219 protein-coding genes, 2 tRNA genes and 2 other annotated features (2 of these 223 only partly in view) are annotated in these 230,686 nt (G+C 41.5%); of the genes, 31 read left to right on the top strand and 190 right to left on the bottom strand.

Going from position 1 to position 230,686, the window contains the following annotated elements:
* A protein-coding gene (locus NYR25_04330) for a CvpA family protein (protein UWF34628.1) crosses the window boundary here: on the top strand, nt 1-442 show its 3' portion. It extends 248 nt beyond the left edge of the window; the window shows 442 of its 690 coding nt (coding positions 249-690); its start codon lies beyond the left edge, outside the window; the stop codon is at nt 440-442.
* A gap of 267 nt (nt 443-709) precedes the next feature.
* Here the strand turns inward: NYR25_04330 and fabI are convergent, their stop codons facing one another.
* The 12 genes from fabI to fabZ all read right to left on the bottom strand — a co-directional run bounded on the left by fabI (nt 710) and on the right by fabZ (nt 10,029).
* Entirely contained in the window at nt 710-1,468 is a 759-nt protein-coding gene (gene fabI, locus NYR25_04325) for an enoyl-ACP reductase FabI (protein UWF34627.1), read from the bottom strand.
* 16 nt (nt 1,469-1,484) lie between these two features.
* Nucleotides 1,485-2,258, bottom strand: coding sequence for an acetyl-CoA carboxylase carboxyltransferase subunit alpha (locus NYR25_04320; protein UWF34626.1), 774 nt, complete (start codon nt 2,256-2,258; stop codon nt 1,485-1,487).
* Nucleotides 2,259-2,268: 10 nt separating this feature from the next.
* Entirely contained in the window at nt 2,269-3,093 is an 825-nt protein-coding gene (locus NYR25_04315; protein ID UWF34625.1) for an acetyl-CoA carboxylase carboxyl transferase subunit beta, read from the bottom strand.
* Nucleotides 3,083-4,450 (bottom strand): acetyl-CoA carboxylase biotin carboxylase subunit, encoded by a 1,368-nt coding sequence (gene accC / locus NYR25_04310; protein UWF34624.1) that lies wholly within the window; start codon nt 4,448-4,450, stop codon nt 3,083-3,085. Before accC ends, NYR25_04315 begins: the two co-directional genes overlap by 11 nt.
* Before the next feature lie 16 nt (nt 4,451-4,466).
* A complete protein-coding gene (locus NYR25_04305; GenBank protein UWF34623.1) occupies nt 4,467-4,877 on the bottom strand; it encodes a beta-hydroxyacyl-ACP dehydratase in 411 nt (136 codons plus the stop codon).
* Nucleotides 4,878-4,888: 11 nt separating this feature from the next.
* A complete protein-coding gene (locus NYR25_04300) occupies nt 4,889-5,314 on the bottom strand; it encodes an acetyl-CoA carboxylase biotin carboxyl carrier protein subunit (protein ID UWF34622.1) in 426 nt (141 codons plus the stop codon).
* A 4-nt stretch (nt 5,315-5,318) separates the two neighbouring features.
* Entirely contained in the window at nt 5,319-6,545 is a 1,227-nt protein-coding gene (fabF, locus tag NYR25_04295; protein ID UWF34621.1) for a beta-ketoacyl-ACP synthase II, read from the bottom strand.
* 15 nt (nt 6,546-6,560) lie between these two features.
* Nucleotides 6,561-7,289, bottom strand: coding sequence for a 3-oxoacyl-ACP reductase FabG (gene fabG / locus NYR25_04290; protein UWF34620.1), 729 nt, complete (start codon nt 7,287-7,289; stop codon nt 6,561-6,563).
* A gap of 84 nt (nt 7,290-7,373) precedes the next feature.
* Nucleotides 7,374-8,318, bottom strand: coding sequence for an ACP S-malonyltransferase (locus NYR25_04285; protein UWF34619.1), 945 nt, complete (start codon nt 8,316-8,318; stop codon nt 7,374-7,376).
* A 26-nt stretch (nt 8,319-8,344) separates the two neighbouring features.
* Nucleotides 8,345-8,581, bottom strand: coding sequence for an acyl carrier protein (gene acpP / locus NYR25_04280; protein UWF34618.1), 237 nt, complete (start codon nt 8,579-8,581; stop codon nt 8,345-8,347).
* 26 nt (nt 8,582-8,607) lie between these two features.
* Complete coding sequence (locus NYR25_04275; protein ID UWF34617.1) at nt 8,608-9,567, bottom strand: ketoacyl-ACP synthase III; 960 nt, start codon at nt 9,565-9,567, stop codon at nt 8,608-8,610.
* 12 nt (nt 9,568-9,579) lie between these two features.
* Nucleotides 9,580-10,029, bottom strand: coding sequence for a 3-hydroxyacyl-ACP dehydratase FabZ (fabZ, locus tag NYR25_04270; protein UWF34616.1), 450 nt, complete (start codon nt 10,027-10,029; stop codon nt 9,580-9,582).
* A gap of 396 nt (nt 10,030-10,425) precedes the next feature.
* Between fabZ and NYR25_04265 the strand changes: the two genes are divergently transcribed.
* Both NYR25_04265 and NYR25_04260 read left to right on the top strand, forming a co-directional pair.
* Nucleotides 10,426-10,758, top strand: a complete 333-nt coding sequence (locus tag NYR25_04265; GenBank protein UWF34615.1) for a DsrE family protein — start codon at nt 10,426-10,428, stop codon at nt 10,756-10,758.
* Between the two features lie 33 nt (nt 10,759-10,791).
* Nucleotides 10,792-11,118, top strand: coding sequence for a heavy metal-binding domain-containing protein (locus NYR25_04260; GenBank protein UWF34614.1), 327 nt, complete (start codon nt 10,792-10,794; stop codon nt 11,116-11,118).
* A 193-nt stretch (nt 11,119-11,311) separates the two neighbouring features.
* Here the strand turns inward: NYR25_04260 and NYR25_04255 are convergent, their stop codons facing one another.
* The 17 genes from NYR25_04255 to NYR25_04175 form a co-directional block, all read right to left on the bottom strand.
* Complete coding sequence (locus NYR25_04255) at nt 11,312-11,641, bottom strand: DUF4176 domain-containing protein (protein ID UWF34613.1); 330 nt, start codon at nt 11,639-11,641, stop codon at nt 11,312-11,314.
* Nucleotides 11,642-12,143: 502 nt separating this feature from the next.
* Entirely contained in the window at nt 12,144-12,515 is a 372-nt protein-coding gene (rplS, locus tag NYR25_04250; protein UWF34612.1) for a 50S ribosomal protein L19, read from the bottom strand.
* A 115-nt stretch (nt 12,516-12,630) separates the two neighbouring features.
* The gene (gene fetB, locus NYR25_04245; protein UWF34611.1) at nt 12,631-13,386 is read right to left on the bottom strand and encodes an iron export ABC transporter permease subunit FetB; all 756 of its coding nucleotides are present in this window, start codon (nt 13,384-13,386) and stop codon (nt 12,631-12,633) included.
* Nucleotides 13,370-14,035: an ATP-binding cassette domain-containing protein gene (locus tag NYR25_04240; GenBank protein ID UWF34610.1), complete on the bottom strand. Its 666-nt coding sequence runs from the start codon at nt 14,033-14,035 to the stop codon at nt 13,370-13,372. The genes fetB and NYR25_04240 overlap by 17 nt, the downstream gene beginning before the upstream one ends.
* A 173-nt stretch (nt 14,036-14,208) precedes the next feature.
* The gene (gene trmD / locus NYR25_04235; protein ID UWF34609.1) at nt 14,209-14,946 is read right to left on the bottom strand and encodes a tRNA (guanosine(37)-N1)-methyltransferase TrmD; all 738 of its coding nucleotides are present in this window, start codon (nt 14,944-14,946) and stop codon (nt 14,209-14,211) included.
* Nucleotides 14,946-15,461 (bottom strand): ribosome maturation factor RimM, encoded by a 516-nt coding sequence (gene rimM / locus NYR25_04230; GenBank protein ID UWF34608.1) that lies wholly within the window; start codon nt 15,459-15,461, stop codon nt 14,946-14,948. Before rimM ends, trmD begins: the two co-directional genes overlap by 1 nt.
* 76 nt (nt 15,462-15,537) lie before the next feature.
* Nucleotides 15,538-15,810 carry a 30S ribosomal protein S16 gene (gene rpsP / locus NYR25_04225; GenBank protein ID UWF34607.1) on the bottom strand — a complete coding sequence of 91 codons (273 nt, stop codon included), beginning with the start codon at nt 15,808-15,810 and terminating at the stop codon, nt 15,538-15,540.
* 115 nt (nt 15,811-15,925) lie between these two features.
* On the bottom strand, nt 15,926-17,356 hold the full coding sequence (gene ffh, locus NYR25_04220) for a signal recognition particle protein (GenBank protein ID UWF34606.1): 1,431 nt from the start codon (nt 17,354-17,356) through the stop codon (nt 15,926-15,928).
* Nucleotides 17,357-17,372: 16 nt separating this feature from the next.
* Nucleotides 17,373-17,714 (bottom strand): putative DNA-binding protein, encoded by a 342-nt coding sequence (locus tag NYR25_04215; protein ID UWF34605.1) that lies wholly within the window; start codon nt 17,712-17,714, stop codon nt 17,373-17,375.
* A 5-nt stretch (nt 17,715-17,719) separates the two neighbouring features.
* A complete protein-coding gene (ftsY, locus tag NYR25_04210) occupies nt 17,720-18,877 on the bottom strand; it encodes a signal recognition particle-docking protein FtsY (protein UWF34604.1) in 1,158 nt (385 codons plus the stop codon).
* Nucleotides 18,878-22,432 carry a chromosome segregation protein SMC gene (gene smc, locus NYR25_04205; GenBank protein UWF34603.1) on the bottom strand — a complete coding sequence of 1,185 codons (3,555 nt, stop codon included), beginning with the start codon at nt 22,430-22,432 and terminating at the stop codon, nt 18,878-18,880.
* 9 nt (nt 22,433-22,441) lie between these two features.
* Complete coding sequence (gene rnc / locus NYR25_04200; protein UWF34602.1) at nt 22,442-23,140, bottom strand: ribonuclease III; 699 nt, start codon at nt 23,138-23,140, stop codon at nt 22,442-22,444.
* Between the two features lie 95 nt (nt 23,141-23,235).
* Nucleotides 23,236-23,451 carry an acyl carrier protein gene (gene acpP, locus NYR25_04195; protein ID UWF34716.1) on the bottom strand — a complete coding sequence of 72 codons (216 nt, stop codon included), beginning with the start codon at nt 23,449-23,451 and terminating at the stop codon, nt 23,236-23,238.
* A gap of 68 nt (nt 23,452-23,519) precedes the next feature.
* Nucleotides 23,520-24,563, bottom strand: a complete 1,044-nt coding sequence (gene plsX / locus NYR25_04190; GenBank protein UWF34601.1) for a phosphate acyltransferase PlsX — start codon at nt 24,561-24,563, stop codon at nt 23,520-23,522.
* 35 nt (nt 24,564-24,598) lie between these two features.
* Nucleotides 24,599-26,626: an ATP-dependent DNA helicase RecG gene (gene recG / locus NYR25_04185; GenBank protein UWF34600.1), complete on the bottom strand. Its 2,028-nt coding sequence runs from the start codon at nt 26,624-26,626 to the stop codon at nt 24,599-24,601.
* A 101-nt stretch (nt 26,627-26,727) separates the two neighbouring features.
* Nucleotides 26,728-28,365 carry a DAK2 domain-containing protein gene (locus tag NYR25_04180; protein ID UWF34715.1) on the bottom strand — a complete coding sequence of 546 codons (1,638 nt, stop codon included), beginning with the start codon at nt 28,363-28,365 and terminating at the stop codon, nt 26,728-26,730.
* Nucleotides 28,366-28,435: 70 nt separating this feature from the next.
* Entirely contained in the window at nt 28,436-28,798 is a 363-nt protein-coding gene (locus tag NYR25_04175) for an Asp23/Gls24 family envelope stress response protein (protein ID UWF34599.1), read from the bottom strand.
* Nucleotides 28,799-29,094: 296 nt separating this feature from the next.
* Here NYR25_04175 and rpmB point away from each other — a divergent pair, with 296 nt between their 5' ends.
* Complete coding sequence (gene rpmB / locus NYR25_04170) at nt 29,095-29,280, top strand: 50S ribosomal protein L28 (GenBank protein ID UWF34598.1); 186 nt, start codon at nt 29,095-29,097, stop codon at nt 29,278-29,280.
* 82 nt (nt 29,281-29,362) lie between these two features.
* On the opposite strand, the gene NYR25_04165 is transcribed toward rpmB, so the two are convergent.
* The 11 genes from NYR25_04165 to gmk form a co-directional block, all read right to left on the bottom strand.
* Entirely contained in the window at nt 29,363-30,004 is a 642-nt protein-coding gene (locus NYR25_04165) for a thiamine diphosphokinase (GenBank protein UWF34597.1), read from the bottom strand.
* Nucleotides 30,004-30,651 carry a ribulose-phosphate 3-epimerase gene (rpe, locus tag NYR25_04160; GenBank protein ID UWF34596.1) on the bottom strand — a complete coding sequence of 216 codons (648 nt, stop codon included), beginning with the start codon at nt 30,649-30,651 and terminating at the stop codon, nt 30,004-30,006. Before rpe ends, NYR25_04165 begins: the two co-directional genes overlap by 1 nt.
* Nucleotides 30,648-31,577 (bottom strand): ribosome small subunit-dependent GTPase A, encoded by a 930-nt coding sequence (rsgA, locus tag NYR25_04155; protein ID UWF34595.1) that lies wholly within the window; start codon nt 31,575-31,577, stop codon nt 30,648-30,650. Before rsgA ends, rpe begins: the two co-directional genes overlap by 4 nt.
* A gap of 12 nt (nt 31,578-31,589) precedes the next feature.
* Nucleotides 31,590-33,113 carry a Stk1 family PASTA domain-containing Ser/Thr kinase gene (gene pknB / locus NYR25_04150; GenBank protein UWF34594.1) on the bottom strand — a complete coding sequence of 508 codons (1,524 nt, stop codon included), beginning with the start codon at nt 33,111-33,113 and terminating at the stop codon, nt 31,590-31,592.
* Nucleotides 33,113-33,856 carry a Stp1/IreP family PP2C-type Ser/Thr phosphatase gene (locus NYR25_04145; GenBank protein ID UWF34593.1) on the bottom strand — a complete coding sequence of 248 codons (744 nt, stop codon included), beginning with the start codon at nt 33,854-33,856 and terminating at the stop codon, nt 33,113-33,115. Before NYR25_04145 ends, pknB begins: the two co-directional genes overlap by 1 nt.
* A 9-nt stretch (nt 33,857-33,865) precedes the next feature.
* Nucleotides 33,866-35,200 (bottom strand): 16S rRNA (cytosine(967)-C(5))-methyltransferase RsmB, encoded by a 1,335-nt coding sequence (rsmB, locus tag NYR25_04140; GenBank protein UWF34592.1) that lies wholly within the window; start codon nt 35,198-35,200, stop codon nt 33,866-33,868.
* The gene (gene fmt, locus NYR25_04135; GenBank protein UWF34591.1) at nt 35,181-36,146 is read right to left on the bottom strand and encodes a methionyl-tRNA formyltransferase; all 966 of its coding nucleotides are present in this window, start codon (nt 36,144-36,146) and stop codon (nt 35,181-35,183) included. Before fmt ends, rsmB begins: the two co-directional genes overlap by 20 nt.
* A gap of 21 nt (nt 36,147-36,167) precedes the next feature.
* A complete protein-coding gene (priA, locus tag NYR25_04130; protein UWF34590.1) occupies nt 36,168-38,588 on the bottom strand; it encodes a primosomal protein N' in 2,421 nt (806 codons plus the stop codon).
* A 13-nt stretch (nt 38,589-38,601) separates the two neighbouring features.
* Nucleotides 38,602-39,789 carry a bifunctional phosphopantothenoylcysteine decarboxylase/phosphopantothenate--cysteine ligase CoaBC gene (gene coaBC, locus NYR25_04125; GenBank protein ID UWF34589.1) on the bottom strand — a complete coding sequence of 396 codons (1,188 nt, stop codon included), beginning with the start codon at nt 39,787-39,789 and terminating at the stop codon, nt 38,602-38,604.
* Between the two features lie 186 nt (nt 39,790-39,975).
* Nucleotides 39,976-40,185 carry a DNA-directed RNA polymerase subunit omega gene (gene rpoZ / locus NYR25_04120; protein UWF34588.1) on the bottom strand — a complete coding sequence of 70 codons (210 nt, stop codon included), beginning with the start codon at nt 40,183-40,185 and terminating at the stop codon, nt 39,976-39,978.
* A gap of 1 nt (nt 40,186) precedes the next feature.
* Nucleotides 40,187-40,801 carry a guanylate kinase gene (gene gmk, locus NYR25_04115; protein UWF34587.1) on the bottom strand — a complete coding sequence of 205 codons (615 nt, stop codon included), beginning with the start codon at nt 40,799-40,801 and terminating at the stop codon, nt 40,187-40,189.
* Nucleotides 40,802-40,987: 186 nt separating this feature from the next.
* Here gmk and NYR25_04110 point away from each other — a divergent pair, with 186 nt between their 5' ends.
* Nucleotides 40,988-41,323 (top strand): heme d1 biosynthesis radical SAM protein NirJ2, encoded by a 336-nt coding sequence (locus NYR25_04110; GenBank protein UWF34586.1) that lies wholly within the window; start codon nt 40,988-40,990, stop codon nt 41,321-41,323.
* Between the two features lie 740 nt (nt 41,324-42,063).
* Here NYR25_04110 and recN read toward each other — a convergent pair.
* The 25 genes from recN to NYR25_03985 all read right to left on the bottom strand — a co-directional run bounded on the left by recN (nt 42,064) and on the right by NYR25_03985 (nt 60,749).
* Complete coding sequence (gene recN / locus NYR25_04105; GenBank protein ID UWF34585.1) at nt 42,064-43,752, bottom strand: DNA repair protein RecN; 1,689 nt, start codon at nt 43,750-43,752, stop codon at nt 42,064-42,066.
* A gap of 11 nt (nt 43,753-43,763) precedes the next feature.
* Nucleotides 43,764-44,222 (bottom strand): DNA-binding protein, encoded by a 459-nt coding sequence (locus NYR25_04100; GenBank protein UWF34584.1) that lies wholly within the window; start codon nt 44,220-44,222, stop codon nt 43,764-43,766.
* Between the two features lie 8 nt (nt 44,223-44,230).
* On the bottom strand, nt 44,231-45,049 hold the full coding sequence (locus NYR25_04095; protein ID UWF34583.1) for a TlyA family RNA methyltransferase: 819 nt from the start codon (nt 45,047-45,049) through the stop codon (nt 44,231-44,233).
* A gap of 13 nt (nt 45,050-45,062) precedes the next feature.
* Nucleotides 45,063-45,947, bottom strand: coding sequence for a polyprenyl synthetase family protein (locus NYR25_04090; GenBank protein ID UWF34582.1), 885 nt, complete (start codon nt 45,945-45,947; stop codon nt 45,063-45,065).
* Nucleotides 45,940-46,176, bottom strand: a complete 237-nt coding sequence (locus tag NYR25_04085) for an exodeoxyribonuclease VII small subunit (GenBank protein UWF34581.1) — start codon at nt 46,174-46,176, stop codon at nt 45,940-45,942. Before NYR25_04085 ends, NYR25_04090 begins: the two co-directional genes overlap by 8 nt.
* Complete coding sequence (xseA, locus tag NYR25_04080) at nt 46,176-47,519, bottom strand: exodeoxyribonuclease VII large subunit (protein ID UWF34580.1); 1,344 nt, start codon at nt 47,517-47,519, stop codon at nt 46,176-46,178. The genes NYR25_04085 and xseA overlap by 1 nt, the downstream gene beginning before the upstream one ends.
* Nucleotides 47,516-48,370, bottom strand: a complete 855-nt coding sequence (folD, locus tag NYR25_04075) for a bifunctional methylenetetrahydrofolate dehydrogenase/methenyltetrahydrofolate cyclohydrolase FolD (protein UWF34579.1) — start codon at nt 48,368-48,370, stop codon at nt 47,516-47,518. The genes xseA and folD overlap by 4 nt, the downstream gene beginning before the upstream one ends.
* Before the next feature lie 124 nt (nt 48,371-48,494).
* Nucleotides 48,495-48,899 carry a transcription antitermination factor NusB gene (nusB, locus tag NYR25_04070; protein UWF34578.1) on the bottom strand — a complete coding sequence of 135 codons (405 nt, stop codon included), beginning with the start codon at nt 48,897-48,899 and terminating at the stop codon, nt 48,495-48,497.
* Nucleotides 48,896-49,327, bottom strand: coding sequence for an Asp23/Gls24 family envelope stress response protein (locus NYR25_04065; GenBank protein UWF34577.1), 432 nt, complete (start codon nt 49,325-49,327; stop codon nt 48,896-48,898). The genes nusB and NYR25_04065 overlap by 4 nt, the downstream gene beginning before the upstream one ends.
* Before the next feature lie 18 nt (nt 49,328-49,345).
* Complete coding sequence (efp, locus tag NYR25_04060) at nt 49,346-49,909, bottom strand: elongation factor P (GenBank protein ID UWF34576.1); 564 nt, start codon at nt 49,907-49,909, stop codon at nt 49,346-49,348.
* Between the two features lie 117 nt (nt 49,910-50,026).
* Entirely contained in the window at nt 50,027-50,314 is a 288-nt protein-coding gene (gene rpmA / locus NYR25_04055; protein UWF34575.1) for a 50S ribosomal protein L27, read from the bottom strand.
* A 24-nt stretch (nt 50,315-50,338) separates the two neighbouring features.
* On the bottom strand, nt 50,339-50,665 hold the full coding sequence (locus tag NYR25_04050; GenBank protein ID UWF34574.1) for a ribosomal-processing cysteine protease Prp: 327 nt from the start codon (nt 50,663-50,665) through the stop codon (nt 50,339-50,341).
* A 22-nt stretch (nt 50,666-50,687) separates the two neighbouring features.
* Nucleotides 50,688-50,996 (bottom strand): 50S ribosomal protein L21, encoded by a 309-nt coding sequence (gene rplU / locus NYR25_04045; protein UWF34573.1) that lies wholly within the window; start codon nt 50,994-50,996, stop codon nt 50,688-50,690.
* Between the two features lie 14 nt (nt 50,997-51,010).
* Nucleotides 51,011-51,078: a sequence feature (ribosomal protein L21 leader region), on the bottom strand.
* A 49-nt stretch (nt 51,079-51,127) separates the two neighbouring features.
* Nucleotides 51,128-51,757, bottom strand: coding sequence for a TetR/AcrR family transcriptional regulator (locus NYR25_04040; GenBank protein UWF34572.1), 630 nt, complete (start codon nt 51,755-51,757; stop codon nt 51,128-51,130).
* A gap of 475 nt (nt 51,758-52,232) precedes the next feature.
* Entirely contained in the window at nt 52,233-52,748 is a 516-nt protein-coding gene (locus NYR25_04035; GenBank protein UWF34571.1) for a hypothetical protein, read from the bottom strand.
* A gap of 135 nt (nt 52,749-52,883) precedes the next feature.
* Nucleotides 52,884-52,957: transfer RNA gene (locus NYR25_04030), tRNA-Arg, on the bottom strand.
* A 120-nt stretch (nt 52,958-53,077) separates the two neighbouring features.
* Complete coding sequence (locus NYR25_04025; protein ID UWF34570.1) at nt 53,078-53,305, bottom strand: hypothetical protein; 228 nt, start codon at nt 53,303-53,305, stop codon at nt 53,078-53,080.
* Nucleotides 53,306-53,453: 148 nt separating this feature from the next.
* Nucleotides 53,454-53,993, bottom strand: a complete 540-nt coding sequence (locus tag NYR25_04020) for a dUTP diphosphatase (protein ID UWF34569.1) — start codon at nt 53,991-53,993, stop codon at nt 53,454-53,456.
* A 12-nt stretch (nt 53,994-54,005) separates the two neighbouring features.
* Nucleotides 54,006-54,938, bottom strand: coding sequence for a hypothetical protein (locus NYR25_04015; protein ID UWF34568.1), 933 nt, complete (start codon nt 54,936-54,938; stop codon nt 54,006-54,008).
* Nucleotides 54,931-55,806, bottom strand: coding sequence for a hypothetical protein (locus NYR25_04010; protein UWF34567.1), 876 nt, complete (start codon nt 55,804-55,806; stop codon nt 54,931-54,933). Before NYR25_04010 ends, NYR25_04015 begins: the two co-directional genes overlap by 8 nt.
* 217 nt (nt 55,807-56,023) lie before the next feature.
* Nucleotides 56,024-57,364 carry a type I glutamate--ammonia ligase gene (gene glnA, locus NYR25_04005; protein UWF34566.1) on the bottom strand — a complete coding sequence of 447 codons (1,341 nt, stop codon included), beginning with the start codon at nt 57,362-57,364 and terminating at the stop codon, nt 56,024-56,026.
* 30 nt (nt 57,365-57,394) lie between these two features.
* Entirely contained in the window at nt 57,395-57,760 is a 366-nt protein-coding gene (locus NYR25_04000; GenBank protein ID UWF34565.1) for a MerR family transcriptional regulator, read from the bottom strand.
* A 79-nt stretch (nt 57,761-57,839) separates the two neighbouring features.
* Nucleotides 57,840-59,099 carry a methionine gamma-lyase family protein gene (locus NYR25_03995; GenBank protein ID UWF34564.1) on the bottom strand — a complete coding sequence of 420 codons (1,260 nt, stop codon included), beginning with the start codon at nt 59,097-59,099 and terminating at the stop codon, nt 57,840-57,842.
* Nucleotides 59,096-60,013 (bottom strand): tRNA (adenosine(37)-N6)-dimethylallyltransferase MiaA, encoded by a 918-nt coding sequence (miaA, locus tag NYR25_03990; GenBank protein ID UWF34563.1) that lies wholly within the window; start codon nt 60,011-60,013, stop codon nt 59,096-59,098. Before miaA ends, NYR25_03995 begins: the two co-directional genes overlap by 4 nt.
* 1 nt (nt 60,014) lies before the next feature.
* The gene (locus tag NYR25_03985) at nt 60,015-60,749 is read right to left on the bottom strand and encodes a glycerophosphodiester phosphodiesterase (protein ID UWF34562.1); all 735 of its coding nucleotides are present in this window, start codon (nt 60,747-60,749) and stop codon (nt 60,015-60,017) included.
* An 81-nt stretch (nt 60,750-60,830) separates the two neighbouring features.
* On the opposite strand from NYR25_03985, the gene NYR25_03980 reads away from it, so the two are divergent.
* Nucleotides 60,831-61,007, top strand: coding sequence for a DUF3042 family protein (locus tag NYR25_03980; protein ID UWF34561.1), 177 nt, complete (start codon nt 60,831-60,833; stop codon nt 61,005-61,007).
* 84 nt (nt 61,008-61,091) lie between these two features.
* Here NYR25_03980 and NYR25_03975 read toward each other — a convergent pair whose 3' ends face one another.
* The 7 genes from NYR25_03975 to NYR25_03945 all read right to left on the bottom strand — a co-directional run bounded on the left by NYR25_03975 (nt 61,092) and on the right by NYR25_03945 (nt 66,461).
* Nucleotides 61,092-61,511 carry a rhodanese-like domain-containing protein gene (locus NYR25_03975; protein UWF34560.1) on the bottom strand — a complete coding sequence of 140 codons (420 nt, stop codon included), beginning with the start codon at nt 61,509-61,511 and terminating at the stop codon, nt 61,092-61,094.
* A gap of 29 nt (nt 61,512-61,540) precedes the next feature.
* Nucleotides 61,541-62,503: an ROK family glucokinase gene (locus tag NYR25_03970; GenBank protein UWF34559.1), complete on the bottom strand. Its 963-nt coding sequence runs from the start codon at nt 62,501-62,503 to the stop codon at nt 61,541-61,543.
* The gene (locus tag NYR25_03965) at nt 62,503-62,733 is read right to left on the bottom strand and encodes a YqgQ family protein (GenBank protein ID UWF34558.1); all 231 of its coding nucleotides are present in this window, start codon (nt 62,731-62,733) and stop codon (nt 62,503-62,505) included. Before NYR25_03965 ends, NYR25_03970 begins: the two co-directional genes overlap by 1 nt.
* Nucleotides 62,734-62,765: 32 nt before the next feature.
* Nucleotides 62,766-63,455 (bottom strand): rhomboid family intramembrane serine protease, encoded by a 690-nt coding sequence (locus NYR25_03960; GenBank protein UWF34557.1) that lies wholly within the window; start codon nt 63,453-63,455, stop codon nt 62,766-62,768.
* A gap of 10 nt (nt 63,456-63,465) precedes the next feature.
* Entirely contained in the window at nt 63,466-64,038 is a 573-nt protein-coding gene (locus NYR25_03955) for a 5-formyltetrahydrofolate cyclo-ligase (protein UWF34556.1), read from the bottom strand.
* A gap of 80 nt (nt 64,039-64,118) precedes the next feature.
* Nucleotides 64,119-64,268 (bottom strand): 50S ribosomal protein L33, encoded by a 150-nt coding sequence (gene rpmG, locus NYR25_03950; protein ID UWF34555.1) that lies wholly within the window; start codon nt 64,266-64,268, stop codon nt 64,119-64,121.
* A 102-nt stretch (nt 64,269-64,370) separates the two neighbouring features.
* Entirely contained in the window at nt 64,371-66,461 is a 2,091-nt protein-coding gene (locus NYR25_03945; GenBank protein UWF34554.1) for a penicillin-binding protein 2, read from the bottom strand.
* A gap of 136 nt (nt 66,462-66,597) precedes the next feature.
* On the opposite strand from NYR25_03945, the gene NYR25_03940 reads away from it, so the two are divergent.
* On the top strand, nt 66,598-69,213 hold the full coding sequence (locus NYR25_03940) for a YfhO family protein (protein ID UWF34553.1): 2,616 nt from the start codon (nt 66,598-66,600) through the stop codon (nt 69,211-69,213).
* A gap of 145 nt (nt 69,214-69,358) precedes the next feature.
* Here NYR25_03940 and greA read toward each other — a convergent pair whose 3' ends face one another.
* From greA to NYR25_03900, 8 genes are all read right to left on the bottom strand, one after another.
* Nucleotides 69,359-69,844 (bottom strand): transcription elongation factor GreA, encoded by a 486-nt coding sequence (greA, locus tag NYR25_03935; GenBank protein ID UWF34552.1) that lies wholly within the window; start codon nt 69,842-69,844, stop codon nt 69,359-69,361.
* Nucleotides 69,845-69,861: 17 nt separating this feature from the next.
* Nucleotides 69,862-70,518, bottom strand: coding sequence for a uridine kinase (udk, locus tag NYR25_03930; GenBank protein ID UWF34551.1), 657 nt, complete (start codon nt 70,516-70,518; stop codon nt 69,862-69,864).
* A 15-nt stretch (nt 70,519-70,533) separates the two neighbouring features.
* Nucleotides 70,534-71,700, bottom strand: coding sequence for an endolytic transglycosylase MltG (gene mltG / locus NYR25_03925; protein ID UWF34550.1), 1,167 nt, complete (start codon nt 71,698-71,700; stop codon nt 70,534-70,536).
* Between the two features lie 84 nt (nt 71,701-71,784).
* Nucleotides 71,785-74,217: a phenylalanine--tRNA ligase subunit beta gene (gene pheT / locus NYR25_03920; protein ID UWF34549.1), complete on the bottom strand. Its 2,433-nt coding sequence runs from the start codon at nt 74,215-74,217 to the stop codon at nt 71,785-71,787.
* 6 nt (nt 74,218-74,223) lie between these two features.
* A complete protein-coding gene (gene pheS, locus NYR25_03915) occupies nt 74,224-75,270 on the bottom strand; it encodes a phenylalanine--tRNA ligase subunit alpha (protein UWF34548.1) in 1,047 nt (348 codons plus the stop codon).
* Between the two features lie 280 nt (nt 75,271-75,550).
* Complete coding sequence (locus NYR25_03910; protein ID UWF34547.1) at nt 75,551-75,883, bottom strand: helix-turn-helix transcriptional regulator; 333 nt, start codon at nt 75,881-75,883, stop codon at nt 75,551-75,553.
* 17 nt (nt 75,884-75,900) lie between these two features.
* Nucleotides 75,901-76,410, bottom strand: coding sequence for a hydrolase (locus NYR25_03905; GenBank protein ID UWF34546.1), 510 nt, complete (start codon nt 76,408-76,410; stop codon nt 75,901-75,903).
* Nucleotides 76,411-76,507: 97 nt separating this feature from the next.
* On the bottom strand, nt 76,508-77,278 hold the full coding sequence (locus NYR25_03900) for an RNA methyltransferase (GenBank protein UWF34545.1): 771 nt from the start codon (nt 77,276-77,278) through the stop codon (nt 76,508-76,510).
* Nucleotides 77,279-77,434: 156 nt separating this feature from the next.
* On the opposite strand from NYR25_03900, the gene NYR25_03895 reads away from it, so the two are divergent.
* Complete coding sequence (locus NYR25_03895) at nt 77,435-77,707, top strand: acylphosphatase (protein UWF34714.1); 273 nt, start codon at nt 77,435-77,437, stop codon at nt 77,705-77,707.
* Nucleotides 77,708-77,795: 88 nt separating this feature from the next.
* A complete protein-coding gene (gene yidC / locus NYR25_03890; protein UWF34544.1) occupies nt 77,796-78,764 on the top strand; it encodes a membrane protein insertase YidC in 969 nt (322 codons plus the stop codon).
* Between the two features lie 250 nt (nt 78,765-79,014).
* Here yidC and NYR25_03885 read toward each other — a convergent pair whose 3' ends face one another.
* The 31 genes from NYR25_03885 to NYR25_03735 all read right to left on the bottom strand — a co-directional run bounded on the left by NYR25_03885 (nt 79,015) and on the right by NYR25_03735 (nt 109,062).
* A complete protein-coding gene (locus NYR25_03885; GenBank protein UWF34543.1) occupies nt 79,015-80,490 on the bottom strand; it encodes a HAMP domain-containing histidine kinase in 1,476 nt (491 codons plus the stop codon).
* A 1-nt stretch (nt 80,491) separates the two neighbouring features.
* Nucleotides 80,492-81,178: a response regulator transcription factor gene (locus tag NYR25_03880; GenBank protein ID UWF34542.1), complete on the bottom strand. Its 687-nt coding sequence runs from the start codon at nt 81,176-81,178 to the stop codon at nt 80,492-80,494.
* Nucleotides 81,179-81,419: 241 nt separating this feature from the next.
* Complete coding sequence (gndA, locus tag NYR25_03875; GenBank protein UWF34541.1) at nt 81,420-82,838, bottom strand: NADP-dependent phosphogluconate dehydrogenase; 1,419 nt, start codon at nt 82,836-82,838, stop codon at nt 81,420-81,422.
* A 126-nt stretch (nt 82,839-82,964) separates the two neighbouring features.
* Nucleotides 82,965-83,147, bottom strand: a complete 183-nt coding sequence (gene rpmF / locus NYR25_03870; protein ID UWF34540.1) for a 50S ribosomal protein L32 — start codon at nt 83,145-83,147, stop codon at nt 82,965-82,967.
* A gap of 51 nt (nt 83,148-83,198) precedes the next feature.
* Nucleotides 83,199-83,738 carry a YceD family protein gene (locus NYR25_03865; GenBank protein ID UWF34539.1) on the bottom strand — a complete coding sequence of 180 codons (540 nt, stop codon included), beginning with the start codon at nt 83,736-83,738 and terminating at the stop codon, nt 83,199-83,201.
* Nucleotides 83,739-83,774: 36 nt separating this feature from the next.
* Complete coding sequence (locus NYR25_03860; protein UWF34538.1) at nt 83,775-84,890, bottom strand: nucleotidyltransferase family protein; 1,116 nt, start codon at nt 84,888-84,890, stop codon at nt 83,775-83,777.
* Nucleotides 84,891-84,896: 6 nt separating this feature from the next.
* Complete coding sequence (locus NYR25_03855; protein ID UWF34537.1) at nt 84,897-85,637, bottom strand: class I SAM-dependent methyltransferase; 741 nt, start codon at nt 85,635-85,637, stop codon at nt 84,897-84,899.
* Nucleotides 85,637-85,993 carry a ribosome silencing factor gene (gene rsfS / locus NYR25_03850; protein ID UWF34536.1) on the bottom strand — a complete coding sequence of 119 codons (357 nt, stop codon included), beginning with the start codon at nt 85,991-85,993 and terminating at the stop codon, nt 85,637-85,639. Before rsfS ends, NYR25_03855 begins: the two co-directional genes overlap by 1 nt.
* Before the next feature lie 11 nt (nt 85,994-86,004).
* Nucleotides 86,005-86,613, bottom strand: a complete 609-nt coding sequence (gene yqeK, locus NYR25_03845; protein ID UWF34535.1) for a bis(5'-nucleosyl)-tetraphosphatase (symmetrical) YqeK — start codon at nt 86,611-86,613, stop codon at nt 86,005-86,007.
* Nucleotides 86,606-87,247 (bottom strand): nicotinate-nucleotide adenylyltransferase, encoded by a 642-nt coding sequence (locus NYR25_03840; GenBank protein ID UWF34534.1) that lies wholly within the window; start codon nt 87,245-87,247, stop codon nt 86,606-86,608. Before NYR25_03840 ends, yqeK begins: the two co-directional genes overlap by 8 nt.
* A gap of 17 nt (nt 87,248-87,264) precedes the next feature.
* On the bottom strand, nt 87,265-87,576 hold the full coding sequence (gene yhbY, locus NYR25_03835) for a ribosome assembly RNA-binding protein YhbY (GenBank protein UWF34533.1): 312 nt from the start codon (nt 87,574-87,576) through the stop codon (nt 87,265-87,267).
* A gap of 45 nt (nt 87,577-87,621) precedes the next feature.
* Nucleotides 87,622-88,731, bottom strand: a complete 1,110-nt coding sequence (gene yqeH, locus NYR25_03830) for a ribosome biogenesis GTPase YqeH (protein UWF34532.1) — start codon at nt 88,729-88,731, stop codon at nt 87,622-87,624.
* 2 nt (nt 88,732-88,733) lie between these two features.
* The gene (locus NYR25_03825) at nt 88,734-89,258 is read right to left on the bottom strand and encodes a YqeG family HAD IIIA-type phosphatase (GenBank protein ID UWF34531.1); all 525 of its coding nucleotides are present in this window, start codon (nt 89,256-89,258) and stop codon (nt 88,734-88,736) included.
* A 242-nt stretch (nt 89,259-89,500) separates the two neighbouring features.
* Entirely contained in the window at nt 89,501-89,854 is a 354-nt protein-coding gene (rplT, locus tag NYR25_03820) for a 50S ribosomal protein L20 (protein ID UWF34530.1), read from the bottom strand.
* 53 nt (nt 89,855-89,907) lie between these two features.
* Nucleotides 89,908-90,108: a 50S ribosomal protein L35 gene (gene rpmI / locus NYR25_03815; protein UWF34529.1), complete on the bottom strand. Its 201-nt coding sequence runs from the start codon at nt 90,106-90,108 to the stop codon at nt 89,908-89,910.
* 24 nt (nt 90,109-90,132) lie between these two features.
* Nucleotides 90,133-90,633, bottom strand: a complete 501-nt coding sequence (gene infC / locus NYR25_03810; GenBank protein UWF34528.1) for a translation initiation factor IF-3 — start codon at nt 90,631-90,633, stop codon at nt 90,133-90,135.
* 41 nt (nt 90,634-90,674) lie between these two features.
* Nucleotides 90,675-90,800: a sequence feature (ribosomal protein L20 leader region), on the bottom strand.
* 60 nt (nt 90,801-90,860) lie between these two features.
* Nucleotides 90,861-91,589, bottom strand: a complete 729-nt coding sequence (locus tag NYR25_03805; GenBank protein ID UWF34527.1) for an LrgB family protein — start codon at nt 91,587-91,589, stop codon at nt 90,861-90,863.
* Nucleotides 91,589-91,999, bottom strand: coding sequence for a CidA/LrgA family protein (locus NYR25_03800; GenBank protein ID UWF34526.1), 411 nt, complete (start codon nt 91,997-91,999; stop codon nt 91,589-91,591). Before NYR25_03800 ends, NYR25_03805 begins: the two co-directional genes overlap by 1 nt.
* Nucleotides 92,000-92,284: 285 nt before the next feature.
* Nucleotides 92,285-93,019: a LytTR family transcriptional regulator DNA-binding domain-containing protein gene (locus tag NYR25_03795; GenBank protein ID UWF34525.1), complete on the bottom strand. Its 735-nt coding sequence runs from the start codon at nt 93,017-93,019 to the stop codon at nt 92,285-92,287.
* Nucleotides 93,019-94,764: a histidine kinase gene (locus tag NYR25_03790; GenBank protein UWF34524.1), complete on the bottom strand. Its 1,746-nt coding sequence runs from the start codon at nt 94,762-94,764 to the stop codon at nt 93,019-93,021. The genes NYR25_03795 and NYR25_03790 overlap by 1 nt, the downstream gene beginning before the upstream one ends.
* 163 nt (nt 94,765-94,927) lie before the next feature.
* A complete protein-coding gene (thrS, locus tag NYR25_03785) occupies nt 94,928-96,871 on the bottom strand; it encodes a threonine--tRNA ligase (protein UWF34523.1) in 1,944 nt (647 codons plus the stop codon).
* Nucleotides 96,872-97,164: 293 nt separating this feature from the next.
* Nucleotides 97,165-98,094 (bottom strand): primosomal protein DnaI, encoded by a 930-nt coding sequence (gene dnaI, locus NYR25_03780; protein ID UWF34522.1) that lies wholly within the window; start codon nt 98,092-98,094, stop codon nt 97,165-97,167.
* A gap of 3 nt (nt 98,095-98,097) precedes the next feature.
* Complete coding sequence (locus NYR25_03775) at nt 98,098-99,486, bottom strand: DnaD domain protein (protein UWF34521.1); 1,389 nt, start codon at nt 99,484-99,486, stop codon at nt 98,098-98,100.
* Nucleotides 99,486-99,962, bottom strand: coding sequence for a transcriptional regulator NrdR (gene nrdR / locus NYR25_03770; GenBank protein ID UWF34520.1), 477 nt, complete (start codon nt 99,960-99,962; stop codon nt 99,486-99,488). The genes NYR25_03775 and nrdR overlap by 1 nt, the downstream gene beginning before the upstream one ends.
* Nucleotide 99,963: 1 nt before the next feature.
* The gene (gene coaE, locus NYR25_03765) at nt 99,964-100,584 is read right to left on the bottom strand and encodes a dephospho-CoA kinase (GenBank protein ID UWF34519.1); all 621 of its coding nucleotides are present in this window, start codon (nt 100,582-100,584) and stop codon (nt 99,964-99,966) included.
* Nucleotides 100,577-101,416, bottom strand: coding sequence for a bifunctional DNA-formamidopyrimidine glycosylase/DNA-(apurinic or apyrimidinic site) lyase (gene mutM / locus NYR25_03760; protein ID UWF34518.1), 840 nt, complete (start codon nt 101,414-101,416; stop codon nt 100,577-100,579). Before mutM ends, coaE begins: the two co-directional genes overlap by 8 nt.
* Nucleotides 101,417-101,430: 14 nt before the next feature.
* On the bottom strand, nt 101,431-104,088 hold the full coding sequence (gene polA, locus NYR25_03755) for a DNA polymerase I (GenBank protein UWF34517.1): 2,658 nt from the start codon (nt 104,086-104,088) through the stop codon (nt 101,431-101,433).
* Between the two features lie 99 nt (nt 104,089-104,187).
* Nucleotides 104,188-104,886, bottom strand: a complete 699-nt coding sequence (locus NYR25_03750; protein ID UWF34516.1) for a Bax inhibitor-1/YccA family protein — start codon at nt 104,884-104,886, stop codon at nt 104,188-104,190.
* An 85-nt stretch (nt 104,887-104,971) separates the two neighbouring features.
* A complete protein-coding gene (murC, locus tag NYR25_03745) occupies nt 104,972-106,288 on the bottom strand; it encodes a UDP-N-acetylmuramate--L-alanine ligase (protein UWF34515.1) in 1,317 nt (438 codons plus the stop codon).
* Between the two features lie 43 nt (nt 106,289-106,331).
* Nucleotides 106,332-108,410, bottom strand: coding sequence for a DNA translocase FtsK (locus tag NYR25_03740; GenBank protein UWF34514.1), 2,079 nt, complete (start codon nt 108,408-108,410; stop codon nt 106,332-106,334).
* Between the two features lie 16 nt (nt 108,411-108,426).
* Complete coding sequence (locus NYR25_03735; GenBank protein UWF34513.1) at nt 108,427-109,062, bottom strand: DUF4479 and tRNA-binding domain-containing protein; 636 nt, start codon at nt 109,060-109,062, stop codon at nt 108,427-108,429.
* 81 nt (nt 109,063-109,143) lie between these two features.
* On the opposite strand from NYR25_03735, the gene NYR25_03730 reads away from it, so the two are divergent.
* Nucleotides 109,144-109,470: a PepSY domain-containing protein gene (locus tag NYR25_03730; GenBank protein ID UWF34512.1), complete on the top strand. Its 327-nt coding sequence runs from the start codon at nt 109,144-109,146 to the stop codon at nt 109,468-109,470.
* A gap of 78 nt (nt 109,471-109,548) precedes the next feature.
* Here NYR25_03730 and trmB read toward each other — a convergent pair whose 3' ends face one another.
* From trmB to NYR25_03715, 3 genes are read right to left on the bottom strand one after another with little or no spacing between them, the layout of a single operon-like run.
* Complete coding sequence (gene trmB, locus NYR25_03725) at nt 109,549-110,187, bottom strand: tRNA (guanosine(46)-N7)-methyltransferase TrmB (protein UWF34511.1); 639 nt, start codon at nt 110,185-110,187, stop codon at nt 109,549-109,551.
* Nucleotides 110,188-110,198: 11 nt separating this feature from the next.
* Complete coding sequence (locus tag NYR25_03720) at nt 110,199-111,398, bottom strand: ABC transporter permease (protein UWF34510.1); 1,200 nt, start codon at nt 111,396-111,398, stop codon at nt 110,199-110,201.
* Nucleotides 111,391-112,128 carry an ABC transporter ATP-binding protein gene (locus tag NYR25_03715; GenBank protein ID UWF34509.1) on the bottom strand — a complete coding sequence of 246 codons (738 nt, stop codon included), beginning with the start codon at nt 112,126-112,128 and terminating at the stop codon, nt 111,391-111,393. Before NYR25_03715 ends, NYR25_03720 begins: the two co-directional genes overlap by 8 nt.
* A 142-nt stretch (nt 112,129-112,270) precedes the next feature.
* Here NYR25_03715 and NYR25_03710 point away from each other — a divergent pair, with 142 nt between their 5' ends.
* The 3 genes from NYR25_03710 (at nt 112,271) to NYR25_03700 (ending at nt 114,061) form a co-directional block, all read left to right on the top strand.
* Nucleotides 112,271-112,702, top strand: a complete 432-nt coding sequence (locus tag NYR25_03710) for an HIT family protein (GenBank protein UWF34508.1) — start codon at nt 112,271-112,273, stop codon at nt 112,700-112,702.
* A 1-nt stretch (nt 112,703) separates the two neighbouring features.
* Nucleotides 112,704-113,066: a chromosome segregation protein SMC gene (locus NYR25_03705; GenBank protein ID UWF34507.1), complete on the top strand. Its 363-nt coding sequence runs from the start codon at nt 112,704-112,706 to the stop codon at nt 113,064-113,066.
* 104 nt (nt 113,067-113,170) lie between these two features.
* Nucleotides 113,171-114,061 (top strand): peptidylprolyl isomerase, encoded by an 891-nt coding sequence (locus NYR25_03700; protein ID UWF34506.1) that lies wholly within the window; start codon nt 113,171-113,173, stop codon nt 114,059-114,061.
* Between the two features lie 107 nt (nt 114,062-114,168).
* Here the strand turns inward: NYR25_03700 and NYR25_03695 are convergent, their stop codons facing one another.
* The 9 genes from NYR25_03695 to NYR25_03655 all read right to left on the bottom strand — a co-directional run bounded on the left by NYR25_03695 (nt 114,169) and on the right by NYR25_03655 (nt 126,063).
* Complete coding sequence (locus NYR25_03695; GenBank protein ID UWF34505.1) at nt 114,169-115,116, bottom strand: HD domain-containing protein; 948 nt, start codon at nt 115,114-115,116, stop codon at nt 114,169-114,171.
* A gap of 15 nt (nt 115,117-115,131) precedes the next feature.
* Nucleotides 115,132-117,699, bottom strand: a complete 2,568-nt coding sequence (locus NYR25_03690) for an AAA family ATPase (protein ID UWF34504.1) — start codon at nt 117,697-117,699, stop codon at nt 115,132-115,134.
* 2 nt (nt 117,700-117,701) lie between these two features.
* Nucleotides 117,702-118,913 carry a DNA repair exonuclease gene (locus NYR25_03685; GenBank protein UWF34503.1) on the bottom strand — a complete coding sequence of 404 codons (1,212 nt, stop codon included), beginning with the start codon at nt 118,911-118,913 and terminating at the stop codon, nt 117,702-117,704.
* A 180-nt stretch (nt 118,914-119,093) separates the two neighbouring features.
* Entirely contained in the window at nt 119,094-119,438 is a 345-nt protein-coding gene (locus tag NYR25_03680) for a YlbF family regulator (GenBank protein ID UWF34502.1), read from the bottom strand.
* Nucleotides 119,439-119,501: 63 nt separating this feature from the next.
* Nucleotides 119,502-121,649 carry a PBP1A family penicillin-binding protein gene (locus tag NYR25_03675; GenBank protein ID UWF34501.1) on the bottom strand — a complete coding sequence of 716 codons (2,148 nt, stop codon included), beginning with the start codon at nt 121,647-121,649 and terminating at the stop codon, nt 119,502-119,504.
* Nucleotides 121,650-121,865: 216 nt separating this feature from the next.
* Entirely contained in the window at nt 121,866-122,330 is a 465-nt protein-coding gene (locus tag NYR25_03670; GenBank protein ID UWF34500.1) for an ArgR family transcriptional regulator, read from the bottom strand.
* Between the two features lie 19 nt (nt 122,331-122,349).
* Complete coding sequence (locus tag NYR25_03665) at nt 122,350-123,021, bottom strand: Crp/Fnr family transcriptional regulator (GenBank protein ID UWF34499.1); 672 nt, start codon at nt 123,019-123,021, stop codon at nt 122,350-122,352.
* 245 nt (nt 123,022-123,266) lie between these two features.
* Entirely contained in the window at nt 123,267-124,955 is a 1,689-nt protein-coding gene (gene argS, locus NYR25_03660; GenBank protein ID UWF34498.1) for an arginine--tRNA ligase, read from the bottom strand.
* Nucleotides 124,956-125,202: 247 nt separating this feature from the next.
* Nucleotides 125,203-126,063 carry an aldo/keto reductase gene (locus NYR25_03655; GenBank protein UWF34497.1) on the bottom strand — a complete coding sequence of 287 codons (861 nt, stop codon included), beginning with the start codon at nt 126,061-126,063 and terminating at the stop codon, nt 125,203-125,205.
* 194 nt (nt 126,064-126,257) lie between these two features.
* On the opposite strand from NYR25_03655, the gene NYR25_03650 reads away from it, so the two are divergent.
* Nucleotides 126,258-126,328 (top strand) — tRNA-Gly (locus tag NYR25_03650).
* A gap of 291 nt (nt 126,329-126,619) precedes the next feature.
* Here NYR25_03650 and NYR25_03645 read toward each other — a convergent pair.
* The 8 genes from NYR25_03645 to NYR25_03610 form a co-directional block, all read right to left on the bottom strand.
* Nucleotides 126,620-127,576 (bottom strand): SDR family oxidoreductase, encoded by a 957-nt coding sequence (locus NYR25_03645; GenBank protein UWF34496.1) that lies wholly within the window; start codon nt 127,574-127,576, stop codon nt 126,620-126,622.
* A gap of 218 nt (nt 127,577-127,794) precedes the next feature.
* Nucleotides 127,795-128,448, bottom strand: coding sequence for a Crp/Fnr family transcriptional regulator (locus NYR25_03640; protein UWF34495.1), 654 nt, complete (start codon nt 128,446-128,448; stop codon nt 127,795-127,797).
* A gap of 23 nt (nt 128,449-128,471) precedes the next feature.
* Nucleotides 128,472-130,283 (bottom strand): aryl-sulfate sulfotransferase, encoded by a 1,812-nt coding sequence (locus tag NYR25_03635; protein UWF34494.1) that lies wholly within the window; start codon nt 130,281-130,283, stop codon nt 128,472-128,474.
* 11 nt (nt 130,284-130,294) lie between these two features.
* A complete protein-coding gene (locus tag NYR25_03630; protein ID UWF34493.1) occupies nt 130,295-131,482 on the bottom strand; it encodes an FAD-dependent oxidoreductase in 1,188 nt (395 codons plus the stop codon).
* Nucleotides 131,475-132,947 (bottom strand): hypothetical protein, encoded by a 1,473-nt coding sequence (locus tag NYR25_03625; GenBank protein UWF34492.1) that lies wholly within the window; start codon nt 132,945-132,947, stop codon nt 131,475-131,477. Before NYR25_03625 ends, NYR25_03630 begins: the two co-directional genes overlap by 8 nt.
* Before the next feature lie 232 nt (nt 132,948-133,179).
* Nucleotides 133,180-133,476, bottom strand: coding sequence for a hypothetical protein (locus NYR25_03620; protein UWF34491.1), 297 nt, complete (start codon nt 133,474-133,476; stop codon nt 133,180-133,182).
* The gene (locus tag NYR25_03615; GenBank protein ID UWF34490.1) at nt 133,477-133,722 is read right to left on the bottom strand and encodes a hypothetical protein; all 246 of its coding nucleotides are present in this window, start codon (nt 133,720-133,722) and stop codon (nt 133,477-133,479) included.
* 200 nt (nt 133,723-133,922) lie between these two features.
* Entirely contained in the window at nt 133,923-135,368 is a 1,446-nt protein-coding gene (locus tag NYR25_03610) for an amino acid permease (protein UWF34489.1), read from the bottom strand.
* Nucleotides 135,369-135,666: 298 nt separating this feature from the next.
* On the opposite strand from NYR25_03610, the gene NYR25_03605 reads away from it, so the two are divergent.
* Nucleotides 135,667-136,005, top strand: coding sequence for a transcriptional regulator (locus NYR25_03605; protein UWF34488.1), 339 nt, complete (start codon nt 135,667-135,669; stop codon nt 136,003-136,005).
* A 311-nt stretch (nt 136,006-136,316) separates the two neighbouring features.
* Here NYR25_03605 and NYR25_03600 read toward each other — a convergent pair whose 3' ends face one another.
* From NYR25_03600 to NYR25_03590, 3 genes are read right to left on the bottom strand one after another with little or no spacing between them, the layout of a single operon-like run.
* A complete protein-coding gene (locus NYR25_03600; GenBank protein ID UWF34487.1) occupies nt 136,317-137,777 on the bottom strand; it encodes a UDP-glucose--hexose-1-phosphate uridylyltransferase in 1,461 nt (486 codons plus the stop codon).
* A 14-nt stretch (nt 137,778-137,791) separates the two neighbouring features.
* Nucleotides 137,792-138,781: a UDP-glucose 4-epimerase GalE gene (gene galE, locus NYR25_03595; GenBank protein ID UWF34486.1), complete on the bottom strand. Its 990-nt coding sequence runs from the start codon at nt 138,779-138,781 to the stop codon at nt 137,792-137,794.
* A gap of 54 nt (nt 138,782-138,835) precedes the next feature.
* Nucleotides 138,836-139,999, bottom strand: a complete 1,164-nt coding sequence (locus NYR25_03590) for a galactokinase (protein UWF34485.1) — start codon at nt 139,997-139,999, stop codon at nt 138,836-138,838.
* Between the two features lie 278 nt (nt 140,000-140,277).
* Between NYR25_03590 and NYR25_03585 the strand changes: the two genes are divergently transcribed.
* Nucleotides 140,278-142,158 carry a beta-galactosidase gene (locus NYR25_03585; GenBank protein ID UWF34484.1) on the top strand — a complete coding sequence of 627 codons (1,881 nt, stop codon included), beginning with the start codon at nt 140,278-140,280 and terminating at the stop codon, nt 142,156-142,158.
* Nucleotides 142,142-143,101, top strand: coding sequence for a beta-galactosidase small subunit (locus NYR25_03580; GenBank protein UWF34483.1), 960 nt, complete (start codon nt 142,142-142,144; stop codon nt 143,099-143,101). The genes NYR25_03585 and NYR25_03580 overlap by 17 nt, the downstream gene beginning before the upstream one ends.
* Nucleotides 143,102-143,311: 210 nt before the next feature.
* Here NYR25_03580 and NYR25_03575 read toward each other — a convergent pair whose 3' ends face one another.
* The 12 genes from NYR25_03575 to NYR25_03520 all read right to left on the bottom strand — a co-directional run bounded on the left by NYR25_03575 (nt 143,312) and on the right by NYR25_03520 (nt 160,648).
* Nucleotides 143,312-145,255 (bottom strand): PTS sugar transporter subunit IIA, encoded by a 1,944-nt coding sequence (locus tag NYR25_03575; protein ID UWF34482.1) that lies wholly within the window; start codon nt 145,253-145,255, stop codon nt 143,312-143,314.
* 422 nt (nt 145,256-145,677) lie between these two features.
* Entirely contained in the window at nt 145,678-146,706 is a 1,029-nt protein-coding gene (locus NYR25_03570; GenBank protein ID UWF34481.1) for a galactose mutarotase, read from the bottom strand.
* Between the two features lie 165 nt (nt 146,707-146,871).
* A complete protein-coding gene (locus NYR25_03565; protein UWF34480.1) occupies nt 146,872-147,867 on the bottom strand; it encodes a LacI family DNA-binding transcriptional regulator in 996 nt (331 codons plus the stop codon).
* 244 nt (nt 147,868-148,111) lie between these two features.
* Entirely contained in the window at nt 148,112-150,226 is a 2,115-nt protein-coding gene (locus tag NYR25_03560) for a PTS sugar transporter subunit IIA (protein UWF34479.1), read from the bottom strand.
* Nucleotides 150,227-150,294: 68 nt separating this feature from the next.
* Complete coding sequence (locus NYR25_03555; protein ID UWF34478.1) at nt 150,295-151,014, bottom strand: transaldolase; 720 nt, start codon at nt 151,012-151,014, stop codon at nt 150,295-150,297.
* Nucleotides 151,011-152,987 carry a transketolase gene (tkt, locus tag NYR25_03550; GenBank protein UWF34477.1) on the bottom strand — a complete coding sequence of 659 codons (1,977 nt, stop codon included), beginning with the start codon at nt 152,985-152,987 and terminating at the stop codon, nt 151,011-151,013. The genes NYR25_03555 and tkt overlap by 4 nt, the downstream gene beginning before the upstream one ends.
* A gap of 23 nt (nt 152,988-153,010) precedes the next feature.
* Complete coding sequence (locus tag NYR25_03545; protein ID UWF34476.1) at nt 153,011-154,369, bottom strand: PTS ascorbate transporter subunit IIC; 1,359 nt, start codon at nt 154,367-154,369, stop codon at nt 153,011-153,013.
* A 24-nt stretch (nt 154,370-154,393) separates the two neighbouring features.
* A complete protein-coding gene (locus NYR25_03540; protein UWF34475.1) occupies nt 154,394-154,690 on the bottom strand; it encodes a PTS sugar transporter subunit IIB in 297 nt (98 codons plus the stop codon).
* Nucleotides 154,687-155,139, bottom strand: coding sequence for a PTS sugar transporter subunit IIA (locus NYR25_03535; protein UWF34474.1), 453 nt, complete (start codon nt 155,137-155,139; stop codon nt 154,687-154,689). The genes NYR25_03540 and NYR25_03535 overlap by 4 nt, the downstream gene beginning before the upstream one ends.
* A 199-nt stretch (nt 155,140-155,338) precedes the next feature.
* Nucleotides 155,339-156,643 carry a glycoside hydrolase family 125 protein gene (locus NYR25_03530; protein ID UWF34473.1) on the bottom strand — a complete coding sequence of 435 codons (1,305 nt, stop codon included), beginning with the start codon at nt 156,641-156,643 and terminating at the stop codon, nt 155,339-155,341.
* 5 nt (nt 156,644-156,648) lie between these two features.
* Entirely contained in the window at nt 156,649-159,282 is a 2,634-nt protein-coding gene (locus tag NYR25_03525; protein UWF34472.1) for an alpha-mannosidase, read from the bottom strand.
* Nucleotides 159,283-159,310: 28 nt separating this feature from the next.
* Nucleotides 159,311-160,648, bottom strand: a complete 1,338-nt coding sequence (locus tag NYR25_03520) for a PTS transporter subunit EIIC (protein ID UWF34471.1) — start codon at nt 160,646-160,648, stop codon at nt 159,311-159,313.
* A gap of 168 nt (nt 160,649-160,816) precedes the next feature.
* On the opposite strand from NYR25_03520, the gene NYR25_03515 reads away from it, so the two are divergent.
* Nucleotides 160,817-161,530: a GntR family transcriptional regulator gene (locus NYR25_03515; GenBank protein UWF34470.1), complete on the top strand. Its 714-nt coding sequence runs from the start codon at nt 160,817-160,819 to the stop codon at nt 161,528-161,530.
* Between the two features lie 71 nt (nt 161,531-161,601).
* On the opposite strand, the gene NYR25_03510 is transcribed toward NYR25_03515, so the two are convergent.
* Together NYR25_03510 and NYR25_03505 are read right to left on the bottom strand one after the other, a co-directional pair.
* Nucleotides 161,602-162,897, bottom strand: a complete 1,296-nt coding sequence (locus NYR25_03510) for an MFS transporter (GenBank protein UWF34469.1) — start codon at nt 162,895-162,897, stop codon at nt 161,602-161,604.
* Between the two features lie 9 nt (nt 162,898-162,906).
* A complete protein-coding gene (locus NYR25_03505) occupies nt 162,907-165,144 on the bottom strand; it encodes an FAD-dependent oxidoreductase (GenBank protein UWF34468.1) in 2,238 nt (745 codons plus the stop codon).
* A 106-nt stretch (nt 165,145-165,250) separates the two neighbouring features.
* Between NYR25_03505 and NYR25_03500 the strand changes: the two genes are divergently transcribed.
* The gene (locus NYR25_03500) at nt 165,251-166,003 is read left to right on the top strand and encodes an AraC family transcriptional regulator (protein UWF34467.1); all 753 of its coding nucleotides are present in this window, start codon (nt 165,251-165,253) and stop codon (nt 166,001-166,003) included.
* A 75-nt stretch (nt 166,004-166,078) separates the two neighbouring features.
* Here NYR25_03500 and NYR25_03495 read toward each other — a convergent pair whose 3' ends face one another.
* The 11 genes from NYR25_03495 to NYR25_03445 form a co-directional block, all read right to left on the bottom strand.
* Nucleotides 166,079-166,936 (bottom strand): ROK family protein, encoded by an 858-nt coding sequence (locus tag NYR25_03495; protein UWF34466.1) that lies wholly within the window; start codon nt 166,934-166,936, stop codon nt 166,079-166,081.
* Between the two features lie 3 nt (nt 166,937-166,939).
* The gene (locus tag NYR25_03490) at nt 166,940-168,325 is read right to left on the bottom strand and encodes a glycoside hydrolase family 1 protein (GenBank protein UWF34465.1); all 1,386 of its coding nucleotides are present in this window, start codon (nt 168,323-168,325) and stop codon (nt 166,940-166,942) included.
* Nucleotides 168,325-169,128 (bottom strand): MurR/RpiR family transcriptional regulator, encoded by an 804-nt coding sequence (locus NYR25_03485; GenBank protein UWF34464.1) that lies wholly within the window; start codon nt 169,126-169,128, stop codon nt 168,325-168,327. The genes NYR25_03490 and NYR25_03485 overlap by 1 nt, the downstream gene beginning before the upstream one ends.
* Before the next feature lie 16 nt (nt 169,129-169,144).
* Nucleotides 169,145-171,760 carry an alpha-mannosidase gene (locus NYR25_03480; GenBank protein UWF34463.1) on the bottom strand — a complete coding sequence of 872 codons (2,616 nt, stop codon included), beginning with the start codon at nt 171,758-171,760 and terminating at the stop codon, nt 169,145-169,147.
* A gap of 84 nt (nt 171,761-171,844) precedes the next feature.
* Entirely contained in the window at nt 171,845-172,291 is a 447-nt protein-coding gene (locus NYR25_03475; protein ID UWF34462.1) for a PTS sugar transporter subunit IIA, read from the bottom strand.
* Nucleotides 172,292-172,315: 24 nt separating this feature from the next.
* Complete coding sequence (locus NYR25_03470; GenBank protein ID UWF34461.1) at nt 172,316-173,827, bottom strand: fructose-specific PTS transporter subunit EIIC; 1,512 nt, start codon at nt 173,825-173,827, stop codon at nt 172,316-172,318.
* A gap of 210 nt (nt 173,828-174,037) precedes the next feature.
* The gene (rhaD, locus tag NYR25_03465; protein ID UWF34460.1) at nt 174,038-174,856 is read right to left on the bottom strand and encodes a rhamnulose-1-phosphate aldolase; all 819 of its coding nucleotides are present in this window, start codon (nt 174,854-174,856) and stop codon (nt 174,038-174,040) included.
* Nucleotides 174,857-174,880: 24 nt separating this feature from the next.
* Nucleotides 174,881-176,152 (bottom strand): L-rhamnose isomerase, encoded by a 1,272-nt coding sequence (locus NYR25_03460; protein UWF34459.1) that lies wholly within the window; start codon nt 176,150-176,152, stop codon nt 174,881-174,883.
* Between the two features lie 22 nt (nt 176,153-176,174).
* Nucleotides 176,175-176,489, bottom strand: coding sequence for an L-rhamnose mutarotase (gene rhaM / locus NYR25_03455; GenBank protein UWF34458.1), 315 nt, complete (start codon nt 176,487-176,489; stop codon nt 176,175-176,177).
* A 15-nt stretch (nt 176,490-176,504) separates the two neighbouring features.
* Nucleotides 176,505-177,962, bottom strand: a complete 1,458-nt coding sequence (gene rhaB, locus NYR25_03450; protein UWF34713.1) for a rhamnulokinase — start codon at nt 177,960-177,962, stop codon at nt 176,505-176,507.
* Nucleotides 177,963-177,987: 25 nt separating this feature from the next.
* A complete protein-coding gene (locus NYR25_03445; protein ID UWF34457.1) occupies nt 177,988-179,253 on the bottom strand; it encodes an MFS transporter in 1,266 nt (421 codons plus the stop codon).
* Between the two features lie 118 nt (nt 179,254-179,371).
* Between NYR25_03445 and NYR25_03440 the strand changes: the two genes are divergently transcribed.
* Both NYR25_03440 and NYR25_03435 read left to right on the top strand, forming a co-directional pair.
* On the top strand, nt 179,372-180,346 hold the full coding sequence (locus tag NYR25_03440) for an AraC family transcriptional regulator (protein UWF34456.1): 975 nt from the start codon (nt 179,372-179,374) through the stop codon (nt 180,344-180,346).
* Nucleotides 180,347-180,496: 150 nt separating this feature from the next.
* Nucleotides 180,497-181,618, top strand: coding sequence for an NAD(P)-dependent alcohol dehydrogenase (locus NYR25_03435; protein ID UWF34455.1), 1,122 nt, complete (start codon nt 180,497-180,499; stop codon nt 181,616-181,618).
* Between the two features lie 90 nt (nt 181,619-181,708).
* On the opposite strand, the gene NYR25_03430 is transcribed toward NYR25_03435, so the two are convergent.
* Complete coding sequence (locus NYR25_03430; GenBank protein UWF34454.1) at nt 181,709-182,347, bottom strand: hypothetical protein; 639 nt, start codon at nt 182,345-182,347, stop codon at nt 181,709-181,711.
* A 178-nt stretch (nt 182,348-182,525) separates the two neighbouring features.
* A complete protein-coding gene (locus tag NYR25_03425; GenBank protein UWF34453.1) occupies nt 182,526-183,122 on the bottom strand; it encodes a recombinase family protein in 597 nt (198 codons plus the stop codon).
* Between the two features lie 396 nt (nt 183,123-183,518).
* On the opposite strand from NYR25_03425, the gene NYR25_03420 reads away from it, so the two are divergent.
* Nucleotides 183,519-184,688, top strand: coding sequence for an iron-containing alcohol dehydrogenase (locus NYR25_03420; GenBank protein ID UWF34452.1), 1,170 nt, complete (start codon nt 183,519-183,521; stop codon nt 184,686-184,688).
* 76 nt (nt 184,689-184,764) lie between these two features.
* Here NYR25_03420 and NYR25_03415 read toward each other — a convergent pair whose 3' ends face one another.
* The 9 genes from NYR25_03415 to NYR25_03375 all read right to left on the bottom strand — a co-directional run bounded on the left by NYR25_03415 (nt 184,765) and on the right by NYR25_03375 (nt 193,678).
* Nucleotides 184,765-185,025, bottom strand: coding sequence for a metal-sensitive transcriptional regulator (locus tag NYR25_03415; protein ID UWF34451.1), 261 nt, complete (start codon nt 185,023-185,025; stop codon nt 184,765-184,767).
* The gene (locus tag NYR25_03410) at nt 185,026-185,319 is read right to left on the bottom strand and encodes a rhodanese-like domain-containing protein (GenBank protein UWF34450.1); all 294 of its coding nucleotides are present in this window, start codon (nt 185,317-185,319) and stop codon (nt 185,026-185,028) included. It lies immediately after the preceding gene.
* Complete coding sequence (locus NYR25_03405) at nt 185,306-186,970, bottom strand: FAD-dependent oxidoreductase (protein ID UWF34449.1); 1,665 nt, start codon at nt 186,968-186,970, stop codon at nt 185,306-185,308. The genes NYR25_03410 and NYR25_03405 overlap by 14 nt, the downstream gene beginning before the upstream one ends.
* Before the next feature lies 1 nt (nt 186,971).
* Nucleotides 186,972-187,283, bottom strand: coding sequence for a rhodanese-like domain-containing protein (locus NYR25_03400; protein ID UWF34448.1), 312 nt, complete (start codon nt 187,281-187,283; stop codon nt 186,972-186,974).
* A gap of 339 nt (nt 187,284-187,622) precedes the next feature.
* Nucleotides 187,623-188,060: a fucose isomerase gene (locus NYR25_03395; GenBank protein ID UWF34447.1), complete on the bottom strand. Its 438-nt coding sequence runs from the start codon at nt 188,058-188,060 to the stop codon at nt 187,623-187,625.
* A 2-nt stretch (nt 188,061-188,062) separates the two neighbouring features.
* Nucleotides 188,063-189,400 carry a sugar porter family MFS transporter gene (locus NYR25_03390; GenBank protein ID UWF34446.1) on the bottom strand — a complete coding sequence of 446 codons (1,338 nt, stop codon included), beginning with the start codon at nt 189,398-189,400 and terminating at the stop codon, nt 188,063-188,065.
* A gap of 2 nt (nt 189,401-189,402) precedes the next feature.
* Nucleotides 189,403-190,905 (bottom strand): rhamnulokinase, encoded by a 1,503-nt coding sequence (locus NYR25_03385; GenBank protein ID UWF34445.1) that lies wholly within the window; start codon nt 190,903-190,905, stop codon nt 189,403-189,405.
* Nucleotides 190,906-190,918: 13 nt separating this feature from the next.
* The gene (locus NYR25_03380) at nt 190,919-192,706 is read right to left on the bottom strand and encodes an L-fucose isomerase (protein ID UWF34444.1); all 1,788 of its coding nucleotides are present in this window, start codon (nt 192,704-192,706) and stop codon (nt 190,919-190,921) included.
* Between the two features lie 216 nt (nt 192,707-192,922).
* On the bottom strand, nt 192,923-193,678 hold the full coding sequence (locus NYR25_03375) for a DeoR/GlpR family DNA-binding transcription regulator (GenBank protein ID UWF34443.1): 756 nt from the start codon (nt 193,676-193,678) through the stop codon (nt 192,923-192,925).
* A gap of 185 nt (nt 193,679-193,863) precedes the next feature.
* Here NYR25_03375 and NYR25_03370 point away from each other — a divergent pair, with 185 nt between their 5' ends.
* The gene (locus tag NYR25_03370) at nt 193,864-194,628 is read left to right on the top strand and encodes a class II aldolase/adducin family protein (protein UWF34442.1); all 765 of its coding nucleotides are present in this window, start codon (nt 193,864-193,866) and stop codon (nt 194,626-194,628) included.
* Nucleotides 194,629-194,736: 108 nt separating this feature from the next.
* On the opposite strand, the gene NYR25_03365 is transcribed toward NYR25_03370, so the two are convergent.
* Nucleotides 194,737-195,774: a glycoside hydrolase family 18 protein gene (locus NYR25_03365; protein ID UWF34441.1), complete on the bottom strand. Its 1,038-nt coding sequence runs from the start codon at nt 195,772-195,774 to the stop codon at nt 194,737-194,739.
* A gap of 118 nt (nt 195,775-195,892) precedes the next feature.
* Here NYR25_03365 and NYR25_03360 point away from each other — a divergent pair, with 118 nt between their 5' ends.
* Together NYR25_03360 and NYR25_03355 are read left to right on the top strand one after the other, a co-directional pair.
* Nucleotides 195,893-197,209 (top strand): PTS transporter subunit EIIC, encoded by a 1,317-nt coding sequence (locus NYR25_03360; GenBank protein ID UWF34440.1) that lies wholly within the window; start codon nt 195,893-195,895, stop codon nt 197,207-197,209.
* A 15-nt stretch (nt 197,210-197,224) separates the two neighbouring features.
* Nucleotides 197,225-198,502, top strand: a complete 1,278-nt coding sequence (locus tag NYR25_03355; GenBank protein UWF34439.1) for an alpha-L-fucosidase — start codon at nt 197,225-197,227, stop codon at nt 198,500-198,502.
* A gap of 76 nt (nt 198,503-198,578) precedes the next feature.
* Here NYR25_03355 and NYR25_03350 read toward each other — a convergent pair whose 3' ends face one another.
* Together NYR25_03350 and NYR25_03345 are read right to left on the bottom strand one after the other, a co-directional pair.
* On the bottom strand, nt 198,579-200,156 hold the full coding sequence (locus tag NYR25_03350; GenBank protein ID UWF34438.1) for an alpha-rhamnosidase: 1,578 nt from the start codon (nt 200,154-200,156) through the stop codon (nt 198,579-198,581).
* Between the two features lie 6 nt (nt 200,157-200,162).
* Nucleotides 200,163-201,428: an MFS transporter gene (locus tag NYR25_03345; protein UWF34437.1), complete on the bottom strand. Its 1,266-nt coding sequence runs from the start codon at nt 201,426-201,428 to the stop codon at nt 200,163-200,165.
* Nucleotides 201,429-201,541: 113 nt separating this feature from the next.
* Between NYR25_03345 and NYR25_03340 the strand changes: the two genes are divergently transcribed.
* Nucleotides 201,542-202,534, top strand: coding sequence for an AraC family transcriptional regulator (locus tag NYR25_03340; protein ID UWF34436.1), 993 nt, complete (start codon nt 201,542-201,544; stop codon nt 202,532-202,534).
* Nucleotides 202,535-202,610: 76 nt separating this feature from the next.
* On the opposite strand, the gene NYR25_03335 is transcribed toward NYR25_03340, so the two are convergent.
* Genes NYR25_03335 through NYR25_03325 form a run of 3 tightly spaced genes read right to left on the bottom strand, consistent with a single transcriptional unit; the run spans nt 202,611 to nt 206,355 of the window.
* Nucleotides 202,611-203,789: an ArgE/DapE family deacylase gene (locus tag NYR25_03335; protein UWF34435.1), complete on the bottom strand. Its 1,179-nt coding sequence runs from the start codon at nt 203,787-203,789 to the stop codon at nt 202,611-202,613.
* 14 nt (nt 203,790-203,803) lie between these two features.
* Nucleotides 203,804-204,964, bottom strand: a complete 1,161-nt coding sequence (locus tag NYR25_03330) for an ArgE/DapE family deacylase (protein UWF34434.1) — start codon at nt 204,962-204,964, stop codon at nt 203,804-203,806.
* A gap of 17 nt (nt 204,965-204,981) precedes the next feature.
* A complete protein-coding gene (locus NYR25_03325; GenBank protein UWF34433.1) occupies nt 204,982-206,355 on the bottom strand; it encodes an MFS transporter in 1,374 nt (457 codons plus the stop codon).
* Between the two features lie 181 nt (nt 206,356-206,536).
* Here NYR25_03325 and NYR25_03320 point away from each other — a divergent pair, with 181 nt between their 5' ends.
* Nucleotides 206,537-208,816, top strand: a complete 2,280-nt coding sequence (locus tag NYR25_03320; protein ID UWF34432.1) for a helix-turn-helix domain-containing protein — start codon at nt 206,537-206,539, stop codon at nt 208,814-208,816.
* Between the two features lie 361 nt (nt 208,817-209,177).
* Here the strand turns inward: NYR25_03320 and NYR25_03315 are convergent, their stop codons facing one another.
* The 10 genes from NYR25_03315 to NYR25_03270 form a co-directional block, all read right to left on the bottom strand.
* Complete coding sequence (locus NYR25_03315; GenBank protein UWF34431.1) at nt 209,178-210,605, bottom strand: C69 family dipeptidase; 1,428 nt, start codon at nt 210,603-210,605, stop codon at nt 209,178-209,180.
* A gap of 24 nt (nt 210,606-210,629) precedes the next feature.
* Nucleotides 210,630-210,983: a PqqD family peptide modification chaperone gene (locus NYR25_03310; GenBank protein UWF34430.1), complete on the bottom strand. Its 354-nt coding sequence runs from the start codon at nt 210,981-210,983 to the stop codon at nt 210,630-210,632.
* Entirely contained in the window at nt 210,976-212,910 is a 1,935-nt protein-coding gene (locus NYR25_03305; GenBank protein ID UWF34429.1) for an OPT/YSL family transporter, read from the bottom strand. The genes NYR25_03310 and NYR25_03305 overlap by 8 nt, the downstream gene beginning before the upstream one ends.
* 44 nt (nt 212,911-212,954) lie before the next feature.
* Nucleotides 212,955-214,007: a bifunctional threonine ammonia-lyase/L-serine ammonia-lyase TdcB gene (gene tdcB / locus NYR25_03300; GenBank protein UWF34428.1), complete on the bottom strand. Its 1,053-nt coding sequence runs from the start codon at nt 214,005-214,007 to the stop codon at nt 212,955-212,957.
* Nucleotides 214,008-214,042: 35 nt separating this feature from the next.
* Nucleotides 214,043-215,149: an alanine dehydrogenase gene (gene ald / locus NYR25_03295; GenBank protein ID UWF34427.1), complete on the bottom strand. Its 1,107-nt coding sequence runs from the start codon at nt 215,147-215,149 to the stop codon at nt 214,043-214,045.
* A gap of 357 nt (nt 215,150-215,506) precedes the next feature.
* Nucleotides 215,507-216,931, bottom strand: coding sequence for an L-arabinose isomerase (araA, locus tag NYR25_03290; protein UWF34426.1), 1,425 nt, complete (start codon nt 216,929-216,931; stop codon nt 215,507-215,509).
* Nucleotides 216,932-216,964: 33 nt separating this feature from the next.
* Entirely contained in the window at nt 216,965-217,693 is a 729-nt protein-coding gene (locus NYR25_03285) for an L-ribulose-5-phosphate 4-epimerase (GenBank protein ID UWF34425.1), read from the bottom strand.
* 14 nt (nt 217,694-217,707) lie between these two features.
* A complete protein-coding gene (locus NYR25_03280; GenBank protein ID UWF34424.1) occupies nt 217,708-219,303 on the bottom strand; it encodes an FGGY-family carbohydrate kinase in 1,596 nt (531 codons plus the stop codon).
* 19 nt (nt 219,304-219,322) lie between these two features.
* Entirely contained in the window at nt 219,323-220,693 is a 1,371-nt protein-coding gene (locus NYR25_03275; GenBank protein ID UWF34423.1) for a sugar porter family MFS transporter, read from the bottom strand.
* A 196-nt stretch (nt 220,694-220,889) separates the two neighbouring features.
* The gene (locus NYR25_03270; GenBank protein UWF34712.1) at nt 220,890-221,975 is read right to left on the bottom strand and encodes a GntR family transcriptional regulator; all 1,086 of its coding nucleotides are present in this window, start codon (nt 221,973-221,975) and stop codon (nt 220,890-220,892) included.
* 194 nt (nt 221,976-222,169) lie between these two features.
* Here NYR25_03270 and NYR25_03265 point away from each other — a divergent pair, with 194 nt between their 5' ends.
* The 4 genes from NYR25_03265 (at nt 222,170) to NYR25_03250 (ending at nt 226,127) form a co-directional block, all read left to right on the top strand.
* Nucleotides 222,170-223,201, top strand: coding sequence for a galactose mutarotase (locus tag NYR25_03265; protein ID UWF34422.1), 1,032 nt, complete (start codon nt 222,170-222,172; stop codon nt 223,199-223,201).
* A 311-nt stretch (nt 223,202-223,512) separates the two neighbouring features.
* Nucleotides 223,513-224,361 (top strand): DUF3100 domain-containing protein, encoded by an 849-nt coding sequence (locus NYR25_03260; protein ID UWF34421.1) that lies wholly within the window; start codon nt 223,513-223,515, stop codon nt 224,359-224,361.
* 3 nt (nt 224,362-224,364) lie between these two features.
* Complete coding sequence (locus NYR25_03255; GenBank protein UWF34420.1) at nt 224,365-224,811, top strand: hypothetical protein; 447 nt, start codon at nt 224,365-224,367, stop codon at nt 224,809-224,811.
* Nucleotides 224,812-224,828: 17 nt separating this feature from the next.
* Complete coding sequence (locus NYR25_03250; protein UWF34419.1) at nt 224,829-226,127, top strand: amidohydrolase family protein; 1,299 nt, start codon at nt 224,829-224,831, stop codon at nt 226,125-226,127.
* A 232-nt stretch (nt 226,128-226,359) separates the two neighbouring features.
* Here NYR25_03250 and NYR25_03245 read toward each other — a convergent pair whose 3' ends face one another.
* The 4 genes from NYR25_03245 to NYR25_03230 form a co-directional block, all read right to left on the bottom strand.
* Nucleotides 226,360-227,793, bottom strand: a complete 1,434-nt coding sequence (locus NYR25_03245; protein UWF34418.1) for a PTS fructose transporter subunit IIBC — start codon at nt 227,791-227,793, stop codon at nt 226,360-226,362.
* A gap of 24 nt (nt 227,794-227,817) precedes the next feature.
* On the bottom strand, nt 227,818-228,270 hold the full coding sequence (locus NYR25_03240; GenBank protein UWF34417.1) for a PTS sugar transporter subunit IIA: 453 nt from the start codon (nt 228,268-228,270) through the stop codon (nt 227,818-227,820).
* Nucleotides 228,271-228,273: 3 nt separating this feature from the next.
* Nucleotides 228,274-230,184 carry a PTS sugar transporter subunit IIA gene (locus tag NYR25_03235; GenBank protein ID UWF34416.1) on the bottom strand — a complete coding sequence of 637 codons (1,911 nt, stop codon included), beginning with the start codon at nt 230,182-230,184 and terminating at the stop codon, nt 228,274-228,276.
* Nucleotides 230,185-230,405: 221 nt separating this feature from the next.
* Nucleotides 230,406-230,686, bottom strand: the 3' end of a protein-coding gene (locus NYR25_03230; protein ID UWF34415.1) for an alpha/beta hydrolase. 475 nt of this gene lie beyond the right edge of the window; 281 of the gene's 756 nt are visible here — the last part of the coding sequence; its start codon lies beyond the right edge, outside the window — the gene reads right to left on this strand; the stop codon is at nt 230,406-230,408.

Genomic DNA, 230,686 nt, shown 5'->3' with positions numbered 1-230,686 from the left:
AAAAACTGAAAAAGTAGCTAAAAGTTCAGATGATTCTGATGAGGATATAGACGAAAGTGATGAAGATGATTTCGACGAAGATGTAGACGATTCTTCGAGCGATAATGACATAGATGACGAATCTGATAGCTCAGAAGAAACTTCATCTGACGAGGATTACGATACAGATGATGCTAGTTCTGAATCAGATACAGATTCTGTAACGTCTAGTGATGCTGACGAATCAAGCAACGAGGTAAGTTCATCTTCTACCAAAGAAGTTTCTTCCATTCAAGAAGGCGATTGGACAGTTGCTGGACCTGGTATGGTTTTTGTGTCTGACAGCGATTTGTACTATTCAAGAGTTAAGAATCCTGGTAATTACCAATACGTTAGCCAACAAGATGCTGATTCTTCGGGTGCTCATCGAGCTCCTAGAGGAAATGAGTACGCTAGGCCATAACGTATCCCCCACTCTGGTGACACGTAGCGGTTCGATTCCGCTAGTGAGAGTTAACAAGAAAAATAAAGGTCCATCGGAACTACCCACTAACTTTTTTGTTAGCAGTTTCGATAAAATCTAGGATATCAATGGTTCCACTAACTATTCCGAGGCATTTCTAAAAATTATCGCTACTTTTCACTTCTTTAAAAATACCCCACCACAAAAAGCCGCAGCATTCTAGCTACGGCTTTAAAAGTATTGATAATAATTGCAAATTTAATAATCCTAAACGAGGTGCACGCCTTTATCCACGTAAATCACGTCACCCGTTACTCCGGTTGCCAGATCACTTACTAAGAATGCCGCAACGTTTCCCACTTCATCAGTAGTAACGTTTTCACCATCCACCGTCCGGCTTTGAGATTCTTTTAGTAGATCACGGTGTTTCTTAATTCCCGTAACTGCTAAGGTTTTAATTGCTCCAGCAGAAATTGCGTTAACCCGAATGTGTTGTTCACCAAGGTCGCTTGCTAAATAACGTACACTAGATTCTAACGCTGCTTTTGCAATTCCCATCATGTTGTAATTAGGGATTGCCCGGGTAGAGCCAAAGTATGTTAGCGTTACAATGCTTCCCGAGTTCTTCATAATTTTTGCACCGTAGCGAGATACCGCGATCAATGAGTAGGCACTCACGTCCTGTGCTAAATTGTAGCCGTCCTTTTTGGTATTAATTACGCCGCCTTCTAAGGTTTCCTTGTCAGCAAAGGCAATCGCGTGAATAATTCCGTCGACTTCGCCATATTCCGCCTTGATTTTATCAAAAGCAGCTGCAATGTTTTCATCTTCGGCCACGTCACATTCCACTAAGGGAACGTCGGGAGCTACAAATTTGCCTAAACTCTTTTTAATTCGATCGTTTTGATAAGTCAAAATGACCCGGCCGCCTTGGTTAATGATCGCTTGGGTACATCCCCAAGCGATACTATTTTTATTGGCCACGCCCATTACAATAATTGTTTTTCCACTAAGTATTCCTTCCAAATCGGTAACCCCTTTTCTAAAATTTACTAAACCGTTCGTGGCGCTGTTCAACAAGTTCGTCAGCCGAAAATTGTCGTAAACTTTCCACTTCGGAAACTAACATATTTTTTAAAACTTTCGTGCTTTCTTGGTCGACGACTTCTGGAATGATTTTATCAATGATTCCTTCGGTCAGCAGAATCTCTGGTGTCAGCTTTAATTCTTCCGCCGCGTCCGCCACTCGCTTAGCATCTTTCCAAACGATCGAGGCGTAGCCTTCTGGCGATAGCACCGAATAGATGCTGTTTTCAAACATCCAGACCCGGTCCGCGGTTGCCAAGGCTAATGCGCCACCACTACCACCTTCACCAACAATTACGCTGATGTATGGTACCCGCAACTCCATACCCACCATTAAGCATTGAGCAATTGCCGATCCCTGGCCGTGATATTCAGCATCCATTCCTGGATACGCACCCGGCGTGTTAACAAAGGTAATTACCGGGCGTTTAAATTTTTCAGCCTGCTTCATTAAACGAATTGCCTTACGATATCCCTCCGGTTCGACCGTCCCGAAATGGCGTTCAATATTTTCGGCGGTATTTTTTCCCTTTTGGGTTCCAATGACGGTCACTGGTAAACCGTTTAGTCGGGCAATTCCACCAATGATTGCCGGATCGTCGCTTAATTGCCGATCACCATGAAATTCAGTAAAGTCGGTAAAAATATTATTAATCAAATCTTCGGTGGCAACCTTTTCTTTCGCGCGGGCTGCCATAACCGTTTCATAAGCTGTTTTTGTCATTTTCATCCCTACTTATTCATTCCGCATGGAGGCTTAACAAGTTATTTAAGTAGCCTTTTAAGTCCTTGCGTTCGACAATTGCATCCAAAAATCCATTTTTAAGTAACGTTTCTGCCTTTTGAAAATCCTTAGGCGGTTTTTGGTTAATGGTTTGTTCAATTACCCGCCGGCCCGCAAAACCAATTAAGGTTTTCGGTTCCGCCAAAATAATGTCGGCTTGCATTGCGTAACTGGCAGTCACCCCACCGGTAGTTGGATCGGTCAAAACCGCGATGTATAACAAGCCTTCCGCACTATGCCGAGCCACTTCGTCAGACACCTTCGCCATTTGCATAAGGGAATGGATTCCGTCTTGCATTCGCGCTCCGCCAGAAGCCGTAAAGATGATCACGGGTAACCGTTCTTGAGTGGCTTTTTGGAAAAGATGGGCAATTTTTTGCCCGGTAACCTGGCCTAAACTTCCCATGATAAACCGGGAGTCCATCACCGCAATGGCTACCGCAAAATTACCAATTTTGCCCTTTCCAGTTAGGACACTCTCGTTGACTCGAGTCTGCTTAATCCCGTTTGCTAACTTCTGGCGATACTTTGGGTCAGCGTTCTGAGGGTCGGTAGTAAGGGCTTTATCCCACTCTTCAAACTCGTCACAGACCATCTTGATTCGTTTGCGCGCACCAATTCGCATTCCGTACCCACACTTGGGACAAACTTCTAAGCTACCCGCGTGACGATAGTAATACTTCTCATGACACTCGGGGCATTCACGCCACAAGCCTTCTGGAATTTTCTTCAGGCGTTTAACAATTTCTTCTTGGGTTGGCAAGGAAAACTTACTTTTCATTATTCAACCACTCTTTCAAAAAGTTATTTTCAATATATTTAGTTGAAAATTGTGCCTTTTCAAACCCTTTATCAACTAACAACGCTTCTAAGAACGTCTTGTTACATTTAACCCCAGCAATTTCAAATTCCTTTAGAACCCGTCGCATTTTAACAATTGCTTCTTGACGAGTCGGCATTTTTACAATCATTTTAGCAATCATCGAGTCGTAGAACGGGGGAATTAAACTTCCTTGGGTAATTCCCGAGTCAATTCGCACTCCCATGGTCCCCACCGGCAAAAAGAGGTGATCAATCTTACCAGCCGATGGCATAAAGTTGTTACTAGGGTCCTCCGCATTAATCCGACATTCAATTGCGTGACCTAAAATGTTTACGTCAAGCTGACTAAAACTCAATTTTTGGCCTTCCGCAATCTTAATTTGTTCCTTAATTAATTCAATTCCAGTAACTTCTTCGGTAACGGTATGCTCCACTTGTAGGCGGGTGTTCATTTCCATGAAGTAAAAATGGTGATCTTGATCCATAAGGAATTCAATGGTGCCGGTGTTGTAGTATTTAATTGCCTTAGCCGCCCGAACCACAATTTCACCTAAAGTTTCCCGTTCCGTGTGAGAGATTACTGCGCAAGGGGTTTCTTCAATCACCTTTTGATTAGTCCGCTGAAGCGAACAATCTCGTTCCGGTAAGAAAACGTAGTGTCCATACTGGTCGGCAATCACTTGCATTTCAATGTGCTTGGCGTTTTCAATAATTTTTTCTAGGTATAAATCTGCGTTACCAAAAGAAGTTTGTGCTTCACGTTGCGCCGCTTGGTAGGCTTTTTTCAGTTCGTCTGGTGAATTAATTCGCCGGATTCCCTTTCCGCCACCACCGTCGGCCGCCTTTAGCATTACGGGATAACCGATCTGCTCCGCAACCACCATGGCGTTTTCTAAATCCCGCACCATCCCGTTACTACCTGGGATAACCGGTACGTTCGCACTAATCATGGTTTCACGGGCCCGCGATTTATTACCCATCAACTCGATCGTTTGGTAACTTGGTCCGATAAATTTTAAATTACTTTCTTCACACAACCGCGCAAATTCAGCATTTTCTGATAAAAAGCCATAGCCCGGATGAATTGCGTCACAGCCGGTTAAAATGGCTGCGTTAACAATGTTAAAAGTATTTAGGTACGATTCCGCTGGTTGGGGACCACCAATACAGACTGCTTCATCCGCGAGGCGTACAAAGAGACTATTTTCATCTGCGGTAGAATAAACTGCCACTGCCTGAATATCTAGCTCGTGTAACGAACGAATAATCTGTACCGCAATTTCACCCCGGTTGGCTACTAAAACTTTTTGAAACATCAATACTCTCCTCTTTCTAGCCCACGATGAAAGTTAAATCAGCTTCACAAACCACTTCATGTCGCTCATTTTCAATCACCCCGTGGCCCGTCCCAATTTGACGCTTCAACTTGGTTAATTCCACGGTTAGGGTTAACTCGTTTCCGGGAACTACCCGTTGGTTAAAGTTTGCCGACTTAATCCCGCCAAAAAAGGCGTTTTTGCCTACAAATTCGGGTGCTGATAGTAGTGCACAGGCCCCCGTTTGCGCAAGTGCTTCAATTAATAATGGTTCCGGCATAAATAGTTCGCTTTGATGACCGAAAAACCATTCGTTGATGGTAACTTGCTTTTGGGCAACCGCCTTTTTGCCATCTTCTAAATTAATCAATTGGTCAATTAATTGAAATGGTGGCCGTTGGGGAATGATGTCTTGTACATTTACCATTTCCAAGCCCCCTATTTTTCGCGAATCCGAGCGATTGGCTGGTCATATTCCACCATCGAACCATTATCAACCAGGATTTCGACAACTTCGCCTTCAATCGGTGAATGAACTTCGTTAAACATCTTCATTGCTTCAATCAAGGCCACGGTGTCACCTTTTTTAACCGTACTACCTTCTTGAATATATGGATCTTCGCCTTCTGCCGGAGCAAAGTAAACTACTCCCACAAACGGGGCCTTAATTTCAGCTAACGGTTCACTTTCAGGCACGGAAGGAGTTGTTTCCGCTACTGGTGGATTATTTTGCATTACGGGCTGACTAGCCGGTGCTGCTTCTTTTTTAACCTTTAAATTAAAATCACCGTCGTGAATTTCAAACGATGTAAACGACGATTGATCTAATTTAGTCAATAATTTATCTAAATCAATCTCTTCCATTTTCTCACCTCTTAAATGCTAATACCGCATTATGACCACCAAATCCAAAGGAATTACTGATTGCCGCGTTAACCTTTGTTCGCCGGCTGTCTTCCGTTACCAGCGGAATGTTGACTTCCGGATCCTTAACTTGGAGCCCGACGTTTACTGGCATCACGTCATTTTGCAATGCCGCGATGGTGGCTACGGCTTCAATGGCACCTGCCGCCCCTAATAAATGTCCGGTCATCGACTTGGTACTACTTACTTGATAATGGTCATTGTCAGCAAAAACCTTCGCGATTGCTTTAGATTCCGCACTATCATTAGCATGGGTGCTGGTTCCGTGGGCGTTAATGTAGTCTACATCTGCAGGAGTTAAGCCACCTTCTTGTAGGGCCATTTCCATCGCCCGGATAGCTCCGCGACCGTCAGGATCTGGCTGGGTCATGTGGAAAGCGTCACTAGTCATTCCGTAGCCGACAATTTCTGCTAAAATGTTTGCACCACGGGCCTTTGCATGTTCGTACTCTTCTAAAACTAAGGTAGCGGCACCTTCCCCCATGACAAAGCCATTTCTTTCCTTATCAAATGGAATTGAAGCGCGCAAACGATCCGTCGCGGTCGATAACGCCGTTAAGGCCGCAAAACCGGCAATCCCGATTTCATTAATCGATGATTCAGCACCACCAGTAATCATTACGTCCGCATACCCATTTTTAATATGGTGGAACGCATTACCAATGGCATTATTAGCGCTAGCACAAGCCGTAACGATTGCTTGACTAGTATTTTTGGCATTAAAGTACATCGAAATATTACCCGCCGCCATGTTCGTGATTGAATTAGTAACGAACAACGGGGAAACTCGTTTAGGTCCCTTGGTGTTCATTTTGATTACTTGTTCTTGGATTGTGGTTAACCCACCAATTCCAGAGCCGTAGATAACCCCCATCTGTTCGGGATCCACTTCGCCATCCTTAAAATCGGCTTGTTCCATGGCTTCCACCGCGGTGTACAAAGCGTACTGGGAAAACGGATCCATCCGCTTAGCAATTTTTCTTTCTAAACGTTCGGTAGCGTTGAATTCTTTAACTTCCCCAGCAACCGTAATTCCGGTCGGTTCAGCATCAAAATGAGTAATTTGGTCGATTCCTACTTTAGATTCATTTAACCCTTCAATAAAGGCGTCCCGACTATTACCAAGTGGGGTTAGTGCCCCCATTCCCGTTACAACAACTCTTCTAGTCATATTTTCCTCCTTGATTTAAAGGGTCAATCCGCCATCCACGGTCAGAACTTGCCCAGTAATGTAATCATTTTTAAGTAAAAAGCTTACCGCCATGGCAATTTCTTCAGGTTGCCCAAAACGGTGCATTGGAATCATTTCTTCAGTCTTAGCGCGAACCTTGTCACTTAGTTTTCCTGTCATCGCCGTTTCGATCATCCCAGGGGCAATCGCGTTGCACCGAATATTTCTTAACAAGCCTTCGCGAGCGGTTGTTTTGGTCAAACCTACAATTCCCGCCTTACTAGCGGAATAATTAGCCTGTCCCACATTCCCGTGAGTTCCCGAAATGCTAGAAATATTTACGATATTACCGGATCGTTGTTTTTGCATAATTTTCATTGCGTACTTAGTAACTGAGAAAGTCCCCACTAAATTAGTTGCGATGACCTCTTCGAAGTCTTCTAACGACATCCGACTTAACAACTTGTCCCGAGTGATGCCGGCGTTATTAATGACGATGTCGACGTGACCTTGCTCTTCGTTAAGTTCGTTAAGCAATGCCCCCACTTCGTCATCAGCCCGGATGTCTAAATTCTTGTAGACGATCCCTAAATCATTAAGTTCGGTTTGTAGCGCTACGTCTTCAACTGCCCGGCGCGCGGTGATAAAGACTTTCGCACCTTGTTGCGCTAAATCTTTAGCGATTGCAAGCCCGATTCCTTTCGTTCCGCCAGTAACTACCGCAACTTTATCCTTAATATCCAATTAATATGGCCTCCTAATTAAAGACTGAGAAAACTTAAATTAAATTTTCCCAGCCTATTCATGTCTATCAATGTCCGTAAACCCTTAGCTAACCGGTTCCTCAGCTTGTTTAGTCACTAGGAACTCGCGTAGTTTATTTAAATTTTCCACCCGGTCAACGTTAAAAATTGGCAGGTCCGCCTTTTTCAGCGTTTTTTTCGCAAAACCACTCAACGCTTTGCCAGGTCCTACTTCAATAAGACAATCCAATTCATCAACGTCAAGCAGGTTTAAACAATCCGTAAAGTAAGTTGGATGCGTTAGCTGTTTAGCTAAGGTATCCTTTAAATTGTTTACGGTAAACGGTGCTCTAATGGTGTTGCTAATAACCGGGATTTGCGGTGCCTGAACCGGAACGCTTTCCAATCGCTCAGCCAAACGAATGCTAGCCGGCTCCATATACGGGGTATGTGAAGCTACCGGCATTTTGATTGGCACAACACGTTTTACGCCGGCGTCCTTTAGAGCTGCGCTAAAGCGTTCAATTCCCGTGGTGTTACCCCCGAAAACAGTTTGCTTCGGCGTATTATAGTTTGCTGGAAAAACGTCGCCGACTTTTCTAGCTTCCGCTAACGCGTTGTCAATTACCGTGGCCTCCGCGTTAAGCACTGCTACCATTTTTCCAGGGTTTTGTTTACCAGCTTCGCTCATGTACCGCGACCGGTCTGCAATCACGGCTAAACCGTCCGCTAAAGGAAAACTTTCTGCCGCTAATAATGCAGAATACTCACCTAAGCTCAGTCCCACAAATTTTTCTGCCTGAAGTTCTTCTTGGCGTAAAATTCGTTCTACCCCTAAACTAAAAATCACAATCGCTAATTGTGCGTTAACGGGGTCGTCCATCACCGCGGGGTCCGCAAAATTCTGACCTAGGATCTGACTAGCTTCATCCACTAAGGACCGGTAAGCTGGTTCCGTTTTATAGAAGTCTTGTCCCATCCCCTCAAACTGTTGACCTTGTCCGCTAAATAAGTATGCTGCTTTAATCATTGCAATCTCCTTAGTACTGCCTCGAATTAGTCTTGGTTTTCAATAATGTAATCAACTAATTTACCAACAGTATCCATGTTTTCGTCAGTATCGATGTCGATATCAAATTCATCTTCTAATTGGTCCACAACTTCAAAGATGTCTAAGCTATCTGCTTCTAAATCTTCTGAAAAACTAGTTTCCATTGTGATTTTGCTTGCGTCCTTTTCCAATTGGTCTGCGATTACTTCTTGTACCTTTGCGAATACTTCTTCTTTTGTCATTTTATGTTCCTCCAAATAATATGTTTTTAAAATTTAATTATGCTAGTACCGATGGTCAAGCCACCGCCAAAGCCGCTAAACACGATGATGTCGCCGCGTTGGATTTTATGTTCCTGCATCAGTTCTGCTAAAAGCAGTGGCTCACTGGCTGCGGCAGTATTTCCGTAGTCAGCGATGTTGATTGGAAATTTTTCTAACGGTAGTTCCAACCGTTTGGCCACGCTTTTAATAATGCGGGCGTTTGCCTGGTGCAACAGGAAATACTTGACGTCTTTCGCATCAATTTCCGCCGCTTGTAACACTGCTTGGATTGATTCAGGAACCCGGTTAGTTGCAAATTCGTAAACCTTGCGGCCATTCATTTGAAAAAAATAAGATTGCGTTGAATCAGTTAACGCAGCCACGTTACCAGCAGTGAGGTGTTCCCCTAAGTCACCATAAGTAGTTAGCCGTTCGGCAAGCAATCCTGCAGGGTCAGCAGGATCATTTTCGACTAAAACGCCCGCTGCAGAGTCGCCAAACAAAACTGCCGTACTCCGGTCTTCCCAATCTAGCAGACGAGACAGTGCCTCTGAACCAATTAATAAAGCCTTATGATAGTTCGGCGATTGAAGCATTTGGTTCACTACACTCATTCCGTAAACAAAGCCACTGCAGGCGGCACTAATGTCGAAGGCCATGGCTCTAGAAGCCTTAAGAGCGCCTTGAACCAGTGCGGCTACTGAAGGAGTTTGGTAATCCGGAGACATGGTTGCCACCACGATCAAATCTACTTCTTCGGGAGCCGTGTTCGTCTTGGTAAGTAAAGCTTCTGCAACCTTAGTTGCCATTGCAGCATTAGTTTCCTCACCAATCCGATGCCGCCGTTTGATACCGGTTCGTTTCGAAATCCATTCGTCCGACGTATCTAACGTTTGCGCTAGTTCGTCGTTAGTAATAACCCTTTCCGGACTATACTTTGCCGAATCAATAATTTTTAATCCCATTTACTTCACCAACTATGCTTTAGGCTGGTCAGTTGCCCCAACAATAAAGGTCAATTGAGCTTGGCAAACTTTCTTTTCGCCGACGGTTGCAAATGTTTCCACAACCCCCATGTTGCGTTTTTTCTTAATCATTTCGACATGTAATTTCAAAACATCTCCAGGCCGAACAATTTGGCGGAATTTAGCGTTATTAATTGCTCCTAAGTACGCCGTCTTTCCCGCAAACTCTTCGGACTTCAAAATTAAGATTGAAGCAGCCTGTGCCAACGATTCAATAATTAATACGCCAGGCATTACTGGATTTCCCGGAAAGTGTCCTTGGAAAAATTCTTCGTTAATGGTGACGTTTTTAGTTGCGATAATTGATTTTCCTGGTTCCAATTCGTCAACGTAATCCATAAATAAGATTGGATAACGGTTTGGAATTAACTCCATGATTTCTGCCGCGTTTAAAATACTCAAATTCTTATTTCCTCCTCAACCGAGTGTTCCTTGCGATTCCTTACATAAGGAATATTCAAAAGAATAGCGAGAAAAGGTTCGTTGCGCAATTGCTTTTAAAATGTGAATTTTTTGCTATTTTTTTAAAAAACAGCGTTCAAAGCCGATATGGTGGGATTTCTTATTGATTTCCCTGATTGAAACAAATTATCTTGAACCGTCACAATTAATTAACCCCATACACTAAAATCGCCACCAGGACGGGGAATTGCTTGTCAAGTAATTTTTGTACATCCCAAACATCGTTAATGGTGTACAAATGAACTCATTGTGTAACTTACTTTAAGCTCCCTATTGGCACTGTTTCGCGTTATAATGTTGGGTACACAACCATCATGAAAGGTAGGACCACTATTGATGAAAATAATTATGCATATCGATGAAATGGAAAAATGGCCCATGGTACTAAGTAACCTCGCCCATTTGAACGAACATTACGCTGAAACCAATAACGTAATTGAATTACTTGTTAACGGCCCTGCAGTGGCAGCTTTACAGACTTCCCAGTCGCAAAATGCAACAATTAAAGACGCCCTCCAGCCCCTGGATCAGTTGGTCGTTTGCCAGAATTCGCTAAAACAACGACAAATTAGTCTCGATAGCTTAATTAGCGATGCCAAAGTGGTCCCTTCAGGGGTTGTTGAGTTAGTAGAAAAACAAGCTGCTGGCTATGCGTATTTACGGCCGTAATTTATAATCACCTAACTTATAGGAGGAATCTTCATGGAAGAAATGCTAGTTACCACCACCGAACGTATCCCTGGTAAGGAATATCAAGTAATTGGAGAAGTTTTTGGTTTGACCACCCAATCTAAAAATTTAGTACGAAATATTGGAGCAGGTTTAAAAAATATTGTTGGTGGCGAAATTAAAGACTACACCAAAATGTTGGACGAATCTCGGCATATAGCAGTCCAACGTTTACGAGAAAATGCTGCGGCAATGGGTGCTGATGCCGTAGTGATGATGCGTTTTGATTCAGGTTCAATCGGCACTGACATGCAGTCGGTTGCCGCTTACGGAACTGCCGTTAAATTTATCCAAGAATAGTAAATTAAAAAAAGGCATCAATTGCTATTAGGAAATTAAGCTAGTTAAGTTTTAGCTAGCCTATTGAAATTTCCTTTAAGCAGTTGATGTCTTTTAAATTTGTTTTTATACTTCGTTATCCGCGCTTATTTTTTTACTAAAGAATCTCATTACCCCAGAAATATTTTCTAAGAGACCCATAATTTTCAGTCCACTATGCGTTTGGTGCATTTAAAATATCCGTTGTTCCCTTCGCAATGTCAGTTTGACTAATTAACCGGTCATAATTTTCGGCAAATTGTTTTTCTGCGTGGTTAACGTAACCTTTGTACACCACTTTACCGACGTCTTCGCGATTAAAAAAGTAAACTTCTTCCGGTGTCATCATTCCTTCTGGGATGAGCACCGCTCCATAATCGAAGTAGGCTTCCTTTTGGGCTTCTTCCTGGACCACGCTCGCTCTTGAAATAATAAGCAACTCTCCTCTTTCAGGATGATCTTTTAACGTTACAACCGAACCTAACGGTAATATATTTTGTGCCATTATTTTTGCTCCTCTACTATTGACTTCCCTTACGCTGTTTTAGAAGTCACTTCCTTGATCCGTGATAAAACTTTGACTAGTCACTAAGGGCTTTACTTTTGCGTTATGATTTTTATTCAACCTAACGATCTTTCAACCCTTAATTTAATCAGTATTCCAATTTTCATTGTTATCCAATACTCTCATGGTTCTTTACTAGTTTTATATGTCTTATCGTGTATTAAATATACACCCAAACTTCATTAATTGGCAATCCCAAAAATTAAGCAACAATGTTATTCCTATATTTTAAGTGAATTTTTTAGTAATTGACTCTCGTAAATTTTTTCCATTATTTCATTAACAAACAACCCAATTATTTATCCGCACTTATAAAAATCATTTCTAATTGGTTAGTAATAACCCTTATGCGCTAAATTTACCTAAAAAAAAGAAACCAATTCGCGATTAAACGAATTGGTTTCTTCACTAGTCTTTACCCAACCTTAGTGCTGGTCAAAAACTATTTATTTTTCATAGCGTTAGCTTTACGACGGTCTTCCTTAATACGAGCTGCCTTACCATGTAATGCACGTAGGTAGTAAAGCTTAGCACGACGAACGCGACCGTAACGAACAACGTCAATCTTAGCTACACGTGGTGAATGGAGTGGGAATGTACGTTCCACACCAATTCCGTTACTGATCTTACGAACAGTGTATGTAGCACTGATTCCTGAACCATGACGCTTGATAACTACCCCTTCAAACATCTGGATCCGTTCGCGGTTACCTTCAACAACCTTAGCGTGAACCCGAACAGTATCACCAGCGCGGAATTCAGGAATGTCGTCGCGAAGTTGTTCTTTTGTAATCTTGTTGATTAATTCATTCATCAAAAAATCTTCCCTTCACCAATCTTCTTAACTCACCCGGAGCCAGCGGAACATTGTTAATTGTTGGCATTCAAGCCAAGTAAAATAATAACATATCCACTCCGCTGATGCAAAGTTATTTTAACTGTAAATCATCGTTATAAAAAAGCGGATACGCCATGTAGCAAGCAATTACACTACCAATACTAGTGGCTGCTAACAACATAAAAGTTACCATAATTTGGTACAGAATCGCCTTAGTGGGATCGACTCCGGCAAAAATTAATCCGGACATCATTCCTGGTAAACTCACAATCCCTACTGTTTTGGCGGAATCAATGGTTGGCGACATCCCGGTTTTAATTGAATTTTGGACAATCGCTCGTGATGCTTGCTTCAAGTTGGCCCCTAACGCTAGCCGTTCTAAAACCCCTTGGCGTTGGTCTTTAAAAGTTTGGTTCATGCTGCGGTAGCATAATCCGATTGCCACCATGGTGTTACTAGCAATCATCCCAGAAATTGGCACGATTTGGCTGGGGGTAAACTTAATTGCCCGCGCTAACACTAGTAAACAAATGGTTGTCACGGTTGCCACGCTAATGGCTAAGAGACTAATAAAAAACGCATGGGGAATTTTATCCGCCCGTTTTTTCGCGTTAAGTGCGGCATTAAAAATGATGATCAATACCATCAAGATGGTTAACCAGACCCGGTCAACCTTAATAACGTAAGTTAAAACGTAACCCACGACGGTTAGCTGGATAACTGCCCGAATTACCCCGATCACCATGTCCTTTTCCAACCCAATTTTTTCGTGTAGATTAATTCCTAACGCAATGATAACTAAGATGATGGCGAAGGATAACGCCAAAGGACTAACGATTAAGTTCATGTCGTTCACCTACAATTCTGCCATTTTCAATCGTGACTAAACGATGAGCTAAATTAATTTCTGCTTCGTCATGTGTAATTGCTAAAACCGTAATTTTGCTTTTTTGGTTCATTTTTTCAATTAAATGATGGACAATTGCCTTGGTGTCCACATCTAGACCCGTAGTAACTTCATCCAACAAAAGGACTTTAGGTGGAAAAAGCAAGTTGCGGACTAACGCCACCCGTTGCTTTTCGCCCCCCGATAGGTCCACAATCGGCTTATCTAAGAATCGTGCGGTTAAGTCAACCTGTTCGAGTGACCTAATTGCCTTATCCGCGTTAAAAGGATGGTTACGAATTTCAAAAGGAAACGCCAGATTGTCACGAACCGTTTCGCCAAACAAGGTTGGTTGTTGGAAACAGTAAGAAACCTCCTTGCGGTATTCAATTTTGGGGATCGCAAGCTGATCCTCTCCGTGATACATAATCGTGCCGCTTGTAGGGGTCAGTAACGTGGCCAAAATCTTTAAAAAAGTACTTTTCCCCGACCCGGAGGGGCCCACTATCGTAATGTAATCACCAAGTTCCGCATCAAAATCGATTGAATTCAAAATTCTGGTTCCGTTAACTACGTAATTAAGATTACGAACGGAAAAGATTTTGGTCATAAAAGTCACTCCCCTAACTTATTTAGATTCATTATAATTTAAAAAACTAGAAGTTACTAGTAAAAAGAGGATGAACCGTCACCTACACAATTAACCTACCTCTAAAAATATCAAAGCTTTTTAGACTAGTTCCCCGCTAGCCTCCGTCAATTGTATAGATCCAATCATCCTCATTATATATCGGGTGTTTGTAATTCTCGGAGGATCTTTTGATCTTCCGCCGTTAATTTAGCCGTTTTTAATAAATCTGGCCGACGTTCTAACGTTTTCTTCAACGCCATCGTTCGTCGCCATTCGTCAATCTTGCCATGGTTACCACTCAACAAAATCTCCGGTACTTTTAATCCTCGAAAATCAGCGGGACGGGTGTACTGTGGAAACTCTAAAAGTCCCGTAGAAAATGAATCATCTTCAGCAGACTCATCGTTACCTAGCACGTCTGGTAGTAAACGAACCGTTGCATCAATCATCGTCAATGCCGCTAATTCCCCGCCCGTAATCACAAAATCACCAAGCGAAACTTCGTCATCGACCAACGTCTTAATCCGCTCATCATAGCCTTCATAATGCCCACAGATAAAGGTCAGGTGCTCTTCTTTTGCAAAATCTTCCGCCATTGCTTGATTAAAACGCTTGCCACCTGGATCCACTAAAATCACCCGACCTGCCGATTGGTGATTTTGGCTTTTGACGTGCTCCATAGCGTCAAAAATCGGTTGTGGCGTCAGTAGCATACCGGCTCCGCCTCCATAAGGGTAATCGTCGACATTTTTGTGCTTATTAGTTGAATATTCACGAAAATCAGTTACCTCAACGGCTAATTTGTCACTTTCAATCGCCTTCCCCACAATTGACTCGTGGAGCGGCACTTCAACCATTTTCGGAAATAAAGTTAAAATATCAATCTTCATTAATCTAACCCCTCAGGTACCGCAACTTCTACAACACCTTTATCTAAATCAACTTTTAATACTACGTCCTTTAAGTATGGTAGCAATAAGTCTTTTTGACCTGGCCGTTCAACTACCCAAACATCGTTAGGACCGTAGGACAAAATTTCCTTAACTTTACCGAGAGTTTGCCCTTCTTCAACGACCTCTAACCCAATAATTTCGTGTTGGTAAAATTCATCTTCACCAAGCTCTTGGAGTTGATCTTCCGCAATTTTTAGCATCATGCCCTTAAACTTTTCAACTTCGTTGATTGAGTCTAGTCCGGCCAATTGGATTAACCACATGCCTTTAAAAGGTTTTGCCGATTGTACCGTTACGGCTTGCATTGGTGCCGTTGCGTTCGCGTCTTTAAATAATTGCAGTTCAGTGCCGGCTTGGAAACGTTCTTCCGGAAAGTCGGTGTACGCGATCACCTTTAATTCACCGCGTAAGCCACGCGTGTTCACGATTTTGGCCACGTTATAATAGTTCATTATTCTTCCTCCGATACAAAAAGAAGGGCGTAATAAAACAACCGTTTTACTTACGCCCTTCATTTCAGGTTAAAACCTATTTTGTATATTTAGCTTCGTGATACTTCTTCATAATTCCTGCTTTAGAAAGAATATTCTTAACCGTATCCGAAGGTTGTGCACCATTGTTTAACCAGTTCATGATTTCTTCTTCTTCAAGCTTAACTGCAGCTGGTTCAACTAATGGGTTGTATGTTCCAACTTGGGCGATAAAACGACCATCACGTGGTGAACGTGAATCAGCAACCACGATACGGTAGAAAGGACGCTTCTTCGAACCCATACGTTTTAAACGAATCTTTACAGACATGTTAACACCTCCACTATTTATTCACGAGTAATAATATACCAGTTATTTGAAGAGATGTAAAGGTTTTTTCCTTAACAGATTAAATTTTATTTTTTATCCCGTTAAAATGCGGCAATTACCGCTTTTTATTCTTCTTCATCCGCTTCTTTTTCTTCTTTTTATTCCGCTTAACCATCGAGTTCATTGCCATCTTAGACAACTTGCCCTTAATGCCGTTACCAAACATTCCCTCCATCGGGCCAAAGTTTCCCTTGGACATTTGGTTCATCATTTTTTTCATTTGGTTAAACTGCTTAATCATCCGGTTAACTTCAACCACTGGCCGACCTGATCCGGCAGCAATCCGGCGCCGCCGACTAGGATTTAAAATATCCGGATTTTCGCGCTCTTGTTTAGTCATTGAGTAGACAATTGCTTTGGTATGCTCAATATCCTTAGGATCGACGTTAATGTTCTTCAATGCCGGATTATTTGCCATCCCCGGAATCATCTTCACAATGTCTTCAATCGGGCCCATACTTTGAACTTGGTTCATTTGATCCAAGAAATCGTTGAAATCAAAGGTATTTTCCCGAATTTTTTGGGACATTTCGGCTGCTTGCTTTTCGTCGAATTCCTTTTGGGTCTTTTCAATTAAAGTAAGCATGTCCCCCATGCCTAAGATTCGAGAAGCCATTCGGTCCGGGTGGAAGACGTCTAAGTCTTCCATTTTTTCACCTTGACCCACAAATTTAATTGGCTTACCCGTTACTGCCCGGATTGACAAAGCTGCACCGCCACGGGTGTCCCCATCTAACTTAGTCAGGATTACCCCGGTAATGTCTAACTTATCATTAAAGCCTTCCGCTGTATTTACCGCATTTTGCCCGGTCATCGCGTCGACAACCAGGAGAATTTCATCAGGATGGGCTAATTCCTTGATGTCCGCTAATTCTTGCATTAGCTTTTCATCAATTTGTAGCCGACCTGCCGTATCAATAAAAACGTAATCGTTCTTATTTTCGGCAGCTTGTTCTAGCCCGTGCCGAACAATTTCAACTGGACTAACGTCGGTTCCCTCTTGGTAAACTGGGACGCCGATTTGTTCACCAACTTGAACTAACTGGTCAATCGCCGCTGGCCGATAAACGTCAGCCGCAATCAACAGTGGGCGCGCCTTCTTTTCATTCTTAAGCTTTAACGCCAATTTACCAGTCGTCGTAGTTTTACCAGCACCCTGTAAACCAGCCATCATGATGATGGTAGGAATCTTTGGTGCTTGATTTAACGGACTAGCTTCGGTACCCATCATCTTCACTAATTCGTCATTAACTAGCTTGACAATTTGTTGGGCCGGGTTTAATCCTTCTAAAATATCCGAGCCGAGTGCTTTTTCCCGGACGGTTTTTACAAATTTCTTTACAACGGTAAAGTTAACGTCGGCTTCCAGCAATGCGAGCCGAATTTCGCGCATGGTGTCGCGCAAGTCCGCTTCGGTTACCTTTCCTTTTTTTCTTAAATTATTAAAAGTTTTCTGTAAACGTTCTGTTAGACCTTCAAAAGCCATTGACAGCCCCTCCGTCTTATTCTTCTTCACTTTGCTCAAGGTCCGCTAAATAGCGCTTGAGCTGGGTATCTTCCGGATACTTCTCGGCAACGTACGCCTGAATGCGATCAAATTTTGCGTTGCGTAGCTCAAAGTTACGCAAAAGGTGTAATTGTTGCTCGTATTTTTCCAGAATTTTTACGGTCCGTTTAATATTATCATACACTGCCTGACGACTAACGTTGAATTCCTCAGAAATTTCGCCTAACGAATAATCATCAGCATAGTACAGAGTAATGTATTCTTTTTGCTTGGGGGTCAACAGTTCTTCGTAAAATTCCAATAAACTGTTAACTCGGTTATTTTTTTCAATTTCCATAAGCGCTAGTCATCCAACAAACCCTTAAACAGGCCGCGGACATATTCTTCCGGATTAAACGGACTCAAGTCCTCAACCTTTTCACCTAATCCCACGTATTTAACAGCTAAGTGCAGTTGGTTGCGGATGGCCAAGACAATTCCACCCTTGGCAGTGCCGTCTAGTTTCGTGAGAATGATTCCGGTTACGTTTGTGGTTTCTAAAAACGCCTTTGCTTGGGTCAATGCATTTTGCCCAGTCGTGGAATCCAAAACTAGGAGAGATTCCTGCGGTGCATCGGGGATTTCCCGACTAATTACCCGCTTGATCTTATCTAATTCCTTCATCAGGTTAACTTTGTTTTGCAAACGACCTGCCGTATCGATAAAGACGAGGTCATAGTTTTCGGCTTTAGCCTTTTTTACCGCTTCAAAAGCGACCGCGGCAGGATCAGACTTTTCCTTACCGGTAACGATGTCAACGCCGTCCCGGTTAGCCCATTCTTCCAGTTGCTGGATTGCTCCCGCCCGGAACGTATCACAAGCCGCCAAGAGAACTTTCCGACCCCGAGCTTTAAAACGTGCCGCCATCTTACCAATGCTGGTAGTTTTTCCAACTCCATTAACGCCCACAAAAAGGAATACCGTTGGGCCTTCCTTACTAAAAACCAGATGGTTGTCTTCCGCACTGCCGTTACGTGTATATAAATCAACCAGCCGCCGGACGATTAATTGCGAGATTTTTTCAGGGTCCGAAACGTTTTCAAATTCAATCTCCTCGCGAACCTCTTCGCTAATTTCGAGGGCCGTGTCAAATCCAACGTCGGCTTCAATCAGGGTTTCTTCAAGATCATCGTAAAAATCATCATCCACCCCTGAAAAATTAGTAAATAAGGCTGAGAGTTTTTGTCCAAAAGACTTTCGAGAACGTTCCAATCCCCGGTCATACTTTTCAGCCTCGTTTAGTTGCGGCTCTTTATTAACTGGCGCCGCGGGGGTAACATCCTCAGCCGGGGCTGATTCCGGCGTACTTGCCGGTTCCTTTACCGGCGTGCTTTTCAACGGAGCTTCCTTTTCTTTCTCAGGAGAAGCCATCGTTGCAGATTCCGGAGCTTGGGTTGCTGGTTCAACCTTTTTTTCAGCTTCCTTTTCCTTCTTTTTCTTTTTACCAAAAAACCATGCCATTTATCCCACCTGCTCTCTTTGTTCGATTTCATCTACTGATACCGAAACCATTTTTGATACACCTGATTCTTGCATAGTAACCCCGTAGAGTACGTCTGCTTCCATCATGGTTCCCTTCCGGTGGGTAATCACGATGAATTGAGTTGTGTCTTGGAAAGTTCGCAAATACTTCGCAAACCGGCCGACGTTGGCATCGTCAAAGGCCGCTTCGGCCTCATCCAAAATACAAAACGGAACGGGCTTAACCTGCAAAATTGCAAACAACAGGGTAATTGCCGTTAAAGACTTTTCTCCACCAGATAGCAAACTCAAGCGTTGCAACTTTTTCCCTGGCGGTTGGGCCTTTATTTCAATCCCGGTGGTCAATAAGTTATCGGGATCGGTTAGCTCTAATTCAGCGTGCCCTCCACCAAACATTTTAACAAACACTTGCCCAAATTCTTTAGCAACTTGGTCAAAAGTTTGTTTAAAGCGTTGGCTTGCTTCTTGGTCAATTTCCGCGATGGATTGTTCCAGTTGTTGTTTAGAATTAGTTAAATCTTCTTTTTGGTCCTTCAAGAAGTTATAACGAGTCGAAACCCGTTCGTATTCGTCAATTGCTCCAAGGTTAACCGTGCCTAACTCGTCTAAGCCCCGCCGTAGTAGTTTCAATTCACGATGTAACTGCTCGTCATCCAAGGTGTCATCAACAATTGCCTGAGCACTTTCAAACGTTTGTTGATAATCGTCGTTTAATTGGTCAGCAGCTAGTTCAATTTTACTTTGCACTAACGCTAATGTATTTCGGGCTTCTTGCACCTGATTTTGTGCTTCATTACATTGCTTTTGAGTTAGTTCGTAATCCGCAATAACCCGGTCTTGTTCAACTTGAGCCTTTTGCCATTCGCTTTGTAAGTTGGACATTGCTTGTTCACGTTGTTTAAGCCGCTTTTGGACTTCCGCTAAACTAACTGCCTGCGTTTGATTTTTCGCAGATGTTGCTTGCTCAGCCTGTAACTGGCTTAACTGACGTTGTGTATCTTGTAAGCGAGTTTGCAAATCTGCTTGCGTCTGTTTTATGGCTTGTAGTTGTTCTTCTTTTTGGGAAGCCTGTTCGTTTAATTTTGCTAACTTAACTTGTAACTCAGCCCGCTGTGCTTGTCGTGCTTCCGCATCGTTATCAAAAAGGGCCAACTGCTGCTGCTTTTCCGTAGTTGCCGTCTTCAAATTCTGGATTTTTTCTTCCAGCGCATTGATTTGGGTAGGTAACTCTTGAATTGCATCGTCGGCCGGGCTTAACTGGCTTAATTCAAAGCGAGTAGCCTTGATCCGGCGCTCCAGCTCGGTAATTCGCTCTTCCGTCAAGCTTACCTGGTTTTCGGCTTTAGCCTTGGTTTGTTCGCTGGCTCGTTGGGTTTGGGTCAGCTGCTCTACTTGACTTTGAACCTGCTTACCTTGGGATAGCAACTCCTGTACATTTTTTTCCTTTGCCACCAATTTTTGCTTCATTTCCGCAATTTGCGTCTGAAGCCGTTTAATTTCTTGATCTTGCTGTAAAAGACCTTGGCGACCATGGTTCGTGGTTCCCCCGGTCATCGTTCCACCCACGCCCACAACGTCTCCGGCAAGGGTAATCACCCGATAACGACGGTGGACTCGTTGAGAAATTTGTAACGCATGGTCTAAATTATCCGCAATTAGGGTAGTCCCTAATAAATGCTGGCTTACCACACGATCGACGTTAGCAACCTTGATTAAGTCACTCGCCACCCCGCAAAAACCAGTTAGCGATTGGACTTGGGTAAGCATTTCACTGCGCACCGCACGCGATTGCAAAGTATTTCGCGGCAAGAACGTTACCCGGCCTTGACGCTGTTTTTTCAAAAATTCAATAATTGTTTTTGCGGTTTGGTCCGTATCGACCACCACGTTTTGGATTTGACTACCTAACGCAGTTTCAATTGCCACGGTATATTGATCCGGAACTTCAATTACGTCCGCTACCGGACCAATCAGCCCTGGAAATTGATCTTTTTGTTGTAAGACCGCCCGCACACCTTGATAGAAACCCGTATGCTCATTTTTTAAGCTCGTTAACGCCTCTAGTTTACTAGTGGCCCGGTGCACAATGTCTGATCCATCTAGCCATTGCTGCCGTGCCTCATCGTACTGCTGGCTTAATTGATTTCGCTTTTGCGCTAGCGTTTGGAGTTGTTCACTTTGCTGCTGAAAAATTTTAGTGGCGTTTTCGACGTCTTTTTTGAATTCAGTTAGCTTGGCTTCTAGTTCTTGTAGTTCTTTATTGAACCGAGCTAAATTCATTTCAACTTTTAAGCGTTGCTGCTCGTCCCGCTTTTGATCCTGCTGGCTAAAACTATACTGATTCTTTAACGAAGTCAATTTCTGCAGGTGGTCAACGTATTCCGCGCGCAGTTCTTCGATTTGAGCTTGTAAATCGGCCTTCTTTTGCTCTTGGTGGTCATCGGTTAGCAGTCGTAAAGCCTGCTTAGTACTTTTAATTTGCTGACTGAGTTCATTAGTGCGTTGCGTTAACTCCGCTAATTCACCTTGACTTTCATCAATTTGGCTTTCCACTTGCTTTGCCTGATCCGTCAAACGCCTTTTTTCTTGTTCAAAATACTTTTGACGTTCAATTTGTAAATCGTGCTCCCCAGTCAGTTGTTGTTCCAAGCGGTTTAAGCGGACTAACTCAGCTTGCAAGTCGTCCTTTTGCTTAGTTTGCTGGTTAACTTGCACTTTAAGCTGGTCCCGTTGTTCAGTAAGTTGCTGTAACTTATTTTCCAACTGCTTGGCTTGAGCTTGTTTAGTCTGAGACTCCTTCGCCCACCGTTTTTGCAACGCACTGTTATGGGTGATGGTCCGCACTAACCGGGTTTGTTCTAAACGATCAAACCGCTTTTTTTGCTGTAAATAGTCCTTTGCAACCGCAGCCTGTTCTTCGAGAGGCTCAACTTGCTTTTGAAGCTCCACGATTAAGTCATTCACTCGTTCCAAATAGCCGCTAGTCTTTTCTAATTCGTTTTCCGCCCGACGTTTGTCCTGCTTATATTCTAAGACCCCCGCAGCTTCTTCAATAATGGCCCGGCGATCCTCCGGTTTACTGTTGAAGATTTCCTCAATCTTCCCCTGAGAAATCACTGATAGGGATTCGCGCCCCAAACCAGTATCAATAAACAAGTTCAAAATATCTTTCAAACGGCATTCCTGATGGTTTAATTCATACTGACTTTCGCCATTACGGAAAAGCCGACGACTAATCATCACTTCATCAAATTGAGAGTCCAAGAAGTGGTCCGAGTTATCAAAAACAATGCTAACCGCCGCTCGGGATAGTGGTTTACGCTTTTCGGTCCCCGAAAAAATTACGTCGGGCATTTTACCACCGCGCAGACTCTTAGCGGAGGTTTCTCCCATCACCCAGCGAACGGCTTCAATAATGTTACTCTTACCCGAACCATTTGGGCCAACAATTCCCGTAATTCCGTCTTTAAAATCAATTTTGGTATGGTCCGCAAAAGACTTAAATCCGCTAATTTCAATTGTCCGTAGTTTCATTAAAAATACCTAATTCCTATTACGCAATTTTTGTAAAGCTTTGTTAGCCGCGTTTTGTTCCGCCGCCTTTTTAGAATGTCCACTGCCCTTTGCCAGTACTTGGTTAGCCGCACTTACTTGAACGGTGAAAACCAAGTCATTATCTGGGCCAGTTTCGGACACTAGCTCATAATTAATTTCTACTTCGCCGTTTCTTTGCAAAAGTTCCTGGAGCTCGGACTTATGGTCGATAATATGGTCAAAACGTCCTTCATCAAGCTTAGGAAAAATCACCTGACGAACAAACTTTTCAACTGCTTGTCGTCCCTGATCTAAATATAAAGCCCCAATAAACGATTCAAAAATATCACAAAGAAGTGATGGACGCTGCCGCGCGCCGGACTTTTCCTCTCCTTTACCAAGGCGAATGTACCGGTCAAAGTGACATTCCTTAGCAAAATCACTGAAGCTGGCCTCACAAACCATTGCAGCTCTTAAACGGGTCAACTTTCCTTGTGGCATTTCTGGATAACGTTTGTACAAATATTCCGAAACTACTAGCTGTAAAACCGCATCCCCTAAAAATTCGATTCGCTCGTAGAACTTTATCCCTTGATGTGGGTGTTCATTGACGTAAGATGCTTGGGTAAAGGCTTCGTCTAGTAGTTCATGTTTGGTAAAGTGAATGTCAAACATTTCACTTAGATCGTCTTCTAAATCTTTTAACATCTCAACCATTCCTTTCTAAACTTTAATTCGGTTTTCTAGATAAGAATAACTCGGTGACTAAAATGTATTCAATCACCGAGTTTCCCATTATTGTATTAAGACTGATGTTCACTAATGTAGTTAACAGCATCGGCAACTGTAGTCAACTTTTCAGCGTCTTCATCGCTGATCTCAGCTCCGAAAGTATCCTCTAATTCTAGTACAAATTCAACGATATCGATTGAATCAGCGTTCAAATCTTCCTTGAAGTTAAGCTTTTCGGTAATTTGATCGGCATCCAACTCAAAACGGTCTGCCAAAATTGCCGCAATTTTATTAAAAATTTCTTCTTTTGACAATTTACTTGCTCCTTAAATTTGTTATAAATCCTGATAATATTTTAATTGTTTTTACGGGGCTTGTCCACTTCGTCTTGTTGTATACACTTAACGTGCATGTCGAAGTATTCTGCCAAATTCTTCACCAATTTAGAATCTACAATTTCGTGCACCTGAATTAGTGCATTTTTAACTTGGTTCGCGTTACTAGAACCATGGGCTTTAACGACGGGAGCTTTGACCCCTAAGAGAACTGCGCCTCCGTGTTTCGAGTAGTCCATTTGATCCTTAATCTGGCTGAAAGCCGATTTTAGCAGGAGACCGCCCATTTTGCCCTTCATACCACTGTTTAAAATGGTATCCTTGACTAACTTAAGCATCGACAACGCGGTTCCTTCAGTATTTTTAAGAACTGCATTACCAGTAAATCCATCGGTAACTACCACGTCAGCGGCTCCGTTTAGTAGTTCTCGGGATTCAATGTTACCAACAAAATTCAACGAACTGTCGTCTTTCAATAGCTGGTAAGCATCTTTATGGATACGGTCCCCCTTGTCATATTCCGTCCCGTTATTTAGGAGAGCAATTCGAGGATTAGTAATGTGCATTACGTTTGCACTATAAAAATTACCTAAAATAGCAAAGTCATGCAGATTTTTAGCCTTGCTTTCGGCATTGGCCCCCACGTCTAACATCGTAAAATTGTCGTGGGGTCCCTGCAAGCTTGGTAAGGTGGTCGTCATCCCCGGACGGTCCACGCCTTTAATACGTCCAATGATGAATAAACCAGCTGCTAAAAGAGCTCCAGTATTACCTGCAGAGAAGATTGCATCAGCCTTTCCTTCCTTTACTGCCTGTGCAGCTAAAACCATTGAAGATTGTTTTTTACGTCGAACTGCTCGCACCGGTTCGTCTTCCATTGTGATTACCTCGTCAGTATGCACAATTTGGACGTTCCGAAAGTCATCCATGTAGTTGGTGATTTCGTCTTTCTTTCCGTATAGAATAAATTCCACGTCCGGTAAAGCTTCACGAGCGGCAACCACTCCTTTAACAATCTGCTCGGGGGCGTTGTCGCCGCCCATTGCGTCAACGGCAATTTTCATTTTTACTCTCCTTATATGTTTTTTATTAAATTTAATTAATCTAACCCTTGTTCGATTTGCATTACTTGGTCCAAGTACTTCGCTAAATTCTGGTAGGCCGGCTGAGATTGCCAGTCGGGCTGGTTAACGATTTTAGCAGCCTCCAGTTGGGCAGTTTGTAAGGCACCTAAATCAACTACCGGATCCCCAACTTTAAATTCGGGGACTCCCGATTGTTGCTGCCCAAACAAATCACCCTGACCACGCATTTTAAGGTCCGCTTCGGCAATTCGAAAGCCGTTGTTGGTTTCCACCATAATTTGCATCCGTTGCTTTCCTACGGCATTCTTAGGATCCGCAACTAGTAAACAATATGCCTGTTGCTGCCCTCGACCAATTCGACCGCGCAGTTGGTGTAACTGAGCTAACCCAAACCGGTCTGCATCTTGAATCACCATTAAGGTAGCATTAGGAACATCCACCCCGACTTCAATTACGGTCGTCGAAACTAACCCAGCAAACTTACCGGCCTTGAAATCAGCCATAATTTGGTCCTTTTCTGCACTGTCCATTTTACCATGCAAGATTGCAATCGCATATTTTTCTTGGAAGAAATCTTTTAGCTCATCATATAATGCCATAGCATTTTGTAAATCCATCACTTCGGATTCCTCAATTAACGGGGCCACAATAAAGGCCTGATGTCCCTGACGAAATTCATGATCCATCATCGCTAAAACCTTATCCCACTCCCCTTTTTTTAACCACTTGGTAACTACCGGTTTGCGGCCGGCAGGAAGCTGGTCAATGATGGACACGTCCATGTCTCCGTATGCAGTGATGGCTAAAGTCCGGGGAATCGGGGTAGCGGTCATCGCTAAAATGTCAGGATTATCTCCCTTTCGACGAAGCTGTTGGCGCTGGTTTACCCCGAAACGGTGCTGTTCATCAATAATCGCCAAGCCTAAATTTTGAAACTCAACGTCGTCTTGAATTAAAGCGTGGGTTCCAATCACAATGTCGATCTCCCCAGCTTTAACCGCCGCCAGTAGTTCGTCACGGACCTTTTTTCGCATTCCGCCAACTAATAATCCGATTTTTACGTCAAACCCTGCAAAAAACTTAATTAAATTATTTGCGTGCTGTTCAGCAAGGATTTCGGTTGGGGCCATTAACGCCGCCTGGTGACCAGAAGTGATCGTTGCGTACATGGCAATCGCCGCCACCACCGTTTTCCCGCTTCCTACGTCGCCTTGCAACAGCCGATTCATGTGCCAAGCCGATTTAAGGTTTGCTAAAATTTCGTTGGTGACCCGTTTTTGGGCTCCGGTCAATTCGAAGGGAAGTTGTTGAATAAAATCCCGAACCAACTGAATCTGATAATCGATTTTGGTTCCTTTTTCTACGCGGTCCCGTGATTTAACTATTTGTAAGCCCATTTGGAAGGCCAGAAATTCTTCAAACATGGCGGTTCGGCGCGCTTGTTTAGTGACCCGTACATCGCTAGGGAAATGAAGGGTTTTGACCATCGCTAAACGGTGCATCAACCGGTATTTTTGGATTAAATCTTCTGGAATTATATCGTGCACCTGTTCGGCGTATTCATTTAAAGCGGCCTCCACCAATTGTTGAATTGTGGCTTGCCGAATGTGCTTATTAGCGGGATATACGGCTTCCATCCCCTGCTCTTCGGTAATTATTTTAATTCCCGTCAAACTTTGGCGATTAGCGTCCCACTTACCATAAATTGCTACTTCTTGGTTAGCCTCAACTTGTTTTTTAATCCACGGCTGGTTAAAAAAAGTGACCATTACCGAGCTATTTTCCACCAGCAACCGAAAATTAACCCGTACCTTGTGGCGGCCAAAGCGCGCGATGGTTGGCTCGGTCGCAACTATTCCTTGAAACGTGACTTTTTGTTGATCAGCAACCTCTTGGGGCTTTTTTACCGCCAAGTCTTCATAACGAAAAGGGTAGTAGGTGATTAAGTCTTCAATTGTCCGGATCCCTAATTCCTGCAGTGCTTGCGCCCGCTTAGGACCGACTCCCGCTAATACCTGCACTGAATCTGTCAGACTCTTCATTTTTCCTCCACAATGCAAATCGAGGCCGTGACATCGTTTACGATTGTCATAGCCTCTAAAATCTACTTTAGCATTAGCTTAACACTTTTAAACCACTTAGCCTACTCAACTGAAATCAAAAATGGATAAACGGGTTGGTCTCCTTCGTGAATTTCAATTTCCAGATCTTCGTCAATTGCTAAGATGGCTTGTTCTAGTTCAGCTGCTTGTTTTTGGTTAGCATCTTGTCCGTAAATAATCGTCACGATTTCGCTATCTTCATCAAGCATTTGCTTAACCATAGCGGTAGTTGCTTCCATCAAGCTCGCTGCCGTATTGACGATTTTACCATCAATCATGCCCATGTAGTCATCTTTACGAATTTGCCGGCCATCTAACTTAGTGTCTCGAACCGCAACCGTTACCTGGCCACTCTTGACAGTGTTTAAGTTATCTTCCATCGCGCTAGCATTTTCTTCCAAGTCCGCTTCTGGATCGAATTCAAGCATTGCCGCCATCCCCTGGGAAATTGTCCGACTATGAACAATCTTAGTTGGAATTTCAGCAACTTCAACAGCCTGTTCTGCCGCCAAGAATATATTCTTATTATTAGGTAAAACGATGGCTTGCTTAGCACCTGAATTGTTAATCATTGCAACAATATCGGCCGTGCTAGGGTTCATGGTTTGCCCACCACTGATAATGTGGGTAACTCCTAAACTATTAAACAATTTCGAAATGCCGGCGCCCGAAGAGATTGCAATCACGGCCGTCTCAGGAGCTTCCTTTGGTTCGGGAGCGGTAACCGAGTCGTCTTGTTCAATAATTTCTTCTTGTTGCCAACGCATGTTATCAATTTTAATTTTGGTCAAATCACCGAATTGTTGGCCCCAACTTAAAACGTCGCCAGGGTGCTCCGTGTGTACGTGCACCTTAACCACTTCATCATCGTTGATTACGAGCAGTGAGTCCCCTAATTTTGCCAGATAGTTATAGAAAGTATCGTAATCAAATTCTTGGGAAACTTGAAGTCCCTTACCGATCCGCACCATCATTTGGGTACAGTAGCCGTATTTAATATCTTCGGGATTAATTTTACCTTGCACGCTTTGGTGGTGTTTAGCTTCCACCATTTCGTTGATTTCGGTAACGTCTGGTTCGTGTTGGTATTCGCTAACGTCCTTTCCGTTCAAAACGTCGTTAAAGGCGTCAAAAACGAAAACCAAGCCTTGTCCACCAGAATCGACTACCCCAACTTCTTTTAAGACTGGGAGCAATTCCGTAGTCTTTTTCAAGGCCGCTTGTGCTGCAGTATCAATTGCCTGCATTACTTCAGCTAAATTATCACTGGTTAAAGCCGCCTCATTACCGGCCTTAGCAGCTTCCCGAACCACCGTCAAAATAGTTCCTTCAGTGGGCTTCATTACCGCCTTATAAGCTGTCTTAGCACCGTTAGCAACCGCGTCAGCAAGGTCTTTAGCATTTAAGTTTGCCTTGCCTTCCACACTTTTAGCAAAGCCGCGGAAAATTTGCGATAAAATAACGCCCGAATTGCCTCGCGCGCCCATTAAAAGTCCTTTAGCTAGCGAACCCGCTAAATGCCCAACTTCTTCACTAGCATCGTTAGCTTCGTATTTTGCACCGCTTTCTAACGACAAGCTCATGTTAGTTCCGGTATCACCGTCCGGCACCGGAAAAACGTTTAACGAGTTAATAAAATCTGCGTTCATCTTTAAGCGATCAGCACTAGCCTGCACCATCTGATCAAAAACTTCATTAGTAACTAAGGTTTCGATTGCTTCCAATTCTTTATCCTCCCAACCCAACGAATTAATCGCTGAGTGCCTTTACACCCTGAACGAAGACATTCACTGAGTTAGCAGAGATGCCCAGCATGGATTCCAGGTTATATTTTACTTTTGATTGTACGTTTTTTGAAATTTCAGAAATCTTTGTTCCGTATCCGACAATAATGTATACATCGATTGCAACCCCATTGTCTTCTTGTTTAATTACCACACCACGTGCGTAATTTTCCCGTTTTAAAATTTCATTGATGTTGTCGCGAATTTGATTCTTGCTGGCCATTCCTACAACTCCGTAGTTATCGGTAGCTGCACTGCCGACCACCGTCGCGATCACGTCATTAGAAACCTCAATGGTTCCGTTTTTAGTTTTAATTTTGACAGCCATTTTCCTGCCTCCTTAGTATCATCTATACCAACGATATTTTACCATATCTTATCTAGACGCTAAATACAAGAACCTGCCCCATAAATTGACGTCAATTGTTATTATACTGGGAATTTTCACGTATGCCAATTCCTAAATGGGAGTGACAGCCACTTTTATTTCGTCACGCCTAAATATCTGTCAAGGATAATTACTTGAAAGTTTCCTATTGCAATATACCAGGCAATGTGATAAATTGTTATGGTAATTGAAATAGATTCTATTGAGATATAGAAGTGACAAAGGAGGGTTTCAACATGGCAAAAGATTTTGTCACCGGTAAGCGCACAAGTTTTGGAAATACTCGCTCACACGCTTTGAACCACAGCCGCCGAAGCTGGAAGCCAAATTTACAAAAGGTTCGCATCTTAGTTGATGGTAAGCCTAAACGCGTTTGGGTTTCTGCTCGAGCTCTAAAATCAGGTAAAGTAACTCGTGTATAACCAAGCACTTAAAAGCTTAAAACAAAAAATGCTCTTAACCGTTAGATAACATCTAGCAGTTAAGAGCATTTTTTTATTTCAACTAATCCTTACTTTGAATAACCGCAATTAAGCCGTTGCTTAAGTAGACCGTGGCCGCGCTGCCCATAAACTCGTTGCTTACGTAAGCACGCGCATTTGGCACCATGTGGTTATGCAACTGGTACTTTTCGTCATCAAGAGTAAGCGCGTCGATGGACGTCAACGGAATGAACGATAAGTACTTAAAACCAGGCTGCTTTTGAATTGTGTGCTTACCCGAATTAAAAAAGGTAATCAAATTCTGCCGGTCAACCAGCGTAATTTGTTCCGCAAAGCGCCGGAAACGAGCTTCTAGCACCATTAATACGTTGGCTAGCAAGTGGTCGATCCGACCGCCGCTCACTCCTAAAATACGGACTTGCGCATGCTCATCGATTTTCAACACTTCGGCCAAAGCCGCTTCAGTATCCGTATCATCCTTAATCGGATTTAGCTTAATCACCTTATCAAACCACGCTTCAATTTCAGTAAACTCCGTTTTGCTCACCGAATCAAAATCACCGATTGCAAGGCCGCCCTTCAGTCGTTCATTTAATAAGCGCAACGCTCCTCGGTCTACGCCAACCCATTCACCATCTAAGTTTTGCCAATCATCTGGTAAATTTGCCGGATCACCACCGACTAATAGGTTAAATGTTTTCATTATTTAGTAAGGTCCTTTAAGGTTTGTACTTGTTTAGTGTAATCAGCCGCGTTAAAGATGTAAGATCCTGCAACTGCCACGTCTACTCCTGCATCGTAGACTTGCTTAACGTTTTGGTCGCTAATGCCGCCATCGATTTCAATGTCAAATTCTAAACCACGGGCTTGGCGTAGCGCAGACAAACGTTTAACTTTACTAATCGAACTTTCCAAGAACTTTTGCCCACCAAACCCGGGGTTAACCGACATGATTAACACTTGGTCGACTTCTGGTAAAAGTTCTTCTAATTCAGTTAGTGGCGTTCCTGGATTTACCACTACTTCAGCTTGGGCTCCCGCTTGCTTGATTAATTGGATTGCCCGAGCAATGTGTTGCGTGCTTTCAACGTGTACCCCGATAATGCTGGCCCCTGCTTGGGCAAATTGTTCAACATAATTTTCTGGATTTTGGATCATGAGATGGACGTCTAACTTAATGTCACAATCCTTTGCCAAACCTTTAACGGTATTTAAACCAAAACTTAAGTTAGGTACAAAGCTACCGTCCATTACGTCGACGTGTAAATAGTCCGCTCCCTGCACTTGGTTAACATCTTTCATTAAATTGGCTGGATCAGCACTTAAAATTGATGGTGCTACTTTAATCATTTCTTCTTCCTCCGATCTTTTTTCTGGTACCCTTTGCGTTTATAGTCCGGTTTTTGGGACCGAATCAGTCCAATAAATTGTTCATAATTAGCGTAACGACTCGCTAAAATCTCACCGCGATCAACGGCTGCTTTAACGGCGCATCCAGGTTCGTTAAGGTGCAAACACTCCCGAAAGCGACAATTTTGCCCAATTTTCTTTATTTCAAGAAAACACTCTTTCAGTTCCGTATCTGCCATTTCAAAAACTGCGTAAGAAGAAAATCCTGGTGTGTCGGCAACCAACCCACCGTCAATATCCATTAACGAAACCTTCCGGGTGGTGTGCTTTCCCCGATTTAGCGCCTGAGAAACTTCCCCAGTTTGAATATTTAAATTAGGATCAATTCGATTTAACAACGTGGACTTTCCAGCTCCGGTTTGTCCCATAAAAATGGTCAACCGGTCGGCAAAACGCTTCCGTAATTGGAAAACATCTTCGTCGCCCTTCGAAGTGGCTGGGAAAATCACTTGATAACCAATTTTCTGGTAATAATCAGCAATCTGTTTTAATTCCTGATAAGCCGCCTTATCTAGCAAATCCGTTTTTGAAAAGTAGATAACGGCGTCGATTTGTTTTTCAGCCAACGCAACTAATTGTCGATCAAGTAAATTAGCTGAAAAATCTGGCTGGGTAGCCGCCGTCACCACCACCGCTTGGTCAATGTTAGCTAACGGCGGTCGCACCAATTCATTTTTCCGGGGGTGAATGCTAGTGATGTAGCCGGTTTGTCCATCACTTTCTTTGAAATCGACCACATCTCCCACCAATGGCTTGGTTTGCCGGTTTCGGAAATTCCCCCGTGCCCGGGTGCGAATCACCTCGTGTTGCTCAGTTAAAACGTCATAAAAACCCGCTAACAATTGTATAATTTGTCCAGTATGCATGCATTTCTCCATCTATTTGGCGATCGTAAACGTAATCGTCGTCAGGCGCGGGACAACCACCTGACCAGCAACCACATCTTGCGAAATAATCCGGTTGTTGTCAAAACGATTGGTAACGACCTCTTTTTTCTTAATGGTGAATCCCTTAGCCTCTAGTTGACGTTTCGTACTTGGGTAATCACTCCCCACGTAATTATCAACGTCAAAGCTGTTTGGTCCCTTACTAATCACCACGTTAACCTTAATACCCTCCTGAACGGCTTTTCCGCTCGCAGGTAAGGTCTTAACCACCTTATTATAACTGGTTTTATCATCAGCTACCTTAGTTATTTTGCCTACGCCGAGATTTTCCTTAGATAGCTTAGTGGTAGCTTGATTTTGGGTTAACCCATGTAAATTAGGGACTTTAACCATCTGGGGACTGCTTAATTTGAAAGCAATCAAAATTCCTAAAATAAAGGCTAGGATTGCAAAAGCCATAAACGCCGCCCTCCGGCGTAGCGGATGCCGGTGTTTAGGCCGGTGCATTTCACCCTGTTTTTCTTCCGGTTGGCGATCCTTCTTGATTGATTTAAGTTTTTCATTAACTTGCATCCTAATGGAGCGCGTTTGCTCGCCATCGGGATCGGATAACTGGTGGTTAATCGCCTTTTGGTCTAAAACAATCGTGTGCTCGGTTAAGGACTCCTCCACAAATTTACTTTCCTGTGCTCGTTGGGGGCTCAGGGTCGTTTTCAAGTCCGCGGCCATTTCCGCCACGTTTTTATAGCGATCCGTGGGATTTTTCGCGGTCGCCTTAAGAACCACGTTTTCCAATGCCTGCGGAATTTGGTGGTTAAAATCCGTAACTAGCGGTAATTGATCTTGGTAATGTTTAATGGCAATCGAGACCGCGGTTTCTCCTTCAAAGGGAACCTTTCCGGTTAACATTTCAAAAAGGATGATTCCAAGCGAATAAATGTCCGATTGTTGGGTTGCTACGTGTCCGCGCACCTGTTCTGGTGAAAGGTACTGTACTGAGCCAATCACCGTATTGGTTCGCGTAAAACTACTCTGCTGATTTGCGATTGCAATTCCAAAATCAGTAATTTTAGCGTTCCCATGCTTATCGATTAACACGTTTTGCGGCTTTAAATCGCGATGAATAATTCCATGGCGGTGTGCCACTTGAACCCCACACAAAACTTGACCCATTAAGTTGACCACTTGTGGAAGTGGAATGGGAAATTCGTCCTTGATATAACGTTTTAAATCCTTACCCTCTACGTATTCCATCACGAGGTAGTTCATCCCGTGTTCTTCGCCAATGTCATAAACACTGACGATGTTTGGGTGTACCAATTCCGTAGCTGATAAGGCCTCCCGTTGAAAGCGGCGGACTGCCGAAGCGTCATCCTGCATGTCGAAACGGACTAGTTTAACCGCAACGTCACGATCCAAGATCAAGTCGTGCGCTAAATAAACACTAGCCATCCCACCTTCTCCAACGGGACGGATAATTTTATAACGTCCGTTTAACGTTTGGTTTGGGGTCATTAGCTCGCCCCCATTTCTGTTTCAACAATCAATACCGTTACGTTATCAAATCCGCCGGCTTGGTTAGCTAAACCAACTAATTTACGGGTTTTTTCTTCTAAACTTTGCTGATTTCCAAGTACTTTTTGGATAACGTCATTCCGTACTAGGTTAGTCAATCCATCCGTACAAAGCAGTAAAATATCACCATTGGCAATGTTAAATACCTTAATTTCTGCTTCGGCCTGTTCAGAAATCCCTAAGGTTTTAGTGATCACATTTTTTTGCGGGTGGTTGCGGGCCTCTTCGGGGGTGATTCGCCCGGTTTTAAGCAATTCGTTTACCAACGAATGGTCTGTAGATAGCTGTCGCAGCCCCGCTTGCCGGTTATATATGTAACAACGACTATCCCCCAGGTTAGCGACCACCACCTGGTCATTAATAAATAGCGCTAAAACAATTGTGGTTCCCATCCCGGTTAAGTTTTTATAATGCTTAGAAGCTTGTAAAATCTTACGGTTTTCAATGGCTAATTGGTGGGTTAACCAGTTCTTGGCATCTTCGACGGTGTTAATATCCGAAGTTTCAAACAAATAACCAATGTGCGAAACCGCCATCTCCGAAGCAATGTCGCCACCCCGGTTGCCGCCAACTCCGTCAGCTACGATCGTCAAAATTGATTCTGAATCACTTTTAAAAATTCCTACGTAATCTTGATTTGTTTTGCGGACTTTCCCCTTGTCCGATAGGTACGCGTATTTCATATCTATCAATCACTTCACTTTTTTCATATTCGCAATGAAGAAACCATCCGACCCAAAATCATCCGGGTAAATATTTAGGTCTAGTTCAGCGCGGTCTGCTTTGATATTCTTATCAGTCTGCGTTTTTAATTGTTTAAATTCTGGATGGCGCGCTAAAAATTCAGCGACCGTCATTTGGTTTTCCTTCCGTAACATTGTACAAGTACTGTAGGTAAGAATTCCGCCCACTTTAAGCAGGTCGGCAACGTTATCCAAAATTTCTAACTGAACGCGGTGCAAATCACTGCTATCTTTTTTGCTTTTAAGGTACCGGGTTTCGGGTTTGCGCCGCAACAATCCAATCCCTGAGCACGGAGCATCCACCAAGATGCGATCAAATTTCTCCTTTAAATCAGGTCGAGAATCCGTCGCATCTTGTATTTCCGTAACGATATTTGTCAAATGCATTCGTTGGGCATTTTGTTGGATTAAGTGGGTCCGGGATTCATAAATATCCCACGCCACCACTTTTCCATCCGGTCCAACTTTTTGCGCAAGTTGGGTTGTCTTCCCTCCCGGAGCAGCACAAGCATCGAGGACTTGTTGACCTTCGGATAGCTGCATCGTTTCTCCGACGAGCATTGCTGATTCATCTTGAGCAATTACGTTCCCAGCTTGAAAACTAGTTGACTGCGCTAAGCTAGGGCCGTTTTTTAATCGAAGACCATCAGACGCTACTAAGCTAGGCTGAACCGCGTATTCTTCAGCTAGCTTTTGGCGAATGCTGGCGGCAGATTGTTCCGCCGGGTTTACCCGAACGCTTAAGTGGGCCGGCTGATTAATACTTGCCAACACTTTACGACACTTATCTTCGCCCAGTTCGTACATTAATTGGTCCACAATCCAAGGAGCAACGCTATATTCGGTCGCCAAACGTTGGGTGGGGTCCGTAATCCCTTCTAAACTGGGTTTACCTTGCCGTTGGTAAGACCGCAAAACTCCGGTCACCATTTTACGGACACCGTCACTGCCCCGTCGTTTAGCAATCTCGATGGTTTCGTTAAAAATTGCAAAGGTCGGTACGCGATCCAAAAATTCCATTTGAAAAACCGCGGTCCGTAGTAAATTGATTACCCAACGGGGGGTTTGTTCCGGACGCTTTAAGAACTTTGCTAAATAAAAATCAAGGGTTAACCGGTGCTGTAAAACGCCGTAAACCAATTCGGTCAGTAAATGCTTATCCACTTCTGACAAACTGGCATCCTGAATTACTTGATTCAACTCTAGGTTTGAATAGGCGCCTTCATCGATACTTTCTAAAATGCTGACCGCTAAATCGCGGGGATTACTCTTTAATTCCGTCATTGTCTATAATTTGCTTTCCGGGGTGCAAGTTGTCACCTACCCCATTTAAATAATCAGTAATGGTCATCTTTTGTTTGCCAGCAGGTTGTAATTCTAAAATGCTAATTACACCGTGATCACCCGTGGCTACCAACAGTTGGTGCTTGGTCTTTTCTACTACTTGTCCGGGAGCTAAATCCGTACTTTGGTCCATGACCGCCGTCTTCCATAACTTAGTGCGCTGACCTTCCATCATTACGTAAGCAACCGGGAATGGTCGTAAGCCCCGAACCTTAGCGTCGACCAGCCGTGCTGGCAAATTAATGTCAATTTCCTCTTGTTCTGGAGCAATGTTAGGTGAAAAGCTGACCTGTGTTTCGTCTTGAGCTACCGGCGTGATTTCGTCGTTTATTAACTTAGGTAGAGTATCCAATAGCGTGTCCCGACCCAAAATACTTAACTTGTCAAACATGCTCCCCACGTCATCTTGGTCAGTAATCGGCATTTTGGCTTGCGCTAGCATGTCTCCAGCATCCATTTTCTTAACCATATAAATAATGGTAACGCCGGTTTCTGCATCCCCGTTCATAATCGCATAATGTACGGGAGCGCCGCCCCGGTACTTAGGCAATAGCGAAGCGTGCACGTTGATTGCCGCAATTTTCACCGAGTTGATCAACTTCATTGGCAAAAACTGGCCAAAAGCAGCCGTTACAATCAAATCCGCATTTAAATTAATTAGTTCTTCCATTTCAGGACTGCCGCTAAGCTTTTCTGGTTGATAAACCTTAATATCATGCTTGGTCGCAACTTGTTTAACTGGGCTAGGCGTGAGGACGTGCTTTCTACCAACCCGACGGTCAGGCTGGGTCACTACCCCCACTACGTCATAATCTGGGTGATCAATTAAACTTTGTAAAATGGGTGCCGAAAACTGGGGCGTTCCCATAAAAATGATTGACTTCATTAAAAAACCTACTTTCTATTTTCACATGAAGTTTTGCGGATCCGCGTCAATTGCAATCCGAATTCCATGTCGAAACTTTTCTTGTGATTCATTTAGTACCTTCAACAAGGCCTCATGGAGTCGCGGCTCCTTTTGGTACTTAATTAAAATCTGATAATAATATTTTTGCTTGATTTTAGAAACCGACTTAGGAGTAGGACCCAATACGATTGCTTGGCGACTCAACTGGGGTTGCACCATATTTAACACTTCGTACGCAGTTTTTTGGGCGCCAGTTTCTTCGGGAGCCGCCACGTTGATTAGTACCGTGAAATAATAGGGTGGATATTTTCCTAGATGACGTAAGTACATTTCTTTTTGGAAAAAATCCTCGTAGTCTTGCTTCTGTGCCAATTTAATTGCGTAATGATCCGGGTTAAAAGTTTGGATCAACACTTCGCCAGCCTTTTGTGCTCGACCAGCCCGGCCTGCTACCTGGGTCAGCAACTGAAAAGTGCGTTCACTAGCCCTTAAATCGGGCAATTCCAAAGAAGTATCCGCATTCAAGACCCCCACAAGGGTAACGTCTGGAAAATCGAGCCCCTTTGCTATCATTTGAGTTCCTAAGAGGATATCAGCTTCGTGATTACCAAACCGGGCTAACAAGCGTTCATGAGCACCCTTCCGGCGGGTGGTATCCACGTCCATTCGTAAAACCCGCGCCTGCGGTAGAATTTGTTGCAGTTGTTGTTCCACTTTTTGCGTGCCCGTACCAAAGAAGCGAATTTTATCGCTACCACAGTTTTGACATTTTCGAGGAATTGGCTCTTCATGCCCACAGTAGTGGCACTGCATCGAGTGGGTGTCTAAGTGCATCGTTAACGAAACGTCGCAATTAGGACATTTCAATACGAACCCACAATCCCGACACATCACAAATGACGAAAAACCCCGTCGGTTTAGCATTAAGACCATTTGCTCGCGCTTTAATAATCGTTCCTGAATCGCGTTAACCATGGGTGCCGAAAAATTCTCATTGTACCCGTCACCTAGGTGGCGTCGCATGTCAATCACCCGAATTTCAGGCAACGCTTGTCGATTGGCACGTTTTTGAATCTGAACAAAATCGTAAACGCCCCGTTCAGCGCGAGCCCGACTTTCCAAAGCTGGGGTAGCGCTCCCCAAAATCACTGGACAATGGGCATTCTGCGCACGATAAATGGCAACGTCCCGCGCATGATAACGCGGGGCATCGGTTTGCTTATAGGTTTCAGAATGCTCCTCGTCCATTATAATAATACCAAGATTATGCAGGGGTGCAAACACTGCGGAACGTGCACCCACCACGACTTTGACCTCGTTACGCATAATGCGACGCCATTCATCAAATTTTTCTCCGTCAGAAAGCGCACTGTGTAATACCGCCACTTGGTCGCCGAAACGCGCCCGCACCCGGTTAACCATCAGGGGAGTTAGTGAGATTTCCGGAACCATTAAAATCGCCGTCTTTCCTTGTTCAAGCACCTGAGAAATGCTTTGCAAATAGACCTCGGTCTTACCGGAACCGGTCACCCCTTCTAGTAAAATTGGCTTGTCGCGATGATTTTTTACTGCGGCTGAAATCACTTCAAAAGCATGAGCCTGTTCGTCATTTAAATTAAGTTCTTGATCCGTTTTTAAATCGCTCTGCGCAAACGGATCTCGATACTGCTCTACCAGCTTACGCTTTAACCAACCCTTTTCAACAGCGTGATCAACCGTCCCACGACTAATTTGGTGGTCATTAATTAAGGATGTTTGGCTCAACCCAGCTTGTTTATCCAATTCTGGAATCAATTCCAACAATTTTCGTTGCTGTCGTGCATTAGGCCGGATGGTATCCATAATTTGTGCGATTTGCACAGCATCAATCGCGGGCCAAACCCAGTTGATCATCTTTCTTTTAGCCGAATTTTCGGTGGCGTATTCTAAAGTAACCGCCCCTGCTTTAATCCACTGGTTTAACTGCCGTTGCTGGGCGTAATCCAATTCGTTGACTTTCAAGTCCACCACTTGTTGCTCTCCCAGTACTTGAACAACCGTTTGGGGATCGATTTGCTGATCATTGACCTTCACAAAACGTTTGGTATTAATTTTCACTAAGTTAGGTAACATGGCATTTAAGCAAGTTACCCGAAAAGAAAAGGTCTTGTCGGCTAACCAAGCGGATAAGTCAATCAGCTCCTGGTTCAAAAACGGTTCTGGTTCAAGAAGCGAAATGATGTTCTTTAATTCCATCGAAGAATCCTGTTGGTTTTCGCCAATCACAAACCCTTGAACCGGCCGTCCCGCTTGCCCAAAGGGAACGATCACGCGGGAGCCGACTTTAATGTCATTTTCAATTGCTGCGGCTGCTTGGTAAGTAAATGGCGTATTCGTTTGCAGCGCCGGTACGTTGACGATGACATCAAATTTTTTTGTCATTCCCTAATCCCCTTTACTTCAATTCTTGACTAACCATTTCTAAGATCGACTTAGCAATCATTGTTTTAGATTGTTTAGCGATCGTCTTGCTTGCTTGCCCTGGTCGTAAGATCGTCACGGCATTATCATCGACGTTAAACCCAATTTCGGGATCACCAACGTCGTTAGCCACCACCATATCTAAGCCCTTTCGTTGCATTTTTTGGGTAGCGTTTTTCAACAAATCATCTGTCTCGGCTGCAAATCCTACCACGTATTTTAATTGTGCCGGCCGGGACAACGTGGCTAAGATATCAGGATTTTCTACCAGTTCAAGCTGCAAGCCGTTTTTAAAATCCTTCTTTTTCAGCTTATGTGTGCTAACCTTTGCAACCCGGTAATCAGAGACCGCGGCTGCCATAATCAACACGTCTGCCGTTTGGATTTCTTGTTCTAAAGCCGCTTTAAGGCTGTTAACGTCCTCAATATCAATTCTTTTAATTTGCGTATCGTTAGCAAGTTTTAAATTAGTCGGCCCAGTAATCAAGGTTACCGTGGCGCCGGCTGCAGCGGCCTGTTGAGCTAATACAAAGCCCATTTTTCCCGACGAACGGTTGCCAATGTAGCGTACCGGATCAATGGCTTCACGAGTTCCTCCCGCAGTAACCACTACTTTATAGCCCACTAACTGGCGACTGGTAGCTGGTTGACTGATAAATTGGTTAACTACTTCTGCTGCTGGGAAACGTCCTTTGCCTGCGTAGCCTTCCGCCAATTCACCCACGGCTGGTTCTAAAATTTCTACGCCATCCGCCTTAAGTTGCGCCAAATTACGTTGCACTGCTGGATTTTCCCACATATTAACATTCATTGCTGGCAATACTTTCTTCTTAGCCGCCGAAGCTAACACTACCGTGGATGCAAAGTCATCTGCGATTCCGAGTGCCATCTTTGCAATGAAGTTTGCAGTAGCGGGAGCTACCACAATTTGATCTGCCCAATCGGCTAAGGCAACGTGCGCAACCGGCTTTCCCAAATGGGATTTAAAGTCGTCGTAGACTGGTTCATTAGTTAACGTTGCAAACGTCAATGGAGTGACAAATTCTTCAGCCATTTTAGTCATTACAACTTTTACCGCATTACCAGCCTTCACCTGATACCGAACCGCTTCAACCACCTTATATTCGGCAATTCCACCGGTAATCACAAATAATATTTTCATTGGCAAACACCTTCCTAGTCTTATATTCTACCAGTCCTCGGTCCCTAATCCTATCCAAAATAACGGGACGTTAATTACGTAAAAAAGCTAGAAAAAATCAATTCAGATTTTTCCTAGCCTCGCTTTACTTTTAGTATTGTTTGGTGAATTCTCAATATGGTCTCCACCTAATTTAACTACTAACTATTATAGATCTTTTTCGTTAGGGTCAATAACTACGTCGCCCGCAACAATTTCTTCGAGGGCCTTCCCAACGTTTTTATGTGAACTATAGTGGTCAAGTAATTCTGGTGCACCCTCATCTAATTGGTGTGCCCGCTTGCTTGCTAACATAATTAATGAATAACGAGAATCAACCCGTTCAAGCAATTTATCAACTGAAGGATATAAAATCATCTTACAACTCTCCTAACATTTCTTGGTATTCAGGATATACGCGCGAAACACGTAAATGTTCTCCCTTAATGATGTTTTTAATTGATTCAACGGCATTTTCGACCTTATCATTGACAATTGCGTAATCATAATCATGCATCGTCTTAATTTCGTCAACTGCCTTAGCCATCCGTTTATTAATCGTCTCAATATCTTCCGTTCCCCGATTAATAATTCGTTGCTTTAACTCCATTAAATCAGGCGGTGTTAAAAATAAAAAGACGCCATCTGGCATTTTTTCGCGGACTTGACGAGCTCCGTTAACTTCGATTTCTAGAAAAACGTCGCGACCAGAATCTAAAGTCTGGTTGATATATTTTAACGGGGTACCATAGTAATTGTCAACATATTTGGCATACTCTAGCATTTGACCTTCTTCGATGTTTTTCTCAAATTCAGCCTTAGACACGAAGTAATAATCTACTCCGTTTACCTCGCCTTCACGAGGTTTTCTAGTGGTCATTGACACTGAATATTGGAAATCATTTCCACCTTGATCAAAGATTGCTTTTCTAACCGTTCCCTTACCCACACCGGAAGGTCCCGAAAGAACAATCAACATTCCTCTTTTCGCCATTTCCAAACTCCCTCAAATATATGTATGTAATTACTATTTTGCACTTTTTTTACTTATTTTTCAACTAAATTCCGCTTCTAAAAGCAAAGTAATTGCGTTTGGGGACGACTTCATTTAAAAGCACTTGCAAATCTGAACGTTTGTTCGTATAATAAAAACACAAACAAATGTTCGATGGAGGCAATTATGGAAACTCGTAAACTAAGTCCGCTTAAACTATTTAACTTTTCGCTCGCCGCAATTCGCAATACTTATGAAAATTTATTCGTGGTTCCCGAAGACCGCGGACTTAACATTGTTGATCAATCGATGTCCTTAACCCAGATTAACGATACGATTGCGTTTGCTATCCAAAATCAAGTTCCCGTCCAAATGCAAATCAATTTAACGGCTTCTCGAGTGGTCGAATTACGCGGACATTTACTTCTCAACCGTTCGGGACGGCTCTGCATTCAAGATCAAAATTCAAATACCACTCAAACTTTAGAAGACGCGGAAATTCGAAGCATTGCCTTGATATAGATTCTTTAAACACCAAATCATTCACCGCGCTGAACCTATTCAAACAGACTTAAGAACCAGCTAAAAAGCCCTTCTTAGGAATAAAAATTTTTTTGAAAAATTACTTTAGTTGTTAGCTTTAATAGAGCTAAAATGTACGCCAAAAGTTAGTTTATTCCGCATAACCCCAAATCGACCATTATGTGCTAGGCCCTGTCAGGTTGCCAGATGAAATAATTATAAAATTAGGTAGCTTACTAAACGGCTTCATTCCAGGATTTTTCTAGAGTGAGGCCGTTTCTTTTTGTTGATCGATCCTGATGATTATAATATTCCGTTTCACTTTTAACTAATTTAATTAGCCCTTGGTAAGTTTTTAGGTATTCCATAGCGGTCCATCCCACGCAGTTTAAATTCATTCCACCAGCGCTCCAGCGAAGCATTGCCTTATGTAGTCCCAGAACGCGACATACTTCGTTTAACGTTAAATTGATTAAAAAATTCGGGCTTTAATTTATCTGTTTCGATTAATTCTGCAGTTGGTTTGCGATGCCCACGATTGTCGTCCGCTATAAAATTTAATTTTTCTAATGCAGTATATTTAAACCTAGACATTCAAAAATCCCTTCATGATTATCAGATGAACTATTATATTTCATCTAACAACCATAAAGGGATTATCACGTTATATTAAATATGGGCACAATGACCGATTTTTCGTCAATGCCCACAAACTATCCAACTTCTGTCCAATTTGCTTTTTAGTTATTAGGGTTGTGTGCATGTTCCATTTGAAGGAGTTCTCGAGCATGTTCTAAACTCAATTCGGTCAAATCTACTCCTGCCAACATCTTGGCAATTTCGTTGACCCGGCCTTCGTCGTCTAACACCGTCAAATTGGTCATGGTACGCCCCTTAACCACTTTTTTAGCCACGTGCAATTGATAATCCGCCCGTGCAGCAACCTGCGGTAAATGGGAAATACATAACACTTGCGAATGGTTTGAAATCTCATGAATTTTATCTGCAATTGCTTGAGCAACTCGTCCGCTAACTCCCGTATCAACTTCGTCAAAAATAATGCTGGTAACCCCTTCGTTACGTGCAAAGATTGTTTTCAGGGCTAGCATAATTCGGGATAGCTCTCCACCAGAAGCAATTTTAGCTAATGGTTTTAAGTCTTCACCTGGATTCGGCTGAATTAAAAATTCAACGTCATCCAGTCCATCTAGTTCGGGCGTGTTTTTAGAATTAAATTGCACCTTAAATTGAGTTTTCTCCATATATAGGCCCGCTAATTGTTCCCGCACCGCCTGCTCCAGCTTTAAAGCCATCTGTTGCCGCAAATTAGTTAGCTGCGTACCTAATTGCTTAGTTTCTTGGAAGCGCCGGTCTACTTCAGCAGCTAAGTCATCCAGGTTTTGGCCCGCTCCCGTCATTTCTGCCAGCTCTTTTTCGATTCCGGCTAAGTAGTTGAGGATTTCAGCAATTGAATTTCCGTACTTCTTTTTTAATTGGCGAATCGTTTCTAAACGTTGTTCAACTTCGTCTAGTTCGGCAGGGTTCCATTCCATCGAATCAATTGCCGAACGGACCCGATTAGTCACGTCCTCTAATGAATAATACGCATTTTGCACTTCGTCGGCAATTTGTTCGTATTCTTCATCGTAGTCCGCAATTCCTTGCATTTCTTGCATTACATTACCAATTTGATCGGTTGCAGAAACACCCTCTTCGCTTTCTAAAACTTGAAAACTAGTTGCCAGTGCGTCTGAAATGCTTTGAAAATTAACCAATTGATCCCGCCGCTTTTCCAGCTCCTCGTCTTCTCCTTCAGAAAGGTTTGCAGCCTTAATCTCATCAACTTGGAATTGTAACATATCCACCCGTTGATTCCATTCGTGCTCATTTTTGAGACTTTGGTTTAAACGCCGGTTTAGCTTAGTGTATTCCTTAAATGCCCGTTGATACCGTTGCTTAGTATCTGCAATCGTAGCATAGTCAAATTGTTCTAGCAGGCTTAAATGTTTATCGCTGTCCATCAATTCCTGATGTTCATTTTGACCATGGATATCAATTAAAGTTTGCCCAACCTTTTTTAAACTATTCAAATTGACAATGGTACCGTTCACCCGGCAAACGCTACGGCCCGTTTTATGCAATTCCCGAGTAATCACTAAATCATTCGTTGGTTCGATGCCTAACTCTTCTAGAACAGTTTTAGTATTGGCAATTTCCGCAATGTCAAATACACCTTGTAAAACCGCTTTGTCAGCACCCGTGCGCACGAAATCAACCGACCCACGACCACCCGCAAGCAAACCTACGGCGTCAATAATGATCGATTTTCCGGCACCAGTCTCCCCGGTTAACACGGTCATCCCTTGTCGAAAACTGGCATCTAATTTCTCGATAATTGCAAAATCCTTAATTGATAATTCCAATAACATTTTTATCTCTCCTAGGTATACGCAATCGCTTTGGTGATTCTTTTTCTTAATTGCACAGCGCGCGCATTATCTTTGCAAACCACCAACACTCCGTCATCATCGGCAATCACGGCAAATACAAAGCTATAGTTAACCTGTTTTAAGGTTGCGGCCACACTTGGCCCGTTCCCCGGTTTTAAATCTATGTATACTAGTTGGTCTTGCACCCTAATGGTAATTAAGGCGGTTGCTAATAAGTTAAAAAAACGTTGCTCAATTTGTGAGCTATCCGTTTTGGGTAAAGCATAGCGGAGTCGCCCATCTACCGTAGCAACCTTAACTAATTGCAATTCTTTAATGTCACGCGAAATGGTCGCTTGTGTAACTTGAATCCCCTGTTCTTGGAGAATTCGGACAATATCTTCCTGTCGCCCAACCTGATGATTATTGATAATTTGTTTAATGAGGGCGTGTCGTTGATTTTTACGCATTATCTCACCTACGAATTTAAATTGGAATATGCTCGGTCGAGTACTTCTTTAATGTTGACTTGCGAACTAATACTGCCTAGTTCTGCATCCGCACTAGACAACCATGCCAAAAATTCAATGTTGCCTTCGCCACCCTTAATTGGAGAATAATCGAGCCCTCGCACATCAAATCCTTCTGCATTAGCCATTGCCAAAACGTTCTCAAGCACTTCTTCGTGAACTTTCCGGTCCCGAACAATGCCGTGTTTGCCAACTTTCTCTCGTCCAGCTTCAAACTGGGGTTTAATCAAACTAACTACTGACCCACCCGTTTTAATAATCTGTTTAAGGACTGGCAAAATTAGTTTTAGAGAAATAAAGGAAACGTCAATGGAGGCAAATTCCGGCTGTCCTTCCGTAAAATCTGCTAGTTTGCTATAGCGGAAATTAGTATTTTCCATCACTACTACCCGAGGGTCCTCGCGCAGCTTCCAGACCAGTTGGTTAGTCCCCACGTCTAATGCGTAGCTTAGTTTAGCCCCGTTTTGTAGCATTACATCCGTAAAGCCCCCTGTCGAAGAACCAATGTCTAAAACAACCAGCCCGTTAACGTCGATGTCAAATACTTCTAAAGCCTTAGCAAGTTTTAAACCACCCCGACTCACGTAAGGCATCGGCTTACCTTTTAAATGTAATTTGGTATTAGGATCAATTTTAACTCCCGGTTTATCTAACCGCTCCTCATTATCACCTAAAATTTCACCAGCCATTACTGCTCGTTTGGCTTTTTCTCGGGTATCAAATAACCCCTGCTTAACTAATAAAACATCTACTCGTTCTTTTGCCATTACCCTGTCTCCATTATTTTAAATACGTTAAAAAGCCGCGAAGCAACGTAACTTCGTAACCCCGTTCTGCAAGTGGCTTCAGCGCAGCTTCACACGCTGCCAATACCGTTGCTAAACGTTCTTTAGCGTTGGCTAACCCTAATAAATTAACGTACGTATTCTTATTTAGCGCTTGGTCTTTACCCGCTGTTTTGCCTAGCTCAGCGCTACTTTCCGTTACGTCAATAATATCATCATGAATCTGAAAAGCTAAGCCAAAATTCTGCACAAACTGTAAGATTGCCCTTGTAACGTTGGTCTCCGCCTTCGTGATGTGTAGAGCGGCCTTAGCAGGAAAAATCAGCATTTGACCCGTTTTCAATTCGTGCAGCTGCTTTAACTGCTCGAGAGAATAATGCCGCTGATTTCCTTCAATATCTAATAACTGTCCAGCAACCATTCCTTCTGGCCCGGCCGCTTGTGCCAAATCGTTAACTAAGGCCACCTTAACGTCATCTTCTAATCCAGTAGTTGCCAACCACTGAAAAGCAACCGTTAATAAAGCATCTCCAGTTAAGATCGCCTCAGCTTCCCCAAATTGTTTATGGCTGGTTGGGCGTCCCCGTCGAAGATCGTCATTATCCATGGCTGGTAAATCATCGTGAATTAGCGAATAGGTGTGTACCGCCTCTAAGGCTACCGCAACCGTCAGAACATCTGCATCTACCAAACGACGTAAAACCTTTAAGATTGCTAATAACATTAACGGGCGGACCCGTTTACCACCAGCGTCAAACGAATACGCCATCATTTTTGCTAGTTGCGGCTGCCGCCCCCCTAAATCAGTGATCAATTCTGCAAAGCGCTTATTAATCAGCGGCGTACTTTCACCAACAAAATCGTCAAATTCCTTAGTCATTATGCTCATCTGTTTCTAAATCAAGATCGGCTTCTTCACCGTTATCTTTCATTACTTTGGTAAGTGTCTTTTCTGCATTTTTCAGGGTATCCTGTAATTGAGTACTTAATTGGATTCCCTTTTGAAATTCGCTTAGTGCTTTTTCAAGAGGAATGTCACCCTGCTCAAGATTGTTCACTACATCCTGTAATGCCTGTAAATTTTCTTCAAACGTTTTTTCTTTTTCCATTACTTTTCCTCGTTGTTAATTGTTTTAATCACGGCGTCAGCACTGCCGTCGTTAAAGTTTAATCTAATTGCATCGTTAACGGATAAGCTTTTTACGGAATTAACCACTTGTTCGTTTTTTGTAACGTATGTGTATCCCCGACTCATGATCCGTAAAGGACTTAGATTATCTAACGCCGCTACTAACTGTTGCATCTCCGTTTGCGACTGGGTAAACCGCTTGTTAATCACGTCAAGTAATTGTTTACGCAAATACGCCACCTTCTGCTTGGCTAACTCGACTTGGTTTTGCGGATTATTCACCAGCAACCGGTGTTGCAATTTTGCTAACTCTGCTGATCGGTCAGATAAATACTGCCGCTGCGCACCTTGTAACCGTTCCGTTAGTTGGTCAACATTCTGCACGTAACCTTCGTAAAGACGTTGCGGCTCTTGAAAAATATATGAATTTTTTAATTGTTGTGCTTGCTGTTGCTTAATTTTCAATAAATTTTTGAAAGCATTTATAACTCGCAATTCCGTTTTTTGCAAGTCAGCTAAAACATCCGTTAAAACTGGTGTCGCCAATTCAGCAGCAGCGGTAGGCGTCGCCGCACGAACATCGGCAACCAAATCGGCAATGGTCGTATCCGTTTCATGTCCAACTGAAGAAATGGTAGGTATTCGACTCTCAAAAATTGCCCGTGCCACCACTTCTTCATTAAAGGGCCATAGATCTTCAATTGAGCCGCCACCCCGTCCTAGGATAATAGTATCAAAGCCGGACAACGTGTTGATGAGTTTAATTTGAGCGGCAATACTAGGTGCGGCTTCATTTCCTTGCACCGCCACGGGAAATAGCACCAATTGCACAATTGGATAACGCCGGTTGACCGTGGTAATAATATCACGAATTACCGCTCCAGAACGACTAGTTACTACTGCGATCTTCTTTGGAAATCGTGGAATCGCTTGTTTAGGTGCTTTAAACAGGCCTTCCTTGTCTAGCTTCGCCTTTAACTGTTCGTAAGCTTGATATAAAGCCCCGACACCATCCGGCTGCATTGAATCAACGTACAACTGATAACTTCCGTTTCCAGGATATACGCTGATCCGCCCACTTACAATCACCCGCATTCCTTCTTCAGGCCGAAACTTTACCTTTGCAAAAGCCGATTTAAACATGATTACGTTAATTTTGGCTTGCTCATCTTTAATGCTAAAGTATTGGTGGCCGTTAACCCGCAATCGAAAATTTGAAATTTCACCAACTACGTACACCCGATGTAAATACGGGTCCGCATCGAACTTTCGCTTGATATACTGGGTTAGCGCCGTAACCGTTAAATATTGCTCGTTTGTCATTGATTACTCCACTTTGCTAGATCAGTTGTTTGTTTCATTAACATGGTGATGGTCATTGGTCCAACTCCCTTAGGAACTGGCGTAATAAACGAGGCTTTAGGTGACACCGTTGCAAAGTCTACGTCACCCGTTAATTTTCCGTTCTGGTCACGGTTCATCCCTACGTCAATAATTACGGCACCTTCCTTTACTTGGTCACCCTTAATAAAGTTAGCAATCCCCGTTGCAACCACCAAAATATCAGCTTGCTTAGTTAGCTCACTTAAGCTTTGGGTATGACTATGTGCCACCGTAACCGTCGCGTTTGCATTCAATAGTAATGCCGCCATCGGCTTACCAACAATCATGCTTCGCCCAATTACCACGGCTTTTTTACCTTCCGGATTAATATTATACTTATCTAACATTTGCATAATCCCACGAGGCGTACAAGCAACTGGAGTACGGTCCACTTTGTTTTGCAATAGTCGTCCCATATTCACTGGATGAAAACCATCCGCATCCTTTCGGGGATCAATCGCCAAGGTTACCTTAAATTCATCGATTTGGGGTGGGAGCGGCATCTGCACAAGAATTGCATTCACCGTTGAATCTTGGTTTAGACGGTCAATTTCTTGAAGCAAAGTTGCTTCCGATATATTACTTGGAAATTGGCAAATCGTTGATTGGATTCCCAGTTTTTCAGCCCGCCTCTTTTTATTGCGAACATAAATATGGCTAGCGGGGTCGTCTCCAACCAATACCACTGCTAAATGCGGTACAATCCCCCGTTCTTTTAATTGCAGGACTTCTGCCTTAGTTTGTAAGTCAATTTCAGCTGCTAAAGCTTTTCCGTCAATGATTTGTCCCAAGCACAACGCCTCCAGTTTCAAATAATTACACACTTTAAATGATAACACATGACCTCATAAAATAATTTGTAAAATAAAAGAGCCACGAATGTTTGTTTCCATCCGCAACTCTATTTAAAATAACCTAGTCTTTAGCAACGTTTGATAAAACACCGTTAATAAACTTACGGGCCTTTTCATCCGTATATTTCTTCGCTAATTCAAGTGCCTCATTAATTGCCACACTATTGGGTATTTCAGTGTATTTAATTTCATACGTTCCGATTTGTAAAATCACCCGGTCGGGATTAGCTAAACGTTTGACCGTCCAACCAGCTTTAAGTTCTTTACTAATCGTGTCGTTAATTGCCGACTCGTTTTCTTGAACGCCGGTTACTAAATTATTCAAAAATGGATCAGCAACGTCGGCTTCATGAAATTCTTCCAAAACCTGCTTCTTTAATTCTTCGGGGTCTGCGTCCGGATTTACACTCTGAGCGAAAATCATCTTAAAGGCGCTTTCCCGCATTTGATGTCGATTTAAACTCACTTTTGATCACCATTATTTTCTGAAAAAATATCGTTAGGGTCAATATCAGACGTGGTTTTATCCGGAACCATTCCACTCACGACCACGTTAACTTCGTCAATGACGATGCCGGTCATAAATAGAAGTTGTTGTTGAATCCGATCTTGAATCTTAGTGGCAACTTGCGGTACAGATACGCCAAAATCAAGCATCACATTGACCCTGATTACCAATCCACGTTCGTCTTCAATTAACTTAGTACCTGCGCCAACTGCGTCACGCCCTAAAATAGTGTTAAAGCCCTTTGAGATATTGTTGCTGATCAAATGAACTCCGTCAATTTGGTCGACCGTAATCCCAGCAATGGATTCGACCACGTCAGGTGCAATCGCGATTCCGCCTCTTTTTGAACTGGAATCTTTTAATTCCAAGTATTTCGTATCTGCCATAACTCTGCCTCCCAAAAATTAAGCCCGTGAAATGTAAGTTCCGTCTTGGGTGTTAATGTTAAGGGTATCTCCTTCGTTTACAAAGAAAGGTACTTGTACCACTAAACCTGTTTCCATCGTAGCTGGTTTTGAACCACCGCTTGCAGTATTACCTTTAATACTTGGTTCAGTTGATTCAACTTTCAATGCAATATTCTTTGGTAGTTCAACTCCTAGAGTTTCGGAACCGAAGAATGAGATACTTACTTCCATGTTTTCAATCAAGTAGTTTTTCTCTTCTGCAAGACGTTCTTCTGGAATTTCTACTTGTTCGTACGTATTGTTGTCCATAAATACGTAGTTAGCCCCGTCGTTGTACAAGTATTGCATCTTACGGGTTTCGATGTTAGCTTGTTCCATCTTTTCACCAGCACGGAAAGTTTTTTCTTGAACCGCGCCAGTTCTTAAGTTTTTCAACTTAGTCCGCACAAATGCGCTACCCTTACCAGGCTTAACATGTTGAAATTCAACAATCCGCCAAATGTTATCTTCAACTTCAATAGTTAATCCATTATGAAAATCTGACGTTGAAATTGTGCTCATAAAAAGATTCCTCCAATTATTATAAGTTCATAATATCAATCGCTCATCTATTTAACAAGAAAATCATTAAAAAAGGCCGGAACAAGATGATTTGTCCCGACCTGAATTGCTTATCGCTTATTCAGCATCTGCTACTGGATATACAGAAACTTGACGCTTGTCGCGACCTTTACGTTCGAAACGAACGATTCCGTCTGCAAGAGCGAACAATGTATCATCGTTTCCGCGACCAACATTTACACCAGGGTAAATATGTGTTCCACGTTGACGATATAAAATCATACCAGCCTTAGCAGCTTGTCCGTCAGCACGCTTAGTTCCAAGGCGACGACCAGCTGAGTCACGACCATTGGATGTGGAACCTCCCCCTTTATGGTGAGAGAAGAATTGTAAGTTCATTTCCATGGTAAATACACCTCCGAATGTAAGTTAATTCATTACTAAGTACTTGTCATAGGTTTTACTAATATCCCGTAATCCTAATTCAAAAGAAGCTAGCAAGACTTGCGCCTTCTGCTCGGCTTCTCGATCCTTACTTTCGGGGACATTAACTGATAAAAATCCACCGTTATCATCATCTGAATCAACCAGTGGCATTACCGAGGCGATTTGTTCGATACTATTCACGGTATTAATAGCCAGGACAGAAACTGCGGCACAAACAATGTCCTTGCCGTATTCCCCAGCATCCGCGTGACCAGTCAGCTTAAAACCACTAATGCGGTCGGCTTCCCGATAAATCCATGCTTGTATCATCACTCTTCACCTTTCCAACTGACTAAGCGTTGATTGAATCAATCTTAACCTTTGTATATGGTTGACGATGACCCTTCTTAGTGTGTTGACCCTTCTTAGCCTTGTATTTGAAAGTAGTAATCTTCTTTTGCTTGCCTTGTTTTTCAACAGTACCAGCAACTGAAGCACCTTCAACGACTGGAGAACCAATCTTTGTTGATTCACCACCAACAAAAAGTACTTGATCAAATGTTACTTTTTCGCCTTCAGCAGCGTTTAGCTTCTCAACGTATACAGATTGACCTTCTTCAACCTTGAGTTGCTTGCCACCAGTTTTAATAATTGCGTACACAACGTGCACCTCCTTATTCATCTCAGACTCGCCAAAGTAAGTGCTATGCTTCAAAACTCACTCTGTGCGGTTGTAGCGTGGAGACCACACCAACATTAGTACTATACTTGATAATCGTTAATTAGTCAACGTTAAACCACAAAAAAATCGGTTAGCTTTAAATCGGTAGTCTTGACGCTTTCTTTACTATCAAGGACTTGTTTAGCTGCGTTTGCCATGTAGTGCGGCGTATACATCATTCCATTTTCCAACCAAACTTTGATCATTCCAACAATGCCGTTTACGTAAAAAGAACTCAACACCTCAAAAGGAAACCCTCCTAAATCAAGGTCATTTCCATAATAATTAGCGAATTTTTCAAATTCTTCCATTAAACGTTTCTTGAGTGTTTGGTTAAAACTAGGGAGCCGGTCATTACCCATCACCACTGTGTAAGCTTGATAATTTTCAGCAACGTGATTAAAAATTTCGGTTAGCGAAAGCACACTTGCTTGGTGAGCATTTTCATGCTTCGCTTCCTCTACGTAGTCAGCAGAGTCTTTTAAGGATGGTTTTAATAATTCTTGAATTAAACTTTCCATAGTAAACTCAAGAAATTCTTTTTTATCTGAAAAATGAGAGTAAAAAGCGCCCCGCGTGACCCCAGCTTCGTCACTTATTTGACGTACGTTAATATCCCCCACTTCGTAGGTCTTCAACAACATCACAAAAGCCTTTTCCAGTTTATTTATTGTCTTAATAATTCTTGGATCATTTTTCATTTTTAAGCACCTCATAGAGTTCGCAAATTTTAGTTATTCGAAAATTTGTATCGCCCTTAATATTCTACACCATACATTAATAGCGAACTTTTATCATCTACATGTTCATGATAGCTTACCAAACCCAACAAATGAACCGCCAACAGTCCACTTTCCGTCTCCTTTTTTTCGCTTATTTTAAAAAAAGTGGCATAGTTGTTGAACATGCTCCACCAAAGCGGTGTCAAGTTAAGTTAACATTATAAACCTAACGATAAATAATGCTAATCAGAAGCTTTTTATGAAAAATGATGGATAGCTACCGGAAAAGGAAGCCCCAATTGGTATACACCCTTAAACACTCTGTAACGTTATATTTCAAGCTCATAATATTCACCTTTACGTTTATTAAGCTCCCCTTTGCTAAACGAAATAAAAATGGATCCAGGAGAAAGTTATCTCCTAAATCCATTTGGTTAAACCGTATATATTGAATTTACTCGTTACCGCCAATTTGATATAATTTGCGGTCAGCTTGCGTATCTTTTAACATTTGCTTATAAATTTTATCTTGCTCGTCCGGGTGCTTAGTGACCCCGTGCGGTAATAATTTAATTGCTTTTAGCATGTTACTCCGAATCCGGCCACTTAAATCGTCGTCAAATCCCCGTTGGTGATCGTAAGCATTTTTAACGATGCCCTTCACACCCGTAGGATCGCTACCCAATAGCTGTTTAAATTGGGCGCGATCTTGTTTATTAAGGTGGCGTTGCCCCTTTTCAATTAGGGTGTTCAAAGTTTTGATCACCTTTTGCTCCGATTCCGGGTTTTCAGAGTTGAATTTTTTCAAACCCTTTATCGAATCTTCAATCATTGCCTTATCTGCCGAGATTTGTTTATATTTTTCGGGTGTAACCACTACCGTCCCATAAACCTTGTTATGTGTACAAGCGCCTAAAACGACCGTCACCATAATTAATGACAATAAAATTGCAAAAAATTTTTTCATCATCCGTCACCCTCTAATGATTTCTTTTACCTAATGATAACGGATATTTAACTTTTATTAAAGTGATTTGCGCCCTTAACTGATTTTTAAATAAAAAAACGATCGCTAAAAATAGCGACCGTTTCTTTTAGTACGGTATGATTCGGGTGAGACTTGAACTCACGACCGTCCGCTTAGAAGGCGGATGCTCTATCCAGCTGAGCTACCGAACCGTACTTTACTATTATATTTAAAAAATTCGGACCTGTCAATAAAGTTTCGTGGCCAGTAGCCCCATATTGTTAGTAATTAAAAGGCCTGAAGATTCATTCCAATCTCCCGGCCTTTAACCATTACTTATCACTTGTCTCAAAAACATCCCAGTAGTTATCTGGCGGAGTGTCTTTAGAACTTAGCTTCCAGTGCGCAGACCCCTTATGAGTAGATTCAGGATGCTCTTTCAAACATTCGAAGCGGCGATGCTTTTCATCTTCAATGATGAAAACACGTCGGAACTCATCTTTCTTACTGACGATGGTGGCATTTTCGTGCTTAAAACCATAAATATCAGTATACGTCATTACATACATCGCTTCCTTAATAAACGCAAAATTCGCTAAAAGTTTCTCAGCCTTACATCACCATTATTCCACAAATACCGGCTTTAGTAAAACATCTTGCTTTTTAGTATTAGCTTTCCCTAATTTTGTTACAGCAAACGGCTAATAACTAATAGTTGTTTTCTTGACGCTGATAATTAACTTGATTCTTTGCGAAGAAGCTTTTTTCCAATTCTTCTGGTGTAAACCCTAAACCTTGAATACCAAACTTTATAAATAAATGCCAAGCGTGCTGAAAGTCGGTCCCCCGGTTATATGAATAGGTTGAAAATAACATTTTCTTAATATTCAAATACATCAAGGACAAGTCTAAATCCCGCTGGTCATTTTGATAAGAAGCCAGCTGTTCATCACTAATTACAATCAAGTGGTTCCACTGATTTAAGTTGGCCATCAACAAAAAGAAATCAATGGCGTCCACAAACTCGTTCAAGACCGTTTGGTGAACGGACAGGTCACCGTCCCGTTTTCCACGATGGGTTTTCCAAACTTTAAACCACTCCGCAGCATTAGCAATTTCGGCTAACTCCACGTCCAAGGAAATGTATGCTTCCTGAATGCGATCCGCCAAGCTATTTTGTAAATTATGCTTAATCCGAATGTCACGGTCGAGGTTAACCGAAGCTTGTAACATCTTTGCCCAATCCATTTATTAATCACCTTAAAGTATCATTTTTAATTTCAAATCATCAATATTATTAACGTACCAATCATTGAGGAAGGCATAGTCTTTCAAAACGTCAAATAAAGAATACCGTTCCTCTTGATCTTGGACCCGCATAGCCCACTGGTGGTTAGCAGCGTCCATTTCAAAAATTGTCAACATCACGTTTGATTTCAAGCGTAAGAACGCCCCTAAAAACTCATCCGCATTGTAAAGAATGTAGTGATTCTGCGCAGCAGCAACAAATAGTTCATCAAGAATACTGCTATCCAAACCGGTTCCTTCAAAAACGTAAGTCTTTTCATTTCGTGCGTCAAACATGTTAAAGTCAACTTGGAAATGATAATTTTTTTCAAGCAATTGCCCAAATTTAATGAAGGAAGCCACCTGTTTTTTCAGCGAAGTTTTTGGATCCGTGCCTTCACTTAAAAAGTACAAATTGTTAATAGTTGCGGTGTCAAAACTCATGGTTTGCTTTTCTAAATCTAACCTAAAAATAACTTGGTGGCTAGTCTGTTCTACGTATGCTAAGTGGGCACCGTTCTTTTCAAACCGGAAAATTTGGTCGCTATTCGGCCACTGATGATGCATGACTGGATGCCCATCCGTTTCCACCATCGCTGTCCGAAATTCGTTAGTTAATCCGTTTAGTTCAAGCAATCGGGACATAAAAATTAAATAGTAGTCACTCGCCGCAAACTTTTTCGGAAAAACTACCGCAGCCGTATCCACTTCAAAAGTAGCCAACTGCCGAGTTGCGTCCAATAATTCGATAGGATCAGCGGTGGTAGTCAATTCGTGCATTAATTCCGCGTAGCGTTGGCCCTTCTTGAGTCCTTCATTTAATTCGTCTTGAACTTTTAACATGGTATCGTTAAATTTGTTAGCGCCTTGATTGTTAGTTGTCTGGTTCGTTGTTTGCTTATCCATTAGACTTTACCTGCCCTTCGTCTAATAGATCCATAAGGTAGTTATGGTAAAGGTTTTGCGTTAGTTCGTGAAATTCCTTAAAACTCGTAAAGCTCTTCTTTAAGGCTGCCGTCTCCAATCCCAACATAGTATCTTCTTTCGACAATGCCAAAATTTGCTTTTGTTGTTCTCGAATTTTACTTGGTGCTTGGTTAGCCGTTTGGATCTCTTCTTCGACCTTCGCCAACTCTTCCTTAAGTTGTTGACGTTCTTCTTTTACCTTAGCCGACTCAAACAAGCCGCCTTTTTCGGCTAAATCACTTTGTTGTTGCATTAATTCTTCTTTTTTCTTCTCTAAATCAGCTTGGCCATCAATTAATTTTTGTAGCCTTACATTTTCAGCGGAGAGTTCGGCAATTCGATCGCCGTTTAAGGTTTCTCCAGTTTCTTCAGCTTGCAAAGCTTTTTCCAACTGGCTTAATTTGGCTTCGTCTAACGCTAGTTCAATATTCAAAGAATCCAACGTACCGATTTGACGACGATCCCACCAATTTCCGAAGAAGACAATAAATTGTCCCTTCTCTACCTCACGATAGTAGAAAAACGGAAACTTTTGAATTAAATAGTCAATTAAGTTATCGCTTAAATAATGGGCGAGCTCCGCACGTTGATCCTTAACCAGCTCAAACGGGTGCTCCCCATACTTTAATTCGAAGCTTTGATCAATTTCTTCTTGGTAACGTACCGGCTCTAAGAGTTGGTAAACCTGTAAATCATCATGATGGTCAATGGCTTCCGCCAAATCATTTATGTATTGATCCTTTACCCTTAGTTGGGAAATTAAAATCTCCCCACTAGATTGCCCGTGGTTCTTACGTTCATCTGCCATGATATCCGCTCCATTCTCTATTTCTGTCTTAATGTTACAAAAAAATTTCAAATAAATAAAGCGTTTCGCCACCAAATTTAGACAAACTTCAAAAATAAACTTTAAAACCGTTCCACCCTTAAAAAGACGACCTAACTAAAATAAGGCCTCGGATTTATTCTTTAATCCGAAACCTTATTTCATCCTCCTCACTAACTACGGAAGTGCTCATTATTTTTTAAAACATTTCTAAATACTGATCCCGTTCCCATTGGGTAACTTCTTGACGATACGAAGCCCACTCTAACTTTTTAGCTTCTAAGAAGCTTTGGAAGATGTGGTCCCCAAGTGCTTTTTTCATTACGCCATCCTTTTCAAATTCCTTAAGCGCGTTATGCAATGTGGAAGGTAAATCTTGAATGTGTTCTTCATGACGTTCTTGAACGTTCATCCGGTAGATGTTGCGGTCAACCGAATCATCTGGTTCAATCTGGTTGCGAATCCCGTCTAGTCCCGCTTCCAGAACCGCCGCAATCGCCAAATAAGGGTTGGCTGACGGATCAACGCTCCGCACTTCAAAACGTGTTGATAGTCCCTTGCTAGATGGGACCCGAATAAGTGGTGAGCGGTTAGAACCAGACCAAGCTACGTAAACTGGTGCTTCATAGCCAGGTACTAGGCGTTTATAAGAATTAACGATTGGGTTGCAAACCGCCGTATAACTCCGAGCGTGTTTCAGCAATCCTCCCAAGAACCAGTAGGCCTTTTGAGAAAGTTGTAACTCGCCTTTTTCATCATAAAAGGCGTTACCCTCCTTGTTGAAAAGGGACATGTTTAAGTGCATTCCCGAACCGTTGATCCCATCGAGTGGTTTAGGCATAAAAGTTGCGTGTAAATTATACTTCCGTGCAACCGTCTTAACGACTAACTTGAAGGTTTGGATGTTATCAGCTGCCGTTAGTGCATCCGCATATTTGAAATCAATTTCGTGCTGGCCCGGAGCAACCTCGTGATGGGACGCTTCCACGTCAAAGCCCATATTTTCAAGTTCTAAAACGATGTCACGCCGACAATTTTCTCCTAAGTCGACGGGTGCCAAATCAAAGTAGCTTCCCTGATCGTTAAGGTGGGTCGTTGGCTTACCATTTTCATCCAGCTTCAAGAGGAAGAATTCTGGTTCTGGTCCAATATTAAAATCGGTGAACCCTTCGTCTTTCATTTCTTGCAACACACGGATCAAGTTGTTCCGTGGATCCCCAGCAAAAGGCTTCCGGTCGCTGGTATATACTTCACAAATCACCCGCGCGACTTTACCGTGTTCACTTCCCCAAGGAAAGACCATCCACGTAGACAAGTCCGGATAAAGATACATATCACTTTCTTCGATCCGAACAAAACCGTCAATTGAAGACCCGTCAAACATTAACTTGTTTTCTAACAATTTATCTAATTGACTAATTGGCACTTCAACATTTTTGATTACCCCGAAAAGATCCGTAAACATTAAGCGTAAAAATTGGACGTTATTGTCCTTTGCCATTTGCCGAATATCTGCTGGTGTATAATTTTTCTTTGCCATAATTCTATGTCCGCCCCACTTATATTTTTATTAAATTCGTTTAATTGGAAAAGTTGGGCCATCATCGTCGGTTAATCGGCCAGTTTGTAACAACTCGTCGCGCAAAATCTTCCGCATTTGACTGTCTGAAAGAGAACGTTTACGCGCTTCTGCTTGTTGAGCAAACTGCCGTTGCACCTCGGCAATGGTTAAACCGTCTGCTAAGTAATCCTTAATTTCTAGCAAGCGATCCACGTCGTTCAACGAAAATAAGCGTCGATTTCCTTCACTACGTTCCGGAAAAACCAATTGGTGTTGCTCGTAATATCGGATTTGCCGCGCAGTTAGCGACGTTAACTTCATAACTGTACCAATTGGTAAAACCGCCAGTGAACGACGGAGCTCTTTTTCACTCATACCAATAACTCCTTTAATATTGAACTTATTCTACCAATCGCAAAACCGCCCGTCAAGAATCATGTCAGGTTTTCTAACATCAACTGAAAAAAGTTGCTTCCACGGCCTTTGCAATCGCCACTTTTACGTGTGCGTACGTTAACCCACCTTGGAGATATAAAGTGTAGGGCGCACGTAGCGGACCGTCTGCGGAAAATTCAATGCTAGCCCCTTGGACAAAAGTACCGGCTGCCATAATCACCTTATCTTCGTAACCAGCCATTACGGAAGGTTCTGGATCAACATAGGAGTCAATTGGTGAATTCTTTTGAATTTGTTTAGCAAATTTAACCATTGGCTTCGGATCACCAAAATTAATGGTTTGAATTAAGTCCGTTCGCGCATCATCCCATTTTGGATCGACTTCGAGGCCACACTTTTCAAGAAGTGCACTTTCAAAAATAGCTCCCTTAATAGCTGCTCCAGTAACCGACGGTGCCATGAAAAAGCCTTGGAACATTCGCCGTAAATTTTCTAAGGTCGCGCCCTCTTCTTTTCCTGAGCCAACGTTAGTAAGGCGGCTAGCAATTTTTTCAATCAAGTCACCTCGTCCAACCACGTAACCACCAGTTTGGACAATGCCTCCCCCGGCGTTTTTAATCAAGGAACCGACCATCACGTCAACTCCGACTTCCGTGGGCTCGATGGTTTCAGAAAATTCTCCGTAGCAGTTATCTACAAAGATGGTGACGTCTGGTGCGACCTGTCGCACTTGTTTAACCATCTCTTCAATTTCCGTGACCGTAAAACTAGCCCGGCTATCGTACCCGCGCGACCGCTGAATGGCTACCACCTTAACGTCTGAAGTCAATTTCGACCGCATTCCTTCAAAATCAACTTTTCCATCGGCTAACAATGGCACGTAGTCAAACCCAATTTGAAAATCCTTCAACGATCCACGTCCAGCTTCACCAGTAATGCCAATTACTTCTTGGATAGTATCGTAAGGCATACCGGTTAAGTAGAGCAATTTATCGTTAGGTCGAAGCATCCCAAAAAATGCCGTACTAATGGTGTGGGTTCCAGAAACAAATTGGGGCCGCACTAGGGCATCCTCAGTTTTAAAAACGTCTGCGTAAACCCGATCCAAGGCGTCTCGGCCCATGTCGTTGTAACCATAACCCGTCGCGCCGTTCAAGTTTTCTTCGGCAATCCGTTCTTTTTGAAAGGCTTCTAACACCTTTTGCTGGTTATAAGTCACCTGATCGTCAATTTCCGCTAACTTAGGCTGAATTTGTTGTTCAACCTCGGTAATTAATTGTTGCACTTCCGGTTTAAACGAATCCTTCCAATTTTTCATTTTGCTAACCACTCCTCAATTCTTTGATTAATTACTTGCTTTTCTGCGGGGGTTTGAATAATGTCAAACCAATTCACGTCCATTTGGTTTCGAAACCACGTTAGCTGTCGTTTAGCGTAATGACGGGAATCTTTTTGGATTTGAGCTACCGTGGCGGCGTATGATTGTTCACCCGCAAAGTACGCTGGCCACTCCCGATAGCCAATTCCTTTCGTTGCCTGAACCACTCCCGGTTGTTTGAACAGCCACCGCGCTTCATCTTCCAACCCTTGAGCTAACATTAATTTCACTCGCTGATTAATGCGTTCGTACAACTTACTTCGTTCCGTATTCAAGCCGATTAATAACGCATCGTAGACCGGGTCACTCTGCGCCTTTGGTTGCGCAGAAAATTTTTGACCCGTAGTTTGGAAAACTTCTAAAGCCCTGATTACTCGCCGACGGTTATTTAAGTCGATTTCTGCATAACTTTCCGGGTCAACTTCTTGCAAACGTTGACGCAATTCTTCGTCGCTTTTTTGATTTAGTGTCGTTCGGACCGCCTCAATTTTTTGACGATCTTCGTTAGTGGTTCCCAGTTGTAAATCATTTAATAGCGCTTGTAGGTAGAAGCCGGTCCCCCCGACGATGATTGGCAACTTTTTTCTATCACTAATTTCTTTTATAAGGCTTGCCGCCGCTTCCTTAAAATCAGCAGCTGAAAAACGCTCCTGTACCTTTCGAACGTTAATTAGGTGATGGGGCACTCCTTGCATTTCTGCAGGAGAAATTTTCGCCGTCCCAACGTCAAGTCGTTGATAGACTTGCATCGAATCTCCCGAGATAATTTCGCCATTCCAGCGTTTAGCCATCTCAATGGATAAACTCGTCTTTCCGACTGCCGTGGGACCGACAATTGCTAAAACTTTTTGCATCTTACCCTCCTTGAATAGTTGCCCGAACTTGTAACGCCCGGGTAGGATAATCTGTAATCACTCCTAAAAAACCCTTTTGAAAGCAAAATCGTAGATCACTTTCTACGTTAATTGTCCATGGGCGTAAACGGCGCTTTCCTAAAATTAACCGATGTCCCCGTACCCAAGCCATGCTAGGATGCCAGTTCTGGATCACTTTACGATGAGTTAGTTTTCGGGCAGCTTTCGCGTTAAATTTAAACAAACTCGCCATCTCTACGTCTGGTTGCAACGTGTGCATGGTCACCAACGTCTGCGGATTAAAACTAGAATAAACCAATTGGAATGGGTAATCTTTATCTTTAAAGAAGCTAAATACCTTTTGTTCGATTCCCGGATACTTAAATTTATCAGTTTTTAATTCCAAGTTAAAAATTCCGGTGTACCGTTCCGCAACTAGCAATTCGACAACTTCTTGCAAAGTGGGAATTTTTTCGTCTTGGAACCGGCCACTAAAGGAGCCTCCCGCATTTAACTGTTTTAGTTCAGCTAACGTTTGGTCAAATACTCGCCCCGTCCCGTTAGTAGTCCGATCAACAGTTTCATCGTGGATGATTACCATTTCACCATCTTTTGATAAGTGAACGTCCGTTTCAATTCCGTCGGCGCCTTCTTCAATTGCTTTTTTGAAAGCCGCTAACGTATTTTCAGGTCGAACGCCCTTACTGCCCCGGTGGGCGATTACTTGAGTTAACATAACATTCTCCTAGATCTATTTCTGGTATTTTTCGTCAATTCAGCGCATAATTAAGGTAATTTAAATAAGGAGCTGAATTACATGGGTAAATTTGTTAAGGGATTCCTTTTTGGATCCGTATCAACTCTTGGTGCCATTGCGGGTGCAGTATACACCTTCCATAAGGTAGTTGTAGAGCCCGTTGAAGAAATCGAAAACCGCGCTGAAGAAAATCGGCGGCGCGCAGAACGTAAACGGCACGCAGCGCAAAACGGTTAATTCGTTTTAAAACAATACTAACTTCTAATTGGCACTAGTATACAAAAAGAGATTGGGTTAATTCCATTTTAACCCAATCTCTTTTTAATATTTAGCCTTTTTAGTTTTTCCATCCCAACGTTGGTAACCATATTTCAAAATATATAGTTTTTTAAAACCGCGCTTAGATAAGAGCATGGCTGCTCGGCCACTAAAGGTTCGGCCTTGGTCGTATAAATAAACTGGTAAATCAGGGCGTAACTCTTGCGTCCGACTTTTCATTTGGGAATAAGGAATGTTGCGCGCACCTAAAATGTGTCCGGCATCGAATTCTTTCTTTTCACGCACGTCAATTACTTGAGCTTTGCGCATTCCCGCCCGAAAAGCTTCATTATCCAATTGGGTTGCAATCTTGCTCCGCTTCCAATACATATATAGTTGGTAAAGTAAGTAGGCAATGATTAAGATAATGATTACGGTATTGATCCAAAATCCACTTGAGTTACTTGCTGCTGCAGCTACCATGTTTTATTCATCTCCAAAATTTCTATATATTATGCAAATACCCGCGCTAATGATGCCGCGCCGATAACTCCCGCGTCGTTACCCAAACGAGCAAGTTTCAATTGGGTAGAAGAACGAACGGTAGAGAACGCAAATTTTTCAAAGTTGTCGCGAACCCGGTCTAACAAGAATTCGCCGGCTGCGGAAACGCCCCCGCCAATTACAATGCTTTCAGGGTTAAGGGTGTTTGCTAAGTTACCAAGTGCTAAACCTAGCATGTAGCAAACGCGGTCAACAACGCGCAATGCTAAAACGTCGCCTTCTTTTGCCAAATCAAATACTAGCTTAGAAGTGATGTCTTGACCGTCATCAGTTTGACGCTTCAATTCGGAGTCACCAGAAAATTCTTCAGCCATATCACGAGCTACGTGAACTACCCCAGTTGCACTTGCGTATTGTTCTAAACAACCGCGTTTGCCACAGGTACATAGGTATCCTTCAGGATCAACCGTTACGTGACCGATTTCTCCAGCAGCGCCGGCTTTACCGTGCAATAGTTGACCGCCGGCAATCAAGCCGCCGCCGATTCCAGTACCTAAAGTAACGAAAGCAACGTCGTCACCATTTTCTCCGGCACCCTTCCAGCGTTCACCTAAGCCCGCTACGTTAGCATCGTTATCAATTGCAAACTTGATGCCCGTACCCTTTTCAATTTCTGCCTTTACGTTTTGGGTTTCTTTCCAGTTTAAGTTAAATGCTCCAATTACCGTTCCCCGTTGGCGATCAACGGTTCCGGGAGTACCCATCCCGATTCCAATAAATTGATCTTTGTTCATCTTGTAAAGATCAATGTGGTGATTAATGGATTCAATAATGTCCGGGACAATGTGAGACCCTTCGTCGAGGACGTTGGTTTCCACGCTCCATTTTTGTTGGATCTCACCATCCTCAGTTAAAATAGCAAACTTGATTGTTGTTCCACCAAGGTCAACCCCAATTAATTTCCGTTCCATTAGTCTAAAAAACCTCCATTTTTTTGCTTATGATCTCTAACTTCTTCAATATGGTGCTCGTGCCGTAAAACTAATTGAGCCTTTGCAAAAGTCGGCTGGTCAATTACCCCCGCTTTATACAAATTTTTCAGTTCAATGCTCATCAATTCAATATCCCACTTGCGTTTACCAACGTAAACAAAGACACCAAATTGCTTTAAAAGTTGTTGCACATCATAAAGTGTTTTCATAATACCATCTCAACTAATTTACCAAATTATCGCTATAATGTAAACGCTAATTTCACAAATACTACCAATAAAATCCCTAAAAGGACCCCGCTACCAAGTCTTTTTTGAAGGGGGACCTTACCCAAATTAGGGAAACTAAACCCGTATCCTAATAGAAAGCCAGCGACTAGCCCTCCCAGGTGGGCGAAAATATCAATATTTGTGCCAAACATTCCGCTAACGATTCCTAACGCACTAAAGATTAGCATTTGCCGCCCCATCCCAGTTAAAAACGGGTAGTTGCGGTACTGTTCGGCCATCATTATCCAAACGCCAATAATGCCAAAAATCGCCCCACTAGCCCCTGCTGAAATGCTATTCGGCGCAGCAAACGCCAGACTAACCACGTTAGCAAAAATTCCCGAAAGTAAATAAATCAATAGGAACCGCCCGTGTCCGATCACCTGTTCTAGCAAGCGACCAATAAAGTAAAGGGTAATCATGTTGAATAACAAATGCTCAAACCCGATGTGGACAAACATGGAAGTAAACAAGCTTGCCCATCCGGTGCCGTTTCTAATCAGTTCTGGCACCATGGCTCCGTGGGTTACTAAGACTGAAAGGTTAGTCGACCCGCCAGCGAGGGTTAACCACAGGTAAACTAATACGTTTAACGCAACTAAGGTAATCGTTACAAAAGGCCCGGCAAAAAAATTTTTTAAATTGATTTTTGTTCTGTCCATTCTACTTATCTTATCCGTTCGTTTTATATTGAACTCCCCGTTCGGTAATAATTTGATCCATCGCAACGTCAAATTCGTCCACCGGCCAGCGAGCAGCAGGATAAACTTGCTGATTAAATGCTAACACAATTTTATGTGCTTGCGGGGCCCGTTTTAAATAACGATCGTAGTATCCACCACCAAATCCTAAACGAGAGCCTGTACTTTGCTCGTATGCCAGTCCCGGTACCACGATTACGTCAAGCTCAGTTGGTGTAATTGGAGTTCCACCCACGGGCTCTAAGATGCCAAATGCTTGGGGCTCCAATTGTGTTTGGGAAGTTAACGGTATAAACTCCATTCGGCGATTTTCAAAAGTTTTGGGGACCAATACCGTGGTTCCTCGTTTCCGAAGCTTTTGAATAATGGGCGCCGTATCTAATTCAAAATTTTGGCTTAGGGTAATTGCAATGTTTTTTGCCTTATTAACCGCGGGTTGCTGGAAAAAGTATTCGCTAATTTGCCCTTCTAATGCAGTTTTAGAGCGCGGCGACAAGTCTTGCAGCTGCTTGATTTGTCGTTGTCGAAATTGCTTTTTATCCAAAGGCCTCTTCCTCCTAACGGTGCGAACTTGCAATAAAAAAGACCAGCAACCTCCACTTTGGGGGCCCCTAGCCTTAATTATTATTTAGTTTCTTTGTGTAATGTAACCTTGCGTTCACGTGGGCAATACTTGTTTAATTCCAAACGATCTGGATTGTTACGCTTGTTCTTTGATGACAAGTATTGACGGTTATGGCATTCAGTACATTCTAAAGTAATGTGTACACGCATTGGAATGACCTCCATTAATTATATATATTTGAATTCTAAAATCCACTAGCATTATACATGCTACCACGATTTACATATTTTTTCCATAATGAATTCGATAAATTACCCATTTAAGTTTTGGGCAGCTGATTCTTTAGTCGCTTTTGTTGGATTTTCTAAGGAAGACTTCGATTGCACGTCTTTCCAATAAGCCTCGTAAATCTTCTTAGCAGCGTTCATATTGTCAGCTTCACTAGTAGTACTTAAGCCCGGCAATGCCAACGCCACCACGACTTGGGGATCGTTAGACGGTGCAAATGACGCTAAGGATAGCGTAACCGTTGATTTACCATTGGTAGTGGTCTGCGCCGTACCAGTTTTAGCCGAGATTCCTGGTGAAATGCTTGCTAATGGTCCCCCGGTTTTATATTTATTGGTACCGTGCACTACCTTATATAGTCCGTCCGTAACCATTTTCTTTTCTTCCTTACTCATGTCGATGTAATTCAGCACTTGCGGCGTGGTGGTGCTTTGAACTGCTCCTAACTTACCGTTTGAGCGGCTGCTCCGGATTTGTTCAACTACGTGAGGAGCGATTCGATAACCGCCATTAGCAATTGTCGACATGTATTGTGCAACCTGGATTGTGGTGTAAGCGTCATAGTTCCCAAACGAGAGGTCTAGGGCTTTACCGATGTCTGCTGCACTTGAAGGTCCCTTATAGCCGGCTGATTCTCCTGGAATATCGATTCCAGTCTTTACACCTAAACCAAACTGTTCAAAATACCCACGCATCTTATTAAATACTGCGGGATCCATTCCAGCTAGTCCTGCACCTTCTTTGTACTTGAAGCCCCCCTCCTTCATGGCTAACTGCATCATGTAGGAGTTGGAAGAAACTTCAAGTGCGGTCGACACGTCAACTGGCATGTTCGCACTTCCGGTACTGTTAAACCAGGAACTCTTTGAACCAGTCCCGGCTAGTTTGATTGGCTTATCAATCAACGTATTGTCTTTAGGAGTAATTACGCCGTCCATCAAAGCTCCCGAGACCATCGCTCCTTTGACCACCGATCCCATTACGATTGGTTCATTAATGGTCCCAAGCGCATTATCGGTAATTTTACCAGTCGACGGATCACGATCAACTCCGGCTAAGGCAATTACTGCCCCCGTTTTCGGGTTCATCACTACCGCGTAACCACCGGTCGATTCTCCACCCGCATTTTGGGAAGCTTCCTTCATAATTTTTTGTACTTCTTCTTGGAATTTAGAGTTGATCGATAAAACCAAGTTGTCACCCTTTTTTCCAGAGTACTTTTGTACCCGCTTTACCACCTGATTGCCTGAACTGACTTCCACCGCAGTTTGCGATTTGGTTCCCTTCAATACTGGCTCATAACGCTTTTCAAGGTAACTTTGCCCTACCCGGTCGTTTCGAGCGTAGCCTTCTGCTAAGAGGGTGTTAACTTCGTCACTAGGTAAACCTACCTTGGAACTGCTAACCGTGCCCGCAAACGACTTCACGTCATCCCCAGCAGGATAGCTCCGGGTCCAGCTAGTAGTAATTTTAACCCCCGGCATTTCAGACAAATGCTCCCCAATTTGGGACAGTTCCTCACTGGTCAAATCAGTTTCTTTGATATAAACCGTTGATAGCTGGTACGCCCCACTGATGGTTTTATAAATTCGTGCCGCATTTTCTTGCCGTGCCGAAAGTTGGACGTGGTCCTTTTTTACCGCCGCCACTTCTTTTTCCTGCAATTCCTTGCTAGAAAGTTTATCCCGGTTAGGAACCTTTTCTGCATATAGCTTACTGTTCTTGCTATCAGCCAAGAGATAGTTTGCCACATCCGTTGAAGTAAGGTCGTTCTTTTCTACCGTCAGGTACTTACTTAACTTGTTTGCGACGTTATACATGTCCTGTGGCAAAACGTTCATATTCTTGGTATAGGAAACCGCTTGGTGCGCTTTATTTCCAACCAAAACCTTACCCGTGGAATCGTAAATCATTCCCCGTTGCACGTTTTCAGTTTCCACCATGTTATCCGAACGGTTAACCTCGGCTTGCAGCTTTGAGCCGTATAAAATTTGCAAATAGCCTAATTGCCCAATCAGTAATAACAATAATGCAAAGACACCAAAAAAGATTAAATTTAACCGAAATGGTAATTCACTTTTTTGCCGCCGAAATTTTTTCTTCGGATTTTTCATGTCCACCTATTACTCCTTAGTTAAATCACTTCGTTTATTCTACCAGAAAATATGCCACTTCACTAACTGATTAGTAAAGTCTTAAAGATGTTTTATGCTATCCTAATACTATTAACAACTAGCTTGGGGGATCTTTATGCAAATCAATAATCGAAAACGCGATCTATTGCTTAGTAGCTGCATTCCAGCTCTAGTAATGCTCGCTTACTTTATTTATCGAGGGTTTTCTCCGTTTGGCAATTCAAGTTTGCTAACCGTTGATATGGGACAGCAATACGTTGCCTTTTATGAATATTTTCGCCAAACCATTCTGGGACATCCCGGACAATTATTCTACTCTTTTAGTAACGGACTCGGCAGTGATATGTTTGGCACTTGGGCGTACTATTTACTAAGTCCAACTAACCTAATACTGCTCTTCTTCAAAAAAGAAAGCATCACTACCGGAATTTTAATCGTTACCTTAGTTAAGTATGCTTTAGCCGGATTGACTGCAGCAATTTTCTTACGCCACCTTGCACAAAGCCTTGGCCAACAACCCAACCGGCTTAGTGTAGCGGGTTTTGCGACCTCTTATAGTCTAATGGCTTTTTCAATTGCTAACCAGCTCAACCTCTTTTGGCTTGATGCGCCGATTCTCTTACCGCTAATTATTATGGGAATTGATCAACTTCTAGATGACAACCGCCTTAAACTATTTGTCATCAGTATGACCGCCATGGTAATCATTAACTACTATTTTGCGTACATGATTGCCATTTTTACGGTAATGTACTTCTTGTGGCGCAGTCCCCGAATCACTTGGCACAAAGTGTGGGCCTTCGTAAGGGCCTGGCTAACCGTGGCCGTCTTTTCAGCAATCACCTGGTTACCTACCCTCTGGGCGTTGCTCCATGGTAAAGCTAACTATGCTGAAAATAACCTGCAGTGGAAGTTAGAGTATAACCCACTTAAAATGGTGCTAAAACTATTTCCGGGTACCTTTAGCTTTAAGCAAATGTCCGACGGCTTGCCTAACATCTACGTGGGCATGGTAATTTTAATTGCGGTAATTGCCTACTTCTTTAATCGCCAAATCAAATTATCCCAACGATTAAGTGCTTTAGCAATCACCGCCTTCTTTGTGCTTTCATTTTGCTGGTCACCTTTAGACCTGCTTTGGCACGCAATGCAGTTCCCATGGTGGTACGCTTACCGCTTTAGCTTTATTTTCAGCTTTTGGATGATGTTACTTGCTTTTTGGGGAATGCTGTACCCGCTTCAAAACAAAATATTAACCCCACTAATTGCCAATTTACTGGGCCTGGGCCTCATCCTATTGGTTGGTATCCAGCTATTGCCCAAGTCACGAGACTTTTTATCCAACGACCAACTAGTTTTAGGTGGGATCCTTTTTATAGCCGCTTTACTACTATGGGTTGGCTTACAGAGCACTAATTTCAATCCGGCACTTCGCCCCATCTTATTAGGGCTGATGGTCTTAGACGTAGGAATCAACGCCGTTTGGTCTTTAAACCGAATTAGTTATGTTAGTCAAAGCGAATTTCAAACTTACAGCGTTGCGGCTCGTAAAGCCCTTCGCCAACTCCAAAAGGATCCTACTGAATTTCAACGAATTGGGTCCAATTATTTCCGGGCAAAAAATGACCCCATCCAGTTAGGGTTTAACAGTGGGGCTAGTTTTAATTCCAACTTAGAAACTAACTCCTTAGAAGCGATGGCAGATTTAGGGCAGCCCACTACTTCGGGAAACATTACCTATATGAATGGCACGTTGCTATCAGATGCCTTTTTGGACTTCCGTTCTTGGTCCCTCGTGGACGGCCAACCAAAGAAAAATCCGTTTTTGACCCGGAGCGTGCGACACGATATTTTGCAACGTTACGATTATTTTGACAAAACGCGGTACGCCAATAATTACCGCAATCCTTACGCCATCAATTTAGGAGCGATGACTTCCCAACCAATTAGCAATCAATTACCAGCTTATCGTCCATTGCAATACCAAAACGCAATCATGACGGCGTTGGGAGGTCAAAATAACGTTAACCTCTTTGATGACCTTACTAACACCGCTCAAATTTACTATTCCAACGTCAGTACCTCGGCTGACGTCCGAAATGCGGTGCTCAACAAGCAGAAACTAAATAAGGGAGCGTCGGTGACTTTCGAAGTAGTTCCTCAAACTGATGATCCGCTTTACATTACTGCTGGTAGTCAAATGAATTATCATAATGCCGACATCTTCGTCAATAACCAACGCATTACCGAAGACATTGACTATGACCATCCAATTGTTTTATCGGTCGCTGACCATAGCCGTGGCAAGCGGGTGCGCATTCAAATTGTATTAAAGAAATCTACCCTCTTGATGTCCGATTTTGGGATTTATCAACTTAACTTTGATAAGTTTAAACAGTTAGACCAGGCGGCACAAAAAAATGAATTTACCGACGTCAAAGCCCACGGCAACGTAGTAAACGGAAAATTGAAAGCAACTTCCCAACGGCCGTACATGTTCACTTCCATTCCATACAGTCCAGGATGGCACTTGAAAGTGGACGGTCACTCGGTTGCTACTCGTAAGGTCGCTAACCACTTCTTAGGAAGCGCACAAAAAATTTCGCAAGGTACCCACCGCTGGCAACTTACCTATTATCCACCTTTGCTAGGATGGGGCATTACCATCACCTTACTAGGTTGGTTAGGATTGTTAATCGACTACGCACGGCGAAGAATGCGACGTAGATAAAAAAGAGAACAGAATTCGCACGAATTCAATTCTCCTTTGTATTTATTTAACCAAATTAGTGGTCAACCATTAAAAAAGGACCCCAGTCTGAGAAATTCATCAGCTGGGGTCCTTTTATATACTCACTATGGTAGTGGTTTGATAATTATTCCGCACTCTTAACGGTTAAAATTTTAACCTTCATGTCGCCGCCTGGAGTTGTGATTGTAACTACGTCGCCAACCTTTTTGCCTAACAAGCCCTTAGCAATTGGCGAATCATTTGAGATTTTACCAGACATTGGATCTGCTTCAGCAGCACCAACGATGGTGTATTCTTCAGGTTCTTCATCAGGAAGTTCTTGGAATTCCACGACCCGACCAAGTGAAACTTCGTTGCTGTCAATCGCTTCGTCATCAATAATTTCAGCGTAGTGAAGCATGTGTTCAATTGTATTGATCCGGCTTTCCACCATGCTTTGTTCGTCCTTAGCTGATTCGTATTCTGAATTTTCAGATAAATCACCAAAGCTACGAGCAATCTTAATCCGTTCAATTACTTGTGGCCGAGTTTCCGTTTTTAACGTTTCTAACTCCTCTTCTAACTTTTGCTTACCATCCAAAGTCATTGGATATCTTTTTTCGTCTGCCATTCTTTCACCTCAAAAAATTATTTATTATATTGCCGGTCGCGTCCTGCTTGCGCAAGAATGTCACGAACCTTGGTTACTAACAAATCAATTGCAACGCTATTTTGCCCGCCTTCAGGAACGATCAAATCTGCGTAGCGTTTAGTTGGTTCAATAAATTGGTGATACATCGGTTTAACCCCGGTTAAGTACTGGGTAATAATCGATTCGAGCGAACGCCCACGTTCTTGCGTATCACGTTCAATACGCCGAATAATCCGGATATCATCATCTGTATCCACGTACACCTTAATATCAAGCATGTCGCGAATTCGTTCGTCACTCAAAATCAAAATGCCTTCCAGGATAATCACATCGGTCGGTTCTTGGTGAATTACTTCCGAACTTCTAGTTGAAATCGTGTAATCGTAAACCGGAACATCAATTGCCTGACGCTGCTTGAGCATTTTCAAATGTTTATACAACAAATCTGAATCAAAAGCTAGCGGATGATCGTAGTTAACCGCTCGGCGTTCTTCCATAGTCATCCCCGCTTGATCCTTATAATAAGAATCTTGTTGGATAATTGAAATTGAATGACCATCGAGTTGTTCAAGGATCTTCTTACTAACGGTAGTTTTGCCGCTTCCAGAACCCCCGGTTACCCCGATAATAATTGGGCTATTTTTCGTACTCATTAATCTAATTCCTCACTATTTACCTTCCGGATTATATTTTGCCACGTCACTGTTAAACTTATCAAAGTCTTTGTAGAACAAGACGTCACCAACGTTATGTCCACCAGTCTTCTTAGTTACTGCAAAGAAGTAAAGGTACCCATCTTTAGTATCCGCATTAATTACTGATAGTATCGAATTTTCACCTGGATTATCAACTGGACCAGGCATGTATCCCGTGCTTACCCGAGTGTTATACGGGCTTGGGTTAGCTAAGTCAGACGCAGTTAGATTTTGCGTAGCCGATTTCTTCACAGCATACCGGGTCGAAACGTCAGAACCAAGTGTTTCCCCTTGTTTAATTCGGTTCAGGAATACCCCCGCAATCTTTGTCCGGTCGCTAGCTTTGCTACCTTCCATTTCAACTAAAGAAGCAATACTTAAAGTTTGTTGGACGGTCAAGCCCTTTTCCTTAATTTTACCGTAGTAAGGTTGCAATACCGCGTCTTCTTTAGCAACCATTTGGGTAACCACGTCCTTTAGCTTTGTATCCTTGCTAACTGAATAACTAGCTGGGAAGAGGTAGCCTTCTAAACGATAACGAACACCCTGCGCATCCATTGCGGAACCTAACAACTTAGGATACTTCTTAGCCAGTTGCTTAATGAAGCTTTCATCCTTCATCAAGTTTAAGAAATCTTTCTTAGTAAAGTATTTGGAATCCTTGGCGATTGAATCGGCAATTTGGTCGATATTTTCGCCTTCCTTAATTAGGATTCGGGGACCATTAAGCGCAATTGGCTCAGCGGCTCCACCCTTTTCAAGCTTAGTGGCAATTTGCTTTAAAGTCATTGAAGGCTTTAAAACGTAATAGCCTGCTTGAAAATTATTCATCTTTTGTTTCTTTGTGTAGTAGTTAAAGACGGCACCGCTTTTAACAACCTGCTTCTTTTCCAAAATTGAACCAACTTCCCGGGCGGTTGAACCGATCGGAATATTTACTTCAATCTGCTTATTGCTTTGCGGGTTAAGGGGCTTAAGTGAGGAACTGTAATACCGGTACCCCATAAAAGTGGTAATTATAATTACCACTGCCAAAATACTAACTACCCACTTGATAATCTGATGACTGCTCTTATTAGCGTAACTATTATCAGTCCGCCTCCGCCGACTTTGATTAGAATCGTTGTTGTTATTATTCAAGATTTCATTCTCCTATCATCTACAATACTGGTAATTATACAAAATTATCCCTAAACGCGCATTAAAGTCACCAAGTCTTAACACTTAGCGAATTGTTGCATCTAATTGGGTTTCTAGTTGTTCAACTACCTTCGCAAATTCCTGGTTAACGGTATCCTCTTGTAAAGTAGCATTTCGGTCTTGATAGGTCAATTGGTAGGCCAAGGACTTGGTTCCGGCCTCCAAATGGTGTCCAGCGTAAACGTCAAACAATTTAACACCCACGAGGTGCTTTTGTTTTGTATTCTGAATAACGTCTAGCACTTGTTCGTTGGTAACTTTTTCAGAAACTAATAGTGCTACGTCACGCGTAACTGCTGGATATTTCGAAATCACTTCGTAATGTTGCATTTGTTTTGGTGCACTGATAATTTTACTTAAATTCAATTCAAACACGTACGTTTCGTTGATCTTGTATTCTTGTGCGGTGGTTGGATGGACTTGGCCAACAAATCCAATAAGCTCATCATCTAGGTAAATGTCCGCGGTTCTTCCGGGGTGCATTCCTTGACGATCTTGGTCAGCCACGTACTTAATTTGGCCTTTTAGTGCCATATTTTGGAGATATTTTTCTACAATTCCCTTAGCATCGAAGAAGGACACACTTTGTTGCGGTTGGTTCCAGGTCGTTGCTTGTAAGGATCCGGTAATCGCCCCCGCTAAATGTTCCACTTCTTGAGGTTGAGCTTGCCCTTCAACTGAATAAAAGACCCGTCCTTGTTCGTATAGCGCCACGTCTTCAACAAAGCGTGCATGATTATAAGCAATGTCGTCTAACAAACCACTAACTAAGTTCATCCGCAAAGCTTCGTGATCTTGGGTCATTGGCCAAGCCACTTTAACTGGTTCAGCCGTTTGCTTTAAGAAGTTTTGACTTTTGGCAACCGTAGTTAGACCATAGCTCATCGCCTGAGTCAAACCGAGGCCTTCCAAAATCCGCCGCGAATCCCGCATGATTTTTTGCTTTTCGGTTAATTGTCCTACTGTCGGTGCCCCAGTTGGCAACGTTACGGGAAGGTTATCGTAACCGTAAATCCGAGCAATTTCTTCTAAAAGATCGGCTTGCAAATGAATGTCCCAACGCCGTACTGGCACGGTTACTTCAAACGTTTCCGCATTTTCGTCAGTGGTTACGGCAAAACCAAGCCGCGCAAAAATTGCTTCAACTTCACTGATTGTTAAATTAGTACCTAGTACGCGATTAATCTTAGCTAATGAAATTGCTACCTTAGCCGGTTCTTTAGTAGTTGCAGTGCCCACTACTTCATCTGCGTAGGCTTGACCTTGACTAAATTCGGTAATCAACGCAACGGCTTCGTTTAACGCATCCGTTACGGCACCATAGTCAATCCCCCGTTCAAACCGCATTGATGCTTCACTATGCAAATTATGGAAGCGGGCAGTCTTCCGAACCTTAATTGGATCAAAAATAGCTGCTTCTAACACGACCCGACTAGTATTAGGTTTTACTTCAGAAGTTAAGCCACCCATTACACCCGCCAAGGCAATTGGTTGGTTATCTGCTGTCACTACTAAATCCTCGTCACGAAGTTGTCGTTCTTCACCATCGAGGGTGGTAAATTGGGTGTTTGCGTCAGCTTTAGTAACACTCACCGTCTTACCTTGCAATTGGTCAAGGTCGTAAGCGTGCAGTGGTTGGCCGTACTTCAACATTACGTAGTTAGTCACGTCCACCACGTTATTAATTGGTCGAATACCAACCTTCATTAAAAGGGTTTGCAACCAGAAGGGACTATCCGTCACCTTCACTTGGTCAATGCCTCGCATCCGATAAACTGGAGCAAGTTGGTCATCTGCAATCTCAACCTTAACTTGGTCACTTAGTTTTGCGTCTGTTGAATTAGTTACTTCCGGAACCGCCTCAAACTGAGCTTCTTGATCTAAGATAGCCGCAATTTCGTGGGCGTTTCCGTTCATGCTAAACATGTCACCGCGATTGGGGGTGACCGAAGTGTCGATGACGTCATCGTTCATTCCTAAGACTTCCATAACTGAATCACCAGGATGAACATTGCTATCAGCAGGAAAAACGTAAATGCCATCTACATACTTCTTAGGAACTACGTTATCAGGAAAACCAATTTCTTGTAACGCACAAAGCATTCCGTTTGAAGGAACCCCACGCATTTTGCTGCGCTTGATTTTAACGTTATCCTTAATTCGTGAACCATGTAGTGCCACGATGACGTCTTGATTTGCGGCAATGTTGGGAGCGCCACAAACGATTTGAATTGGCTCTTCTTCGCCAACGTCAACTTGGCAAATATGTAAGTGGTCTGAATCTGGGTGATCGACCACTTCCAAAGTGTGCCCTACCACAATTTTCTTTAACTTATAATCTAACCGCGTAACTGAATCAACTTCTACAGCAGTCCGTTCGATTTTTTCTGCTAAGTCTTGCGGTTCGATGTTACTTAAATCCAAATACTTGGATAACCATTGGTATGAAAGTTTCATTGTTAATTAACCTCGCTTATCAAACTGGGATAAAAATCTTACGTCGTTTAAATAGAAGTTGCGAATGTCGTCAACTCCGTAGCGTAACATTGCAAATCGATCGGGTCCTAATCCAAAGGCAAACCCGCCGTAGACTTCAGGATCCACGCCGGCCATCTTAAGCACGTTGGGATGAACCATTCCGGCACCGAGCACTTCAATCCAACCGGTATTCTTGCAAACTGAACAACCCTTGCCCATGCAGTTAAAGCAAGTTACGTCTGCTTCTACCGATGGTTCGGTGAATGGGAAGTAACTAGGACGCAGGCGAACTTCAAAACGATCGCCAAATAGTTCCTTTGCCATGGTAATCAAGGTACCCTTCAAATCGCCCATGGTTATGTTTTTATCAATTACCAAACCTTCGATTTGGTGGAATTGATGTGAGTGGGTTGCGTCGTCCGTATCCCGCCGGTAAACCACCCCTGGAGAAATCATTTTTAGCGGTCCCTTACTAAAGTCATGTTTTTCCATCGTCCGTGCTTGAACTGGAGACGTTTGCGAACGCATTAGCACTTCGTCAGTCAGGTAAAAAGTGTCCTGCATATCACGTGCGGGATGGTCCTTAGGTAGGTTTAACATCTCAAAGTTGTAACGGTCTAATTCTACTTCAGGACCTTCCACAATTTGGTAACCCATTCCTAAGAAGAGGTCTTCCAAATTATCAATGATTTGTTGAATAACGTGTGGTTGCCCTTGGCGAACTGGTGAACCCGGTAAAGTAACGTCCAGCGTCTCACTCGCCAATTGCCGGTCGAGAGCTGCCTTTTCTAACTCCGCCTTTCGAGCTTCAATTTGTTCCTTCAAATTATCCCGAATTTGGTTAGCGTATTGGCCCACTTTTGGACGCTCTTCTTTACTTAGATCACGCATCCCTCGTAAGATTTCCGTTAACGGTCCCTTTTTTCCTAATAGGTTAACCCGTATTTTATTTAATTTCGATAACTCATCCGTGACCTTGATTTCTTCTAGGCCCTTTTCTTCTAGTTCTTTTAACTTATCCTGTAAACCCATAATCTTTCCACCTTTCTGCAAAGAAAAAACGCCCCCTTAAAAAAGGGACGTTTTAAACGCGGTACCACCCTTGTTTGCAATTACTTGCACACTTGGTTAGCCCCATAAGGGTGGCCGACCCACCTATTTTATTGAAGCGAATTCGCCGTAACTAGCATTGAAGGTTTTCAGCTACCCCTTCTTCTCTGGCTACCAATCTCAACCGGCTACTACTCTTCTAGCTTGATATTGTATTCACTTAGCTACTTTAACTAAAATTCGTGCTGAGGTCAATAGTCAATTAGTACCAACAATCCGCAAATTTATGTGCCGCTTCTAAAACGGGACGAAGGCCTTCGCCTTCTTCAGTCAAACGGTATTCAATCAAGGAAGAGTCTTGGTACGTACATCGTTCAACCAATCCTTCTTCTTCAAGATTTTTTAACCGCTCTACTAAGACCCGGTCACTGCACTTCGTTACCGAGCGCGACAAGTCCCGAAAACGTTGGGGCCCTGCGCTAGTTAGCACTTCTAAAATCAAGCCGTTCCATTTTTTACCTAAAATATCAAAAAGGTGTTCAAACTTTGGACAAAGTTCAAAATCAGTTGGTGTTTTTTGGTGTACATTTTGCATATCAAAAACCTCTTTAACTAAATCAACTTAATCACTTTATTTTTATACTCTAATAACTTAAGCCGCAAGTTTTTCCGGACGTGATCCGTATATTCACTTACTGCTTGGGCATCGTCCACGAGGGACACAATGCTGCTTTCCGCATACTTAGGCCGAGCAATCGTAGCTCCCCACATATGCTTTAAAATAATGTCTTTTTCTTTGTCATTTAAAGTGGTGATTTTTTCGGCATTCCGTAAAGCAACCCGGGGATGGATAAACGCGTGGCTACCAAGCGTAAACTTGGTGGTCCGCCAATCATAGTAAAACAGATCGTGTAACAATCCGGCCCGCGCTGTGGAGCGAACGTCTAAATGGAATTTTTTGGCTAATAAATAACTTTCGTAAGAAACCCGGATACAGTGATCCAAACGGGTTCCGTTATGATGCTGCGTGTAGTTATCCAATCGTTGAACTTCTTTTTTTTCTAGTAAGTCGCCGACTAAATCTAAATATTCTGCATCATTTTTCCAATCCAATACCTTCATCTAAAGCTCCTTTTGGCTAGTTAGTTACTCTAATCTTAACTGCAAACTTTTTTTAATCAAGCCATTTACGTAAATTAACCGAAAATGTAACCAAACCTTAACTAACTAAACCAAACATTAAAACTCCCGCAGCTACAGCCACGTTTAAAGATTCAGCATTTCCTTTAATTGGAATGTAAAGGTTATGATCGGTTGCCTTAACTAACTCGGGACTCATCCCGTTACCTTCATTACCCATAATTAGTGAAAAATCTCTTGGAGCGTCAACGTCCCGGTAACTTTGGGCATGTTCATCTAAAATAGAACCGTAAACAACTTGATGAGCCCGGTGGCAAGCTTCAATCCACTTTTGCAAGTTAAGTCGCTTTAATTGTAAATGGTACTGACTGCCTTGCATAGCCCGTAAAATTTTCGGATTGTAAAAATCAGCAGTTCCACTACCAAAAATCACTCCGGTGAATCCAGCAGCATCAGCCGTCCGTACCATTGTACCAATATTGCCTGGGTCTTGGACGTTGTCTAATAATAACCACTGTCCCGTCGTGTCGGTAGGCATTTCATAGACCGCGTCATCCACGTAGCCAATCAGGAAAATTCCCTGTTCGTGAACCGTGTCGGCGATGTGCTTAGACACCTCCTTAGTAACCACAATTAACTTATCTTCATCAATGGTAGCTTCTAAACTAGCTAGGTCAAATCCCTCCTCCACAATTAAATACTCGTACTCACGTCCTTCGACAAGCGCCGTTTCTACGGGATGGCGCCCTTCTAAAAAGAAACGTCGGTACTTCTTCCGACCATTATTGGTCTTTAACTTCACCCATTCTTTTACCTTGGGGTTTTTTACAGAAGAAATCTTTTCTAACATTATCTAATCTCCTTACCAATTGTAAGTATAACACACTTACGCCATTTTTATATTATCATTAAGCTTGGCAAATTGATATACGTGCCAATAACTAGCTTAGTTAACTGAACATGGTAAAATTACAGTTGTAAGTTAACGACGAAAGGGATGAACGTTATGCAAGCAGTCCACATGCACGTAGTTGGCCGTGTCCAGGGGGTCGGCTTTCGGTTTATGACCAAACACCTCGCGGATCAGCTAAAAATTACCGGTTGGGTCAAAAATAGCCTTGATGGTTCAGTAGAAATTGAGGCCCAGGGACCGACAGAGATTTTACAGCAATTTATTCAAGGGGTTAAAGCATCCCCTTCTCCTTCTGGACGGGTGGATAAATTAGTGGTCAAAGAAATTCCACCGTTTCAAGCCCGTGAGTTTTTAGTTAAATACTAAAGCACGTTGAAAAAGCAGGCAAAATCAAGTATAGTTACCCTTGTGTATTTCTAGTATTTATAAGTAAGAAGGGAACCATACTCAGATTATGAAAAAAATAAAACGAATCTCGACAATTAGTTTAATTGCCGGGCTAGGCTTGGTCTTAAGTGGTTGTGTCCAACGCGACAGCCACGGCCACCCTTATGGCTTTATCTATGATAATTTAGCAGTGCCAATGCAACACTTTATGGATTACCTCTCCCACTTAGTCGGTGGAAGCTACGGTCTGGCAATTATCTTAATTACCTTTGTAGTCCGGTTGATTTTGTTACCACTAATGGTCAACCAGTCCCGTAAGGCAACTGTTCAACAAGAAAAGATGTCCTATATTCAACCTCAGCTAAAGGCCCTTCAGGAGCGGAACCAAACTGCTAAAACTCCGGAAGAAAAGGCTGCAGTTAGCCAAGAAATGATGGCTTTGTACCGGGATAATAACATCAGTATGACTGGTGGAATCGGTTGTTTACCACTGCTAATTCAATTCCCAGTGTTTGCTGCTTTATACGCCGCAATTCAGTACTCCCCTGAATTGCACCAAGGCATTTTCTTAGGAATTGACCTTTCTAAGTCTAGTTTGTTGTTATCAATAATTTCGTTCTTAGTTTACCTATTACAAGGTTGGCTTGGAACACTCGGGGTTCCCGAAGAACAACGGAAAACGATGCGATCAATGATGGTAATCAGTCCGTTGATGATTTTGTTCTTCACCTTCTCGACCCCTGCTGGTTTAGGGCTCTACTTTGCGGTCGGCGGAGTATTTGCATGTATCCAAACTTTGCTAATCAACTTCTACCGTCCTCGGATTCGGGCTCAAATTCATGAAGAAATGAAAAAGAACCCTCCGAAGATTGTTAAGCCAACCGGCCCGGTTGATTTAGACAATCCGGATACTGCAACGGCTCAACCAAACGAAGTTGCCCAAAAAGCTCCGACGCCTAAGGCAACCAATACAAAATCTAATAAGAAGAATGTTAACCATCAGCGAAACGCTGGTAAACAACGTCATCACCGTTAATTAGGTAGTATATTTAAAAGGCTTGAAATTTTAAAATTTCAAGCCTTTTTTGTTTGTCATCATCATTACGTTACGGCAACCACTACCGTCTGATTTGCCAACAACGGAATTCGTTTGCCTTGGCTAATTATTGATCCCCCATTACGGTTGCACGTGATGGCCAATTGCCCATGGTTTAATTTGAAGTGGACAAGCGCCGACAAATAAAAAAAGATTAGAATTCGGCGACGTGAATTCTAATCTAGATTTATTAATAATTTTGATCGTAACCAGGGTTTTGCAAAATTGGCAGTTCGATTTTAAATACCGAACCAGACCCTACTGAACTTTCTAATGAAATGGTTCCGTGATACTCCTCAATCAATTTTTTAGCAATTGACAAGCCTAGGCCGTTTCCCCCTTGGTCACGGCTTCGAGCCTTGTCAATTCGGTAAAATCGATTAAAGACGAGTTTTAAATCTTTTTCGGAAATTCCTTCCCCAAAGTCTTGCACGGCGATTTCAACAAATTGCTTAGTATTGGCAATTGATAAATGAATTTCTTTTCGTTCTCGAGAATATTTTACGGCGTTGTCTAACAAAATCACCAAAATCTGTTCCAGATGATTACGGTAAATCTGAACAATTGGTTCCCCGATTAATTCGTCATCCATTGTAAAGTGAAAGTCAGGATGAATCATCTTAAAATCATTAAAAACTTGGTTAACAAGCCGTGCCACGTTAGTTTTCTCGTTAGGGTAGTTAATCTCGATTTGATCCGCCCGGGTCAAGTCCAGCATTTCACTGACCAAACTCTTCATACGCAGGGTTTCTTCTAGCGAAGATTCAATGGACTCATCCAACACCTGTGGATCGTCTTTGCCCCATCGTTTTAGCATCTTCAAATGCCCCTCCACCACGGCAACGGGGGTCCGCAGCTCGTGGGAGACATCTTCAACAAATTGGCGCTGCTGATCGATGTAACGCTGCATACGGTCAATCATGCTATTAAACTGCTGACTCAAATCCTCTAGTTCGTCATTCGTTGCCAAAATCGGCACCCGGGATTCCGTCTGCGGGTCCTTCTCTAATTCGCGCATCGTGACGTTAATAGAACGCATCGGTCGTAAAAGATAGGACGCTAATCCATACCCAAAAATCGAAATAATCATAAAGACCAGTAGCGAGGTCAATCCAAACAACCAGATTAAACGGTGGTAATTACGTCCGTAGTCTCGGAGGAGGTTGACCACTTGTACGTAACCGATCTTTTGTTTCTCCCGGTTAATAATTGGGGCTTGCCCCACAATAATTTTTTGCCCGTGGTACTTTTGATGCTTAACCACCCGCTGGTTAACCTTTTTCATTTGAAGCGGATTACGCTGGTTGGAAAAAACGGTCTTACCCTTTAAATCATATACGGTAACCGCCAAATCCTTGCGGGTTAAGTTGGCTAACAAATTATCGTCAAAAACTTGGTGCTGGCGCTCCGTAGATTTCTCGTTGAAATTAGGCCGAAAAATATTGGTAGTTTGGTAATTGATAACCTGAGCACTACGTAACCGATCGTTAACCTGACTAATTGTATTTTCAACGTTATGTCGCTCCACGGAATAAAGTGAGCCAGTTAAAATTTTAAATAAAAAGAATGAAAAAAGGCCAAAAATTAATAAAACCCCAACACCGGTGGCGATGGCCCATTTCCATTTTAAGGAAACTCGCCGATTATGAATTGCTTGCTTCACCATTTTAGGTCCTCATCACGTAGCCGGTGCCCCGGACCGTTTGAATGTAGCTAGGTTGACCTGCCACGTCAATTTTATTCCGCAGATAACGGATATACACGTCCACTACGTTTGTTTCCACACCGTCTTCTAGACCCCAAACTTTACTTAGCAAAGTTTCTCGGGACTGAACCACGTTTACGTTTTCCATTAATAGTAACAAGAGTTCGTATTCCCGCTTAGTTAAGTTAATTACTTCATTATTCCGCTTAACGACCCGATTTTCTTTTTCAATAACGATGTCTTTAAATTCGACGGTCGTTTGGTGGAAGGAAGTGTCCTGTTCTTCTAAGTCAACCCGCCGAAGTACCGCACGTAAACGAGCTAATAGCTCTTCAATAGCAAACGGTTTAACGATGTAATCATCCGCTCCGTGATCTAGCCCTGATACCCGGTCAATAATCGAATCACGCGCCGTCATCATGATGATTGGGGTGATTTTCTCCCGCCGAATCCGGCGACAGACTTCAATTCCGTTAATTTCAGGCAACATTAAGTCCAATAAAATGGCGTCAAAATCTTCCGAAAGGGCGGCTTCTAACCCAGTCCGACCATTTCCCTGGACTTCGGTTTCGTATCCTTCATGTTGTAGTTCTAGCTCTACAAAACGAGCCAGGCTCTTTTCGTCTTCAATTATCAAAATTTTACTCATTTTTTCCGCTCCAAAATTAAATTATTTTAATCTCTATACTTCTAAATTTTAACATTGTCAACTGGCTTTGCCTAGCAGTTCTCCAAGTTGTAAACAAGGGTTTACTTTCCCGTTGAAGATAACGTCTTTTTGCTTCCCAAGCGCGCAACACCGAATTTAATTAAGACCGACAAAAAAGACTGAGAAATTTAATTTCTCAGTCTTTAGGGTTCTTTAATTGAGGACCAACAGCCGGTTAAGCCTATTGTTCTTCGTACCATGAGTAATGGAAAATTCCGTCACGGTCAACCCGTTCGTAGGTATGTGCGCCGAAGTAATCCCGTTGTGCTTGCAACAAGTTTGCGGGAAGTACTTCTGAACGGTAAGAGTCGTAGTAAGCAACCGCAGCTGAAAATGCAGGAACTGGAATACCTGCTTTAACGGCAAGCGCAACTACTTCACGAACTGCATCTTGGTACTTCTTTGCGATTTCTTGGAAATAATCGTCCATCAATAGGTTGCTTAGTTCTGGATTCTTGTCAAACGCATCGGTGATGTTTTGTAAGAATTGGGCGCGGATAATGCAACCAGCACGCCAAATCTTAGCAATTTCACCAAAGTTGAGGTTCCAGTCGTAGTGTTTGGAAGCTACCCGCATTTGTTCAAATCCTTGCGCATAACTCATGATCTTACTGAAGTAAAGCGCTTGGCGAATCTTTTCAACGATCTCTTTCTTATCTACGTCTAATTTTGGATTAGGGCCCGTCAATTCTTTGCTTGCAGCAACCCGTTCGTCTTTTAGAACCGAAATGTAACGAGCATAGACTGATTCCGTAATCAATGATTGGGGAACGCCAAGTTCAAGGGCGTTTTGAGAACTCCACTTACCAGTTCCCTTGTTACCACCCTTGTCCATGATCATGTCAACGATTGGTTTGTCGCTGCCAAGATCGTCTTTTCGAGTTAAAATATCCGCAGTGATGTCAATTAGGTAACTATCTAATTCACCCTTATTCCATTCTGCAAAGATGTCAGCAATTTCTTCAACGGAAAGACCAACCATTTTACGCATCAAGTCGTAACTTTCATCAATTAATTGTTCGTCACCGTATTCAATTCCGTTGTGGACCATCTTTACGTAATGACCAGCACCGTTAGGGCCAATGTACGTTACGCAAGGTTCGCCATCTTTAGCTTTTGCAGCAATTTGTTCAAAAATTGGTGCAACAAGGTCGTAAGCTTCCTTTTGACCACCTGGCATCATTGAAGGACCTTGTAACGCCCCTAGTTCACCACCAGAAACTCCGGTACCGATAAAGTTGATTCCAGATTCATCAAGTTGCTTGTTACGACGCATGGTGTCCTCAAAGTAAGTGTTTCCACCGTCGATTAACACGTCACCCTTATCCAAAAGTGGCAAAAGTTCGGCGATCACTGCATCTGTTGGCTTACCAGCCTTAACCATCATCATGATTCGACGAGGTTTTTCAAGTGAATTAACAAAATCTTCAATTGTGTAAGAAGGGACTAACTTCTTATCACCATGATCTTCCATTACTTGTTTTGTTTTAGCAGCCGTCCGGTTGTAGATGGCAACCGTATATCCGCGGCTTTCAATGTTCAACGCGAGATTTTTTCCCATTACGGCCATTCCAATGACCCCAATTTGTGGTTTATCCATGTTACTATTCCTCCTCTTTGACAACGACTCTGTCGAATTAATACTACCAAAAAAATTACTTTGATTAAAGAAGTTTAAAACAAAAAGCAACAAAAGGACCTAGGCTCCTTTTGTTGCTTTTAATCATTAGTTAGCTTTCACGTCAATAACTTGTTTGCCGTTGTAGTAACCACAACTTGGGCAAACACGATGTGAAACTCGTAATTCACCACAGTTTGGGCATGGTGCCAAACCTGGAGTAGTTAACTTAATGTGTCCACGACGATTACGCTTACGTGTCTTTGATGTTCTTCTTGCTGGAACAGCCATCAATGAGCACCTCCTTTAAGAGAATTACGGTCTCCCGCTTAATTTAAAGCCTTACTGATCAGAATTATCTTTCAATAAATCTTTTAACTTTGCAAGGCGTGGATCAACTTGTTTATCTTGCTCCGACTCCGCTTTTACTTCCGAAACCACTTGCCATTCATTTCCGGATGGCATGGTTCCCTTTTGTTCTTCATCAGGAGTTAAAACCTGCATGGGAACTTGTAAAACCACGTTGTCCTCAACCAATTTATTGACATCGATCACGTCATCTTTGACTAACATTACCACTTCTTCTTGTGGGAACGTATCAATCAAACTAGCACTGTCCACGTAAATTTCATTGACAAAGAAGTCAAGATTTAAGTGAACTGGTGTTAAGGAACGCGACGACGGAACCGTTAATTCACAACTGATCTCAGCATCAATCATAACCGAATCACGGTCGTTTGTCACGGTGCCCTTAAAATTGATTGGTGAGCATTTTAAAACTACATCTGGAAAGCGTTCGATTAAAGATTGTTCCAAATCCATTGTCTCATCGAACTGAAACGGTTCTTTATGCTTACGCAATTCAGTAAAATACCATTCCATAGTGAACCTCCAATGCAACAGAAATAATTATACCATCTAGGATTTCTTTGTCAACGTTTTTTCCTTGACATTCTTTTTTAAAATCGGTGCCTTTCCCCATTTGTAAGGCGCTACCATTTGATATAGCTCATCTGCACGCTTGGTTAATTGATAACTATCAGTAAAATCTGCCTTAGTCACCTTGGTCATGAGCGCCTCTTGAAAATCATTTTCTCGCAAATAGGCTTGTCCCAGTGAATTAGCCGCCAATAACCGGGTCTTTTTCAACGGGTTCGTCCCCCGCAAATTTAGTAATATCGCGGTTAATTTCCGCTGTAGACTTGTGTAGGTATACCGTTTGGTTTTTAAGCGCGTCATTAACTCATTGAAGGAGTTGCTTTGCCCTACCTGCGCAAGAATTCGGTTTTCAATCCCCTCGGTAATCCCTCGTATCTGCTGCAGTTCCTCGACAGAAGATGTTTTTAGTCGGTACTCTAAAAAAGGCCAAAATGCTTGCCAATCGACTGGCTTTTGACGAGCTAATGCGGCCCTTGTTAGGCTGGGAACCGCCTGTTGATACTGGGAATCGTTTCGTTGAATAGATTGACGAATAGCCGTTGCACTGGCAATCGTCCCCTTAATTTCTTGATCAAGGTGGCCCGCTTGTAAACGTTCAATGGGTAACAATGTTAATTGAGGTGCCAAGCGTAGCTGCCAATAAGCGTAATTAACCCCCAAAATATCATTAGAACGACTTAACGAGCTTTCCGCGAACAGTTGGCTAGCAAAGCTTTGGTGATAGTCCCGTTCACTAAAATTACGATCTAGCACTAAGCTTTGGGCCTGGAAATCCAAGGATGGCGTCTCGCAGCCAAATGCTAAAACATCCGCTTTGAGCCACTGGGCAATCTGCACCCCGGCTTGGGCGAAGTCGCGTGCAGCTGCCACCGCATATTCGGTGGGAATTTCTACTACTAAGTCTGCCCCCGCTTGCAAAGCAACGGCCGCCCGTTCCCATTTATTTATCAAGGCCGGCTCTCCCCGTTGCACGAAATTACCGCTCATTATCACGATCATTACGTCTGCTTGGGAAGCTTTTCGAGCTTTTTGCAATAGGTACTGGTGTCCATTATGAAATGGGTTAAACTCCGCAATTACCGCACAAACCTGCATTTTTACCTACCTCCTGCAGCTAAAAAACCAGCGGGTGGTTTGCTCATCAACTGGAGCATTTCCAAAGTCAGCAAAATACTTCACCGAAGAAAACCCAGCTTTTTCTAGCAAATCAACATACGTGTCTAACTCATAAGTTCGTTCAAAATGGGTCTCTTCAGTTCGATAAAAAGCTTCCGCCGTCGGGTTTGTTTTAGTAAAGAAGGTCAAATCGTGTTCAACGTGGTAACGATCTTCGCCTGCATAACTAGTCCAAAGAAATGCTTGCTGCTCGTCTTGGTAGTTAAACATGTATCCCGGATACACCTCGCCCGTTTGGTACGGCGTAATCACGTCAAAGATAAATTGACCACCTTCTTTTAAGTGATCGTGCACTTGTGTAAAGGCCGTTAACAGTTCGATTTCATTGGCTAAATAGCAAAATGAATCGGCATAACATGAAATTACGTCATAACTAGGTAACACCGCTAAATCAAGCATGTTTCCCTGTACCAAATCCAACGAAACTTTGGCTTCGTGGGCGTGTTGTTCAGCTAATGATAGCATCTCACTTGATAAATCAAAGCCGGTCACCCTTTGGCGTTGTTTTGCCAACTTAACTGCCAGGCGCCCGGCTCCACAGGCTAGTTCGAGCCATTCGTGGGTTTTATTCAAATCGACCTGTTGTTTAGTATACTCAAACCAATTTTGGTACTGCTCTTCGTCAAACAGCTGGTCGTAAAGTACCGCAAAACTTTGGTAAATCATTATTCAGTAATCCAATCCGCAATTTCTACGTTCTTAGCTTCCGACCACAGTTTTTCTAGATTATAAAACTTACGTTGATCAGTTTGGAAAACGTTAATCACAATGTCACCTAAGTCAATAAGGATCCATTCGGCAGCCCGGTATCCTTCAATTCGACGAATTTCTACGTCGTTTTCCTTAGCCTTTTCAATAATTGCGTCTGCAATCGCCGCTACTTGACGATTTGAATCCGCACTAGTAATCACGAAGTAGTCTGCTAAAGTGCTGATTTCATGTACGTCTAATGCAATAATTCCTTCGGCGCGCTTACTGTCTGCCGCCTTTACTACTAATTCTAAACTTTGTTTGTTATCCAATGTCATTCTCCTTAGTCGTTAAGTTTTGCAATCCACGCGTTATAACTATCAATGGTGGCGGGAAATACCGGGCGGTTGTTGGCAACTAAATAAGCCAACGTATTCTTCATTTGAAGCGCAACGCCCTTTTGTAAACTTTGCTCCGTAATGAGACGGGCTTGTTGGACCCCGTCAAAATCCCGGCCATCTTCAATATAATCGGCCATGAAGACAATTTGATCAATTAAAGTCATGTATGGGGCCCCGACCGTGTGCCGCCGAATTGCGTTTAAAATTTCTTCGTCTTGAATTTTTAATTCGTTTTTGACAATTTCTGCTCCGACAACTCCGTGCCAAATTGCGTTGCCGTAATCTAACAAAATCGGGTCCAGTTGTAATTTATTAATGTAGCCAATAAATTCACTGTCCGGCCGGTTTTTAGCGTAATCGTGCAATAAAGCTGCAATACTGGCTTTTTCCACGTCAGCGTCATTTTGTTTTGCTAACTCAATGGCCTTTTGTTCGACCCGTAAGATGTGGTCAAAACGCGGCCCTTGAACGCTTTTTTGGACCGCCGCCACCAATTCTGCGCGAGTCATTGGGATATAATTATTTTGGTAAGTCAACTCTACTTTACTCATATAAATGATGCTCCCTTATATAATCTTCTACAGCATCGGGCACTAAATACTTGATTGAGCACCCTTTATTAACTTTCTCCCTAATCATGGTCGAACTTAAATCAAAATGTGGGGTATCCACCCAAATAATTGGATACTTTGCGTTCCGTTCGTATTCGGGACGGTCGACCCCCACAAAGTGAACCATGCGGGCTAATTTATCGATTTCGTGCCAAGTTGGTAAGTAGTTAACCATGTCCCCACCAATAATAAAGTAGTAGTCGTTTTCGGGGTGCATTTCTTTCAACGCCTTGACGGTATCGTAAGAATAACTGGTCCCCCCGCGATTAATTTCAATTAAGTCTAAATCAAAGTTAGGGTTCCCTTGAATTGCCAAACGAACCATCTCAACTCGGTGCTCGGCAGAAATTGCTTCCTTCTTATCTATGTGGGGTGGTAAGTAGTCTGGAATAAAAAGAATCTTATCCAATCCTAACTGGCTAGCCACCTGTTCTGCAATCATTAAATGCGCAAGGTGCGGGGGATTAAACGTTCCACCTAAAATACCAATTTTCTTGCCCTTAGCTTGCGTTAGTGGCTCTTCAACCACTTCTACTTGAACTCCCGAAACACTTTTTGACTTTGTCGAAATCAATATTAATCACCTTACTATTATATCTTTTGTACGTTTTCTGAAATTTCTCGTTTATCTGGGTCTGCAGAAACTTTAAATAAAACCAACACGTGTCCAATTGTTTGCACGACTTGAATGTCGGTTTGTTGTTCGATAAATTCTTTGACCTCGGCAGTCGTTACGTCGGTATTTTGCTGTAAATTAATTTTTAATAATTCGTGGTTATCTAATGCCCCACCTAATTGAGCTAACCAACTCTTAGTTAGCCCATTCTTTCCGACCGAAAAAACAGGCCGAAGATGGTGTGCTTGAGCACGTAAATAACGTTTTTGTTTTCCTCTTAGTTTCAAGTTAATACTCCTTTAATTTGGTTACTTAGTTAATGGTACCCTTTCTTAAATTAACGCTCGCCGAACCACGACCGAGATCCCTTTAGGCGCCCAAGCAGTGACTATGCTTCCTGCAGGAACCGCGATCCAACCCAAACCTTCGAAGACCACGTCACTATCTTCTTCAATTTTGAAGTGATGGCGCGTTAATTCAGGCAAACTAGCTAAATTTTCTGCCGTAGGAGGCGTTAAAAGTTCCCCAGCATGTTTTTCATAGAAATGATCTGCATTAGCTAGCTTAGTACGGTGGATCATTAAATTGTTATCAAAATAGGCGGTAACTGAACCAGTAGAATGCTCATAATCAAATCGCGCCAAAGCACCCGCAAATAAGGTTTGCTCATCACCTAATTGATAAACTCGCGGTTTAATTGTTTTTTTCGGTGAAACATATTTTAAGTCTTCCGCCGTTAAGACGTGCGCCATCTGATCGTTATGCACGATCCCCGGTGTATCAATCATTTTACTATGGTCGTCAAACGGAATCTCGATCCGATCCAACGTAGTCCCTGGAAAACGAGACGTCGTGATTACATCCTTAATCCCGTTGCGTAAGGCAATCAAACTATTAATTAAGGTTGACTTACCAACGTTGGTAACTCCTACAACGTAAACATCACGGCCATCGCGAAGCTGTTCAATCTTATCGAATAGCCGTTCCACTGCTGGCCGCTGTTTAGCACTGGTAATCATTACGTCTACTGGTTCAATACCATTAGCTTTCGCTTGTTGCCGTAACCATTCTCGCATCCGGTGCCGTTTGATCGATTTAGGGAAAACATCCGCCTTATTACCAACTAAAAGTACCGGATTATCACCCACAAAGCGATGTAGTCCGGGAATTAAACTTCCATTAAAGTCAAACATATCCACTACGTAAACCACTAGTGAATTTGAATCGCTAATTTGGCTCAATAGTTTTCTAAAATCATCATCGCTAATGCTTACCGGCGCGATTTCATTATAGTGACGCAGCCGAAAACAACGTTGACAATATAGTTGCCCGCTTTCTAACCCTTTTTTTAGGGCTGAAGCCGGCGTGTAACCTGGAAGCTGAGCATCTTCCGTTTGTAGCGTTGCCCCACATCCAATACACCGAATTTCTTCTTCGTTCATTCTTATAATAACTCCTTATGCCAAACTAATTCCGGGTACTTTTTCTTCAAGGATCGTTTAATGAATAACTCTAAAAAACGGTTTAACTTGGTATTCCAAGCATCCGTTTCAATTAAGGGCTTTACCAATACTCCCCGTACCCCAGATAAATTGGCCGCCACCATATCAGTGAGGAGTTGGTCCCCCACCATGATGGTTTCGGCCTTTTTTAAACGGTACTGCCGTAAAACCCGTTTAATGCCCACCGTTAACGGCTTTAAAGCCCGGGCATCGTATTCTAATCCAAAGCCAGCCACTGCTTTAGATACCCGACTGTGACTATTATTAGAAACCACGATCACCCGAATATTTTCTTGCTTCAGTTCACTGATCCACTGCTTTAATTCTGGTGTACCATCCGGATTGTTCCAGGCAATTAAAGTATTATCGAGATCAGTTAGCACGGTGGTGATCCCCTTTGCCTTTAAATCTTTAGCGGATAGGTTGTAAATCCTTTCAACCATCCACGTTGGTTTAAAAATGTTCATAATCTTTCTCCCCATGATTACTGTCTGTTCAATTATATACGATAAGGACGCTTTTTGAAAAGAGAAGCCAACCTTAATTCTACTTTTGTTTTAAGCTTCCTTCGCCAAATTAAAGTAACGGACAATCATGTTTTTATAGCGGGCCCAGCTGGCTCAACCCGCTTGTCACCTCAAAATAAAAAGGACCGCGCTCACCATGGAGCGGACGATCCTTTTTAGTAGTCACTTAATTAAGTATCTAATTAAAGAGCTTTTTTAGCTTCTTCAGCCAAAGCCTTAAATGCGTCAGCATCGTTTACGGCAAGGTCAGCAAGCATCTTACGGTTCATGTCGATACCAGCTTCCTTAAGACCGTGCATCAACTTGCTGTAGCTCAAACCGTTCATTCTTGCAGCAGCGTTGATCCGTGCAATCCAAAGACGACGGAATTCGCCCTTACGGTTACGACGGTCACGGAATGCGTACAAACCAGACTTCATTACTTGGTCTTTAGCAACCTTAAATTGAATATGTTTTGCTCCGCGATATCCTTTAGCAAGTTTTAATACGCGCTTACGACGGCGACGTGTTACTGTTCCACCCTTTACTCGTGGCATAATAATTCCTCCTTAAATCACCCGCAGGTCATTTACTTTTCTGTTTAATTTAATTACTTGATGTTTGAAAGTAACTTCTTATAACGCTTTACGTTAGTACTGTCCATCATGTCTGTACCACGTAATTGACGACGTTGCTTCTTAGTCTTTCCATGGAAACGGTGACTTGTAAAAGCATTTGCACTCTTTAGACCGCCATTAGCAGTTTTCTTAAAACGCTTTGCAGCAGCGCGGTTTGTCTTCATTTTAGGCATAATCTGTTCCTCCAGAAATTTAAATTATTTATCAGCATTAGGAGCCAATACCAAGAACATGCTCCGACCGTCCATCTTTGGACGAGCTTCGATCCGAGCGATGTCAGAAGTCTCCTCAGCCATCCGTTCAAGTACTTTACGACCAATGTCTTTATGGGTAATTGCCCGACCCTTAAAACGAATTGATACCCGAACTTTGTCTCCCTTGCCTAAGAACTTCTTAGCGTTCTTAAGTTTAGTGTTAAAGTCGTTTGTATCAATTGTCGGACTCAAACGGATTTCTTTAATGCTGACAGTCTTTTGCTTTTTACGAGCTTCACGTTTTTTCTTTTGTTGCTCGAAACGATATTTCCCATAATCCATAATCTTGGCTACTGGTGGTTTTGCCTTTGGGGAAACTACGACAACGTCAAGATTAGCTTCTTCAGCAATTTGGATTGCTTCCGCCTTTGACTTAACCCCTAATTGATCACCATTAACACCAATCAAGCGGACTTCACGAGCCCGAATGGTTTCATTTACCATTGTATCTTTTGCTATGGTTCTTCACCTCCAGGAAAATTATCGAGAATGCAGAAAAGCGGATGGCACACGCCACCCGCTTCTTTTGGATCTTCAACATCCATTCAACGTTCTTTAGCCCAGCAACTTCTAAGTTACAAGGCGAGAAGCGGTGGCCTCTGCTTTTTCTCAACGTTTACTAAGATACCAAAATAATCAGTCTCTGTCAACTAAAGTCCAAGATTTATTTTCTACATAAAGAGGTTTACGTAGATTGGAACTAGAATATCCATCGCTAGCGAAACGATTACAACCGCTACGGAAGCCATTGCGCCTTCAATTGAACCTAATTGAACCGCCTTGGCTGAACCAACGGTGTGTCCGGAGACACCTAGTCCTAACCCAGTTCCCACTTTAGAAATATTTTTGAGCTTAAAAATTTTAATTAAGAATTCGGCCAACGCGTAGATGATTACCGCGTTGATAATGCAGACCATTGCCGTAATTGCCGGATCTCCACCAATTCCCTTGGCAATCGGCATGGCAATTGCGGTAGTTGCTGATTGAGGTAGCATTGCCGCAATCGAAACTCGGGAGAGTCCCATTAGCTTGGAGACCATGTGAATACCGAATAGGGAAATAAAACCACCGACGAACAAGGTTAGGAATACATCTACCCAGTACTTCTTAAAAATATCGTTCCGCCGGTATAACGGAATCGCAAACGCCACGGTAGCCGGGTTTAAAAACCAAAAAATCATGTTACCGCCTGGTAAATAGTACTTTTTATAAACCGCTACGGTCGTGGAACCAATCCCCTTCCCCCAAAGAACTAAGATTACAATGCCTAAAACCATTCCAACTAATAACGGGGTAAATAGGAAGAAACCTTTGCTAACTTTAAAAAGCCACATTCCAATTAAGTAAACTACCAAAGAAATAAAAATTCCGGTAAACGGTGTTGCTAAAGCTGCATCCATTATTCATCATCCCCCTTTTTGCCCGTAATCTTTTGGTGAATTCGAATGAAAAATGCTCCTACGTACGCAATTACGACCAGGAGAATAATTGTCGAAATGACCACCACGATAATATCCTGGAGCCCTTCTCTTTTCATTAAATCTAAGCTGCCGGCTAATTGGATTCCTGAGGGTACGAATAAGAACGCAATTAATCCAATCATAAAATCGCCAAATTTTTCAACCTGTTCGAGTTTTACAATGTGGGTCGCCAATAAAATATATAAAATAATCATACCAATTAACGGAGTGGGAACCACAATGTTTGCGGGAAATAGCTGAGAAATAATTTGCGAAACGAATAAAATCGCCGCAAAAATCGCCATTTGAACTAGGATCGGCGTCTTCTTTTTCTCTTGATCTTTTTTCATCAGAATTCCTCCTTAGAACGCTTGATTCAAGGGCTTATCTTCCCTTGCTCACCATTAATTCTAAGTGATTTCAATCAATTTGTAACCGTTTTCACAATCAATTGACCCTAATCCTGGATAGAATACCAATTACCCGAGATGAAATGCCCTTAGTAATTTCAACGTAAAAAGTGACCACTTCTCTAAGCAATTAACTAGAGTCATGATCACTTTTTAAAAAGTATGATAACTAAAACTTTATGCAGCAACTTTAATTTTCATTAACTAAGTCACCTGTATTATTACTCACTTCATCCCTAAGTGCCGTTTGGTTTCGTTAACGTACGAACGGCTCACCGGAATCTTAATTCCGTTCGATAATGTCAATTGGTAAGTATGGTTGAAACTTGGTTGTAATTCAAAAACTGAATCAAGGTTAACCACGTAGCTACGGTGCACCTGTAAAAATTTTTGCGGATCCAATTCTGCCAATAGTTTTCGGAGGGGCTGTTTACTGGTCACCAACGGCAGGTTCGCCACGTGGAGAATCACCGTACCCCCCTGCGCTTCTAAATAAATGATGTTATTTTTCTTAATCACGATCGTTCGTTCTTCATTAGTAATTGATAATCGCGGATTAAGGTATTTTTGCTGGTAATTGGTGGAATCCCGTTGCTGCCGATCCAATAACTTTTTGATTCGGCTAAGCGCTTCGTTAATACGACTTTGCTCAAATGGTTTGAGTACGTAGTCCACTGCCTCAGCACTAAACGCATCTAAAGCATATTGGTCGTACGCAGTGGCAAAGATCACGTATGGTGAAACCGACATTTTCTTCCACTTTTTCGCTAAAGCCATTCCGTTACCATCTTCAAGCTTAATATCCAAAAATACCAAATCAGGGTGTTCATTTACCACATACTGGTCGGCCTCCACCACCCCATCAGCTTCCGCAACCTGATCAACGATGGAGTTTTCCTCCAATAAGTAATTTAATTCTTGGCGAGCTAATGGCTCATCGTCAACAATCAATACTTTCATCACTTTTGCTTCCCTTCTTGAAATGGTATTTTCACGGTGATTGTCGTTCCTTTAGAGCTTGATTGTATATCTAAATTTGCTGCCTCACCGTAAAGCCCCGCAAACCGATCGGTTAAATTTTGTAAAGCCGTTCCACTACCACTTTGAGAATCAACCACCTGGTGTCCTAACTGTTTTAAAATATGGGGGTCAATTCCGTGCCCGTTATCCGAGACCACGATTTTTAACGCATTGGCAACTTGACTAACCCCCACCTTAATCTGTTGATCCTTCATTTTGGGATTAAAGGCGTGACGAACCGCATTTTCCACTAAAATTTGAATTGTAAACGGTGGGACTAGGGCATTTTCGGACACCGCGTTGCTAAACAGCACCCGGTACCTTCCTGGAAAACGAGCCTGTTCCAAAGACAAATATGCTCTCACGTGTTTAAATTCTTGTGATAATGGAATTACCACCTCCCGGCTCCCCATCAAGTTAGCCCGGAAATAGGTACTTAATTGGATCAACAACTCCCGTGCCTTTTCACTGTCTTGCCGCATCACCGCGACAATTGTATTGATTGCGTTAAAGAAAAAGTGCGGGTTCACTTGGGCATGCAATGATTTAATTTCTGCGTCCTTAACTAGCTCAGTCTGTCTTTCCATATCACCCAGCATAATCTGCATGGCCAAGATTTCTCCGAGCCCCATCCCTAGTTGAATTTCTACCGGGCTTAATCGCCACTGTTCTTTATAATAAACTTTTAAACTGCCAATAATCTGTTCTTTAATAAACAACGGGACCACAATTGCCGAATGGAGTGGGCATTTGGGTTCTGAACAATTAATTTCGTGAAAATTATTGGCAATTTGTACCTCTCCGGATTGAATCGCTTTCAAAGACAGATCGGTTCGAATCGGTTGCCCGGCAATGTGATGGTCGCTCCCCGCTCCGACGAAGGCGAGGATTTTTTGCTTATCAGTAATTCCGATTGCATCAAAATTGGTGTACTTAAGCATTAAATTGGCAACTTCTTGAGCCGATTTGTAATTAAGTCCCTGGCGAAACGCCGGTAACGTTTTTAACGCTAACTGGAGCACTGAACGAGTCTGGGTTGCTTGTACATCCACTTCTTGCCGGAAGTACAATGCAACGATTGATAAAAATACCGAGGTCCCTAGTGCGCTGACCGTAATCATAGGAATCGCGATATACCTTACCAATCGCCACCCCGTAGGACTAAAAATTAAGATAAAGGTCATCTGGATGGTTTCCATCAGAAGGCCAATCAAAAAACCGTGCCACGGTTTCATGGTTGCAAACCGATGCTGCTTTTGATTAGAAAACATCCCGGATAAAATTCCAATTAAAATTGAGCTTGGAATATAAAAAAGTGCGTCATTTGTTAAAGATTCTTGTAAAACGCGGTGAACCCCGGCAACTGCACCAACAATGCCACCCACCACCGGACCGCCAATAATCCCAGACACCGTAACCGTTAAAATTCGAATATTAGCCACTGAATAACCCGCTGGAATTCGTAATAGTAGCGGATTAAAGTGAATGGAATTATCGGGCGAAAGCTCAATCCCAATCAAGTTAGCCGTAATTGTAAAAAAGGAGAAAATGACTAATAGTTGGAACTTTGCTGCACCATCTTGCCGGAAAAGCAATTTTCGAAACGGCGGAAAATTAACGAGAAAAAAGGCCAAAATTATAATCAGGCCTACCCGTTCAATCATTAGGAGCGTTAAGTTTAACATCTGAATCCTTCTTTCGTGCTTAAGAAGTTTCTTTCCTTCAATTATACACGAAACATCTTTCCTTGCTTAGCCGTAAATCGATCTTTCAAAGCATCTTTGGGCAACTAAAAAAGGGCTATGTAAATCCGCGTGGATTTACATAGCCCTCAAAAGCTAAAGTTTTTTAGTTTTTACGGCTGTAGCTATTAATGTCAGCCTCAATGTCTTGTATAAATTGATCTACCGAAACAGTTTGTGAATCGTCTTCACCATAACGACGAACACTGACTGAGTTAGCATCCATTTCGTTGTCCCCAACTACTAAGATGTACGGAATCTTTTGAGTTTGGGCTTCGCGGATCTTGTAACCCATCTTTTCGTTGCGGTGGTCAACTTCAACCCGGATGTCTTGGTCAGCCATTTGTTCACGCAATTTATCTGCGTACTCACCATGCAAATCATCCTTAACTGGGATGATCGTAACTTGTTTTGGTGCTAACCAGGTTGGGAAGGCACCCTTGTACATTTCAATTAGGTAAGCCGTAAAGCGTTCCATAGTTGAAACTAAGCCACGGTGAATCATAACTGGGCGATGTTCTTCCCCATCGGCACCGACGTAATGTAAGTCGAATTGTTTTGGCAACATGAAGTCTAATTGGATTGTTGATAGAGTTTCTTCGTTACCAAGTGCCGTCTTTGTTTGTACGTCAAGCTTTGGACCGTAGAAAGCAGCTTCGCCTTCTGCTTCAACGTAATCTAAACCAAGGTCGTCCATCGCAGCTTTAAGCATTGATTGTGAGTGGTTCCACATCTCGTCATCGTCAAAGTACTTTTCAGTATTTTCAGGATCACGGTAACTAAGCCGGAATGTGTAATCCGTAATGTCAAAGTCGCGATAAACTTCAACCATCAATTGTAGAACTTTCTTGAATTCTTCTTGGATTTGATCAGGCGCAACGAAAGTGTGTCCATCGTTCAACGTCATTTCACGTACCCGTTGCAAACCAGAAAGGGCACCAGATTTTTCGTAACGGTGCATCATTCCAAGTTCAGCAATCCGTAATGGTAATTCACGGTATGAACGAATGTGGTGCTTGTAAACTTGAATATGGGATGGGCAGTTCATTGGCCGCAATTCAAGCATTTCACCGTCACCCATGTCCATTGGTGGGAACATATCTTCCCGGTAGTGTTGCCAGTGTCCGGAAGTCTTGTAAGCATCAAGGTTCATTAATACTGGTGTATATACGTGTTGGTAACCGTGTTGGACTTCCTTGTCGATGATGTAACGTTCGATTGTCCGACGGATGGTTGCCCCGTTTGGCATCCAGTATGGTAATCCCGCACCCACTTCTGGATCAACAAAGAAGAGGTCAAGTTCGTTACCAATTACCCGGTGGTCACGTTCACGTGCTTCCTTTTGGCGTGCTAATTCTGCATCCAAGTCTTTTTGGTTGAAGAATGAAGTACCGTAAATCCGTTGTAACATTGGATTACTTGACTTACCTTCCCAATAAGCACCCGCAACGGATAGCAATTTGATAGCTTTCAATGCCGAAGCATCTGGTAATGCAACGCAGTCGCTAACGATTAAGCTGCCATCAACGTCGTATACGTTGACCTTACCGTCTTTAGCGTTTTTCTTAACTAACTTAGCTTGGTAAGGATCACTATCAACCTTAGCCAAAGCATCTTCAACACTTAACATTTCGTGATTCAAAGCAACCTTTGCTTGAATCATGTCTTTCATTTTGTCTTCAATAGCGGGGAGTTCGTCGACCGAAATTTGTTGACCTTCCTTGTCAGTGTCAGCATAAAAACCATGTTCAATGTTACCAATTTCCCCAATCCGGATTTCCGGATAAATGCTCTTGATTGCACTTGTCAATACTAAGGCTGCCGAATTCCAGTTTACCAATTGTCCATCTTCAGAATCCCTGGTAATGATCTCAACCTTTCCATCTTGGTCAAGTGGTTGATCTAAGCCAACCAATTCATCATTAACTTTTCCAGCAACGGCGTTTTTTGCCAAACTTGTACCAATTGACTTCGCAATTTCAAGTACGGTGACACCAGCACCAAAAGGTTTTACACTGCCATCTGGAAATTCAATCTTAATCTCTGCCATAATTACACGCTCCCTTTACAAAAAATAGTATAAAAAATCCCTGATATTTTCATACCAGGGACGTGTTAGACGTTATTTCACGCGGTTCCACCCTCGTTGCAGACTACTAAACGTAATCCACCACTTAATTAAACCGATAACGGTGGCACCCGAACTGATATTTCGATCAGTCTCTAGCCAAGTGGGAAGTTTTTAGTTGCTTTGCTTACAGTCCATGGCGCGGCTCCCTGAAGTTAAAAACTACATGTTTGACTCTGATTTACAAATTTATTATATCCATTCAAAATTGCTTGTCAACCCTGGCGATGATTTTTTCCGATTAAAGTAACCTCTTCACTTAAAAATTTAACCCGTTCCATTAATCGTTTGGCCTTTAGCGGCTCGGCTTCGCCACGCTGATTAACCGTTAAATGTTCTTTTTCTAATTGCTCCATCGAAAAGTTCGAGGTGAAGAAAGTTGGTAACTCTTCTTGCATTCGATATTCTAAGATTACGCCTAAAATATCATCCCGCACCCACGCTGAAATACTATCTGCACCGATGTCATCGATTACTAAAATCGGCGCTTGTTTAACCGCATCAAGCTTGTTTTGTATTTCTTTGGAATCTCCAATCGTATTTTTCAATTCCACTGCTAAGCTAGGAAAATGAACAATCGTTGTCGAATAGTTATGTTTAGCTAATTCGTTAGCCATTGCCCCCATTAAATAAGTTTTTCCTACGCCAAAGCTACCGGTTAAGTATAGGCCACGGTGGAATTGATCCGGAGCTTGCACATAAGCATCCACAAAATCCATCGCCTTGCTAAAAGCGGCGTTCCGATCAGGCTCTTGGTAATAGTCACTAAAATCTGCCCGTCGAATCAATTTCGGCATACTAATTGACTTAACTAACGCTTGGCGTTGGGCAACTTGGCATTTCATCGTCATTTCCTTGGTAGGTACGTATTCAATATCAATTAAGTGGTTACTGAGTACTAATTGTGGCTCATAACCTGGCAAAAAGGAGGGTTCGTGTCGCGCAATCTTTTTGCGTTCGTTAACAAATTCGTAGAGCTTGGCCGCTCCCCGTTCCAAAGCTTCTGAAGTTAATTCCGCTTGGTGAGCTTGGCAAAACGCCACAACTTTGGGATCTTGATAAACAGTTTTCATCACCGTTTGAAAACGTTGGTCGAGTTTCCGTTTATTCATCAATCCCTCAATCGCTTCGCGAATATTTTCCATTTGCTATTCCTCCTTTCGCCGTTCACGCAATTTTTTCAATTTTTCATTAATTTCCGCAGTGGTTGGAGCAGCTTGCGTACTATTAGAACTAGTTGGTACAGATTTTTCGCTATCCTTGGCCCAATCTGGCAGGGTTTCGCGTTGAACAACTGGTTTCCGTCTGCCGTATGCTTTGGTAGCCTGTTTTTGCTTCTTAGCTTGGCGGTCACGCACAAACTCTAAAGCTTGCCGTGGAGTTCGAACCCCATTTTTAATCCACTCGTTAGCAATTGCTTCTACCAAGTTTTTATTTAGGGTCGCACGACCTTGATCGACCAAGACGTAAAAAATTAGAAAATTAATGACGCTAATTGGAAGCTGACCAGTTTCCACTAGGCCAGTAATCACCCGCTTTTCTGCCGTGGTGGTAAAGCCTCCGGTCTCTTGCTTGATCTGATCAATAAAATCTATTGGCGCTAACGCATACGTGGTTTTAATTACCGTTTGTTCTTCTGCAGTAAGCCCCTCTAAATTGAGTTTAGCCGGCGAAGTTGGAACCGTGGAACTCGACGTCGTGCTGGGAGCTTTTTGCTGATGCAAACTAGCGTATTTTTGGGCAATTCGCGTCTTTAACGCCTGACTATCGATTCGGTTGTCTTGAAAATTAGTGGCTGCCTTAATTAACTCAGCCATTTCACTTTCCGTAATTCCATAAATGGTTTGCTCGACCATAATGAGGTGCCGGTTTTCTTCCAAACTCTGCCGGTCCACAAAACTAGTACTAAGCATTTGAGTAAGCAGTTTAAAATCAAAATTCTTGTTAAGGGTTTCCTTAACGTTTTTTGTCTTTGCCGGTTGCAGCTGCTTTTGTACGGCGGCAATTGAGGTAGGCTTATCAACTACGCTACTTCCAATTTGGAAATAGTCTCCCAAATTTTTAGACACGTCGTAAAAATCAGCATGCTCAACTTGCCGCTTAATTAAGCGGCGACTTAACCGCTCAAATTCGGTTTCGCCGACGGCCCCCAACAACAATGCACTTAGTGTATCATCTTTAAAAAAGGTGATCGGATCGGCAGGCGCTTGCAAAATATATAAAAATAGCGCCCGGTTATCAACTTGCTTACGAAAAGTCTTTAATAGTCCTAGGGATTCTAAGCGGCCTCGGGCTTCCACAATTGCTGGCAGATCGATCCCCAGCCAATTTAGTAATACCGTGTGGGTAAACTGTTCGTTTAGAACCGTTGCTTCCGCATTTAATTCCCAAAGCGTCTCAGCTAAGCTATGCGCATCTGATGACAACAACGGTCGGTATAACGCCGTTAATGCCCGCCTTTCGTAGTCAGCCATTTGTCGGTCAGTATTTACAATAAATGAGTCGTTTGGGGCTAATTCATCCATTGGTTCCGTCATTACTTATGATCCTTTTCTTTTTCGTCCTTCTTCACCATGTCTTGAAGTTCGTTCAAAAAGACATTCATGTCTTTAAACTGGCGATAAACACTAGCAAACCGAATGTAGGCAATTTCGTCTAAATCAACAAGAATATTCATCACGTATTCACCAATCACTTGGCTAGATACTTCACTTTCACCTAAGGAACGAATTTTATTTTCCACTTTATCGACAATATCGGTCATTTGTTCCATTTTAACCGGTCGTTTTTCCGCTGCACGCACGATTCCTTTTAGAATCTTGTCGCGGTCAAATTCTTCCCGGGAACCATTTTTCTTAATTACCAATAATGGGGTGGCTTCCACCCGTTCAAAAGTAGTAAAACGGAAGCCACACTTTTCACACTCGCGACGACGACGAATTACACGGCCTTCATCGGTTGGTCGACTATCCACTACTCTCGAGCCATTATTACCACAATGTGGGCATTTCATATTATTTCACCTCGCCGGTCTTTCCGGATGTCTGGAGTAAATTTTGTTTAACAAGCCATTCTACCACTTGCTTTTGGGTAGCTTCAATACTACCACTACTGTCAACAATTACATCCGCTTTTTCTCGCTTAATTTCAATCGGCATTTGGGCTTGAATCCTTTTTTGAGCATCCTTGCGCGGCAACTGATCACGCTCCATCAGCCGGTGAAGTTGTTCAGCCGGAGTCGTTGATACCACCATAATATAATCTACTAAGGACTCGTATCCCTGTTCAAATAATACCGGCGCATCTAGCACCACCACCGGCGCCTTAGTGACCCTTTCTAACTGCCGGATAATTTCTTTACGAATCACTGGTTGCACAATTTGATTTAGTTCTTGCAATTTTTGCGGGTTGTCAAAAACCATCTTACCCAATTGCTGCCGGTCAATCTGGTTTTGCCCGTTTAGAATTTGCGTTCCAAACGCCTTAACTAATTGTACCTTAACCGCTTTAAATTCCAAAACTGCGTGGGCAACTTCGTCAGCGTCCACTAATGGAATCCCCTTACTTTTTAAAAAATTACTGATGGTGGACTTCCCCATCGCAATTCCACCAGTCAGTCCCAATACCTTAGTCATTTTTGGGCGTTAAAACCTGACAATGCGGACAGAAATGGGTACTGCGTTGAGCTACCTTAATTTGTTCGATGGGTGTTTGGCAGCGTGGGCATGGCAGACCTTGGCGATGGTAAACGTGGAGTTGGTTTTGAAAACTGCCGGCATGTCCGGTAGCATCCAAATAAGAAAACACGGTAGTTCCCTTCGCCGCGATAGCTTCCTTTAACTCCGCAAAAATACTTTCCCGCAAGAGCTTGATTTCGTCATCGGTAAGTGAATTAGACCGGCGCTGCGGGTGGATTTTACTTAACCACAAGACCTCATCTGCATATATATTGCCCAATCCCGCAATTAACGACTGGTCTAAAAGAAAGCTCTTCATCACCCGTTTACGACTTCGGAGGGCCTTCGTAAGGTAATCTAGCGTCAAAGTTTCCGGGGTTGGTTCTGGTCCAATGGTTTTTAATCCACCAACTTGCATCTCTTGGCCAGTGGGAGTTAGAACCATCCGACCAAATTTACGCGTATCGTTATACCGTAAATCCTGCCCATCATCCAATTCAAAAATAACGTGGTCATGCTTGTCATAAGGTTGATCGCGATCCACGACTGCGTACTTTCCCTCCATCCGAAGGTGGGAAACCATCGATAATTGGTGGTTGAAATCAAAAATTAAGTACTTCCCCCGACGACGAATTGTTTCAATCGTTTTATTTTTTAATTCTGCTGCAAATTGGTCCGCTTCGGGACTGACCATCTTAGGGTACCGTACTACCACTCGTTGAACGGTACGACCTTTCACTAGGCCAACCAATCCACGTCGAACCGTCTCTACTTCAGGTAACTCAGGCATTATTCATTCCTCCGTTATTTTGCGTCGTACCAGTTATTCCCCCATGAGGTTTCCACCTTCAAAGGTACGTCTAACTTAACCGCTGAATCCATCACCTTAGGAACCAACTCTTTAACAACGCTCATCTCTTCATCAGGCACTTCAAAAATCAGTTCATCGTGTACCTGCAGCAACATTCTGGTTTTTAACTGCCGCTTTTCTAACTCATTTTGCATATTAATCATTGCAATTTTAATAATATCAGCCGCGCTTCCTTGGATTGGAGTGTTCATCGCGGTTCGTTCCGCAAACGATCGAACGCTAAAGTTAGAAGCATGGATGTCAGGTAGGTACCGGCGGCGGTGCGCAATTGTTTCTACATAGCCCTTTTCCCGCGCAGTCTCAACCGAACTATCCACATACTTCTTTACTCCAGGATATTCCTTAAAGTAGGTGTCAATAAATCGTTTAGCATCCTTACGGGAAATGCCGATATTTTGCGAAAGTCCATAATCACTAATTCCGTAGACAATCCCAAAGTTGACCGCCTTTGCTTGCCGACGAATGTTAGGAGTGACCTCACTAGCATCCTTCAACCCAAAAATACGCACCGCAGTACTTGAGTGAATATCTTCGTCCTTTTTAAATGCTTCTTGTAAATGATGGTCTCCCGTAATGTGGGCTAACACCCGCAGCTCAATCTGTGAGTAATCAGAAGATAAAATGTGCCAACCTTCGTGTGACGGAACGAACGCTTGCCGAATTTTCTTTCCTTCTTCAATTCGAATCGGAATATTTTGTAAATTCGGATCTGTCGAGGAAAGCCGTCCCGTTTGGGTTAAAGTTTGTTGGTACGTGGTGTGCACTTTTTGGTCGGTAGAATGTACCACCTTTAACAGACCATCTGCATACGTAGACTTAATTTTAGAAATTGTACGATAATCTAAAATATGGTCAATAATTGGCGAATACCCACGCAATTTTTCGAGGACGTTAACTGCCGTAGAGTATCCGGTCTTGGTCTTTTTAATTACCGGAAATTCCAGCTTTTCAAATAAAATATGCCCCAATTGCTTAGGAGAATTAATGTTAAATTCTTCTCCAGCTTCTTGGTGAATTTGATTTTCTAATTCGCTAAGCCGCTCGGTAAGTTCGCTTTGCATCGCTCCTAACCGGTCTCGATCAACCTTAATTCCACTGATCTCCATCTTCGCAAGTACGATCGACAGCGGCAATTCAATTTTCCAATATAAATCGGCCTGTTGGTTATTAATCAATTCTTCTTGCAAACGCCGGCCTAATTCGCCAATTACGTCAATCTTATGCGCAAGGTGTTCTAATAAAACATCTTTTTCTGGCACGGCTCGTTTTGCTCCGGTACCATAAACTTCAGCATCAGTTTTGATATCTTCAATATCGTGCTCGTGAGCAAGTTGTCCTAAATCGTTAGAATTATCATTGGTATCTAACAAGTAGGACTGCAACAAAATGTCATAGTTAATGGCTTTTAGGGTCACACCAAGCCGGTGTAGTCCTACGTAAGTCCGTTTCCCGTCAAAAACGTTTACCACCACGTCAGGATCAGCTAACACTGCGGATAAAGCTGGTTCTTTTAACAATTCCACGTCATCACTAGCCCAGATTTCTTGCTGGTTGCCAATTGCAAACCCACAAAATTCAGATAAGTGATAATTTTTTTCGGGCATTTCCAAATAGAAGTTAATTTCCTTCCCCCATTTGGAAAAGTCTGGCAACGTGTCCTTCGTCAGTACATGATAAGCGAGTTTTTCGGTTGCTTTTTCTTCCGTTGGTTCATTTTGTTGTAACGTCGCTAAGAAACTCCGAAACTTCATCTTTTGATAAAATTCCTGTAAAAAGGTAACGTTTTTACCATTATATTTTAAGTCTGCCAATCCAATTTCTACGGGAGCATCTCTTTTAATGGTTGCTAATGTTTTTGACGTAAAGGCTGCGTCCCGATCCTCAATTAGGTGTTCCTTCATTTTGCTTGGCTTCAAATCATCTAAATGATCGTAGAGATTTTCAATCGTGCCAAACTGTTTGAGTAACTTAAGGGCGGTCTTTTCTCCGACCTTGGTAACTCCAGGATAATTATCGGAGCTATCACCCGCTAAGCCTTTTAAATCGATGATTTGTTTAGGCGAAATACCTAGCTTTTCTTCAACGTGGTCCGGAGTATATTCTTCAACCTCGCTGACCCCCTTTTTGGTCACCGCAACGGTCGTTTCTGCACTACTTAATTGGGTCAAATCACGGTCCCCAGTAACGACCACGACTTCATAGCCGTCGTGTTCTGCTTCCAACGATAACGTTCCGATGATGTCGTCAGCTTCATAGTTAGGTAATTCATAAGTTTTGATACCGTATCCGGTCAGTAACTGTTTGAGGTAAGGCATCTGTTCTGACAACTCTGGTGGAGTTTTTGAACGCCCACCTTTATAATCATCATACATTTCCGTCCGGAAAGTGGTTTTTCCAGCATCAAAAGCAACCAGCGCCGCCGTGGGTTGGTATTGTTTTAAAATGCTGTCTAACATTTTATTGAACCCAAAAATTGCGTTAGTATGCAGTCCATCGGGATTCTTGAACTTTTCTAGCGAATTATGTAACGCAAAAAAAGAACGGAATGCAATACTATTCCCATCAATTAACAATAACTTATCTTTTGCCATAGCTTCCTCCGTTTTCTATCTCCCTTAATCATACCAAAAACCGAAGGTCAACGTGAACAAGATTGACCTTCGGTTCTAAAATGAGAATTAAATTTTTGCCTAATCCCGACTCCAACCAAAAATGGTTAAGAAGTACTGGAATAAATTAATAAAATCTAGATATAAACTAAATGCACCTTGAATGGCTAGTCCCGTTTCGGAAACTCGATCTCCGTAGCTTAAATAAAGGTTCTTCATTGAGGCCGTATCAAACATTGATAAACCAGCGAAAATCACAATTCCAATTAAGGAGAAGAAGAAGGTTACCGCACTACTATGCAAGAAAAATAAGTTGATTACCGAAACAACCACCATTGCGATTAAAGCAGCTAGCAAATGGGTCCCTAACCGTGACAAGTCACGCTTAGTAGTCAACCCGATTACACTCATCACGATGAAAACTGCTGCGGCCGAGAAGAAAGCCCCCGCAATCGTGCCAATGCTGAATAGCATAAACACACTTGAAAGGGTGATTCCAAAGAATCCCGAGAACGCAAATAGCATTAGAAAACTAACCGTTGGGTTTTGTAACGCCGCCTTCTGCCCAAAAATCATGAACAGAAACAGCGCGATAAAAATCAACCAAATCCCCATTCGTCCTTGACTTAAAAACGTCATCACTGCTGGGCGCCATACCGTAGCTCCGAGATAAGCAATGATTCCCGAAAAAGCGACTGCGGCTGCCATCCAACCGTACATTTTAGTTAAAAATCGGTTTAAGCCGACCGTATTATTTATTACTCTTGGTTGTTGATCCAAATTGATCCCCCCATTTAATCTTTCCCATATTGTAACAAGAAAGCGACTAAAAGGCTATCAATTAAAGTCAGGAAAGGTCAAATATTTACTTTTCCTTAACTAAGGCTTTATAAGCATCTTCGTATTTTAGGATGTCTCCTGCACCCATGAAAACTAGTACCGCATTATGTTGATCAGCTAATGCAGATAGGTCATCTTCATGAATAATCTTTGTGTCATGGCCAATTAAGTTAGCCAAATCTTGTGACGAAACCTTGCCATTTGCTTCACGAACCGAGCCAAAAATCTCGGTCAAAACAACTTGATCAGCAAGGCTCAAACTCTTAGCAAACCCATCTAACAATGCGGCCGTTCGGGTATAAGTATGGGGTTGAAATACCGCCACAATTTTCTTATCCGGAAATTCTTGTCGAGCAGCATCTAAAGTTGCTTTGATTTCTGATGGATGGTGCGCATAATCATCGATCAAAATGTTATCGCCTACCGTAGATTTTGAAAAGCGTCGTTTTACCCCTTGGTAGGATAACAATTCTTTTTGTACTAGTGCTAAGTCAATCTTTTCAAAGTAAGCCACCGCAATTACGGCTAACGTATTGAGAACGTTGTGTTCACCAAAAAGGTTAATTTTAAAGTGTCCAATTGGTTGGCCTTGGTGTTCCACATCAAATTCTGATCCCGTAGTAGTCCGAACGATGTTTTTAGCTTGGAAATCATCGTTATCTGCGGTTCCGTAATAATAAACCGGGACGTCCGCACGTAGTTTCCGTAAGCTTTCATCTTCTCCCCAAGCGAAAAGACCCTTTTTAACTTGGCTAGCTGCTTGTTGGAAGGCACTTTCAACGTCGGCTAAATCCTTATAATAGTCGGGGTGATCAAAGTCAACGTTAGTCATGATCATGTAATCCGGATGGTAGGCAATGAAGTGTCTACGATACTCGTCAGCTTCAAACACGAAGAAGCGGGCATCAGGGACCCCTTTTCCAGTTCCATCACCGATTAAATAACTAGTCTTGTCAACTCCACCAAGTACGTGAGCCAACAACCCGGTGGTACTGGTCTTTCCATGCGTCCCAGCTACCCCGATACTAGTGTACGAAGCTAGTAGTTGTCCTAAAAATTCATGGTAACGAATGACCTTTAAGCCCATTTCACGTGCCCGTTTAATTTCAGGATGATCGTCAGTAAAGGCGTTCCCCGCAATTACCGTTAATCCTTCACGTAAATTGTCTGGATTAAAAGGTAAAACTTTAATGCCTGCTGCAGCAAGACCGTCTTGGGTAAACACGTAACCGTCCACGTCAGAACCCTCAACTTGATAACCTTCGTCATGTAAAATCAACGCTAAAGAGCTCATACCGGACCCTTTAATCCCAATAAAATAATAAATTGTATCTTTATCCACCTTGACCACTCCCATTATAAATTGTTTTCAGTTTACCACAATATCAATCGTCATTTTCTTCTGGGCGATAAAAAACTTCCCGTGGCTTGGAACCGCGAGATGCGGAGACGTATCCCGACTCTTCTAATTGGTCGATAATCGTTGCCGCCCGGTTGTACCCAATCGAAAAGACTCGTTGTAGTTTTGAAGTTGAAATAGTGTCTTCTTGGGCAATGTATTCGAGTACGTCGTCCATTAATTCATCCGTACTATCTAACTCTGCGCTTCGCTCCTTTAATTCAGTTGGATTAAAGGCGTAGTGCGGAGCCGCTTGTTCGCGAACAAAATCAGCAATTGCATCAATCGCGTCACTAATAAACGCACCTTGTAAACGCACTGGATTACTCTTCCCATTACCAAGAAACAGCATGTCTCCTCGTCCAAGTAGCCGTTCTGCCCCACTTTGGTCTAAAATGGTACGCGAATCCACTTGACTAGAAACCATAAATGCCACCCGGGTCGGAATGTTGTTTTTAATTAGCCCCGTAACTACGTCTACACTAGGCCGTTGAGTAGCAATCAGCAAGTGAATTCCCGCGGCCCGTGCTTTTTGAGTAATTCGCACGATGTAATCTTGCACTTCCGTTGCCGAGACCATCATTAAATCAGCTAACTCGTCAATAATTACCACGATATAAGGCATTTGGTTAGCATCATCCCCAGCTTGCCGAGCTTTTTCGTTAAATTGCTCTAAATTACGCGCTCCTGCAGCTGCTAAGCGTTCGTAACGTTGGTCCATTTCATTGGTGACCCATTTCAAGGCTGCAGCCGCTGCTTGAGGATCCGAAATCACGGGTGCTAGTAAATGTGGTAGTCGGTTGTACGGAGCCATTTCGACGGCTTTCGGGTCGATCAACAGCAATTTGAGCATTTGTGGAGTCGCCTTATACAATAAGGAAACCAACACACTATTTATGAACACACTTTTACCAGATCCGGTAGCCCCAGCGATCAGTCCGTGTGGCATTTTCCGCAAATCATAAACCTGTGGCTTACCAAACAAATCCACCCCTAAGGCAATCGTAAGCGGAGACTTACTTTCTTGAAATACCGGTGACTTAATGATTTCACTAAGTGGCACTGGTCGTGGATGGGGATTAGGAATCTCAATTCCAACGGTGTTTTTTCCAGGAATTGGGGCTTCAATTCGAATATCCCGCGCCGCCAATTGCAACTTTAAATCATCCGTCAAATTAGTGATTTTGTTAACTTTAACGCCCCGCCCTAGTTCAATTTCAAACTGGGTAACGGTTGGTCCGACCGTCCAGTTAACTACTTTAGCAGCAACTTCAAAGGCACTTAGCGCGTCATCTAACCGTTGTGCTTGATCGGCAACCCATTGGTCTTCTGCACCGTCTTGAACAACGGGATCTGGCAATAGATCTAAACTTGGAAAATGATATCCCATCAATTGCTTAGTGCTTTCTTGGGCTACTGAAACTGGCGGTGCACTAACTGTTCGGGCAGGTTTTTGTAAAGTCCTCTTCGGATTATTAAATTTTTTGGGGGCCGCCATTGGTTGGAAATCGCTTTTCGTTCCCGCACTAACTGGAGCCGCACTCTTGACTGCTTGTTGCGACGAGACCGGGGTAATCGCTGCAGACGAGGATCCTACTTGAGCAGTTGGCTTGGTTTTCGATGCTATTGGAGCGGCACTTGATAAGAAATCCTTTTGCGCTCCTACAGGAGTTGCCGCGTCAGAGTTGTTGATTTCCGGCTCGTCAAACGACGAATCGTTTAATTCCTGCCGACTAGTTAGTTGGCGCTTAGCTTGATTTAATTTTGGTAAAGGTCGCCGAGTTAATTCGTAATTACTAATTGGTAACCGGAATCGGCGGACTGGTCGGCTGCCGGTTGAACTAGTTGACTTCGACTTCAAACGCGTTGAATCTTCAACTTCATTTTTGAACCCGTTTGGTTCAGCGTCAGGTGCTTGCCTTTGTGCTAATTTTTGCTGGATTGCGGGCGTAAATGGATGATCCGACTTCAAGCTCTCCGCTGAATCCGTTGGCTGTTTAACCGAATGGTCGTCCATTTTAAGGCCTTTTTTGCGAAAAAAAGCCGGTCCATCGTATTTAACCATTTAAATCCTTCCCTTATTAGTCAAAAATATGATTTCCCTTAGCGAAATCAAAAGCCGTTCCCACTTCAAAATCATCTGGTAAGATCAGTGCACCTTTTTTTTGCGGCGCATTTTTTAATTTTAATTCCCGGCCAGAAGCAATCATTCCGTTGCTAGATACGCCCCGGAGTTCACCCGGCCAAATAATCATCCCATCGGGCATCATGGCTCCTACCTTAGCAACCACAACTTTAATGTCAGCTTTCATATTAGGCGAACCACTAACGATTTGTAGAATTTCGCCGTTATCAACTTCGGTTTCGGTAATTTGTAGGTGGTCAGAATCAGGGTGTGGCTTAACTGCCTTAACGTATCCAACCACAAATTTAGGGCTTTCGTCAGCAACTAACTCGTCTTCAAATCCTGCTTGACGTAACTGCTCGTTCAACTTTGCAACCTGTGCAGTGGTTAGAGTAACTGGTCCGTGTCCTTCTAAATCAGGTAATTTGGTGCTAACTTCCAAGAAGTTATACCCGGTAGTAACGTTACTATCGACATCAAAAATCCGCACTACGTTTTCTTTTTGTTCCACGGCTTGTTTTTCCGCGTCAGGATTGACCATGGTAATTAAAATATCTCCCATTGTTTTTGGATTATAACTAGCTACTAACATTTCAATTCTCCTTAAATATTACTTTTTAATTCTCAAACCCTTCCCATTAATGTTAGAATTAGTGGAAAAGGAAGTGTTTTCATGTCATCTAAAACATCTGCGCTAACCGCATTAACCATTACCGCTTTAACTTCATTCGCCGTGGGAACGCTGGTGGCCACCCAAGTCAAGGGACACCGTAAAGTTCGGCCCCAAGCCGCACTTGCCCGCGTTCGACGTTCCTTTGAAGAAAAGGGACCCGTTGAAGGCGCTTGGATTGAATCCAAGCCATCTCCCCTCAACCGTCACGGTTTAAAAGCCTCCGTATATTACGGAGGAATCACTAAGTACGAAAATAACGAACTAATTCAATATGAGTTCATTGCCGATGCATACACCGGTACAATTATCGACATTTACCGTCGTTAATTTCTTAATTATAACCAAAGCAAGCCGAGAAAAATTTTCTCGGCTATTTTTGTGAGTTTGCCGGCTTAGTTGCCTAATCTAAAAATGAGCAACTAACTTGTAGATTGGTTGGCCTTTTTCACTAAACTTATGTTCGTATTCCGTCTCCACATTGTCTGCATTTTCCGGACTATTGTGTAAATCTAGCCAGACTCCTTCAAAAACCATCCCGTAATTATTCAAGCTCGTCAATGAATATTCAAATAGTCCTTGGTTATCCGTCTTAAATTCTAATTTACCATGTTCAACTAAAATTTGTTCATAAACTTTTAAGAAGCTTTTATAAGTTAATCGGCGTTTTTCATGCCGGGTTTTAGGCCAAGGATCCGAAAAGTTTAAAAAGAGTTGGTCCACTTCGCCATCCGCAAAATAATCGGTTAATTCTGCACCGTCTGCATGCAAAAATTGTAAGTTAGGCAATTCTTCGGCTAAAGCGTTCTTTAAGGCAATTGCCACCACCGTCTTTTGAATTTCAATCCCAATGAAGTTATATTGGGGGTATTTTTTGGCCATATTGATAATAAATTGGCCCTTTCCAGTCCCCACTTCAATCCATAGTGGTTGTTGCTTGGCAAAACGTTCATGCCACTTTCCTTTATAAGCTTGACCATTTTCCACGACCATTTCAGGGTGTTCCGCAATTAATTTTGGAGCCCAAGGTTTATTTCTTACTCGCATAATTACCTCTTTTATTTGTTTATTTTTTTAATGTAACGTGGCACAAGCCACCGGGTTAGCCATAGCGTCGTCGCCGACTGAACTACGACCGCCCACCCTAAAAACGCAATTGTAAAGTTAGTTACACAACCAGCTAGTGTCACTAAAATCGCGCTTAATAGTATGATTCTTTTTAAGACAGATAACAAGCCCCTTTGCGCCATTTCTGCATCAACGGGATACACCTGCACCATTGTGTTTGCCTGAACCGGCCGATATACGTCAACTAACTGAATAACTATCAGATAGGTCGTTAAAGCTCCTACCATTAATTTCAACCACATTTGATCGCTGTACGCTGAAACTAACATCCCCAAAAATAAAAGTCGTAGCATTAAGCTTCCTCGATCACCGCTACGCACAATCATAATCGAGTATAAATAGGAAAACATCGATGATTTTCCCGCCAAGAACTTTACCACCCCGTCCGCATAACGGCGCCGTTTAGCTTTAACAGGTAAGTTTTTCACGGTGGTAAATAAGCTAAAGAAACGATATAACCGCCCCATGCGCTTTTGCTCCGCCTCTACTGCGGATTGCCAGTCAAAGCGCCCATTTTTCATCAACCATCCTAAACGTCGCCATTCTAACAACAGCCAGATCACCATTAATGTAGCAGCAATTAAGGGATGTACCGTAACCAAGCTAACAATAATTGCGTCAATGACCAGAGTAATCCCCCGCCCTAGCCGGGAACCTGCAAAATAATAGCCTTGGTAACGAGTTAATATGTTCACAAAGCTACCTAACACCGTCGTTAAAATCACCGTCAGTACCCAAACTAACTGATGAAAAGCCAGGGCTAAAAGCGGAAAAAGTATTATGCTACCAATTCCGACCGGCACCAAAGCCGAAATTAGCGTCCGGCGTAACGATTTTTTTAAGTAGCTCGCAATGTTTTTTTCTTGCCCTAACAAAAATACTGGGTCGGGGTTTTTTAACAATAGCACGGGTTGTCCAAATAAGGTTAACAGGAACGTAACTACCACCACCAAGCACAACCCATAGCTTGGTAAAGGTTGCAATGTCTTTAGCCAATTAGCATACGCCAGTCCCAGTCCACCGCCAAAGAATAGTAGTGCTAAAACTAAGTGATCATTTAATACGTATTTTAAATATTTGAGGATTTCATTTTGATAATCTTTAGCGCGTCGTTGCCAGAGTTCATTCATGCCGCTCACCCTTTGCAATTGCTAAATAGATATCGTTCAAACTGGCTTTGGGAGCGTTAAATTGAGCTTGAAAATCGTTAAGCGTGCCAACCGCCTTTAATTCCCCTTCGTTTAGCAAAGCAAATCGGTCGCAATATTTTTCCGCCGTGTCAAGCACGTGGGTAGACATGAGGACTGCCGCTCCTTGTGCTTTCTTTTCGTTGATAATCCCCAAGAGATCATCAATCGCCAAAGGATCCAAACCTAAGAATGGCTCGTCAATCACAAAAAGTCGGGCATCAGTCATAAAGGCACAAACAATCATCACCTTTTGCCGCATCCCTTTAGAAAAGTTAGCTGGAAACCATTCCAACTTATTTGCTAACCGGAACTTTTCTAAAAGCCGCATTGCCCGTTGCCACGCAGCTTCCTTATCAAGTTCGTAAGCTTTAATAGTCAGTTCTAAATGCTCTCTTAAGGTTAATTCATCATACAGCACAGGCATTTCCGGAATGTAAGCCAACTGGGCTTTGTATGCCGCCGGCTGCTGGCTTAGTTGAACGTCGTCCAAACTAATGGATCCTTGCATGGGCTGCAATAAACCAATTACGTGATTAATGGTAGTTGACTTTCCAGCACCATTTAACCCAATTAAGCCGACTAGTTCTCCTTCATGCACTTCTAAATTTATGTCTTTAATGACTGGCGTTTGCGTGTATCCACCGGTCAAATGCTCAATCTTTAGCGTCAATTTATAATCCCCAATCGTATTAAAAATCTCTCATCGATTATACCACATCCCCGTCGAAAACCCGGTCGTCAATCCGCACAATTACGCAATTTTCGTGTATAATTAGCCTGTATAAGACAAGTTTTGTATTGGAGGTAATTTTATGGACGAAAATTGTGTATTTTGTAAAATCATCAGTGGCGATATCCCTAGCTACACCGTCTACGAAGACGACGTGGTAAAAGCCTTTCTGGATATTTCGCAAGGAACTCCCGGCCATACATTAGTAATTCCCAAAAAGCACGTTCCAGATATTTTCAGTTACGATCCCCAACTTGCGGCTGACGTATTCTCACGGATACCTAAGATTGCCAGAGCCGTCCGCGATAGCAATCCGGACATTAAGGGAATGAATATTATTAACAATAATGGCAAAATCGCGTACCAAAGCGTTTTCCATTCTCATTTCCATCTCGTTCCTCGTTACACCGACCATGACGATTTTGGCATGCGGTTTGTTGACAATAGTAGTCACTACGATGAAGCTCAATTAACCAAAATTCAAAATCAAATCAAAGATAATTTAGGTGAATAGCATGGCAAAAGATAAACGACACCCTTGGTTAAAGGGAATTGTGGGTTCGTGGATCGGATGGCAATCCGTTAAATACGTTAGCCAGCATCCCCACTTTTTAAGAGATTTAAAACATTCTGTCAAAGCCTACGCCCAAGCCATTAGTGATTTTGTGGACTCGTTACAAAGTCTACGCCTAAATATGGCTCAGGTACGAGTAGAGTTAAAAAAGAGTGAAAAGACCCTTAACGAAATTCAACAATCGGTCGACCGTTTCCAATACAAGTTGAAGCCGCGGATGGCAAAAATTAATGAGTTGCAAAACCATCTTAGCAACGAGCTTAACCAAGTACAAAAGGAAGTTGTTGATAAAAAAAGAAAATGAGCCAAATATTTTCTTAAGATTATCCGAAAAAGTTTATCAAAATACTAATTATGTTATGATAGATGCTGAGTTTAACTAATATATTGTTAGGATGTGTGGATTTAATGAAAAAAGTTTTACTTGGATTCGCTAGCATTGCGATGGCTTTTACCTTAGCAGCGTGTGGTAGCAAGACCGTTGCCACTACTTCAGGTGGTAAAATTACTCAAGATGAGTACTACAGTAGTTTGAAGGACACTTCAAATGGTAAGCAAGTTTTACAAGAAATGATTGTTAACAAGGTTCTTGAAAAACAATACGGGGACAAAGTTACCAAAAAGGCTGTTGACAAGCAATACAATACTTATAAAGATCAATACGGTTCTTCATTCAAGGACGTTTTGGCTTCAAACGGGATGACCGAATCTTCTTTACGTAAGCAAATTCGTTCTAACCTACTATTGAAGGAAGCCGTTAAGGACATCGACAAGATTAGCAATTCTGATCTTAAAAAGGAATGGAAATCATACCAACCAAAGGTTACCGTAGCGCAAATCTTAGTTTCTAAAAAATCAACTGCCGAAGACGTAATCAAACAACTTAACGACGGTAAGGATTTTGCTAAGTTAGCGAAGAAGTACTCTACTGATTCTTCAAGCAAGAACAAGGGTGGTAAAATCGCTCCATTTGACGATACCAACACTACTTTAGATTCTGACTTTAAGGACGCCGCATTCAAACTTGACGAAGGCAAGTACACTACTAAGCCAGTTAAGACACAATACGGTTACCAAGTAATCAAGATGATCGACAAGCCTGCTAAGGGTAAGATGTCCGACCATACTAAAGAATTAAAGGAACGGATCTGGAATAAAGACATGAGTGATAGTGCTACCCTTCGTAAAGTAATTACTAAGGTACTTAAGAAAGGTAACGTTACTATTAAGGATAAGGACCTTAAGAACGTCTTAGACGACTACTTAGGTAGTTCTTCATCTTCATCAAGCAGCAAATAATTTAATTACCCGTAATAAAAAGAGGCGAAAAATTTCGCCTCTTTTTTATTTTATACGCATTGGTCGATTCATAGCTTAGCCTTTCCACTAATCGACTAACGAATTGATTACTTAACTTGTGGTTTGTAGAAACGACGCCCGTCCATCCCAAAAATCCGCTCACTGAAATGACCTTCGTCCGTATTCTTTAATGCCCCCGATACCATTTGGATTTGGGCATCTAAATCATCTAACGAATGCAATACTACCGCTTCTAACATGTGTGGTTCAATTGGCGAACCGTATTCGCGCAGCCCATGGTGGGAAACTAACAAGTGGCGCAATAATACCATTGATTCGCCATTTGGATCAATTTTTAATGCTTGCGCAGCTTCCACCACTTCTTCATCAATAATTACGATGTGCCCCAGAAGGTTACCTTCAACAGTGTATTGGGTAGCTACCGGCCCTGACAATTCGATGGTTTTACCTAAGTCGTGTAAAATTGCGCCGGCAATTAATAGCGATTGGTCAATATTTTCGTACTGCTGTGCAACCGCCTTAGCTAGTTTCACGATTGATAAAGTATGGAAAGCCAGCCCGCCTTCAAAGGCGTGGTGATTAGATTTGGCCGCTGGAAAACTGAAAAACTGCTGATCATACTTCTTTAATAGATAACGTACCACCCGGTTCCAATCCGGATTGTTGATTTCAAATACTAATTGCGCAAAAGCTTCCCGTAATTCGCTCGCCGATACGGGAGCTTTTTCAGTATACGTGGTGGGATCGTCAGGTTCTTCTTCCGTTGCTAGACGCATTGCCATAATTTTAACCTGGGGTGCTCCCTTATACGTTTCACGCTTTCCTTTTAAAAGTACCACGCGTCCTGATTGAAATTGTTCAAAATCGGCTGGCTTAGCGTCCCAATAATTTCCGCGAATTTCGCCCGACCGGTCTTGAAAAACTAGTGAGATAAAATCTTTACCAGTTTTAGTTACCCGCTTTTCAGCGTTTTTAATCAAGACAAAAAGTTCCATTTCTTCATCATTTTGAAAATCAATTAACTTCTTAGTCAAATCTGCGTTCCTCCCTTATTTTTCGTTTAAATTCACTACGTTATGCTGGTCGACTAGTTGATAAACTTCCCTTTTCGCTGAGAAATAAATAATTTGAGTTTGCTTAGCAATTTGCTTTAATAAACCAAAAGTCTCTGCCAAACGACGGTCGTCAAAAGCCACAAAAGCATCGTCAATAATAATTGGCAAATCTACCGTATCCGCGAACGCCTGCATAAACGCAAACCGGATGGAAATATATAATTGTTCCAAAGTTCCCTTGGATAATTCCCCTAGTTCATAGGCTTGTCCGGTTTGGTCAATCACGTGGATGGCGTCGTCACTATCAAATTCAACCTGCTGGTAATGTCCGTTCGTGATTTTAGCAAAGTATTCGTTGGCTTGTTGAATAATCAACGGTAGCCGTCCTTTAGTGGCCACCCCCAGCGTTTCATCAACCCACTTTGCCCCTAATTGTAGCGTTAACCACTCGTCAATTAAATCTTTTAGCTCAGTTTCTTCTTCGGCAAGGGCCTGTTGCTCATTTAAAATATCAATTTGGTTCTTTAATCCGGTTAACTCTCCGATTCGCTGGGTTCGTTCATCCATCAGGGCTTGTTCTTGAGCCTTTAATTGTTGTAATTGCTCTGTTAACACCGCTTGTTGTTCTTTTAGCTCAGTAAAGTCCGTATATTTTTGCAATTCCTCTTGGAGTTCGGGGGCGACCGTTTTTTCTAAGTCTCGCAACCGGACCGCCTGTTTTTGCGTTTCGGTCAATTGGGCTAGCCACTCATCAAAATGATCATCCAGCGGCGGAGTTGCCAATTGTCCAAACTTATCTTGAGCTTGCTTTAATTCAGTTTGTTGTTCCCCTAAATTTTGGGTCAAAATTTTGCGGGTTTGCACTTCACTTTGCTGATGTTGAATTTGTTGGATTTGCTTTGTCACCCGTTCAGTAAGTTCTTCTAAAGTTGGTTGGGAGCCGGCCGCATCAATCTGCAATACGGCAGTGGCTGTCCGCCAAAAATCAGCAAGCTTTTCTTGTAAGGTTTGTTGCCGGTGCTTGAGGTCGGCTAATTCTTGTTTAATTTGTTGGTAACTAACTACCTCACTTTGTAATAATACCCATTCCGTTGCTGGCACCACGTCAAAACCAGTCTGTACCCCAACTTGGTGAAGCTTGTCGTTGATTTGTCGGTTATTTTCTTCTGCGGTTTGTAAAGCATCCATTGATTCAGAATCTGGCTGTTCGGACCGTCCAGTTTGCTTAGCAAAACCATAACCGCCCAAAGCAATCACGACCAACAAAATTAATTTAACGATTACGTTAATTGGTAAGAAAAAGTCTACGGCAGCTAAAACAATGCCCACGCCCCAAATCAAATTCACGTTGGCCGCTCTTCCCGTAGTTGTGGAAGTTCGGACAGGTACACTTCTTAATTGGTTAACTTCAGCAGCCGTTTGAGCTTGCTTTTGCAGGAGTTGTTTAACTTGCTTCAACGTTGCCGAATCCATCGGTTTTAATTGATTTAAGTCTACCGAATTATTTTCTTGTAGTTCAGTCAACTGGTTCGTTAACGCGGTCTGGCGTTGCTGTGCCTTAATTAATTCGTCGTGGTTAACCTGCGCAACCGGCAACTTAGCTTGTAAATCAGTTAATTGCTCTAAGTTACCTGGTTTTTGCGGGTTGGCAGGTAACTCCCGCAATTTTTGCTGAGTACGTTGTACATTTTCCGTTAGTTTTCGAATTTGGTCCACTAGCCGACTAACTTGACCTAAGTCTAATTGCAAATCTGCTTTTGAAGCGTTTTGCACCCGTTGCCGCAGAGTAAGAATCTGGTGGTAATTATTCCAGGCGTCTACCAACGTTTGTTGATGACTAGTCTGCTTAGACAACTGATTGATCCGTTGGCGAACCCCTTGCAGTTCCGTGCGATTTTGGTCTTCCAAAGCTTTGGCGCTTTGATAGTCGGGAAGCTGGTCCCGATCGTCTTGTAAATGTTGCTTGGCTTGTTCGTAATGCTTAACTTTCTTGTCCAGTTCACGGGTTCGCGAACTAGCCGTATGCATTTTATCGGCATCTTTTTTCAGGTCTTTTTCAAACTGGATCCATTCTTCACTACCCACGGCGCCCATTCTTAAAATGTGTCGCCTTAAATCGTCGCGGTTTCCCAAATCGTTAAAGTCGTCCAAATCACTCTGGTTGAACCCTAATAGGCGTTCGTATGTATGTTGATCAATTGGGCCTAAAATTTCTCCTAGGAAGTCCGGACTGACCGAGCTTTGGTCAATTAAGTCTTTAATGGTTACCGTACCACCATTTTTCCCCTTCACACGTTCAATTCGATATGGGTGATCTTGGTATTCAATTTCAATTGCACCCCCATAACCAGCCGAACCGCGGCCTTTTTTAGGTACGTATTTCAAATATTTGTTGCTTCCCCTTCCCTGAGCAAACCCAAAAAAGACGCTATAAATAAATTGTCGTAACGTTGATTTTCCTGCTTCGTTCATCCCGTAAAAAACTTGCAAGTCATTTTGTAAGTCAAAGGTTACGTTCTGCCATTTTCCAAATCCGTAGATTTCAATTCGCTTGATTTTCATAATTAATCATCCCCCAGCGCGTTGCGTTGTTGTAGCATAATTTCAACTCGTTCACGAAGCTCCTCAGGATTAAAATTTGCTTGGTAGGCTTCAGCAATAAAGTCTAACTCCATTAACCTGCCCAGTTGCTCTTGAACGGTTTGGGGCGTGAAGACTTGCTGAGCGGCTTGTTGCCAATACGAACGGTCCAATTCCGAGAATACCGGAGTTTGTTCGTCAGCCTTTAACAAAATTCGGTAGACCCACTCTTCTTGGGACTCTAACTGCTTTTGTAGTTGGGTTAGACCTAATCCGTTACTTAACTCCTCTAGAACCTCGGATTCGAGATGGTTGCTTCCGGCCAAACTAACACTCATTAGCTTGAAAGAAGGCGAAGTTTTCGAAGCTACCTGTTGTAAAATCTCTCCCAATACGTGCTTAAAGTCAGCTTCAGGTTCCGGAGTCACCGTTAAACTTTGCCATTCAACTACGTCACTGCGGACAAATTCTACCGTAGCTTGCTGATTAGTTTGCAAAGTGACAAGACTCGCACCTTTGGCTCCGGCTTCATTAATGTGCCGTCCCTGTGTGTTTCCTGCATAGGCAATTACGGGGGCTTCGTGTAAAACTTGACGTTTGTGAATGTGACCTAACGCCCAATAATCGTAATTTTTGCTCAATAATTGATTTAAGGTGAACGGGGCGTAATGAGCTTCACTCGTCCGTAACCCGTCCATACTACCGTGTAGCAAACCTATCCGAAAATCAAACTGACCGTCATTGACCGGATATTCTTCAATTCGTGAATTTACTTCTGCTCGTTTGGCATAGCTAAATCCAGTTAGTCCCACGGTCGAGCCATCCGCCACCGTCAACGCTTGGGTTTCTACTTCTGGCCCAAAAATCGTTACGTTTGCCGGAAAGATGGCTGCTGGAATTTTAGCATTAAGATAGTCGTGATTTCCGTAGCTCAAGAATACTGGGATGTGCGCCTCGTTTAACAGTTCTAGCTGATCAACCGCAAAACTTAGGGTATCAATATCAGGGTGTGGAGTATCAAATAAATCACCCACGATGCAAACAAAATCAACCTGCCGCTCAATTGCCGTTTGGATTAGCTTCGCAAAGGCCGCTTTCGTCGAGTTGACCACTAATTTACGCAACCGGTCTGGAATGTTTTTTAGCCCCCGAAACGGGCTGCCCAAATGCACATCCGCTACGTGCATGAATTTCATCGTTCTTCCTCCTTAATAAACTTGCTCTTATCAAAAATAAGGCTGGAAAAATTATCCTTTACCAAGGAAATTCTTTTCCAGCCTCTTTTTCGTTTTATTATCTTCACCAATTTTATTATCGGTTAACGTTATTCGCCTCACCGACTACCAGACGTGGATCATCACGATTCCATTCCAGAATTAGCCTTGATACAATTCTTGGATAGGTTTCATAATGATTTGATTAACGTCATTAATCAATTGATTGAGACTCCGTTCTTTGTCCATCAAGTCCTTAATCAAGTCTACCTTTTCAATTTCACCAGCGACTTCGTGAACCTTCTTAATTTCGTCTTCGCTTAGTTCTTCGCCGTTCATTTGCTTTTGTTGAAGCGAACTTTGAATATCTTGAAACTTCTTATACAAAGCACTAGCATTTTCATCTTGTTGAACTTTTTCAAAAGATTGTTTCAAATTTTGGTATTCGTTGGTTAGACGGAGCTCTTGTTCCATTTGATTTGCGGTATCATAAATGTTTACAGTCATAGTGCGCCTCCTCTGATTTAACAGTTCAATTATATCATTTAGAACTAATTTTTAATACTGAAATCACTGGCCCATGATAAACTTTTTCGCGTCCTCAAATAATTCGCCAGCCTTTTCTTTAACACCATTTGCTCCCTTCGAAATACTGTCCTTAATGGAAGAAGTTCCATCTTCAATATTATCCCAAAGATTATTTGCGTTACTGTTTCCGTTATTATTTGCCAACGATGACGCTGATTTCACTTGGAAAGTGGTTCCCTTAGTATTTGGCAGAATTTCACTCATTTCAGCCTTGAACATGCTGTTCATTCCTACCCCGGTAATGTTTTCCAAATGGTGGTCCTTGTTGGTGTCATCGAAACCTTCCCAAGTAGCTACTACAACGTCTTTAGTGTAGCCGACCATCCACTTATCCCGGGTAGCTTCCGAATTTCCACTCGTATCAGCTTCGGTACTTCCCGTTTTACCGGCAATCTTATAACCACTTGGTTCGGCCCCGTATCCCGTTCCCGAACTGTCGCCGTACACGCCAATCATCATGCTGGTCATTTCGTTAGCAACTTTCTTGGAAACCACCCGCTTCTTTTCGGGAGTATTGTTAACGATCGTTTTTCCGGAAGCATCGACAATCTTCCGAATGAAACGTGGCTTAGACATATTTCCGTCATTTGCAAAGGCCGTGTATGCTGAAGCAAGTTGAATTGGAGAAACTCCCTTAGTCAAACCACCAAGAGCCATGGCCAAGTTTTTATCATCTTCACTCGGATTAAGACCAAACTTCTTTACATAGTCATAGCCCTTATCCACCCCGATTTTATTCAACAACCAAACTGCTGGAGCATTCTTACTTTGTTCAAGCGCTTGGTACATCGGAATCTTGCCGGAATACTGGTTGTTATAGTTTTCCGGTTTGTAGTGGTTGGTGCCGTATGATTGGAGCTTGTCTTCTAAAATTGAGCTATACTTGTACCCACTAGCGAGTGCCGGAGCATATACCGCGATCGGTTTCAGCGTCGAACCGGGTTGCCGTTTAATTTGGGTAGCCCGGTTATATCCCCGAAAGACGTGCTCACCACGCCCCCCGACGATGGCTTCAACCCCGCCATCATCAGCGTTGACCGCTACTGAAGCAGCCTGGACTTTTGTACCGTCGGTGGCGTTGCTTGGGAAGTTGCTTGCGTTATCAAACGTATCCTGCATTCCTTCCTGGCTGCCTTGGTCTAGATAAGTGTAAATCTTGTAACCACGGTTCATAATGTCAGACTCGGTTAGTCCGTAACGGTTAATTGCTTCGTCAATTACTGCGTCAAAGTAGTAAGGATATTTATAACCATCCTCATTAGAGTAGTTATTAGACGTAACAATTGGGGTTTGAGCATAACTCTTAGCTTGCGCATCGGAAATTTTGCCCGTTTCCGCCATCAAATTCAAGACGACGTTCCGTCGGGAAAGCGCATTTTTCGGGTGGTCATCCGGATTATATGCACTAGGGTTGGTCAGCATTCCTGCTAATACGGCCGCTTGTGGAACCGTTAGTTCGGAAGCACTCTCCCCAAAGTAGCGTTCGGAGGCATCCTGAACACCCCAAACTCCATTACCGAAGTAGGCGTTATTTAGGTACATCGCTAAAATATCTTTCTTGGTATAAACATTTTCTACTTCAATAGATAAAAACAATTCTTTAGCTTTTCGCGTGAAGGTTTGCTGTTGGGAGAGGAAGGCATTTTTCACCAGTTGTTGGGTTAGCGTACTTCCACCCCCAGAAATGTAGTTCCTCCCAAGTACCTTATTTACACCATACATAACGAAGGCGCGCGCGATCCCCTTCACCGAAAAACCATATTCTTTATAAAAATTACGGTCTTCGGTAGCAATCACCGCATTTTGCACGTTGGGCGAAATTTTATCTAAGTCTACCCACGTTCCCTTTTGCGAATATAAGCTGCCCGCTTTCGTATTATGTTTATCGTAAACTAACGTTGGCTGCGATAAAGCCGCCTTTAAATTTTTAACGTTTGCGGTCTTAGCCTGATACGTTAAAACTGCGCTAGCTAAAAAAATAACCGCTAAAACGACAACGATAATCCAGCGGGTTAGTTGATAACGATGCCAGTACTTGTGTAAAAATGGGTGGATTTTTTGCCAAATCCAGCTAAAAAAGCCCCCTATTTTTTGCAGAAATACTTTAATCGCATTCCAAAAATTTTCCATTTAATCATTACCTCATTACAGATTACGATACTGTTGGTATTTTATCATATTCTATAAGGCTTCTTTTGCCTACGAAAGCTTTTTAAACTGGTCTTAATACTTAAAAACGAGAAAACTTCCGCTAGTTACGCTAATTAGCCCCGCACATTGCTTGCAAAGTAGATTCTACTTGAATCCTGACTAAGTTGACCTAACTTTTGGAAAGCTTCCTCGCTTTTATTGTTCCTGCATCAATTCGTTTAATTTTTGATTTAAACTAGTAGCTTCGTCGACGTCCGCGCTAAATATGACTAAAGTGTCAAATCCCGCAAGCGTTCCCCGGATTTCTTCAATATTTGCGTCATCAACTACTGCCGCCACCCGGTTCCCATGGTTCGGCTCGGTTTTTACAATGTTGATAAACTGAACCTGGGTAATTTTAGTCACACTTTCCTGAAAAACTTCTCGAATTGGACTGTTGTCCGGTTCTACTTGTTCCTTAGAATCCATCACCCGATAAGATAAAGCTCCGGTAATATCCGCCTGTTTAACTAAGTGCATTTCTTTAATGTCACGTGAAAGGGTTGCCTGGGTAGTTTTGATCCCGGCATCCGCTAATGCTTGAAGTAACTCCAATTGTGTAGAGATTGGTTTTTCGCTGATTAAATCTAAAATTTTATCGCGTCGTACGTCTTTCTTCATAATTCATCCCCGTCCTAAATCAAATAAACGAAATTATCTTTCGATTATACCTTAACCTGTTTTGTTGTTGAAGCTGTTTAACAACTGCCGTCACCGTTTCTGTCGTGGTCCCACTCAACACCGCTAAATCCTTTAACAAAATTTGAAACGGAATTTGTTGTACCGTTCCCCGTCTTTGTCCATATTCTTTTTTTAAGCCACTTAGTACTTGGCAAACTCGTTGAGTAGCGTTTGAACTGGTTGTTTGTTCAATTAAACTAGTTGTTCGCTCCACCAGTTGCTCCATTCGCTGGGTAAAGGAAACTAAACAAGCATAGTTATGAATAATTACCCGTCGAATTTCTGCTATCGGAACTATGTATACTTCTAAATCAGTGATCGCAATTGAATTATAACAGTATTCTTCACCATTAAGAATGCCCCTTAGCGGAAAAAATGCCTGGGGAGTTAAAAATGATAGATAAGTAAGGTCACCTTCCGCATTTACCGCCGTGACCTTCACGTGTCCGTTTTTCAAAAAATATCCCCGGCTAAACTCCTCACCTTGGTCAAAAAGCCACTGTCCCCGGTGCACCCGTTTAAGTCGTGTAGCTTCACTTAGTCGTTCTATTTCCTGCATGGGTAAATTTCCAAAGTCTGGTTGTGCCAAATAAAATTCTTTAATTTCCGTTTGAATAGTTGGCGAAATCATGAAAAAACTCCTTTTTGTAAATCGAATTAACGCCATCTATCTTAGAAAAATCTGTAGCCAAAGTAACCTGAAGAGAACCGTTTAAAATCCGTAGCTTTTGGCAAAAAAAACGCAATTTGTTCTTTATATTAAATTTTAGTGAGAATACTAAATTTTTAATAATCCCAACCGCCCATTCGTTTTCACTAAAAAAAACCAAGCACTTTCGCACTTGGTTTCCTTTTAACAATATTTAGCGATTTATTTTACATTTCTTCCGGTGCCTTAACGCCAAGCAAGCGCAATGCTTCTTCAAGCACTAAGCTAACGCTCTTAACTAACGCTAACCGTGCTGGCTTTTCAGCATCGTCGGCAAGAATCCGCGAATTTGCGTAGTACTTATTGAAGGATTTCGCTAAGCTCAAGGCGTACTTCGCAATAACTGATGGTTCGTATTGAGCTGCTGCACGTTGAACTACACTTGGGAACTCTTGCAACGCTTTTAAGGTATCCCAAGCATTCGCATCCGTAATCTTCAATTGGTCAGTTGTAACTTCGCTATCAGCCTTCCGAAGGATACTTTCTGCCCGTGCCCGACTATATTGTACGTATGGACCAGTTTCCCCTTCAAAACGCACAACGTCTTCAAGATTAAAGTCAAAGGAGTTCGTCCGTTCATTCTTCAAATCATGGAAGACTACCGCGCCAACCCCAACTTCTTTTGCAACCGTGTCGGCATTAGCTAAATCAGGGTTCTTTTCGTTGATTTGCTTCTTCGCCAAGGTTACCGCGTCATTCAAGACTTCATCCAAGAGGACAACCCGACCTGAACGGGTGGACAATTTCTTTCCGTTCAACGTAATCAAACCAAATTGAATATGGTGGATGTCGTCAGACCAGTCATAGCCCATTTCCTTCAATACGGCCTTTAATTGCTTAAAGTGGTTAGTTTGTTCGGCACCAACCACGTAAAGTGATTGGACAAAGTTATAAGTCCGGTAACGGTAAAGGGCTGCTGCCAAGTCCCGGGTGATGTAAAGGGTGGCCCCATCGGTCTTCTTAATTAAGGCTGGGTTCAAGTTGTACTTTTCCAAATCGACGACTTGCGCTCCGCGGCTTTCTTTTAAGAGGTTTTTATCTTCCAAAATTTGGACGATTTCATCCATCTTATCGTTATAGAAGGCTTCCCCTTTGTAAGAATCAAACGTAATCCCTAATTTATCGTAAATTTGCTTGAAGGATTGCAACGAAACTTCACGGAACCATTTCCATAGGTTAGTAGCTTCTTCGTCGCCATCTTCCAACTTCTTGAACCAGTCCCGAGCAATGTCGTCTAGTTCCGGTTTCTCCTTATCTTCCTTATGGAAACGAACGTAGTATTCCAAAAGTTTGTTGATTGGATCAGCCTTTACATCTTCTTCACTACCCCATAGTTTATATGCGGTAATTAATTTACCAAATTGCGTTCCCCAGTCTCCCAAATGGTTAATCTTGATTGGGTGATAACCATTTTTTTCCATAATTAAGGCTAAGGAGTTACCAATTACTGTCGAACGTAAGTGACCCATAGAAATTGGCTTAGCAATGTTAGGTGACGACATATCAATTGGAACGTTCCCGTTTTGACCATCGTCGTTATCACCATAAGCTGACTTTTGGTCAAGAACCGTTCTTAAGACTTCTTCACCAAAGGCTTGCTTATCTAGGAAGAAGTTGATGTAAGGACCCGCAACTTCAACTTTTTCGAAGTCGCTTTGGTCGATTTTTTCAACTAAATCTTGGGCGATCATTTGAGGTGCTTTACGCAAAACCTTAGCTAAGGTAAAGGTTGGGAAAGCCAAATCACCTAGCTTGCTTTCCTTTGGCACTTCAATCTTTTCATAGATTTCGCTATCCGATAGGTATTCGTTTAAAACTGGTTTTAATGCTCCAACAACTTGATTCTTATAATCCATATTTCCGTCCTTTCTGCGAAAAAAAACGCCCCTTACATCGTTAAATGTAAGAGACGAGATTTCCCGCGGTACCACTCTACTTGATTAAAATAATCCACTTATTTATTTAATTTAATATCCGTAGAATCACGCCTTCATCTCCGCCTTATATCTGACTCCCATCAACTCAGACTCGCTAGGATAACGCTGAAGATTACTACTATTCTACTTATTACTGAATCATTATAACAGAGTATGTTTTGATTTGCTAATTAACTTTTTCAGCTAACTGATTAAGGGCCTCAAATTCATTAGGTGCCAACGTAATGTACGCTGCTTGAATGTTACTTTCAAAGTGTTTAATATTTGAAGTCCCTGGAATTGGTAAAATTACTTCTGAACGTTGCAATAACCAAGCTAACGCAATTTGGCTTGGCGTCGCTAGATGATTCTGGGCAATTTGGTTCAAAATGCTATTTTGGTCTGAAGCTAACTTTCCAGTTGCCAACGGGAACCACGGAATAAACGCCATGTGTTGGGACTCGGCATAGTCAAGAACCGCTTCGTCCCGGCGATCAATTAAGTTATACCGGTTTTGTACTGAAGCAATTTTAGCCACTGCCTGTGCACGTTTAATTTCTTCTACCGAAACTTGGCTCAAACCGATGTGCTTAATTTTACCCTCTTTTTGCATGTCCGCTAAGACACCGACCTGTTCTTCGATTGAAAAACGGGGATCCACCCGGTGCAGTTGCATTAAGTCAATTGATTCCAGTCCTAAAGACCATAGGTTCAATTCTACTTGTTGCCGTAAGTAATTCGGGTCGCCCACGACCGTCCACACGTCCGGACCCTGCCGGGTGAACCCGACTTTGCTGGCAATCATTTTATGTGGCCCTTGGTAGCTCCTTAACGCTTCTTTAAGGTATAAATTTGCGTAGAATGGTCCGTACGCATCCGCAGTATCGATGAAGTTAACTTCACTATCTAACACCCGCTTTGCCACGGCGACCGCGTTGGCTTCGTCGGCACTGGGCCCCCAGACACCGTGTCCAGGTAATTGCATCGTTCCGTACCCTAAACGATTTACCCGTAACTCATCATCAAATTCAAATGTCTGTTTTATCATTGTTTTCCTCCGTTAATGCGATGGTTTCAAGTCTATTATAACCGCGAAAAATCAAATTGGCACCAAAACTAGCCAATTCGCACCCGTTGAAGTAGCGGGATGATCAATCTTTTTGCTAACCCGTTTTAACATGTAAATTAACTAAATTCTACTTTACATTTTTTCCAAACTGGACTAAAATAAATTTTGCAATTGCGAACGTAGTTTAGTGGTAAAATCCAAGCTTCCCAAGCTTGTGTCGCGGGTTCGATTCCCGTCGTTCGCTTTTTTGTATGTTCTGAGAAGGTTTCAATAACGAATCAAAATTGCCGCAATCCTTTGGTAACGCTGGGATTGCGGCACTTTTGATTTTGGGTAGTTATCCATGAGTATCGCGGAAAGATTCCCTCCTGTTCCCAATCTGTCCCCAAACGAATAATTTAAATGTTGAACAATTTTACATATCAAACGCGTAATAAAAACCGCCCGAATTAATCGAGCGGTTTTTTACTCTCTATCATTGTCCTTTAATCTACGCACATATTTAAAAAATGGTGTCCTGATTTAGATTGCGAAGCTATTTCATTTGACGCCAATTAGTGATGTGATCTTTCCAGATATAGTCGAACTCACCAATGACTTCTTCGGGTGTCTTAGGCTTATCACCAGTCAATTCCTCAATATCGTTCGATTTAACATCTAGCAAACCGTCTGCAACCGATTGGTCATTGTCAACCACATCGTTTGCGCTAAATGGCGCCGGTGATTTTGAAAAGACCCCAGACATATCATGAGGAATCCCTAAAGCCTCCAAATAATCGTAATATTGTTCTGGTGTAGCTGGGACGTATTCGATTTTTTGTCCTGAACGCTCACTGATCATTTCTGCTATTTGACGAATAGAAACTGATTCTGAGCCGACAATGTTGTAAACTTTGCGAGTACTTTTTCCAAGAAGTGAAGCAGCCCCTGCCTTAGCACAATCGTTTTTATAAACTAGCGTGGCCTTACCTTCCCCGGCAGTTGTGACCCACCGGTTGTTAGACATAAAGGCTAACATGGCCCGCATTGTCATGAATGTTTCCATATATAGGTTGTTGCGTAAAGCAGTGTAATCGATGCCCGTACTTTCCAAATATTCTTCAGTAGCAGTATGGTCAGGTGTTACAAAAATATGCTTATACGCCGGATTTCTCGCCCCAACAAATGAAGTATAGGTAATGTGTTTAACGCCCATTTCGATAGCTGCGTCGATTGCATTACGGTGTTGCTGAACGCGTTTACCCACGTCAAGACCAGAAATTAAATAGAGTCGATCTCCGCCCTTAAAGGCTTTAAGCATCGATTCCTTATCATTGTAATTAGCTTCAACAACTCGCACCCTCGCATCTTCCCAACGCTTCAGTTTATCTTTGGGTACGCGTTCCATTTTGTAGCAAGTGAACGTCAGCTGATCACCACTGACTTCTTTTAACATCAATTCAGCAACTCGTCCGGCTAACTTTCCATCGGCACCCGTAACGATATATCTCATACTTAACAACCCTTTCACTTTACAAGTTCAATTCATCACAATATTTCCGTTTGTATTGTAACTCTTTTTTGAAACAAGATAAACACGCTCCCATAAGCAGCCCAAAAATTCTTGAAAAAAGTCACGGACAACCAAATTTCTCGAGACACTAAACCCCCGATTCACAAAAATCGGGGGTTTTTTAGGTAGGAGGTATTTCGTATAACTGTCTTTTGTTTTTAAATCTCGTTAACTAATTTAGCGTAATTTATATTCTTCAACACGTTTCGTTTCACCGTAAAAAGTCCGTCTGCACTCATTTTTTGGAGCTCTTGATTCAATGATGAACGGGTCACGTGTAAGATTTCTGAAAATACTTCTTGTGAGACTGGGAATTCAAGCTCAGTTGCTTCGGTGTTTTCCATCGCTGAAATACCACCGCTAATAATCCAGTAAGCAACCCGTTCGCGTACCGTTTTATAACCCAAACAGGTGATCAAACGCTGATTTTCCAGCCCTCGTTTGGCTAACTGGTGGATGTACATTTTAGAAAGTTCGGGATTTTCGAAAATCACTTTTGAAAAATTTTCAATCGGAATCCAACAAATCTGGCATTGGTTAATTGAACCTAAATTGTACGTGGACCGTTTATCTCCCGAGAAATGTAAATATTCTAAAATGATGCTGTTGGGTCCGAAAATCGTTTCACACATTTCTTTACCATATCTAGAATAGATAATCGCCTTAAGATAGCCCTTGAGCACAATTCCAATCTCCGTAATTAGGGTTCCTGGGGTCTTTACGATAATATTTCTTTTGTATTCTTCAATTCGACAATGATTTCGAATTAAGGGATGCTGCAAAATACTTTTCACAAAATCGCGCTGTTCCATCAGGAATCCCTCCTGTCCATCAGTTATTTCAGGGCATCTTCCAGAAAATCACAAACGTCATCGTAATCACGTTCACCATTAAAGCGTTGTAATTCCTTTCCGTCCTTAAAGATGGCTACGACCGGGATTCCCGCAATTTTATGCTGTTCAGCCAACTTAGTTTCGGCATCCACGTCTACGTAATGAATTATAAAGTCATCAGCAAAGTCTTCTTTTAACGCTTCTTCTAAAACTGGATGCAGAGCCTTACAGTGCACACATCTTTCTGCGCCGAATAGGACTAGAACTGGCTTCTCCTGGTTTTCTAAGACAGCTTCGTCAAAGGTAGCAGTGGTCAGAGGCGCAAAGAAGTCTTTATCAACGTCAAACACTTTTTCCTTATTAATTGTATCATCCTCGTCATCCGTAGCCACACATAAAGCAACGTCAGCGTAATATGGCAAAGTTCCTTCTACATCGATAACTTTCTTAGCACCTAGTTTACCAGCGCCTGGAACCCGGTAAGTCGTGTTATCGATTGGCTCAATCGCCACTTCTTCAGGTACTGGTTCTTGCGGCACGTAGTCGTAAGGATAACGATACGCCCGATAAATCATGTTATTTTTAGGTTGTCCTGGATCGGTATGCGAATAATATGGTGAAATCCATTCCCACACGATTTCTTTTTCGTTTGTAATTTCAATTAAGCGCCCATCTGACCCTTCGTCAATCAGCGTGTTACCATTCGGCAACCGTTGTGCCGAAGAAACGTACGGGCTATAAAATTTACTTGCGTCCACTGGGATAGCGTGTCCAAAATCTTTAGGGGTAACTTCCCAAACCACCTTCAAAGTGGTTGGGTCAAATTCAATAATTCGACTGTAGTCCCGGGTGGCGTTCTTTGTTCCAATTGGAGAAGCCGGATTTGGAACGCCATAACCTGCCCACCCCCCATTATCAAAGACTAAGAGGTTGCCTTCGCCAGGTAGTCCTCTAGGAATCATGTGCAGGTGATGTTGCCCAATAATCCACCCTAACTTCTTTAGCTCTGGTGAAGCATTAAAGTCCGGACCAATTCTCCAAACAATCTTTCCCGTATCCTTATCTAAAATGGCTAGGATATTTGCTTCCCGACTGTCAAAAATAATGTTGTTCGGTTTAAAACGCTCGTCTCCAGCGTCGTACCATTTATTTGGTCCCAAGTAACTCATGCAATTAACGTGGAGGTAATCTCCGACGCCTCCATCGGAAGAACGCATGTTAGGGTCGCGGAACAAGACGTTCTTGGCAGCCTCATCAAACCCTAGTTCGTCAAAATGTTCGTTAATGGACCATTGCCAAACGATGTTCCCTTGCCAATCCACTTCATACATAATTTCATCTAACAACCGTTTGTCAGAAATCTTAGGGTTATGGATCGTTTGGTGCCCTAAAATCAACGTATTGCCCGAAAGCGGTTTTGCTTCTTGGCCCGGAACGTAGTAGCCAACCGGGTTGCCCTCCCGTTGGAAATCGTGGTGAGATCTCGCCATCCAGCGGTGATCCCGGCCCGGATCGTCAATCTTTTCAAGTTTGTCAAACTCCCAAACGATGTTGCCGTCATAGTCAATTTCAATCAAGTTAACTCCGTCTTGCATTCCATAATCAGGATGACGGTTCCCCGAAGAACCCATTACGTAGCCACCTTTAAACAATTTAGGCGGCATTGCGTGCATATTCCAACGGCGAACCTCATTTCCGTTCATATCAAATAGTAAAACCCCGTCGTTAATCAGCGGAACGATTGTATAGCCGTTAAAACACTTCTCCGGTTTATAAATTGTGGTCCCGTGCGGGAATACTGAAGGTTGTCCCATGTTATTCACCCCTATTTTTCTAATTCATCAATACTATTAACAACTTTTATCAACTGACCATTTTCGTACAATGCTGCCGCGACCGTTTGGGTAAGTTTCAACTGGTTAAACAAGATGGTTTGGTGTGAAACATCCTGACGGTAGACTTTATATTTTTCTACCAAGGCATTTTCAAACTTGGTTGCTTGGTCAATGTCCTGGGTTTCATACGGATTGAAAAAGATGAACGCCACTTTTGCATTGGAATCGTTTAAAATTTGGTCTAGCTGTTTTTTTTCAGTCAGATAGCGTTCTGCTGCGACTACCGCACAAGCGCCATCTCCGCAAGCTGTAACTACTTGTTTCAGATAATTATCCGTACAGTCCCCGATTGCGTATAATCCTGGCAAATTAGTTTCTTGCTTCTCATTTACGTGAATGTACCCGTGTTCATCCCTTTCAACCACTCCTTTTACCAAACTAGTTTGAGGAGTCATCCCAATAAAGAAGAACACTCCCTTGGTCGTGTGAGTAGTTAATGCTCCAGTTTTTACATTTTTAACAACTACTTCTTCAACTTTTTCGCCCCCTTTAATTTCTGCTAGCGTTGAATTCCAAATAAAGTTAACCTTCGGATTGTTTTTAATATTCTTAGCGGCCACCTCATTGCAATCTAAAACACCTTCATCATGGAGCACGACAATGTTAATTTTTTTGGCAAATTTAGCTAAATATTCGGATTCCTCGATGGCTTGGTCCCCTGCTCCAACCACGAAAATTTCTTGATCCTTAAAAAATTCCGCGTCACAGGTAGCGCAGTACGAAACTCCTTGGCCGACAAACTCTTTTTCACCACTAATATTTAATTCACGCGGAACGGTTCCTAAGTCTAAAATTACCGTTTTAGCTGTAAAATCGCCCCGTCGTTTCGTTGATACCACGAAACCTCCCTCACTAGGTTGCACCTTGGTTACCGTCGTGCGCTTTAATTCCACGGTCTCCCCATCTTCGGCGTGTTTTTTAAAGGTCTCCATTAGGTGGCTTCCAGAATCTAACTCAATCCCTGGGTAATTTTTAACCTCTGCCGTTTCAGTAATCCGTCCACCGTAACCACTTTTTTCAATTAAAAGGGTTTTTAATTCGGCGCGCCCGGCATAAATTGCCGCCGTCAAACCACCCGGGCCCCCGCCGACGATTAATACATCATATTCGTTACGCATTTCTCGATACTCCTTTGATTCCTATTTTTTCTGGATTACTTTGCTTTTCCCGTTTAAAAACCCATAAGAAACAAACTAGGGTAAGCAAGATGCAGTAATAACTGGAAGCAAAAATCTCAAACGGATTAACCCCCACCTTGCCGTAACCGGTTACATTTATTTGATTAATTAACGTAACCGCACCCATTACAAATGCACTATTAACGGGAATGATCGCCGTCACCGTTGTTGCTGCCCCAGTTAGTAGATACGAGCGCTTGTTGGGTGAAATATTTGCGCTCTGGCCGATTTGGTCCGCAACGTTGCTAAATAACAAAATTGCTGGCAGAACACAGCCCGAAAGCAAAATATTAATTACCCCAATGGTGAGCACCAAAACTAACTCCGCGCCCATCGGGGACTGAATAACCTTCTTTTTTAAAATCCATTCACACAACATATCCAAGCATCCCGACTCCACGGCCACCGCAATCATGCCAAACAATAATATGGAAGAAATAATAATATCCGTCATGCTGAATGTTCCCGTAACTAGGATTCCGAGTAGTTCGTGCTGCCGATTAACCCTTAAAACATCTCCAATCTGGAAGCTTCCTAGGACCACCCCTAAAACCAATCCGATTACCGTAGCATACGATAGACCTAAAAATAAATCTTTCTTAATAAAGCTAACCACTAATAAAATTACAATTGGTATCAGCATAAATAGTCCCTTGCCGTCGGCATTTTGGTTAATTACTGCCAGTTGAACTGGATTAATGGCCGCGCCGGTAGAGCCAGACATGTAAAATAAAATTGCACTAAGCAACGCAACTACGATTAAATACGGGCTCCGAGTCTTCATTACGCCTTGTAAGTCAGCGGACTTGTGGGTCTGCTTATCATGCTGTGTATCAATGGTGGTATTAATCACCTGCGAGCTGGGCGACATTGCATCTCCAAAGAAAACGCCACTCAAAATTGCTCCTACTAAAACTGCGGCTTTCGCTCCTAACATAATCCCTGGTGGGTAAAAGATTGGCACCACCGCAAATACCGCCGCAATGGGTGCCCCAGTCCCCATGGAGATAATTGTGGAGGCGATAAACGTAAAAACCACGAAACCACTTCCGGTAATTCCCATTTGGGTACTCAACCAAACAAATCCACTCCCAATGTTGCCCACCGTCAATAATTTAGTGAACAACCCAATTAAGATGAAGGTAAAAATCAATTTAGAGTTGCCAAATTGCGCTAACCCTTTAATAATTACTTTCCAATACTTAGCCTTCTCTTTTACAAAGAAAAAGTCCGCAAAAAGACCAATTATCGAAGCGACGGCCAATCCCTTCATTGAATATACTTGGAAAAAGATTGCTAACCCGGCGCTAACAATGATGTAAACCACAATGGGGACCATCCCCATTTTTTTACCTCCATAAAACGCAATCTCATATCCTTGCTCACCACCCTTTAAGCTATTCACTTCACCAACCTCTTTTCCGATAAAATCCGTGCGTAAGTTTGATATTTATTTCACAATTAATTTACCAAAATTTCGGTCAAAAAACTGTTCGCTACCCAACAGTTCCTCAAATAAAGTGATTATTTTTGTGCGTGTACAAAAAAATCCCTCCCACCATGGGAAGGGATTCAATTAATATTAAATTTTGGAGATGGTTACCGCTACTCTAATGCAAATCGTCCACCAAATCACACTACTTAGGAGACTGTAACCAACGAATTTGTTCCGTCGTAAATCCAGTGTACTTAATCGTTAATTGATAAACTTTCCGAATCTCGCGCACCACTTCTTTCAAAGATTCAAGGTTATAAGGGGTCACCCTTCGCAGAGGAATTGAATGTGGCCGTCCGTTCTTTTTATGAACAATGAAAAAGAAGTTATAACAATCGTCAAACTGGTCGTCGACAACGTTAATTGCATAATATGTATTCGGAATTTTTTTAAAATACCGTTGAATTCGCTGCAAAATCACCTTAGCATCCTGATCCATTTAAACTAGCACTTCCGCATTAAAAACCGTAAACTGGCGAACCACCATTTGGCCGCGTTGGTTAGGCCGCACCAAAGCCATTAACGCTGATCCAGGTCGTGCTTCTTGGAAAAAACGCAACGCGTGCGTATGAATCAGCATATTGTATTTTCGTTGTCGGCGGTCCGTCAGCTGAAACCACATTAAAAGTGGCGAGTAACTGACAATTTTAATTGACGAAGTAATAATTCCGCTTAATTTTTGCATAACCATCACCCTCATTAATATATTGGCTTAATTATACAAACACACGTTCGTATTTGTCAAATTTTCTAACCTAAAAAAAGGGCCTCTCAGAATCTAAAATTCTGGAGAAACCCTTAATTTTAAAACCGAATCCAAAGCTTTCGCCAAGCTAGCTCAGTTATCAATAACTACCAGCTTCATTCCTAAATTATCCGTGATCTTTATAGTTCTTCCTTAACTTGTCGTTTTGCAATCATTGGCATAATGACCCCTAGCGCAATTAAAACAAACGGCGTGATGATGTTCATTGCCAATTGGAACCACCAAGTTGTCGGATTTGCTGCATAGTCAATCTTAGGAATCACCCCTAAAATACATGCAAATGCGGTAAATAAGAAGCACCATAATCCAAAGCCAAAGCCAATCTTCGAGTTTTTAACAAATACGTAGTCGGAATTGAACTTCTTGATTTGCTTCGACAATAGCATGTACGCTACGAATACCCAAAGATAGCGCATCGGCATTACGACTGAGTTAAGGTTCATTAACCAGTTATATAAGTCATTCATTCCACCAATACCCAGCGCCGGAACGATAATAATGATCGAAACCAAAACTCCGGTTAATTTATAACCGTTAATCGCGACACCATTCTTATTTTTCCGCCGCAAACTTGCTGGCACAAAGTTTTTATCGGCGTCATTTAAGAAGATTCGTAACGGTGCATCAACTGAAATCGCAAGCGCCGCCGAAGTCGATAAAATATTGGAAATTGCAAAAATCCAGGTTAATAAGTTACCTACGTGGAAATAATTTCCTAAAATTTGGAAAGCCGTATACGACCCGTTCGCCATCAAGTCGTTAGGGATGTGGTCGGCATCAAAAATCATTCCCATCGCAAACGAACCTAGGACAGCTGAAAGTGCCACCATGATCGCAAGTAAAATCATCCCTAGAGGAAATTCTTTGGAAGGATTTCGCGTCTTATTAACGTATGGTGAAATTTTTTCCGCTCCCCCAACCGCGAAAACTAGCATGGAAATCGTGGTGAAGTAGTTAAAATTAAATTTTGGCATATAAGTGCTAACTTGATCCATGTGTGCCGTAGCAATCGATGAATGCGCAATAAATGGTGCCGCTAAACCTAAAATAATGAACAAAATCGACATGGTAAACATTCCGATTCCCGCAATACTTCCCACACGATTAAGCGTGGTGACTCCTTTAGTAGCCATCCACAAGAAAATCAAGAAAATCACCAGACTCAGCGCTTGAACAATGTATGACGGAGTCTGGTTAACAAAATTCCCGTTACTCTGGAAAAGCCAACTAAATCCAATTAAAATTGCCTGTGGTTTTTGGGCTAAGTAAGGTACGTGAACAATCCAATATGTCCAAGCTGCCAAATAGGCCCAGCGACTAGTGGATAGTTCCTTCATCCACGAAGAGACCCCACCTTCCGCGTTTTGGAAGGTGGCCCCCAGTTGTCCAACCATTAAAGTGTAAGGGATAAAATATAGCGCCATGATCAAAATCCAAGAAACGATGACCACGAGGCCTTGATTAGCAAAGTTATTGACCACGTTGTTCAAGCCCCAAACGGCCGTAAACGAAATCAACGCAATGTTGTACCAACGAAAATTGCGGTTGTTACCCGTAGTTTCCATAAATTGTCCTCCTTAAATATTTATACCCTATTACACCAGAAAACGCCGCAAAAATAAATAGATTTCCATTAAAAAATTAATTAAATTTTAATTTTGTTTACTTCGCCAATACTTAAGATAGCCGAATTGACAAAAAAGTACTGAATTCAGTAAAATAATTTTAGTTTAAGGACGTCTTAAAAGCCCGTCATTTAGGGATTTGACCCGCACAAAAATTTTTTTATTTATTCTACAGACTTTTGGCAAAATTTGTCATCGCCAAAAGTACTGAATTCGATAATTAGAGTGGAGGAATTCGATGGACCTCGTCGACCGGATCAAACTAACCGCAAAGTTAAAGAAAAATTGGAATCTTAAAACCACCGCCCAACACGCTGGAATTGGGGTTAATAGTATTTACCGTTGGCAAACGCAAGCTCCCCGAGCTGACAAGCTGCTTCAGGTTGCGGAAGTTCTTGACGTATCCCTCGATTACTTAATGGGGCGCTCAGAAGATTCCCAGATTCAAAACCACCCCGTAAGTATGACCATCGAGGAAGCCATCGATAGCATTCGCTACTTTAACGGCGAACCGGTTACCGATTTTAAGCGACGTGGTTTAAAAGCCATTGCGAAGGCCTATTTGCGGAAGGATTAATTTAAGCAACGGTGCACAACTGAAAAGAAGTGGGACAAAAGTTGGGTAGTTTGCGAGCATTAACCAAAAAAAGACCGTTATGCCTGAATTTGGCGTAACGATCTTTTTTTTGGTTAAACGGAACAGACTGGATTTTGGCGCTCGCTTTGGCCTTATTGACGCCAAAACAGCTTTTTAAGAATCTTTTTATCCTTGATAAAATATCGCTTTATTTTTTCCAGCCTCTTATTTTATTAACTTTACCGCACTAAGCACATAAAAATTCGTGAGATGTCTAATCCAGAGGGCTCAACAATTGCCATTTTGCCCCATTACTTAACTGCGGAAACAAAACGAGCAAAGGCTGCCTTACCAGCGTCGTCCCATTTGAAAACACCGGCATCAGCTAAAACCCGCGCGAAAACATTACCAACGGCCGTATTGACCACTTCAGTAACGTTTGCTGGCGTGATCGACTTAGTTTCTTTTAGTTGATCAGCCCAAGTTTTATGCATTTCTGCCATTTGATTTTCTTGGTTTAACAGGTACTTTTCTACTTCCACCAGTTCCGTCTTTAACCGAGCTGGCAGAATTGCCCTACCCATTACTTCAATCAATCCAATATTTTCTTTTTTGATGTGTTGTACGTCTTGGTGCGGGTGGAAAATGCCGTCTGGAAACTCTGCCGAGGTTTGATTATCCCGCAAGACCACGTCCATCACGTAGTTCTCCCCATCTTTATAGGCAATTGGGGTAGTTGTATGGTGACGCGTTCCATCGGTATATGCTCTGACATCCACACTTTCATCGGAATAATTCATCCAAGTATTGTGGATTTTAACGGCCGCATCCGTTAGCGCGACCGGGTTTTTGCTAGTTAGGCGAATGGTCGACATTGGCCATTTTACGATCCCAGCTTCCACGCCAGTCATCCCTAAGTCAATGGTCCTAGCAACCGGCGCCTTCATCATTGGAAATACATGTCGGCCACCTTGATAGTGTTCGTGTGACAACATTGATCCCCCAACAATTGGCAAATCAGCATTACTCCCCACAAAATAATGTGGTAACTGCTTAACGATTTCCAATAAGTTAGCAAAAGTTTGCCGGTTAATCACCATTGGACGGTGAATTTGATCTAGAAAAATCGAATGTTCGTTGAAGTATGCGTACGGCGAGTATTGGAAACCCCAAGTTTCGCCGCCTACCGTCATCCGAATAATTCGATGATTGCTGCGGGATGGGTAACCTAACCTACCTAAATACCCCTCATTTTGCATGCATAGTTGGCACAAAGGATAGCCATTTTGCGGTTGGTTACGGGCCGCGGCAATTGCCTTAGGATCCTTTTCCGGTTTCGAGAGATTGATGGTAATTTCAAGCTGCCCAAAGTCCGTCTGAGCCGGAAAAGATACGTTTTTAGCAATCGCTCGGGTTTTAATGTAGTCGTTCGCTTTACTTAATTTAAAGAAATAATCGGTAGCCGCTTTAGGACTCACCTGATATTTATCCCAAAAAAGCTGGTTTAAAACGGAAGGCAACGGCGTCACCAAGTCCATTAGTTGGTCTGCTAAAATGCTCTTATCTGATTGAGTATCCTCAATTTTACCGTTTTGGATAGCCGTCTTAACTAACGCATCTACCAAACTCGTCAACTGTCCATCAACGGCTTCAGCTGGTTCACCTTCGCCAACCAAGCCTAAAACACGATTATAAACATAAATATGGTCCAAGTTGGTGTACTGCGATGGTGAATCAATTACGGCTTGGACAAATTGTTCTAAACTATTCATGATGCTTGTCCTCCTCAATCATTGTAACCCTTGGGATGACTTACTTTCCAATTCCAAGCGGTTTTAATAATTTCCTTAACGTCATCATATTGCGGTTGCCAACCGAGCACTTTCCGGGCCTTTTCGCTAGCGGCTACTAAGGTGCTTGGGTCACCTGCACGTCTAGGCGCCATAACCGCAGGAATTTCTTTTCCGGTTACTTCACGAGCGGCATCCAACATCTGCTTATTTGAAAAACCAGTTGACGATCCTAAGTTAAATACGTCGCTATCATGTCCTTGTTTGAGATATTCCAATGCCAAGATGTGGGCATTTGCTAAATCAACTACATGAACATAATCGCGCACGTTGGTTCCGTCAGCAGTTGGGTAATCGTCCCCAAAGATTTGTAACTGGTCGCGTTCGCCAGCCGCCACTTGTAAAATAATTGGTACTAAGTGAGTCTCGGGATGGTGGTCTTCGCCAATGCTGCCGTCTGGTTTGGCTCCCGCCACGTTGAAGTAGCGTAACGCGACAAACTTAATTCCGTCGGCAATGTCTGACCAATGCATAATTTTTTCCATCGCTAACTTGCTTTCGCCATAGGGGTTGGTAGGCACTTGGGGATCCGATTCTTGGATTGGCACCCGCTTAGGTTCGCCATAGGTTGCCGCAGTAGATGAAAATACAATCCGTTTCACACCATGCTTAGCCATTACTTCAAGAAGCTTTACCATTCCAGCGGTATTGTTGTCAAAGTATTTCAAAGGATTCTTCATTGATTCCGGGACAACCGAAAAGGCCGCAAAGTGAATTACACCTTCCACATCTTCTTTAGTAAAAACTGAATCCATAAATTCAGTATCTCGGATATCGCCTTCGTAAAAACGAGCCTGGTCGTTTACTGCTGCGCGGTGTCCGGTAACAAGGTTGTCAACCACCGCCACGTCATAACCCTTCGTAATCAATTGATCAACTGCATGTGAGCCAATATAACCAGCACCACCTAAAACTAAGACAGCCATTCTAATTCCTCCTCAATCTCTCAATGCGTAATCGTTATTTAAAATTCTTTAATATTAAAGTTCTTTAGGTCCGTCAGCCACTTCTGCAATATAGAAGTCAGCGTCGTAGCCGATTTTATCGCGATAAATTTTGCCCACGTTTTCCTTAAAGGATTCCACTTGGTCTTTTTCCACGATTGCAATTCCGCAACCACCAAAACCAGCACCGGTCATCCGGGCTCCAAGTACGCCGGGTTGTTTCCAAGCTGCTTCTGCCAAAGTATCTAGTTCCTTACCAGTTACTTCGTAATCAAAGTGGAGTGAAACGTGAGAAGCCGTAACTAAGTCACCAAACGTCTTCAAGTCGTCGTCTGCCAACGCCTTAGCTGCCCGAATGGTTCTTTGATTTTCAGAAACGGCGTGACGAGCACGTTTGATTAAAGTTTCATCGTTAATTAGGTAAGCTGCTTCGTCAAATTCATCATTTGTTAAGTCACCTAAAGAGTTGATGTCTAGCTTAGTTTGTAAACGACGCAGTGCTTCCTCGCATTCTGAGCGGCGTTCGTTGTATTTAGAATCCGCAAGTTCACGGCGTTTGTTCGTATTCATAATTACGATTACGTGATCGCCTAACTTAACTGGAGCGTATGAATAATCTAAGGTATTAGTGTCCAGTAAAATCGCTTGTTCTTGCTTCCCCATTCCAACTGCGAATTGGTCCATAATTCCAGAGTTAACCCCTACGTAGTTATTTTCACACTTTTGGCCAATTTTGACTAAGTCTAATTGGCTAACGCCTAGATTAAAAGCGGTGTTTAAAATAGCTCCGGTCAATAATTCAATGGAAGCTGAGGATGATAAACCTGCACCATCTGGCATGTTGCCGTGTACGTAAAGGTCAAATCCATGGTCAAACTTAGCTCCCGTTTTAACCAATTCGTTCATCATCCCTTTTGGATAATTCGTCCAACCCGCTGCCTGATCGTATTCGAGGTTATTCACGTCAAACGTAACTACTCCTGAATCCGGAATGTTAGCCGAGTACATTCTGACCGTACTATCCGTCCGGGGTGCGTAAACCCCATAAGTTCCGATTGTGATTGCGCATGGGAATACGTGACCACCGTTGTAGTCAGTGTGTTCACCAATTAAGTTAATCCGTCCCGGGGAGAAGAAAACCCTTTCAGGTTTGGTGTCAAAAATTTCGGAAAATTCTTTCTTTAAGTCAGTTGCGTTCATAATATGTACCCTCCGTGTTTTACTAAAATTTTATTAACTTGAATATATAGCTTTCAGAGGCACTTGTCAACACCCTTCTATGCGCGTAGAAATAAAAATGGTAGCGTTTTATATATAATCATTGATATTACCCTTTTATTAAAGTGAAGTTTCCTAAAATCTCATAAAAATCGTTGATTATAGTTAAAGTTTAACTAAAACCACGTATACAAACATAACTTTTTGTTCTATCATTTTGTTGTAAGCGTTTTATCTACGCTAATGAAAGGAGTTTTATTATGCAAGCAAATCTACAGTGGCTTGATGATCCCGAAACTTTCCGAGTAAATCAACTACCCGCTCATAGTGACCATCACTACTATCGTAATTTAGACGAACTTAATACTGGTAGTAGCTTTGTAAAGAGCCTTAACGGGACTTGGCGTTTTCATTTTGCCACAACGCCAGCTAAACGGCCGCTCAAGTTCTATTTACCTGATTTTGACGACGCCAATTTTGGTACTATTCAAGTCCCCGGACACATCGAATTAGCAGGTTACAGCCAGATCCAATATATTAATACCTTGTATCCCTGGGAGGGTAAAATATATCGGCGCCCGCCGTACACGCTTAACCAAGATCAACTAGAACCCGGCTTATTTAGTGACGCGAGCGACAACAGCGTTGGCTCATACCTGAAAAAATTTGACCTTGACGATTCTTTCAAAAATCATCGGGTTATCATTCAATTTCAAGGGGTTGAGGAAGCCCTCTACGTTTGGTTAAACGGGCATTTTATTGGGTATGCTGAAGACAGTTTCACCCCTTCTGAATTCGATTTAACCCCTTACGTTCAAGAACGTGATAATCTCCTGGCCGTGCGCGTTTACAAACGGAGCACCGCGGCCTTTATCGAAGATCAAGACATGTACCGTTTTTCCGGGATTTTCCGGGACGTTAATTTACTTGCCCTTCCCGATGCGCACATTGTTGATTTAGATATTAAACCCGAGGTGAACGCCGATTTTAAGAGTGGCGTCCTTACGGTTAAGGCTACCGTTTCTGGCACTAGCGCTACTTTAGAGTTAAGCGTGACTGATCAAAATCAGCAACTTTTAGCAGCGCAAACCCAGACGGGAACTGGTAAAGTTTCATTTAAAAAGATTGCCTTCGACAATTTAAAACTCTGGTCCCCAACCTCACCGACTTTATATCAATTACTGATTAAAGTTTACGATGAACAGCAGCAACTCTTAGAAGTCGTTCCCTATCAATTCGGCTTTCGAAAAGTGGAATTACGCGAGGACAAGGTCATTTACGTTAACAACCACCGCCTAGTGCTCAACGGAGTTAACCGTCACGAATGGAATGCTCGCAGTGGCCGAGTCATTTCGCTGGACGATATGCGCAAGGACATTCAAATCATGTTGGATAACAACATCAATGCCGTTCGAACTTGCCATTATCCGGACCAGCTTCCCTGGTACCACCTTTGCGACGAAGCCGGGCTTTACGTGATGGCCGAAAATAATTTGGAATCTCACGGCTCCTGGCAAAAAATGGGCGCAGTGGAGCCTTCTTATAACGTTCCCGGCGATAATCCCCACTGGTTAGCAGCCGTGGTTGACCGTGCCCGTTCTAATTACGAATGGTTTAAAAATCATCCATCAATCATCTTCTGGTCCCTCGGTAACGAATCCTTTGCGGGAGAAGACATTGCAGCCATGCAAGCTTTCTATAAGGAACACGATTCTTCGCGTCTAGTTCATTACGAAGGTGTGGTCCGGGCTCCCGAATTTCGGGATCGCATTTCTGACGTGGAAAGTCGGATGTACGAAACCCCAGCTAACATTGCGCGTTACCTAGAAAATAACCCGGATAAACCCTTCCTAAACTGTGAATACATGCATGATATGGGTAATTCTTTGGGTGGCATGCAATCATATAACGACTTAATTGATCAGTATCCAATGTACCAAGGCGGGTTTATTTGGGACTTCATTGACCAAGCCCTCTTGGTTCACGATCCGGTAACCAATCAAGAAGTTCTTCGTTACGGCGGTGACTTTGATGAACGCCATTCTGACTATGAGTTTTCGGGAGATGGATTATTGTTTGCTGATCGAACACCCAAACCAGCAATGCAGGAGGTGAAATACTATTATGGATTACACAAATAGCCAATTACACGTAATATATGGTGACGGTAGTTTAGGAGTGGCCGGCCCCAATTTTCACTATCTTTTTAGCTACGAGCGCGGGGGCCTTGAGTCTTTAGTGGTTAATAATAAAGAATGGCTCTATCGCACCCCGACTCCGTTATTCTGGCGGGCAACTACTGATAACGACCGTGGAAATGGTTTTGACGTTAAGGCTTCCCAATGGTATGCAGCCGACCGGTTTACCACTTGTCAAAAAATTGAATTAGCGGTAGATGGCCAGGCGCTACAACCCTTACCCATTGCCCCCTTTAATAATCGTTACACTAACCGGGAGTACGCAAATGAGGTTGCCCTAACCTACCATTTGGTCACGCCGACCGTACCAAGTACTTCGGTAACGATCACTTACACCGTTACTAGTGACGGTAATATTAACGTTGCGGTTCATTTCACCGGCCGGGCAGATTTGCCTGAACTACCCGCGTTTGGTTTACGCTTTATTATGCCCACGACAGCCACTAGTTTTGATTATACGGGGCTTTCGGGCGAAACCTATCCCGACCGGCTAGCAGGCGCAACGCATGGCCAATTTCACGTTGACGGATTACCAGTCACCCCCTACCTGGTGCCTCAAGAATGCGGGATGCACATGCAAACCAGTCAACTAACCGTGACCCGCTCAACTACCCAAAACAATGCGGATCCCGATTCTCAACCCTTTAGCCTGACTTTCAGCCAAGCCAAAAAGCCGTTTGCCTTCAGTTGTTTACCATATACTGCCGCAGAACTCGAAAATGCTACACACATTGAGGAGCTCCCACTACCAAGACGCACCGTGCTCTCCATATACGGCGCGGTTCGCGGAGTCGGCGGGATCGACAGTTGGGGGGCCGATGTTGAACAACGTTACCACATCCCCGCTGACCAAAACATTGATTTCGATTTTAATATCCATTTTTAAATAAAAATCAGTAGTTTGCGAGCGTTAAAGTAAAAATAGCCATTATGCCTGAATCTGGCATAATGGCTATTTTGCAGCTAACCGGAACAAATTGACTTTTGTCCCACGTTTGGTCCCTACCAAATCTATATATCGAAATATTTTTATAGCGTCTTCGGGACATACAAAAAGAACTTCCCCAAATGGAGAAGTTCTTCTTATAACTAAAATTTAATCCGGCAATTCCGTGTTCGATAATTTCAAAACGCCTTCATTATCTTTAACATCCGTACCCATGTCTTTGAGATATTCAAGTTCAGGCATTTCTTTGTTGGTAATGACTACCATTACGGTATCATCCAGCCCAGCCTTCTTGATTGCTGGTTGCCAGAATTCAATCAACTCTTCGCCTTGTTTAACGTGATCGCCCTTTTCAACGTATTGAACAAAACCGGTTCCCCGCATGTTAACGGTACCAATTCCGATATGAATTAAGGTTAGAATTCCTTGATCAGAGCGAAGGCCAATTGCGTGCCGAGTTGGGAAGGTTGCAACCACTTCACCATCAAACGGAGCCAAAACTCGACCATCCGTCGGCTTAATTGCAAATCCTTTGCCCATGCTTCCATCAGCAAACGTTTCGTCCGCAACCTTATCCAAACTAACTAATTTCCCAGCAACTGGGTTGTGGTAAATAGTTACTTTAGCATCAGTCTCGATTTCTGCAGGAGTTTCATCCGTTTCCAAATGTTTTGCCCAAGTTTTTTCGAGCTCATCAACGATTTGAGCGTGCATCTTTTCATCTAATTTAACTTTCTTAAAGAAGATAAACGCTCCGGTTAAAATCATTAACGCAGGAACCCCAAGCATCATCAGTTTGAAGATTGCTTGGCCGTGAGCAGTGACGTCACCCGCCGTTGCGCCAGCAGTCATTCCGGCCCAAACAGCAGTTAAACCAACCACCCCGTTTGAAATGGCTCCACCTAATTTATCAAGCAACGGCCGAACGGATAACGTCAACGATTCGTCCCGGTGACCAAATTTCAATTGTCCGTACTCAACAGAATCACTGAGTACCATCAAAACAACCAAGAAAATCAGTGGTTGTGGAATATAGAATAGCACGGCAGCGGTTAAAATCATTGGTAATGATTGACCCGCAAAGGCAAACATTGCCAATGCAATCACCATAACTGAAATTGCTAAGAAGAAAACCTTCCGACGGCTAAATTTCTTTGCCAATGGAGGAAAGGCCAATACGGCGAAGACCCCAATAATGGCATTTAACGAGCCAAGCAACGTAAACTTCGAAGCGTCACCTAAAATGTAAGTAAAGTAATAAAGTTCAAGTGAGTTGGTAATTGCCATTCCGGCAGTGTAAATTCCGTAAGTTAAAGATAACCACATCAACTGGTCGTTACGGGCTAACACTTTGAAAACTTCTTTGAACGTAGTTTTTTCAGTATTTTTACGTAATTCCGAATCATTTTCCTTGGTACCAATTGCTACCGCAAAAGCCGAAATTAACGCAACTGCCGCAATGATAATCCCGAAGGCCATCCAACCGCGATTATCGCCCTGACCGCTGTTAGCCTTCGTTGAAAACATTAAAACGATTGGCATAACGACGACACCGACGATGTTTTGCCCGATATTGGAACCAACCCGAGCATAGGTTGCCGTCTTTTCACGTTCTGCCGAATCAAACGAAATGGCAGGAATCATTGACCAGAACCCAACGTCCTTAAATGAATAGAAAACATCCATCGTAATATATAAAATGGCAAAAACGATTAAGTACAAAATTGGGTTAGAGGTGTTCAATCCCCCTAAACTGGTAAATAAAAGCGCTAAAACAACCGAACCGATTGTCCCACCAATCACAATCCACGGTTTAAAATGTCCCCACCGCGAATTAGTATTATCAATTGCGTTTCCGATCAGCGGATCGATGGCAAGCTCTACAAAACGTAATACCGCGATGATCATCGTAATGTACGCGATCATCTTTGTTCCTTGTGCCCCACTACTTTTATCAAATAAATGGGAAGTCACAAACATAATAAAATATGTTGAAAGTGTTGCATAAAATGCATCGTGACCAAATGCACCAAATGAGTAAGCTAGTCGTGAGGTAATCTTACGACCCTTACTTTGTTTAACTTCTGCATCCATAATCTACACAAATCTCCTTTAACTATCTATGCACTAAATGTAATCGTTTCCAGAAGAGATGTCAATATATTTTTAGTAAAATTTGTTCAATTATTTTATTACCTTGTGCTTAAAATGATTGCGCATTCCCTCGACCTGATTCCCTACAAATCAGCATTCTACCCGCTCTCAATCTTTTATTCCAAACTTTTAATATAATTTACGTAGTTTTACTACCCATTTTTAAACAAGTTCTCCAAAAAATGACTACTAAAAATTTAGCAAAAATAATAGGGGATTTTTTAAGAAGTTAACATTTCTCAAAAAGTCCCCTATAAAAAATTAACGGTGGCCAAAATGGTCCAATTCATTCGCACCAAATAAAATAATAGTTATTCAATAAGTATTATTAGTCGATTAGCCAATGCTCCCTTGACTCCTTACTAACCCAAGCGTTCGTATTGGTAACGAATCGTGTTAGTAATTGGATGCCCTGGGCGTAAAATAACGTCACCAAAATCAGGGTGATTAATTGCGTCTGGCAACGTTTGCGCTTCAGTAGCTAGGGCATTGTATTCGTGTGCCGCTTCTTTATCCGGATCAAACGGATTTGCCGTGTAAATAACCAATCCGTTGCGGTCAGAATAAAGTTTGATGCGTCGTTTACCATCGGTATCCCCAATCATTGCAATTGGAGTGGTTGCACTCGGGTTAACTTCGTAAGCATCATCAAATTCAATTCCGTCATTTTCATCTTTTAATTGTTGCAAAGCCTTTTCAACCGACTTGGGTTGGTTAAAGTCGTAGGCAGTTTCCTTAACTGCAATTTTTTTACCGGTAGGCACTTTTTCTTGGTCAAATTCAAGGTGAGCTGCACTCGTGATTTGCAACCATTGTTTAGCCAAGCTTTCCCGCTCATCCGTAGTATTCCAGTAAACATGGTTGGTAGGATTAAACAGGGTGGCAGCATCCGTATCCCCCGTGAAGGCAATCGTAACTTGATTTTGGTTATCTAAAGTAAACTTGATTTCTACATCGAGGTTTCCCGGATAATTATCGTCAGTTGCTTTAATGTGCTTCGATAAATCCACGCTGACACTATTGGCATCTTCACTAAATTTCCCGGCAAAATTTAACGTATTAAAGCCATGATTACCACCATGTAACGAATGCGTCTGTTCATTCATGTCAACTTGGTATTCTTGGTCATCAATCTTAAATTTAGCTCCGCCAATGCGCCCGGCAACCCGTCCAACTGATTGGCAAAGGCAGTAGCCAACTCGTTGATAATCCGCCATACTATCCAATCCCCAAATTAATGGGCGCTCAACACCATTTTCATTAACCACAAATTCTTGCCACGTTCCACCATAGCTCAAAACTGAAATCCGCGTTTGTTGGTCGTTGATTAACGTATAACGAATTACATCTTGACCCTCAAATTGATCAAATACTTCTTTTTTAGTTTCCAATATTATGACACCTCCATATTAATTAAACCGCTTTCAAGTTCAGTATATCAGAATTCAACTACACTTGGTAAATATTTTAGTTAAAAGAAAAAATCGCATAATTATTAGATCACTACATCTAATAACTATACGACTTCTTACGGATAATTTTTTTACTTTGCCACCCTATTTTGTACTAGCCCGTTCAACTAATTTTGTACCGAGTTCAACCCGCTGAGTAGTTGTACGCCCAGCTAGACGACTCATTACTAAGTCTACCGCTGTTGCGCCCATTAACTCGGTGTCCACATTGACCGCACTTAGTTCAGGGTAAACAAAAGTTGCCAGCGAAGTGTTGTTAAAGCTGAAGATTTTAACCCGGTTAGGTACCTCAATTTTGTTGACCTGGAGCGCCTTTAAGGCACCCGCCGCCATGGGGTCGTTAGCCACAAAAAAAGCATTCGGTAACTGATCACCAAGTGTGTCGATTGCCTTTTGCATCATTTTAAAACCAGAGTCACTGGTATAGTCCCCTTTAAATACAAACTTTGGTTCAAACGCTCCCCGTTTTTTCATGGCGTTTTGAAATCCTATCATTCGGCGGTCGGTCACGGTCAACTGGTGGTCGGTAGTCATTTCAGAACCGTGAATAATTCCAATCTCCCGTATACCACGTTGCCAAAAATAGTCGACTACTCTTTCCGTCGCCAACTGAAAATCAGTAATTACACTATCAAAACCAGCCGCAAATTGATCATCATCTACAAAAACTAAGTTTCCCGTAACGGCGGCCAGTTCTTTAACCTGTGGCTCACTAAATTTTCCCACCGCGATTACTGCATCAAAATCCGGTCCCAATTCTTGGAGATTATTTTGGAAGATTCGGGTTACTTCAAAATGATTATCTTGTCCGCGTTGTTCAATTCCCATCCTAATCGACATGTAATATAAGTCGTCTTGTTCTTCCGTTTCTGAGTACCACTGAACAATCGCTAAGCGTTTTCTGGCGGTTAAATTAGTATGCCGTTTATTTTTTGAATAATGTAATGCCTCGGCGGCGTCTAAAATTCGCTGTCTCGTTTCGTCGCCGACCGAAAGTGACGTATCTTTATTTAGCACTCGTGACACGGTTGCTAACGATACCCCAACACGATCCGCAATATCTTTTAACGTTGCTGCCATGGGCTACCCCCTTTTAGTTACTCAATTTCACTATATACAAATTATCTTCTTTACTAATGTACTCCAATTAATACATAACCGCAGTACCACTCAAGTAAAACTTTATCATTAAATATCGGAATTGGCGACATTCCGAGGGGGTAAATCTTCATTTAATTTTTATTCAAATCCAAAAAGAAAACCAATTGCTGTAAAACGAAACGTTTTTTGGACATTTAAAACAGCTTAAACGTATCCTATTCTTTTAAAAATTTTCTACACTACGAATAATCTGTGCAATCTCCTCAAAATTTTTAGCGTTAAGCAATCGATCTAGTTTCTCCTCGTCCCTCAATAGTGCTGCCAATTCAGCCATTGCATTAACATGTGATTCTTGGTCAACAGCTGCTAAAACAAAAACCAATTTAATTGGATGTTGTTTGTTAACTAACGAAATCGGTTCTTTTAGATGTAAGAGAGACATTCCTAAGCTATTTACCCCATCTTCGGTTTTCGCATGTGCAAATGCCACCATTCTGCCAATATTAATATAGGGACCATTTTGGATAACATTATTAATCATAGCCTCAATATAGGTGTGGCGTATTTGATTATTTTTACTTAGTGGTTTAGCTGCTAACTCAATAGCAGCTTGCCAATTTAAATTCTGACCATCAACAAAGCTAGTCGTGTCTTTAGTAATTAATTCACTTAGTTTCGGGTAAGTATTTTTAATAATCTTTTGTCTTTTCTCAGTGTCCGTTGCTAAAATTTCTTTGATTCCCTCACTTAATTTTACTGGATCGCGAATAATTGCTGTGTCATTAATAACATCCATCAGTGCCGCAAACTTGCTTTCATTAAATTTTGAGTTAGTTTGCAAAATTCCTCTCTCTACAAACAACTTTTGCAATAAAATCAAATCTCTCTGCGTTAGAATTGGAGAAAGTAGAATCACTTTATTACTTGGCTGACTATTTAAAGGGGTAGTTGTAATTATGAGTGGATAATCATCAGTTTGGATATTGTTATATTCACTTTTAGTAATCGGACCGATGACATTAACGTCAGGAAAATGAGCAAGTATTTCTTCTTTAAGTAGTCTTGAAGTACCCAACCCCGCAGAACAAACTAAAAGAACCGTACCTTGCTTAGCTTGCCTAACCATCTGGGAACCAAAATAAATTGCAATCAACGAAATTTCATTTTCGTTCAAATGTCCCACATTTAATTTTTCAAATGGTTGTAAAGACATTTTGGTATATGTGTAAACGTTAAAATATTTATTCTTTATCTGTGTAACTAATCCATCTCGATATTGATGATTGTATTTAACACGGTAAAAAGTTGAAACCAGATGCGTGTAAAGATCATTTAGTAACTGGCTCTCATTGTTTGAATTCATTCCGCTTAACTTCTTAAAATTATCTATTATCTCTTTAGTAACCTTCTTTAGCGTATTTTTAACATCACTTTCTCCAATAAAACCAATCTCATTTTTAGGAGTCCCTAACAACATACTTTCTAAAAAATAAACCTCTTCTTCATACTTTGCTCTTAAGTCCAATCCTAATTTTATTAGCAATTCTTTTGCCATCATAAATTCATTTTGTTTTCGTAAATGATGGTAATCCATTCCAGACGTAAACATCTCACCTGATTGTAATATGTGTCCTCGTAAGATTCGATTTAAAACTAGCATATAAAAATTTTCTAGATGTTTTTTTCCATCGTCAGTAAAATTTAAAAAACTACGCTGTTCAATACTTTCCAGCCAACTTTCAATGACACTTCTTAAGTTCATTATGGAACGAATTTCGTCAAAGTCGCCCTTTTGCTTACTTACTTCTGCTAAAACAGTTGCAATCTTTACGCTATTGTTTTGTAAAAAATACCGAATATCTACTTCATTTCCTGAAATAAAATGGCCCTTTCGGTTGCCAACCACCGTTAAATGGTACTTTTTCAAAAAAACTGTAATTATCTTTTGATCATGTACAATCGTATTCCTAGAAACTTCTAAAATCTCCGCCATCTTAGCTAATGTATTGGAACTTGACTCAGTTAACATTAAAAAAATCAAGAAGATTCGACGAGAATGGGCGTCTAGAATTAGTAATTTATCACTATAATAATTATTTTTTAAAAGACGCTTACTTTCCTCAGGCAAATAATATCCCTTTCCGCGAATATTGCGCGGCGGTTCAATATTATTTACCATCAGCTTTTTTGAAAGGTTAGCAACGTTGTAATATATTGCTCGATTTGATAATTTAGTTTCGGTTGCTAAATCTTTTATTGAATACAAGACATTGTTTTTTAAAAGTGCTTCTAATACTTTAGTTTCCGAATTATTTAATTCCAACATATATTCACCCATGCTATTCACTAATTAACATACACAAAATCTCAGACAATAGTTAATACAATGTCTGAGAAAAAATCTGGCTATAAAATTGACAATCCCGATTCCTTAATATCCCGTTGGAACCCCTTAACCGTATCCACCGAAATTTCTAAAGCTGCTTTACCCGTTTTGCTTAACTTCGTGATTAAGGCTGGTGGCACCGTAATAATATCCACCCCCATTTGTTGTGCTTCAAATACGTTGTACACTTCTCGCGTACTTGCCCATAACAGGGAGGCTTCTGGATGAGACTTCGTAATTTCTACACTGCTTTCAATCAAATGATGCGGATCAATCCCAGCGTCAGCTACCCGTCCCACAAAAATGGAAATTAAGTTGTGGGTACCTGGTGCTAAATTACGCTCGGCAACCTCAACCTGTTCTACCGTGGTGATTGCCGTAATGTTTAAGTTAATATGTGCTGCCGATAGCTCTTTAATCACGTCCGCAGTTGATTCTCCGGTCGTAGTGATGATCGGCACTTTTACATACACCCGAGGACCTAAATCATGTAAGATTTGAGCTTCCCGCAACATCTCTTGCGGTTCGTTACTAAAAACTTCGAAAGAAAACTCCTTCTCTGGAAATTCTGCCACTGCTTGGCGGGCAAAAGCTAAATAATCAGTCACTCCCGCTTGTTTTAATAGCGAAGGGTTCGTAGTAAAGCCCTTAACGAACGCCTGTTGACTAGCAGCTCGCATTTTCTCAATTTCCGCGCCGTCTTCATAAACCTTAATAGTTAAATCATTTACATCCATCATTTCACTTCCGCCTCTGCTAATTTTGCTTTAAATTGCTCCACAATGTTATCTACCGTGAAGCCTGCTTGTTGAACTACTTCCGTACCGTTCCCGCTTGCTCCAAAGTGATCAATTCCGATTACCGCGCTCGCCACTGTGGCTAAACCATTGCGACTGCCCATTTCAAGCCCTAGTTTTACCTTCACGTTTGGTGGAAGAACCTGAGCTTGATAATCCGGACTTTGAGCTTGGAAAAGCTCGACGCTCGGCATGGAAACTACCGCCACGTTCAATTTTTCTTGGGCGAGTTTTTGTTGCGCCCGTAGGGCTAAGGCGACTTCTGAACCTGTCGCAACCAAGATTCCGTCTGGATTGGCGGTGGCAGCTGGTGAAATTGTGTAGCCACCGAAGGCCACCTTATCAGCTTGTGTTTGCGCTAATAATGGCACTTTTTGGCGGGTCAACACTAGTACCGTTGGTTGATCAGTAATTTGTCCAATCTTTTGCCAAGCGCCCAGTACTTCGTGCGCATCGGCTGGGCGAATCACCGTCACGTTAGGAATGGATCGTAATCCGGCTAGCTGTTCAATCGGCTCATGAGTTGGTCCATCTTCGCCGACCGCAATCGAGTCGTGCGTGAAAATATATACCGCTGGGATCTGCTGGATCGCCGCTAAGCGGATCGCTGCTTTAAGATAGTCACTAAAGACAAAGAACGTGCTCCCAAACGCCCGGGTGTTGCCATGTAAGTTAATCCCGTTAACCGCAGTTGCCATGCCAAATTCGCGCACCCCGAAATAAACGTTGCGTTGTTCGGGATGCAACGCATCAAACGCCTTTGAATCATCAAGGTGAGTATTATTTGAAGAATACAAATCTGCTGAGCCACCCCATAATTTCACGTTCTGGTCGGCAACCTGTTGCATGATTTTAGAATTGCTTGTTCGAGTTGCCATGGGCTCCTGCCATGCCGGATCATCTAAATTAAGCTTGGTCGTATCTAGGTGCGCATCTTGAAATTGGCGGTAAACTTCTGGAAACTCTGTTTGGTATTCTTGGAACATCGTTTGCCAGGCTTGGTAGGCCGTTTGCTTTTTAGCTACCTGTTCTTGATAATGTTGGTAAATTTCTGGGGCAATTTCAAACGGCGCCGCTTGCCAATGATAAAATTGGCGCATCGCTGCCAAATTAGCCTTTCCTAAGGCATTTCCGTGTACCTTATTCGTCCCGCTTTCTGGGGTACCATATCCGATTAACGTTTTAACTTCGATCAGAGTTGGTCGATCGCTAGTTTGGGCTTGCTGCAACGCTTGTTGCAGCTCAGTCAAATCATTGCCATCGGTAACTTTTTGGTAATTCCAGTTAGCAGCTTTAAAACGCTGCGCGACGTTTTCGTTAGCACTTAAACTCAAAGGTCCATCAAGCGAAACGTCATTAGAATCGTACAAAACAATTAATTTATTGAGCTGTTTTTGGCCAGCAATGTTAATAGCTTCCTGACTAACCCCTTCCATTAGATCTCCATCGCCAACTAAAGCGTACGTGAAGTGGTTGAAAACTGGGTAACCTGGGCGATTAACCAACGCTGCTAAGTGGCGTTCTGCCATTGCCATTCCGACTGCCATCCCTAAGCCTTGGCCTAACGGGCCGGTGGTGGCATCTACACCAGCCGTCACCCCATATTCCGGATGTCCCGGAGTTCTAGATCCGAGCTGCCGGAACTTTTTCAATTCAGTTAGCGGTAAATCAAAACCATTCAAATGCAATAAACTATAAAGCATTGCCGATCCATGGCCCGCGCTTAGGACAAAGCGGTCCCGATTAATCCATTTTGGATCTTGTGGGTTAAATTGTAGGAACTTCTCCCATAATGTGTACGCCATGGGTGCCGCATCAATCGGCAAACCTGGGTGTCCACTTTGCGCCTTTTCAATCATGTCTGCGCTTAGAAAACGAATTGCGTTAACCGCATCAATATCTTTTTTAGTAAACACTTTCTTCTTCCCCCAACAATCCTTTAGTCTGATGTCTTATCTCGCTGATTTAAAATTACGCTGGTTACTAGTACTATTAAGAAAAATAAAATAATACCAGTAACTACTGCCATCGTTCCTAAGCTACCTAGTTTTCCTAATAGAATTCCGGGTACTAAATAATCTGTGTCTGCAAAAGTAGATGCCGCCAATTTTAAAGAGCCCAGTACTGGTAAAATCAATAACGGTAACCAACTAATAATTAAACCGTTTACAGTAGCACCTAAAATTGCACCTCGCCGTCCACCTTCTGAATTACCGTAAATTGCTGCTGCTGCTCCACAAAAGAAATGGCCAACCACTCCTGGAATAATTACCGTAGTTTTCATGGCAATCATCACAAACATGCTTAAGGTACCTACAATAAAACTTACAAAAAAGCCAATTAATACAGCATTTGGTGCGTAAGGAAAAATGATTGGAACATCTAGCGCGGGTTTAGAATTAGGCACTAAGCTTTTGGCAATTCCTTGAAAGGCTGGAACAATTTCAGCTAAAATCATTCGAACCCCTTGTAGTACCACTACAAATCCAGCTGCAAAAGTTCCCGCTTGCACTAATGCATAAATAATGTAATTAGTCCCGCCACTTAGCTTAGTTTCTACAAAGTGTGGTCCTGCTACGATAGCTAAAGCAATGTACACGATTCCCATCAATAAAGTAATTGAAACTGTTGAATCTCTTAAAAAACTTAGTCCTTTAGGAATATTTAAGTCTTCTGTACTCTTTTCTTTATTGCCAAAAATTTTGCCGACCAATCCTGCAGTTGCGTATCCAATATTTCCGGTGTGCCCCATTGCAACTGTGTCACCACCGGTGATTTTTCTCATAAAGGGTTGGCAAAGTGCCGGGGTAATCGTTAATAAAGTCCCTTCAAAAATGCCACCTAAGATAACCGTTTGCCAGCCATTTCCTAAATTAGCTGAAATTAAAATTACCGCAGTTAAACAAGAAACATAAAGCATTGCTTGTCCAGTTAAAAAAATGTACTTAAACCGGGTGAACCGTGCTAAGAGAATATTTATAATCATTCCTACTAACATAATGAGCGCCGTTGTTGATCCATACTTAACTAACGCAATCGCTACAACTGCTTCATTACTTGGCACCACCCCTTGTACGTGAAGGGCCGATTGAAACATACTTGCAAACGGCGCCAACGAATTACTTAAGATTCCTGAACCACCAATTAAGACCAAAAATCCAGCAAAAGTTTTGATAGTTCCTTGAACTACTTCAGTTGCTTTTTTCTTTTGTAGCAATAGTCCTGTCATCGCAATTAATGCGACTAAAATTGCTGGTTGCGTTGCAATCGCTACAAATAGATTTAGAATCGCTTTCATTAATGCCACCTTCTTTATTTTGTATTAACCATGTTGGATATTATTTTTATCTAGTATTTCATTAACCTTTTTCCTAATTTCATCTTGATCAATCAGGCTATCTAAAAGAATAATCTTATCTTCTGGAAGGCTACCTAGCGCACTTTTCAAAGTAGTTTCGACAAAAAAGTAATCAGCTGCGTCTGCAGTCACACTTCCCACATCTGCATGATCAACTTGAATTTCTTCATCTACCTTCTCGTCGCTTAATATCTGTTGGATATTCATTTGCACCATAAAGCTACTTCCTAATCCGCTTTGACAAACTGCTAAAATCTTCATTTTCCTACTCCTTCGACAATAATTTTTTCAATACTTTGTTTATTTTCAGCGTTGAGTAATAAATCAACCCGCTTTTTATCTGTTAATAATTGCATCAGCTCCTTAATTACCATCAAATGACTTTGGTTATCATTTGCAGCTAAAACAAACCATAACTTTGCAGGATGTTGATCATTAATTAAACAAACGTCCTTTTTAGTTTTTAAGAGTGCCAATGCAATCCCATTAGAACCATCAGTCGGTCTAGCATGAGCCAAGACGACTTCTGGTCCAATGTTAAAGTACGGTCCTTCTTTCAAAGAAATCTTAATCATAGATTCAACGTACCGAGGTAAAATACTGCTGTTCTTAATTAGTGGCATTGCTGCAACCTTAATCGCCTCTTGCCAATTAAGGTGGTCAATATCTCGGTACTGAATCGTATCTTTGGTCAACAATTCATTTAACACTAGTGTTTCCTCCCTTCCTTATGCTATGACTTCATTTTACTTTTTATGAAAACGCTAACAAGACAAGTTCTAGCAGTCGTTAGTCTGCAACTTTTGCACTCTAATTAATAATTTTTTGTACAAAAAAAGCTGGAAATGAATTCCAGCTTTTATAAAAATACATATTATTTTAATGATTTATATTTTCAATACACCCTAACTAAACCAGCTCCCCTTTTAACTTCAAGTAGTGGAACGCCAACTGACAAAAAGTCATGTTTGCCCATGAAAACCATTCCCGAGTGTATTTATCAGGATTGTTTACGTCAATTCCTTCGTGGCACTGGTTGGTATTCGCATCCGTTTGACTAATCACGTTCAGCTTAGCAGTAATCAAGTTTAAATCACTAGTCGTTAACCCCTCCATTGCTAATGCGATTGGCCATACGTAATTTTGGGGAGTATGCGGACTACCAATTCCCGACAAAATCGTCCCTTGATAATAATAGGGATTATTAGAAGACAAAATAAACTTTCGCGTATTAACGTACACAGCATCCCGCTCATCTGTATAACCAATAAAGGGGATTGCTAGCAAGCTAGGGACGTTGGCATCATCCATTAAATTATAGTTACCCAATCCGTCAACTTCATAAGCAAACATCCGAGCCCCGTCCGGTAGTTCGACAACTCCGTAACGTTCAATCCCATTTCTAACTTCGTTAGCTAAACGATTCATTTTAGTCGATAAAACTTCATCATCTATTCGTTGCTTCTTCATGATTTTTAACAGGTGTTCAATCACAGTCACAATCATCATGTTTCCTGGCACGAAATACCCGTATTTACATGCATCATCGCTTGGTCGGAAACCAGACCAGACCATCCCCGTATAACCAATTTTAGTCCCTCTACCTGAATTGCTTAACGTGTCTGAAGCTGGGCCAACGTCTCTTTCAAAGAAATACTCAGAATGTTCATGGTGCTGCTCTTTAATAAAGGTATCGACGATTAAATCTACGGTTTGCCAAAAATAGTCTGTAAAATGTTGCGCATATCCCGTATCTTCATATAATCGAACTGCTAGTAGTAGTGGCGCACATAGTGAATCAATTTCAAATTTACGTTCCCAAACCAAATCAGAAATTCTGACATTAGAATGATCAGGATTAAAATGTGCTCCCGAGGCGGTTTTGTTAAACGCATTCGCGTAAGGATCATGATTCACATAATCTAGTTGTTGATTAATCACGCCGTGAATTAAGCCCTTTAAATTCGGGATGTCTTCACTAATGCTTAAATAAGGCAACACTTGAAAAGTGGAGTCCCTTAACCACATTGCCGGAATATCACCCGTCGCAATAAAAACGCGGTCACCTTGCACTTCGACAGTGTTAGAAATTGTGTCAATAATTGCATTTTTAAACATTGCCGTAGTTTTAGCGTTGGTTAAACTAATTTTTTCAGCGTAATTTCTAACTTGTTTAATTAATTTTGTTTGGTCAATGAACATGTGCTCTTCCATTATTCTCAATCACCACCATTTATTTCTCCAATAGGAAACAGTCCAATAGTCCGAATTTCCCCTGGTTTAAACTTCGGTAACGAATAGTTTTTCACCGCGTTTGCTACTGCTTGTTGGACCTCACCTTTTAGGTCCATTAAAGATACGTTAACGTTCTGCGTAAATTGCAGAACCCCTGGGTTAGCCACGGCTTGTTGCGTAGGATTATATAATCGTAATTCATAACCTGTCTGATCTACCGAAGTTTGAAAACTGCTCAAGGTAACTTTTAAATTATTGATCTTGACGATTGGCCGATGTTTAACCTCATTAGCAAGTTCATTAACCGCAAAGTATTGCAATGGAGTAGTAAATCGGTTAATTACTTGGCGCTGGTAATACAAACCAGATTGCGATAGTTGCAGATGCATACTTTGCAATTGTCGCGGATTCCAATCGTGAGTAATTACAATTGCACCTTGGAAACTTTGCTCGCCCATTAACTGGCTATCGGGGGTGGCTACTGATTTCATCACTAAACCAGAAGCATCTCCAGGGCGCCGTTTTAAGTCTGGTCGGCCTAAGAAACCTACACCACGAAAAAGCGTAACTGCTAATTTATCGAATTGGTCACCAATTGCTTGGAATTCTCGCATACCAGCAGTAATGAACGAAAAACTTTTTTCTCTATCGTGAACATTAGCAAAGTGAAGCATCGGTCTTAATGCCGTAGGTTCTTCCCGGTATCCAATTGCTTGCCAATTATCCATTTTAGGGTCAATTACTGGACGTTGGGCAACGCCAAATTGGGTGTCTGCAAAAGTATTTTGGGCTTTTACCCCCGTGTTCATCACCAAACGAAGCCGGTGATCAAGTACTTGGTTATTAACATTCATCTTAAACTTTATTAAATCCCCACCTTGATCTAGCTGCAACTTTATTCGGTAAGTAATAGCTCCGTTACTTTTTTTTGCGGCTCGTTCTTGCAAATCATAAGGAACGTGCCACGTGCCCTCCAAAAGCATTATTTGCGTTTTCTTTCCTGCTTTGGTAGTAATTGTTGCATTTGCAAATCCTAAGTTGATAATCCAATCTTTGTATGCAGGCGAATAATCGTACGTATCTCCTTCGTCGCCGCCGTCTTCAAAACTTAATGCGTTTGTATAGGTACAATGATTTAGTTTGTCAGTTATGTTTAACTGCCCATTTTCAAATTCTATCTGGTATTTTTCATTTTGAATTTCATTAGTAACCGAACTAGCTAAAATTTCCTTACCAGCGGTGCCTTCCTTAATTCTAAAACTAGTCCAGTCGGTAGCCTTAATTTGCACTCTCATAGCTATCCGACTCACGTAATAATATTCGTTATCCATCTCTGCTGGATTTCGCCGTAAGGTAGCAGCGTTGCATTGCTTTTGTTCAATTAAATCAAAATCTATTTTGCCATCTTGAGATATAATTTCAAAAGAGGGGGTCGTAGTGGTGACCTCTAACTCCCGGACTTCGTCTACTGACATTGGCAACGGGTTCCATAAGAATAAGTCGTCCTTGTTCGTGACTGAAATACTTAATTTTCGTAACAAATAGTCTTTTAAAGAACGTGCAAGTTGTTGGGCTCCTACGGCACGATTATAAATATCTCGGTTAGTTTTATCACTATTACTTCCTCCCGAACTATCATGTGCTTGCCCTTTAGCAATTATTTGCCAAACCTCATCAATTAATCCTTGCTTAACTTCCATACCCTGTTGGCGGGAAATTGCTGAAAGTGGTTCTACCTGGTAAATCATCAATTGCTCTAGCTCATCGTAGATTTGTTTGAGATCATAACGAGAGGAATAAATTCCTCGATGAATTTTTGAAACTGAAGGATCAATAAACTCACCGCTAAGCTCAGGAAGCACCCCATTTTGTTCTAAGGCTTTAAAGTATTCCGGATAGTTGCTTTCAATGATTTCATATTCTCCAGCTAATTCTCGATTGGCCAACTTTAAGCGTTTCTTCAAGTTAAAATCTACCGCTCGTTGGTCTCCCCCAATTGGTAAGACCAAATCTTCTACGTTGGTATCTGTAGAAATGTTTTGCATTAACTCCTTAAAGTTATCTTTTTCAACTAAGTCTACGCCCGCATAGTACCCATTTTTGATATTAGCCGTCAGCACTTTTGAACCATCTTCACTCGTCCAGTAAAAATATCTAACTTTTTGGTCCGCTGGAAGTCCCCGCCAAAACACGGCATCTTTAATGCCAAAACCATTATATATTTTCGGCATATCTTTACTCTGACCAAATGAATCCGGAAGGTATCCTACCTTAGTAGATTTACCTAATTTTCTACTAGCCTTCAAGCCTAACCGTAAGTTTCTAACTGCCGACTCACCCGAAGTTACCATTTCATCAATTTGGGTGTACCACGGTCCCACAAACAATCGTCCAGCTTTTACGTACTTTTCAAGCGTAGCTCTTTTTTCAGGACAGGTTTTTAAATAATCATCTACAATGGCCATCTGTCCATCTAGCATGTAATACTCCAGCTTATTTTCAGCTAACGCCTTGAAAACATCGTCCATGTGAAAGATAAATTGTACCCGAGCCTCCTGACGTGAAAAATACCATTCAAAATCCCAATGCGTATGTGCAACCACGTAAACTTTTTTCAAAACCAACACTCCTTCTCTATTTACCTACTTAAACCGCTAATTCTTGATCAGCCACCGCACGTTCATGTCGTTGGTTAATAATTACAAATGGCGCGTACAAGAACACGTCCAAAACGACTAGCACAAACGTTAATACTACGGGACTAAAATGAAAGGCACCTAGGACCCAAGTACTAATAAAAATTGGTTCGTTTCCTGAATTTAACACTACTAAAGGTACTACCCAACCAATTGCCGTAACTACGTACGCAATTACTGCATTAATAATTGGAACTAGAATCCACGGAATGAACATCAACGGGTTCAAGACAATCGGCAAACCAAAAATAACCGGTTCGTTAATTCCAAAGCAGCCAGGAATTAAGGCTAATTTTGCAACCTCCCGTTCTTTTCCACCTTTACGAGTGAAAATTAACATCGCAATAATTAAACCAAAGGTTGCCCCTGATCCACCTATCATTGCGTAAACGTTAGTCATTGTATTTGGTGCAATGGAGATGCCTGCAAAACTTTGAGTTTTAGCAAATTCAGCGACGTTTTGTAAGAAAAGTGGCAACCAAAACGCTGAAACCACACCCCATACAATATTGAAACCATGCAAACCTAAGAACCATAAGATTTGTTCCAATAAAATTACGATAATAATTGCTGGTAATCCGGTTCCGACGGTTAATAATGGTTTAATCAAAACTTCGGAAATCATTTGGACTAAAGAAACGTAACCTAAAGATTGAATTACAATCCGTAAAACGCCAAATACTAACAAAACTTCTGAAATAGGGATTAATGAAAGAAAGGAGTCAAAAACGTTTTGAGGAACGTTGCCAGGCATTTTAATGGTGAATTTGCTCCGAGCAAACTTTGCAAACAAAGCTACCGAAATCATACCGACAATTAGACCCGTAAACATCCCTTCGTAACTAAAGAATGGTGTTGAAAAGCCCTCGATCACCTTTGCCTTAGTATCTAGAAAATTAATGTTATTTGGTACCATAACAAAATATGCTGCTAAAGCTAGCAAAGTAGCAATAATTGGATTTAAATTGCCATTACGCGAATCTCGTTTTAATTCCACCGCATAGGAATAAGCCGATGAAAATACCACAATTAAAGCGACAATTCCTAAGGTTGCCGTACCTAGGTACCCGAAAAGATTGCTTATATTGGTCAAAATAACGTTATCTAGGTGCTTAGCCTTGATTAACGCGTCAATCTGCATTTTAATTAAGTTTGAAAATGATCCGACAACGGTAAACGGAATTGTTCGAACAAACGCATTTTTAATTGCTTGTAAGATGGTATTCCGCTCTACCCATGAAGAAACTTTTAGTAATGGTTCTTGAATTGACTCAAGTTTGAATTTCATAACAGTTTTCTCCTTGTATTGTTTTTCGAAATCAAGCGCTTTCATTTCACCTATTATATTAAAGTCAATCCATTAATTTGTAAATACAATTTTTTAATAAAAATGTATACAAATAATATTTTTAGCGTTAATATGTATATACAAATCTTAAATAAGAGGTTTATCTTTATGTTCAGATATCGTGAGGTCTATTCCGACATTAAACGGGACATCTTAACTAATCATTATCGTGCTGGCCATGCTTTACCTACTCAAGACGAATTAGCTAACAAATATGACATTTCCCGAATCACCTTAAAAAAATCTATCCATTTGCTTGAAGAAGAAGGATTAGTATTTAGCAAGCAAGGATCCGGCACCTTTGTCCGCCAAAGGATGAACAATCAGTCTGGTGAATTGTTGCCCCTTGACTTACCCGTAGGTGTAACCTATTCTCATCGTGATCAAAAAATAACTAGTAAAATTTTGCATTTTGACGCCCGTTTACCGTCTAAAGAGGAGCAAAAAAATTTACAAATAAAGGGCAATGAACCTGTTTATGAAATTAAACGTCTTCGATTAATTAATGGAGAAAAATACAGTTTTGAGCACACCCTCATGCCAGTTAGCATCGCTCCATTAGACGAAAAAATCATTCAAGAATCCATTTATGACTACTTAGGCAGCAAAGCAAAATTACAGTTAACGGATGCTCAAAGAATTGTCTATGCTGAAGCTGCTGATGAAGAAGCTGCTAGTATTCTTGGCGTTAAAGTTGCTAGCCCTCTTTTTGTAATCAAACAAACCGCCTATGACCAACGTGGCCGGGCTTTTGAATATTCAATTTCTAAATTTATTGGTGATCAAAGTCAGTTTGTTTTGGATGTCCATTTAAATAAATAATTTTTATACTAAAAAGCAGGCCTCCATGTTAAACATGAGGTCCTGCTTTTTTAGTATAATATGCTAAATAATTAATCCTTTAATTCGATTTTACCGACGACAAAAATGTAAGAAAGTGCGCCCAACAAAGCAATTGCTGCTATGAATACCAATGCTGAAGAAAAATTACCATTAGAAACTAGAATACCAATTACAATTGGAATCACTATTGAAGATAAAGCTCCACATCCGTTAAATATTCCACCTGCCAATCCAATTAGGTGTTTAGGAGCTAACGCAGTAACAAATACCCACGTAATGGTCGCCAAGCCATTTCCAAAAAAGGCAATCGACATAAATAAGATAATCAAAGCTGGACTAGAAACAAAGTTTGCCCCTAAAATTAGAAGCGTTAACAATAGCCCTGTAATTACGGGAGCTTTCCGGGCCAAACTAGCTGAACGCCCCTTTTTAATTAACTGATCAGAAATAAATCCTGCCAATATTACCCCACAAAAAGCTGCTAAATATGGAATCGAAGACAAAAAACCGGACTGCAAAAAATTAACGTGCTTTGCTTTTGTTAAATAGGTTGGAAACCATGTTAGGAAAAACCAAAACGTCCCCGAAATTGCAAATTGTCCAATATAAATTCCAATCAATCTTCGTGAAAATAGCTGTTTGATGTTTTGCGAATTGAGTTTAACTTTGTGCTTATCAACATTCTTCAAATCATCATCAGTAATCGCACCCCCAGCTTTTATATATTTTAATTCGTCTTGGCCGACAAATCGGCTTTTATCTGGGTCAGAATAAAATATATACCAAACAATTGACCAGAGGATTCCAACTACTCCAGTTACGACGAAAAGCCCTCGCCAACCAATTGAATTATGAATTCCGTATAAAATTGGAGTTGAAAATGCTAATCCTAAGAATTGGGCGGACGAATAAATTCCGATTGCCGTACCCCGTTCGTCTTCGGGAAACCAATAAGAAATTGCCCGGTTATTAGCTGGCATTACCGGTGCTTCAAAAAATCCTACTCCTAGTCGTAATCCCATTAATTGCCCAAACCCACTAATGAATGCTTGAAATACCGTGACCAATGACCAACCAAATAAACTAATGAAGTACATTATTCGGGAGCCAAACTTATCTAGCAAGATTCCTCCAGGAATTTGCATCGCAGCATAAATCCAACCAAATGCCGAAAAGATAAGGCCTTGTTGGACAGTTGACAGTCCTATTTCTTTAGATAATTCCGGCATCGCAATCGAAACATTTGTACGATCCATGTAATTAATCACTATATTAATAAAAACAAAAGCTAAAATTACGTAGCGCATATTTGTTGATAATCTTTTAGACTTTTCTAAAGGTGCCATACGAACCTCCTAATATACTCGAACTTCAAATAAAGAAAACTGTTGACTACCATTGGTTTGGAGTAACTCTAATTTCAATTTATTAGTCTGAATAGGTTGCTCAAATTCTTTCACCAAATGCCGTTGACGATTTTGATCTACCGACCACCACCGTTTCCAACTACCGGCTTCCCAGTAGTATAGGTTAAATGCCTTTACTAGTTCGGGGACCTCATCAAAATACGTCCGATGGTGGTGTAGATTAATAATATCTTCGTTAACGTCATCGTTAAATGTCAGGTTAATCTGTTTGATATTCTGGAGTCTTTTCCAACTTAGTTCGATGGCTTCTGGTTGACCGTTAAAATTAGTAACCCACATATTGGGCCCACCATAAGGTCGAACATACCCATTAATAATTTTCGTTGGTTGAAATGCGTTAGTTTGTTTTACTCGAAAAACAAAGTTCCGCCGGTTAATTAATTGATTTGTCCAATACAATAGTGGACTTTTTCGAGAATAATCATGCAGCTCCGGCTGGCTCAATTCGGCAATAGGATTATTTACATAGCTCAAAACCCCGGCAAACTCTTGATTTCCTAGATATAAAGTGCAATTTTCGTTTTTTTCAATTACCACAAATAAGTTTTGTGCATTACTAGGCTGGTAATTAACTTTAACTTCTTGCCATCCGCTAAACCCTTTACCAATTTTTATTTTTTGTTCACCAATTAACGTATCCGGAATATAATTTTGTGGGTTCCCGGTACTGTACCACTTAACTACTAAAGAAGTCGCCTTTTCGGTTGTTAAAAAAATATCCAATTGGTTAACTTGAGGATCTACGGGAATGGTAAAAGCCGCTGCTTTAATTAATCGATATGGTTCAGCATTCGCCACGTAAGTGTTAATTTCAGTTAATGTGCTAGTGGACGTAATGTCAGCCTGCCGGGCTAGGTCGTGTTCATCTTGATTTTTAATCCCTAATATCGCACCGTCTTCTCTCAATAAAGTTTGCTGATATTCCTTTAAATATCGCAAATAAACATCGCGAGGATTAGCGTTATGTTTAACTGCAATGGCTGCTGCAGTCCCTGCTGCCTGCCCCATTACTGCGCAGGTTGCCATTACGCGAACCGTTCCAAAAGCTACGTGAGACGTAGAAACATCTCTTCCGGCTAAAAATAAATTGCTAATATTTTTTGAATACAGTATGCGATATGGAATATGATAGATTCCATCAGGAACGGAATGTTGTGCGCCAACAGAGTCGTTGTAAACGCCAGAAGCTGGATGTAAGTCAATTGACCATCCTCCAAAGCCAATCCGATCTTTAAACAACACTTGTTCTTCAATATCAGTTTGCTTTAGTGTATAATCTCCTTCAAACCTACGATATTCTCTTTTCCCAGGTACTGAACCAATCCATTCCAAAGTTAAGTTATCAGCATCATAATTTCCGGAATTTTTAATATAATCCCAAATTCCGTATACGATAGCTTGCAATTCGTCCCTAATTTTTTCATTATCATGAACAACGTCTAACTCACCGCCCCATTCAATCCACCAATAAGCACAACCATTATCTTCTTTTTTAATAATTCGATTTTTAATAATTGAAGTCTTAGTAATGTCTCTTGCAAAGCTTGGTTTAACGTACTTTACTGGACGACCAAGATCCTTAGTATAGAAAAATAGTGTGCTACCTAGGGTCGTTTTATCTTCGTGAAGCGGTGCTAAGCTTTCGTTAAATTCTGCCCGACTTTCTCGCCCAAGCCGAAATTTTGCTCCCGCTAAAAAAGCTACGATGCCATCTCCACTGCAATCAATAAAGTGGGAACTCTTGAAAGTAATTAGCCTTTCTGAACCTGACATAAAACCTGTAATTGATTCGATCTTTTGATGGTCCTGCATTTTCACCGTCATTATTTCGGTATTCAAAAATAAGCGGATGTTACTTTCCTCTTTTACCTTTTCCATTAATAATGCATCCCATAAGTATGGGTTTCCCTCTGGATTACAGTACTGATTTTCTACAAATAATTCCCCCATAATTCCCGTCTCTCTTGCATATCGATTAACTCCATGCTTAGTTGCGCCTGCCACCCATACACGAATTTCGCTGCTTGAATTCCCCCCCAAGACTCCTCGATTTTGTACTAACGTTACTTTATAATTCAATCGTGCTGCGGCGATTGCAGCACAAACACCTGCTAATCCGCCACCAATCACCGTTATGTTAGCGGTTACATTTTCTTCTAACATCATATTCGCCTCCTTGGTCTTAAGATACCCAGTTGTGACCATTTGCACAATTTACTTTTTTTAGTTAAACATGTATTATTTTTGTCAAAATACAAAGGAGGATTTTCCGATGTCTGTTGAAACTGCTGGATATGCATATTGGCAAAATAAGCCCCGTTTTCAACTTAGTGCTGACGTAGATTCACAATACGTCATGTACATCATTGAAAAAGGAGCTTGTTGGTACCACTTTAATAATCATGAGGGGGTTGCTAAAGCAAATGATGTTTTAGTCGTTCCACCATATACTAACTTTCAGCGTAAAATGCTGCTAACCATGACTTTTCACTTCATCCGTTTGACTTCTGATACTGACATTCCCCATTCTATGATTGGAAATCACCACTACTCTACTAGCCGTTTTACCGAAAACTGTAGCATGCTAAAGAAAACAAACTTTAGTTTTCATCCCCGTGCTCAAATAGTTCGTAATCACATTGTTAATGATTTTATGATCACAAAAATTATGACATATTTTCAACCAGCCCCGAAAAACATTCGTCATCGCAATCAGACAATTACTGCTGCAATTAATCTAATGCACCAGGATTTAACGCTTTCCATTAGTAAAATTGCTTCCCAAGTTGGACTTAATGCTGCCTACTTTTCTAAAACTTTTAAAAAGGTAACTGGTGAGTCTCCAATTAGTTTTTATACCAAAATCAAACTTAAAAAGGTTCAATCCCTATTAATTACTACCGACCTCTCGCTAACAGAAATAGCCGATACAACTGGTTTTAATGATTCATTCTATTTAAGTCGGGTTTTTAGTCGCTACTTAAACTGCTCACCAAGTGAATTTCGAAAAAATCACATCATTTAGTTAATATAACAAAAAACAGCCACCAACATTTTAATATGTCAGTAGCTGTTTATTATTATGACTATTCATCTATATCTAATGATAAAAATTGTAAGCCGCCCCTACCAAATTAGCATCATTATGCATTTTAGCAGCAATTACTTGGGGAGTGATTGGGATACCATTCAATTGTCCCACTAAATCGCTTAACGTTTGGTTCAAGCCGTTAATAAATTGTTGGTTAGCAGAGATGCCTCCCCCAATAATTATTGCTTCGGGGTCGGTACTAAACTGGATGTTATAAATAACGTGCGCTAAGTTAGCATACATCCTTTGCACTTCCGTAATGGCTAATTGGTCGCCCTTAGTTGCCAATTCAAAAACCTGTTGTCCAGTCCATTGTGTGCCTTTTTGTACATTGTATCGTTCCGCAACTTTAACAGCCGTGCCCACCGTGCTTAACTGCTGGTTATCTAGTCCTAGCATCATTCCAAATTCACCACCATAAAGTTGGTGACCATGCACGATTTTGCGATCAACTACGACTGCTCCACCAACCCCGGTACCAATTACCACGAATAAAACATTTTGCATGTCCTTAGCGGCACCCAACGCAACTTCTGCTAAAGCAGCGCAGTTAGCATCGTTTTCCATCGCCACTGGTAGCCCTAATTTTTCTTCGAGTTCTTTTTGGATGGGAAAATTATGAATGTATGGCAAAGCACTAATCCCGCCAATCACTCCGGTATTTTGGTCAACCGCCCCTGGAATACTCATCCCTACGCCAGCAACGTTAGTAAATTTTGCACTAATTGTTTGTAAAACTTGGTAAAAATCAGTAAGCTTGGCGGGGGTAGCAACTTGTCCTTGATCACTAAGGCGCTGGTCTTCTTCATGCCATAATCCGTACTTAATTGACGTGCCCCCTACATCAATTGTAATTAAATTCTTCATTAATTAATCCTCCACTGAAAAGCCATTTTGCTTAATTAAATTACGGTACCAGTAGCCACTCTTTTTAATAGTCCGTTGATAATGATTATCTAAATCGACACTCACTAAGCCGTAACGATTTCGGTATCCATTCAACCAGGACCAACAATCTACGAAAGTCCACAAATGGTATCCAAAACAATTACTTCCCTCTGTAATGGCTCTATGTAACTGGGTTAAATGTTCTTTAATAAAGTCAATACGGTATTGGTCATCAATTTGTCCGTTTGCATCGGCATACCGGCGCTCATCAGCAACTCCCATACCATTTTCGCTTACGTACCAAGGAATGTTGTGGTAACGCTCTTTCATCATCATGGCCACATCATATAATGCTTCAGGGTAAATTTCCCAGCCCCGGTATGGATTGATTCGGCGCTCCGGCCATTCGTAATTAGCAAATAAATCGTCGGTATTTTGAGCCGGAAAATTTGGTTTCTCGGGTGCTTTGACTCGGAGTGGCTGATAATAATTAATCCCGATGAAATCAACGGTATATTCGGCGATCAGTTTTCTGTCTGATTCTTTAGTTTCCGGTAACATTTGATGCTTTTTAACCAGTTCAATCAACTCTGGCGGAATTTCTCCTAAAACTGCTGGATCAAGAAAGCTGCGACTCAATAGTAAATCTGCAGTTTCCTTAGCCATTTGGTCTGCTTTGTCATTGCTTCGCGCGTAAGCCGGTGTAACGTTCAGAATGATTCCAATTCGTCCGCCGGAAATGTTTGCTTCCCGAAACGCCTTAACTGCCATGACGTGAGCCATCAACGTATGATACCCTACCTGAATAGCTTTTTTGAAATCCACCACCGCCGGATAATGGAAACCGTACAAATAACCCATTTCGATATGCACAATCGGTTCGTTAAACGTCACCCAATCCGTAATTAAATCCCCAAATTGTTCAAAAGCTGTTTTCGCATAAAAGTAAAACGCGTCAACTGCCTCCCGTGTTTCCCAACCTCCTTTTTCCATTAGCCACCAGGGCATGTCAAAGTGGAAAAGGTTAATAATCGGGTGAACTCCGTGATTAATTAACTCTTGGAAATACTGCCGATAGAATTTAACCGCCGCAACGTTTAAAGTTTTCCCGTCAGGAAGCAACCGGGCCCAGGCAATTGATGTCCGGTACGAATTTAAATGTAAATCTTCCATAATTTGAACATCGTTAGGATACTCTTCATATACGTTTGACGTATTTTCTGGCCCTTGTCCTTCGTTGAATTTTTCAGGATTCATTGCAAACCACTTGTCCCAGGTAGTGGCCGACTTGCCATCTTCTAGGCTGTGTCCTTCCGTTTGCGGAGCTGACGCAGCCGCTCCCCAAAGAAAGTTTTCAGGAAATTGCATTAACTCTTCCTCCAATTTTTCAATATATTTTCAGATTTAGCCCACTGAGATAAATCATGTTGGTGTAAATCAATGTACTTTGAATAAATAATATCCAGATCAATTAGCGCTGGAACCTGCGGAGAAATATTTCCTAACGACTCTTCTGGAGAAAAACTTGCAGTATACATTACTCCATCGCAGTATGGTAAGTAAGCCGATTCGTGATTAGCAGTAATCAATAAGATATGTGCGCCACGAGCTTTAGCCGTTTCAATTGACTTAAGTATGGATTTGTCCTTTGCGCTAATTGAAGAGATTAACAGAGTATCGCCTTTTTTTAAAAAATTTGCGTTTAGGGATATCGACTGCTGATCACTAAAATGTTGGACTATCTTACCAAACCGGGCAAACCGAAACTCAAAATCTAGTCCGACAAAGGAGTTAAATCCTAACCCCCAAAAGAAAATAATGCGATTTTTAAAAATTCGTTCACAGAAAAGTTGCACGGTCTGTTCATCGTAACGATCGCTCGTCCGTTGGGCAATGGCCCGATAACTGTCCACTACGTCACTTGAAATCCGCGAAACTTTACGGTTTAGCGAGCCTAGGTATTCTTTATACAAAAACACAAGCTCCTTGTAATTACTTAACCCAATTTTGTGGCTGAACCTAGTAATTGAAGACGGTGATACCGCTAATTTTTTGGCCAATCCATTAATGTCGCGCACTTCTTGATGAGCGACAAAGTAGTTGGCAATTATTTGCTCCACGTCCGTAAATTGTTCCCGCTTTGATTCAATCATCAATATTAAATTACTCATTGATTCACTCATATACTCATCTCGCTATTTTAAAAGTCTTCACCTCTCCCGGTTGGAAGCTAATTTCTCCAATGCTTGCCGCATAGCCTAAATCTTTTCTAATCCGCCCCGAGAAATCGGTTTCATTTATATAATACTGCTTATCGAGGTTAATGAGTTGATCAATTTGAATTTTTTGCTTGTTTAAATTAACTACTCGAATTAAATCTGCCGTTCCGTCAATGCTTTTTGTTAAGCTACTAAAGGTGATTCGCTGGTCAACCAATTCAAAAAATGGTTGTGCTTTAACCGTATTTTTTAGCGGGTGCATCACAAAGTACTTCAAAGTGTTAGTAAACTGGTTTAAATTTTGAGCTTGATAACTCGGGTTAGTCACCGCATACTCCATAAACTCTTTACTTACCTCAGCTGGATTAAACTGTTTGCTAATGTAAGTTGCCCATTTAAAATGCATTTCCTTTTGTAGCTGGCTATCTGGTGTAGGAATATAGGTAAATTGATTCCCAGACGCCACTCCCGGACGTCGGAGCAAATCTGGACGCCCCAAGTAACCTACTGATCTAAACAATGTTAAGGCTACTTGATCATTTTGAGCGCCCGTAATTTGATATTCTTTAATTCCTTTTGTTAAGAAGCTAACACTACGTTCATCATTGTGTACGTTAACGTAGTGGATCATCGGAAAGATGGCCGTAGGTTCTTCGTGGTAGCCAATTGCTTGCCAATCCTTCAAGTGGGGATCCACCACTGGCCTTTCAATATAGCCAAAACCAGTGTCCGCGTACGAAACCTTAGCATAAACGTTAGTGCGATTAATCACTCGCATGCGATGGTCCTTGGCCTCGTTGTTAATTTGTAATTCATGATTAATCCGGCCACTCCCATCTAACTCAAGCTCTAACCGATAGTTGATTTGTTGATTTCGCAAGTTTTCTGCCCGTGCTGCTAAGTCAACTGGAACTGCCCAGGTTCCTTGTAAAATTAATTGGCTAGCTACCCGACCTCTACGGGTAGTGACCGCAGCGTTCTTAAAATCCAAACGATAAACTTGATTTTTGTAAGCCGGCGAGTAATCGTAAGTATCCCCTTCGTCTCCTCCGTCTTCAATATACATAAAGTCTTCAACCAAAGTTTGATTATTTAAATTAGTCAAGTTTAGCTTTCCATCAACCCATTCAATTTTAAAATGGTTATCACTAATCGATTTGTCCGTTGTATTTTCTAATAATGCGGGTACGGCTTCACTAGCGACAACATCAAAAGATTGCCACTGTAGCGCCGGAAGATTTATTCGCGCGCTACAGTCAATTTTGTAGTAGAAATCATCATCTCGGTACGCGCTAGTATCCCGCTTAATTTGCCCATGGTATTCTTTGGTGACTTTTTCAACGTCTACCGTTATCTTTTGATCGTCCTTCATTAGCTTAAAGGCAGGGTTCTTTAGTGATAATTGGAACTTAACTCGTTTAGTTATTGGATATGGCAACGTATTAAAGAAAGTAATCGTATTTTCTCCATAGTTCACGTCTGACTCAGTAATTTTACGAGTAAGGTAATCAACAACCGAATAAGATAATTGATCCGCCTCTACCAACCGTGCCAAAATCATCCGATTTGTTTTATCGCTATTACATCCACCAGCGCTATCGTGAGCATGGTTGCGCACGATTAATTTCCAAATTTTATCTAGCAAAGCTTTTTTATAAGGAATACCCGCACGTTCAGCCATTGCCATCAAAGGTTCTACTTGGTAGATCATTCGTCTTTCTACTTTATCATTAAGATATTTTTGGTCGTACCTAGACGAATAGATTGAGCGGTGAATTTTCGACACGGAAGGATCAATAAATTCTCCCGTAACCTGATCCAATTCATTTTGATGCTGCTTTAGATCCTGAAAATATTTAACATAATTACTTTCAACTAACTTTGCATCGTCAAGTTGTTGATTATAGAAGCTAATTCGTTCTTTTAAATTAAAATCAACATACCGTTGATCGCCCCCCACCGGCAATGGGACGTCGTCGACACTTGCGCCTTGAACTACCGTAGTCATCATGTTTTTGGCGTCGTCATCTTCAATTAGACCGACCCCAACAAAGTATCCGTTCTTGATGTTAGCAACGTTAACTTGTGAGCCGTCTTCTGACTTCCAAATAAATTCACGGTTAGCAGTCTTTTCTTTCGGCAGACCCCGCCAAAAAACGGCGTTTTTAATGTTCATTCCGTTATAAATTTTAGGCATATCCGCACCTTGCCCAAAGGAGTCCGGCAAATATCCAATTGGTTGTGCTCCTCCTAACCGTTGCGCCATTTCCATTCCTAAACTTAAGTTACGGACAATTGATTCGCCGGTGATAATTAGTTCATCCGTTTGGGTATACCATGGCCCAATAAATAGTCTACCTGCGTTAACCCATTTTTTAATTTCCTTACTTTTTTCTGGATAAGCATCTAAATAATCATCTAGAATACTCATTTGTCCATCCAATAGGTAGTAATCGACTTTTTGCGCTTGTAAAGCTGCGAAAACTTCGTCCATGTGATAAACAAATTGAATCAATGCTTCATCTCTCGTAAAGTACCATTCAAAATCCCAGTGGGTATGATGAATTACGTGTATTTTTTTCATTACTACTCTTTCTCCTAAACCTAATATTTTTAATAAAAAAGAGGCTGAAAGATGTTTCCCAGCCTCCACTTTTTGGTTATGGAACTATATTTCATTAATTGCTTGAGCTAAAATGTCTGGGTCATCATTTTCTAAAATTATTTTAGTAAAATCTTCGTCCATCAGCTTTCTAGCAATTTTACTTAAAAGCCGTAAATGTTCCTTAGATCCTTCTTGAGGAATTGATAGCGCAATCGCTACTTGAACTGGCTTTTTATCAAGTGCGTTCCATTCAATTTGGTGATCAAACTTAATTACGAACAGTCCGGGACGTTTTACACTTGCGTCATTACTATGAGGAATGGCAATTCCGTTTTTAAAACCCGTAGTAGTCTCTTTTTCTCGATTCATTAATCCCGCAAAAAAACTGTCTACAGAATCTGCATATCCCAGTTTATTAACGTGTTCCGCAATGGCATGAAAAGCCTCTTCTTGAGTTTGGCTGTCATGATCAAACAAAATATTTGCTTTAGAAAAAACATTTGCATCCATATAAATGTCAATTTCCTTTCACTTTTAATCTTCTACCGCTTTAGCCGCTTCAATGACGGCATCGCTTCTAGTAAATCCGATAATGACAGCGGTGACCGCAATTCCCGCACATACACAAAGAATCCAAGTGATGAACGGAACTGGTTGTTCAATGTAACCAATAAAAGTTCCTAGTGGCGAACCAATTCCGCCATAGAACTTGCATCCGGTTAGGGAAACTAACCCACCCGCGACGGCTGATCCACATACGTTAGCAATAATCATTCGAATTGGATCCGCAGCTACAAATGGAATCGCTCCTTCGGTAACTCCCACTAAGCCCATTCCTAGAGCTGCACCGGCAGCCGCCTTTTCGTCTTTAGAAAACTTCTTCTTCCAAATTACGGAAGCTAGCCAAACTCCGAGCGGTGCTACTGAAATTGCGGCTTGAGCAGCAGTCTGAGGAACAAAATTGGCATGTGTAGGTCCGTATTTAGCCATTGTATCCGTAAACACTGCCGTGCCAAAAATTAAGGCCGTCTTGTTTACTGGGCCACCCAAGTCGAAGCCCATCATCGCACCAATTATTGCGCCTAAAATAATTGGAGCACTTGTTGAGTGCGCGTTAATCCAATTTAGCCACGAGTATAGGCCGTCCATTCCCGCGGCAATCGGACTACCAATCAAGTAAAATACCACTAACGAGATAAACAGCGTCGCAATCACCGGAATAATCATAATGGGTACAATCGGTTGAATTATTTTTGGCCATTTAATTTTTTTAAGTGCTTTAACAAAGTAACCAACAATAAATGCCACTAATAAAGCCGCAATAAATCCACCGCCCGCTTTTGCGTGTAATAGTTCCGCATCGTTTGCAATGTATGCTCCAATCATTGCTGGTGCCATGGCAGGCTTATCAGCGATCGACATTGCCACAAAACCAGCAAACAATGGAATCATTAATTTAAAGCCAACTTGTCCTACCTGGAACAAATTCGACATCAATAACCCCATTTGGGTATGGTTATCAAATCCCCATTTAACAATCCGTCCCGCACTATCTCGTTGAAACGCGTACAAGTTCGCAATCGTTAAAATTAATCCCGCTGAGATTACCATGGGAATCATGTACGAGATCCCAGTCATTACGTGGGTAAAGAAACCATTCTTCTTATGGTCGTTACCAATTTTGATTTTACCGACCTTAGTACCTTTCTTCCCAAAAACTTCTGCTTTGGCAATTGCGTTTTCAATCAAAGCCGCTCCATCATCAATCGCCTCGTTCGAATCGGTTACGTACAACCGTTTACCGGTGAACCGAATTGGGTCAATCTTAATGTCGGCCGCCACGATTACTAAGTCCGCAGCTTGTATATCCGCTTCGGTTAATACGTTTTCGGCACCCATTGCCCCATCTGTTTCTACCTTAACTTGGTCTCCGCGAGCTTTAGCTGCTTTCTCTATTGATTCTGCAGCCATATATGTATGTGCAATTCCAGCTGCACAGGCCGTTACCGCCACAATTTTCATTGGGCCTTTACTATTTTCTTGCATTATTTCCACCTCCACCACAACTGTAAAACGCTTCCATTGTTTTTGCAATTGTTTTCATGTATATGGGTATTGATTTCGCTATTTTTGTAAAACATGAAAGTATTTTCAAAGAAATACTAATTAAAATAACTTTACTTCTATAAAATAGTCGGTTAAAAACAAAAAGGAGTTGAGTTATTTTAACTCAGCTCCTAAAAAATTATTGATAGCTTAACCTTCCAAATATTCTTCTCGTAAATCCAATCCAAATCGCTGTGCTAAATCCCGAAAATCTTGGTCGGTAATCTTTTGAAACATTTTACCGCCTTGTGCTTGAATTGCAGTATATACGAGGGCTGATTTTTCAACCGTCTCTACTAGTCCGTAGGTCTCATCCAAAGAGTCACCGGCCGCAAATACTCCGTGGTGCGGCCAAACTACTACATGATGGTCTGCCATTTTTGCTGCAGTAGCTTCTCCTATCGCGGTAGTTCCTGGACACATATACGGAATTACCCCGACGCCTTCTGGGAAAACCACGATTGATTCAGGATGCATCTGCCACAACGTTCGACTCAGTAGTTTTTCTGACAATGGCAAAGTAAAGGTCATCGCAATTAAATTAGTCGGGTGGCAATGCATGATCACCCGTTGTTCAGGGTCTTGTTTTAACCGCGCGATGTGACTCATTAGGTGTGCTGGAAATTCACTGGTCGGTTGACCACCGTCGTTAAAGCCCCACTTAATTGCCACGCTCTGACCATCTGGATTAATTTGGATTAAGCCCATGTCTCGTTCGGGATACTCGGTAATATTTTTAAAGTAGCGTCCCGTACCGGTAACTAGATAATATTTTCCAGCCAGTTCACTTGCATCGAAATCAATGGCGACGGTCCGAATGGTTTCAGTAACATCGCTAAATGCGCGCACTTCTTCGTCCGTTAGTCGTAGACTGACGTTACCGCCGTTACGTTCGTCCCAACCGTGTTGGTATAAATTCATCGTAGTTTGTTTCATTTCTTTCACGTATTGTGAATCAATAAATTTCATCGTTTTCCGCCTCTTCTATCAATCCTATTTTTGATCCCGTGGGAATTGAACTTTTTGTTCATAATTCCGAATATTCGCGAGCCAATCGGTGCCGACCGGTACATCGTTGCGTAAGCAAAATTCGTCCCAAACTGCCCCAAATGGATAAGATTTTAATTCTTCCGTAACTGCCAAACGTTTCGTAAAGTCGTAATTTAATTCAGCTTCCTTCAAGTCATCAATTGGGGTTAAAAGCGCTTGTAACAATGCCTTCTGAGTTGCCCGAGCCCCAATTACCCAAGCAGCTACCCGGTTAATGGTGGCGTCAAAGAAGTCTAAGCCAATATTGGTCCGGTCTAGTTCTTGATCACGAACCAACGAACGCATAATCCGGATCAAAGCATCGTCAAAAATTACCACATGGTCACTATCCCAACGTACCGGACGCGAAACGTGCAGCATCAACCCCTTCCCAAATGGCAGGAAGGCTGAGAATTTATCCGAGACATCTTCGGTCGGATGCCAGTGTCCTGCATCAATGGTCCACAATTTGCCACGACTAATGGCGTAGTTATTGTAGAAGAGGTGGGAGCCGACCGTGTAAGATTCAATTCCCGTGCCAAAAAGTTTTCCTTCAACTGCTTCAATGGTATTCTTTTCGTCATACGGTTTAGCAAAAATCTTATCAAGCGATTCGACTAGTCGGAGACGCGGATTAAGCTTATCAATCGGGTTATCCTTGAATCCATCGGGAATCCAGAAGTTGTTGACAGATTGTTGACCCAGTTCTTCCCCAAAGTAATTCGCAATTGCCCGGGATTGTTGGCCAACCTTAATCCAGAAGTCCCGGACATCTTTTTCGGGACTGGCTAAGGTAAAGTTATGTTTAACCATTGGGTGTGAGAAAAAGGTCGGGTTCATGTCTAGACCTACGCCGGCTTCCTTAGCCCAATCAACCCAGTACTTGAAGTCTTCTGGACCAATTTCATCAAAGTCCTTTTTCTGATTAGTAACCGCGTATAAAGTATGCAATGCCACCTTATGTTTTCCGGGAATTAGGCTTAGCGCCTCCGATAAATCACCAGTTAGTTGATCCGGGGTCCGCGCCATGCCGGGATAATCACCAGAAACGCCAATGCCCCCCGTCAATTCTTGTTCGGGATTCACAAATCCATGAATATCATCACCTTGCCAACAGTGGACCGACAATTTAATCTTCGCCAGTTTAGCCAACATAGCTTCGGTATCAACTCCAATTTCGGCGTAACGCTCTTGAGCAATTTTGTACGCGCTTTCAACTTCGCTTGCTTTAGTCATTTTATTTTCCTCCTAAAATTGCTTAATCTAAATGAAAGACTTCTTTTAAATCAGTGGTCACCGGGCTATTGTCAGGATTAGTCTCCATTAATGGCTTCATGTAGGCCCACCATTTCTTACAGATATCCGTCTGAGCGATTTCGTTGTACTTGGTCACGTCCGGAACTTCTAAGTAGGCAAAAGTCTGCCCCGTTTTTTCGTTTAAATAAATCGAATAATTATGTGCGCCGTGTTCCTTGAGGGCTGCCTTCATCTCTGGCCATAGCTCGGCATGCCTTTTTGCGTATTCTGCATATGCATCCTTGTGTAAATACATTACTTGTCCAATTCGGATCATTGATGCCACTCCTTTCTAAGTTTGACTTGCAATAAATTGTTGATACTGTTGCAAAATGTCGCCGTATTTCCCGGTTTCTGGATAATAATGCTTTAATTTAAACGACTTACCAATTAATTGGCGTCCCGCATTGATATTTTCCACGGCATCTGTTGCGATCATCTGGACTAAGATATTACCGATTGCGGTCGCTTCGCTAGGTCCTGCGATAACTTCCACATTGGCTAGTGTACTGGTAAGTTGATTCATCAAGGCAACGTTGCTGCCCCCGCCAACGATGTTAAGTCGTTCAATATGATAGTTTAAAATTTGATCTAATTTTTGAAGCTCATTTGCGTAATATAACGATAAATTACTGTAAATCGCTTGGAAAAGTTCTCCCGGCGTTTCTGGAACTGGTTGTTGAGTTTCCCGACAGTAATTTTTCAGTTCGGCCGTCATGTTTGCTGGATTAACAAATCGGGGATCATTAATGTCGATGAACTGCTGGAACGGGCGGACTGCTTCCGCTTGCTTAGCAAGTTCTCCAAAACTAATTTCATCTGCTAATTCGTGACGAACGCATTGCGCAATCCACAACCCCATGATGTTCTTTAAGAAACGGTAAGTTCCGTAAGCTCCCCATTCGTTTGTATAGTTTTCATGGAAGGCAGCCAAACCATTTTCCGGAACGTTCAGCTCGGTGCCCAGAAGCGACCAGGTCCCCGAACTTAAGAATGCCCAGCGATCGCCCTGGCCCGGAGTTCCCACTACTGCTGAAGCCGTGTCATGGGTCGCTACCGTGATCACTTCAGTTTCTGGCAAATCGAATTGGCGATGCCATTTATGACCTAAGTTGCCCAAAACTGTTCCTGATTCAACTAACCGAGGAAATTGGTCTGGAGAGACGTTAACTTTGGCCAACAAGTCTTTATCAAACAAACCGACCCGTAAATTTAACATCTGCGTGGTGGACGCATTGGTAATTTCAGTAACTGCATTCCCAGTTAGTACGTAACCAATGTAGTCGGGAATCATCATGATTTTGTCCGTTTTAGCTAGCAATGCTCGATCAGTCTTGTAAAGCTGATACAACGTGTTAAAGTCTTGAAACTGGATTCCAGTTTTTTCATAAATGTATTCCTTCGGCAATTCACTGGTTAATTCGGTAATCGCCTGGGAAGTTCGCCGGTCCCGGTAACTGATTGGATCTTCTAACTTCTGACCGTTAAAACCTACTAAAACATAGTCAACTGCCCAAGTGTCAATGCCTAATTCAATGGCGTTAATCCCCCGCGCCTTGACCTTGGTTAACCCCACGAGAATCTCGTGAATCAAATGGTCAATATCCCAACGGTCATGTCCATCTTTAAGTTTGAAACCGTTAGTAAATCGATGGACCTCTTCTAAAGTAAGCCCCCCATCCGCGGTGGGTTGAGCTAGCATCAGCCGGCCACTGGATGCGCCGATGTCAACGGCAACGTATGTCTTCATCTTTTCCACCAACCTTCTTTTCAAACTAAACTTGGTCATTACCGTAACGTTCCTTACTAATTTGCTCTAAAGATTTTCCTCGAGTATGCGGTGTCCAAACCGTCCCAATCACTAAGGAAACAATCAATAGTGCAATCATGAAAGTTCCGGCAGCCTTAAAGCCCATGCTGGTTAAGATAGTTGGAAAAATAATTGACCATATTCCAGCGGATCCTCGCACAACGAAAAACATTACGCCTTGCGACCCCGCCCGATAGCGAGTCGGGAACAATTCAGTAGCCCATAATGCATACCAAGCTTGCGCACCAATTCCAGCAGACACTCCCCAAAGAATTACGAAAAGCCATAAGCTGGTCCAATTCATTCCCGCATAAGTTAATACAATCCATGAAGCTGCCGCCATTGCTGCCCCAACAAAGTAGAAAATTCGGTGGTTTGCTCGATCACCAAATTTAGCAAATCCGACATAGGTACCCAAAGCAGTTAAAATCCAAAGTACCGCTTGCAACAAGTTAGCTTGCATGTTGGTTAATCCCCCAACCGTTTCATAAACATACGGCATGAAGAATCCCATTGCTCCAGCAACTAAATTCCAGAACATGTAAACACCAATCAAAAAGAGCAGTGATTTGATGTTAACCATGTTAGAAAATAAATCTTTATACGGATGTGAGGTAATCCCACTGTCTTTTTCGGCCTGTTTTTGCTCTTCAAAAACTTGAGACTCTTCCAATTTACTTTGCAATCGCCACGCAATAAACGCCACAATCGTTAAGAAAATGAATAAAAGTCGATTTCCCAGCAAACCGATGGGAGCTAAAATGGTCCCCGCAATAAAAATAATTGCCGGTCCCATTGACCAAGCAAATTGGGAAATCCCAATATTCTTTGCTCGATCAGTTGAACCTGACGTTTCTGAAATATAAGTCCATGACGCGGGTACTCCAGCTCCTACGGCAATCCCCGTAATCAAAAAGCCGGCCAAAAGCATTGGAAAATTAATTGAAAAAGCAATAATAGCAGTTCCTAACATGTAAACTAACATGTCATAAGTGTAAATTACTTTTCGACCAAACTTATCCGATAGATGTCCACCGATCAACGCACCGATCGCCGAGCCAAATGCGTTGGCACTTAACGCTCCTAAAAGCCCCACTTGGAAACTAGAAAGACCTAGTTCCTTTGTCCAAAATGTCAATCCACTGGCTCCGGCAACAATTGAACCCGAATCTAAAAAATTTGTGATTGACACGGCAATGGTTGATTTCACCGAACCTTGTTCTTCACTCATTTCAATACCTCCCCAAATCATTTGTATTTGCTTACATCCTGAATTGTAATCGTTTACAAAGGGTGATAAAATATCCTAGTTCTTCATGAAAAGTATCATATTTACAGGAGGTATTTTGATGAATCCTAGAGCCTTGCACATGCTGTCACAAACTAATATGATTGAAGAAAAGCAGAAGATTAAGCACTCCTTTGTCGAAGACATGCCATCTTACGTTCTTCAAACTGGTGAATTAAGCGATGATAAGATTCAAACTCTAAATAATAATTTATTTAAGAATCGGGATGTTTACATTAGCCGTCATAACCGCTATGCTCCCTACCCCGCACACACGCACACCTTTTTTGAAATGAATTACATGCTTCAAGGTCATGCAACCGAGATTGTTAATGATCAACGAATTGAACTACAAACGGGGGATTTATTGCTTTTAGATATTGGCGCAAAGCACCAGATCGCTGCGTTAGATGATCACGATATCTTGGTTAACATTCTTTTCAAGAGACAAGTCATTAGCATCAACTTATTAAATGATATTCGGCGTAGTAACAGTATTTTGCATGAATTCTTAATCGATCGAGCCATTGACGATGCAACTGGCACGAAAAATTTTTTATTATTTAAACATAAATCTGGCCACGAAATTTCTAACGTTTTAGATAAAATTATCGAAGAATATTACTTAAAACGAGATTTTTCTAACTCAATCATTAAATCCTATCTTCAAATTTTATTTGTTCTTCTTGTCCGCCACTATCCTCTCGACATTGGACAGCATCCTACCAAGCAACAAATCCTAATCACCAAAATCCTTAAGCAAATTGCCGAAAACTATCAAACAATTCGACTTGATGATTTAGCACAAAAGTACAAATACAGTAAAAATTATCTTAGTAACCTGTTCAAAGAAGTTACCGGAAAAACGTTCACGCAAGCAGTCACGCAACAACGTCTGATTCAAGCTCGTAATCTAATTTCTTCAACTAACCTTCCCATTACCGAAATCATGCACCAAGTTGGTATCACAAATAAAACCTTTTTTTATAAAAAATACGAAGAATTCTACCATGGTAAACCAGGAGACGATCGTTAATTTTAATTTTTTTGAAAATTTTTCTTCATCTAATGCATTAATGTTCACCTTTTTCTGAAAGAAATTCATCAAATTTTCTCTTTGCAAACGCTTTCTTTTGTGAAATAATGAACCTGTCAAAACATAAAAGCACAAAGGAGATTTGTTACTATGAAAATTAAAGCAGCAGTTGTTGAAAAACAAAACGCAGATTTTACCATCAAAGACGATATTGAACTGGCTCCCATGGGTGCGGATGATATTCAAGTTCACATGGTTGCTAGTGGGATTTGTCACTCCGACGAAGCCTTGCGAGTTGGTGACGCAGTAATTGATTATCCAATTATTCTTGGCCATGAAGGCGCAGGAATTGTTGAAAAAGTTGGCCCAGAAGTTACCCAATTTAAACCTGGTGATCACGTAGTTTTAAGTTTCTACGCTTGTGGTAATTGTGATAATTGTTTACGAGGTATCCCTACCCAATGCCGTAATTACGCTGCCAACAATCTTTCTGGGGTACGTCCCGATGGTTCTAATCACTTCACTGAAAATGGTGAACACGTTGCGGACATGTTTGATCAAAGCTCCTTTACCACCACCACCGTGGTCCGGGAACGGAACGCTGTTAAGGTCGATGACGAACTCGATCTTCGTAAATTAGGCCCGCTTGGTTGTGGATACGTTACTGGTTCAGGAACCGTGCTTAATACTCTCAAACCACGGCCTGGTGACACAATTGCCGTTTTTGGTACCGGAGCGGTTGGACTGGCTGCCATGATGGCTGGTAAAATTTCTGGGTGCACTAAGGTAATCGGAATTGATATTGTGGATTCTCGGCTAGAATTGGCTAAGGAATTGGGTGCTACCGACGTGATTAATAGTCGCAACGTAGACGTAGTTGAAGAAGTCAAGAAGCTCACGGATGGTCGCGGAGTTAACTGGGCCGTCGACACCACTGGAATCACCCAAGTGATGGAACAATCTATCCAAGTCCTCACCCAAGGTGGCACTACCGCAACCATTGCCGTCACACCAAATCACATCGATTTAGATACTTGGAACGACCTTTGTGTAGATGACAAGAAGATTGTGGGGGTCAACATGGGCGATTCCATTCCTCAAATTGACATTCCTCGTTTAATTGAATTCTATAAAGCTGGCATGTTTGATTTTGATAAAACTGAGAAATTCTTCAAATTTGAAGATATTAAGCAAGCTAACGAAGCATCCCGTTCCGGCGAAGTGATTAAACCAGTTTTGATTATTGACCCTGACTACGTTCCGGGCAAATAATTCATTTAAATAATTGAAGATAACCAAAAGGAGTTTCCAGTATTAAAACTGAAAACTCCTTTTTACGTTGTCAAAATCATTTTTTATAAATCACTTTAAATACTTTAATTCTGCTTTTCGCCGAGCAGCAACCGCGTCATCAAAATCATTGTAAGCTTCGTTTAATACCATTTCACCGTTAACCATCATGCGAGCAACCCACTTTCCACCAGTAGAATTAAAGGAAACTCCAACTACTCCAGATTGGTTACGTGAGCTAGCAACTACCGATTGAATCGGATTACCGTTGGAATCTCGAAATGCATCCTTTGCCCCCATTTTAGCAGTTATTTTTTGGTTACTTCTCAAACGTTCGGCAGACTTTTCTTTTCGTAAACATCCACAACTCTTAACTTTTCCGTGCCGAAGCAGATAGCTTTCCGCGTCCACTTGACGTCCACAATCACATCGACAAGTCCAATAATAGTTTCCCGACGCACTTTTACGATCAGCCCGTCCCGTTACCACTAACCGGCCAAAGCGTTTTCCTGTTAAATCATAGCGTACCCTTGTACAATACCCACAGCTTCTAGTATTACCAGTTTTTAAATGTTGTAAGTCAACGTTAGTCGCCCTACCACAATCGCATTGACAATGCCATTGTAATTTACCGGTCTTAGACGACCTAACTGGGTACTGTGCTACAAGTTTTCCAAAACGTTTTCCAGTGATATCGATACGGATTCTCATCGTAATCCTCCCCAAATTTTGGTATCTTATTTTCTGTTTGAAAGTGTCTCTTTAGGGTACACCCTAAAAAGACATCAATTATAACCGCATTTAACCCTTAAACCGTCGCTAACATTTTATCTAATTGTACACCAAAATCATATCACTTACGTTAAGTAAATTGTTAACAGTGTTAATTTCATGACATTTCAGATTTAATTCGGTAAATTAAAGTGCGACTAACCCCTAATTTTCTTTTGATTGCCATAATACTTTTGCCTGCTTCTAGATTGTCACGGATATCAAAATAAATCTTCCGGCGACTCGGATTTTTAACGTCTGGACCATACAAAACTGGACGCCCTTTATATACACCGCGTTTTTTAGCCAATTCAATTCCTTGTCGTTGGCGGATTCGGATTCGTTGCCGTTCTGACTCTGCTTGAAATTTCTTGGTTTCAATAAAAATATTCTGTAAAAAATTCCGCATATTTTCATCATCAATATCGTCAAAGGTTGGTAAATCAAGGATAATCAGCTTTGCTTCCCGCAAATAAACTTCCATAAAAATATGGGTCAAAAACTTATTATTTCTTCCTAGACGCTCCATTTCTAATACATACAGTTCGTCACCAGGCTTTAAAACATCCAGCACTTTGGCAAGTTCTGGGCGGTCATTAATCGCGCCTGAAATCTTTTCTTTGTATATTCGATTAACGCCGACTTCTTTTAACCTTGCTAACTGTCGTGCAAGGTTTTGATCTTTTGAGCTCACTCTTGCATACCCGTATTTCACTTTTCTTCCTCCTAATTTTTTGAACTTTTAGGGTGTACCATAAAAAAGCACTCCAACAAAATTATTGCTCTTTGCAATTGCTTCAATTGTTGATTTAATCCCCTTTTCAACCTTCCTGCGTGTGTTCAGTCAGGCTGGCAAACCCATTCATATTACCCGATTGCGGTATAATTAACAAGTTTAATAGGTAAAATCAGATTGCTCATTACTAGTCTTTATTATTGATCGTTGCTGATTAATAACACCCTGTGAAACTTAAATACGTTAAAATTTATCTACTGAATCCGATTAGTTATCGCTATGCTTTTCTACAGATTATTCATTGAAGCGTTTTCATTAAAGTGCTACCATAAAAGTGTACAAAGTTATTAAAGCGTACCTGAGGAGGTCCTCGTGATGAAAGAAAACTTTGATTTTTTAATGCCGAGCGTTAACTTTTTTGGCGCAGGTGTAATTAATAAAATTGGTGAACGCGCAAAAATGGTGAATATGAAGAAACCATTATTAGTAACTGATCAATTTTTAGAAAAAATGGCAGACGGTCCAGTAGAGCAAACCGTTAATTCTCTTAAGGAAGCTCATGTAGATTTCGCTATTTATGACGGAGTTGAACCGAATCCTAAGGTAAGGAACATTAAGGAAGCCAAACAAGTCTATTTAGATAACGACTGTGATGGCATCATTACCGTGGGTGGTGGCTCTGCCCATGATACTGGGAAAGGAACTGGCATAATTTTAACGAACGGCGATGACATTACTAAATTGGCGGGAATCGAAACTTTAGATAACCCACTTCCACCACTGATTGCCGTGAACACAACTGCGGGAACAGCTTCCGAGCTAACTCGTCACTGTGTGATCACTAATGAAGAAACCCATTTAAAGTTTGTCGTAGTTTCTTGGCGGAACGTCCCACTAGTTTCGTTTAACGATCCGAAATTAATGCTGGGCGTACCACCAAAATTAACCGCTGCCACCGGAATGGACACCTTTGTACAAGCAATCGAACCCTATGTTTCGACTAATCACAATGATATTACGGATGGACAATGTCTCCAAGCAATTCGCTTAGTCGAAGAAAGTTTACGCGAAGCGGTAGCTAATGGGGACAATCTCGAAGCCCGAACAAAGATGGTTGAAGCAGAAATGCTTGGCGGAATGGCCTTTAATAATGCTGACCTTGGTTACGTGCACGCAATGGCTCATCAATTAGGCGGCCAATATGACGCTCCGCATGGTGTTTGTTGTGCAGTACTACTTCCAATCGTGGAACGCTTTAACATTATTGCTTGCCCCGAACGGTTTGCCGATTTAGCGGTTGCGATGGGCGAAAATATCGACGGGCTTTCCGTTCGAGAAGCTGCCGATAAAGCAATCGATGCTATGCAACAACTTAACGACGACGTGGGTATTCCGCGGAGTATTAAAGATCTTGGCGCCGACCCCAAAGATTTCGAACTAATGGCCGAAAACGCATTAAAAGATGGCAATGCTTTCTCAAATCCGCGGAAAGCCACGAAGGAACAAATCGTTGCGTTATTCCAAGCTGCCTATGACGCAAAATAAAAATTTTAGCTAAAAAAGACGAAGTTGAATTCAACTCGAATTCTAAACTTCGTCTTTTTAATATGCCATCTAAAATTTATTTTTTTACAATCATTTCAATTGCTCGAGCGATTTTCTCATCTTGAGCTTCCTTGTCGTTGGTTGGATTTTCTAAACAATTTTTTAGATTTTCAGCAACCATGATTCCTTTAATTCGATCCACGCTAGACTTCACCGCGTTTAATTGTGGAATTATTTCCGAGCATTCTTTTCCATCCGCAATCATTTTTTGAATTCCACGAATCTGTCCTTCTGCCCGCTTTAATCGGTTTAAAATTTGTTGATCACACGTAGCCATTTATTCCCTATCTCCTTGCCAAGCATTCATTCCATCTTCAACATTGATTATATCAAATCCAAGTTGGTTTAAATAACCACAAGCATTGGCTGAACGTGCTCCCGATTGACAAATGACATAGTAAGTCCGATTTTTATCTAGGCTTTTGGCGGTGTCTTGTAAGCTACTCAAGGGTAGGTTCTTTGCAGCTGGAATGTGTCCCATCTTAAATTCAAAACTTTCCCGCACATCAATTACGTTTACTTTCTTATTTTCAATTTTCTTCATTAAATCCGTTGCTTTAATACTCTTCAATTCGTTCAACTTCCTCTTTCATTATCATTTTATACAACCCAAATGCTCCATCTAAATTTTCAACTTTAAATCCTTTTTGTCGTAAAATCCGTTCTCCAACGTAGCTTCGTAGCCCGCTTTGACAGTAAAGAATATATTCCTGGCGGGGGTCCAACCGACCAATTTGATTTCGCAATTGTTTTAAAGAAATGTTGGTTGCTCCCCTAATCCGGCCGTCCCTTTCAATTTCTTCTGGATTACGCAAATCAAGTAACCGTTTGCCCTTTGCTAATTCAGCAGATAACTCATGCCATTGAATATTTTTACTTAATCCTTCAACCAGGTTGGTTGCAACGTAACCAACCATATTAACAACGTCTTTTGCCGTGCCAAACGGCGGTGCATAAGTTAATTCTAGCTCTGGTAAATCAAACACCGAAAGATTCCCTTTAATTGCCGTCGCTAACACGTCGATTCGTTTATCGACACCATTCGCGCCAACTGCTTGAGCACCATAAATTTGCCCCGTCTTTCCATCGAAAATTAATTTAAGCCACATCGCCTGACTATCAGGATAGTAGGTCGCATGGTCCGTTCCGCTCACGTGAGCAACTAAGACATTAGCGAATTTCTGTCGTGCCGCATGCTCATTTAACCCGGTGGAAGCCGTACTCAAATTAAACGCTCGCACAATTGCCGTACCGATACTCCCCTGATTTATCCGGCGTAAACCAGCTAGCACATCCGCAACTTGCCGCCCTTGTCGATTTGCTGGAGAAGCTAACGGAATTAAGGTTGGCTCGTTTGTAATCTGCTGCTTGGTCACCGCTACGTCACCAACCGCATAAACATGCTTCACGCTCGTTTCATAGTTTTCATCCACCATAATGCCCTTTTTCAAACCTAACTGAAGACCAGCATTTTCTGCGAGTCTACTATTGGGTTGAACTCCAACGGATAGGATCGTTAGGTCGGAGTTAATCTGAGTTCCGTCATCTAAAACAAGGCGAGTTCCATTATCCTTGATTTCGGCAACTGACTTAGAAAGGTGAAGATCTACGTTATTTTTTAACAACTCTTCTTCCACAAAAGCTGCCATTTCAACATCCAGGTTAGGCAAAACGTGGGCAGCTTTTTCTACCAAAGCAACGTGAATTCCCCGCTTATGTAAATTTTCAACCATTTCCACGCCGATAAATCCCGCTCCTACTATCGTTGCGTTTCGTACTCCTTGCTCCAACTGGTTTAAAATCTCGTCCATATCGGGAATGTTCCTTAAGGTATGCACATTTTCAGCCTGTGCAAGCCCCTCAATTTGCGGAATAATTGCGCTAGCTCCGGTCGCTAATATTAATTCATCGTAACTTTCTTGGAAAACCTTTCCTCGATGCCGTACTTCCACTATTTTTTCTTGAGGGTGAATGCTAATAACTTCGTGGTTGGGCCATGCGTCGATTCTGAACCGGTTCCATAATGCTTCCGGGCTTTGAACCATTAGTGAAGTTCTTTCTGGAATCATTCCCGAAAGGTGGTACGGCAATCCGCAATTGGCAAACGAGACGTACGGTCCCTTCTCAAAAACGATAATCTCAGCATCTTCCGCTAATCGGCGTAACCGGGTCGCTGCTGACATACCACCGGCAACCCCGCCAACAATAACTACTTTACTCATTTTACTTCCCCTTTCTTACCGGGCCATCCCATTGGCTCATTCCTCCACGAACACTTTTAGCATCATAGCCTTGGTTACGCAAAAATTTAGCCGCCCGCTTACTGCGCATCCCCGATTGGCAAATCACATAAATGGGTTGATCTTTTCTGCCAGAAAATCGATTAATTTTATCTAAGGGAACGTTCTTTGCATAATTAATATGTCCGCTCCGAAATTCAACAGGTGTACGTACATCAATTAGTTCGAAATCCTCTTTACGTTCTGCAATTGCACTAATATTAATAGTATTATATCCCCAAAATGGTAGTTTCATTCTTTCAAAATACCTCCATGGGTATATTAAACTATAATGCTGTTTTTAAGTCAAATTAAAGTTAAAATATAGCTCAAATTCTATACGTATCACCAATTTAAAAACATAAAAATACCTGTGGCAGTATGTAAACTACATAATAAAAAGACAAAATCACTATGGTTTTTATCTTCTTAGCTAAATAATCAATCTGTAATTACTCTAAATACGCTTTTTAAATTAGAATAATCTTTTTCTTTTATAAAGACCCTACCCAACTACGAAAAATCGTAATTAGATAGGGTCTTCATCTTTCAGAATTAGCTTGTGATGACTGATTTATTTCTCAAAAGAGGAATTTTACATCACTACGCCTTTTCGCAAAATTAAATTACCATACAGTGCTTTTTCGCCCGTCTGTACAATGGCAAAGCATTGGTGCGAATACTCGTAAAAAGCGGATCGTTCAATTTGTTTTACCGTATAATTTTTAAAGCTTTTTCCAATGCTATCCCGGTACTTCTCCCAAATCGGTGGGGTACCATTGGGAACGTTCTGATCTCCAGGTACGACTTGCATGAAAATTGCTTGGTAATCAGAATAGCTATCTAACGGCATCAATTTTAAAATTGAATCAAGTAATTCTGGAATCATTAAACCATCTGCTCGAATAATTTTTTTGTTATTGGACACCGCAGGATAATTGGCATCCGCCAACAAGATTTCATCCCCGTGTCCCATTTCCATTAGCGTCTTTATTAGCTCCGGCGATAGATTTTTAGGTACTCGATTTAACATTCTCATTCCTTCTTTCTTGATTCCCAATAGGCTTCAATTTCTTCTAACGACCGTCCTTTAGTTTCTAAAACATACTTATGGATGTACCAAACCGAAAAAGCGGATAAAAATGCGAAGAAATAGAAAATGTTTATTCCGACAATGCTTAAACAAATTGGAAAAATCAACGAGAAAATAGCGTTTAAAAGATATTGAGTAAAGGTGATTACTCCCATCCCTAAAGCACGCGCTTTTAAAGGCAGGATTTCTGGAACGTAAGACCAAAACACCGGACCAAGCCCAAAACCGAACATAAACACGTACAGAAAAATCGAAATAACCGCGATAATTACGTTGTCTGACCAAATACATAGCGCAATCGCTGGTAGGACTTGACCACCCAAACTGATTTCTAATAATTTTTTTCGTCCCAACTTGTCAATGAAGGGCAAAGAAACGAAGGTCGAGACGACTAAAGCAATTCCCACCCCAAAATCAGCGACAATGCTAGAATTTGCCATTCCTAAATTATGAAAAATTTCTGGTGCATAGTAAACGGCGGCATTAATTCCGGTAAACACTTGAAAAATAGTTAAAATAATTAGTAAGGTAAGGGCTGGCCGGAATGTGCCAAATAGTTCATTTAGACCCGCTTCTTTTGTTTTCAGGCTATTTTGGATATCTTTAATTTCAGATTCTACTTCCGTGTTGGTGAACCGGACTTTAGTCAAAACTTTTCGCGCTCGTTCAACTTTACCATCCCGGATCAACCACCGGGGACTTTGGGGACTCATTACCATCCCAATCGTCAGTATCAGGGCTGGCACCACCCCTAATCCTAAAGTCCACCGCCAGTTATCTTGTGGTAAATTGTAGGCTCCAACTGCATACGCAACCAAAATCCCCACGTTAACACTTAACTGGTAAAGTGAAGACATTAATCCCCGAATGTGGGCTGGCGCTAGCTCTGATAAATAAATCAAACCGTACATATTCGCAATTCCGGCCGCAATTCCTAAAACGAAACGTGCCATCATGAGGAAAAAAGTTCCCGTTGCAATTGCGCTTAACAAGCTTCCGGCTAAAAATACCACCCCAGCGACAATCAAGACGTTGCGTCGCTCAATTTTCTTTTCTAACGCAGTAAATACGACGATTGAAGGCAACGCGCCGAAAAGAAGAAAGCTAACCACCAGCCCCTTTTGAACCGAATCTAGCCCAAAAGCAGTAGTAATCGATGGCAGTGCTAGCGAAATTGCTCCCGAATCGTATCCGTAAAGTAACCCGGCAAATCCTCCTAAAATAGCAAATAGGTAAACAATCCCTTTAGTTTTTGGTTTAGTAGATAGATTTTCTTCCATAATTATTTTCCTTCCGTATTATTTGCAGCTAATATCCTCATAAATTGGGCATACTTCTGTTCTAAACCAGGAATTTCAGTTGGATTAAAATCTTGTACATCAACCGTATTCACTAAAACATCTAGTTTAACCGGGTCAGTTATCTTACCGAGAACCTTTAATTGGGCGACTACATTTCCCAAAACACTTGCTTCGACTGGTCCAGTAACCACCTTGCGCTGTGTAAAATCTGCGGTTAGTTGAACTAATAACTGGTTTTGAATACCTCCGCCGAACATATGAACTTTTTGCAAGGTTGTTCCAGTAAGTTTTTCTAACTTTTCAATCACCTGTCGGTAGGAAAAAGCTAAACTTTCTAATACCACCCGGATCAACTGTCCCCGATTTTTCGGTAAAGTTTGATGGGTTTCTTTAAGAAAGGCCACAATCTTTTCTTCCATTTGCCCAGGTTCGGCAAAACGCACGTCTGCTAAGTCAATAAAGGAATTGATTGAGTACGCTTTTGCAGCTTCATCCTGCATCTTAGCAAAGCTTATCTCTGCACCCGTATACGTCCATTCTTTTTGTAGTTCTTGAATTACCCACAAGCCGGTAATGTTTTTTAACACCCGGTTAGAACCATCAAAACAACCTTCATTCGTCAACCCCATTTCAAAAGCTGCTTCGCTAATGATTGGCTGGTCATTTTGTAATCCCACAATCGACCATGTTCCGCAACTAATAAATGCGGTTTGTTTACGTTCTGCTTCGTTTAGTGGCAATGCCATTAACGCTGCTGCTGTATCATGACCAACACCTGAAATAACCCGCATTTCAGCAGAAACCTTAATCTCTTCACTAATTGCTTGACGAATCGGGCCTAAATCGGCTCCCCCAATAACAACGTCTGCAAACCATTCAGCTGGAATTCCCAAAGTATTTAAGACCTTTGTATTCCAATTCTTAGTTTGCACGTCAAGGAGCCCCGTAGTACTGGCAATGGTAAATTCGTTTTGTTTGACCCCACTAAAAAAGTATTCAATCAAACTAGGCATCATTAATAACTGATCAACCGTTTGTTTTAAAAAAGGCGCCCGTTGCAAATCTGCAAAGACCTGCAGATTAGTATTGATTCGATCAGGAACGTTTCCAGTCATCTTGTACAATTGCAGGGCTGGCAGTCTTTCTGCAAATTCCACTTCGTAAGGAGCTGTGCGGCTATCCCGATAACAATGAGGAGCAAAAAGTACTTCTCCTTCCTTAGTCAACAAGCCATAATCGACGCCCCAAGTATCTACGCTCAAACTATCTAGATGTCCTAGGCCTCGCATTGTTAACGCTAAACCACGTTTTACTTCCTGAAAAATCTTTAAATAATCCCAATTAAGTCGGTCATTAATCTCGACGGGGTGATTGGAAAACCGGTACTGCTCCTTTAGTTTAATTTGTTTTCCATCAAACTGACCGGAAATTACGCGACCAGAACTCGCCCCTAAATCTACTGCAATTACATTCACTTTTTCCATATTTCATCACACGCTATTTATATAAAGGACCTAAAGTTTGACAAGCATTAAAGTCCGCTGCTTCTTGATTTTCCGTTCCAATCAATGACCATACCCGTGGACGGAAAATCTTATCTTCGGGCACGTTATGCATGTTAACTGGGATCCGTAACATGGATGCCAACGTAATTAAATCTGCACCAATATGTCCATAACTGATTGCACCATGATTTGCTCCCCAGTTGTCCATTACGTCATAAACACTCTTAAACGCTCCGTGCCCGGTTAAAATTGGCGCAAAGAATGTTGAAGGCCAGCCTTTATCAGTCCGTTCGTTAATCACGTTAAAGACTTGTTCAGGTAAATCAATTGCATAACCTTCTGCAATTTGAAGAACTGGTCCTACACCCTTAACTAAATTAATCCGTGACATCGTTACGGGCATACCTTGACTACCACCTTTAGTAAGGTAGTTGCTAGAGAAGCCGCCACCCCGGAAGTAACCGATATTTGCAGGAATCCAACGTGTTTTTTCTAGACTACGTTTTGCTTCATCTTCGGTAACTTGCCAGAACGGTTTAATGGCAGGGTTGCCATCCACTTTTTCCTCGCCAGTCGCGTCCAAGGTTTGCGCGCCAGAGTTACTGAGATGAAGGAAACCATCTTTTCCTAATCCGGTTAACTCGGTTCCAGTAACCCGTTTGATTGCTTCGGGACTCCAGAAGGTCCGTACGTCGGCAAAAATTTGAGGTGTGTTAGTCAGTAAGTAGTTAAGCAACATCGAAGCTCCATTTAAGCTATCGTTCTCCGTTGCAAATACGTGCGGCGCATGGATGCCATTCCAGTCGAATTGAGAGTTCAAAAAGGCCTCCATGTAATCGCCGTTTGGAAAATGATCGGTCCACTGCCGTTGTCCTTGGAATCCCGCAGCAATTGCATTATGCCCGTCGGCTTCTTCAACAAATCCTTTTTCAGCTAACTTCGGGTTTCCTTCCATTAAGTCTCGAGCAATGATGGCCATCTTAACGCAATCCGCCAACTGTGCTTTCTTTTCTTTGTCTGTAAATCGATTAGGGTCCTCGCTATTATATAGATCTGGTCCGATTGGAGTATGCTTTTCAGCCCATTTCATGGCTTTTTCAAACTCTTCTTTGTCATAAATCCCTTCATCCCAGCGCCGAACTATTTCAGTCATGTCTACATATTCGTTTCGCATACCTAAATAGTTTTGGAAGAAATCGGCGTTAACCATTGAACCACCAATTCCCATTGCTACGTTACCAATCGATAAGTAAGATTTGTTGCGCATAATGCCAACTGCAAGAATACCCTTAGCAAAACGAATAAGTTTCTTGGCAACGTCATCTGGAATTGACTTATCATCGGCATCACAAACGTCCGCTCCGTAAATCCCAAAAGCAGGAATTCCTTTTTGCGCATGCGCTGCTAAAACTGCCGCTAAGTAAACTGCTCCAGGGCGTTCAGTACCGTTAAATCCCCAAATTGCGTGAGGAATATCAGCGGTCATGTCCATCGTTTCACTTCCATAGCACCAGCAAGGAGTTACCGTGATGGTTCCGCAAACATTTTCCTTATCAAATTTTTCTTTCGAAGCTGCTGCCTCTTTTACTCCCCCAATAGTTGAATCAGAAATAACGGTTTTTACTGGGGTACCATCAGGATAAAATAATTTTGATTCCAACAATTCAGCAACCGCTTTATCCATATCCATCGTTTGCGTCTCTAATGATTCACGAATACCTTTACGCCGACCATCAATTGTTGGACGTATTCCAATTTTGGGATAATTAATTTTTAACATGTCCTAACCTCCTAAATTATTTGAACTGTTTGTTAAAAGAAATACATAATTTCTTTTCGCCCTCATAGTAACCGCTTCCATAAGCATTTGGAAGGTGTTTCACGCCTTCTGAAAGTTCTTCATATTTTTTGCATCTTTTTGTTCAAAAGCATTCATCATTTTCATTCATTTAACAAAAAAACCGGGAACTTCCCGGCTACAAAATCATTTAAATTTTTAATACAAAACCTCTACGTTTTTATGGGACCAAGCCGCCATAATTTCTTCCGGTGGCTGTTGATCCATAATGATCACATCAAAGTCATTTACATCGCACAATCGGTAATATCCTTTGACGTTAAACTTTGACTGATCACATAGTAAAATTTTCTTTTCAGCATTTTCCATCATCCTTCGTTTAACTCCCGATTGTTCTTCACTGGACATATAAACGTCATTGGCATTAATTGAAGAACAGGATAGAAACACTAAGTCTGCTCGAAAATCACTAAAAAAATCTAGCGAAATATCGCCCAGAATTGAACCAGTCCCTGAACGAAGTCGTCCGCCCGCAATGAACGTTTTTACTGTTGGAATTTCGTCTAATTTGATTGCCAGTTTTAAACTGTTGGTGACTACCACTAAGTTTGTCAATCCTTCAAAAAAAGGAGCTAAAAAGGACGTAGTGCTGCTGGAATCTACAAAAATAGCTTCGTTGTCCCCTAAAAACGTACTTGCAATTTCAGCGATATATTTTTTAGATTCACTATTCTCTTGTTGGCGAAACAGAAAGGATAACTCAATATTATCCGCCTTAACTAATTCAACTCGTCCAAATTTACGGGTAACTTTGCCCATCTTTTCCAATGCTATTAAATCACGTCGGATAGTGGAGTCACTGACAAATAGTTCTTTTTGCAAATCCTTAATCCGCATAACCTTCTTTTTTTGTAATAAATCCAAAATAGTCAAAAAACGTTCGTTCTTAAACATTACTTTCCTCCTCGATTTTCATTAAATTCATTGAAAATGAAGACTTATGAAGCACTTTGAATGAAATACTTCTATTATTTTGAAGGTATTTCATAAATCTAGGCCAGTCCTAATTTTCAATACAGTTGTCAGTATAATGAGGCCATAGAGTGATTTAGCACTTTAAATTTAGGAGGAATTTAATTATGAAAATGATGTTTGAAGAAGAACGAATCGACTTAGCCCATACCGTACAAAAAATGTTTGATCGTAAAAATACCAACGTGGCCGGTGGTAACATGTCGATCAAAGTTTTCGATCCAAAAATGCACCCTTATATTATCATGACTCCAACTTTTATGTCAGAAACCTATTATTCTGAACTTCACGCAGCACAAATTTTAGTGATTGATGAAGAAACTGGCGAAAAGGTTGATGGTGTAGGAGACGTGACACGAGAAATCAACTTGCATAAAGAAGCGTACAAAGCTCATCCAGGAATTCGATGTGTCTACCATTCTCACGCCGAAGAATCCATGTTTTGGGCTACCTCTGGTTTAGATATGCCTAACGTAACTGAAGCAACGCGAGAACTAGGCAAAATTAAGGTACTCCCCTTTGCTCCTGCCACTAGCCAAGCTTTAGCCGACATTGTATTTAAAAATCTTAAAGAAATTGGTGATAAAGCCATGGAAAACGTCTTTTTGCTAAATAGCCACGGCGTAGTCATCACTTCTACTGACTTGCACGTCGCCGCTCGTATTCTAGAAACCTTGGAGTGGAATGCCAAGATAGCTTTTCAACAAGCCCTTTTTATTAAACTTGGTCTGCTATCCGATTATCGTTCTTGCGGCGCTAGTTATAAAGAGGCCCTTCCTAGTGTTCCACCAATTGCCATGCCCGAAATTCCAATAACTGCTACACCAATGAAATTTCCACCCCATCCCCAACGACCAGCAGATTTAATGTAACTTTCGCGCTTCTAGTACCGTGAAATTTGTATGTATGGGGCGTCTTATATAAAAAAGTTGGAGACCCGTTTCTCCAACTTTTTGCTGTGCTATATTTTATTCATTGCGTTACTTAATCTCTCGTCCATCACCCCTGAGCGCATTAGCAGCAGCTAAAATCAGCTGATTTTGTGGATCCAGCGATAATTCCCACAACATCAATCCTCCCAGGTGGTGTTCCTTTGCATACATAGCTTTATTTTTCATAGACTTTTTATCGTCAAATGACATAAATACTTGTTTATCAAAATAGTATGGTGCTGACGCTTGTGCATCCCAAAAGTAATTTTTGGGTTTTTGGGCAATTAATTGATCAATTTTTTGATATGGAGTAGTTTGGATTCCCTTTTCCTTAGCAAGTGCTCCTACAGGCGAACGCGCCTCCTTATCTACTTCTAACCAGTTTCGGCTATACGCTGCACTACCAATCACGATTTTATTTGCTGGAACTTGGTTAGCGATTAAATACTTAACCGTAGTATCAATACTAAGCTCACCTTCCATGGCCTCATAGGGATATAGGTTGGTTTGATGGCCCGTAATATTAGTCCAACTTCCCCGTAAATCGTAAGTCATTACGTTAAGGTAATCTAGATACTCTGCTATGCTGAGTTTTTCGCCGCTTATCAAACTAGTCAATAAACTGGGATCTCCCGCTATTGCAGCAGAAATTTCATATTCATCACTACAACTTGCCAATTTTTCTCGCAATACCTTTAAAAAGGCGTAAAAATTTTCTGCATCTTGAGTGCGTGATTTAATTCCTCCTAATGCAGAACCAGGGTATTCCCAATCAAAGTCAACCCCATCTAAGCCATATTGCTGTATAAAATTAATTATATTGGTTGCAAATTTATTTCGACTATCAGCGTTTAAAACGGCATCTGAAAATCCTTCTGCGCCCCATCCACCAATGCTAATGTTAACCTTTAAATTTGGAAAGCGCCGCTTTATCGTTGCAATTCGTTTAATGTGGGCCCCTTTATCCACTAAATTCTTCCCGTCAATTTTTGCGAACGCATAATTCAAATGTGTTAATTGTTCTCCTGGAATCTGATTGATTTGCCAGTTTTGTCTTCCATGTAGGTATGCCATTAATACGGTCAAGAAAATCCCTCCTCCTCGCGCTTAAGAAAGCGCTTGCAAAAATATTTTAATCCATTATACTACTCTTGAATCGATTCACATTTAATTTTTCACTATATTTGAAAAGAGGTGCAAGCCCGTGCTTACCAAATATATTACCAAGTGGCTGATTCCTGTAGCTACTAAAGTGTCCGAATCACGGCACCTAGTTGCTATCCGGGATGCTTTTATTGACATTATGCCAATTATTATGGTTAATTCACTTTTTATTTTGCTTAATTCTCTGGTTTTCACTAATGCAACCGTAGTGAAGGCGTTCCCTTACGCAACTAAATTAGTTGACATTGGTACCATGGTAAATCAAGGAACTATGGGAATTATGACTATATTGCTTTCATTTTTAATCGGTTATCGGTTAACTAATTTTTACATTGCTAATGGCCGAATTGATTCTAAAGAAGTCAACCCACTTCATGCCGGAATTTTGAGTTTAGCAACTACTTTAATCATGTTTCCTCTCTACAATGACGTTATTCCCGTGGGGGCCACTAAGCCCGTCCAAGTCGCTGGTATTTATGCCCAAACGTTAACTTCTTCTGGAGGAATGTTTGTAGGAATTATCGCGGCTCTATTAAGTACCGAGCTACTAGTTTGGATTTCTAGTAAAAAGAAGTTTCAAATTAAGATGCCCGATTCAGTACCTCCTGCAGTAGCTCAATCATTCAATACATTAATTCCTGAATCATTAGTAATCATTTTATTTGCCATTTTAACCTTTACTTATACTCAAATTGCGGGGCAAAACGTGCCGCAATTAATTACCGACGTAATCTCCCTACCTTTACAAGTTGCTTTAGAATCTCCATTAGGACTTTTTGTAGTTCAAATTCTAACCCAAATTTTATGGTTCTTTGGATTACACGGTCAAAACATCGTTTCTTCCGTGACCTCTCCCTCAATGCTAGTTGCTATTCAGCAAAATATCGATGCTTTCAACGCTGGCCATACCGTTCCTAACATTGTTACTAATCCATGGATTGGTATGTATACATTGCTCGGAGGAACTGGTGCAATTTTGCCATTCTTAATTGCCATATTCTGGGGCTCTAAACGAAAAGACTACCGCAACGTTGCTAAGCTTGGACTACTGCCTAGTTTCTTTAACATTTCTGAACCAATTATGTTTGGGATGCCCGTCGTAATGAATCCATTTTTTGCGGTGCCATTTTTATTTGTACCCATCATCAATTTAGCAATTGCTTATCCCCTAACTGCCCTAGGTCTCGTAGCTAAAAGCGTGGTAATTCCGCCATGGACTTTGCCGCCAGTACTAACCGCCTGGGTGACAACTGCGGGTGATATACCGGCAACTTTATTATCTGCATTCTTATTTATTTTAGATATTTTCTTGTATTTACCATTCGTTATTGCCAGTAATCGTAGCAAAAAAATTTAATATAGGTTATGTAAAATGAAAAAAATTCGACAAGATATCGTTGAACATCAGAAATCTGTCACTGAAGAATACGCTTCGCTTACCGATTCCCAACAACAACAGCTTAGTTGGTTTCAAGACCAAAAAATTGGGGTCATTTTTCATTGGGGCCTCTATTCAGTGGCTGGAATTGTTGAGTCATGGCAACTTTCCAAAGAAGACACCTGGGCTCGCAAAAAGCCTTGGAGAAGCGATCTTACCACCCTTCGCCGAGATTATTGGAATCTAGCCCATTCCTTTAACCCGCTTAAATATGATCCAGACAAATGGGCTGTTGAAATTAAAAATGCTGGCTTTCGTTATGCAATTTTTACTACCAAGCATCATGACGGATTCAATATGTATGCCACTCAACAATCAGACTACAACGTGACTCATTACACTGGAAAAGACCTTTTCCAAGAATTTGCCGAGAGCTTTAATGCTCATAATATCGCAGTAGGAGCCTATTACTCTAAGGCCGATTGGCACTGTCCTTACTATTGGACTCCTGGTTCTGATCCCCGGGGCCGTTATGCTTCGTATGACCCGCTTTCCAATCCTCAACGATGGGTAAAATTTAACGACTTTGTTAAAAATCAACTACTGGAAATTAATCGTAATTACGGTAAAGTTGATATTCTTTGGCTAGACGGTGGTTGGGTAAATAGCGAACACCATGAATTTTTAGACATGGACAGTATTGTTCCCCAGATCAAACAATCTCAGCCACAAATTCTAATTGTTGATCGCACCATTGGTGGCAAATATGAAGATTATGTAACTCCCGAACGAAAAGTTCCGGAGGTAATTCCACATAAGGTCTGGGAAAGTAACCTCCCTTTAGCAAAAAACTGGGGCTACGTTCCTAATGACGTTTACAAAACGTTTCCAGAGATTTTACACTATCTTGTAAAGATTGTTTCACTGGGTGGAAACATCATTTTGGGCATCGGGCCTAAACCTGATGGCACTTTACCAACGCCTGCTCTAAAACTGATTCATCAATTAGGAAAATGGTTGGTAACCTACGGTGACGGCATATATGGTACCCGAGCCGTTCCTAATCTAAAACAGAATAATTGGTATTTTACCGCAAAAGACCGCTATATTTACGCTTTCGCTGAAAAGAAATACTTTCACCCACGCAACCTACAACTTAAAAATTTGGCTTCCCACGTGGTTAGTCAACAAAATATGGCTAACAATAGTTTATCTGATCCGATAATGGGCTTAAAAATCACCATGGATAACCCGGTTACAGATTTATTTTAGATATTCAAAAAAGCGTTCACTTCCCTCCCAAGGGATTTCAAACGCTTTTTTAGTGTCCTATTTCTAACACAAGTAACTAATTTAAATATTTTCTCATTAAATATACTGGCGTACAACTCCATGCGTGGCAATAACTATTAACCATTGAGCTACCGTATGGTGAGTAGCTAGGTCTTGTAGGATCGAAAGCTTCCCAAAATGTATCAGCCCCTAAATTAATCATCTTTCCCCAATAGTCTTTTAGTAATTGAACTCCCACATCCGTTAATCCGGCTTCAAAAAGTGCTTGAGTAACGTGGTGATACATATACGGAGTTGCAATCCCCTTAATTGGAAATAGTTTTTTGACCGTATTAGTCATCAATCGTTGGCTTTCTTCAGGAGTCATTACTTGAGCTAAAACCATCCAGACTTGACTAGCAACGTTAGTTTCATGATTGGGACCAGAGATAAATAATCCCTTTTCTTCGTCAAAAAGGTTTTGTTTAACATAATTTACAATCTGTTCCAACTTTTTTTTGTAGTGGTTAATAGTAGGTAACTTTTGATGCCTTGCCAAATGTATAAACTGTCTTAAAGTGTAAATAATAATGGCAATTCCCGCGGTATCCTTGTTAAATTCGTTAGACCAATCAATAAAAACTGGATAATCTTCATCAAATATGACGTTACCATCCTCTTGAACCATATTTTCTATTACATAGTCAATTTGCTTTTTAGCTACTGGGTATAAGTCGTCCAACATCGTTTGATCAGCAGTATGACGGAAATAATCGTCTAAAATACTAACGAAAAATAAACTGTAATCGAGTAGAAAGGTATCATCTGGTGTATAAGTCGGTTTCACAAAAACGTTAGCAGGTATTCGCCCATCTTTAGCTGTTAGCGCTCCAAACAAATACAAACATCTTTTAACCAATCGTCGGTTATCAAAAGTTTCATAGTCTGCTAATGCTTGTAACCTTAAATCTCCAATCCAAAGTCGTCGATCCCGTTTTGGGCCATCTTCAAAAACATTCTGCATACAATCAGCAAGTGTTTTTAACCCTACTTGGTCAATCTTTTCTAAAAGGACGTCGTTAGTAACAAACTGAGTAGGTATCCCATGTGCTGTACTTTCGGCAATTAACGTGGGCTCAAAGAAGCTAACTTGCCACTTAGGAGAAGTATCCACCACTTTAAGTTCCACATATCGAAAACTGTATCGGCGAGGCAACGATAGTTTTGTAGGTAATTCGTCCAAGTGAATGACTTCTTCTTGCATCCACGAACGACTCAACCAGCCATGGTAATCCTTACTCTCTTGGTTTAATTCAGTGGGTAACTCAGCGAACTTTAATTTTAATGTTAATGGGGCATCCATGGGCGATCCAACTGATTTAATTTTAACTGAGAAACGCCCGACATAGTGATCTCCAAAATCTAAAATCACTCGTTCATCTCTACCGAGTCTCATTTGACTAAGCTGAGCAATATCGGCCACCTTCTGTATCCCCACGTTATCTAATAGTCCTTCATTAGCTACCGTCTCAACTAGTTTTGTTGGAGTTACCACTTGCTTAACTAATTCGGGAACGTTATCATCTGCTTTTTTTAGTAGTAATTTATCATGGTTGAATTCTACATTATCATTAATTTGAAACGTAAATGCCATCGTATTTCACTCCTCAACGTTAATCTGGTACTTTTTTTGTAGATGAATCATTATCAGTCCCGCAACCAAACACACAGCAACAACTCCAGCAAAGCCAAACATGGTTATACGGATGTGGCTTGGTAAAACTAGCGTAGGTGTAACAAATGCAAAAATCCCACATAAGAAACGAGAAAATCCATTAATAAATCCCTGTACCGAAGCCCGACTGTCTATAGGGAAAGATTCCTGTGTCCATACTTTATACATGGCCTCACCAGCAATATTATTACCTAAATTATAGAATCCAATAGCAATTACAATTGGCCATAATGCGTGACTACTTAACGCCAAGCCTAACATAGCAAATAGTTCAACAATGGAACCAACTATAAAAAATTTATTTCGGTAACGACTACCTGCTACTGATGCAAACGAAATCGACGCCAGCAAGGCAATTACGTTTAATATTAATCCTGCTCCAGTAGCAAAACTTTGAGTAGCGTGCGCTTGTACCAAAGTAAATGTTTGAAATTGTCCAAATGTATTTGCCAGCAAGTTCCAACAACAATAGAAGATCATAATCCAAATAAAGAATAAGCTATATTTATGATTTTGCCGAAGTATTCTTATTAATGAACCAGATTCAGTACTTTTCGTTGGCTGTAACTGATTAATTCGTTGATTGGCTTCGTAATGAAAATTTTTAAATCGGGGTGATAATGTCCGCCAGATAAAAGTAACTGCGGCACAAATTGCTAAAATAGCAAAAACAATTCTCGCACCAATTGCCCCCGTCATTTTAGAAACTAAAAAAGCACAGCCGTAAGAGAAAAACACCCCAATTTGCCAAAAAATTTGGGTAAAAGACACCAATTTTGCCGTAGCTTTATCGTCCGGTACGTCATGTGAAATAACCGTTAAGCTAATTGGTAGGTCTGCTCCTGAAGCTAATCCAGCGATGATAACTCCTGCTAATAAGATTTCATAACTGTTAGCTAAAACACATATTAATGCTCCAATTGCGTAACCTAAATTTAACCAGTTAAATGATCGAGTTAACCCGAAAATATTGGTAATCCATCCAGCAATTAATGAACCAATCGCAATTGCAAAAGTTAATGCTCCAGAAATCACTCCAACCTGTGTGTTTGATAGCGCTAATCCCTGTTGCCATACCGTAATAGTTGCCGATAATCCAACAATGATTCCAGAGCCCAAAATTGAACCGATCCCTGCTGCTGTAGCTAAAGGTCGGTACTTTTTCACTAAAATATCACTTTGTTTTTGCATATATCTCTCCTCCTTAACTAGTCTCATTGTAAGCGCTTAAAATAAGTGCTACAATATCTCCAGTCCACCCGAATAATTGCAAAACTACAGGTAGTTAAAAGGAGCAGTTTATAATGGATTTTATTGCTTTAGATAAAAAAATACGTGACTTGAACTACGTAGAGGAAACTCAACGGAAAAATCATGCAAATTATAATTATATGAAGCTTAACTTTAAGGAAAGTCCAATTCCCAAAATGCCTAAATATAATTTTTTCAAGCACGGTGATTTAACCATCGTTAAGGGAAATCGTTTTTCTTATGTTCCCGCCCATACTCATGACTTTATCGAACTTAACTATATGTACTCTGGAAACTGTATTCAATCGTTAAACAACGAACAATTTGAATTCAAACAAGGTCAATTACTATTAATGGATAAAAATACTGTTCAAAAGATTGGCTATACTGGAGAAAATGACACTATAATTAACATCCTACTAAAAAACTCGCTGACCGTTACTCATTTACTAGAATTACTTGCGGGTCAAACTAACCCAGTGACAGACTTTTTACAAAATTGCAATTTAAAAACCACGAACCATAACTTCATGATCTTTGATTTGCCAGCAGAATCGTTGTCTCGTAGTTTAATTATGGATTTATTTTACGCAGTATTTGTGTCTGCTCATACGATAAATAATCATGTCTTAGAATTACTCTTTTCAACTTTAATTACGCAATTACCTCCGTTGGTTAGTCATCACCACCTTAATTTTACTGCGGACAGCAATGTTGAATTACTCGCAATTCTAAAATATATTGAGCAGCATTACTCGACCACTAATTTGCAGTATACAAGTAAGCATTTTGGATATAACATGAATTATCTTAGTAATAAAATTAAAGCAGCTACTGGCCAAACATTTAAAGAATTAATTGAACAGCGTCGGCTTTACGCAGCCCAAGAGCTTTTATTTCAAACTAATTTATCTCTCGATCAAATTTCTCAACGAATCGGTTATAAAAACCCGTCATCACTAAATCGATTATTCAAAAAATACGTGAATACCACCCCCATTAGCTATAAAACCGAATTAATCAAAAATCGAGATGATTTATACTAACTAACAAAAAGTGACCGACAAGATTTCAGTAAATCCCGTCGGCCGCTTAATTATGACACTTTTAAAATTTTAAAGACTAATCTGTCCGTGGTTCTAAATACTTAATTAAAAGATTGCTATAAATGTTTGAAAAACATAAATATTCTTTTTTATTCACGTATTCATTAATTTTATGGGCAACTCGATAGTCTCCTGGTCCAAACATTATAAATGGAAAGTCTACATTTAAATGATCCTTTAGTAAATTAGAAGCGTCCGTTACACCAACACTTGCTGTCGTTTTATATTCAATTCCTAAAGTCCTTTTTGCCTCTGAAGTTGCTAATTCAATAAGTCTGTTACGGGAGCTTTTTAATACCGGTTCTTCTACCATATATATATCCATTTTCACTTTAGCGCCTTGTTTATTTTGTTCCTCGACTAATTTTTGAAAAACTTTTTCAACCTTTTCACTTGAATACTCAGGTATCGTTCTTACATTCATCTCCGCAAACTCCTTATCAGGTATCGAGTTTACCTGATCACCCGAATGTAAAATTGTAGCATTATATTTCAAATCACCTAAAGTTTCATTAGACACCGTTACTGAATCAAAAATCTTTTTGGCTTCCGCTAATATTAATATAATTGGATTTAACGCATTGAACCCACTTTCAGGTATTGAACTATGTGCTACTTCCCCATAAGAAGTAAGTCTTATATCCATCGATCCTTTATGAGCATAAATTATTTCATGATTAGATGGCTCTCCAATTATTAATGCGTCTATATCCCTCGTATAACCATACTTATGAAGTTTATTTGCCCCTATTCCTCCAATTTCTTCTCCGACCGTTGCCATAAATCGGATTGTGCCATTCTTTGGTAAATCACGCTGTTTTAATTCGATCAACGTGATAATCATTGCTGCTAATCCGGATTTCATATCTGCCGTTCCCCGACCATACAAATTACCATTCTTTTCAGTCATGGTAAATGGATCACTTTGCCATTTACTGGCATCGATTTCTGAGACTACATCCATGTGCCCAGAAATTCCAATAATAGGTTTTCCCTTTCCTAATTCAGCAATGATGTTTGCACGATTTTCTGATACAGGTAAAATTTCTGAATCGATTTTATATTGTGCCAATTTATTTTGTATATATTTCGCAACACTAAATTCATTATTATTGACTGTCCTAAATGAAATCAAGTCAGCTAATAATTCAAGTTTCTCATCATCCGAAAACTTACGTTCAATGCTTTCAGTCATGTTATCACTCTTTCTTAATTCAAATATGATGTAAATAGATCAACATATAAGCGCGTGAAATCAAGATACATTTGCTTATCAACATATTCATCAACTTTGTGGGGAGTATCGCTTCCAGGGCCGAAAATAGCTAGTGGAAAACTCTTTGATTTACCCTTCAATAAATTAGAAGCATCCGTAACTGGAGGAATAGCAACTGCCTCAACTTTAAAACCAGCGTATTTCGTACCTAAAGTTTTACTTAGCTCAACTAATGACGAACTACTATTCGTTTCAACTGAGGGCTGTGACATATAAATATCCATCGTTATTTCTGCTCCAGTTTCATTTTGTTCATGAACTAATTCTTTCATAACTTTTTCTACTTCTTGATTGTCAAACTCCGGTATCGTTCTTATATTCATTTCAGCACTTGCAAATTCTGGAATTGAATTAACTTGATTTCCGCCTTTAATAATAGTTGTGCTAAACGTTGCTTTACCCAATAGAGGATTTTGGTAGCTAGAATTTTTAAATACCATATTTGCCTTGTTTAAAAGCGTTATCAATGGATCAATGGCATTAAATCCTTCTTCAGGTAACGAACTATGTGCCGCCTTACCCTGAGATTCTAGTTTAATATCCATAGAACCTTTGTGAGCATATACCACCATATAACCTGATGGTTCACCAATTACAAGCGCATCCACATCATCCATATAACCGTTTTCATAAAGTTTCTGCGAACCTAATTCCCCAACTTCTTCACCCATCGTAGCCATCAAACGAATGGTTCCATGTGATAACAAATTACTTTCCTTAATTTGAATCATAGCAATGATCATCGCTGCCAATCCCGACTTCATATCTGCTGCTCCACGTCCGTATAATTTATTATCACGTTCTTCAAGATTAAACGGGTCGCTACTCCAATTACTTTCATCACCCGCAGGCACAACGTCCATATGACCTGAGATGCCAAGAATCGGTTTACCAGTCCCAATTTCCGCTACTAAATCAACCCGTTTATTTACAATAGGAATTATCGTTGAACTTATTCCAAACTTTTCTAGCAATTCTTTAATATATTTTGCGGCTTCAATTTCATTCCCATTACTTGTATTAATATTTACTAAATCTTTAAGGATGTTTACCTTCTCCTGGTCTGAAAAACAGTTGTTTTTTATCTTATTCATATTTTCTATCCTCCATTTTATTTTTTCTTAAGTGACATATACACTAGAAGTGCTGGAATTATGCAAAGAACTACATTAAATAGGAGTGACCACTTCGCTGAAACAACTAACCCCCTTGTTGATAAGCTTGAAAAAATGGCTAGCGAGGCTGCATTTCCAATGCCACCGCCTAAAGAGCTCGCCATCTTATAGATACCTGAGACTGTTCCTACTTGATCATCGGGAACATTAGATAAGGCAAGATCGGTTGACGGAGTTGCGTATAACCCTAACCCTATTCCAAGTGACGTATATCCGAAAAACACAAAAATAAAATATAAATTTCTATCGAGAAAAGTAAGGGAGCTCAGTAAAACACCGAAACTCGCTATTAGACTGCCTAAAACCATTGGAAATACATAACCTCGTTTATTGATTGCTTTTTCGCCTATTTTTATTGAAAATAAAATAGTTAAAAAATAAGGTATAGATAAATATCCCGTTTCCAATGGAGAAATTCCATAATTACGTTGAATAAACGTATTAATAATTACTAAAGAGCCTGCTACCGCATTTAATACAAAATTTGAAAGTGTTGCAATTGTAAATTTTATATTTCTAAACAATTTAAAGTCTACGAATGGTTGCTTTTCCCTTCTCTTTTCTGTAACAACAAAAAAGATACCAACTATTATTGCAATAAAGATAATTAAAAATGAAGGAAGGCTACCCCACCCCCAAGCAGCTCCTTTTGACAAATATATATTAATAGACAAAATTGAAATCAAAAAAAATGTAAGTCCCAGGAAATCAAATGCTATATGATTTTTATATACAACTTTTGACTCTTCCGTTCCCCACAGTAATACCATCGCTATTAATGTAAAAAAAATTCCAAAAATAAAAATCCAACGCCATGATAAAATTGTTGCAATCACTCCGCCAGCGAAAGTGCATATTCCAGATCCACCCCATGACCCCATTGACCAGTAACTCAACGCATTTTTTCGTCTATCGCCGATAAATTGGTTCTTTATAATTGCAAGTGTTGCAGGCATAATAAAAGCCGCAGAAAGGCCTTGTACAATACGGCCAATAATTAATAAGGTAGGTCCTTGAGATATACTAATTAAACCTGAACCCATTAAACTAAAAAAAAGTCCAATGTACGTGGCTCGAACTCGTCCGATCCTATCAGCAAGATAGCCTGCTAAAACAACAAATAAGCCAGAAAAAAGAGAAGTTAAACTGACTGCCAAACTCACCACTGATGAATCTATTCCTAGGCTTTCTTGTATATCAGGAATAACATTTACAATTGATTGTGCAAATAACCAATATGTTAAGACGGATAGAACAATTCCTAATAGCATCGCTCGTTGTTTATTCTTATTTACAATCCTATTTTGCATATCATTCACCTCTAAATTGTCAAAAAATATTACAATTCGAATTATAGTCTGTTCACAATCCTTTATGTGGCCATTAATTTACATATTTTTCCCTTAATATTTCTTATTTCAAATATTTTTTCTGCTAGAGCAATTTTTGTCTTCTGGTGTATAATTTATTTAATATTGGAGGTGTTTCCAGTTGTCTGCACTAAAAAAAATTACTTTAGCTCCTTATCTGTTGTTTATTAATGAAAAACAACGTTTCAACATTTTTGATACCGCTTTCATTTTTGCTGTAAAGGGAACTTTAGAAGTAGAAGAAATCTCCCGTGATGGTAGCTTCAACACCTGCATCCCGGAAGGAGAGATTTTTTCGTTAAATTCTCAAGGCATTTACAAATTAACTGCAAAACGTGGTTCTCTTGGCTGTATCTTAATTTTTCCAATTCAGTATTGTGAAAAACAAATACCAGATCTTCCCCAAATACTATTTACTATTGCCCCAAAAGAAAATACATCTTTTTTTAAGAATTATTATCAAACAGCACAACAAAACTTTGCTAAATTAATTTTACTTTGGATTTCCGAAAATGGTCATTCTTCAACTTTTGAAAGAAAAGCACTTGAATTTTTGAACTTTAATTTAAAATATTTTAGTGAACTCAATTCTGAAAATAGAATCATCTCCGACGTCATAAAATACATTAAGCTTAACTATAATAGACCAATTGATTTGCAAAATATTTCAAACAATTTTTATCTATCTAATTCATACATATCACGTCTTTTTTCTAAATCTACAGGAATAAAATTGCATAATTTTTTATCTAGATTAAGAATTGCAGAGGCAATTAATATATTAACTACAACTAATAAAGATATTGATTTTATAGCAACCGAAATTGGCTTTAACAACACCCGTACTTTTGACAGGCTCTTCAAAAAAATTACCAATCTATCCCCTTCAGAATATAGAGAATTATATGGTAATGAAAAAAGACATCTTAATCTTTCAATAGAATCAAACAAAAATATTATCACCTTTTTAAAAAAGTATTTAGAAGCACCAGAATATTCAACCTCCAAAATAAACTCCGTAAAAAAAACAGAATATTCTTACTCTGTTGATTTTTTAGAAAGTAATGTTAAAAGATACCCCCAATTTCAATTACCAAAGGTATTCATCATTATTGGAAATCCACACCAACTGCTTAGAAAAAACGTTCAAAAACAATTATCTGAAATCACAAAATCAATTAGACCTTTTTCAATCTGCATGGACTTAAATACAAACTCCTTTTCACCACAAAAAGATTCTAATCTTAAAACTATAAGCTCAATTTTTGAAGTATGGGATGAAATCTTTAATTATTTAACGACTCAAAACATTGCGCCTTTGATGATCGTTCACGAAGAAAATTTCATTAAAAATATTCCTCTATTTAAAGAATTTTGTGTTCATTTTTCAAATTTATTAAATACCGAAAATTCCCACCAAAATTGGAGATTTCTATTTAAACCTTCTGAATCCAGCCAAACTCATATAACAAGTAAAGCATTTATAAAATTTGTTAACCTATTCAATAAGTTCTTTACCCAAAGCAAATATGGCATTTCATTAGGAAATGCCGTAAGAGAAAAAGCTTGCTTAGATTTATTACATCCCATTGTGCAATCTCAGACCTCAATCGATTTTCTAGACTACAGTTTGAATCAGAATGACGACGTAGATAGTGATAAACATTTCTTAAGTGCTGAAAATGATGATCAAAAGCTAAAAGTAATAAAAAAAGTTTTGAAAATACTAAAATTTAATGCTCCAATCTATTTGCTTAATTGGAACACTATAACAGGTCAAACAGAATTTACCAACGGGCACTTCTTTAGAGGAGCATTAATTGCAAAAAATATCATTGATCGACTTGGAGAAATTGATGGCATTGGATTTTGGATTAATACAGAAATATTAGAATTTGCAAATGGTAACAAAACTAATGGACTAGGTATTAGCTTAATGCATTACCATAACGGAAAAAGACCTGCATTTTATTCCTTATCACTACTCAGTAGACTAAGAGGCCAATTAATTTTCTGTAATAACCATGTTTTAGTTACCACCAATAACGATAGCTTTGAGTTATTATTGTTGAACCCTACAATCTTTGACCCTAAATTATCAAATAATAAAATATTACTTCGGGAGGAAGAAATAAAATTAAATATCATTTTAAATAACCTACCTAATTCAAAGTATCGTATAAAAAAGTACCAATTTGATATGTTACATGGTGCACTGTACTATCTAACAAACAGTTTGCAGACACCTTCTGGAATGGATAAAGAAACGATTGATTATGTTTCCCAACACGCAACTCCTAAACTTTCGGTATACGAAACGAAAACTATCAATTCTTTACAAATAGCTGAATGTTTAACTTATAATGCAATGGAACTTTTTATAGTAAAAAATATTATATAGCACCTTAACATAAGGCAGTAATGCATCTTTGATATAATCTTTTATATTTAAACTATTACCATGGCTAACCTAATAAAGTTTTTCTCACTACGAAGTCAGTTTATTAAAATAGTAAACTTACCAAAAAAAGACAACATTTTAACCAAATTTATATAGATTAATCTTTACCATTTTTTGCAATTTGGCATTATTACAAAGAAAATAATGGTCGCCAGGATCCTAGTAGATCCTAGCGGCCACTTTATTTGTGCTCCGCATAAAATTTTTCATCCACACAGAAGCTTTAATTTTAAAAAATAAAAAATGAGGTCAATCCATGGATTGATCTCACCATTCATGAATCCTTCAATCTACTTTCAGATTACAAATTAGGATCCATCTTAAACGTCAGTTTTGATAATTCTGCGCCTTGCTTAGTTAGCTTAGCTAAAAGTTTCTTGGTTTCTTTATTGTAATGTTGTGCAATCAGGTGATTTTGTTCGGTAAGGTATTCCGTCAATTTTTCACCCGACATTTCCTTAGCTACTTGATCAACTTCCTCAATTTTAGTCCGTGCCCATTGTGATAATTCCTTTTGATAATCTAAATCATCCTGAATAAATTCAGCATAGTGGGATTCCACCACCATTGCCAAAGCTTCGTATAACCAGTATGCACTATCTAACGACATTTCTTCGGGTAATTCGCGGTAGGAGATGTCAGTATCGTTAGCGTTGGTAAAGAATGGCACGTGTGGACAGAAGCTCGGCACCCCGAATCCAATCCATTGAACTCCCGCGGCTTCATTTTCATGGCTATCCCGCATTTGTAAAATATGTGAATTGGCCGTTCGAGATAAGGAAATTGCCCGGTACGTCTTCCGATCGTGTTCGCTACCACTTCCTAATGGGTCGTACTTAGTTTCGTTATAGTGCGACTTCAGAATATATTGAATATCTTCAACCGAAATCTTTCGACTAGCTTTCCGAATAAACGGTAGATCTGGTGATTCAGGATCTTGTTCAATCTCCGGGTTTAAGTAACGTTGAGCAAACCCAACCCGAGGAGTATTGTAATGATGATCCTTTTCCGTATCCGTTCCAAAGATGTGCCGGAAATTCCAGCGATCTTCGTCAGGATTCAAACCATGCTTTTCGACAAATTCTTGAATGCCGTCCGCCCACATATAATTGTCAGGATCGTTAAAGTCAATATCTTCAATCGCAATTTGGTTAGCTGCCACGGCATAGCAATCATCTGGGATCCGAACGGCAACCCATTGATGACCCGTAACAATCTCCATGTACCACACTTCGTCAGCATCATTAAATTGGACGCCATTACCTTCTGCTGAACCGTACTTTTTCACCAGTTCGCCTAGGTAACGAACCCCATCCCGAGCAGAATCAATGAATGGTAATACTAACGTAGTCATGGAATCTTCTGCTAAACCATTTTTAACAAATGGATCGTACGCTAAAACTCGTTCGTTAGCGTAAACACTTTCCGTGGCACTTTCACCAACGTTCTTTTCATTGAATCCGTCTTCTTCGTTAGGTCCTTCGCTCTCATCTGCGTTAGGTGTTGAAGTATAACGGTACCCACTTTCTGGTAATGGCACGGTTAACCCGTTATATGGTGATTTATAAGTTTCTTGTCGGCCTGAGACGGCTGGTTGAACCAAGAAGCGTTTTGGATGAATAGCTACTAACCGGTCTTCATTTCTGGAAATGTAGGTTGCACCATCGAGCGAAGCCTTTTTTCCAACCATTACTGAAGTACATGCTGACATTTCAATTCTATCCGTCATGATAAATCCTCCTTTTAAATTTCTTTAAACTCGTTCAATAATCTGTTCGTTAACTTCTAATTGTTTCAAATATAGTAAAAGTCGACTATATAAATAATCATTCGCTTCTTCAAAATGAGCGCCTAAATTCTGACCAATTTCGTACGCACTACGCTGTCCGTTAATTTGGCGAAATACAAAGCTTCCGTATTCATCCAAATCCAGATAAGTATATTCTGGAATTTTAAAATGTAATTTTCGTAAAAACTGTTGAATCCAATGATTCTGGGCGCGAATGATAGTTACTTTTTCACCCTCAACTTTATAATCAACTTGTGGATTTTTTTTAAAGATCAATTCCTTTAAATCAGCGTCCGTTAATTTAGGCGACTTACTCACGACTCTTAACCTTCTTTTGATTGCCAGTCTTTTTAATCATGTACAGTGGCATTATGATTGCAGCCGCCATGATTGCTAACATTATTAGTCCCATTTCGTTGCTTGCTAAAAAGCCACTTGGTGCGCTATTACCCAACATACCAGTAACGTGGAAAATAATTCCTACGAGGCCAATAATTGAACCACCAGCAATTAATCCTGAAGAAAGACTAACGCCGCTTTGTACCCGTTTGTCACGTAACTCTTTGTCTTTAGTAGTCTTATTGATCAAAAGTTTTAATAATGCCCCTACTAAAATAATTGAAGTAGTTGAAATTGGTAAGTAAAAACCTAGTGCAACCGTCATAATTGGCAAGTCTAGCATCCAGAAAACTAAAGCCATCACAATTCCAACGATAATCATAATCCATGGTAAATCTCCAGACATGATGCCAGACGTTAAAGTTGCAATTAAGTTAGCTTGTGGCAGTCCAAACGGTGGGTTGGAACCCGTGATTCGCAATTGTGGTTCTAAAAGTACCGTAGTTCCAATTACGGTGAGAACTCCTACGAAACCTGCAATCATGTAGTACTTCATCATTTCCTTATTCGAGCCGCCAATCATGTAGTTAACTTTTTGGGTTTGCATATAACCGCCACCAACCGAAACCGTGGTAACGATAAATACCCCAAACAAAAGTAAGATCTCTGTGTAATTTTTAGTAGTCCAGCCCATCAATACAAAGGCTAAAGTCATAATTACTAACGATGCGATGGTCATTCCTGACACCGGTTCGTTAGAACAACCAATCGTCCCCGCAAGTCGAGCGGAAACAATTACAAACAACAACGATAAAATCAAAGTTAAAACTCCGCCAAGCAAAGCAACGATGACGGAACCAGAAATAATGAAACCAGCGATAAAAATAGCAATTACTGAAGCTAATAGAGCAATTAATCCTAAAGCGTTTTTGTCTTCCGTAGTGCTATTCCGCGCATTAAGTACCTTTTTAATTGAAGTCCAGATTACGGGGATCAAGTTGACTGCTCCGATAATTCCTCCACAAAGCATCATTCCAGCACCAATGTATTTAACGTAAGACCCCGCGACGTCATCGACACTCATTTGTGAGATGTTTAATGCGGCATCATTCCAAACGTGCGCCCCGCTGCCTGCCATTTGTGCAAAGTAGCTAACTAAAGGCACCACCGCAAAGTTTGATAAGATTGACCCAGCAAACATAGTCATTGCCACTTCTAAGCCAACGACAAACCCGATTCCGGCTAGCATAGGGTTAACTTCTGTTGACATTTTCCAACGGTAAAATGAGTTCCCGGTATACGTGATCATACTGTTCACCCAGCCAAAAACCTGGGAAGTAAACAAGGTGATTAAGCCACCAATTCCAAAGCCGACGCCCAGAAATTTTAGTGAATCCCCACCGCTCTCCGAAGCCACTAACGCTTCGGTAATCGCCATGGATTCGGGATACGCCAGCCGACCGTGTTCTTCCACAATCAGGTAATTTTGCACTAACGAGGCACTCCCGATGGCAAACATCACGGCTAAAGCGCCTACCATTACGCCAGTAAAAAAGTTAACGCGCCCACCAATTAAGATAATTGCTGGAAGGACGTAAATCATTCCACTAGCGACAGCTTCACCACCACTAGACATCCCTTGTAAAATATTTTTACCAAGAATTCCTTTTTTCTTAGCGAAAATGCTTACCAAACCTGAACCAATGATCGACCCAGGAATTCCTGCTGCTACCGTCAATCCGGCCTTCATCCCTGAATACGCCGTTGACGCTCCAAAAATCACGGCTAAAATAATTCCCATAATCAAAATGGCAATACTTCCACCATGCCCTTTTTTAGTAACGTAAGGAACGTATTTATCCTTACCATTACCACCATAATCTTTCTTAGAAACATTTTGTGCCATCCAATTCAATCCCTTTCTTTAATAGCCACTGACACCTAATAGGCTTATCCAATCCCAACTTTGTGTGTATCAACTGGGGAGAAGAAGTGATCAATAATTTGTGAAACACGTTGAAGGTCAACGTTACCACCCGAAACCAAGGCAACGACTTTCTTACCTTCAATCCACTTCTTATCAATCTTGCCTGCTTCAAGTGCAGCAGTTGGTAATGCGCCAGCGCCTTCTGCAACAATCTTAGTCCGTTGCATCAAGTCCTTCATTGCCATAGAAATCTCTTCTTCACTAACTAGGACAATTTCATCAACTAACTTAGAAACAATTCCGTAAGTAATGTCACCAGGTGTAGCTACGTCAGTGCCATCAGCAAGGGTAAAGTCATCATGATGTTTTACAATCTTGCCTGCGTCTACCGAAGCTTTCATTCCGTGAACGTTTTCGGATTGTACCCCAACTACGTGAATGGAAGGGTTGATTGACTTAACTGCCGTAGCAATTCCTGCAATTAATCCACCACCACCAACTGGCACAATAACAGTCTCTACGTCCACTAAATCTTCAAGAATTTCTAGGCCAATAGTTCCTTGTCCAGCACAAATGAGCGAGTCATTAAATGGATCAACAACGGTTTTACCTTCTCTTTTGGCTCTTTCAAGCATCCAATCGTGAGCATCATCAAAAGTTGCTCCGTGAATGTCAATTTCAGCTCCGTAACCACGAGTAGCATCTCGCTTCATTTGAGGAGCTTCGTCTGGCATTACGACCGTGGTGTCAATTCCAGAAAGCTTGCCAGTTAAGGCAACTCCCTGCGCATGGTTTCCAGCTGAAGCTGTAATTACTCCACGCTTCTTTTCTTCATCAGATAAATGGTTAATCTTATTATTAGCTCCTCTGAATTTAAATGAACCGGTAAGTTGCATATTCTCAAGTTTTAAATACACATCTGCATGGGCAACATTATTACTTAAAAACATCGATTGAACCAACGGAGTTCGACGAGCATATTTACTGATTACTCTGCGTGCTTCTTCAATTTGGTTTAAATTTAATAAGTCATAAGTTTGAGCAACTACTTCATTTCTTGGTTCGTTATTTTTCACGTCTTTCACCCCATAAATTAAAAGTTAATAATCATTTATATGTTTAACTCAATGTAAGGAAGGTCTAATGAATCTGCAAGACCCTTGTTAGTTACCTTACCTTCATAGAGGTTAACTCCAGATGCTAAAGCTTTATCTTCCTTGATTGCTCCTTCAATTCCCTTATCGGCAATTTCCAAAATGTAGTCAAGGTTACCAGCTGCCAACGCCATCGTAGCAGTCCGTGGAACGGCACCAGGTTGGTTAGGAACGGCGTAGTGAATTACACCATCTTTAATGAAGACTGGGTCATCGATTGTGGTTGGATGATCAATGGTTTCCACCGTTCCCCCCTGGTCAATTGCAATATCAGCAATTACTGACCCCTTCTTCATACTTTTTACCATGTATTCTTTAACCAACTTTGGTGGCTTAGAACCTGGGATTAAGATTGTGGATACAAAGATATCTGCATCTTTGATTTCTTTCGCAAGATTTTCTTCGTTCGATTTAACTACGCGAACATCTTTACCCTTATATTGTTCTTCCAATTGAGCGATTCGATCGTCCTTTAATTCAATAATTACTACTGAGCATCCTAAGCCTAAAGCAGTGTCCGCAGCACCAGTCGCAGCGTTTCCACCACCAAAAATTACTACGTGTCCAGCAGGGATTACTCCAGGAATTCCAGAAACTAAAATCCCTTCTCCTTGATGTTGTGCTTCAAGGTAATAAGCTCCCATGATTACTGAACGACGTCCCGCAATTTGACTCATCGGTGCTAACAACTCTAATTTGCCATCTTTAACAATGGTTTCACCACCAATTGCAGTAACTCCGGCCTTCATCATTGCTTCAACAGTTGTTTTAGAAGATGCTAGATGTTGGAATCCCCAAATAATTTTACCTTTATCAAAATATTGGTATTCTTCAGCATCAGGTTCTTTGACCTTAATACATAACTCCGCTTTCCATGCATCTTCATGAGAAACGATCTTCCCACCAGCTTTTTCGAATTCTTCGTTAGAAAAGCCTGCGCCAATTCCGGCATCCTTTTCAACTAAGACTTCATTACCGGCATCAACCATTTTTTGAACATTTTCCGGCGTGGCCGCTACCCGGCCTTCCCCTTCTTTTTGTTCTTTAATAACAGCAATTTGCATAAAGACACTTCCTTGTGATTTATTTAACTACCCATACATTATTGCACATTGTAATCAAAATTACACATCTTTTATATTAAAAACAAAAATAATAAATTATGGGTTTAATTAACATTTTTCACTTTATCGGTACCGAATCAACGAATAAAATGTCACAAAATACTTTAAGGGTGTTAAAAACAATGGGTTCACATTCACAAAAAATAATCCTTTGCGACGCCCTTAAATCCGTACTATTAACATTTATCTACTAATATTTTTTCGGTCGGTACTTTTACCCCCGTTAAAGAATCACAATAAAAAGAACCGGTCGCTTTAACGATCAGTTCTTTTAGAAACATTTATTTTAGTAAACAATTATTTGATGTTAACGTATGTCAAACCAAACATATTGCTGAGATCTTGCAATTGTTCAGCATCCACATTGAAGGAAAGTACGGTATGGTGACCGCCACCAAGTGTGAGCCAACCTTCAGCACCCTTCTTCCAACCTTGTTTTGGTGTCCAAAGTTGTTTAGCAACTGGGAGATGTGGTGTTTCTTTTTCAGGCTTGTTGCCTTGAACATCGTAAGACATTAGCTTGAATTCATCACCGTAGTCAGCCATCGTAACGTCAACCGCGTCGCCTTCCATACCAGTGAAGACAAAGCGTGCTGGGTCATCCTTGCCACCGATGTCAAGTGGGTGAACTTCGACCCGTGGCGTATCACTAGCTAACGTTGGGTCAACTTCTAGCATGTGTGAACCAAGGATTGCTTCGTGACCCTTACGGAGGTCAAGGGTGTAATCTTCCATGAAGGCAGTGTGTTGGTTATGCGCAATGATCTTCATTAAGCGATCCAAAGCAGCGGTCTTCCAGTCCCCTTCACCAGCGAAGCCATAGCCTTCAGCCATTAACATTTGAACAGCCAATCCTGGAAGTTGTTCCAAACCAGCTAAGTCTTCAAAGTTAGTTGTGAAGGCGGTGTATCCACGATCGTCCATGAACTTCTTCAATGCAAAGTATTCACGAATTTGGTACTTAGTATTGTGTTCGAATTTTTCTGAAGAATTTTCTCCTTCAACGAAGTTGTATTCCTTCTTCATTTCTTCGTACTTATTGTTGATGTCGTCTTCAGAAACAGCATTAACTTCTTCAACTAAGTCCGCAACTCCCCAGTAATCGACGGTCCAGCCAAATTTAATTTGTGCTTCAATCTTATCACCGTCAGTAACCGCAACGTTACGCATCTTGTCAGCAAAGGTTACTACCTTGATACCGAATGATTCGTTGTAACCAACGGCAGCGTCCATCCATTTAGCGATTTGTTTTTGAATATCTTCATCACCCCAGTAACCAGTGATGATCTTGTTGTTCTTCCGCAAACGTGCGTTGATAAATGCATATTCACGATCACCATGAGCAGATTGGTTTAAGTTCATGTAATCAAAATCAATGGTGTCGTATGGAATGTGGTTTAAGAATTGAGTTGCTAAGTGAAGCAATGGTTTTTGCAATAACTTAGTACCACGGATCCAGTTTTTAGCTGGTGAGAAGGTGTGCATCCAGGTAATTACCCCGGCAACCTTGTCATTATAGTTAGCATCCTTCATTACTTGGGTGATGTTTTCAGCAGTGGTTGCTACCAACTTGAATTTAACTGGATAAGGTAAGTTCTTGGATTCGTTTAATTTATCAACGATTTCGCGAGCATCCTTTTCTACTGAACGAAGGGTTTCTTCACCATATAGGAATTGACTACCTGTAATAAACCAAAATTCATAATCTTGCATTTTTTTCATGTTAAAACGCTCCTTTTCTAATTAAAAATATTTTTATTTTCTTTGTGCGTGTTCTTTAGATTTGGCATTATTTTGCCCATAATAAGCATTCTTACCGTGTTTACGGTAGTAGTGTTTATCTAATAAGTATTGAGGAACTTCGATATTCCGCCGGGTCATTTGTAAAGCGTGATAGTCGATTTCAGCAGCGACTTCCAATACTTTAGCGTTGTAAACCGCTTTGTCCGGTGTAGCACCCCAGGTAAACGGTCCGTGTTGGCTAACCAATACAGCAGGAACCGCATTGTGATCCAAATTCCGTTCCTTAAATTCTCGAACGATTACTTTACCAGTATTTTCTTCGTACGCCTCTTCAATCTCTTGTTTAGTTAAGGCTGGAGTTACCGGTACGTCGCCGTAGAATGTGTCGGCATGGGTCGTACTCAAAGCGGGCACGTCAATTTCGGCTGCTGCAAATGAAACTGCCCATGGAGAGTGGGTGTGCACGATTCCTCCAATGTCCGGAAATTCGTTATATAAAACAGTGTGGGTTGGTGTATCGCTAGAAGGATTCATATCCCCTTCAACAACTTCCCCCTTTAAATTAACTACCACCATATCTTCGGGTTTCATTTCTTCATACGAGACTCCCGAAGGTTTAATAACGAATAATCCCTTTTCGCGATCGATCCCGGAGACGTTTCCCCAGGTAAACGTAACTAAATCCAACTTCGGCAGCTGCATATTAGCTTCGTAAACTTCTTGTTTAAGTTTTTCTAGCATCAAATCTCCCCTTTCTAAATCACTTCACCGGCACGCGCTTCAACTGGCAAGCCCGCTTCATACTGCTTAGTAAACTCGTTGTAAGCCGCCACTCCTTCTGGTTCGGGACTCAAAGTCATGCTTTCTGGATTGTTAAAGACGTTGTAGTCTAAATAATCACTTAAGCTTTGTCCCTGGTTATCGGCAGCGTACATTGCCAAGATTGCCATTCCCCATGGCCCACCTTCACCAGCGTTGCTCATTACGGTAATTGGGGTGTTGAGGGCGTCTGACAGAACTTGCTGTGCAATTACGGCTGTCCGGAACAACCCGCCTTGCGCGATCATTACGTCGGTTTTAATATTCTCTTCCTTACTCAAAATATCCATTCCGATTTTTAGTGGCGCAAATGCGGAATAAAGTTGGGTTTGCATGAAGTTTGGCAAGTTAAAGTGGCTGTCTGGCTTCCGAACAAACAGTGGCCGACCCGCCTTGATATTGGTGATATTTTCACCAGACTGGTAACTGTAGTTGACCAATCCGCCGAGGTCATGATCCGCTTTAGCTGCCTCTAAAAACAGTGCTTCGTACAACTTATCCGGCGTTAAGTTAATCCCCAGTCGAGTCGCAAATTCGTTAAAAATTTGGGCCCAGGCGTTAATATCTGAGGAACAATTATTAACGTGAACCATTGCCACTGCTGCCCCATCTGGTGTCATAACTACGTCAATATCCCGGTGAACAGATTTCAACGGTTTTTCTAAAACAACCATCGAAAAGGCGGAAGTACCAACCGAAATATTTCCGGTCCGCTTACGAACGCTGTTAGTTCCAACCATTCCGGTTCCAGCATCCCCTTCTGGAGGAGCCATCAAACTACCCGCTTGTAAGTTGCCCGTAAGGTCTAATAGTTTAGCGCCTTGAGCGGATAGCTTTCCTGCATTTTCACCAGCCTTTTTAACACCTGGCAAAACGTGCTTAATATCCCAGTTAAATGGTTTAACTTCTGGCAAGTCAGCAAAGGTTGCTAACATTTCTTCTGAGTAATAGCCAGTTTGTTCATCAATTGGAAAGACTCCGGAAGCATCTCCAATTCCTAACACCTTTTCGCCCGATAATTTCCAGTGTACGTAACCGGCTAAGGTAGTGACGAAATCCAGATTTTCAACGTGTTCTTCGCCATTTAAAATAGCTTGATATAGGTGAGCAATTGTCCAACGTTGGGGGATGTTGAAATTAAATGCTTCGGTCAATTTAGCTGCCGACTCTTCAGTGATGTTATTCCGCCACGTCCGGAACGGCACTAATAGGTCACCGCTTTGGTCAAAGGCCAAGTAACCGTGCATCATCGCACTGATCCCAATCGACTTAATTTTGGTTAAGGGCTTGTGATACTTGCTTTTGACTTCGGCCGCCATCTTTGAATAACTGGTTTGGATTCCTTTCCAAACATCTTCAAGCGAATACGTCCAAATGTTGTCTTTATATTGGTTTTCCCAAACAAAACTACCAGAAGCAATCGTCTTATAGTCGTTAGTGATCAAAACCGTTTTAATTCGGGTGGAACCTAACTCAATTCCGAGGGCGACGTTTCCTTGTTCGATTTGGTTTGATATTTCTACAATATTCATTTTCAAAATCTCCAAATTCTTATTTTCTAAGTCCTTGTTCTTCAATTTCTTCTAGACTGTGACCCTTGGTTTCGGGTACCCGAGTTCTGATAAACAATACACCTAATAAACAAATGATTCCGAAGATTGCAAACACTGCTTCTTGGGGCATGTTTGCCGTCATAATTGGGAATAATAAACCAACTAAGAATGAACCGATCCAGTTGAATGAAGATGCAACCCCAGATGCTTTACCACGAATAGCTAGCGGGAAGATTTCCCCAACAATTACCCAAGTTAGTGGAGCCCAAGTAAACGAGTAAAATGCTACGTAAATACATAGGAAGACTACAATCATCATTGGATTCATGTCCTTGATAAACATATTTAAGACTGCTGGGAGGATAAACGATAATCCCATAATGGTGCCCCCCATCGTCAAAAGCGTCCGCCGTTTGAATTTATCAGCAATCCATAAGAAGACTAACGAACCTAATACCAAAATCACCCCTTGGATAATCGGCCACATTAAGGCTGAGCTAGCAGCGTTACCAGTAGCTTTTTCAACAATTAATGGAATGTAGTAGAAGATTGCGTTAGCACCTTGGAATTGCTGGAAGGCAGCCACGCCGACCCCGGCAATTACTAGGTAACGATATTTACCATTTAGCAATTGTGCAAAGGATGATTTTTCGTTGGCACTTGCTTCTTCGGCGGCAGTCTCTTGAATCGTTTTCAATTCGGGTTCTACTTCCGCTTCGTTACGGATATAAGTCAATGTCCGCCGTGCACCTTCAACGTCGTTGCTCTTAACTAAGAAACGAGGTGATTCTGGTAGTCGTAACACCCCAAAATAAAGGATGATTGCGGGAACCGCAGCTAAACCAAGCATCAACCGCCATGCCATTGTTTCAGGCAAATCTTTAAGTAAGAAATCCACAATGTAAGATAACAACATTCCCGAAACGATCATCGTTTGGTTGATTCCAGATAACCGCCCCCGTAAACGAGCAGGTGCCATTTCAGACATGTACGCTGGGACTAGCGCTGAAGCTGCTCCTACTGCCAATCCTAAGAAAATACGGACAATTATCAGATAAATTTGACCATCATGTGGCGATAATGCAGATAATAGCGAACCAATTACGAAAATTAATGATGAAATCAAAATCATTTTCCGCCGACCAAGTCGATCTGATAAGTTACCGGCTAAAGCGCCTCCAAAAATAGCTCCAAACATTACCGCACTAGTAATCCAGCCGATTACACCGGCGTCACCGTATAAATTCCAATCATGTTGTAAGAACGGGAGTGCCCCGGTCATTACCCCAATGTCATAACCAAACAAAATTCCTCCAAATGAACCGAAGAAGTAAATAAATCCACTTGGAATTTTCTTTTCCTTGCCCATGCTATTCCTCCTTAAACCGTTTCCATTTCTTTGAAAACGTATTCATTAACACGCTTTCATATTAGAATATTTATACGGACAAGTCAACATAATTTTTAAAAATTTATTAGCATCAATTTAACTTATGGATATTAAAAAAGAGGTGTAATACCAACGATCGGTACTACACCTCTAAATTTATCTAATCAATTGACTGTTACGATAATTTCTTAATTGACTCCCGATAGATAATCTCGGGTTCGTAGATTTTATTTTTAATATCCGTCTTACCATCAATCATATCAAAAATCATCTTGGCTGCGTCCCGCCCTAATTTTTCTTTAGGATGCTCTACAGAACTTAGCTGTGGAGACATGTACTTTGATAGCTTATAGTTATCGAATCCAAAGATGGAGATATCATCTGGCATACGTAAGCCTAAGGACCGCACTAGTGCCATCACTTGAATGGCAATCTGATCATGGTAACAGATAATTGCGGTCGGACGTTCATTTGGCGAACGACTCAAGATTTGTTCAATCTTCGTAAATACCGACCGCATATTATCCGAAGTTTGGTACATTACAATTTCACTCTGATAAACCAAATCTTGGTGTTCTTTATAAGCTTGAATGAACCCGTTCATCCGGTGAACTCCCTGTTGATCATCCACCTTAAAAACGCCCAGAATTTTCTGGTGACCCATACTAATCAATTTATTAGTAATGATTTTTTCCGCCCGGGTATCGGCCATTTCTGCGTATGGAAAATCTAATTCAGGATAATGCGCGTTAATAAACACGGTGGGCAGCTTAGATTCCTTAATCTTCTCGTACAAATCACGATTAGGGTTGCCTAAAGCACTCTGGGTGGGTTCCACGATCAACCCTGATAAATTACTGTCCATCATCTTTTGGACGCTTTTTCTTTCTCGAGCAGGATCATTTTGCGTATTGCTAATGAGGATTGAATAACCACGTGAGGAAATCAACCGGTCAATACCTGTAATAATGTATGGAAAGATGTACTCCGCAATGTGGGTGGTGATGACGCCAATCACCTTATTTTCTACCTTTTGGTTTACGTATTTCTGCCAGTCGTCAACAAACATTCCCCCGCCTTGCACCCGGTAGATGTAATGATCGTTTTCTAAGTCGCCAACCGCGCGCCGAATTGTATAACGACTCACGTCATATTTTTCCATCAACTCTGATTCAGTTGGCAATTTATCGTTAATTGAATAACTCCCCGATAAAATTTCTTCCTTCAAATCTTGTTTAACCAGTTCGTACTTCTTTTCGATGATTGCTCCTCCTCTACTACAGCAAATTTATTATACGATAAGTAAAATGTTATCACTTATTTTTAAATGATAAATCTATAATGCCGATTCTTTTTTAATTCTATGCATTCGTCGTTAAAATCATTGACATTTATCCGGACAAATTTTAGGATTAAGGATAATGATAACGGTTTCAAACATGGAGGTACATAAATATGCACATTGATATACTTAAGTTCGATCAATTTCGCGGTCATCAGGTTGAAAAAATTCGCTTAACTAATGATCACGATGTTTCCGTTGGGGTGCTCACCATGGGAGCCATCTTAAATGAATTTTCGGTTCCCCAGACTGATGGACGAAAAAATCTCGTGCTTAGTTTTGACCAAACTAAAAAGTACTACGATAATCCCTTTTACATTGGAATGGCAATTGGTCGAACCGCGGGACGCATTAAGGACGGAACCATGCCGTTAACAAAAGGTGTGGTTCATTTACCAACAAACGAAAATAATAATACTCACCACGGCGGTCCCCACGGCTTCTTTAATTACCTCTGGGATTACCATCTGCAAAAGGGTGAAGACTTTTTGTCCGTCACCTTTACTCATCAAATCAAAGAAAGCGACGACGGCTATCCAGGAAACATTGATGTTGCCATTACGTTTAAGCTTACTAACGACGACCAAGTTATCATTACTTATCAAGGAACTGCTGATCAACCAACGCTTTTCAATCCAACTTGTCATGCGTACTTTAACTTAAGTAATCGTGACCATGTATTGAACCATCAGTTGACGATTGATAGTGCCCAGTATTTAGCCGTTGATCAGCAAAAGGTCCCCACGGGAGAGTTTCTTGCCACCGAACGTACTCCATACGATTTCCGTCAACCGGTAAAGCTGCAAGACACCATTGCCGCCTTGCAGGATACCCCGGAAAAGGGCCTTGATGACATCTTTAAAATTAACGAAAACGCCGCTCCAATCGCGAAACTACAAGACTTAGATAGTAAAGATGCTCTCGAAATTTATTCTAAACGCAATGGTCTAGTGGTTTACACCGCTAACGCCCTCGACGATGCCCTAAGTTTTACTAGGAGACCGGGACGCCCTCAAATGGGGATCGCTATGGAAGCTCAAACTCTGCCAGACACCCATAACCATCCCGGTTTTGGCGATATCACTTTGCCAGCTAACGAACCTCAATCTTACACCATCACTTATCGCTATTTAAAAGGTAATTAACTAATTTTTAAACCATAAATTCCCGCAATTATTAGATTGTTTTCTAATAATTACGGGTTTTTATTTACCAAATAAAGATTGTACATTCTATTCGTTAGAAATAGGTAACGATTTGATCGGCAAAAATCAGTCTCTTCCCACTATACAGGAGCCCTTTTAAAAAGCAAGCGTTTTCCTAACTTAAAGCAGACTTATTTATTTTTTGATAAACACGAACTATAAATATAAAAATAACATTAAAAGTTCTTTTATTGCTAAATATAACATGTTAAACTCAAAGCATAGTTAAGATTCAGGAAGGAGTGCTTTGAATGAAACGATCCGTCGATGATTATTCATCCCTTTGGCAGCGCATTAAAAGTGAAAAGAAAATTTACCTAATTAGTTTGGTCTTAGTGTTAATTGCCGACGGGATTGGCGAGGTCACCCTTAAAATTGGCAACGGGGTAATTATTTTCTTTCCCGTTTTCTACGCAATTATTTTAGGAATTATGCTCGGTCCCCAGGTTTTAAAATTAATCCGGCCTGCCGAAACTACGGCTGCTGGAAAACTTGTTTTAGTTGGCATCTGTCCCTTTATCGTTAAACTTGGCATTACCGCGGGAGCTAACCTTCATTTAATTTTAAACGCCGGTCCCGCCCTGTTGCTACACGGTTTTGGGAGTCTCCTTGGTCCAATTGTAGCTCTTCCAATTGCGATGTTACTTGGTCTACACCGTGAAACCATCGGAGCCTGCAGCTCCTTAAATCGTGAATACCACTTGGCCGTGATTAATAACGCGTACGGTGCGGAATCTGCCGAAAGCAACGGTAGCTTAGCCCTTTACATCGTCGGCGGCATGATCGGAGCAATATACTTTGGCATCATGGCTTCCTTAATTGCCAGCACCGGTTGGTTTGCTCCCCAAGCACTCGGGATGGCTTCCGGAGTTGGAGCGGGAATCTTCATGGCAAGTGCGAGTGCTAGTTTAGCAAACGCCTTTCCTGCCCACGCCGCGGTAATCACCACAATGGCTTCCGCTAGTAACACAATTGCCGGAATTACTGGAATCTACATCACCATGTGGCTGGCCCTTCCCCTAACCGAAAAGTATTACTCCTTACTTTGTAAAATCTTCCGTTTACCAACTCAACAGCATCTTAAACTGAACCGAGGTTAAAACATGCGTTATCGAGAATGGACTTTCCTATTAATTATGTGTGGCATTGGTACTGGATTAGCCAATTGGATTGGTTACGGTATCTCATTTCAAAAAAGCCTTAACGGCATCGTCGCATTAACCGTGATCACGCTTTTAGCAGTGCTTTGCGTAAAATACCTGCCCCTCAAGCTTCCGCTAATTGCCTACTGTTCAATTTTAGGGCTATTGGGAGCGGCCCCTTTTTCGCCCATCCATGCTTGGCTAATCAGTAGCGCGAACGCTATTGAATTTGCGGCCCCCTTCACCATCGTGGGCTCCTTTGCTGGAATTGCCATTAGTGACCAACTACAGCGCTTTGTTAGTCAAGGATGGAAATACATTATCGTGGGAATTTTAGTCATGACCGGAACTTTCTTAGGTTCTTGTTTATGGGATTCCTTCACGCTAGGCTTAACCAAATTACTTTAGCGAGGTTAATAATAACAATGTCTGATATTTTAATTACAAATGCCACCATTCTAAAACAAGCCGGACAGATTAACACCAAACAGTCAATTTGGATTCATGACCACCGTATCCAACAAGTTGGCAATTTTCCTCGGCCTCCTAAGTTTACGGGCGAGATTATTGACGGGGCCGACCACCTTTACCTTCCGGGATTAATTGACAGTCACTTACATACTGGACAGCAACTTTTGCGGGGGCGCGTACTTGACGCTAAACCAGTAATTTGGACCCGGATTATGCTACCTTTCGAAAGTCAACTAACCGCATCCCAGATGAAACTAAGCGCAGAATTAGCTGCTTTAGAAATGATTACTGGCGGAACCACCGGTTTTGTAGAAGCGGGGAGCTACCACATGGAAAGTGCTGCAGAAGTTTACGCTCATAGTGGGTTGCGTGGCACATTAACTGCCTCCACCATGGACGATTCCCAGCTACCAGCGTCAATTAAAATGAGCGCCCGCGAAGCCGTCAACCAAACCACCCAACTATATCAGCAATTTCATCACCAAGATCGTTTGCAAGTTTACTATTCGCTACGCGCCCTCACCGCTTGTTCCGATGAATTAATTGACCTTGCTGCTGAGGCTGCTCAAACACACCACACTTTTTTAACCGCGCACATGAACGAATACCCCACCGAAATACTCAACATTATTCAACGAACCGGATTACGGCCCTTCGAATGGTTAGCTAAGCGTCACTTACTCAGTAACCATTTTTTAGGTGCCCATAGCCTCTTCCTATCTAACCACGAAAAAGAACTCATTAAAAAATACCGGGTTAAACTTTGTCATTGCCCGTTTAGTAACGCCGGAAAAGGAGTTCCCACTACTCCCGAGTTACTTCAAAATCAAATTTCCATTGGGTTTGGAACCGATGGCGCCGCTCACGGTGGTTTAAGCCTTTGGAACGAGATTAAAATTTTTCGCTCCCTAATGGTTGCTACCCACGGTCTTCGATTACGGCAACCTAACGTCATGCCCGCTGCTCAAATTTTTCGAATGCTCTTAGAAGGTGGCGCCGCCGCATTAAACCACGCTGGGCAGTTAGGTAAAATTCAACCCGGTTACAAAGCCGACTTAATTGCAATTGACCTTAACCAGCCCCATCTTTACCCTTCCAGTAATTGGCAAAACACCCTGTTAGAGTGTGTCAACGCTAACGACGTCACGGATACGATGGTTGACGGACAGTTCTTGATGCGAAATCGGCAAGTACTCACTCTCGATCAAGAACGCATTATCGCTGAAGCTCGCAATTACGCGTGCCACCATTGAATTACATACTATCCCAATACAAAAAGAGGTTGGAAAAAATACTTTTCAAGGATGAAAAGGTCCTTAAAAAGTCATTTTAACCTCAATAGAGCCCAAACGTGTACCCAAAGTCAGTTTGTTCCGTTTAACCAAAAATTGACCATTACGCCAAATACAGGCATAATGGTCAAATTTCAGTTAATGTTCGCAAACTACCCGACTTTTGTCCCACTCTCTTTTTTCAATTAATTTTCTAAGAAAGTTGTTTAGCCGCCTTTTTACCCGCTCGGATTTTTAAAATAGCAATAATCAAAACGGAAACCGCGGTACCAGTCAAGATTGCGATAATAAATAACCCTAAATTATTGGTTGCCCCAAGCACACCGACAATCGGGCCGCCATGGGGAACCGCGTCCGTAATCTTAAAAATCATCCCGGTGGCGCCGGCAACTGCTGAACCGATGATAATGCCCGGAAATACTTGTCCTGGCCGGGTCGTTGCCAGTGGGATGGCCCCTTCCGTAATGCCAATCAACGCCATTAACATGGCAGAAATTCCCGCCGACCGTTCTTCTTCATTGACGTTTAAATCCGGGCGAATTAAGGTTGCAAGCCCCGAAGAAAGTGGTGGAACCGAAACTGAACAAGCCACGGCACCCATAATCATGGGATTTCCTGCGGTAATTGAAGCTACTCCAAACAGGAAGGCTACCTTGTTAATCGGACCACCCATGTCAATCGCTACCATCGCGCCCAAAATCAATCCGAGTAATACCGAAGTTGACGGGCTCGCCGATAGCGTATCGAGCATGTTTTGCAGTAACGTCATCAACGCAGAAATTGGACCACCCAATAGGTAAATAAACGCTGCCGAAATTATCGCGGTACCTAAAAGCGGAATTACAAAAATCGGCATGACGGACCGCAAGTTTTTCGGGATTGGCCAGGAGTTCATCCATTTAACTAAGTATCCAGCTGCAAAGCCAACTAGAATAGCTCCCAAGAATCCAGTTCCCGCCTTGGTTCCCAAAATATCTGGTGAATTGGCAACCATGGCACCAATCATGGCGGGGGCTAACGCAGCCCGTCCCGCAATTGCATGAGCTGTAAATCCTGCAAGAATTGGAATCATTAAGGTGAAGCCTAAGGTTCCGATTTGATTCATTGAACTCCAAATGGTTCCGGGAGTAACCACCATTCCGGCATTGGCAGTTGGATGGCCACCTAAAGCAATCGAAAGGGCGATAAACAATCCGCCGACAACTACGAACGGAATCATGTGCGAAACCCCGTTTAACAACTGTTTAATTGCTGGATTTTGTCCCTTGGCATTGTCCGTGCTTTGCGCTGCGACTGCCGCATTTTTTTCAGCATAGTATACCGGAGCATCGGTAACTTTCTCAACTAACGCTGCCGAATCCTTAATGGCTGCCGAAGTTTTGCTGAATAAAACCTTTTTCCCGTTAAATCGTTCCATCCCGTCAATTGCTACGTCAACCGCTAAGATTACGTAATCTGCAGCATCAATTTCGGCTTGAGTTAACGGATTTTCGGTTCCCGAAGCGCCCTGCGTTTCGACCTTAGCCTCGTATCCGGCTGCTTCGGCCGCTGCCTTTAACTTTTCGGCCGCCATGTACGTATGGGCAATTCCCACCGGACACTTAGTTACGCCAACAATTTTTTTCATTTCATTACCTTCTTTCCTGAACGTTTATTCTGCTAAAGCTTGTTGAACCTGTTGGGTGAGTTGCACAGCATCGTGCGCGGATCGACGAAGCCCTTCTGCATAATCATGATCGACTAATTTACGAGCCAGCTTAGAAAGCAACTGCAAATGAACTTGATCTGCCTTAGTAGGTACGATTAACGCAATCGCAAGCGAAACTGGCTGTTCATCAATTGCCGCCCACTCAACTGGGTCAGCGTACGTTAAAATTCCCACTACCGGAACTTCTAACCCAGAAACCTTTGCATGGGGAATAGCAATTCCGTCCCCGAATCCTGTCGAACTTTCCGCCTCCCGGTTAACAAAGCTGGCATACAATTCTTTACCATCAATCGACCACTGGTTTGCTAGTAATTCGGCCGTGGTCGCTAACGCCGCCTCTTTTTGCGGTGCTACCTTCACATCAATAAAAGCTGCGCATTTTACGTCTGAATTCATTACTCATTCTCCCTCTTTCTGTATAAATTTTTGAATTTGCTCCATTGCATCAGTCGGCGTTGTTGCTTGGGATAACTGCTGGCAGAAATCTTGATTTTCAACCAGCCGATTTAAAAGCTTATAAACCTCTCGACTTGCAGCAACTTGTTCCCGGGTCAACGCTAAAAAGATAACCACGTAAACCGTATTGCCCAACCACTGCACTCCTTGGGGAATAAGCCACAAAGCAATGGCCGATTTTTGTACGTAATTGGGAGCAATATGTGGAATTGCTACCGCATTAAGCGCGGTGGTCGCCATTTTCTCGCGCGCCACTAGCATTTCCAAAATTTTAGGGTTATTCACCAAAATTTCCTGCGTAGTAAGCGCCTTAACAATCTCTTCCAGCACTGTTCCGTAGGATTTTTTCGTTGTACCAACCTGGATTAACTGCGGATCCAACAAATTAAAAAATGAATTTGAATGTTTATTTTTAGTCAGGTTAATAATTGCATGATTGATTTGCTGGATATCCTCAGGTGGTAAAAGCGGACTAACCAAGATCACTGGTTGTTTTAACCCGTAAATGGGAATCGTACTAACCACCATTTTTTCCGCTAAGTTAGTCTTCATGACCGTCGCCAGATCTAAAATTCGGGTAACTTTCAAACTGTTGTTGAAACGTTCCTCAAGTCGTTGGGCTAATAGCTGGGATGCTCCGACTCCGGCAGAACTAACCACCACCGTTTCAATTGGAGCGTGTAAATGACAGCGTTCGAAAAAGGCTTCAAAATGAAGGGCTAAATATCCTAATTCTGCGTCGTGAAGCTGGACTGGATATTGGGCTTCTACCGCTTCTCCCAGTTGGATTGCCACGTCAAAAGCAATCGGCAAATTCATTTTAATTTCGTTCGTATAGGGGTTATCGATTACGATCCCTTTTTTTAAACGATCGACCGCAGTTGCTAAGTGAACTGCTAAATCTCGCAGCAGTACCTCGTCAGGCTCCAATTCCGCTAATTTATCCAACAAAAATTGGTAGTATTGCTTTTCAGTTTGGGACACGTCGGAAATTAAATAGCTATTTTTTTGCCGTGCCACGATTACTTCAAGATATCCATTCACCCGCTGGAGTCCCGTTAACGAAAAATTAATGGGCCGTCGCTTTTCTATTGCGGCCAACAATTGCTTTGTTTCGGATAGCAAGTTTTGGGGTATGCTCTGGGTAGCATTCTCATCCGTGTTAATGATTAAGTGGATTGCTAAAGACTGAAGATCATAGTCAGTTAATTCCAACTGGCTTGCTACCATAAAATCCGTAATTCCGGCCAAAACCGCCTGGACAAGGTCGGCAGGAAAAAAATTTAGTAAATAATCTGGCAATTTAAGGGTGGAAGCAATTTGTCCATCACCATCCCGAATCACGGAGATATTTTGTCCCCAGTATGTTTTCAAAATTTTAGCCATCAACCGTTCGCGTTGTTCGCCAGAAGCCCGAATGGCAATCCCATTTGCTCCCCGCTTGATCTTAACGTGATGTTCGTTAAAGAATTCCCGAATCTGCTTGAAGTCGCTTTCTAAAGTGCTCCGACTAACGTATAGGTCATCAGCTAGCTCGTTTAACGTATAGCTTCGGTCCGCATCCAGCAATTTGATTAGTAGATAACGAATCCGTGCTTCCTTCGAAGTAAAACCGCTATGAAGCTTCAACGCCGCTAAGAAATCTTGTTTATTGCGTAACTGTCCGTTTAAATAAATTCCGACGTTTGGCTTTCTCGTTAGTTTCAAGTTAAAGGGCTGAGCGTCATTTTCGATAATATCTAGGTAATTTGCAATACTTCTTTTCGACAACTTGGTCGCTTTAGCGATTTGTTCGTAATGAACCACTCCGTGATGAATTAAAAATTCGACAATTTCTGCTTCCCGATCATGCATTATGTCGACTCACCTCCTTCCAATACGTACTATACGTGCTTATCGGCTTCCAGAAAACGTTTTCTATTGCATGATTAATGTTGCAACTTCTGTAAAGGACTTATTTTTATATAGGAACTAAAAAGTACTTCTCAAGAATTTTCACTTTCTTGAGAAGTACTCATGGTTAGCCGCTTTTAAAACACAAAAAATTTATCGCCAGCGTTAAGCCCCCTTAATAGCTATTCGCTTAAAAAATCCACCAACTTAGCATAGGTTTCCTGGGCTTCTTTATTACTAAAATCAAATTGATACTCGTGATTCAACTTGGCGGTTTTCTTCGGGTAACTTACTTTAGTCACCTGTCCATTATGGTCACTAATTGCTTTAGCAGTGGCATTCATTTGCTTTGTAAAGGTATTTGTGTTGCCATCAGTCAAAAAAGTCTTCGGCGTCCAATCGTTAACGTTACTGATAATTGATAAATCACGAATGGACTTCTTTTTTTCAAAATGCTTGTCGG

The organism is Pediococcus acidilactici (assembly GCA_024970065.1).
Classification (GTDB): Bacteria; Bacillota; Bacilli; order Lactobacillales; family Lactobacillaceae; genus Pediococcus; species Pediococcus acidilactici_A.
The sequence above is the reverse complement of the archived record's forward strand: the minus strand, read 5'-3'. Positions and strand labels throughout refer to the sequence as shown.

Coding starts and splice junctions, on each gene's coding strand:
- NYR25_03340 (UWF34436.1), top strand. CDS start 201,542: ATGGATTTTATTGCTTTAGATAAAAAAATACGTGACTTGAACTACGTA.
- NYR25_03345 (UWF34437.1), bottom strand. CDS start 201,428: ATGCAAAAACAAAGTGATATTTTAGTGAAAAAGTACCGACCTTTAGCT.
- NYR25_03315 (UWF34431.1), bottom strand. CDS start 210,605: ATGACGGATAGAATTGAAATGTCAGCATGTACTTCAGTAATGGTTGGA.
- NYR25_04050 (UWF34574.1), bottom strand. CDS start 50,665: ATGATACAAGCATGGATTTATCGGGAAGCCGACCGCATTAGTGGTTTT.
- fabF (UWF34621.1), bottom strand. CDS start 6,545: ATGACTAGAAGAGTTGTTGTAACGGGAATGGGGGCACTAACCCCACTT.
- NYR25_03970 (UWF34559.1), bottom strand. CDS start 62,503: ATGGAACGGAAATTAATTGGGGTTGACCTTGGTGGAACAACAATCAAG.
- NYR25_03720 (UWF34510.1), bottom strand. CDS start 111,398: ATGAATGAACTCTGGCAACGACGCGCTAAAGATTATCAAAATGAAATC.
- NYR25_03610 (UWF34489.1), bottom strand. CDS start 135,368: ATGGAAACTACGGGTAACAACCGCAATTTTCGTTGGTACAACATTGCG.
- NYR25_04240 (UWF34610.1), bottom strand. CDS start 14,035: ATGACCAAAATCTTTTCCGTTCGTAATCTTAATTACGTAGTTAACGGA.
- NYR25_03285 (UWF34425.1), bottom strand. CDS start 217,693: ATGCTAGAAAAACTTAAACAAGAAGTTTACGAAGCTAATATGCAGCTG.
- nrdR (UWF34520.1), bottom strand. CDS start 99,962: ATGAAATGCCCACATTGTGGTAATAATGGCTCGAGAGTAGTGGATAGT.
- NYR25_03305 (UWF34429.1), bottom strand. CDS start 212,910: ATGGCACAAAATGTTTCTAAGAAAGATTATGGTGGTAATGGTAAGGAT.
- NYR25_03475 (UWF34462.1), bottom strand. CDS start 172,291: ATGGATGCAAATGTTTTTTCTAAAGCAAATATTTTGTTTGATCATGAC.
- NYR25_03275 (UWF34423.1), bottom strand. CDS start 220,693: ATGGGCAAGGAAAAGAAAATTCCAAGTGGATTTATTTACTTCTTCGGT.
- ftsY (UWF34604.1), bottom strand. CDS start 18,877: ATGGCATGGTTTTTTGGTAAAAAGAAAAAGAAGGAAAAGGAAGCTGAA.
- rplT (UWF34530.1), bottom strand. CDS start 89,854: ATGCCACGAGTAAAGGGTGGAACAGTAACACGTCGCCGTCGTAAGCGC.
- NYR25_03415 (UWF34451.1), bottom strand. CDS start 185,025: ATGGCTACGTGTGATCAACAAATTTTAAACCGATTAAAGCGGGCAGAA.
- NYR25_04025 (UWF34570.1), bottom strand. CDS start 53,305: ATGACGTATACTGATATTTATGGTTTTAAGCACGAAAATGCCACCATC.
- NYR25_04100 (UWF34584.1), bottom strand. CDS start 44,222: ATGCGTAAAAATCAACGACACGCCCTCATTAAACAAATTATCAATAAT.
- NYR25_03510 (UWF34469.1), bottom strand. CDS start 162,897: ATGGCACCTTTAGAAAAGTCTAAAAGATTATCAACAAATATGCGCTAC.
- NYR25_03395 (UWF34447.1), bottom strand. CDS start 188,060: ATGTTAAATCGAGTACCTAAAAATCTATCGCCGGAGCTAATAAAGACG.
- NYR25_04040 (UWF34572.1), bottom strand. CDS start 51,757: ATGAAAAATGATCCAAGAATTATTAAGACAATAAATAAACTGGAAAAG.
- udk (UWF34551.1), bottom strand. CDS start 70,518: ATGAGTACGAAAAATAGCCCAATTATTATCGGGGTAACCGGGGGTTCT.
- NYR25_03260 (UWF34421.1), top strand. CDS start 223,513: ATGAAACGATCCGTCGATGATTATTCATCCCTTTGGCAGCGCATTAAA.
- NYR25_03325 (UWF34433.1), bottom strand. CDS start 206,355: ATGCAAAATAGGATTGTAAATAAGAATAAACAACGAGCGATGCTATTA.
- fmt (UWF34591.1), bottom strand. CDS start 36,146: ATGAAGTCAATCATTTTTATGGGAACGCCCCAGTTTTCGGCACCCATT.
- NYR25_03590 (UWF34485.1), bottom strand. CDS start 139,999: ATGAACGCAACTGACTTAAAGAAAGAATTTTCCGAAATTTTTGACACC.
- NYR25_03615 (UWF34490.1), bottom strand. CDS start 133,722: ATGCAAAAATTAAGCGGAATTATTACTTCGTCAATTAAAATTGTCAGT.
- NYR25_03530 (UWF34473.1), bottom strand. CDS start 156,643: ATGGAAGAGCACATGTTCATTGACCAAACAAAATTAATTAAACAAGTT.
- NYR25_03330 (UWF34434.1), bottom strand. CDS start 204,964: ATGAATAAGATAAAAAACAACTGTTTTTCAGACCAGGAGAAGGTAAAC.
- NYR25_03730 (UWF34512.1), top strand. CDS start 109,144: ATGTCATCTAAAACATCTGCGCTAACCGCATTAACCATTACCGCTTTA.
- recG (UWF34600.1), bottom strand. CDS start 26,626: ATGAAGAGTCTGACAGATTCAGTGCAGGTATTAGCGGGAGTCGGTCCT.
- smc (UWF34603.1), bottom strand. CDS start 22,432: ATGAAACTACGGACAATTGAAATTAGCGGATTTAAGTCTTTTGCGGAC.
- NYR25_03910 (UWF34547.1), bottom strand. CDS start 75,883: ATGCAAAATGTACACCAAAAAACACCAACTGATTTTGAACTTTGTCCA.
- NYR25_03675 (UWF34501.1), bottom strand. CDS start 121,649: ATGGAAAATTTTTGGAATGCGATTAAAGTATTTCTGCAAAAAATAGGG.
- NYR25_04165 (UWF34597.1), bottom strand. CDS start 30,004: ATGAAAACATTTAACCTATTAGTCGGTGGTGATCCGGCAAATTTACCA.
- NYR25_03435 (UWF34455.1), top strand. CDS start 180,497: ATGAAAATTAAAGCAGCAGTTGTTGAAAAACAAAACGCAGATTTTACC.
- NYR25_03390 (UWF34446.1), bottom strand. CDS start 189,400: ATGGAAGAAAATCTATCTACTAAACCAAAAACTAAAGGGATTGTTTAC.
- NYR25_03520 (UWF34471.1), bottom strand. CDS start 160,648: ATGAAATTCAAACTTGAGTCAATTCAAGAACCATTACTAAAAGTTTCT.
- NYR25_03975 (UWF34560.1), bottom strand. CDS start 61,511: ATGGTAGCTGCAGCAGCAAGTAACTCAAGTGGATTTTGGATCAATACC.
- NYR25_03705 (UWF34507.1), top strand. CDS start 112,704: ATGGCAAAAGATAAACGACACCCTTGGTTAAAGGGAATTGTGGGTTCG.
- NYR25_03500 (UWF34467.1), top strand. CDS start 165,251: ATGTCTGTTGAAACTGCTGGATATGCATATTGGCAAAATAAGCCCCGT.
- NYR25_03805 (UWF34527.1), bottom strand. CDS start 91,589: ATGGATGCAGCTTTAGCAACACCGTTTACCGGAATTTTTATTTCTTTG.
- coaBC (UWF34589.1), bottom strand. CDS start 39,789: ATGAAAATATTATTTGTGATTACCGGTGGAATTGCCGAATATAAGGTG.
- recN (UWF34585.1), bottom strand. CDS start 43,752: ATGTTATTGGAATTATCAATTAAGGATTTTGCAATTATCGAGAAATTA.
- trmD (UWF34609.1), bottom strand. CDS start 14,946: ATGAAGATTGATATTTTAACTTTATTTCCGAAAATGGTTGAAGTGCCG.
- NYR25_04020 (UWF34569.1), bottom strand. CDS start 53,993: ATGGATTGGGCAAAGATGTTACAAGCTTCGGTTAACCTCGACCGTGAC.
- NYR25_03795 (UWF34525.1), bottom strand. CDS start 93,019: ATGAAAGTATTGATTGTTGACGATGAGCCATTAGCTCGCCAAGAATTA.
- NYR25_03740 (UWF34514.1), bottom strand. CDS start 108,410: ATGGTTAAATACGATGGACCGGCTTTTTTTCGCAAAAAAGGCCTTAAA.
- NYR25_03440 (UWF34456.1), top strand. CDS start 179,372: ATGAATCCTAGAGCCTTGCACATGCTGTCACAAACTAATATGATTGAA.
- NYR25_03540 (UWF34475.1), bottom strand. CDS start 154,690: ATGAAGATTTTAGCAGTTTGTCAAAGCGGATTAGGAAGTAGCTTTATG.
- NYR25_03670 (UWF34500.1), bottom strand. CDS start 122,330: ATGAAGAAAGACGTACGACGCGATAAAATTTTAGATTTAATCAGCGAA.
- rplS (UWF34612.1), bottom strand. CDS start 12,515: ATGAATGAATTAATCAACAAGATTACAAAAGAACAACTTCGCGACGAC.
- rpmI (UWF34529.1), bottom strand. CDS start 90,108: ATGCCTAAAATGAAGACAAACCGCGCTGCTGCAAAGCGTTTTAAGAAA.
- NYR25_04285 (UWF34619.1), bottom strand. CDS start 8,318: ATGATTAAAGCAGCATACTTATTTAGCGGACAAGGTCAACAGTTTGAG.
- greA (UWF34552.1), bottom strand. CDS start 69,844: ATGGCAGACGAAAAAAGATATCCAATGACTTTGGATGGTAAGCAAAAG.
- NYR25_04145 (UWF34593.1), bottom strand. CDS start 33,856: ATGAAATACGCGTACCTATCGGACAAGGGGAAAGTCCGCAAAACAAAT.
- NYR25_03860 (UWF34538.1), bottom strand. CDS start 84,890: ATGCAGGTTTGTGCGGTAATTGCGGAGTTTAACCCATTTCATAATGGA.
- NYR25_03880 (UWF34542.1), bottom strand. CDS start 81,178: ATGAGTAAAATTTTGATAATTGAAGACGAAAAGAGCCTGGCTCGTTTT.
- yqeH (UWF34532.1), bottom strand. CDS start 88,731: ATGAACGAAGAAGAAATTCGGTGTATTGGATGTGGGGCAACGCTACAA.
- NYR25_04300 (UWF34622.1), bottom strand. CDS start 5,314: ATGGAAGAGATTGATTTAGATAAATTATTGACTAAATTAGATCAATCG.
- efp (UWF34576.1), bottom strand. CDS start 49,909: ATGAGCACAATTTCAACGTCAGATTTTCATAATGGATTAACTATTGAA.
- NYR25_03350 (UWF34438.1), bottom strand. CDS start 200,156: ATGGCATTTACGTTTCAAATTAATGATAATGTAGAATTCAACCATGAT.
- NYR25_03885 (UWF34543.1), bottom strand. CDS start 80,490: ATGGTGAAGCAAGCAATTCATAATCGGCGAGTTTCCTTAAAATGGAAA.
- NYR25_03495 (UWF34466.1), bottom strand. CDS start 166,936: ATGAAGAATTTAATTACAATTGATGTAGGGGGCACGTCAATTAAGTAC.
- NYR25_03565 (UWF34480.1), bottom strand. CDS start 147,867: ATGGCAGCAACGTTAAAAGATATTGCGGATCGTGTTGGGGTATCGTTA.
- NYR25_03630 (UWF34493.1), bottom strand. CDS start 131,482: ATGCGTAACGAATATGATGTATTAATCGTCGGCGGGGGCCCGGGTGGT.
- rpmB (UWF34598.1), top strand. CDS start 29,095: ATGGCAAAAGATTTTGTCACCGGTAAGCGCACAAGTTTTGGAAATACT.
- NYR25_03250 (UWF34419.1), top strand. CDS start 224,829: ATGTCTGATATTTTAATTACAAATGCCACCATTCTAAAACAAGCCGGA.
- NYR25_03600 (UWF34487.1), bottom strand. CDS start 137,777: ATGAATAGTTTAGAACAATTTGTCCAAGCCGTAATTGATTCACCATCG.
- NYR25_03240 (UWF34417.1), bottom strand. CDS start 228,270: ATGAATTCAGACGTAAAATGCGCAGCTTTTATTGATGTGAAGGTAGCA.
- polA (UWF34517.1), bottom strand. CDS start 104,088: ATGGCAAAAGATAAGTTATTGTTAATTGATGGGAATAGTATTGCATTC.
- NYR25_03640 (UWF34495.1), bottom strand. CDS start 128,448: ATGGAACAGCGCGATTTTGTGAAAAGTATTTTGCAGCATCCCTTAATT.
- NYR25_03235 (UWF34416.1), bottom strand. CDS start 230,184: ATGCATGATCGGGAAGCAGAAATTGTCGAATTTTTAATTCATCACGGA.
- NYR25_03980 (UWF34561.1), top strand. CDS start 60,831: ATGGGTAAATTTGTTAAGGGATTCCTTTTTGGATCCGTATCAACTCTT.
- NYR25_04095 (UWF34583.1), bottom strand. CDS start 45,049: ATGGCAAAAGAACGAGTAGATGTTTTATTAGTTAAGCAGGGGTTATTT.
- NYR25_04000 (UWF34565.1), bottom strand. CDS start 57,760: ATGAGTGAAAAAGAGCTCCGTCGTTCACTGGCGGTTTTACCAATTGGT.
- plsX (UWF34601.1), bottom strand. CDS start 24,563: ATGAAAATTGCCGTTGACGCAATGGGCGGCGACAACGCCCCCGAGCAG.
- NYR25_03485 (UWF34464.1), bottom strand. CDS start 169,128: ATGAGTAATTTAATATTGATGATTGAATCAAAGCGGGAACAATTTACG.
- thrS (UWF34523.1), bottom strand. CDS start 96,871: ATGGCAGAGATTAAGATTGAATTTCCAGATGGCAGTGTAAAACCTTTT.
- rhaD (UWF34460.1), bottom strand. CDS start 174,856: ATGAAATTTATTGATTCACAATACGTGAAAGAAATGAAACAAACTACG.
- rpmA (UWF34575.1), bottom strand. CDS start 50,314: ATGGAAATGAACTTACAATTCTTCTCTCACCATAAAGGGGGAGGTTCC.
- NYR25_03480 (UWF34463.1), bottom strand. CDS start 171,760: ATGAAAAAAATACACGTAATTCATCATACCCACTGGGATTTTGAATGG.
- NYR25_03800 (UWF34526.1), bottom strand. CDS start 91,999: ATGAAAAAAGATCAAGAGAAAAAGAAGACGCCGATCCTAGTTCAAATG.
- rpmG (UWF34555.1), bottom strand. CDS start 64,268: ATGCGTGTACACATTACTTTAGAATGTACTGAATGCCATAACCGTCAA.
- NYR25_03490 (UWF34465.1), bottom strand. CDS start 168,325: ATGCAATTTCCTGAAAACTTTCTTTGGGGAGCGGCTGCGTCAGCTCCG.
- accC (UWF34624.1), bottom strand. CDS start 4,450: ATGTTTCAAAAAGTTTTAGTAGCCAACCGGGGTGAAATTGCGGTACAG.
- NYR25_04015 (UWF34568.1), bottom strand. CDS start 54,938: ATGGATAAGCAAACAACGAACCAGACAACTAACAATCAAGGCGCTAAC.
- NYR25_04275 (UWF34617.1), bottom strand. CDS start 9,567: ATGGGATTAAAAATTATTGATTCGGCAAAGTATAGTCCGGAAAGGGTT.
- NYR25_03790 (UWF34524.1), bottom strand. CDS start 94,764: ATGTTAAACTTAACGCTCCTAATGATTGAACGGGTAGGCCTGATTATA.
- NYR25_04065 (UWF34577.1), bottom strand. CDS start 49,327: ATGGCAGATACGAAATACTTGGAATTAAAAGATTCCAGTTCAAAAAGA.
- yqeK (UWF34535.1), bottom strand. CDS start 86,613: ATGAGTAAAGTAGAGTTGACTTACCAAAATAATTATATCCCAATGACT.
- dnaI (UWF34522.1), bottom strand. CDS start 98,094: ATGGAAAATATTCGCGAAGCGATTGAGGGATTGATGAATAAACGGAAA.
- NYR25_03420 (UWF34452.1), top strand. CDS start 183,519: ATGAAAGAAAACTTTGATTTTTTAATGCCGAGCGTTAACTTTTTTGGC.
- NYR25_03945 (UWF34554.1), bottom strand. CDS start 66,461: ATGAAAAATCCGAAGAAAAAATTTCGGCGGCAAAAAAGTGAATTACCA.
- NYR25_04175 (UWF34599.1), bottom strand. CDS start 28,798: ATGGCTGTCAAAATTAAAACTAAAAACGGAACCATTGAGGTTTCTAAT.
- rnc (UWF34602.1), bottom strand. CDS start 23,140: ATGTTAAAAGATTTAGAAGACGATCTAAGTGAAATGTTTGACATTCAC.
- NYR25_03965 (UWF34558.1), bottom strand. CDS start 62,733: ATGAAAACACTTTATGATGTGCAACAACTTTTAAAGCAATTTGGTGTC.
- infC (UWF34528.1), bottom strand. CDS start 90,633: ATGGTAAATGAAACCATTCGGGCTCGTGAAGTCCGCTTGATTGGTGTT.
- NYR25_03470 (UWF34461.1), bottom strand. CDS start 173,827: ATGCAAGAAAATAGTAAAGGCCCAATGAAAATTGTGGCGGTAACGGCC.
- NYR25_03560 (UWF34479.1), bottom strand. CDS start 150,226: ATGGGTGAATATATGTTGGAATTAAATAATTCGGAAACTAAAGTATTA.
- NYR25_03335 (UWF34435.1), bottom strand. CDS start 203,789: ATGACTGAAAGCATTGAACGTAAGTTTTCGGATGATGAGAAACTTGAA.
- NYR25_03605 (UWF34488.1), top strand. CDS start 135,667: ATGGACCTCGTCGACCGGATCAAACTAACCGCAAAGTTAAAGAAAAAT.
- NYR25_03940 (UWF34553.1), top strand. CDS start 66,598: ATGCAAATCAATAATCGAAAACGCGATCTATTGCTTAGTAGCTGCATT.
- coaE (UWF34519.1), bottom strand. CDS start 100,584: ATGACTAAGGTATTGGGACTGACTGGTGGAATTGCGATGGGGAAGTCC.
- NYR25_03995 (UWF34564.1), bottom strand. CDS start 59,099: ATGAAAAATTGGAAGGATTCGTTTAAACCGGAAGTGCAACAATTAATT.
- argS (UWF34498.1), bottom strand. CDS start 124,955: ATGGATTATAAGAATCAAGTTGTTGGAGCATTAAAACCAGTTTTAAAC.
- glnA (UWF34566.1), bottom strand. CDS start 57,364: ATGGCAAAGAAAAATTATACACCAGCAGATATTCGGCAAATGGCAAAG.
- NYR25_04085 (UWF34581.1), bottom strand. CDS start 46,176: ATGGAAAAAGAAAAAACGTTTGAAGAAAATTTACAGGCATTACAGGAT.
- NYR25_03895 (UWF34714.1), top strand. CDS start 77,435: ATGCAAGCAGTCCACATGCACGTAGTTGGCCGTGTCCAGGGGGTCGGC.
- NYR25_03665 (UWF34499.1), bottom strand. CDS start 123,021: ATGATTTCGCCAACTATTCAAACGGAAATTAAAGAATTTTATTTGGCA.
- fetB (UWF34611.1), bottom strand. CDS start 13,386: ATGAACTTAATCGTTAGTCCTTTGGCGTTATCCTTCGCCATCATCTTA.
- NYR25_04305 (UWF34623.1), bottom strand. CDS start 4,877: ATGGTAAATGTACAAGACATCATTCCCCAACGGCCACCATTTCAATTA.
- NYR25_03685 (UWF34503.1), bottom strand. CDS start 118,913: ATGAAATTCATGCACGTAGCGGATGTGCATTTGGGCAGCCCGTTTCGG.
- NYR25_04110 (UWF34586.1), top strand. CDS start 40,988: ATGGAAACTCGTAAACTAAGTCCGCTTAAACTATTTAACTTTTCGCTC.
- NYR25_03985 (UWF34562.1), bottom strand. CDS start 60,749: ATGTTAACTCAAGTAATCGCCCACCGGGGCAGTAAGGGCGTTCGACCT.
- rpoZ (UWF34588.1), bottom strand. CDS start 40,185: ATGATTTTATATCCTTCAGTTGATAAATTGCTTGAACGGGTTGATTCT.
- NYR25_03865 (UWF34539.1), bottom strand. CDS start 83,738: ATGGAATGGTATTTTACTGAATTGCGTAAGCATAAAGAACCGTTTCAG.
- pknB (UWF34594.1), bottom strand. CDS start 33,113: ATGACCCCAAACCAAACGTTAAACGGACGTTATAAAATTATCCGTCCC.
- NYR25_03680 (UWF34502.1), bottom strand. CDS start 119,438: ATGACTGTAAACATTTATGATACCGCAAATCAAATGGAACAAGAGCTC.
- NYR25_04320 (UWF34626.1), bottom strand. CDS start 2,258: ATGAAAATGACAAAAACAGCTTATGAAACGGTTATGGCAGCCCGCGCG.
- NYR25_03460 (UWF34459.1), bottom strand. CDS start 176,152: ATGACTAAAGCAAGCGAAGTTGAAAGCGCGTACAAAATTGCTCAAGAG.
- mutM (UWF34518.1), bottom strand. CDS start 101,416: ATGCCTGAGTTACCTGAAGTAGAGACGGTTCGACGTGGATTGGTTGGC.
- NYR25_03400 (UWF34448.1), bottom strand. CDS start 187,283: ATGAAACTACCATTTTGGGGATATAATACTATTAATATTAGTGCAATT.
- NYR25_03430 (UWF34454.1), bottom strand. CDS start 182,347: ATGAGAATCCGTATCGATATCACTGGAAAACGTTTTGGAAAACTTGTA.
- NYR25_03690 (UWF34504.1), bottom strand. CDS start 117,699: ATGAAAATCAAGCGAATTGAAATCTACGGATTTGGAAAATGGCAGAAC.
- gmk (UWF34587.1), bottom strand. CDS start 40,801: ATGGCGAAAAGAGGAATGTTGATTGTTCTTTCGGGACCTTCCGGTGTG.
- miaA (UWF34563.1), bottom strand. CDS start 60,013: ATGCAAAAAGTTTTAGCAATTGTCGGTCCCACGGCAGTCGGAAAGACG.
- NYR25_03545 (UWF34476.1), bottom strand. CDS start 154,369: ATGAAAGCGATTCTAAATCTATTTGTAGCGATTGCAACGCAACCAGCA.
- gndA (UWF34541.1), bottom strand. CDS start 82,838: ATGGATAAACCACAAATTGGGGTCATTGGAATGGCCGTAATGGGAAAA.
- NYR25_04090 (UWF34582.1), bottom strand. CDS start 45,947: ATGACTAAGGAATTTGACGATTTTGTTGGTGAAAGTACGCCGCTGATT.
- NYR25_03700 (UWF34506.1), top strand. CDS start 113,171: ATGAAAAAAGTTTTACTTGGATTCGCTAGCATTGCGATGGCTTTTACC.
- NYR25_04010 (UWF34567.1), bottom strand. CDS start 55,806: ATGGCAGATGAACGTAAGAACCACGGGCAATCTAGTGGGGAGATTTTA.
- NYR25_03585 (UWF34484.1), top strand. CDS start 140,278: ATGCAAGCAAATCTACAGTGGCTTGATGATCCCGAAACTTTCCGAGTA.
- NYR25_03905 (UWF34546.1), bottom strand. CDS start 76,410: ATGAAGGTATTGGATTGGAAAAATGATGCAGAATATTTAGATTTAGTC.
- NYR25_03370 (UWF34442.1), top strand. CDS start 193,864: ATGAAAATGATGTTTGAAGAAGAACGAATCGACTTAGCCCATACCGTA.
- rsmB (UWF34592.1), bottom strand. CDS start 35,200: ATGACGGAATTAAAGAGTAATCCCCGCGATTTAGCGGTCAGCATTTTA.
- rpsP (UWF34607.1), bottom strand. CDS start 15,810: ATGTCTGTAAAGATTCGTTTAAAACGTATGGGTTCGAAGAAGCGTCCT.
- NYR25_03620 (UWF34491.1), bottom strand. CDS start 133,476: ATGGATCAGGATGCTAAGGTGATTTTGCAGCGAATTCAACGGTATTTT.
- rsgA (UWF34595.1), bottom strand. CDS start 31,577: ATGCATACTGGACAAATTATACAATTGTTAGCGGGTTTTTATGACGTT.
- NYR25_03505 (UWF34468.1), bottom strand. CDS start 165,144: ATGATGTTAGAAGAAAATGTAACCGCTAACATAACGGTGATTGGTGGC.
- acpP (UWF34618.1), bottom strand. CDS start 8,581: ATGACAAAAGAAGAAGTATTCGCAAAGGTACAAGAAGTAATCGCAGAC.
- rpmF (UWF34540.1), bottom strand. CDS start 83,147: ATGGCTGTTCCAGCAAGAAGAACATCAAAGACACGTAAGCGTAATCGT.
- NYR25_04315 (UWF34625.1), bottom strand. CDS start 3,093: ATGAAAAGTAAGTTTTCCTTGCCAACCCAAGAAGAAATTGTTAAACGC.
- xseA (UWF34580.1), bottom strand. CDS start 47,519: ATGACAAACGAGCAATATTTAACGGTTACGGCGCTAACCCAGTATATC.
- NYR25_04180 (UWF34715.1), bottom strand. CDS start 28,365: ATGGTGCAGGCTAGTGCTGATCGCTTAAAGATGAACGCAGATTTTATT.
- NYR25_03735 (UWF34513.1), bottom strand. CDS start 109,062: ATGTTAGTAGCTAGTTATAATCCAAAAACAATGGGAGATATTTTAATT.
- NYR25_03385 (UWF34445.1), bottom strand. CDS start 190,905: ATGGAAAAAGTGAATGTAATTGCAGTAGATTTAGGGGCGAGTTCTGGT.
- rimM (UWF34608.1), bottom strand. CDS start 15,461: ATGAACTATTATAACGTGGCCAAAATCGTGAACACGCGTGGCTTACGC.
- NYR25_03245 (UWF34418.1), bottom strand. CDS start 227,793: ATGAAAAAAATTGTTGGCGTAACTAAGTGTCCGGTGGGAATTGCCCAT.
- ffh (UWF34606.1), bottom strand. CDS start 17,356: ATGGCTTTTGAAGGTCTAACAGAACGTTTACAGAAAACTTTTAATAAT.
- NYR25_03960 (UWF34557.1), bottom strand. CDS start 63,455: ATGGACAGAACAAAAATCAATTTAAAAAATTTTTTTGCCGGGCCTTTT.
- ald (UWF34427.1), bottom strand. CDS start 215,149: ATGCAAATTGCTGTTATTAAAGAACAAAAAGAAGGGGAAGGCCGGGTA.
- NYR25_04260 (UWF34614.1), top strand. CDS start 10,792: ATGGAAGAAATGCTAGTTACCACCACCGAACGTATCCCTGGTAAGGAA.
- NYR25_03710 (UWF34508.1), top strand. CDS start 112,271: ATGGACGAAAATTGTGTATTTTGTAAAATCATCAGTGGCGATATCCCT.
- priA (UWF34590.1), bottom strand. CDS start 38,588: ATGACAAAAAAATTTGATGTCATCGTCAACGTACCGGCGCTGCAAACG.
- NYR25_03900 (UWF34545.1), bottom strand. CDS start 77,278: ATGTTAGAAAAGATTTCTTCTGTAAAAAACCCCAAGGTAAAAGAATGG.
- NYR25_03375 (UWF34443.1), bottom strand. CDS start 193,678: ATGTTTAAGAACGAACGTTTTTTGACTATTTTGGATTTATTACAAAAA.
- rhaM (UWF34458.1), bottom strand. CDS start 176,489: ATGATCCGAATTGGACAAGTAATGTATTTACACAAGGATGCATATGCA.
- NYR25_03635 (UWF34494.1), bottom strand. CDS start 130,283: ATGGGACAACCTTCAGTATTCCCGCACGGGACCACAATTTATAAACCG.
- NYR25_03655 (UWF34497.1), bottom strand. CDS start 126,063: ATGATAAAACAGACATTTGAATTTGATGATGAGTTACGGGTAAATCGT.
- NYR25_03645 (UWF34496.1), bottom strand. CDS start 127,576: ATGAGATATATCGTTACGGGTGCCGATGGAAAGTTAGCCGGACGAGTT.
- NYR25_03775 (UWF34521.1), bottom strand. CDS start 99,486: ATGACGGAACCAATGGATGAATTAGCCCCAAACGACTCATTTATTGTA.
- NYR25_03405 (UWF34449.1), bottom strand. CDS start 186,970: ATGAGTAAAGTAGTTATTGTTGGCGGGGTTGCCGGTGGTATGTCAGCA.
- NYR25_03825 (UWF34531.1), bottom strand. CDS start 89,258: ATGAACATTTTTAAACCAACGTGGATGGTTGAAAGGATTTACAACCTA.
- NYR25_03255 (UWF34420.1), top strand. CDS start 224,365: ATGCGTTATCGAGAATGGACTTTCCTATTAATTATGTGTGGCATTGGT.
- NYR25_03380 (UWF34444.1), bottom strand. CDS start 192,706: ATGTTAAAAATTAATTATCCCAAAATTGGAATACGTCCAACAATTGAT.
- pheS (UWF34548.1), bottom strand. CDS start 75,270: ATGGGTTTACAGGATAAGTTAAAAGAACTAGAAGAAAAGGGCCTAGAA.
- rpe (UWF34596.1), bottom strand. CDS start 30,651: ATGATTAAAGTAGCACCATCAATTTTAAGTGCTGATCCAGCCAATTTA.
- NYR25_04035 (UWF34571.1), bottom strand. CDS start 52,748: ATGATGAAAAAATTTTTTGCAATTTTATTGTCATTAATTATGGTGACG.
- galE (UWF34486.1), bottom strand. CDS start 138,781: ATGGCTGTCTTAGTTTTAGGTGGTGCTGGTTATATTGGCTCACATGCA.
- NYR25_04265 (UWF34615.1), top strand. CDS start 10,426: ATGAAAATAATTATGCATATCGATGAAATGGAAAAATGGCCCATGGTA.
- NYR25_03280 (UWF34424.1), bottom strand. CDS start 219,303: ATGAATATTGTAGAAATATCAAACCAAATCGAACAAGGAAACGTCGCC.
- NYR25_03575 (UWF34482.1), bottom strand. CDS start 145,255: ATGGATGCAGAAGTTAAACAAAGTAAGGGTCGTAAGATTACCTCACGA.
- rhaB (UWF34713.1), bottom strand. CDS start 177,962: ATGAAGACATACGTTGCCGTTGACATCGGCGCATCCAGTGGCCGGCTG.
- araA (UWF34426.1), bottom strand. CDS start 216,931: ATGAAAAAAATGCAAGATTATGAATTTTGGTTTATTACAGGTAGTCAA.
- NYR25_03580 (UWF34483.1), top strand. CDS start 142,142: ATGGATTACACAAATAGCCAATTACACGTAATATATGGTGACGGTAGT.
- NYR25_03515 (UWF34470.1), top strand. CDS start 160,817: ATGTTCAGATATCGTGAGGTCTATTCCGACATTAAACGGGACATCTTA.
- NYR25_03355 (UWF34439.1), top strand. CDS start 197,225: ATGAAAAAAATTCGACAAGATATCGTTGAACATCAGAAATCTGTCACT.
- yidC (UWF34544.1), top strand. CDS start 77,796: ATGAAAAAAATAAAACGAATCTCGACAATTAGTTTAATTGCCGGGCTA.
- NYR25_03445 (UWF34457.1), bottom strand. CDS start 179,253: ATGAGTGAAGAACAAGGTTCGGTGAAATCAACCATTGCCGTGTCAATC.
- NYR25_03555 (UWF34478.1), bottom strand. CDS start 151,014: ATGATGGATGTAAATGATTTAACTATTAAGGTTTATGAAGACGGCGCG.
- NYR25_04215 (UWF34605.1), bottom strand. CDS start 17,714: ATGGAAATTGAAAAAAATAACCGAGTTAACAGTTTATTGGAATTTTAC.
- pheT (UWF34549.1), bottom strand. CDS start 74,217: ATGAAACTTTCATACCAATGGTTATCCAAGTATTTGGATTTAAGTAAC.
- NYR25_03265 (UWF34422.1), top strand. CDS start 222,170: ATGCACATTGATATACTTAAGTTCGATCAATTTCGCGGTCATCAGGTT.
- NYR25_04255 (UWF34613.1), bottom strand. CDS start 11,641: ATGGCACAAAATATATTACCGTTAGGTTCGGTTGTAACGTTAAAAGAT.
- trmB (UWF34511.1), bottom strand. CDS start 110,187: ATGCGAGTAAGAAATAAACCTTGGGCTCCAAAATTAATTGCGGAACAC.
- NYR25_03855 (UWF34537.1), bottom strand. CDS start 85,637: ATGATTTACCAAAGTTTTGCGGTACTTTACGACCAGCTGTTTGACGAA.